Raw genomic sequence first — 221197 nt, forward strand, 5'->3', positions numbered from 1 at the left:
GGCGACACCCACGCCATCCTGCTCATCTCGCTGGTCTTCTGCCCGCTCGTGCTGGCGGTGTGGCGGCGCTGGCGGCCGGTGCTCTTCGTGGCGCTGACCATGTTCGGCGAGTTGAGCCTCTTCCTCGCCTCCGCCGCGGCGGTGGACCGGCCGCGCCCGCCGGTGGGCAACCTCGACGGCCCCATGCCGACCTCATCCTTCCCCTCCGGCCACATCGCGGCGACGATCTGCGTCTGGGTGGCGATCACGCTGATCGTCCTGCCGCGTACCGACCGCTGGTGGCGCTGGCTGTTCGTGGCACTGGCCGTGATCATGCCGGTCGGGGTGGCCATCTCCCGGATGTACCGGGGCATGCACCACCCGACGGACTTCATGGGCGCGATCCTGCTCAGCGCGCTCTGGATCGGGCTGCTCTACTGGGTGGTCCGCCCCAACGCCGACGTCTACGAGGGCAACCGGCCGGCCATCGAGTCGGAGCAGGTCGGCGAGCTCGACGACGAGCTGGCCAAGGCCGCCCGGCCGCAGTGACGACGCCACCCATGCTGCGGGTGATGACCTGGAACATCAGGACCGGCGGCCGGGACCGCAGCGGGCCCGACCGGCGGGACCTCGTGGTCGGGGTGGTCACCGCGCAGCGGCCGGACGTCCTGGCCCTGCAGGAGCTGCGGGGCTTCGACCGGGGTGGGCTGCTCGACGACGTGGCGGGCCGGGTGGGGATGCGTCCGCACCTGGCCCGCTCCTGCTTCGGACAGCCGGTGGCCGTGCTGGTCCGCCCGCCGCTGCGGGTGCTGGCCACCGGCCGGGTGCGCCGGCCGTTCCACCACGCCGCCGCCTGGGTACGGGTGGACACCGGGCAGGGACCGTTGACGGTGTTCAGCACCCACCTCAACCCGTACTCCGGGGGCCGGCGACGGATGGAGGCGGACTGGCTGGCGGCCGCCGTGCGACGTACCGGCGGTCCGCTGGCGCTGCTCGCCGGCGACCTGAACACGCTGGAGCCCACGGCGGAGCACACCGACCGGCTGGCGGGCCTGCCGATGCACTACCGCCGCCGGCACCTGCGCCGCGACGGCCGCACCGTGGACACCCGGGCCGTGGCCCGGCTGCTCGACACCGGCCTGGTCGACCTCTGGCCGGCCCGCGCCGCCGACGCGCCCGAGGCGGACGGCCACACCGTGCCGACCCGGCACGGCGGGGCGGAGTTCGCCGGCATGCGGCTGGACTACCTGCTCGGCACCGCGCCGGTCGCCGCGCTGACCCGCGAGGTACGGGTGGTCCGTGGCGGGGACGCCGACCGGGCCTCCGACCACTACCCGGTCGTCGCCGAGCTGGACCTGCACCCGGCCTGACCGGCTGTCCGCCGGGCGTGCGCGGGGGCTGATCGCCACCGGTTTGCGGCATGTCGTGGCATCCCCGCCGCCGGTCACCCCGACCCGCCGCAGGTCGTGTCGATCAAGGCCGTCCGGGCCGCCACCCGGCAGGCGCCGGCCGCTGGGGCTGCGCCACCGAACTCCCGGGTGCAACCCTTCACATCGTCACGGCCATCACCTGGGTGACAGCGCTGACGACGCGGGGGAGCGACCGATGCATGGCAGGACCGACCTCGACCTGGTACGGCCGCTCTTCCGGGCGGACTGGCTGCCCGACGGGATGACCCACCGCACGTGCGCCAGCCACCGGGGGGAACGGTCCCTGATCGCCTGGGAGGGCCCGGTGACCGGCCCGATGGCTGGCAGTCGGGTGCTGTCGGTGCGGGTCGGGTCCACCGTGGACGTGTCCGCCACCCACCGCGGCTGGCGGCGCGGCCCGGACGTGTCGGTGCAGGGCCGCACCGCCCAGCTGTACGCCGATCCGGACCACGGGCACACCTCGCTGACCTGGCAGCACCGGCCCGGCGCGGCGGTGACCGTCCTGGGCACCAATCTGCCCGCCCCGGCGCGGACGCTGCGGCGGATCGCCGACGGGCTGGTCTGGACGGAGGAACCCGCCCGGGTGCCCTTCCTCGCCGTGGCCCCGGCCGACGGCGCGCGCTGGGAGACGACGGTGGTCGACTGGCGCGACGGCCGGTGGCACCGGGCGCGGTGCGGGTACCGGGTCCTCGGCGCGGCGGGACCGCACGAGGACCTGACCGTCGGCGTGGTGCGGACCGGCCCGACGGCCGCCGGACGAGCGGTGGACGCGGCGCCGGGCGGCCTCGGGGCGTACCGGGTGGGTGGGCTGGGCGGGGAGTGCGCCGGCGAGGTCGTGGCACTCACCATCCGGGGTCTCGCCGCGCTCGGCGGTCCGGAGGGCGCCCTCGCCCTCGCCGCCGCCGTGCGGCTGGTCGACCGCCCCGGCGACGAGTCCACCTGGCGGCTTCCGTGAGCCGTGCAACCGTTGCGGGCCCCGTGCCCATCCGTACGGTGAGGACGCCGGCGTCCGGGAACGGGGAGTGGTCGATGCACGCCACGCAACGGCAGGAGTACGTCGAGTTCGTCGAGGCGGCGACACCGAGGTTGCGACGGACGGCGTACCTGCTGACCGGTGACACGCACCGGGCCGACGACGTGGTGCAGCAGACCCTGACCCGCCTCTACGTGAAGTGGGGCCGGGCGCGGGGCGCCGACGACGTCGGCGCGTACGTGCACCGGATGCTGGTCAACGCGTTCCGGCAGGAGCGACGCTCCCGATGGTTCGGCGTGCAGCTCTTCGAGCGGGCACCCGAGCCCGAGTCCCGCGGTGGCTCGTCCGGCCCGGACGAGTCCGTCGTGGACGCGGTGGCGGTGCGGGCCGCGCTGGCGGCGGTGCCGCCCGGTCAGCGGGTGGTGCTGGTGCTGCGTTTCTACGCCGACCTGAGCGTGGAGCAGACCGCCGAGGTGCTCGGCTGTTCGACCGGGAACGTGAAGAGCCAGACGGCGCGGGGGCTGGCCGCGCTGCGCCGGCGGCTGCCGCTGGGCGACGGGACGGAGGTGAACCGGTGAACCGGAACGAGGAGGCGGAGGTCCGGTCGCTGCTGGCCCGGGCGGCGGACGACCTGCCGGCCGGTGGGGTGCCGGCGCAGGCGCTGCTGGTCGCGGGGGAGCGCGTGGTCCGGCGCCGGCGCCGGCTGGCGGTGGCCGCCGTCGCGGCGGTGGCCGCCGTCGTGCTGCTCGGGTCGGCCGCGGTGCTGGGCGGGCCGGTCGGTTCCACCACACCCGCCGACGAGGGTGCGCCGTCGCCCGGTCGGAGCGCCCCCACGGCCGCCCCGAAGCGCTCCACCACCGCCCCCGGCGGTCCGGTCACGACCCAGGGCGAGGCGCCGACGGTGGCGTCCGCGCGGTTCGACCCGACCCGGCGGTCGTTCCGGCTCGGCTGGGTGCCGCCGGGCGCCATCCACCAGATGAGCCGCACCGGCACCGCGATCCAGTCGGTGGACGCGGACGTGCCCGACCCGTTGGTGCCGGACGGCCCGGTGGAGCCGGGACCGATGATGGCCGTCGCCGGGTCGGTCACGGTCCGGATGGGTGCCCGGGGAGTCGACATCTTCGCGCCGCAGCTCGGCTCCGGGCTCACCGGTCAGGTGCCTTCGCCGGAGGCTCCCGGTACGCCGGCCGCGCCGGTGGACGGTCATCCGGCATATCTCTACACCGACCGGGAGCAGGCGCTGCTGTCGTGGCAGTACGCCCCGGGCGGCTGGGTCTCCGTGACCGTCCGGAGCCTGGAGCGGCCCGAGGAGGTCGCGCGTCGGGTCGTGGCCGGGCTGACCTGGCAGGACGAGCGCGTCACCGTGCCGTTCCGGCCGTTCGACGTCCCACCCCGCGCGAAGCTCGTCGGCGTCGAGCTGCGCACCTGGGAGGGCAGGTGGCTGAACGCCACCGCGAACTACCTCGTGTCCGGCCCGATCGGGGACGAGGGGAACCGTGGGGACCTCACGATCGGCGTGAGCAACGGGATGTACAAGGGGGACGGCAGCGACGTGGGCGGCTCCAGGACCCGGGTGGACGGCCGGTTCGCCGCGACGGTGGACGGGCCGAAAGGCTCGGGCGCGTACCGGGTCGGGCAGGTGCCCGGCTGCCGCGAGTGCGTCGTCGAGGTCGGCTCCGAGTCCTCGGCCGCCCTCAAGGCGGTGGGGGGCCGCTCCGGGGCCCTCCGCCTGGCCGCCGCCGTCCGTCTGGTCGCCAATGCCACCGATCCGGCCTTCTGGCGCCGCCTCTGACGCCGGCAGCGGTCTCGGGCGGCGCGATCGTCTCAGAGGACCAGGTTGAGCAGCACCGTCAGCACGACCGAGGCGAGGATCGAGAAGAGGATCATCAGCAGGCAGCCGAGGCCGCCGCCGAGGGGTCGGATCTCCGTGTTTCCGATGCGCATGGGTCCACCTTGTCAGGGTCGGGGGCGAGCAGGGCACGGATCGCGTCGGCCACCTGCCGGGGTGCGGTGGTGACCACGTTGTGCGCGGCGCCGGGGACGGTCGCCGCCCGGGCGTGGGGGATCAGCCGGGTCACCTGGGCGCGCCAGGCCGGCGGCACCACGGTGTCCCGGGCGCCGGCCAGCACCAGGGTCGGCGCGGCGACCCGGACCAGGTCCTCCTCCACCCGGTTGTGGACCGAGTGCGACACGGTGGCGGCGACCCGCCAGGGGCGGGCGTCCCAGACGTCGCGGAGCAGGACGGGTGCCTGCAGCGGCGCCTCCGCCACGGTGTCCAGCAGCCAGCGGCCGACCAGCCCCCGACGGGACCGGGCGGCCGGGTCGCTGGTCGGGCCGGCCAGCACCAGCGCGCGCACCGCCGCGGGCCGGCGGGCCGCCAACGCGGCGACGACCTCCGCGCCGAACGAGTGCCCCACCAGGCAGACCGGCGGCAACCGGTACGCGGCCAGCCAGGCCGCCAGGAACGCGGCGTGCCGGCCGACGTCGTACGCCCGCCCGGGGCGCTCGGTCAGCCCGAAGCCGGGCAGGTCCGGCACGTACACGGGATGGGTGGCCGAGAGCGCGACGGCCAGCGGGGTGAGGTAGCGGTGGGACACCGCGAGCCCGTGCACCAGCACCACCGGCGGCGCGTCGCTGCCCGGGTTCCGGGAGCGGCGGGTGTGCGTCCGCAGCCCGTCCACCAGCCGCCACTCGCTGGTGAGGCCGGCGGCCGGGCGGGGTGCGGCCAGGGCGAGCCGCAGCTCGGACGCCCCGAAGCGCCCGGGCGCGGTCGGCCGGAGCCTCACAGCTCGCGCAGCCGGGGGAGCAGTTCCTCCTGCGCCCAGTCCAGGAACATCGGCTGGGTCTCGCCACCCACCTGCACGATCGCCACGTGGGTGAAGCCCGCGTCGACGAACTGCTTGAACGCCTCGACGTGCCGGTCGACGTCGGGGCCGCAGGAGATGCCCTCGGCGACGTCCTCCTCGCGGACGTACTGGGTGGCGGCGGCGAACGCCTCGGGCCCGGGCAGGTCGGCGTTGACCTTCCAGCCCATGCCGAACCAGCGGAACTGGTCGTGCACGAGCTTGCGGCACTCGGCCTCGTCCGGGCCGTAGCAGATGGCCACCTGGCCGTAGCGGGGCTGGCCGGCGCCGCCCGCGTCGTCGTAGAGCTGGATGATCCGGCGGTCGGGTTCGGTGGCGACGATGCCGTCGGCGTACTCGGCGGCGAGCGCGGCCGACGACGGCCCGGAGGCCGCGACGGCCATCGGGACGGGCTGGTCCGGCCGGTCCCACAGGTACGCCTCGGGGACGTCGAAGTGGTTGCCGGAGAAGGTCAGCGTCTCGCCGTTGAGCAGCGGCCGGATGATCTGCAACGCCTCCTCGAACATCTCGTGCCGCTGCTGCACGTGCGGCCAGCCGCCGACCACGTGTTCGTTGAGGTTCTCGCCGGCGCCCAGGCCGAGGGTGAACCGGCCGTCGGAGAGCGCGCCGACGGTGCTGGCCTTCTGCGCCACGACGGCCGGGTGGTAGCGCAGGATCGGGCAGGTCACGAAGGACATCAGCTCGGCGTGGCTGGTGGCGTGCGCGACCGCGCCGAGCACCGACCAGGCGTACGGGGAGTGGCCCTGGGAGTCCAGCCACGGGTAGTAGTGGTCGGAGATCACCAGCTGGTCGAAGCCGGCCGCCTCCGCCCGCACCGCGTAGTCGACCAGTTGCTTCGGGCCGGCCTGCTCGCACATCAGGGTGTAGCCGACGGTGACCATCCTGGTTTCTCCTTCCGCCCCACGATCGTCACGGGATACCCCGCCCGGTGCCGGTCAACCCCACCTGTCCCCTTCCGGCGCGGCCGTCACCCGTGACGGTGATCCCCCGACGGCTCCCCGCCGCCCGCCCTTGACGGAAGCGCGAGGCGGGGCCTAGGGTCCGGGCTTAACCGGTTCAGACCCGGTGGCGTCACATCCTTGTGGTGGGGATGACCGCCCCTGTGGCGGCTCGCGGTCGGCGTGGGCCGCCACAGGCCGTCGCGCCGAGCGGGGCGCGCACTTAACCGGTTGCTTTCCCGAACGCATCGTCCTACGCTGATCCCTGCGCACGACCAGGGAGTCGAGCGGCGGCTGCCGGGCTACAGCCGCCACGACCGTGACCAACCACCGCAACCCCGCCAGGGCAACGGGGTCGACACTTCCTGAGGAAAGCCATGAGAAAGCGACTCTCCGTCGCCGGCGCCGCCCTGCTCACCGTCCTCGCCGCCGTCTTCGCGTTCGTCCAGCCGGCCCACGCCGCCGCCGGGTTCTCGGTCGCCAACGGCCGACTGTACGACGCCAACGGCACCGAGTTCGTCATGCGTGGCGTCAACCACGCCCACACCTGGTACCCGCAGCAGACCAGCTCCTTCGCCAACGTGAAGGCGTTGGGCGCGAACACCGTCCGGGTGGTGCTGGCCAGCGGCGACCGCTGGGCCAAGAACAGCGCCGCGGACGTCAGCAACGTCATCTCGCTCTGCAAGGCCAACCGGCTGATCTGCGTGCTGGAGGTGCACGACACCACCGGCTACGGCGAGCAGAGCGGCGCGATCACCCTGGACCGGGCGGTCGACTACTGGCTGAGCATCGCCGCCGCGCTCAACGGCCAGGAGAAGTACGTCATCGTCAACATCGGCAACGAGCCGTACGGCAACCAGGGCTACGCGACCTGGGCCACCGACACCAGCAACGCGATCAAGCGGCTGCGCGCCGGCGGCCTCGCGCACACCATCATGGTGGACGCCCCGAACTGGGGCCAGGACTGGTCCTTCACCATGCGGGACAACGCGGCGACGGTGTTCAACGCCGACCCGGCGAAGAACACCGTCTTCTCGATCCACATGTACGGCGTCTTCGACACCGCCGCCGAGATCACCGACTACCTCGGCCGGTTCCGCAGCGCCGGGCTGCCCATCGTGGTCGGCGAGTTCGGCTTCAACCACTCCGACGGCAACCCGGACGAGGACACCATCCTCTCCTACAGCCAGGCCAACCGGATTGGCTGGCTCGGCTGGTCGTGGAGCGGCAACGGCGGCGGCGTCGAGTACCTCGACATGGCCACCAACTTCGACCCGGCCCAGCTGACCAGCTGGGGCCAGCGGATCTTCAACGGCGCCAACGGCATCAAGGCCACCGCCAGGGAGGCTTCGGTCTACTCCGGCAGCACGCCGTCCCCGACCACGCCCACCCCGACCACCCCGCCGCCCACCACCCCGCCCCCTGCGGGCGGCTGCACGGCCAGTTACACCATCGTCAACCAGTGGCAGGGCGGCTTCCAGGGTGAGGTCAAGGTGACCGCCGGCTCGGCCGCCGTCACCGGCTGGACGACGAAGTGGACCTTCGCCAACGGCCAGACGGTCACCCAGTCCTGGAACACGGCGCTGAGCAGCTCCGGGGCGACGTACACCGCCCGCAACGTCGACTACAACGGCCGGCTCGGCGCCGGCGCCAGCACCACCTTCGGCTTCATCGGCGGCTGGAACGGCAGCAACCCCGCGCCCGCGGTGACCTGCACCGCGAGCTGAGCCCCGCGTACCATCGGTGGCCGGGTCCGCGCGGACCCGGCCACCTCCCTGGCGGGTACGCGTCAGCGTGCGCGGCGCAGCACCAGGGTCGCGAAGCCCAACAGGTTGCGGTACCCGCGCAGCCACTGGTCCCGGTGCTCCTGCGCGACCGTGAGCGCTTCGGCGGCGTCGGGATGGCCAGGGTTGTCGAGCGCCCACTCGGTGAGCGAGCCGACCCACGACCATTCGTAGTCGTCCCACTCGGCGGCGTCGCTGACGTGGGCGTACACCGGCGTCCAGCCGGCCCCTTCGGCGACGTCCACCAGACCGGCGAGATCGGGGAAGTCCTCCGGTTTCGCGTCGAGCGCGGCCAGTGCCGCCGGAGTCGGCGGGGCCTCCCAGAAACCCTCGCCGATCAGGAGGATCCCGTCGGAGTTCACGTGCCGGCCAGCCGTCCGCAGCGTCCCGGCGAACCCGTCGAAGACGTGGGTCGACCCGACGCACAGCACCAGGTCGTAGTCGCCGTCCGGCACGTACGTCCGGGCATCGCGCTCGTGCAGCGTGAGCCGGTCGGTGAGGCCCTGTTCGGCGGCCGCTGCCGCGGCGCGTTCGAGGGCGTACGGGCTCACGTCGACACCGTCCGCGTGCCCGTCGGGGTGAAGAGCGAGGGCCTGCATGGCCCAGGCTGCCTCCCCGCAGCCGAGGTCGAGAACGCGTGCCGCCGGTCGCCGGTCCGCCCGGCGCAGGAGCCGGTTGACGTTGACACCGGAGATCGGTGCCGCGATCGGGTGGTGCGAGTGCGCGATGCTGCTGAGCCGTTGACGATCCACGGTTGACAGTGAACACGAGAACGACAGCGCCGGTATCCCGGCCGGTACCCGCGGCGTGGCGATGTCGCCGTCCGAGACGACCGCGCCACGGCTCCCGCCGGATCCCGGGCCAGGGTCTGCCGCCGGCATGCCGCAGGTGTCAGGTGTCTGTCGGAGACGTCGGCCGCAGACGCTTGCGCTCGACAACGCTCGTTGCCGTCACCACGCTCAGCGGCGGCACGTCCTTGGCGACGACGGCGCCCGCGCCGACGACCGAGCCCCGACCGATCGTCACGCCAGGGGTGACCGTGGCAGCGGCGCCGATCCAGACGTCGTCCTCGATGACGATGGGCGCGTGCGTGATGAAGTCGTACCGTTCGTCGAGCTCGACGGGGTGCCCGGCCGTGCTCAGGGTCACTCGGGGACCGATCAGGACGCGGTCACCGATGGTGATGCCCCCGTAGTCGAGGAAGAAGCAGCCCTGATTGATGAACACGCGCTCTCCGAACGATGCGCCGAGCCCGTAGTCGCAATGGAACGGGGGCAGGATGGACAGCGAGTCCGGGACCGGTCGACCGAAGATCTCGGTGAGTACCGCCCGGCGCGCGTCGAGGTCGTCGAACGGCAGCACGTTGAGGCGCGAGGTCAGGTTCATGACGAGCTGTACGCGCTCCGCGAAGGCTCGGGACTCGGGCGTCCGGGTTCGTAGCCGTTGCTCGTCGCGCACGAGGCGATCTTGGCACGGTGAGTCAGAGACCGGGTGACGACCCACCGGCCGGGCTGTGGTCGGCCGCCCTGACGCAGAATTCGTTGCCGTCGGGATCTGCCAGCAGGACTGCGCTGTCCTCACCGATCCCGGTCGCAGTGGCGCCAAGGGAGATCAGCTCGTCGACCGCCGCTTGCTGGTCGCCGGCGGCCGCGATGAGCTCGAAGCGCTGGCGGTTGGGCTCCTTCTTCGGGGTCACCGGAGGGCCTGCCCATGCGATCTTGGTGCCGCCGCGCGGTGACTGGACCGCGGTCTCCTCGTCCTGGTCCCACACCAGCGGCCAGCCCAGCACCTTGCTCCAGAACAGGCCGACGTCCCGGGTGCCGTCACAGGCGAGCTCACCCAGGAAGCCGCACCCGGCGAGGTAGGCGTTGCCGGGCTCGATCACGCAGAACTCGTAACCTGCGGGGTCGGCGAGGACGACGTGCTCGTCCTCAGGTCGCTGCCCGACGTCGAGGTGGCGGCCACCAAGCTTGAGCGCCATCGCCACCGTGTGCTTCTGCTCATCGAGATCGGCGCTGGTCAGGTGCAAATGCATGCGGTTCGCCCCGAGTTGGCCCGCGCGGCCCGGAACGAACCGAAGACCGAGCTGCGCGTCCTCGCCCGGCAGAAGCGCCCCGGCGGCGTCCTCGACGACCTGCCGGCCGAGCAGAGCCGCCCAGAACTGCGCCGCGCGAGCCGGGTCGTTCGCCTCGAAGCTCAATGCCTGCAGTCGCGAACGCATCGTCAGACTGTAGACACCGTTCCGGCATGACGAAAAGCAGTATCCACCCGGCCATCCGGACGACCGCTTGTGCCGCTGACAGTTGACGCGCCGATCCGGCCGGCGGGGCGAGTCCGGCGCTGCCCGCAAGCGGGTGGGGACACTATGGTTCTGACGTGCACATCCGTTTCGACGTCCCCGCCGATCCCGCCTACCCGGGCCGGGTGGCCGCTGCGCTCAACAGTGTTCGGCTGCGCAGGTACGGCTATGTCGGCGCGGTGCTGGCGGCGGCCGGGGCGATCGGTCTCGCCGTCTCGCGGGGGTTCGGGTGGGGTGACCGGATCTCGCCGCTCTGCACGTCGATGGTCGTGGTGGGCCTGCTGTCGATGCTGTACTCACCGTGGGTGCAGTGGCGCGCCCGGCGCCGCTCCAGCCACTACGCCGTCGAGGGCGGCTACGACATCACCGACGACAACATCATGATGCGCAGCGGCTCGGAGTCCGGCGGCATCGCCTGGGACGGGGTCACCCAGGTGAGGGAGACTGCTGAGTTCTGGATCGTGTACGTCGGCCGGATGCCGGCGACCGTGATCCCACGTCGACTGATGTCGGCCGGGGACGCCGAGACGTTGCGAGCCTTCATGGCCAGCCGGTCGTGGCTCCCGGATGTAGCCGGTTCCGATGGACCACCGAGCCGATGAGAGCTGCGCGTCGTCTCGACGGGCGATCGGGCTACCGCGCCTGAGCCGGTCGCGAGGGGGCGTCGAGGAGTGCCTCGTACCGGTGGAGGTCACCGTTGGTCCCTGCGTGGCGGAACCCGGCCGGTTCGGCGGAAGAGGACGGGTCGCGGAACCCTCGGGACACGGGCAGAGCCGCGCCGGCTGGATCACATGGGCGACACAACGAGGACTTCATCGGTGGCGCTCTGTACCTTCACGTGATGCCAGCTCCCATGCCGCGGCGCATGCGGCTCCAGGCCGGCCGGACGGGGAGAGCGGACGGCGACGGAGCCGGGACGACGCGCATCCACGCCTCCGGCGATGTGTACGTCGACAGCAGCGTCAGAAGTGTCAGCAGCAGCAGCGTCAGCTACGCCGCGGATCGCGCGACCTTCGCCGACGACCTGATGCCGGCCGTGCTGACGGCCGCCCCGCTCCTGCTGGTGCTGCTCCTGCTGTCGTTGACCGGTCAGAACGTCCTCCTCCGGTCGATCCTTCAGGAAGGGAACGCGCTCGGCCTCACGGCGCTGCTTCTGCCGCTGTTCCTGCCGACCATCGCGGCTTCACTCGTCTATCTCGCCCGGCATCGCGGGTGGCTGGGCTGGAGCGTCCCTGCCACCAACTGGTTGGCGGGTGGCCTCGCAGCCGGCTTCGCGATCTTCGTTCCGTTGACCTACCTGTTGTTGCAGCTCGGCGCCTTCGTGGTGAGTCTCGGGTGGATCATGCTCCGGCGCCGACTGGCGCGTCATCGCAAGCGAATCGCGGTCGTTGCGATCATCGTTCTCGCGGCGTGCATCGTCGAGGAGGGTCTCGCCGAGTCGGCCTGGCCCCGATACAGCCTCTCCCGGATCGCCGTCGGGCGTGTGGTGGACGGCCTGACGCGGATGAACATCGGTGACGCCGGCAAGAAAACCGAACGGTCGGTGCTCGTGGTCAGCGTGAACGATGGTTACGCGATCGTCGCATCGACCGGATATCCACCGAAGGTCGAGAGCATGGCCCCGAGCGAGTTGGCGGCCGGCCGGCTCTGCCAGCTCAAGCCCCGGGGAAGCCAACTGAGCGCCTTCCAGTGGATCGGCAGAATGGTTCCCGATGACCGTCGGGCGTCCCCTGCCGCCGAGTACTGCGTCGACCCGGTGGCTCACCAGCCCGACTGAGGCGGGCGAGCCCTCGGTGGGACCCGGTGCGGTCAGGCGACGTCCTACTCGCGCATTGCCAGCCGGGCGGCCCGCATCCGCAGATAGTGCTGCTCGGGCAGGCTGGTCGTGCCGCCGGCCGCCGCCCGGTAGTGCGTGACGGCCCGGTCCCGGTCCCCGGCCATCTCGTACAGGTGGGCCCGGGCCGCGTCGAGCCGGTGGTGCCCGGCCAGCCGGGGGTCGGCGGCGAGGGTGGCGAGCGCGGCGAGGCCGGCCTCCGGACCCTCCACCATGGCCGTCGCCACCGCCCGGTTGAGCGCCACCACCGGATTGCCGGAGAGCCGTTCGAGCACCTGGTAGAGGGCCAGGATCTGCGGCCAGTCGGTGGCCTCGGCGGTCGGCGCCTCGTCGTGCAGCGCGGCGATGGCGGCCTGGAGCTGGTACGGCCCGACCGGCCCCCGGGTCATCGCCCCGGTGACCAGCGCGGTGCCCTCGGCGATCGCGGTCGCGTCCCAGCGGGACCGGTCCTGGTCGGCCAGCGAGATCAGTTCGCCGGACGGGCCGGTGCGGGCGGCGGCCCGGGCGTCGGTGAGCAGCATCAGCGCGAGCAGCCCGGCGACCTCGCTGTCGTCGGGCAGCAGCGCGTGCATGGCCCGGGTCAGCCGGACCGCCTCCTCCGACAGGTCCACCCGGCGCAGGTCGGGGCCGAGGGTGGCGGTGTGCCCCTCGGTGAAGATCAGGTAGAGCACGTGCAGCACGGCCGCCAGCCGCTCCTGCCGCTCCCGCCGGTCGGGCAGCCGGAACGGCACCCCGGAGTCCCGGATGCGCTGCTTGGCGCGGCTGATCCGCTGGGCCATCGTGGCCTCGGGCACCAGGAACGCCCGGGCGATCTCGGCGGTGCTGAGCCCGCCGACGGCACGCAGGGTCAGCGCGATCGCCGACGCGGTCGACAGCGTGGGATGGCAGCAGAGAAAGAGCAGCACCAGGGTGTCGTCCCGGTCGGTGGCCAGCGACTCGTCCGCCGCCGGGGCGGCCCCCCGCCGGTCGGGCTCCCGCCGGGCGGCGCGATCCTCCCGCTCGCGCCGGGCCGTCTCGGCCCGGACCAGCTCGATCATTCGGCGGTACGCGACCTGCACCAGCCAGCCGCGCGGGTTGTCCGGCAGGCCCTCGGAGGGCCACTGGGTGGCCGCGTCGAGCAGCGCCTCCTGCACGGCGTCCTCGGCGGTGGCGAAGTCACCGAAGCGGCGGGCGAGCACGCCGAGGACCTGCGGCGCCAGTTCGCGCAGCAGGTCCTCGACGGTGCGGTCCGGGGTGTCCAGTCGTCACATCTCCTGCGGCGGTGCCGACATCACCGGGTGGACCTCGATCGGCATGTTGAGCGGCCGGCCGCCGGGGCCGGGCGCGGTGGAGATGTGCGCGGCGATCTCGACCGCCCGCTGCGGGGTCTCGCAGTCGACGATCCACCAGCCGGCGAGGAACTCCTTGGTCTCGGCGAACGGCCCCTCGGTGACCACCGGCGCGCCGCCCGCGCCGGCCCGGACGATCCGCGCCTGCTGCGGCCCGCCCAGTCCCTCGCCCTGGACCCACTCGCCGTCGGCGGCGAGCTTGCCGTTCACCTCCCGCATGAACCCGAGGTGCGCGGCGATCTCGTCCGGAGTCCAGGTGTCGATCGAAGGGAAGTCGGTCCCGGCGGCGCTGAACTGCATCAGCAGCATGTACTTCACGGCTGGCTCCTCACGTCCGAGCACCGATTCTCGGTGCTTGCACCCGTAGGTAGAAGCCGCCGCCCCGGTTCTCGACATCCGTCGGGAAAGAATTCCGAACTTTCTCAGTCGACCGCGGTGACCTCCAGCAGCAGCGCCTGTTCCGGGTGCAGCGCCGGCAGTTGCACCCCGACCGTGCCCAGCACCGCCCCGCTCAGGGTGACCCCCTTCGGCAGCCAGCCCGGCTCGGTCAGCTGCAGCACCGCCGGCTCCGGCAGGCCCGCCGGCGGGCGTACCGCGTAGCGGCGGGCCGGGTCCAGGCCCGGCAGGCGTACCGCTCCGGGCACCTGCGCGGCGGAGGTGGTCAGCCGGGACACCGCGTACACCGCCTGGGAGCCGTCGTGGGCGATGACGCCGTGCGCCTGCACGGCCGGGTCCGGGTGGTCGACCCGGACCACCCGGCCGGAGTGCAGCAGCGGGCGGAGCCGCTTGTGCAGCGCGACCCAGGCGGCCAGCTCGGCGCGCTGCGTGGCGTCGATCGACCCGATGTCCCACTCGATGCCGTGGTGGCCGAAGAGCGCGGTGACGGCCCGGAAGCCCAGGTCGTGCACCCGATGGGTGGTGTGCGAGCGCTCCGGTCCGATGTGGGTGCCGACCAGCTCCGGCGGGAGCAGCAGCCCGGTCCAGCGTTGGATGGCGAGCCGCTCCAGGGCGTCGTTGCAGTCGCTGGCCCAGACCCGGTCGGTGCGCCGCAGGATCTCCAGATCGACCCGGGCCCCGCCGGAGGAGCAGCTCTCGATCTCCACCTCGGGGTGCCGGCGGCGCAGTTCGTCCAGCAGCCGGTAGACCGCCACGGTCTGCGCGTGCACCCCCGGCCGGCCCCGGTGGCCGGCCTCGGTGAGGTCGCGGTTGTGGTCCCACTTGAGGTACGCGATGCCCGGGTGCTCGGTGAGCAGCGCGTCGAGCCGCCCGAGCAGGTGCGCGTACGCCTCCGGGTGGGCCAGGTCGAGCACCTGCTGGTGGCGCCACTCCAGCGGTAGCCGGCCGGGTGTGGCGAGCACCCAGTCCGGGTGGGCGCGGAACAGGTCGGAGTCGGCGTTGACCATCTCCGGCTCGACCCAGAGCCCGAACTGCATCCCGTGCCCGCGCACGTGGTCGATCAGCGGTTGCAGCCCGTCCGGCCAGACCCCGTCGTCGACGTACCAGTCGCCCAGGCCGGCCCGGTCGTGCCGGCGGCCCCGGAACCAGCCGTCGTCGAGCACGAACCGTTCCACGCCCACCTCGGCGGCCCGGTCGGCCAGCGCGGTGAGCCGGGCCAGGTCGTGGTCGAAGTAGACGGCCTCCCAGACGTTCAGGGTGACCGGTCGGGGGGTGCCCGGGTGCTCGGGCCGGGCCCGCAGGTGGCGGTGCAGCACGTCGCTGAGCCCGTCCAGGCCGGCGGCGGAGTGCACGGCGTACAGCAGGGGAGTGGGGTATTCCTCGCCGGGGGCGAGCACGATCTCCCCGGGGGCGAGGAGTTCCCCGCCGCCCAGGGTGGACTCGCCGGTGGGCCGGCGTTCGGCGACGGTGACGTGGTCGCCGCTCCAGGCGGTGTGCACCGCCCACACCTCGCCGTGGCCGAAGCCGAAGCCGGGCGTGCCGGCCACCAGCAGCAGCGTGGCGTCGTGCCCGGTCCGCCCGTGCCGGCCCTCCCGCGCCCAGGCGCCCATCGGCCAGGGGTGCCGCTGCGGCGCGCGTTCCCGGCACCAGCGTCCGGTGAGGTCGAGCAGTTCGGTGGCGACCGCCGGCACCGGCAGCACCGGGGTCAGCTCGCGCAGCTCGTAGGGGGCGTCGCCGTCGTTGCGCAGCCGGTGCCGCAGCGTCAGCAGGCCGGTCGGGTCGAGGGTGATCTCGACGATGAGGGAGAGGGCCGCCGCCGGGTCCGACGCCCGCACGGTCACCCGGGCCGCGCCGGGCCCGTCCCGGTCGTCGTCGGCTTCGGATACGCGCACCGGCTCACCGCCGAGGGCCACGCGGCCCGGTTCCGGGCCGGCGGCACTGCCGCCTCGCGTCCCGTCAGCGCCGCCGGTCGTGGTCCCGTCGGCGACGTCGAGCCGGTCGAGTCGGAAGGCGGTGGACCAGGCGGTGCCGTCGCGGTGACCGGCGAGTCCCGGCCGGCCGCTCCACCCGGCACTCGCCTCGGGCAGCAGCGACAGCACGGTCGGCGCGTCGAAGCTGCTCGGCACGACCGGCGGGATGGTGGCGTCGACCAGCGCGGGCAGGTCGTCGGCGGGCAGCGGGCCCAGGTCGGCACCCCAGTGCACGACCCGGGGCAGGCCCGGGCCACGCGCGTCGAGCACCAGGCTGGTCGCCGCCCGGCGCAGGTGGATGACGGACGGGTTCGTCATGGCCGCTCATTTCTCCGTGAGGGCACGCCCGGCCCCGTCGTGACGGTGCCGGGCGGCCGGCGAGGTCAGCCCTTCGAGGCGCCGAGGGTCAGCCCCCGGACGAACTGCTTCTGGAGCAGGAAGAAGATCACCAACGTGGGGATGGCGACCAGCACCGAGCCGGCCGAGACCAGGTTGTTGTCGGTGAAGAACTCCCCGCGCAGGTTGTTCAGCGAGCTGGTCACCGGGAACTTGTCGCCGCTGCGCATCAGCACGGTGGCCCAGAAGAACTCGTTGTAGATCCAGGTCACCTCCAGGGTGGCCAGCGCCGCCAGGGCCGGCCGGCACAGCGGCATGGTCACCTGCCAGTACTGCCGCCAGACGCTCGCGCCGTCGACCATCGCCGCCTCGTACAGGTCGCGGGGGAGCGCCTTCATGTAGTTGCTCAGCACGAAGACGCAGAAGCCGCACTGGAAGGCGACGTTGACCAGGATCAGCCCCCAGTAGCTGTCGTAGAGCAGCTCCGAGTCGCTCATGAACTCCGGCAGCGGCACCTCGGTGAAGAGCCGGAACAGCGGGATCAGCAGCGCCTGCTGGGGCAGCAGGTTGGCCGCGGTGAAGAGCCCGAGCAGGACGATGTTGAGTTTCCAGCTGAACCGGGCGATCACGAACGCCACGCAGGAGGCCAGGAAGAGCGTCAGCAGCACCGCCGGGACGGTGATCCAGACCGAGTTGAGGAAGTGCTTGCCGAACTCGGCGGTCTGCCAGGCGGTGACGTAGTTGTCGAGGGTCCAGCCGCCGAGCGAGGCGTACCCGTTCGCGGCGGTGTAGTCGTACGACCGGAGCGAGGTCAGCACCGCCCAGAGGATCGGGAAGAGCCACCCGATCGCCACCGCACCCAGGAACAGGTGCAGCGCCACCCGGGCCGGCCGCAGCGGCGCGCGGCGCTTCGCCGGAGCGTCGGCCGCCGGCTCGCGGGTCATGGTCGACGCGCTCATCGCCGGTCCTCCCTCATCACGGTGGCCAGGTAGATGGTGATGAAGACCAGGGAGACGACCAGCATGATCGTCGCCAGCGCGGAGCCGAAGCCGATCCGGCTGGCCTCGCCCACCACGTTCTGGGTGACCAGCGCGGAGAGCAGTTCCAGTCCGTTGCGGCCCTTGTTGATCACCCAGACCAGGTCGAACGCGCGCAGCGACTCGATCACCGTCACCACCAGCACGATGATGTTGATGGGCCGCATCACCGGGAAGACCACCCGGAAGAAGGTGCTGGTCTCCGAGGCGCCGTCGACGGCGGCGGCCTCGCGCAGCGACGGGTCGACGCCCTTCAGGCCGGCCAGGTAGAGCAGCATGATGTAGCCGACGTGCCGCCAGCCGGCGGCGAACATCACCGCCCAGATGTTGACGTTCGGGTCGCCGTACCAGTCGGTGTCGCCGCCGAGCACGGCGTTGAGCAGGCCCTGGTCGCGGGAGTAGATGAGCTGCCAGACGAAGCCGATCAGCGCCAGTGAGAGCACCACCGGCAGGTAGAGCGCGGTCTGGTAGAACCGGCTGCCGCGGATCTCCTTGTCCAGCAGCACGGCGAGGAACATCCCGAACGGGGTGGCGACCACGAAGAGCGCCGCCAGCCAGAGCAGGTTGTTCTGCACCGCCGGCACGAACGGCGGGTAGATGTTGACCACGTCGGAGTAGTTGCGACCGCCCACCCACTCGATCTCGCTGAGCGGGCCGATGCCGTCCCAGTCGGTGCCGGAGAGGGCCACGGTGGCCAGCGCCGGCAGCCAGACCAGCGCGACGACGAGCAGCAGCGGTACGAGCACCATCAGCGTGATCACCACGCGGTCGGTGCGGGACAGGAGCCGTAGCCGGCGGCCGCGACCACCCGTGGAGGTGGTGGTCGCGGCCGGCGACGGCACGGCGTGATCCGCTTGGATCAGGGGCAGGTCGGACACGAGGTCCTCCCCCTCTCGCCGTCAGCTGGTGAAGATCGACTTCTTCTGGTTCTCGATGCTGTTCAGCAGCCCGTCGATGTCCTTCGGGTTCTTGATGAACTGCTGGAGCGCCGGAATGATCACAGTGGAGGCGAAGTCCGGCCGAGTGTCGCGGTCGAGGAACTGGGCGATCTCGGTGGCCGAACCGACCAGCTCGGCGGCCTTCTTCTGCAGGGCGGTGTAGCCGCTGGTGTCGGCGCCGCCGTTGGCCACCAGGGTGCTCGGGTCGTTCTTCACGGTGATGTCCGCGGCGGCCTTCGAGCCGACGTACTCCAGCAGCTTCTTGGCGTTCGCCTCGGACTTCGGCTTGCGGGCCATCATGTAGCCGTCGATCGGCGCGTCCAGGGCCTTCGCCCCGATCGTCGAGTCGACCTCCGGGAAGGTGAAGAAGTCCAGGTCGTCCTGCTCCTCGTTGCTGAACTGCTGAGCGACGAAGAGACCGAGCAGGTACATGCCGCTCTTCTTCTGCTGCAACGACTGGGCGGCCTCCTGCCAGGTGCGGCCCAGGCTGTCGGCCTGGTGCAGCGGCAGCAGCCCGTTCCAGGCGTCGAAGACCTTCTTCACCTTGTCGGAGGTCCAGGCCTCCTTGCCGGCCATCAGGTCGACGTGGAACTGGTAGCCGTTGATCCGCAGGTTGAGGATGTCGAAGGTGCCCATCGCCGGCCAGCCGTCCTTGTCGGCGAAGGCGATCGGGGTGAGGCCGTCCTTCTTCATCTGCGCGCCGAGGGCGTTGAGGTCGTCGAGCGTCTTGGGCACCTGGTACCCGCGCTGCTGCCAGACCGACTTGCGGTAGAAGACGGCCCACGGGTAGTACGACGACGGCACGAAGTACTGCTTGCCGTCGTCGCCGGTGGAGGCCTTCTTGAACGCGTCGGAGTAGCCGGAGAGCTTGCCCCAGACGTCGCTGAGGTCGCCGGCCAGCCCTTTGGCGGCGAAGAACCGCATCCGGTAGCCGGCGAACCACATGAACACGTCGTCCGGCTTGCCCTGCAGGTAGTTGTTGATGTTCTCCTGGAACGTGTTGTGGTCGACCGTGTTGACCTTCGGCTCGATGCCGGACGCCGTCTGGAAGCCGGCCATCACCTTGGCGATGACCTCCTTCGGCTTCGGGTCCGACTGGTTCGAGCCGATCGACACGGTCTTGCTGTCCGAGCCGGAGTCCGAGTCGGAGCCGCAGCCGGCCAGCAGGCCGGTGCCGAGCAGCGCGCCCGCGCCCGCGCCGGCGAGCAGTGAACGCCGCCCGATGCCGGCGACGGAGGGCGGTACGAGCCGGGCGAGGTACTCGGCTTCGGTACGGGGACGGGACATGGTGCCTCCTGCGGATGAAGAGGTGCGGCGCCCAAGGGTGGTCAGTGATGGAGGTGCCGGCGTGTCCGCGAATGCCAACACAGATTCACCGAGATCCAACATTGGCGAACAAGAACAGCCGGTGGCGCTTGAAGCTACCCCTTGGTGCGGCCGTGTCAAGAGGGCTGCTTGGGATCGATACCGCAGTGTTGACAAGGGATCCCGTTGGTAAACGTTGGAAACGAGTCGATGTTGGAAAGTGTTGACTTGCGCGGTCATCGGGGGCACTCTCTGCACTCATGCGGCAGCACGGCACCTGGCAGGGCGACGGCATCTTCTACGGCGCGGACTACAACCCGGAGCAGTGGCCGGAGGAGGTCTGGGCCGAGGACGTGGCGCTGATGCGCCGCGCCGGCGTCGACCTGGTCTCGGTCGGCATCTTCTCCTGGGCCCTGCTCGAACCGACCCCCGGCCGGTACGAGTTCGGCTGGCTGGACCGGGCCCTCGACGTCCTGCACGACGGCGGCATCAACGTCGACCTGGCCACCGCCACCGCCAGCCCGCCGCCGTGGCTGGCCCACCGGCACCCGGAAACGCTGCCCCGCACCGCGGACGGCACGGTGCTGTGGCCCGGCGGGCGGCAGGCGTACTGCCCCAGCTCGCCGGTCTTCCGAGAGCGTTCGCTCGCCCTGGTCGAGGCGGTCGCCGGCCGGTACGCCGAGCACCCCGCCGTGGTGATGTGGCACATCTCCAACGAGCTGGGCTGCCACAACGTGCACTGCTACTGCGACGTCAGCGCCGAGGCGTTCCGCCGCTGGCTGCGCGAGCGCTACGGCGACCTGGACACCCTCAACGCCGCCTGGGGCACCACCTTCTGGAGCCAGCGGTACGGCGACTGGGCCGAGATCAACCCGCCGCGCAGCGCGCCGACCTTCGCCAACCCCACCCAGCAGCTGGACTTCCTGCGCTTCTCCTCCGACGAGCAGCGGGCCCAGCTCCGTGCCGAGCGGGAGGTGCTCGCCCGGCTGGTCCGGCAGCCGGTTACCACGAACTTCATGATCGGCACCGGGATCAAGTACCTGGACTACCACTCCTGGGCGTCCGACGTGGACGTGGTCTCCAACGACCACTACCTCACCGCCGCCGACCCGCTGTCGCACCTCGGGCTGGCGCTCGCCGCCGACCACACCCGCGGCGTCGCCGGCGGCGACCCGTGGCTGCTGATGGAGCACTCCACCAGCGCGGTCAACTGGCAGCCGCGCAACGTCGCCAAGACCCCCGGCCAGTTGCGCCGCAACAGCCTCGCGCACGTGGCGCGCGGCGCCGACGGGGTGCTGTTCTTCCAGTGGCGGGCCTCCCGCGCCGGGGCGGAGAAGTTCCACTCCGCGCTGGTGCCGCACGCCGGCCCGGACACCAAGGTGTTCCGCGAGGTGTGCCGGCTCGGGGCCGACCTGAAGGCCCTCGCCGAGGTGCGCGGCAGCCGGGTCGACGCCGAGGTGGCGATCCTGTTCGACTGGGAGGCCTGGTGGGGGGCCGAGCTCGACTCGCACCCCAGCGTCGACGTCACCTACGTCGACCGGCTCCAGGCGCTGCACGGCGCGCTCTGGCGGGCCGGCGTCACCACCGACGTGGTGCACCCCTCGGCCGACCTCAGTGGCTACAAGCTGGTCCTCGTGCCGACCCTCTACCTGGTCCGCGACGCCGACGCCGAGGCCCTGCGCCGGTACGTCGACGGTGGCGGCACCGCCCTGGTCACCTACTTCAGCGGCATCGTCGACGAACACGACCACATCCGCCTCGGCGGGTACCCGGGGGCGTTCCGCGACCTGCTCGGCGTCCGCACCGAGGAGTTCTTCCCGCTGCGCGAGGGCGAGCGGGTACGCCTCGACGACGGCGCCACCGCCGACGTGTGGACCGAGTGGCTGCACCCGGAGGGCGCCGAGGTGCTCGCCTCGTACGCCGACGGGCCGCTGCCCGGCGTCGCCGCCCTCACCCGGCACCGGGTGGGCCGGGGCACCGCCTGGTACGTCGGCACCCGGCTGGACGAGGCGGCCACCGACCGGCTGGTGGCCCGGCTGCTCGCCGAGGCGGGGGCGCGTCCTCCGGTGGCCGCGCCGACCGGCGTCGAGGTGGTCCGCCGCCGCGACGGCGACCGGTCCTGGCTCTTTGCCATCAACCACACCGACGCCGAGGTCCGGCTCGACGTCACCGGCACCGAGCTGCTCGGCGGCGCACGCTGCACCGGTGAGCTGCGCCTGCCGGCCGGCGAGGTGGCGGTGGTCCGGGAGGGACACGCCGGTCCGGTCCCGCTCGGCGACCCGACGGCGACGGCCTGACCTGCGTACCGTTTCCCCGTCCGCCCGGTTAGGAGGTTCGATGCTCGCCCAGCAACGGCAGACCGCCATCCTCGAACTGATCCGGCAGCGCGGCGGCGTGCGGGTCAGCCACCTGGTGAGCCGGTTCGGGGTCTCCGACATGACCATCCGGCGGGACCTGGAGGTGCTCGCCGAGCGGGGGCTGATCGACAAGGTGCACGGCGGGGCCACCCTGGCCGGGCCCGGCTCGGCCGAGGAGCCCGGCTTCGCCGCCAAGTCGATCCGCCAGCAGGGGGAGAAGCGGGCCATCGCCGAGCACGCCGCCGGCATGGTCGAGCCCGGCATGGCGATCGCCCTCTCCGCCGGTACGACCACCGCCGCCCTGGCCACCATGCTCGCCGACGTACGCGGGCTGACCGTGGTGACCAACTCGATCCCGGTCGCCGACGCGCTCTACCAGAATCCGCGCGCCGACCAGACCGTGGTGCTCACCGGCGGCATCCGCACCCCGTCGGACGCGCTGACCGGGCCGGTCGCCGAGGCGGCGATCAGTTCCCTCAACGTCGACCTGCTCTTCCTCGGCGTGCACGGGATGAGCCCGCGTACCGGCTTCACCACGCCCAACCTGCTGGAGGCGGCGGTCAACCGGCGGCTCATCAGCGCCGCCCGGCGGCTGGTCGTGCTGGCCGACCACACCAAGTGGGAGACCATCGGCATCGCCACCATCGGCCCGCTGGAGGAGGCCGACGTGCTGATCACCGACGCGAAGCTGCCGCCGGAGGGGCGCCGGCAGATCGGCGAGCAGGTCGGCGAGCTGGTCGTCGTCGAGCCCGACTGACGACGGTCCCGGCCGAGGTGGGTGGCCGACCGGCGGGGACCGGGACGCCCCGCCGCGCTTCCAGGCACTTCACAGCCGTTCCGGTTACGGTGCCCTGGGTAAAGTCCGCGCTCCACCCCGGAGCGCGTCGTTCGTGCTGCGGGAGTGTCGATGGTCTTCAAGAAGATGCTGAGCGCGTTCGGTGTGGGTGGGCCCAGCGTCGACACGGTCCTGGCCAACCCGAACACCCGGCCGGGCCTGACCCTCGACGGGCAGGTCAACCTCGTCGGCGGCGACGCCCCGGCGAACATCGAGCAGATCACCGTCGGGCTGGTCACCCGGGTGGAGATCGAGGGCGGCGACACCGAGTACGCCGGCATCATGGAGTTCCAGCGGATGGCGGTCAGCGGGCCGTTGCAGCTGGCGCCGAAGCAGCAGCTGTCGATCCCGTTCCAGCTGCCGGTGCCGTGGGAGGCCCCGATCACCGACGTCTACGGCCAGCGCCTGCGTGGGATGACGATGGGTCTGCGTACCGAGCTGGCGATCGCCCGGGCGGTGGACAAGAGCGACCTGGACCAGGTCAACATCCACCCGCTGCCGGTGCACGAGCGGATCCTGGAGGCCTTCCAGCGGTTGGGCTTCCGGTTCAAGCACGCCGACCTGGAGCGCGGTCACATCCGCGGCACCCAGCAGACGCTGCCGTTCTACCAGGAGATCGAGTTCTTCGCCGCGCCGCAGTACGCCCAGGCGGTCACCGAGGTCGAGCTGACCTTCGTGACCAGCCCGCACGGTGTCGAGGTGATCCTCGAGTGCGACAAGCGCGGTGGTTTCCTCAGCGCCGGCCACGACGCGTTCGGCCGGTACACCGTCTCGCACGCCGACGCGGACCGGGTCGACTGGGCGCAGGTCGTCGACGGCTGGCTGCGCGAGACCACCTCCCGCTACGGCAGCCTGCGCGGCGCGGGCTTCGGCGCCCCGCACGGCCGCGGCCACCGGGGTCACGGCATGGGCGGCATGGTCGCCGGGGCGGCCCTCGGCGTCGCCGGTGGCATGGTCGCCGGGGAGATGATCGAGGACGCCTTCGAGGGCGACTTCGGCGGCGGGGACTTCGGCGGCGACTTCGAGTGAGTCGACGCGACGATGGCCCCCGGGACTCGTCCCGGGGGCCATCGTTCTCACGGCGTTGATCTCGTGGGTCAGTGACGGGCCTTGCGCTCTTCACTGCTGCGGAAGTTGCTGCCGGCCTTGGCCAGGCCCCGGCTGCCCAGGTAACCGATGGTCAGCAGGGTGATGAAGAACCAGGCCTGCGGGGCGCGGAAGATGTCCACGCCGACCGAGTTCTTACCGACCAGGAACGACGCGGCCAGTATGCCGATCACGCCGGCGATGTAGACCCAGAACTCCGTCGTACGCAGCGACGGCTTGGTTTCCGTGCCGGGTGCCTGCATCACCTGCTCGCGGTGCCCGTCGTGCATCATGGGCATCGGACGGGTCGGTGCCTCGTTCATCGCCGCCCGGTTGGGCGCGTCCTGCATCGGCCGGTTGATGGGCCTGGTGGATGCAGCCTGCGTGCTCATCTGGTCCTCCTCAGGATTTGATGAGTACCTGCACTCCCTCGCCCCGCTACCGCGTTTCGGCCACGGCACGGTTCGCGTTCATGGCGCGGGCAACCTCCGTCTACCCGACGCCCCCGAGAGGTAACACCGGCTCACCAGCGGATTGTGGTCGCCGGTGGCGCCCTGCGGGGAGAGCGCCACCGGCGTGGTACGTCAGCGCAGGCCGTTGCGCACGGCCACCCGGACGAGCAGCTCCGGGTCGTCGGTGATGAGGCCGTCCACCCCCAGGTCGATCACCCGCTGCATGACCGCCGGGTCGTTGACGGTGTACGGCACGACCGCGAGCCCGTACCGCCGCTGCAGCTCCGGCACCCTCGGGCCGTGGAAGTAGGCCGGGTCCTCCCGCAGGTACCAGTCGGCCGAGGCGACGGTGCCCTGGCCCGGGTCGTGCACCTGCCAGTTGGCGGAGACCGTCGTCGCGCCGGAGGCGCGGACCAGCTTGCCGAGGTCCTGGTGCTGCCACCAGTCGAGGCCGCCGGTCCACGGGCTCTTGACCGACGGGTCGCCGTATACGGCCTGCAGCGAGCACTCGTCGGCGAGGGAGGCGCACTCGGCCGGGCCGTACTGCCAGACCAGGGCGACCGTCCCGATGCGCGGGTCCAGCCGGTGGGCGTAGCGGATGGTGCGCCAGTCGAACGACTGGATCGTGGTCCGGCGGGTGAAGCCGGCCCGCTGGATCGCGCCGACCAGCCTGCGGGTGAAGCTCGGGTACGGCTCGGTGTCGTCGACCAGCGGGCTGATCTTCGTCTCCACGTTCAGCCGGACGTCGTCGCGGCCGCTGGCGCGCACCAGGGCGAACACCTCGTCGAGGGTGGGAATCCGGGCGCCGGGCGCGGCGACCTGGGCCGGGAACTCCGGCAACGTCCGCGAGCCGCAGTCGACGGTTTTCAGCTGGGCCAGGGTCAGCTCGTGCACCGGCTTGCCGACGTAGGGGAACTCCGGGTCACCCGGGCGGGCCGGCGCGGTGTCGACGCAGTGCGAGCCGTTGACGGTCCGGTCGTGCAGCACCACCAGGTGCCCGTCGGCGGTGACGCCGGTGTCCAGTTCCAGGGTGGAGATCGCCGGGTTCTCCAGCGCGTGCGCGAAGGCGGGCAGGGTGTTCTCCGGGCGGGTGGCCCGGCCGCCGCGGTGCGCCTGGATGTCGAACGGCGAGGCGTACGCCGCGGGCAGGTGCCGGCCGCGCGTGGCCAGCAGGTCGCGGAGCCGGTCCGGGTAGTCGGTGATGAGCCCGTCGACCCCGTCGTCGAGCAGCTTCGCCATGGTCGGCACGTCGTCGACGGTCCACGGGATCACCTTGATCCCGTTGCGGTGCGCGTGCTCCACCATGTCCTTGGTGACGTACGGCCGGTAGCCGGGGTCGGTGACGGTGCCGTTCTGCGGGAAGCCGTGCACCGGGGAGAACGCGCTCGCGCCGAAGCTGCGCACGGCCCGGATCGGGTCGCCGGCGAAGTCGTCGATGTCCAGGCCGCCGAGCCAGGGCGACGCGCCCGGGCGGCCGACCTGGAGGAAGTCGTAGTTGGTCAGGGCGACCAGGGGCAGCCGCGGCTCGACCTGGCGCATCCGCATCAGTGCGCCCCAGTCGAAGCTCTGGACGGTGACCTGCTTGAGCAGCCCGGCGGCACGGACCTCCCGGGCGGTCACCTGGACGAACTGCTCGCGGGGTGCGGTCTCGGTGGGCGCGCCGGCCTCCACCTTGGTCTCCACGTTGAGCGTCACGTCGTCGGCCCGGTAGCGCTTGACCAGGTCGAAGACCTCCCGCAGCAGGGGCATCCGGGCGCCGGGCACGGCCAGCTGGCCGGGCTTGTCCGGCAGGGTCCGGGAGCCGCAGTCGAGGGTGCGCACCTGGGCCAGGGTGAGGGTGTTGACGTATCTGCCGACGTACGGGAACTCCGGGTCCCCGGGGCGCACCGGGGCGGTGTCCACGCACTTGGCGCCGCTGACCCTGCGGTCGTGGGTCACCACGGCCTGGCCGTCCTCGGTGATCTGCACGTCCAGTTCCAGCGTGGCCACGCCGAGCTGGAGGGCGTTGCCGAACGAGGCGAGGCTGTTCTCCACCCGCAGCCCGAGGCCGCCGCGGTGGGCCTGGAGGTCGAAGGTCCGCTCCGGTCCCGGTCGCGCCTGGGCGGGCGCGGCCAGACCGGATGTCACGGTCGCCACCACCAGGGCGGCGATGGCGGTACGGCGCATTCTGCGCACGCTGTCTCTCCTACGGGGGCGGGCGGTTCCCGCCAACCCGCCGGTCAGCATGGGCAGCGGGAACGGCCGGCAGGCGAGCGGCGGGCGGCCGGCCGGTGAACCGGCGCGGACCGGTTTGGTCGCGGCCTGGCCGGGCAGGCAGTGGATTACCGCCAGATCTGCGAGGTGATGGACGTGCGTGACAACGACACGATGCGGGAGTCCGCCCGGCTGGCCGAGGAACGCCTCACCGCCGGTGTCTACGGCGAGGGCGCCCTGGACGAGGTGACCGTGCCGCAGACGGACGTGCTGCGGGTGATCCAGGAGCAGGATCCGGACGATCCGGCCGACGCCCCGGTCGACCCGACCGTGCTGCGCGACGGCGGCCCGACCCGGGGGCAGGGCGCGATCACCACCACCGGGGGCACCGCCGGCCCGGCCAGCGTGCGCCGGTTGGCCCGCCAGCCGGAGCGACACCGCGGCAAGGTCGCCCCGACCACCACCGGCGACGCCACCACGGGCGGCCTGAGTACGCCCGCCGGTGGCTCGACGAGCGACCAGTCCGCGAACGCCGCACAGGTGGGCAACTTCACCAACGATCGCGCGAATCCCGGCTGACCCGGTTCCGCGACGATCGCGGACAGAGTGGCAGTGGCCTCACCCGCACGGGTGAGGCCACTGCTGTCCACATCGCTCCTCGCCGGTGGAGCCGGGAGCAGGGGTCAGGACGTGGGGCGGAGCACGCCCAGCCGCTGGGTGGCCCGGGTCAGCGCCACGTAGAGGTCGCTGCGCCCGCGCGGGGACTCGGCGACGATGGCGTCCGGGTCGACCACCAGGACGGAGTCGAACTCCAGGCCCTTGGCCTGGCCCACGGTCAGCACCACCACCCGGCTCTCCAGCTCCGGCTGCTCGCCGACCGCCGCCTCCGGCAGTGCGGCCACCACCGCGGCGGCCAGCTCGTCGGCCCGGCCCGCCGGCACGATCACCCCGAGGCGCCCGTCGTCCAGCCCGGCGGCCTCCCGGGTGGTCGCCGCCACCAGCTCCTCGGCCAGGCCGGCCGCGTCCACCGCACGGTCCCACGGCGGTACGCCGCCGGCGCGTACCGAGCGGGGTGGGCGCAGCGCGGGGTCGATCTCGGCGAGCACCTCGGCGGCCACCGCCATGATCTCGGCGGGGGTGCGGTAGCTGACGGTCAGCTCCTCCAGCCGCCAGCGCCGGGCCACGTACGGCTCCAGCGCGTCGGCCCAGGACGGGGTGCCGGCCAGCGCGCCGGTCTGCGCCACGTCACCGACGATGGTCATCGACCGGCTCGGGCAGCGGCGCATCAGCAGCCGCCAGGCCATCGGCGACAGCTCCTGCGCCTCGTCGACGATCACGTGCCCGAACGCCCAGCTCCGGTCGGCGGCGGCCCGCTGCGCGGTGGTCAGCCGGTCGGCCTCCTCCTGCCGCTCCAGCAGCCGGTCGGCGTCGATCAGGTCGGTGACGCCGAGGATCTCGCCACCGTCGGCCTCGTCCTCCACGTCGATCGAGCGGGAGCCCTTCCAGATCTCCAGCACACCCTCGGCGTACTCGCGCTGGAAGGAGCGGATCCGCTCGCGGCGGGCCGCGGCGGCGCGCTCGTCCTCGCCGAGCAGCTCGGCGGCCTCGTCCAGCAGCGGCACGTCGGCCGGCGTCCAGCCGCCCGGCTCCCGGTGCAGCAGCGCCCGCTCGGCGTCGGTGAGCATCGGCGCGGCGGCGGCGATCCGGTCGGTCGAGGCGTACAGGTCGGCGAGCAGGCGCTGCGGGGTGAGCACCGGCCACAGCTCGTCGAGCGCGGCCCGGATGCCGGGCTCCTCGCGCAGCTCCCGGCGGATCTCGGCGCGGTCGGCCTCCTCCAGCAGGTTCTCCCCGCCCAGCGGGTCGGCGCCGATCCGCTCGGCGATCTGCGCGGCGAGCGCGTGGACGACCTCGACGTCGAACACGGCGCGGGCCAGGTTGTGCGGGCGGCCGGAGCGGCGGGCCCGGTCGCGGGCCTCGCGGACCATCTCCGGGTCGAGCCGCACGGTGTCCCGCTCGATCTCGATCTCCAGCGGCTCGTCGGGCACCCACTGCCGGTCACGGACCGCGGCGGCCAGCACCTCGGTCATCGCCGTCCGCCCCTTGAGCGCCGCCGTCTCGGCCGGTTCGGCGCGCCGCGCGCTGACGCCGGGGAAGAGGTCGCCGGGGGTACGCAGCAGCACGCCCGTCTCGGCCAGCGTGGGCAGCACCTGCGAGATGTAGCGCAGGAAGGTCGCGTTCGGGCCGACCAGCAGCACGCCCCGGCTGGAGAGCTCCCGCCGGTGGGTGTAGAGCAGGTACGCCGCGCGGTGCAGCGCGACGGCGGTCTTGCCGGTGCCGGGGCCGCCCTGCACCACCAGCACGCCGGGCAGGTCGGCCCGGATCACCCGGTCCTGCTCGGCCTGGATGGTCTCCACGATGTCGCGCATCCGCCCGGTCCGGCCAGCGTTGAGCGCGGCGAGCAGGGACGCCTCGCCGGTCAGCTCCTCGTGCGCGGTGGGGGAGGCGGTGGCGAGGTCGAGCACCTCGTCGTTGAGCCCGGTCACCTTCCGCTGCCGGGTACGCAGGTGCCGGCGGCGCTTGACGCCCTGCGGATTCGCGGCGGTGGCAAGGTAGAACGGCCGGGCGGCGGGGGCCCGCCAGTCCATCAGCAGCGGGTCGTAGTCGCCGGTGGAGTCGAAGATGCCGATCCGGCCGATGTAGTGCCGGGCCCCGTCGGTGTCGTCGAGCCGGCCGAAGCAGAGCCCGTTCTCCACGGCGGAGAACTGCTCGACCTGGTCGGCGTACATCTGGACCGCGCTGTCGCGCTGGGACCGGGCCTGCAACGTGCCCCCGGTGTTCCGCAGTTCCTCGGTGAGCCGCTGGGCGGCCTGCTCACGCATGTCGTCCAGCCGGCCGTAGAGCAGCGAGACGTACTCCTGCTCGCGGCCGATCTCGTCGTCGTGCCGCTGCGCGACGGAACCGTCGGATTGCGTTGACAAGCCGTCTCCTCGTCATTTAAAATAGCCGCAGGAATGGCCATCGTCGCCATTCCTTTTTGTTTCTCCGAACGGAGAAAGATACCGCGCCCCGACCCGCCGCACCAAGCATCCCGGCCGCCCGGGCGCACGTCACACCCCCCGCCCCCTCTCCCGCCCGCCCCGCCGCGGGAGCACCGGCGCCGATCCCGCCGGGCCGCCTGTCGGCGCACTTTCAGGAAAAGAGTGCCTTTACGGTGCCGGATGGCCACGCTTTCTCCGAAAGAGGCCCGGACCGGACCGGACGGGGTGGGGGAGTCAGCGGCGGCGGGTGCAGACCTCGGCGGCGCGGGCGACGGTATCGGTGGACCAGACCACGGCGACCGTGAAGCAGTAGTCGTTGGTGCGGTCCAGGCCGTAGACGACGAAGCTGTTCGTGCCGGCGGGCAACTCCTGGAAGGCGCGCGGGTCCTGCCCGGATCGCCCGCCGGAGATGACCACCGGCCCCTCCGCGCCCGCCGGGTACTCCCAGTCCAGCGCGATGTTGTCGCGCCGGTCGCGCAGGGTCACCCGGGCCGGTGGGGTGCCGGGCGGGGCGGCGACCCCGGCGCTGGGCGGCGCGGACGACGCGGTGGGGCTCGGCGGGCCGGTCGGCGCGGCGGCGGGCGCCGGTGGGTCGTCGCCACCGCCGTCGACCTGGGACACCCCGGCGACCACCGCGACGGTGCCGAGCACCACCACGGTCAGCCCGGCGACCACGGCCGGGGTCGCCCGGTTGCGGCGCGGCGGCGGCGCGTGGTGCCGGGGCACCACCACCGGCAGCAGCCGGGACTCCTCCGGGTGGCGCTGACCCACCCGGTGCACCCCGTCGGCCTCCTCGGCGTACCCGTTGGCCAGTCCGACCACGGACGGGGGGACCGGCTCGTGGGCGGCCCGCTCCGGCTCGGCGAGCGGCTCCGGCGGCCACCAGTCGGCGTACGGGTCGTCGGCCTCCGGGGCGTCGGCGTCCTCGGTGGGCAGTCGCTGGTTGGGCACCGTCGGCGGGTACGCCTGGTCGGTCGCCGCCGGGCCCACCGGCCAGGCGGGCGGTTCGGGTGGCCCCTCGTCGGCCGGGGCGGTGCGGGCGGCCGGCACCACCGGGGTGTCCCGCTCCGGGGGCGGCTCGTCGTCGCAGACGTGGTCCGGGTCGGCGGCCGCGCGGGCCAGGGTCGAGACCTGCCGGGCCAGCGGGTCGTCGGCGGGCAGGTGCTGCCGGGCCAGTTCGCGGGCGAGCGCCAGGTTGTCGTGCGCCTCGGTGAACCGGCCGCAGTCGCGCTGCATCGCGCCGAGCCGGGCCAGCATCTTGATGCCGCTGGGGTTGCCGTCGCCGTAGACCTCGCGGTGCAGCTCCCAGGCGTCCTGGAGGCGTTCCCGGGCCTGCGCGCACTGGCCCCGGGCGTACTCCACGGTGGCCAGGTCGGCGTGCGCGGCGAGCACCCGCAGCGACTCCGGCCCGTCCCGGGCGGTCAGCTCCAGGATCACGTCGGAGTAGAGCCGCGCGGCGCGGGCGTTGCTGCCGACCCGGTGCAGCACGGCGGCCAGCGTCGCTCCCGCCGAGATCGTCCGCTCGTCCGAGCGCCCGTAGAGCCGGGTGGCGGCCGCGTACGCGAAGGCCGCCCAGCCGCGCGCGGAGTGCGGCTCGCCGAGCGCGACCAGCACCCGCGCCTGGAGCCCGGCGGCGTCGGCCAGCTCGGGGGAGGCGTGGTCGGGCCGGGGGTCGGCGTCGGTCAGCGCGTCGGCGAGCAGTCGCTGCGCGCCGGCCAGGTCGCCGGCGGACACCAGGTGGTGCGCCTGGAGGGTCAGTTCACCGAAGCCGGAGGGCACGCCCCATCGTGCTCGTCCGGCCACGGGTTGTACAAGCCCCGACGGTGATCGGAGTCGTCAACCGGTCAGGTGGGCGACCAGCGTCTCGCTGATCCGGCGCAACTGGTCGACCTGGGCCGGGCTGAGCGCGTCGAAGAGGTGCCGGCGTACCCCCTCGACGTGGCCGGGCGCGGCGGCGGCGAGCACCGCGAAGCCGTCGTCGGTGAGGACGGCGACCTGGCCGCGCCGGTCGGTCGGGCAGTCCTCGCGCCGGAGCCACCCGGCCGCCTCCAGCCGGGCGGCGGCGTGCGAGAGCCGGCTGCGCGAGGAGCCGGTCAGGTCGGCCAGCTCGCTCATCCGCAGTTGCCGCCCGGGGGCCTCGGAGAGCCGGACCAATATCTCGTAGTAGGCGTGCGGCATCCCCGCGTCGCGTTGCAGCTCGCGGTCGAGGGTGTCCATCAGCGCCCGGGAGGCGGTCAGGAAGGCCCGCCAGGTGCGCTGCTCGTCGGGGTCCAGCCACCGGGTCATGGCGTCCATCATAGCGGCAATGGTTGAACGCTCAACCAAACCGCGCTAGCGTGGGGGGCATGGGAATCCACCGGCTCAACCACGCCGTCCTCTACGTCAGCAACCTCGACCGCAGCGTCGCCTTCTACCGCGACGTGCTGGGCTTCCGGCCGGTGGCGATGACCCCGGACGGGTTCCGTGGCGCCGCGTTCCTCCAGGCGCCCGACTCCACCAACGACCACGACCTCGGCCTGTTCGAGATCGGCGCGGCGGCCGGCCGCTCGCAGGCCGGGCGCGCCACCGTCGGCCTCTACCACCTGGCCTGGGAGCTGGACACCCTCGACGAGCTGGCCGCCACCGCCGAGCGGCTGGCCGCCGCGGGCGCGCTGGTCGGCACCTCGGACCACGGCACCACCAAGAGCCTCTACGGGCAGGACCCGGACGGCCTGGAGTTCGAGATCGTCTGGATCGTCCCGGCCGACCTGCTCGACGACGAGGCGCTGGCGGCGCGCAAGCGGATCGGCCGGCTGGACCTCGACCGGGAGCGGCGGCGCTACGGCGGCCAGACCCGGGGCGGGGTGGGCATCTCCATCCCGGCCTGAGGCCGCCGTACGGTACAACGGCAGGATGGCCACCGACACCGTCCTGCGTGAACTGCTCGTCCGGCAGCTCGACCACTGGTTGCCGGGGGCGCTGCACCGTTCCCGGCGGGCCACCCTCGCCCTGTCGTATCCCGATCCCGACGCCGCCGAGGCGGCGCTGCGGGTGGTGGCCGAGTTCGCCGACCGGCTGCGCGGGCGGCGGCTGACCGTCCTCGTGCTCGCCGGCGGTGGACCCGAGCTGCCGGCCCGGCTCGGTCCGGTCGAGGCGACGCTGCCGGCCGACGTGGCCGTGCACCTGGTCCCGGGGGACGCGTCCCGGCTGCCGGTGGTGCTCAAGGCGGCCGGCGCGGCCGGCGCGCCGCTGCTGACCATGGTGGACGCCGCGGCCGCCGAGCCGGCGCTGCTGGCCGCCGCGGCGACCGGTCGCCCGGCCGAGCTGCTGCTCAGCGCTCCCGCGCCGGCGTCGCTGCGGCCGGCCCTGACCGGCGCCGGCTTCGCGCTGGTTACCGAGGTCGAGCTGGTGCCGGCCGACGGCTCGCCGGCCCGGCGGGTCGCGTTCGGCACCGGGCTGGAGAAGAGCCTGGAGGCGTTCAAGGACGCGCTGTGGGAGGTCGACGAGTTCGCCGGGGTGCGCTACCGCGACCCCGAGGACCCGGCGGGCGGGCTGCTCGACATCGCCCTGCACCCGGAGCCGGGGCCGCTGCGCCGCGAGCTGCTGGCCGAGCTGGCCCGCTCCGGCCCCCGTACGGTCACCGAGCTGCGCCGGCACACCCTCACCGCGACCGTCTACCGGGCCGCGGACACCGTGGGTGCGCTCACCAGCCTGCTGCACTCCGGCGCGGTGCGCCGCGACCCGGAGCACGGCCGGCTCGGCGGCGACGTGCTGATCACCGCCGGCCCGGCCGCAGGCGCCCGGTCAACTGCTTGACCAGCACCGACGCGCCGGTGGCCACCACCCCGATGCTGAACACCATCTGCACGCAGACCACCGCCCGGGCGACCTGCCCCTGGGCGCTCACGTCGCCGTATCCGATCGTGGTCAGGGTGGCCAGCGCGAAGTAGAGCGCGTCGACGCGGGTCTCGAGGCCGGCGAACTGCCCGGGGCTGCTCCACGCCACCACGTAGTCGGCGAGGGCGAAGGTGAGCACGGCCGCGACCAGCGCGACGCCGAGCCGGATCAGCGCGCGGATTCCCTGGTCGCCGGTGGGTGCCCGGTTGGCGAGCTGCCGGCGTACCTGGCCGGTGACGAGCAGGGAGACGATCAGGACCAGCAGCAGGGTGCCGGCCGAGCGCAGGGCCAGCCGGAGCCCGTTCGGGTCGGGCGCCACCGGCACCAGGAAGTAGGCGAGCACCAACAGCAGGCAGGCACCCACCGCCCGCCGCAGCTTCCGCCGGTGGGACCCGTCGCCGCTCATGCGGCGATTCTGCGCCCCGGACGTCGCCGCCAGCGGCGGAACGGCGAAGCCGCCCGGGCCGGGGGCCGCGGGTACGGGCCGCCGAGACGTCGAGCGGGGTGCCGGTGATTCACCGGCACCCCGCTCGACCTCGGGACGTCACGCCCGGGTCTTGTCCTGCTTCCAGGAGAGCGGACCCGGCAGGTCGACGCGGTGCGCCTTGGCCTTGGAGTTCCAGGACCAGCGACCGATCTTGATGCTCCACGAGGAGAAGCCGTTCTCGGTGAAGTTCAGGATGATCGGCCCGTACTTCTTGCGCTTGCGGAACATCAGACCCATCGTGGGCTCCCTTCGCCGTTCCCTGTCGTGCCCTGTTCTGGCGTCATCGAACATGCCCGAACCGACGATTTGCGAAACCTGCCGCGGATCCGCTCTGGACGGTCACCGGAATCTCTACTCAGCAGGTAGGTGTTGCGGGGCGGTAAACGCAGCTCGGCAAGGGATGCAACAAAGTCAGCGACGCGCATCTCATGTTCTGGAAGGACGTTGACCGGGCTCGTGGCCGACCGGCAGCATGGGCTCATGTCGCAGCGGGATGAGCTTCTCCTCACCGCTCGCGTGCACGTCGACCTGGTCCGGCACGCGAGCGCGCTCTGTTGAGCTGACGCCCACCGCCGTCCGCACCATCCCTCTTCCTCCGCCACACCGCACGGCCCGGCCCACGACGGCCCGGTGCCGCGCGCCGGCGTACCCCCGCGCCACCGGGCGCGGTCCTCCTCGTGCTCAGATCAGGAGACGTCCATGTCCTCATTCCGTCGTACCCTCGCCGCGGTCGCGGCCCTGCTCGCCCTGACCAGCGCCACCGCCTGCGGCGGCGGCGCCGAGGCGTCCGGCCAGACCAAGGAGCTGCGTTACCAGGGCTCCGTCGGCCTGGTCACCCTCCCCGAACTCGCCGCCGACCTCGGCTACCTCGGTGACGTGAAGCTGAAGTGGATCGGCAACGTCACCGGCGGGCCGCAGGACATCCAGGCCACCGCCACCGGGCAGAGCGACTTCGGCGGCGCGTTCAACGGCGCCATCGTCAAGCTCGCCACCGCCAACGCCCCGATCACCGCCGTGGTCAGCTACTACGGCTCCGACGCGCAGACCTTCCAGGGCTACTACGTCCTCGACGGCAGCCCCATCCGCACCGCCCGCGACCTGATCGGCAAGAAGGTCGGCATGAACACCCTCGGCGCGCACGCCGAGGCGGTGCTGAAGATCTGGCTGGCCAGGAACGGGCTCAGCCCGGCCGAGATCGCCCAGGTCGAGCTGGTCGCCATCCCGCCGGTGAACTCCGAGCAGTCGCTGCGGCAGCAGCAGATCGACGTCGCGGTGCTCGGCGGCGTGATCCGCGACAAGGCGGTCGCCAACGGCGGCGTCCGCACCATCTTCACCGACTACGAACTGCTCGGGGCGTTCAGCGGCGGCTCCTACGTTTTCCGCGACGACTTCCTCAAGCGCAACCCGGACACGGTGAAGACCTTCGTCAGCGGGGTCGGCAGGGCCATCGAGTGGGCCCGCAGCCAGCCCCGGGAGACCGTGGTGGCCCGACTGGAGGCGATCATCGCCAAGCGCGGCCGCAACGAGGACCCGGCGCTGGTGCACTACTGGAAGAGCAGCGGCGTCGCCGGCAAGGGTGGCCTCATCACCGACCGGGAGTTCACCACCTGGATCGACTGGCTCGCCGACACCGGCGAACTCAAGGGCGACAAGCCGAAGCCCGGCGACATCTACACCAACAAGTACAACTCCTTCGCCTCCGGCGGGGGTGCGGCGTGAGCGACGACAAGGTCCTCTTCGACCGGGTCACCAAGACCTTCCCGGTCCGCGCCGGGCGGCGCGCGTCCGCCGGCGCGGTCACCGCCCTGGACCAGCTCACCCTCGGGGTACGCCCCGGCGAGTTCCTGGTCGTCGTCGGCCCCAGCGGCTGCGGCAAGTCCACCCTGCTCGACCTGCTCGGCGGACTGTCCCGACCCACCTCCGGGGAGGTGCTGGTCGACGGCCGCCCGGTCACCGGGCCCGGCCTCGACCGGGGCATCGTCTTCCAGCAGTACGCGCTGCTGCCCTGGCGTACCGCCGCCGGCAACGTCGCGTTCGGACTGGAGGCCAAGGGCGTGCCCCGCGCCGAGCGGGCCGAGCTGGTCGCCCATCACCTGGACCTGGTCGGGCTCGGCGGGTTCGCCGAGCGCTACCCGCACGAACTCTCCGGCGGCATGAAGCAGCGGGTGGCGATCGCCCGCAGCCTCGCGTACGACCCGGACATCCTGCTGATGGACGAGCCGTTCGCCGCGCTGGACGCGCAGACCCGCGACTCGTTGCAGGACGAGTTGGTGCGGATCTGGCAGCGCACCGGCAAGACGATCGTGTTCATCACCCACGGCATCGACGAGGCGGTCTACCTCGGCCAGCGGGTCGCCGTGATGACCTCCCGCCCCGGGCGGATCAAGCAGGTCATCGAGATCGGCCTCGGTGACCGGGGTGCCACCGAGGATGTCCGCTCCTCCGACGCCTTCCGGCACCACCGGCACGAGATCTGGACGCTGCTGCGCGACGAGGTGCGCGCCGCGCAGTCCGCCGAACGCCCCGCCGCCCGGCCGACCGTCGGCCGGTCGGGCCGCACCCCCTGGCGGGCCCTGCTCGACCGGTCGACGCCCGCGCCCGATTCGCCCGGTCGCAGCGGCGACACCCGGCCCGGCCCGGCGGACCCGGTCGGCGTCGGGCCCCGTGCCGCCGCCCCGGAAGCCGGCCGCTCCGCCGGTACCGCTGTGGACGGTGGTCGTACCCCCGCCGTCGCCGATGCCGACGCGGACCGCGCGGCGCCGGCGGCGACCCGAACCGAGGAGGCCCGCGTTGGTTGACATCGCCGAACGACCCACCCGGCTGGCGGTCCCCGCCGCCACGCCCCCGGCGGCGCCGGCCGTCACCGGGCCTGCGCTGCCCGGCCGGCTGCTCGGCCTCGGCGGGCGGGCGCTGCACCGCAGCGCCGCGCTGCTCGGCCTCGCCGCGGTGTGGGAGACCGCGCCCCGGGTCGGCCTGGTCGACCGGGTCTTCCTGCCGCCGCTGTCCGAGGTGCTGGTGGCCTGGTGGGCGCTGCTGACCAGCGGGCAGCTCGCCGACCACGTCGGGGCCAGCCTCACCCGCTCGCTGACCGGGCTGGGCCTGGCCGTGCTCACCGCCATCCCGCTCGGGCTGCTGATCGGCTGGTACCGGCCCCTCGCCGACCTGCTCAGCCCGCTGCTGGAGGTGTTCCGCAACACCGCCGCGCTGGCGCTGCTGCCGGTCTTCGTGCTGATCCTCGGCCTGGGGGAGACCTCCAAGATCGCCCTGGTGCTCTACGCCTGCTCCTGGCCGATCCTGCTGAACACCATCGCCGGGGTGAAGGGCGTCGACCCGCTGCTGGTGCGCTCCGCCCGCTCGATGGGGCTCAACCACCTGCGGCTGTTCCAGAAGGTGATCCTGCCGGCGGCGGTGCCGACGGTCTTCACCGGCGTCCGGCTGGCCGGGGCCTACTCGATCCTCGTGCTGGTCGCCGCCGAGATGGTCGGCGCGAAGGCCGGGCTCGGCTACCTCGTCAACTACGCCCAGTACAACTTCGCGATCCCCGACATGTACGCCGGGATCATCACCATCTCCGCCATCGGCCTCGTCGTCAACCAGCTCCTCGTCGCCGTCGAACGCCGCTTCTCCACCTGGCGCGTCGACGTCACCGCCTGAGAGGAAACGCCATGTCCCGCACCCTGCACCTGAACGCATTCCTGATGGGCGTCGGCCACCACGAGGCGGCCTGGCGGCACCCGCGCACCGATCCGAGCCGGGTCGGCGACGTCCGGCACTTCCAGGAACTGGCCCGGATCGCCGAACGCGGCACCCTCGACTCGGTCTTCCTCGCCGACGGGCTGGCCGTCGGGCCGGCCGTACGGCACAACATCCAGGCCGTCTTCGAACCGCTCACCCTGCTCGCCGCGCTGGCCACCGCGACCGAGCACATCGGGCTGATCGCCACCGTCTCGACCACCTACAACGAGCCGTTCAACATCGCCCGCAAGTTCGCCTCGCTGGACCACCTCAGCGGCGGCCGGGCCGGCTGGAACATCGTCACCTCCGCTCAGGCCCGGGAGGCGTGGAACTTCAACCTCGACGAGCACCCCGCGCACGCCGACCGGTACCGGCGGGCCGCCGAGTTCGTCGACGTGGCGATCAAGCTCTGGGACAGCTGGGAGGACGACGCCCTCGTCCTGGACGCCGCGGCCGGGGTCTTCGCCGACACCGACCGGGTGCACGAGGTCGGCCACGCCGGCGAGGCGTTCAAGGTCCGCGGCCCGCTGAACACGCCCCGACCGCCGCAGGGCCGGCCGTTGCTGGTGCAGGCCGGCTCGTCACCCGACGGCATCGCCTTCGCCGCCCGGTACGCCGAGGCGGTCTTCACCGCCCAGCAGACCCTCGCCGACGGCCAGGCCTTCTACGCCGCCCTCAAGCGGGCCACCGTCGCCGCCGGCCGGGACCCGGACCTGGTCAAGGTGCTGCCCGGCATCGCCCCGGTGATCGGCGGTACGGAGGCCGAGGCGCAGGCCCTCGCCGCCGAACTGGAGGCGCTGATCGTCCCCGAGCACGCCCTCGCCCAGCTCTCCGGCATGACCGGGATCGATCTCAGCGGGTACCCGCTGGACGGCCCGCTGCCCGATCTGCCCGACGTGACCAGCGTCCAGGCCCACCAGAGCCGCTACCAGCTCGTCGTCGAGCTGGCCCGGCGGGAGCAGCTCACCCTGCGGCAGCTGATCGGCCGGCTCGGCGGCGGGCGCGGGCACCGGGTGGTGGCCGGCACCCCGGAGCAGATCGCCGACCAGATCGAGCTGTGGTTCACCGAGGGCGCCGCCGACGGCTTCAACGTGATGCCGCCGCTGCTGCCCAGCGGGCTGGCCGACTTCGTCGACCACGTGGTGCCGCTGCTGCGGGCCCGGGGGCTGTTCCGGCACGAGTACACCGGTCGGACGCTGCGCGAGCACTACGGGCTGCCCCGCCCGGCCAGCTCGTACGCCACCCGTGAGCTGGTGACGGCGTGAGCGCGAGGAGTGAGCCGGGGTTGCGAGCCCCGCAGTCGCGAGCTGAGGTGGCGGAGTGAGCGCCGACCTGCTGCCGGTGGACCGGGACCTGTTCCGGGGGCTGCTGCGCCGGCAGGCGTCCACCGTCACTGTGGTCACCGCCGTCGCCCGCGGCACCGACCCGGCCTGCCTGGGCGGGATCGGGGCGCCGCTGCGGGCCGGCTTCACCGCCACCTCGTTCACCTCCGTCTCGCTGGACCCGCCGCTGGTCTCGTTCTGCCTCGGCGTCGCCTCGTCGAGCTGGCCGGTGCTGGCCCGCGCCGAACACGTCGCCGTGCACCTGCTCGCCGCCGACCAGTCAGAGGCCGCCCGCATCTTCGCCACCAGCGGAATCGACCGGTTCGCCGCGTACCGGGGGTGGACGCCGGGGCCGTTCGGGCTGCCGCTGCTCGACGGGGTGCTGGGCCGGCTGCTCTGCCGGGTCGTGCACCGGGTGCCGGCCGGCGACCACACCGTCGTCATCGCCGAGCCGCTGACGCTGGCCGCCGGCGCCGACGCCGAGCCGCTGGTCTACCACCGGGGCGGCTACACCAGCACCGCCGCCACGGCGGTGGCCGCGTGACAAGGGCGTCGGTGGCGGCGGATCTGCTGGCGTTGGACCGGGAGGCCCAGGACCTGCTCTTCCGGGCGGCCCGCACGGCGAACACGTTCACCGACGAGCCGGTCACCGACGCCCAGGTCGCCGCCATCCACGACCTGGTCCGGTACGGCCCTACCGCGCTCAACGGCCAGCCGCTGCGGGTGCTGCTGGCGCGCTCCGCCCCGGCGCGCGCCCGGCTGCTGCCGCACGTGTCCGCGGGCAACCGGGCCAAGACGGCCACCGCCCCGCTGGTCGCGGTGCTCGCCGCGGACGTGGACTTCCACCACCGGCTGCCGGAGCTGTTCCCGCACCGGCCAGAGGCGAAGGACTGGCTGGCCGACCGGGCCGAGCGGGTCGCCCAGGCCCGCTTCAACGCCACCCTCCAGGCCGGCTACTTCCTGCTCGGGGTGCGCGCCGCCGGGCTGGCCGCCGGGCCGATGGCCGGCTTCGACGCCGCCGGCGTGCGACGCGAGTTCTTCCCCGACGGCCGGCACGAGGTGCTGCTGCTGGTCAACATCGGCCGCCCGGGGCCGGACGCCTGGCACGACCGGCTGCCCCGGCTGGCCGCCGAGGAGGTGATCCGGACGCTGTGACTCCGGGGGCGCGCGCCGGCGTCGGCTCAGGCGGGCACTGGCGCGCGGTCGACGGCGAGGACCCGGGTGACGCTGCCGTCGTCCTCGGTGACGTCCCGCTGGTGGACGAAGCCGAGCTTGGCCAGCAGCGCCAGGGAGGCCGTGTTGGCCTCGGCGACGGTGGCGTGCACCCGGGTCAGGTCGAGGGTGTCGAAGCCGTACCGGACCAGGGCCCGGGCCAGTTCGGTGCCGAGGCCGGCGCCCCAGGCCGGCTTCGCCAGGGCGTACACCAGCTCGTGGCCGTCGACCTGGTCGGTGCGCTTGATCTCGGCGTGCCCGACGTACCGGCCGTCGCGGCGCACCGCCCACACGTCGAACAGGTCCTCGGCGTAGACCGTGGTGAACACCCGCCCGAACAGGGCGGCGGCGTCGGCGGGGGTCATCGGTCCGTCGCCCATGTACCGGGCCACCTCCGCGTCGCTGAGCAGGGCGACGAAGTCGTCGGCATCGGCCGGGCGGTAGGGCTCCAGCAGCAGCCGGTCGGTGCGCAGGGTGGGGGTGGGCATCAGCGGGGCTCCCAGGCGTCGGGCAGAGCGGTCAGCTTTCGGACGTGTGCGGGCAGTCGGCCGCTGACCACCTCGGCGAGGCTGACCTCGTCGAGCACCTGCCGGACGGCGGCCCGGACCGCCACCCAGAGTCGGGGGAGGTTCTCCGCCGAACCCTCGTACCGGGTCTCCTCGGGGCGCAGGCCGCGCACCCCGGCCAGCGGGCCCTCCACGGCGCGCAGGATCGCCCCGACGGTGACCTCGCGGGGCGGCCGGGCCAGCGTGTAGCCGCCCTCGGCGCCGCGCTGGGCCCGCACGATGCCGGCCCGGCGCAGGTCGGCCAGGACGGCCTCCAGGAACTTGCGCGGCATGTCCTGCTCGGTGGCGATCGCCTGGGTGGACAGCAGCGAGGGGTACGCGGTGGCGAGGCTCAGCGCCGCCCGTACCGCGTAGTCGCCGCGCGCGGAGATCTGCACCCCGCCATCATGCCCGCCCGGCTCACTCCGCCGGGTCGGCGGGCCGACGCTGCCGGACGATCCGTCGCAGCGGCTGCTCCCGCGCGGCCCGGAACGCCCCCGGGCTCACCCCGACCTCGCGGGTGAAGAAGCGGCCGAAGTTGGTCGGCTCGGGGAAGCCCAGCCGCCGACCGATCCGGGCCACCGGCTCGTCGGTGGCGGCCAGCAACCGGCTGGCCTGGAGCGCGACCCGCTCGTCCACCACCTGCTTGGCGCTGCGCCCGGTCACCGCCAGGCAGGCCCGGGTCAGGGTACGCACCGAGCAGCCCAACTGGGCGGCGTAGTCCTCGACCCGGCGGGTGTGCTGGTAGCCGCGCTCGATCTCCCGGCACAGCCGGTGGAAGGTGGCCAGCTCCGACCGGTGCGGCCCGCCGTCGGCGCCGCCGGGGCGGTCGGAGGGGAGCAGCGCCAGGCGCAGCAGCAGCACGGCCAGCTCGTGGCGCAGCAGCGCCCGGGCGGCCGGGTTGGCGCGGTGCCGGCGACTGTCCACCGCCAACTGGCTGACCTCGTTGATCACCGCGTCCTCGTCCTCGCCGGCGAGCTGGTGGTGGGTCGGCACGGCGTCCGGGTCGACGTCCAGGCCGCGCAGCGTCTCGCCGCGCCAGCGCACCACCGTCGCGTCGAGCTGCGGGGTGCAGCGCAACACCTGGCCGGGGCTGGCCCGCAGCAGCGTGCCCGGCCGGCAGGGCAGCGGACGGAAGTCCAGCTCGGCCGTGCCGTGGCCGCCGGTGACCAGGATCAGCAGATCCGCGTCGAGCAGGGTCGGGCGGCGCCACCCGGGCTCGCGGGCGAGGTCACCGAGGTCGAGCAGGTCGATCTCGGGGGTGGGCAGGTCGGGGCGGGTTGCCGGGGAGAGCTGACCGGAAGGGACCATCACCTGCGACGGTAACCGGAGGTGGAGGCAGTCGCATCCCGGCGACGGGACCGCCGGTGTCGCGTACGCGGGGTTGTCCCCGGTCGGGGGCCCGGTTACGTTACCGATCGGTAGGTCCACCGACTCGCGAGGGATGGGCATGACGGAGCTGTTCTCGGTCGCCGACAAGACGGTCCTGGTCACCGGCGGCACGCGGGGGATCGGGCTGATGATCGCCCGGGGCTTCGTGCAGGCCGGCGCCCGGGTGATCGTCTCGTCCCGCAAGGCCGACGTCTGCGCGGCGGTGGCCAAGGAGCTCTCCGCCGACGGGCGCTGCGAGGGCGTGCCGGCCGACCTGAGCCACGACGCGGGGGCCGAAGGGCTGGCCGCGGCGGTGCGGGAGCGCACCGGCGACCGGCTCGACGTGCTGGTCAACAACGCGGGCGCGACCTGGGGCGCGCCGCTGGAGGCGTACCCGGAGAGCGCGTTCGACAAGCTCTGGGCGGTGAACGTCAAGGCGGTCTTCCGGCTCACCACCGCGCTGCTGCCGGCGCTGCGCGCCGCGGCCACCGCCGACGACCCGGCCCGCGTGATCAACATCGGCTCGGTCGACGGCATCCGGGTGCCGTTCATGGAGGTGTACGCCTACTCGGCCACCAAGGCCGCGGTGCACATGCTGACCCGCAGCCTGGCCCACCAACTGGCTGGTGAGCAGATCACGGTCAACGCGATCGCCCCGGGCCCGTTCGAGAGCAAGATGATGGCTTTCGCCCTGCAGGACCCGGCGTCCCGTTCGGCCATCGAACAGCAGGTGCCGCTGGGCCGGATCGGCCGACCCGAGGACATGGCGGGCACGGCGATCTACCTGTCGTCGCGCGCCGGGGCGTACCTGACCGGCGCGGTGATTCCCGTCGACGGCGGCCTGACCACGCACGGCTGAGGCGTACCCGGTCGCGGGTGAGCCGGAGCCGCGCGGACTCGGCAGATCCGCGCGGCTCCGATCGGATGGGTCAGCGGCCGGCGAGCAGCCGGTTCACCGCCGTGTCGACGTCGAGGTGCTCGGCCTCGCGGCCGCGCGGGACGACGACGTAGGTCCGCCGCAGGAAGCGCACCAGCACGCTGCGCGGCACCTCGAACAGCGCGTTGCCGTCGGGTGACGACAGCGCCAGCGCGACGAAGTCGCCGCGCGGGGTGGCCCAGGGCCAGACCCGGACGTCGCCGATGCCGGCCGGTTCGTCGAGACCGGTCACCAGCAGTTCGCGGGCGAAGGACCAACTGACGGCCTCGCCACCGGCGGATTCGGCGTGGAACAGGACATGGACCGCATACGGGTCAGCAGGGTCGTAACGCAGACTGGCACGCACCGGCAAGGCGGTGGCGTCAGGTGCGACGAGCCTTAGCGACGTCTCGACCTCTACGGTCGTCGGTCGGATGACACTCATGGACGTTCTCCCCCCGGCACCGCTGCGGAACGCGCGTGTCCCGCTTTTCCCATACTCAGGTGCTACTCCTGGCTACGCTCCGCCATACGCTGACTTCACCCAGTGGTGGGAAGTGCCTCGGAAGCGCCGCCAGAATGTGAAACTTCTTGTACGATTTCCGGTCTGCCCAGTGCGTGATCCCGCCCGGCGTCGGGTGGCTCAGTCGTCGACTTACTCCGGTAACGTCCAGTGGTCTGCGCAAGTGACGGGCCGGGGCGACACTGGGGGGTGAAATGGTCACGAACCGATCCTCAATGGATGCGACGACCGCGACCGACTCACCGAAAGTAGGGGCTCGAGCAGCCGAAAGGCGGGGGAACGCGGTGCCGAAGGATCAGCACGACGGGACCGGTCGGCCCGCCTCCGGCGGCCGCTCCGGTCGAGGTCGCGCGCCTGCTCGCGGCGCCGCCTCGCGCCCCGTCCGTCCGGCTCATCGCGGCCCCTCCGGCCTTCCCGCCGGCGGTCGCGTTACGGCCGTCGCCGAGCGGCCGCCGACCGGCTTCCGGCAGCGGGTCCGGACCAGTCTCGACCTGATCCGCGCCAACCCCACCGGCCGGGTCGCACTCAAGATCTTCATTGCGATCGCCGGGGCGCTGGTCGTCACCGTCGGCCTCGCCCTGATCCCGCTGCCCGGCCCCGGCTGGCTGATCGTGATCGGCGGCCTCGCCATCTGGGCCGTCGAGTTCCACTGGGCCCGCCGGCTGCTCGCCTTCACCCGCAGGCACGTCCACGCCTGGACCCGCTGGGTCACCTCCCGGTCCCTGCCGGTACGCATCGCCCTCGGCTCCGTCGGCCTGATCTTCGTCGCCACGGTGGTGTGGCTCTCGCTCAAGTACAGCCTCGGCATCGACCTGGTGGCCCGGCTGCTGCACTACCTCGCCACGCACTGACCGGGGTTGCCGCGCCGGGGTGCGGCGCGCGGGCGGGCCGGGGTGCGGCGCGCGGGACCCGGATTTCCGGTCCGCTCACACGATCAGGTAGAGTCATCGGCGCTGAGGGCGATTAGCTCAGCGGGAGAGCGCTTCGTTCACACCGAAGAGGTCACTGGTTCGATCCCAGTATCGCCCACGCAGGTCAAAGGCCACTTCCCGGAAACGGGAGGTGGCCTTTCTGCTGCCGTACAGCAGTTAAGTACAGCAGTCCGATCATTGCGCGAGTGAATCGCCGAGTCGCTTCAGTGCCTCTCTCGTCGCCTCTGACGAGACCTGGGTGTAGATCTCCATCGTTACGGAGAAGCGGGCGTGCCTCAGGACCTGCATGGCGACTCTCGGGTGGACGTCGAGGTCGGCCAGGAGCGTGGCGCAGGTGCGGCGGGCGTCGTGGACGGTGATCGGCTTGACGTTGGCCTTCTCGCACCTCGTCTGCCACGACCGTTGGAAGTTGCGCGGCTCGATGGGTGTGCCGTAGCGGGTGGTGAAGACGAGTCCGGTTTCGTGCCACGCCTTGCCTGCGGCTGCTCGGGCTTCGTCGCGCTGTTCCTGTCTGAGCTTGAGGGCGGTCAGGCAGATGTCGGGCAGGGGGAGGGTGGCGTCGGATGCCTGGGTCTTGGTGTCGCGGTGCAGGAGCTGCCCGCGTACGCGTTGCAGTTGGCGGCCGATGGTCAGCTCGCCGGCGTCGAGGTCGACGTCCTCCCAGGTAAGTCCCAGGGCCTCGCCCTTGCGTAGGCCGGTGACGAGGACCAGGGCGTAGGCGGCGTACAGCGGGTCCTCGTCGGCGCGGGCCGATTCGAGGAACTTGCGGGCCTCGTCGCTCGACCAGGACTTGCCGCGCCGGCGGCGGACGGTGGCGAGGGTGACCGGCACGGCCGGGTTCTTGGCGATGAGGTCTTCGGCCTGGGCGTGGGTGAGGGCGGCCCGCAGCGCGGCCCGGATGTCGCTGACCGTCCGGGTCGACGGGACCGCCTGGCAGCAGCGGCCGACCGCGCAGCAGCGCCGCTTGTACTTCGGGCGGGAGGCGTCTTTGCCCTGGTTGCAGCACTGGCAGGTGCGGGCCACCTGGTTGATCCAGGTCTGCACGTCCCGCGACTGGAGCCGGTCGAGTCGCTTGGCCCCGAGGCCGGGGGCGATGTAGCGGCGGACGAACGTCTCGTAGGTGGCGTAGGTCAACGGTGCCCGGTTCGGCTCGATGATCTCCGACAGCCAGTAGGTGAGGAAGCTGCCGACGGTCGGGACGCTGGTCGCGACCGGTCCCTGCTTCGCCTGCTGGTGCAGCTTGATCCACTTGTCGTGGACGGTCTCGCGGGTCTTGCCGTAGACGTACTTGCGGTCACGCCGGCCGTCGGGTTTGGTGACCCAGACGTAGGCGGCGAAGCCGTTGCGGTAGGGGAAGATGGAGCCTTCGCCGTTGGCTCGTGCGCGTCCGGGCATCAGGCGGCCTCCTGGCGTTCGACCTGTTCGCGGATGTAGTCGTCGACCCATTCGGGGAGGATGCGGCGGTCTTTGCCGTCCTTGATGGAGCGCAGCTCGCCGGTGGCGATCTTCATCTTGACCTTGGAGATGCCGAAGCCGAGCAGGACGGCGACCTCGGCGGGGGAGTACCAGCGCGGGGTGAGGTCATGGCTCATGCGGCGGCCCCGGTGAGCCAGGCTTCGTAGGCGAGTTCCTCCCGGCCGACGCGTCTGCTCTCGCGTCGCTGCCTAGCGGCGGTGTTGGCCAGGAGTGCGTCACCTTCGGTGAGCCAGCCGGCCCCGATGTAGGCGAGGGTGCCGACGGTGATGGTGTCGGCGGTCTCGTCGTCTTCGGCGCGGCGGTGGACGGTGCGGGTGTTGCGGAGCCGCCCGAAGGTGACGGAGTAGCGGCGGGCCTTGGTGAGGAAGTGGCCGCCGAAGCCGAGCATGTGCGCCCAGCGGCGCAGCCCGGCGTAGGCGTTGGATTGGGCGTCAAGGTCGGCTTGACGGCGGTGGGCCGTTGGGGCGCCGCCAGCGGTGTTGGTGTGGGTGGGGCGGCCGAGGTGCCAGCAGGCGTCGATGAGGCGGGCGAGGTGGTCGCCCTCGGGGTCGGCGTAGCCGTCGATCGTGGCCGAGGTGAGGCGGGCGAACTGTTGGCCGGTGACTTCGGTTGCCTTGGTGGCGTACTTGGCCAGGTAAGCGACGACCTTATCGTCGGTCAGCTCGCCACCAGCCATGTTGATGCGGCGGACGTCGACCTGCTCGCCCCAGGCAATCAGCCAGCCCTGCGGCCGGTCGGGGTGCGGAGCTGTGGTGACGGTGATCCGGGAGGTCGCGACGTGTACGGCTTCCTCCAGGTCGTTGACGGTGATGCCGGCCGGCGGCGGCACGAGAGCGTGCGGGTCGTCGGGGTCGACGCCGTCGAGGCGCAGCAGGACGTGGAAGTGGACGGCAGCGCGGCGTTGCATCTCGGCGACCTTGCCGTGGGACACCCGCACGGGCGGCACCCAGCGGACCTTGCCGGAGGCGGTGACGACCCGGACGAGCGGGATGCCGCGCTTCCGGCAGAGGGCGGCGAGGTGGCGTTCGATGGCTTGCTTGGTGCGCCGCCACAGCTCGCCGGAGAAGTAGTTCCAGACGACCTGGTGGTCGTGGTCGTAGCAGTCCAGGCACAACGGCTGCCCGAGCCGCGGATCATCAGCGTCGTGGCGGGCGAAGCACGCCGCGGGCTGCCCGTGCTCGCAGGTGCCGGCCGTGCGGCGAGCGTGGCAGGGAGTCGGCCGGCAGTCGCAGCGCTGCCGGGTAGCGCAGGTGTGGCGTGCGACGTGGCGATGGTGAACCGCGCCGAAGGACGGGGCGGTGAGGGTGGCGAACACGACCGGGTGCCGGCCGACCGAGGCAGGAACGCCCTTGCCACCGGTCAGCCCGCACCGGACGACCTGGTAGGCGTCGCCCTGGTAGACCCAGGCGCAGTCCGGGCACTGCGACTCGCGGCGGTTGCCGCACGCCTTGTAGAGCGCCCCGTCGGGCAGCTCGTCGGTGTGCAGCCGGCTAATGATGCGGCCGGTGCCGGCGTTGACGGTGGCGATGGTGCCGGTGAGCCGGATCGGGCGAGAGCAGCCGGCGGCGGGGCGGGTGTGCTCCAGCCAGCCGAAGAACTCCGGCGTGGCGGCGCGGTGCAGGACTTGGACGTCGCGGCCGAGGGCGAGGTCGGGCCGGTACAGGGTGAGCGGGGTGGACACGACTGTCTCCTCTTCAGGGGGTGGCAGGGACGGGAGACGAAGCACCACCAGCCGTGGACGTCTGTCCGCTGGTGGTGTTCGTCGTGTCTCCTGGCACCGCCGAGAGGGCGGCTGACGCCGGAGGGCGAAGTCGTGGTCGTGCCACGTCCCGCCGATGGGTCATGTCCTTTCGCGTTCGTGGACCTGATGGGTGGGCCGGCACGGGTGGAGAGCCTGGGATGTCGGCATCCGGCGGGTTGCCGCAGGCTGTCCCCACCCGTGGAGATGAGCGAACCCGGACCATCGTGGACGGCAGGAATGGCCGTGTTGGGCCGCTCAGCGGATTCGGGGGCCGGCATGGTTGCCGGTGCGATCGAGAGCCGGCGGGACGTGGCCCGCATCAGCGGCAGGAAGGCCGCTCGGCATCTCCGACGTCGAGTCCAACGATCCGGCAGGAAGGCCGCGCTGGCGTGCTCGACGAGCGCCAGAGTAGCACCGGGTACCGACACGTCAACCCGCCGTGACTCGGGCAACCGGCATCGAGGGTCGGCTCCCGACCTGCCGTATCCAGGCCGACGCTTCACGTCCACGTCTCACGTGATGTGCCATGTGTGCTCTAGCTTGTCTCCTCGGCGTCCCCAACATGGGAGTACACATGCCCAACGTGGCCCTCATCGCCGGGCCGGTAGTCGACCTGGCTTCCGCTGCGGCAGCTTTGGCAGGCGCCATCGGCCTACAGGTCGTCAGCGCAGGCAATGTCTTCCGGGAGCACGTGCAGCATCAGACGCCGCTGGGCAAAGAGGCGAACCGGAATATGCAGGCCGGACATCTTGTCCCGGATGAGCTAATGGTCAGAGCCATCGCTGACGCCCTTGCCAACGTCGACGGTGGCTGGGTGCTGTACAACTTCCCTCGCAAGGTCCGTCAGGCTGAGTTGCTGGCGCAGAGCGGCCATGTCCCCGACGCCGTGATCGAACTCGTCCTTACTGAGGACCAACTTCGCCTCGCCGTTCAAGGCCGGGTGGAACGGCAGATAGCACTGGCCCCCCAGCAACCCGAGCGACGCCAGGAACTCTTGCTCATGTACTCGCATACGCAGGAGAACTACCAGGAGCTGGTCGAGCCGTTGCGCGCTTACTACCGGACCCATGGCCTGTTGCGAACCGTCAGTGGCTTCGGTGGCTTCGAGGACGTAGCCGCCAGGCTGATCCCGATCGCCTCCGACGGTCAACGCCGCCCGTGAGATCGGGCAGGGTCGGCCGGCTGCCGGCCGACGTGGGAGGACTTTCTTTACATCCATCAAGGCGGCCCTGAACGGGCCGCACGCGCCGCCGCCTGGGCGCGCGTCCGACGCTCCGCTGTCGCTCCACGCCGGCCACGCAACACGCCCGGCGGCTGGCGCGGAGAGCGGGGAGCCCGGGGCCGCCGCAGACGGTAGCGCTGAGATTGGTTGAGGTTCGCGGGCCGGCAGCCGGCCGCGCCGCGCCCGAGCGACGCGGCGCAGGAAAGGGCACGCCGGGTCCGCGTGGCGGGTCGCGTCGGCGGACCGGTCGCGGTCAGTGCGCCTCCGGCGGGGCGCAACGACTCCAGGATGGCCGGGGCTCCGTCGGCGGGTCGCGGTCCGTGGGTGGTTGCGCAGGGCCATCCCGCCAGCCGACGACCCGGGCGAGCCGAGCAGACCACCGCCCGGCCCGCCAGCGTCCGTACGAGCCGTCAAGGTCCACTTGACGTGGCGGACCGGGCGGCGGCCCGCTCCCCAGGAGGGCGGGTCGGCGGCAGACGGGATGGCGGACGAGTCGCTCTACTGCTTACGCCGGACGAAGCAGGATGACACTGACGCTTGCGCGGCACGACAGGAGGCGGCCGAAGCCGCACTGGCGGACCGGCTTAGCGGCTAAGCCCACCATCCGCCCAGTTCATCGACAGTCACCGAGGCGCACGAGAGGTCGTGGATCAACACCATGCCATGAATCGCGTATCGTGCTGCCCGTGTCAGACCAGCCGGCCCAGAAGCCCAGTCGTAAGGCCACGTTCGCTCTCGTCCTGGCCAGCCTGAGCCTCGTGCTGTCTTTGATCTCGTGTGGCTTCGTGGCCGTTACATGGTTCGATGATTTTGATGATTCGTTTCAGTCACCGCCGCAGGCAGCAAGCGTGTCGGAGGTTGAAGCCTTCGCCCACGTGACCTTCCCGCCTGGCACGGTGTTCCTCTCGGCCGCCAGCAGCAACGGATTGGAGACCTACCTGTCGGCGAGGTTCCGGATTCCCCGCGACGCCCTCGACACCTTCATCGCTGACGGCAATTTCGGCGCAAAGTTGACCCCAGGGCTACGCGCCGTTACCAAGCAGGACGACGTCGGCGGAGGAGACACCTGGCACCCCGAGACGGCGGTCCGAGTCTCCGGACTGGACGAAGAAGCACCGGGACCCAACGGCACCTACCGTCGCCTGCTGGCGGACCTTGATGCGGAAGACACCGTGACGATGTACCTCCGCGCGAGCCGGCCCTGATATCCGAGGATCGCGCCGACGGCTGGTAGTTAGCTGGCGCCTGCCCAGTTTCCGTTGGTCAGCTTCCCGCGGCTTGGAGGGCCCACGTCGGTGATCAATTTCAACGGACCGCGGCTGCGGGCCGTCATGACGGTCGTCCTGGGCAGTCTCCTGTTCCCTGGTGGACTCTTGCTCTCGACCCGGCTGGACGCGCTGATCAGCGAGAGGGTGCGCGTCGGCGTCGAGACGACCGGCCGAGTCGTCCACGTGGAGCGATACCAAATTGGCCGCTCAAGCGTGGTGACGAGGTTGACCGTGGACTACGCCCTCAACGGCGAGCGGCACCGGGAGTTGCTCTCCAGCGAACTCGATGAGGTCCGGTGCCACGCCGGAGACGTGGTGAGGCTGTACGTCGACCGAACGGATGCGACGAAAGCTGCTACGGCCGAGGGGTACGCGACGGAGGACCTGCTTCTTCAGTTGCCCATTCTCCTCGAAGCCGCCGGAATCATCATGATCATACTGGGTCCCGCTTGGCTCGAGCGCCGGTGGCGAGAATCGTCACCTGGTTCATTTTGAGGCTGCTGTTGCCCCATCGCAGAGTCACCGCCTGGTATGAAGCAGAACCTACTTCCCCGCGCCCAGCGCTCGTGCCTGATCCGTGCCCGATACAGGTTAGGCACCTTTAACCTGACTGTGCAGCATGCGGATGAACCACGCCGGGGGTGTCAAACGATGGAGCGTGTTTGACACCCCCGGGCCGGCCCGGCATTGCGAAGCACATGCCGCTGGGATGACTCCTCCTGCACCGCTGTCGGCAAGGAAACGCCGAGTCGTGCCAAGATCATTTGGCCCAGTGTCGGCCCAACAAGCGATGATCGATTGGCGGCGAGCTGCGAGGCCCACGCGGTTCAGGGTGCGCGACAGCTAAAGTCACGCGCGCTGGTAGCCTGACGCGTCTCGCGCGAGAGGTGGAGTCTGCCCGGTGCTCAGGATGGCGCTTCGTAGGTTAGTCGCGGTGGTGGCCGTCTGCATGGTGACCGCGTGCGGTTCTTCAACGGCTCATACAGCGGATCGATCAGCGGGCGAAACGATCCCCTCCACGGCGCAGCCGGCGGGCTCGGCCACAGCCGCGAAGCCAGCTTCCCCAGCAGTTCCGGCGACCGGCGGATCCGGCTACTCCGCGACGCTGTCCGCACGCTTGGTGATCACGGACTCACTGCCGCCCGGATTCGCTGTGGAGATCGCGACAGTCATGGCGCCGGATGCTGGAGATCAACGCCCAGGCGTCGACGTACCCTGTTCCGACAGCATGATCCCGCTGCTGTCGGCAAGGCGGCTAACCGGGACTCCGTCAGCGATGGCCGCAGCCACCCTCAGCTATGACGCTGGTCCCGATGACCTCTGGGTGGGAACCGAAGTCCTCAGGACCTACGCTGATGACGGCGCACGACGAGCAATGACCGACCTGCGAACCTTCATCGGCCGTTGCCCCACCGTTGTCGTGTCGTCCGGCCTTGGCATCGGCGACAGGTACCGCTTCGCAGTTGCACCAGGGCCACGGCTGGGCGATGACAGTATTCACGTCAGCTGCAGCACGACGTCCGGTTCAGACCCGATGGGATGGGACAGCGTACTCGTCCGGATCGGAACCACTCTGGTGGTCGTCCAGGAGCAGGGCAACAAACCCGGCGGCCACAAATACCTCACCCAGCTCGCCGAAGCTGCGCTCCGCAGATACCAGACGACCGAATCCTGAATGGCCTTACGCGCCCCCGATGCCAGGGCCGTTTGCGGTGTTCGTCTGCCAGGCTTGGCGGCCATCTACTGTGTAGATCAACCCGATTCCCAACCTGAGGTTAGGCATCTTCCAGGCTGAGCGTCCGATGCTGCGATGATGTTGCCGTGGGCCAGGTGGCGGGATGGGACTGCATCGTCGAGGGTGCGGTTGTTCGCTTCATGCCCGGCGGGGACGACGAGCCTGCAACCGTCGACAACATCGATGCCCACGTCCATCTTGCTGACGGCACCCATCGTTATGCCACCTTTATGACCACAGATGAGATCGGTCGCATCCTGCGACGATGGGCTGAGACCGGCGAGGCTGGTGGCGGTCGCTACTTCTGGTGCTCGGACCTAGTCATCATTCCGAGGCCCGGCGTCAAGGCGATGGTGGCAGCCCTGGAAGAGATCATCCGATCCGGTGATGTAGACGTCATGCTCAGCAAGGTGGGACACGATTCGGCCTTGGCTGAGTGACTAACCGGGTGACGATCGGAGCGCACGCTGGCGGACGAGCGTGGACGCCGGGGGACCACTGCAGCAGCTCACCCGCCGAAAAGCGCCAGGTCAAAGCCAGGTGTAGGTTGCCTGGGGGGCAAGGGGTCGTGGTGGCTTCACCGCTGCCACAGAAACGCTGCGGTCGTACAGGATCGGCATCGAAATCCGTAGCCGCAGCCGCCACCGCCGAAGTTGATGGCGGTCTGGTAGTCGTGGCCTTCCTCGATCTGCACGACGAACGACATCGGCAGGTCGCAGACTGCACAAGTTGGTGTCTCGTCAAACTGCAGCCACGCCGGCAGGCCACCCAGCTGTCCGAGCACATCCCTCACCGGCCGGCCGGACTCAACGCGCCAACGCTCGCGTGCCTCTCCGTAGTCCTCGGAGTCGTTCAATGGCACGTAGGCGACCTCGGATGTCTCCTCCAACAAGACGTTGTCGCCTGGGGGCACGGCGGCCGGGGTCAGTTGGTCGAGCTCGAACACGAATGCGCGGTTGCCGCCTGAGGTCGCGTCCCACTCGTCGCACAGACCTGGATCGTTCTGGCACATGAAGATTGACAACAGGCCGGACTCGGCCGAGTCGATGTCGTCGAGTCGGACCTGGGCCAGGAACTGCATCGGCCCATCGCACTCATGGCACCGTGGCCAGCGAAAGCCCGGTGGCACGAGCGGGACCCCTCCGGTACGCGTTCCGGGCGCATCTGCCGCGGTGCCAGCATAGATCATCAGGGTCGTCACGCCGGGCAGCGTACAAAGGCGCAAGCAGTCCGTCGAGGGCCAGCAGGAACCCAAGGAAACGCCATGCGGCCGCCAGCTGAAGGCCGAGCAGCCAAAGGAGCAGCCAAACCGGCGATCGGCGGACGACCGTGAACCGGCACGCCCGGTTATGCGTGGCGAGCACCCGGAGGAGCAGGAGCCAGGAGCCGACTCGTAATGCGTAGGTCGTGGCGACAGCAACGGCGACAGCAACCGAGGCGCGTTACACCAGCCACAGACGGGAATCGGCCGCCACGACAGGCGAGGTGACACGGCGACGGTCAGAGCTCGGTGTGTGCCTCTTAATCCGCTGGTCCGGCGGGCTGCAAGCGCTGCCGCATCCCGTCAGTGCGGGGCACACAGGGGGCACAAGACACCGTGAAACGTCGTCAAGCAACCGTGAACGATGGCAGCCTGAGACGCCGTGTGAGCAGGCGTCGCACGCCGTCCCCGCTTGGCGGGACAGCCGCTCTAAGTTCCGCTTCAACGTTGGAGTCGCGGCTACGAGACGCGGGGTTCGGCAAGCTTGAAGATCCGGATCGCGAGTTCCACGGGCTGCTGCTGGGGCACCTTCGCCGGCAGTTGGACGTATATCGACATAAGGGCATGGGGAAGCTGGACCTGGAGCTGGCTGCTGGACTCACTCCAGCCGGCAGCTTCGCCGAGGTCGGGGACCGGTGTGCCCGACGGTACGAGCGCGCGTCCGTTGGTCAGGAAGACGGAGACGCTCTCCGCTGAGGTCTGCCCTAGTGGCGTAAAGAGAAATATGCAGTCGGTGGGGCCGTCGCCGACCGACATTGGCGTGGGTAGCCCGACAGACTCGCCAACTTCTTTAGCGGTGACCAGCGCGCATGGCTCGGTTGCGGCAATGCCGGAGGGCGTACCGCCAGCGCCAGCGGGAGAGCCAACCGACGCCGTCGCCGATGGGGAGGGGTCGCTTTTGATCGGCACGCCTCGTGCGGCATCGCACGACGCCACCGCTACCGCAGTGAGCATCAGCAGACTGATCGGGGGGACCGGTTTCAGCCAGCCCTGCCGCCCCTTGATGATCATCAGGTCATCCTGCCCGTAGCAGTACAAGGAATCAACGGCGCTCCGGTCGGCCTGCGAATCTGACTCCAGCGGCAGCCACCTAGAAACCAACCGCTCGTCGCCGTACAGCAACGAAACCCGACCACTGAAGCCCGAGACCGACCGACCGAGGCTTGCGACCCGCACACCGGACCGACAGCAACCGCCTCGCCGGCAATCCATAGGTTCAGGGCCAGGACGTGCGTCTGCTTCCTCGACCACTCGGTGAAGCAGCAAGGAGGCAGCGAACGCGTCGCCTGCGGGCGACACGTCCCGACAGCAGGCGGGGTCGTAGCCGAGCTGACAGGTACGGGATGACAACCGATGACAGCAGGCGATGCACCGCAGCCGCGTTCACACCGAAGAGGTCACTGGTTCGATCCCAGTATCGCCCACGCAGGTCAAAGGCCACTTCCCGGAAACGGGAGGTGGCCTTTCTGCTGCTGTACAGCAGCGGTGCTCAATGGCCGAGGGAATCGCCGAGGCGCTTCAGTGCTTCCCGCGTCGCCCTGGGCGAGACCTGGGTGTAGATCTCCATCGTCACGGAGAAGCGGGCGTGCCGGAGCACCTGCATGACGACTCTCGGGTGGACGCCGAGGTCGGCCAGGAGCGTGGCGCAGGTGCGCCTGGCGTCGTGCACGTTGATCGGCGTGACGTTGGCCCTCTCGCACCTCGTCTGCCAGGAACGTTGGAAGTTGCGCGGCTCGATCGGTGAGCCATAGCGGGTGGTGAATACGAGGTCCGTCTCGTGCCATGCCCTGCCGGCGGCTGCTCGGGCCTCGTCGCGTTGTTCTCTGCGCACCTTGAGCGCCGTCAGGCAGATGTCGGGCAGGGGGAGTGTGGCGTCGGACGCCTGGGTCTTGGTGTCGCGGTGCAGGAGTTGCCCGCGCACGCGTTGCAGTTGGCGGCCGATGGTCAGCTCTCCGGCGTCGAGGTCGATGTCCTCCCAGGTGAGCCCCAGGGCCTCGCCCTTGCGTAGGCCGGTGACGAGGACCAGGGCGTAGGCGGCGTACAGCGGGTCCTCGTCGGCGCGGGCCGATTCGAGGAACTTGCGGGCCTCGTCGCTGGACCACGACGCTCCACTGGGTGATCATCGGTTGCGGGGATCGGCCAGGCTTGAGGACCGGGCTTCGTCCCACGCCCGATCCCCGAGGTCACCGTCCCGGCGTCCTAGTCCAGGTCGATGCGCAGACCCACGTCGTCAACCGCGGCCACGCAAGTCTTGCTCTGAGTGGTGGGTCTCCCTCGATCAGACGTCGTCGAGATGTCACCATCACCTGCCAGCCTGGCGAAGCCACGCGTCTTGTTCAGGGTCGGGCATGAGCTCCCTGACCTCTTGCGCGCAGCGGCAAGCGACGGCGATCTTGGCAGCCCATGCCAGCGCCTCCTCGCGTGAGGCCACGTCGACGATCGAGAACCCGCCAATGACCTCCTTGGTCTCCGGGTAGGGGCCGTCGGTGACCATCCCGTCCGTGGCCACGACGCTCGCCCTCTGGCGTTCGAGTCCGGCGCCGAACACCCACGCGCCGGCGTTCACGGCCTCCTGGACCACCGCGTGCGAGGCCTTGCCCACGTCGGGCATCTCCTCGTCGGGGATGTGGTCCATCGCGCCGTCATTGAACGAGATCAAGTACCGCGTCATCCCATGACTCCCTTGTCCCGGCGGCCCTCTCCGGCCGCCTCTCACCTGTTCTACGAACGACTCGCCCCGGATCCGACGCCATGCCAGAAGAATTTCTCACGGGACCGCCGCCGCTCGGGGCCTGCGGGCGTCATGTCGGCCCTGTGCGCGGAGATCATCGCCGCCGCAGCCGGCTACGAGTAGTCCCACCGCACTTGTCTGCCGTGTTCAGCGCGCTGAGGTTGGCGCAGATCAGTTGGCGGACGCGGGTCGCGCATCGGTCGACGGAGGACAGGCCGGCTGCCGACCGTGTCGGGTCTCAGGACCTGCGTGACAGATCAGTCTCGGGACGTGGGTGACACGTCCGGCTAGACGATCTAGGGATGGCGGACAGGTCACTCTACGGCGAAGCCGCCGTGGCTGATGGCTTGTCTCAGCCAATCAAGCCAGGCCACCCACAGGTCATCCCCCTCCAACTCTGCACGCAGGCTCGGTGACGAAGCCTGGTAGCAGCTCAGCGCTTGCTCGATCTCCCTCGCCCCTATCAGCCACCGGCCGTTACTCATCAGCTTGAACTCCGGGATACCAACCATTCCAGCGACCGTCTGGGCCGACGCCGCCCGTTCGGCCTTGTTGTAGGCGTCGCGCCGACTCTGAAAGGCAGACCGCCAGTCGTCGATACCATCGAACGGCCAGGCAGGGAAGGGCTGCGAAGTTGCCTGGTAGGTCATGCCCGCGCGGTGCATACCGTCACGGCAGAAGGCCATGCCGGCGATGTTCAGATGGAACTGATACGCAGCTGCAAGCGACTAGTACTCCTCCCAGCACGGTGGGGCGTGCACGCACAGGCCCCCCAGATCGGAGCACGTTTGGTAGCGCGAGCGAGCAGTCGCAGCAGGTTCGGGCAGATCAACCCACTCAAAGTCGTAACCCATGAGCCCCCCTTCGCTGTCGGCCGCAGCAGCCAAGCGCTCAGCGCCATGACATTCTGCCGGGCAAGCGCAGGCGGTCGGGGCGTGGGCAGCGACGACTTGGCTAGCCCACGCGAGCGTCACACATCATCTCGGTACTGGCAGGGACGCCAGTATTCGGAGCGCCCAGAAGGTGAATCATGGTGAGTATGGACCGAGCGATGGTCGCCGAGGCGGCGATACGCCGCATCGACGCGTGGCTCCAACAGCACGCGCCCCGAGCCCGCGCGGTGCTGCGACCGCCGGCGTCAGAGACCGATCTCGTAGCGGCTCAGGACGCGGTCGGCCGGCAACTGCCACCCGATCTGCGGGCCTGGTGGCTGTACGCCGACGGAGCACGTTTTGGCCTTGACGCCGATGGCGGCACGCTCATCCCGCCCGGCTTCGTTCCCTATTCTGTCGACGAGGCCCTCAAAAGCCGCCGATTGTGGATGGACGTCGCCCGGCAGCTCGCGCTCTTCGACCAGTTGGAAGCCTTCATCAGTTCGGAGAACAGCCGTCCGGCCGGAACGAGATGCGACACCTGGCTACCCGCCTGGCTGCCCGTCGCCACCAACCGAGGCGGCGGGAATCTTTTCGTGGACTTGCGTGGCGGCCCTAAGTACGGCTGCGTCATGGAGTTCTACCGGGATGCGGGAGCCGTGGCTGAGCCCGAGTGGGCGGACATGGCCGCAATGCTCTACGACATCGCCGACCGTCTGGCGGAGAACGAGGCGTACCTCGATAACGCCGGCCGAATCTTCTGGCCGTGATGCCGCATGAACCGTCGCTGGGTGCACCAGTCCATCTTCTGAATGTCGCGCGGATTCCCAACAATACGTCGCGCAGGAAGGCCAAGCCGCCCGCGTACCACGGCGGTCGACAGCAACGGTGACAGTAACGGGGCGGAACTTCGGCGGACGACGCAGGCCAGCGGCGGATCAGCCGCCGAGGTCGCAGACGCGCACAGACTGGCCCGGACGAGGCGCGCAGTTCTTACAAGCGAGGGCTCACCGGTGCGCTGGCTATCAGGGGTACCGTCGACATCGGTGGCTTGCTGTATCGCGGCCGGGTGAGCCCGCTTGGACCCTTCAGCTTGGAGCGGCGTATGGCTTCATTCGTCGACCCACGCTTCGGCGTAGCTCTGCGTGGGTTTCGGGAGCGACGGGGTCTGTCGCTTCGGTCGCTCGGGCAGCTCGCCCATCGGAGTAAGAGCCACCTGCACGAGCTGGAGACGGGGGTCAAGGCTCCGACCGCCGATACCGCGCGCCACCTGGATCGGGTTCTTGATGCCGGAGGCGTGCTCGCTGGCATGGTCGATGCGCCGATCGACCATGCTGCTGAAGCCGGCGAGCTGTGCGCGAGGGTCATGGCCAGCGACGTCGGCAAGGATGTGCTCGACCGTATCGAGCGGGGCGTCGATGATCTGGCCAGCGCCTATCCGACGACCGCCCCGGCTGATCTCCTGCCGCTGGTACGGCGGCATCTGGCATACGTGGGCCGGCTGCTGGAGGGGCGCGTCACGCTTGCGCAGCAACGCCGGCTGCTGGTCGCCGGCGGGTGGCTCGCGGTGCTGCGGGCCACCGTGCACATCGACCTGAGACAGCGGGCCGCGGCTGCTGCCCATCTGCGGGCTGCTCATGACCTCGCCGAGCACGCGGAGCATGCGGAGATCCGGGGATGGTGCCTGGAGACCCGTGCCTGGGACGTGCTGACCCAGGGCGACTACCGGGCAGCTCTCGATCTTTCCCGCCAGGCCCAACGGATCGCCCCGCAAGGCAGCTCCGCCTACATCCAGGCCACTGCTCAGGAGGCGCGCGCCTGGGCGCGGATGGGTGACGTGGGTGAGACCAGAGGAGCGTTGGACCGCGTGGAGCGGCTGACGGCCAACCTGCCGGTTCCGGAGCGTGCCGAGCACCACTATCGCTACGACCCGGCCAAGGCTGCCGCGTACACGGCCACGACCCTGTCATGGGCGGGTGACCCGGGCGCCGAGCAGGTGGCGAGGGCGGTGCTGGCCGACCTGGACCCCGACGGCGACGGGGGTGCACGGCCCCGCCGCGCTGCATCGGCCCGTCTCGACCTCGGTCTTGCCCTGGTTGCCTCCGGGCAGCCGGACGAGGCGGTCGCTCTCGGGACGGAGGCTGTCGTGTCCGGGCGGGTGGTGCCGTCGAACTGGTGGCGGGCGACGGAACTGCTGGCGAAGGTGGAGCAGGCCGGCGTGCCGGAGGCGTCGGCCTTACGTGAACTGTGCGCCGAGTACGCCCCCCGACGTCGGCAATCAGCGGACAGCACAACCGGTTAGCGGACGGTCACCGTCTGGATCGACGACGTTTGCGGCGCGACTCTGGTCCTCACTGCACCGGGGCGCGGACACGGCACATCGGCCGGTGACCTGCGCTCCCCCACAGGGAGGAGCCGGACGTGACGGTGACTGTCGGACTTCTGAGACGGATCACCGGCCGGTGGCTCCCGTCGACGCGGCCTCTGCCGGGCGTCGGACAGCGCATCCAAGCCGGGGAGCAGGAAGCGGCCCGGCGGCGGCTCCTCGATCAGGCGCGAGGCGGGGGGCACCACCCGACGGCGGACGGTGGGCCGCTCGACCATGACCGAGATCGGCTCGCGGGACGTGACGAGTGACCGCCCACGGGCCGGTCCTGCCGATCTGGAGTTGCGGTGGCTGTGGCGCACCATGGCCGTGCGTCACCCGACGCCGGGAACTGCGAGCAGAGTTCGAGGACGCCCCGGTGTCTCTCTCCCTCTACATGGGGGCGCAGCTTGTCCGCGCCACCGCCGACCTGACCTGGGCACCCGCCGGCACGCTGCATTGGCGCTTCCTCGGCTGGACCCGATGAGCATCCTGCGGCCCGGCGACGACAAGTTCCACTACAGCGACGGCTCCCACAAGTGGATCCCACCGAACCCGGACTACGACCAAGAGGTCTGGGACGAGGAGGTCCGCCAACACAAGCTTGCCCATCTCAAGAACGAGCGCCCGAAGGTCCGCATCCAGCGTCTCGTCTGACGCCAGCAGTACAGCAGCGAAGTACAGCAACCGTGCCAGCCGAACCGAGCCAAGACCCGCCTCAGCAGGCCGTTTGACCTCGTACCCAGCCCGATCCGACCAGCTCGCCGAGAGTTCACACCGAAGAGGTCACTGGTTCGATCCCAGTATCGCCCACCATCGAAGTAACGCGGAAGAGCCACCCTCGGAAGAGGGTGGCTCTTGCTGATTCCATCGTCAGTTGTCGTTGGGCGTCAGCGGATCGTCAGCGAACGCGTCGCGGATGCGTTGATCCCGCCCGTCCGACCGGTGGGTGTAGAGGTTCAACGTTGTCGACGGCTTCTCGTGGCCCATTACCGCCTGGACGTCGTTGACCGGGACGCCCCGCGACACCAGCTCCGTGGCGTACGAGTGCCGCAGGTCGTGGAAGCGGAGTCCGCCCGGCGCCATCTTCGCCACGTGCGCGACGGCTTCCCGCTCGGTGGTGAACTCCGCGGTGCGCTTGACGCCTTCCAGGTCGACCCAGGCTGCGCGCCACTTGAAGTGGCCCAGGCGGCTCACGTCTCCGAGCAGCCCGGCGCGGACGAGCGATGGCCGCCAGACGCGAGCCCGAAACAGGGTTCGACGCAGCGGACCGGCGGACGAGTTGGTGAACACCTCACCGCGAGGACCGGGCGGGAACGCCTCACGATGGGCGGCCAGCAGGTCGACGGCGAACTCAGGCACCGGGACGGTACGCCGGCCAGCCCGCGACTTCGGATAGGGCTTGATCGTGACGGTGCCGGCCACCTCGACGGCGACCCGGACCACCTCGACCGTCTTCGCGGCCAGATCGAGCGACTCCCAGCGGAGCCCGGTGCACTCACCCCACCGCAGCCCGGTACCGCCGGCCAGGGCCACCAACGCCCGGTATCGGTCGGGGACGGCCTGCAGGAGTCGAGCGACCAGATCCGCGCGGGACAGCACGCGCCCGTCGGTGTCCTTCTTCCGCCGTGACGGCAGCTTGACGCCATCGCACGGATCGGCGCCGATGAGCCGATCACGAACCGCCGAGCGGAGGACGGCCGACAGCAGCCGGTAGCACTCGGCCACGGTGGCAGGGGAGCGGCGGGTGCCGAGGTCCGTCACCCAGTGCTGAACGGCGAGATGATCGATCCGGGATAGGGGCACGTCCGACCAGCGCGGCAGGACGTGGGTTCGCAGGATCGAGGCGTCCCGCGCCCTTGTGGTCAGCTCGTCGTTGCGGGACTCCCGCCACCGTTCCGCGTACTTCCCGAACAGCAGACGGCCGGCGTGCGGGTCGACGTACCCGCCACGGGCAACGGCGGTTTCCGTCTCGGCGAGGAAGGCCGCCGCCTGCCGTCGGGTCGGGAAGGTCTTGGCCTTCTGCCGGCCGCTCGCGTCACGCCAGTTCGCGCGAAAGGTGCCCGCAGGCGTCTTGACGATGTGTCCCATCAGGCCCATCCCTCTGGGCCGTCGGCCTGGTCGGTGGTCTCGTTGAGCCAGTCGTGGAATCGCTTCTTGGGGATGACCCAGCGTCCGCCGAGCTTGCGGGCGGGTATCTCGCCCTCGCGGACCAGGGCGTAGGTGCTGCCCAGGGAGAGGGAGAGCAGTCGGGCGACTTCGCGGACGGAGTAGACGGCCCGGCTGTCGCCGCTGCGCAGGAGTCGGCCGGGCAGGTCCGAGCCGGTGGTCGGGCGGGTGGCGGTGGGGGTGGTGGCGCGTTCCATGGTTCCTCCTGGTCAGGACGTGGGGCGGTCGACGGTGGTTGGGGCGGTGGTGGCAGCGCGATCTCTCGCGGCGAGGAGGGCGGCCTTCCACTGGGCGCGTTGGGACAGCGCGCGTAGGAGTCGGTGTTGCAGGGGTGGGATGTCGGGGTCGTCTGGGCGGGCGAGTTCCCAGGCGTAGGTGGGCGCGGCGTCCTGGTCGACGGGGTCGGTGTCGTCGGCGCCGGTGGTGACGCCGAGGAGGTTGCGGACCCAGGCGCGGGCGTCGGCGCGGTGGTCGGCGAGGGTTTTGCCGGACCAGTCGCGGGAGACGAGGATGCGTCGGCCGCCGATGCCGAGGGTGGCGCGTTGGTGGACCTTGCCCTTGCAGCGCCCCAGGTGCTGCGCTCCCAGGCGGCGGTTATCGTCGGCGACTACGAGGTAGCCGTACTCGAACACGGGGAAACGCCATGACCCTCCATCACCGGGCGGTTCGGCGGCATGCGGCCGCCCTCACGGCCGCACTAATGCTCCTCACTGCCTGCACTGGTGGCGGCCTCTCGCCGGGAAAGGACGACCCCTTGCAGACCAAAGCCACCGCCGAGGTGAAAGGCCTGGCCGAGACCCGTGCTCAGGCCGTCGCCACCACCGCCGGCAACCCGCTGGATGACTGGCGGACCAACACCTCGCCCTGCGTAGGCCGGCGGGGCGAGATCGCCGACGACGGCCGCTGGAAGTTGAGCGGCTTCGCCGGGATACCGGTCGCCCCAGCCGACCAGATCACCACGCTGCACCGGGTCCGAGACATGTGGCGGCAGCAAGGCTACGAAATCACCGAAGACCGCACCTTCGCCGAAGGCACCCGAGGCGCAGTCTCCATGCGTGACACCGAAACGGGGATCACGGTCAGCCTCACCACCACCAAGAGCCGAGACCGCATCGCCTTGATCCTGGCTAGCGACTGCTACATGCCTGCAGCCGGAGAAGACCCTGCCAACGCTTAGGCCAGCCGCCAATTAGCGTGCACCATCACGCGTCGGGAGCTGACCCCAGTGCGACCCCAACAAACCGCAAAACCAGCACTCCAGGACCAACCGCCCAGCAGACCGAGGCGAGGTCAAGAGATTTGAGCATGGGGGAGAGGCAGCACTCTTAATCCGCTGCTGCGTCAGCAATCCCCGAAGATCACGATCGGGCCCCGATCGGGAGTCGGGTCCGACCGGGCCGTTGACGGCCCGGTGCATCTCCCGTGTGCTGTGCGCGGGCAGGACGCCCGGATCGGGGGAACGACGATGGAATCCACGGCACCGGGACCGGCACCCGTTAGGCCGCCGGGACCGCACCGACTTCGGGGATGGATGGCGGTCGCGCTGGCCGGGGTGCTGGTCGGCGGGGCCGCCGGGGTGACGGTCTGGCGGACGAGCGCCACCCGGTCACCGGCACCCGCCGAGGTCGCCGCCCCGGTCACGGCCCGGGAACTCCTCGCCCGGCTGCCCGGCCGGCTGCTGCCGCCGGCCACGCCGACCGCCCTTCCCACCGACCGGGCCGTGGGACGGGGAGCCCTGCTCTACCAGATCAACGACCCCGATGGCTTCGACGTGGCGACCGGCGCCTTGCCTCGACGGCCGATGTACCTGGTGACCGCCTCCGGTGAACAATTCGGCGTCGGGCTGGCGGCCACCATGGGCGAGTTCAGTCAGGCGCTCTCCCCGGACGGGAGGTGGTTCGCCCAGCGCCGAGACGGGCAGTGGTGGATCCGCGACCTCACCGGGATCACCGAGCGGGCCGTCCCGCCCGGGTACGAGTTGCGGCAGTGGTCGACCGACGGACGGGCGTTGCTGCTCGGGCAACCCTCCGGCGCCGGCGAGGCGTACGCAGCGTTCACCCTGCCCGGTGGGGGGCTGCGCCCGCTGGCGTTACGCGGGACGCCGGGCCGCCGGATGCTGGCATTCCTGGACGGGCGTGAACTGGCCACCGCGGAGTTCAACGTCGGCCCGAACGCCCGGCCGCACCGCCAGCTCACCATCGCAATTCAGGACGTCGACGGCCGCACCGCCCGCTCGGTGTCGCTCGCCACCACCCAACAGGTGGGCTCCGGCGACATCCGCAACGCGCTCGTCCCGCTCGTGCGCGGCGGCGGCGATCCGCCGGCGGTGTGGGCTCTGGTCACCCGGCGGGAGGAGGTCCCGACCGCCCAGCCGGAGGGGGCGCGGGCGGTGCCCCCCATGACGTTGGTCGGGGTCGATCTGCGGTCCGGCCGACCGGCCGGCCGGATCGACCTCGTGGTGCCCGGGGGTGGCGAGGGCGAGAGCTTCCTCGGTCTCGCCGGCACCGAGGTCCTCCTGCAACGCTGGGCCGCGGACGGCGGTGAGCTGGTCGCCGCCGACCCGGCCACCGGCCGGCGTCGGGTGCTGACCTCGCTGCCCGACCATGCGCGGGTGATCGTCCCCGGCGACTAAGGGGCCGGGGCCTAGACGCGGTTAGGCCGCTACGTCAGCAAGAAATCAGCAAGAGGTTCGGCGGCATCTGTCATTCGGCGACATCTGAAGGTATCCGGCCAGCACCTGACGGCAACAGACGGCAGCGGCTAAACCGCGACGGCAGGTGAGATCGACATTCACACCGAAGAGGTCACTGGTTCGATCCCAGTATCGCCCACGCAGGTCAAAGGCCACTTCCCGGAAACGGGAGGTGGCCTTTCTGCTGTCGTACAGCAGCTAAGTACAGCAATGGTCAGCGGGCGGGTGACGACCAGGCGAGGAGATGGCCGCCTGTGCTGTTACTTTGCCGGCCGTGAATGATCAGCTGACGTGGATCGACAGGATCATCGACGTGACCGGGTGGCGCTATGGGCCTGAGGGCGGTGCCGGCTGGGGGCAGGCGGAGGCCGAGCTCGGCGTCACGCTGCCTAGCGACTTCAAGGAGTTGTGCCGGCGGTTCGTGCCGGGCCTGTTCATGGGGGTCCTTGACCTACTGCGACCGACCGACGATCACGATTCGACTTCGCTGCTCGGGTGGTGGAACTCCAGCCGGCGTTGGGTGAGCGAGCACGACGATCCCGCCGGGCGCTTGTACGCGCCGCACGATCTGTACGGGCCCGACAAAGGGTCCGGGCTGATCGAATGGGGTCACGACTCGTCCGGGGGTCAGTACTTCTGGCTGGCGGACCGCTCGGTGGAGTCTGATCGGTGGCCCGTGGTCGCTCGGCACGACCCGCCCCACCCGTGGCACCGGTTCGACATGTCCATGACGGAGTTCGTCTACCGCATGCTCGCGGACCCGGAGCTGGAGTCGTTTTCGATGGTCACTCCGACGTGGCGACCGTTCTATCTGCCGTACTGGCAGCCGTTTCCCAGCACACCTGAGGAGTGGGACGCTCTCGGCGACCCGAACCGCGAGAACTGAACCAGTACCCGTCTCTGCCCGTGTAGGTCAGATGCCGAGCGAGTCGCCGAGGCGCTTGAGGGCTTCGCGCGTCGCCTTTGATGAGACCTGCGTGTAGATCTCCATCGTCACGGAGAAGCGGGCGTGCCGGAGGACCTGCATGGCGACTCTCGGATGGACGTCGAGGTCCGCCAGCAGGGTGGCACAAGTTCGCCGCGCGTCGTGGACGGTGATCGGCCGGACACCGGCTTTCTCGCACCGGGTCTGCCAGGAGCGCTGGAAGTTGCGCGGCTCGATGGGTGTGCCGTAGCGGGTGGTCAATACGAGGTCGGCTTCGTGCCATGCCTTGCCAGCGGTTGCCCGTGCCTCTGAAGTGACCCCCTGAGACCGGACACCTCCTGACTTGGCATCCTGCCGAGGAGGAGGAAACCGCGTTGGCTCGACAGAGCAAGTACCCCGGGGAGTTCCGACGTCAGGCCGCGGCGCTGGTGCTGGATTCCGGCCGCACGATCCGGGACGTGGGCCGGGAGTTGGGCGTCAACCACGAGACGCTGCGCAACTGGGTGGCCCAACTGCGCCAGGAACGCGACGGCGGCCAGTCGTCGTCGCTCAGCGGCGATGAGCGTGCCGAGCTGCTGCGGTTGCGGCGGCAGGTGGCCCAGCTGGAGTTGGAGAAGGAGATCTTGAAAAAAGCCGCGGTCTTCTTCGCACGCGAGACGGAGCGGTGAACCGGGCCGACGTGTATCGGTTCATCGACGCGGAGAAGACCACCTACCCGGTCCGTCTGCTCTGCCGGCTCCTCGGCGTCGGCCACAGCGCCTTCTACGACTGGCTTCGACAGGGACGCCAACGCGCCGCCGAGCGGAAACGTCACGACCTGCAGCGCGTCGAGGTCACCCGGCAGGCGTGGTCGGAGCACCGCGGCGTCTACGGCGCCCGACGGCTCACCGCCGAGCTGCACGAACGCGGCCACCGGTGGAACCGCAAGGCCGTGGCCCGGCTGATGCGTCTGGCCGGTATCGAAGGCGCCCACCGACGCCGGCGCGGAAAGCCCCGCCGCAAGGCCGCGTCGACCGCGACCGCGCCGGACCTGGTCCAGCGGCAGTTCACCGCGACCACACCCAACCGGTTGTGGGTCGCCGACATCTCCTACCTACGCACCTGGGAAGGATTCCTCTACCTGGCAGTGGTCGTCGACGCCTACTCCCGCCGCGTCGTCGGCTGGGCCATGGCCGATCACCCGCGCACCGAACTGATCCTCGACGCCGTCGGCATGGCCATCCAGCACCGCCGACCCGCCCGGGACCAGGTCATCCACCACTCGGACCGCGGGACGCAGTACACGTCGTTCGAGTTCGGCCGCACGTTGCGCTCCTGCGGCGTCCTCGCCTCGATGGGCTCCGTGGCCGACTGCTTCGATAACGCCCTGGCCGAGACGTTCTTCGCCACCTTGAACACCGAGCTGGTCTACACCCGCGCCTGGCCCAGTCGCCACGAGCTGGAGATGGAGGTCCTCTCCTACATCGAGGGCTTCTACAACCCCCGCCACCGGCACAGCCGTCTGGGTAACGTCAGCCCCGACACCTACGAAAAGATCCACCACGAGTCCCTAACAGACATCGAGGTGTCCGGCCGATAGGGGTCACTTCATGACCGAGACCGGCTCGCCGCAGGCCCAGGCGGCATAACCATGAGCGGCACCGGTGTCGTCACCTTGCTGAGGCTTGACAGTCCCACGATCGGCTGCCTCTGGCACGGCACCGGCCACGGCGGTGCCAATCGGGTGAGCACGGATGACCCGCAATGTGGCGCGGAGGGGCGACCCGATGCGCCCAGCGTGGTATCTGAGATCTCCGATTCGGTCCGCAACCTTGTAGCATGCGGCGGACGACGGCCGGCAGCCGGAGCGCGGCTCTGGTACGACTCGGCGGGCAGCACTGCCGGGTCGGGCGGCCGCGGCGCCGGTCAGGCCGGGGCCGGAGCGAGAGAGGAACCTGCTCGGCGTGTTCCAGGAACCGAACCGGACCCGGATGACCGGCGGAAACTCAGTTGGCGGGGCGCCAGGCGCCGACCCGCCGGAGGCGTGGGACGCGGAGCTGGCCAAGGCCGTGCGGCACGTCGCCATGCTGCGCACCGGGTTCTACGTTGTCGTGCTGCTGATCGCGCTCGGCGGCCAGGTGTCCGGGGCGATGGAACGGCTCGGCATGCCCTGGTATGTCGCCCTCCCCGCCGTTGGAGCGTTGGAGTTGGGCGGCGTTGTGGTGCTGGCGAACGCCGACGTACGCCGTCGGCTGGGCGAACCGGCCATCCTGTCCCGCGTGTTGTCGGCCGGTATCGCCACCGCCGCGGTCGCCTTCAACTGGCTGGCGCACAGCAACCACCTCGAAGGCGGCTTCTACGCGGGCATGTCCCTGCTCGGCTATCTGGTGTGGCTGATGAACACCGAGAACCAGCGGCGGGACCGGCTGCGCGCCAGGCAGCAGCTGCCACCCACGACGCCGGCGTACGAACCGGTCGGGCACTGGTTGCGCCACCCGTGGCTGACCCGCCGTGCCCGCTCGCTGGCCAAGGCTGACCCCGGCCTCGGGCTGTACGGCTCGCTCGACGCGGCCCGCGCGCAGATACGCGCCGAGCGGCGGCAGGCGGCGCTGAGCAAGGTGTTGCACCGCAAGATCAGCCGAGCGCTGGACGCCACCACGGCGGACATCGCCGTGGCGGTGTACGACCTCGACGAGATCGCCCGGCGGCTGGCCGAGCAGGCGGACTACGACGGGCTCACCGCGCTGATCGCCGCCGATCTGGCACCTGCGCGCGTGCTGGCCGGGAACCTGCCGGCGGGCGGCCGCCGCCGGCGGTGGCGTCGGACCGGTCAACCCGACCCCGTCGCACTAGCCTCGGCCGCGCGGCTGCTCGCCGACGCGCCGGACCCGGTCACGGACGCGGCCCCCGTAGCCCCTGCGGCGGACGCGGCCTCCGGCGGCTCAGGGCGGCCAGAGTCGGCCGGGGACGCCGTTCAGCAGGCAGGCGCTACGGAGCAGGCGGGAGACGGTGCCGAGCGACTGGGATCGGAGCGGTCCCGGGGGGCAACGCCGGACCGTACCGACCGGCAGTCGGAGCGGTCCGAGAGCACGGGCCAGCTCACCTCGACCACGGATCAGCCCGACCCGCCCCGCGCCTCGGACTGGGCGGCGCTGCACGCGGAAATCGCCCCGCTCCTGCCGGCAGCCGCACCGCGCCGCACGCCGCGCAACACAGCAGGCCGGTCGGCCACCAGCCGGGCGGAGTCATTGTCGACCACGGACGCGCCAGGCTCCGTCGAGGAGCCGGCCGACACCGCGCCGCCGGAAACGACCCGCAGCGCGGCAGCGATGCCGCGGACCGCGACGGGACGGGCACGTGTCGCCCGAGCCGCCGAGCCGGCGGGCGAGCCGGGGCCGATCGCGGCAGTCACGCGGGAGCTACCCCTGGTGGCCGGGCGGGACCTGCCGGACCTGGTAGACACCGCGGCGAGCCGTACCACACCACCCGTCGCGACCCCCGACATCGGGGAAGGGGCCACCGGGCAACGCTCGGCTCCGCGACCGCGGCAGCGCCCGGTGGGACGACGCGGCCCCGCGGCCGGGCTCGGAGACCGTCCGGCGTCGGTCGAGCACCCGGTCGGCTGAGGCCGGTCCGCCATGACCGAATCATCCTCAACGGCCTGATCAACGAACACTCCCCGGCCGCGTAGCTGAAACCGAGTTTCCGAGCACGTCAGCAACCGCCTCGTCGGCGATCGATGGATTCAGGGCATCACTGGTGCCGCGTCAGGCACGTGGGCGGCTCTGGCCGTCGAGGTGCGCGGCTGTCAGTCGCTCACTCATCACGGCAAGGTCGGCGAAGGGCCACCAAGGCCCGGGATGCCAATGCCACTCCCGGCAGCCTTCCCAGCCTTCCCAGCCGTCACGGGCGGCCTTTACACCACCCTCAGCGACCTGCGCCGCACCATCGGCGCTGTTGCCGTCCATCACCGTGACGACCGTTACCGCCTCGACCCGGACCACGTCGACGTCGACCTGTGGCGCCTACGCGCGGCAGCCCAGCACGCCGCTACCGTCCTCACCGACCACACCGGCACCCGGCAGAAGGTCATCGACGCCTACACCCGGTGACCTCGCCGACGCCCTCACCGCCGCCGGTGACCACAGCGGCGCCGCCCAGCTCCGGCACCCCTACACCCATCGCCTCGCCGATGCCGGGCTCGCACCCATCCTCCTGGGTCAGACGACACCTTCCTCGCAGTGAGCCACCCACGGCCGTGGGTGGCTCGGCGAGTGGAACTTGCCGTGCTTGGCTGACCTGCGCGTGTAAGGCCGTGTGAGGTGGTGTGAGGGTCTGTCAGACGCCGGCCCCTGCCCCCGCACCCCGCCCGCTCCTAGCGTCGATCACGAACCACGCCGATCAGAAGTCCGAGCTGGTGCAGCGTGTGCCGGGTGAGCACCGCGTCGAACGCACAGTCATGCCGAGTTGAGTGCGCCGCTAGTTCGTCCGCGGATCACGGCTGGCGTGTCGGCCAAATTCCCCGCCGGACGAGGCGATCAAGGTAATCGAGCAGCTTCACCTCGCTGCGAGCCAGCCTCTCACGCTCCGGCGTCGACAGATCGGAAAGCAGGTCCGGGAGGCGTTCGTTCCGCGGTACGAACACCATGGCGCCGGAGTACTCGCGGCAGATCGAGCACCACGCCAAGCCGACGCAGCGCTCGTAGAAGCTGTCGGAAAGCGCGTAGAGGCGGTACCTGTAGGAGTAGATCTCGCCAGCGCACGCGACGGCGTCCCCACCACGGACCCCGTGAATCGTGCTGACTTTCGACCATGCCCACCTGGCAGACCTGTGCCCCATGGCCTTGATCTTCCCTCGCCGCGAGCCCAAGCCCCCATCCTGATCTACCGCGATCTCACGATCCGTCGGCGGTCGGCGGCCGGCCGCCCGGTGCGAGCCCGGTTCGGGGAGCAGAGCAATCTACAGCAGACTATGTCGCCCTGGTGGGGGAGTATCCGCAGGTCAGGGCGGTAAGGGGTTGGTGGCCGCTCGCGCAGCTTTTCGGCGCAGGGAAAGAACGAGTGGCAGGGCTTCCGGCAGCAGGAGTCAGAATCTTATGACGAGGGCCGACGCCTCCTGGATTTTGCCGATCCCGCGGATCCAAATTTTCAGCAGGCAGTGAATGCCTGCATCAAGACTATCGACCGGGTACGAAATGTGAGCCGACCCGTAAATACAGGCAGCCCGCCCGCCGCCTTGTAAAGGGCAACGGTAAGAATCGAAAGAACCTGGGCGGTTACTCCATGGATTCAGCCTCTCAATGCACTGCAGCGGATAGCAGTGCGCTCTTATGCCGCCGGCAGCCCACAACCAGCGGTGACAGCAATAGGGGCCGGGTTCGGCGGGCGGTGTGAGATCGATCGCCCGTGGGAAGGCCCGGGCGAGCGCGAGACGTTGTCCGACACATGCCGGATACGGATGTGGTGGTTGTCGGGGCTGGGCAGGCGGGGCTGGCCAGTGCGTACCACCTGCGCTCCTCCGGTCTTGATTTCGCTGTCCTGGACGCCGACGCGGCCCCCGGCGGGGCCTGGCAGCACCGGTGGCCGACGCTGCGCATGGCGACCGTGCACGGCATCTTCGACCTCCCCGGAATGCACTTCACGCCGCCACCGCCGGACGAACCGGCCGCCGAGGCGGTGCCGGCCTATTTCGCGGCCTACGAGAGTGAATTCGGCATCGACGTGCAGCGGCCGGTGGCCGTCACGGCCGTCCGGAACGCCGCCAACGGAGGACTCCTCGTCGAAACCGACAAGGGCACCTGGAGCACCCGGGCACTGATCAACGCGACGGGCACGTGGACGAGGCCCTTCGTGCCGTACTACCCGGGACAGGAAACGTTCCACGGGCGGCAGCTGCACACCGCCCACTACCGGGGGCCGGCGGAATTCGCCGGGAAGCGGGTGGTTGTCGTCGGGGGCGGAACGTCGGCCGTGCAGCTCCTGGTCGAGATCGCCGGCGTCGCGGCGACGACCACCTGGGTCACCCGCCGCCCGCCGGTGTTTCGGGACGGGCCGTTCACGCCGGCCTACGGACGCGAGGTAGTGGCCAAGGTGGAGGCACGCGTACGCGCCGGCCTGCCCCCGGGAAGCATCGCCAGCGCGACCGAGCTGGCGTGGACACCGCAGTTGCTCGAAGCTCGGGAACGCGGTCTCCTCCGACGCCGGCCGATGTTCGACCGGATCGTCCCCGACGGCGTCCAGTGGCGCGACGGCACGGCACAGCACGTCGACGTCATCCTCTGGTGCACCGGCTTCCGGCCGGCGCTCGACCACCTGGCCCCGCTGCGGCTGCGCGGGCCCCGCGGCGGCATCGTCGTGGACGGCACCCGGGTGGTGGCCGATCCCCGGGTCCACCTGGTCGGCTACGGGCCGGCTGCGAGCACGGTCGGCGCGAACCGGGCCGGGCGGGCAGCGGTCCGCGAGCTGCGCGCGCTGCTGGCGGCGCCCGCCCCCGCCTGACCGGGCGGCGACGGCAGCTGAATGAACGGTTCCATTCGGCGGGAGTTTGCGGTCAGAGTTGCCGGTAACGGATCCGGCGGGTCTGGAGGCGGTCCGCCGGGTCGACGTCGAGCAGGGTGGCCAGCTCGTGCGCCAGTACCGCCCCCAGCCGGTCGAGGAACGCCGCGGGCTCGTCGGCGGCGTCGGGTCGCTCGGCCACGATCCGGTCCACGATGCCCCTTGCCCGCAGGTCCTGCGCGCGGATGCCCTGCGCGGCGGAGACCTGCGGCGCCCGCTCGACGGTGCGATGGAGGATCGCCGACGCGCCCTCCGGCGGCAGCGGCGCGAGCCAGCTGTGCGCTGCGGCGATGACACGGTCGGCCGGCAGCAGGGCCAAGGCGGCGCCGCCGCTGCCCTGACCCAACAACAGGCACAGGGTCGGCACCGGCAGGGTGACGAGGTCGGCAAGGCACTGGGCGATCTCTCCGGCCAGGCCACCCTCCTCGGCCTGTGGCGACAGGGCGGCGCCCGGCGTGTCGACAACGGTGACGACGGGCAGGCCCAACTCTGCGGCGAGCTTGAACCCCCGCCGGACGGCTCGCAGGCCGGCGGGGTCAGGCGGGCTGTCGCGCCGGTCGTGTCCGACGACCACGGTGGGGGCTTCCCCGAAACGGGCCAGCGCCACGATCACACCGGCTCCGGTTTCGCCGCTCTGCGTGCCGTGCAACGGCACGACATCCCGGCCTGCGTGTCTCAGCAGTCGGCGGATTCCGGGACGGTCCGCCCGGCGGGATCGCCGGACGGCGTCCCAGGCGGTGCGTTCGCCGGGCGGGTCCTCCACCGGGTTCGGCGGACGGGGGAGACGGCGCGGCGCGCTCAGAGTGGCCAGCGCTCGGTCGGCCAGCAGCGCCACCTGCTCCGGCGCAACGACCGCGTCGATCAGACCGTGTTTGTGGAGGTTCTCGGCGACCTGCACGCCGGCCGGGAACGGCGAGCCGGTCAGCGCCTCGTGCACCTTCGGCCCGAGGAAGCCGATCAGCGCGCCCGGCTCGGCGACTGTCAGGTGTCCGAGGGACCCCCACGACGCGTACACGCCGCCGGTTGTCGGGTGCCGCAGATATACGAGGTATGGCAGCCCCGCGGCCTTGTGCGCGGTGATCGCCTGGCTGATCTTCACCATCTGCAGGAACGCGATCGTGCCTTCCTGCATCCGGGTGCCGCCGCTCGCGGGCGCGGCAAGCAACGGAATCCGCTCGGCGGTCGCCCGCTCGACGGCCCGGGTGAGCCGCTCGGCCGCCGCGACGCCGATCGAGCCGCCGAGAAATGCGAACTCGCCGGCGATGACGGCGACCCGCCGCCCGCCGAGCCGGCCCGCGCCGGTGATGACCGCCTCGTCGACGCCTGCAGTCCGGCGCGCGGCGGCCAGGGCAGCCGCATAGTCGGCGTCGAGCGGGGCCGGATCGGCAACCGCCTCATCCCACGACAGCCACGTACCGGGGTCAATGACCAGTTCGATCAGGTCCCGTGCCGATCTCCTCACACCCGATCGACCTCCGCGTACGGGCGGCCGCCGGAGAGCCGTGCACAGCCCGGACCGCGGTCGAAGAATGACTCCGCACCGGTGCGCTGGCTCCGCAGCGTGGGGCGGCAAGGTGCTTCCGAGGCGGCCTCGTCAACCTCGTCGCCAGCCATGATCACACCATAGTCGTCGCGAGCCCCGGCAACGGAGCGAAGAAGAACTCGGAAGATTGGTTCTCGTCAAGGGGCTCCCGCGCAGGGGAGGTGCCTTCCAAGGTCGACCCGTGTCGTCAGTCGATCAGCTCGGCGATCTGGCGTAGCTGCCGTGGGCCGCCCGAAACCAGCAGAGTGGTGATCACGGTCCCGCGCCACCGCTGCAGCTCGTCCTTGATCTTTGCGGCCGGACCGATCAGCGCGATGTCCTCGACCAGCGCGGTGGGCACGGCGGCGATCGCCGCCTGCTTGTTGCCCGCCAGGTACGCCTCCGTGATGACGTCGCACTCCCGCTCATAGCCGAGGCGGGCGATGACGTCCCGGTGGAAGTTGGCCGACTTGGCACCCATGCCGCCGACGTACAGCGCGACGAACGGCCGGATCCGATCGGCCGCCCGCTCCACGTCGTCGTCGACGACGATCGGCACGGTCGCCGCGATCTCGAACTCGTCCGGGCCGCGGCGGGCGCCGGGTCGGGCGAAGCCCTCGGCCAGCGCGGCGCGGTAGAAGCCGTCCGCCTTGGGGGAGAAGAACAACGGCAGCCAGCCGTCGGCGATCTCGGCGGCCAGCGCCACGTTCTTCGGCCCTTCGGCGGCGAGGAAGATGGGGATGTCGGTGCGCAGCGGGTGGACGGTGGACTTCAGTGGCTTGCCGAGGCCGGTGCCGCCCTGCTGCGGCAGCTGGTAGAAGTCACCGTCGTACTGGACCGGGCCGGTGCGGGCGAGGACGGCGCGGATGATCTCGATGTACTCCCGGGTGCGGGCCAGTGGCCGCGGGTACGGCTGGCCGTACCATCCCTCCACGACCTGCGGGCCGGAGGCGCCGAGCCCGAGGATGAACCGACCGCCGGAGAGGTGGTCGAGGGTGAGCGCCGCCATCGCGGCGGCGGTCGGCGTACGGGCCGAGATCTGCATGATGTTGGTACCCAGCCGCACTCGGGAGGTGCTGGCGCCCCACCAGGCGAGCGGGGTCAGGCAGTCCGACCCGTACGCCTCGGCGGCCCAGACCGAGTCGAAGCCGAGGCGGTCGGCCTCCGCGATGGCCTCCGTGACGCCAGCGGGTGGGCCGGCGGACCAGTAGCCGGTGGTGTATCCCAGTTTCATCGCGCGACCTTCCGTGTCACGGGGCGATGCCGTCGGCGGCGAGGCCGGCGAGGACCGCCTCGCTCAACGTGGTGACGGCGGACAGGGGGCGGACCATGACCGTGAACTCCTCGATCAGGCCGTCATGGCCGAGTTGGAGCAGGTCGAGGCCGTGGATCTGCTTGCCGCGCACGGTCGCGCGGAAGATGAGGATGTGCGACTCGACGGGCCGACCCACCGTGCCGATCTCGGCCTCGCCGGCCAGTTGTCCGACGTACCGAAAATTCTCGAAGGTGCGCAGGAGGACGCCGAGGAGCCCGTGAACGGCCTGTGCCCCCTGCAACGGCGTGAACTTCACCGGGCTGTAGAAGCGCACGTCCGGGCTGAACAGCCCGTCGAACGCGGCCAGGTCCCGGGCCTCGACGGCGGCACGGAACCGCTCGACGGTCGTCACGGCTGCCTCCCCTATAGTCAACGATAGGAGTAGTCATATCACTGACTATGCGACGAGGGAAGCGGGAGGTTGCGCCGATGGCGCTGCGCCACGCGGTGCTGGCGGCACTGCTCGACGGCGAGTACAGCGGGTATCAGCTGGCCAAGGTCTTCGATGTGTCGCTGGCGAACTTCTGGTACGCGGTGCCCCAGCAGCTCTACGCCGAACTGGCGAAGCTGGAGCGCGAGGGGCTGATCGCCGGCCGGCAGGTCATCCAGCACGATCGGCCCAACAAGCGACTGTTCACGGTCACCGACGCCGGCCTCGCGGAGCTGGCGGCGTTCACCGCGACGCCGTCGAAGCCGACATCCATCCGGGAGGACCTGCTCGTCATGGTCCAAGCCGTCGACCGGCTGGACCCGGCCCCGGTCATCGCCCAGCTCGAGGAGCGGGCGGTCGCGGCCGCGGCGAAGGTGGAGATCTTCGACCGGATGCTCCGGCGGTTGCGTGGCGAGCTGGACGAGGAAACGTTCCTGCGCGAAGGCGACCGGATCGGGCCGTACCTGACGTGTCTGCGCGGCCGCCGGTTCGAGCAGGAGAACCGCGACTGGTGCGAGCAGGCTGCGGCGCTGCTGCGCGCCCGGGCGCCGCTGCCCGGCTGACCCCGCTATCAGTGCCATGGGCGCAGGGTAGGGCGCTACGAATCAAGGCGATCATGGCGGCGCTACGCACCCATAGCGCTCTACCTTGGCGTCGCACTCGGTGAGGTCAAAACCGGCGCCCGCGACCGCTGCCAACCCACCAACACCCCCGCCGGCCAAACCCTCACCATCGCCAGCTGGTTCCGGCAACTGCTCGCCTGGACCTTCGCCACCCTCTTCATCGCCGGCTCCACCAGCGCAGTCCGCAGAACCTGACCCATGTCGCCCTGAGCCAAGGGAACTCGCTCCGATCAAATACGCGCTACTGCCAGTCAAGCGCCACTCTCGGCGGCAGCACCAGCCCAAGGTCAACGAGAAACCCACCACCGGCCCAACCCACCCGAGAATCACCAGCCCCAACAACGCACCGTAACCGCGCCCGCAAATAAATAAGGACTCCCGCCAGTCGCTAACTCCCGGCTTGGCGACCGTTCAATGCACGCTTCTGCCGCCGTCCGGGCGTTCAGTGGGGAAACGCGCGGGGGATGCGTGCGCTGAGCAGTTCGTCGCGGAATGCTTGGATGCGCGTGATGACCTGTCGCCTGCCGATGGTGTTCTCGATGCGGTCGAGGTACAGGCATCGGGCGGCGAGTTTGTCGAGGTCGACGGTGAAGTAGATCGCCATCAGCGGGTTGATGAACAGGTCGCTGCTGCCGGTGCGACGGGTGAACCGGATGTCTCCGAACGCGCCGCTGGTGGCGGCGGCGATCTGTCCTTGGACGATGCTCGGCCGGTCCGGGGTGGCGGCCTGGGCGTCGGCGACGGCATCGCGGTACAGCGCTGCCTCCCGGCTGGAACCGGGGATGGACAGGGCACCGAGGTAGCCGCCGTCGCGGTCGAGTGCGGCGAGGTTTTCCAGCACCTGGACGTGGTTGACGCCGTCGTAGGCGTCGATGCCGAAGCCGAGGCTGGTGACCAGCTTGACCGGCACGTCCAGCGGGGCCACGGCGGCCAGGCTGGTGATGTCCTCCACCGGGGTGCCGAGGTCGCTTTCGTCGCCGCGCAGCAGGACGTCGGTGCCGCCATCGACCAGCACCACCGCGTCGATGTTGAGTTGTTCGACCAGGTACCGGTACGCCGCCCGTAACGGCTGGACACCGAGCGGCGGAAAGGCGTACACGGTCGACGGCAGCTCCTGAGCCGCCAGCCACCGGGCGAGCGTGCGTTCGGGGAAGTACCAGTCCGGGCTAATAGTGTCCGGCTGCACCGCCGCGACGTGCTCCGCTACCCACGCGTCCCGGTTGATCAACTCGAGCTGGGAGAAGGACAGGCTGGCCAGGTGCACCTGTGCGCCGCCGCGCCACAGGGCGAACGCCAAGGGCAGGCCGGCGTACACGTCGAACCCCCCGCCCGCTCCGGCGATGAGGATGCTCCGCGCCGGAGCCAGCGCGGCAAACAGCGGCGGAACGGCCAACGAGAACGCACCGGGGTCGGCCGGCAACACGGCAGGGTTCATCACCGCTCAATGATCAGCCATGCCCGTGCTGTCCAAGCCATGCCCGGCGGCGTACAGCCGGCCGGTCGAAGGGTCGGGTCGGTCAGCGGCCGTCAACCGCCGACCTCGATGAGGGACGTCGGCCCGCCGATGTGGGTGATCCGCACATCGGTCATGCTCGCGCGTGCCGCAGGGCCCAGTCCAGGGCGTAGTCGGCGATCTCCTCCCAGCCCTTCTGCGCGGGAAGCAGGTGCGCGTAGCCCTCGTACTCCTTGACCTCAGTGATGGTGTTGGACTTGTAGTGCTTGGCGTTGGACTGCTGGACGGCCGGCGGCATGATGTGGTCCTCGCTGCCGGAGATGAACAGCAGCGGCGCTCGGTCGTCGTTGTGGTAGTCGACCCAGGTGTCCTGGTGGCCGGGCTGGAAGTTGGCCAGCACGCCGCCCCACACGATTCCGCCGTTCGCGGGGATGTGGTACCGCTCGTAGAGGGCCCGGGACTCCTCCTCGGTGAACGTGTTCGTGAAGGTGTACTTCCACTCCTCGAACGAAAGCCCCACCGCCCGGTGCCGGTTGGCCGGGCTCTTCAGCACCGGGAACGTCGACCTGACCTGTGACAGGGGCACGACCCGTACCCCTTCGGTCGGCGCAGAGTTCATCGCGACGCCCGCGACGCCCGCGGCGCCCAGGCCGCGGTCGAGCAGGAGCTGGGTGAACGTCCCCCCGGCCGAGTGCCCCATGATGATCGGCGGTGCGGGCAGCTCGTTGATGACGGCCGTGAGGTGGTCGACGACCTTCGGTACGGTCACCTCCATGATCGGGGTCGGGTCGGCGTTGAGGGCCTCGACCTCTACCTCGAAGCCGGGGTACGCGGGCGCGAGCACCCGGAATCCCCGCTGCTCGTAGTGGGTGATCCAGTGCTCCCAGCTGCGCGGGGTGACCCAGAATCCGTGGACCAGGACGATGGTGTCGGGCATGGTCATGGTGAACTCCTCAGGAGGAAGGCGAGCAGGTCGTCGAACGGTCGCCGCCGGTCCGCCGGTGGTGAGGGCGGGGTCCTCGGTTAGAGCCGAGGATGCCCAAGGGCAGGCGGGTCGTGAGCACCTGCCCGCTCCTTGGGCTGTGAACGTCGTCGAGGATCAGGGGTGATCGGCCTGGCGGGTGTGCCGCACGATCGCCAGCGGGGCGTGCGAGTGGTGCAGCACCGCGTGGCTGACCGAGCCGAGCAGTAGCCCGCCGAGCGCGCCGCGGCCGTGCGCGCCGACGACCACCAGCTGCGCCGCCTTCGACTCCTCCACCAGTACCCGGGCCGGGGAGCCGCGGACCAGCCGATGTCGCACCGGCACGTCCGGGTAGCGCTCAGACCAGCCGGCCACCGACTCGGCGAGCGTGCGGTCCTCCTCACTGGCGAGGGCGTCCAGGTCGTAGACCAAGGGCAGTATGTCGCCCGGGCCGACCGGGGTGGGGTGGAGCCAGGCGTGCACCGCGACCAGCGGGGCGTCCCGGTAGGCGGCCTCCTCGAACGCGAACCCGACCGCCTCGGTGGACAGTTCCGAACCATCCACGCCCACCACCACGGGGCCGTCGGCCCGCGGCTCACCGCGTACCACCAGCACCGGGCTCTGCGCGCGGGCGGAGACCTGCACGGTGACCGAGCCGATGAGCAGGCCGGCGAGGCCGCCCAGACCACGGTGACCGAGTACCACCAGCGCCGCCTCCCGGGACTCGTCCAGCAGCACGGGAGTCGGCGCGCCGTCCACCACCTCGCCGGTGACCGGCACCTCGGGGGAGACCTTGCCGGCCTCGGCGACCGCCTCGGCGACGTACCGCTCCGCCTGGTGGCGCAGGCCGGCGTCGGCCGGAGCGCCCGGCACCGGGGTGAGCGGAGCGCCGGTCAGCGGCCAGATGAAGGCGTGCACGACCCGCAGCGGACGCCGCCGGTACGCCGCCTCACGCGCCGCCACCCGGACCGCGTCCAGTGCGGCCGCGGAGCCGTCCACACCAACCACGACGGGGGCGCCACTGTTGATGGTCAACATATTCTCGCTCGTCACTCTCAGCCTGTCCGCGGGTCAGCGGGCGGACTGGATCCAGTCCTGGTAGTGGGTGGGTGCCAGGTGGGCGTCCGGGCCCGCGATGAGCACGTCGCCGGTGACGGCCGCGAACATGCCGGCCGTGTCGTCCGTGACGACCTTGCGGTTGTCCTGCTGTGCGGCCAGGGTGACCCGGCCGAGGTCGTCGAGGGCGAAGACGTCCGGGCCGGCGACGTTGCGGATGCCCTGTAGCGGCGCCCCGGTGGCGACGTCGACGACGGCGTCGACGACGTCCGCGGCGGCCATCGGTTGAAGCCGGGTGGCGGGCAGCCGGACGGTGGTGTCGTCGGAGGTCCAGGACAGGATCGCGTTGACGAATTCGAAGAACTGGGTGGCGCGCACGATGGAGTACGGCGTGGGCCCCTGCCGGAGCAGGTCTTCCTGCAGGGTCTTGGCGCGGTAGTAGTCGAGCTCGGGTACCTGATCGACGCCGACGATCGAGAGGACCACCTGGTGCCGGACGCCGGCGCGCTCTCCGGCGGCCAGCAGGTTGCCCATGGTGGTGCGGAAGAAGCCGAGCGAGGCCTCGTCGAAGGTCGGCGAGTTGGAAACGTTGACGACGACGTCGGCGCCCTCCAGCGCCTGGTCCAGGCCGTCTCCCGTGAGCAGGTCGACGCCGGTCGACGGCGCCGCGGGGACGGCCTCGTGTCCGGCTGCCCTCAGCTTCTGGACCACCTGCGAGCCGATCATTCCGGTACCGCCGATGACTGTGAGCTTCATGGCTCTCACCTCCCACGGCGTGCGACAAGGCACGCCGATCTCGTCGGGACAAATCCCAAACTCGGATACGTTCTGTCCGAGACGGTAGTCGGATAGTCTGTGTCCGAGTCAAGCGGGGGGTCGTATGAAGCTGTCAGGTGGAGTCGAGTGGGCACTGCACTGCTGCGTGGTGCTGACCACGGCGACGGAGCCCGTGCCGGCTGCCCGGCTCGCGGAACTGCATGACGTCTCCGGCAGCTACCTGGCCAAACAGTTGCAGGCACTCTCCCGCGCCGGCCTCGTGACCTCCGTCCAGGGCAAGGCGGGCGGATATGTCCTGACCAGGTCACCCGAACTGATCACCATGCTCGACGTCGTCACCGCCGTCGACGGCGCTCAGCCCGCGTTCGTCTGCACCGAGATCCGCCAGCGCGGCCCCCTGGCGACACCGCCGGAGGCCTGCACCCGGCCGTGCCCCATCGCCCGCGCGATGGCCGGCGCCGACGCCGCCTGGCGCGCCGCCCTACAGGCGATCTCCATCGCAGACCTCGCCAGCGGTGTCGACGACGACTACGGCCCTGCCGCGCTCGTCACCATCCGCACCTGGCTGAACGGGCCGAACGACGGCCATACCGCAAGCCTCGGGCAGGGGTAGACGCGCCAGGCGATGCCGCGGATCTCGTCAGCGACAGACCCTAATGTCGCCTGCCGCCAGGTCGGCCAACTGGATCACGTGGAGCCAGCCGCGGTTCGCGACGAGTCCGCGCATGTTGGTGCTGACGTGGGTGTTGAGGCGGCGATCGAGCCCCAGGTGGAGATCTGCGCCGTGATGGGTCATCCGTTGCCGGTTCGGGCCGCAGGCTTGATCCAGTCGAAGGTGCGCTCGACCGCGCGCTGCCAGTTGTCCCGCTCCTCGGCCCGGACGGCGTCGTCCATCTGGGGCACCCACCGGGAGGCGAGGTGCCAGTTGCTGCGCAGTCCCTCCAGGTCGGGCCAGTAGCCGACCGCCAGCCCGGCGGCGTACGCGGCGCCGAGGGAGACCGTCTCGGCGACCATCGGGCGCACCACCGGCACCGCGAGCACGTCGGCGACGAACTGCATCAGCAGGTTGTTGGCGGTCATCCCGCCGTCCACCCGCAGCGCCGTCAGCGCCAGGCCGGAGTCGGCGTTCATCGCGTCGACCACCTCGCGGGTCTGCCAGCCGGTGGCCTCCAGCACCGCGCGGGCCAGGTGCCCCTTGGTGATGTACGACGTGAGCCCGACGATGAGCCCGCGCGCCTCGCTGCGCCAGTGCGGCGCGAACAGCCCGGAGAAGGCCGGCACGATGTAGCAGCCCCCGTTGTCGTCCACGGTGCGGGCGAGGGTCTCGATCTCCGGCGCGGTACTGATCAGCTCCAGCCGGTCGCGGAACCACTGCACCAGGGAGCCGGTGATCGCGATGGAGCCTTCGAGGGCGTAGACCGCCGGCTGGCCGCCGATCTGGTAGCCGACGGTGGTGAGCAGCCCGTGGCTGGAGTGCACCGGTTCCGTGCCGGTGTTGAGCAGCAGGAAGCTGCCCGTGCCGTAGGTGCACTTGGCGTCGCCCGGCGCGAAACAGGTCTGGCCGAACAGGGCGGCCTGCTGGTCGCCGAGCGCCGCCGCGATCCGCACGCCGGGCAGGACGGCGGTCGCGGTGCCGTACACCTCGGACGAGGAGCGGATCTCGGGCAGCATGGCGGCCGGGATGTCGAAGAAGGCCAGCAGGTCCGGGTGCCAAGCGAGCGTGCGCAGGTCCATCAGCATGGTCCGGCTGGCGTTGGTCACGTCGGTCAGGTGCAGACCGCCGTCGGGGCCGCCGGTGAGGTTCCAGATCAACCAGCTCTCCATCGTCCCGAAGAGCACCTCGCCGCGTTCGGCACGCTCGTACAGCCCGGGCGTGTGGTCGAGCAGCCAGCGCAGCTTCGGGCCGGAGAAGTACGTGGTCAGGGGCAGCCCGCAGCGCTGCCGGACCTCCTCGGCGCCGGGCGCCTGGGCCAGCGTCTCCACCAGCGCGTCGGTGCGGGTGTCCTGCCAGATGATCGCCGGCGCCACCGGGACGCCGGTGCGCCGGTCCCACACCACCGTGCTCTCCCGCTGGTTGGCGATGCCGATCGCGGCGACCTGGCCGGCGACGATGCCGGCCTCGGCGAGGGCCCTCGGCACCACCTTGCCGACGTTGCGCCAGATCTCCAGCGCGTCGTGTTCCACCCAGCCGGGCCGGGGGAAGTGCTGTTGGTGCTCCCGCTGCGCCACCGAGACGAGGTTGCCCCGGCGGTCGAACACGATGCAGCGGGTCGAGGTGGTGCCCTGGTCGATGGAGACGACGTAGCTGTCAGTCATCTTTCGTCCTCTCTGGCCTGGCGGGGAGCAGGTGGACGGATCACCAGCGTGCGGCGCCGAGATCCCGGGACACCGCGCGGGCGGCGTCGCGGACGTACGCGACGAGCGTCGGGCGGGGTTGGCCCTGCCCGTCGCAGACGCGGTCGACCGGGCCGGAGAGCCCGATCGCGCCCACGACGAGGCCGCCGTAGCCGCGGATGGGTGCGGCGATACTGGCCTCGCCGAGGGTCATCTCCTCGATCTCGGCGCCCCAGCCGTTTTCCCGGATCTTGGTCAGTGCCTGGCTGAGGGTCCGGGCGGTGACCACGGTGCGCCGGGTGTACGGCTCAGGTTCGCCCTGCATGACGGTGTTGGCGGCGCCGACGTCGTAGGCGAGCAGGACCTTGCCGAGCGCGGTGGCGTGCGGGGGCAGCAGGGACCCGACGTCGAGGGTCTGGAGGGTGTCGTCGGGTCGGAAGACGTGGTGGACCACCAGCACCTTGCCGTCCAGCAGGGTGCCGATGCGGACGGCCTCGCCGCTGCGCGCGGCCAGCGGGTCGGCCCAGTTGATCGAGCGTGAGCGCAGTTCGTTGACGTCGAGGTAGCTGGTGCCCAGGTGCAGCAGCGCCGCCCCGAGCTGGTACTTGCCGGAGGTCTTGTCCTGCTCCACGAACCCGACGTCCTGCAGGGTACGGACGATGCCGTGCGCGGTGCCTTTGGGCAGGTCGAGGGACCGGGCGATCTCCCCGATGCCGAGCCGGCCGGAGCTGGCGGCGAGCAGGCGGAGGATCGCCGCGGCCCGCGCGATGGACTGCACCTGACCCGGCATGGGCGGGAATGCTAACGGCATTCCGGCGGCCGCAACAGTGTTCGACATTGTCGACCGGGGTTCGTTGACCCGGCCTCGAGTGTTTCCTACGGTTCACGGCACGGTGACGCCCGACGCCGCAGCGTCACCGACCGGCCCTCCGCTTCCCCCCAACGAAGAGGGCCGTCACCCCCCACCACCTCTGGAGGCACCCATGGCGCAACGGTTGAAAGTCCCCGGGCTCGTCGGCGAGTTGGCCGCCGAGTTCGCCGGCACCGCGATCCTCATCCTGTTCGGCGTGGGCGTGGTCGCCCAGGTGGCCGCGGCGGGAACTGGAGAGTTCGACAGCATCGCCTGGGCCTGGGGCCTCGGCGTCACGCTCGGCGTGTACGTGGCGGGCCGGATCAGCGGCGCCCACCTCAACCCGGCGGTCACCCTCGCCCTGGCGGTCTTCAAGGGCTTCTCCTGGCGCAAGGTGATGCCGTACGCGCTGGCCCAGACCGCCGGCGCGTTCGTCGCGGCCCTGATCATCCGCTGGAACTACAGCGAGGTGCTGTCCCGGTTCGACCCGGGCCTGACCAGCAAGAGCCAAGGCGTCTTCTCCACCCTGCCGGGCGCCGGTGTGACCGAGTGGGGTGCGCTGCGCGACCAGATCATCGGCACGGCCATCCTGCTGTTCCTCGTCCTGGCGGTCACCGACGCGCGTAACTCGCTGCCCGCCGGCAACCTCGCCCCGCTGATCGTCGGCCTGATCGTGGTGGCGATCGGCATGGCCTTCGCCGTCAACGCCGGCTACGCCATCAACCCCGCCCGCGATTTCGGCCCCCGCCTCGCCTCGTTCCTGACCGGTTACGAAACGGCCTTCCAGGACACCAGCGGATATCCGTACTTCTGGGTGCCCATCGTCGGGCCCCTCGTCGGTGGCGTCATCGGCGCCGGCCTCTACGAGCTGATCATCGGCCGCTTCCTGCCCAGCGAGGACGAGCTGGAGCCGGGCGCCCTGGCCACCGAGAACGCCCCGGCCGAGGGCGAACTCGCCCGCGTCTGACATCGCCGACCCGCATCCCCGCAAGAAATCAGAAGGAGACCCCCGAATGGCTGACTTCGTCGGCGCGGTAGACCAGGGCACCACCAGCACCCGGTTCATGATCTTCGACCACGGCGGCAACGAGGTCGGCCGCCACCAGCTCGAGCACCAGCAGATCCTGCCGCAGGCCGGCTGGGTGGAGCACAACCCGCTCGAGATCTGGGAGCGGACCCAGACGGTCATCCAGACCGCCATGAACGAGCGCGGCCTGACCGCCTCCGACCTGGCCGCGCTCGGCATCACCAACCAGCGCGAGACCACGGTCGTGTGGAACCGCCGGACCGGCCGGCCCTACTACAACGCCATCGTGTGGCAGGACACCCGTACCGACCGGATCGCCTCGGCGCTGGAACGTGACGGCAAGGGCGACGTCATCCGGCGCAAGGCCGGCCTTCCCCCGGCGACGTACTTCTCGGGCGGGAAGATCCAGTGGATCCTCGAGAACGTCGACGGGGTCCGCGAGGCCGCCGAGCGCGGCGAAGCACTCTTCGGCAACACCGACACGTGGTTGCTGTGGAATCTCACCGGCGGCACGGAGGGCGGGGTGCACGTCACCGACCCCACCAACGCCAGCCGCACGATGCTGATGAACCTGGAGACGCTGGACTGGGACGACGAGCTGCTGTCGTTCTTCGACATCCCCCGGGCCATGCTGCCGCAGATCCGGCCGTCGTCCGACCCGCGCTCGTACGGCAGCACCGTGAACGGCCCGTTCAACGGCCCGGTCCCGCTCACCGGCGACCTGGGCGACCAGCAGGCCGCCACGGTCGGGCAGGTCTGCTTCGCCCCGGGCGAGGCCAAGAACACCTACGGCACGGGAAACTTCATGCTCCTCAACACCGGCACGGAGATCGTACGGTCGGAGGCGGGGCTGCTCACCACGGTGTGCTACCAGTTCGGTGACGACGCCCCGGTGTACGCGCTCGAAGGCTCGATCGCGGTCACCGGCTCGGCCGTGCAGTGGCTGCGCGACCAGCTCAAGATCATCAATAGCGCCGGGCAGAGCGAGATCCTGGCCCGCCAGGTGGCGGACAACGGCGGGGTGTACTTCGTGCCCGCGTTCTCCGGCCTGTTCGCCCCGTACTGGCGCTCCGACGCCCGCGGCGCGATCGTCGGCCTCTCCCGGTTCAACACCGACGCCCACATCGCCCGCGCCACCCTCGAGTCCATCTGCTACCAGAGCCGTGACGTCGCCGAGGCCATGGAGCAGGACTCCGGGGTGCACCTCGAGGTCCTCAAGGTCGACGGCGGCGTCACCGTCAACGACCTGTGCATGCAGATGCAGGCGGACATCCTCGGCGTGCCGGTGAGCCGGCCGGTGGTCGCCGAGACCACCGCGCTCGGCGCCGCGTACGCCGCCGGCCTCGCCGTCGGCTTCTGGAAGAACACCGACGAGCTGCGCGAGAACTGGAACGAGAGCCACCGCTGGCAGCCCACCTGGTCGCCGGAGCAGCGCGAGACCGGCTACGCGCGGTGGAAGAAGGCGGTCCAGCGCACCCTCGACTGGGTCGACGTCGACTGACCGCCGGCCCCACCCCTCAAGGATCCGGGCGGCCGGCGCCCGTCGCCGGCCGCCCCCACCCCTCCCAGGAGAGAGAAGACGGATGCACTCCGCGACACTGTCACCGGCCGCCCGTGAGCGGTCCCTGGCCGCCCTCAGCAGCGGTCAGGAACTGGACGTCCTGGTGATCGGCGGCGGCGTCACCGGCGCCGGCTGCGCTCTCGACGCCGTCACCCGCGGCCTGTCGGTCGGGCTCATCGAGGCCCGCGACTGGGCCAGCGGCACGTCGAGCCGGTCCAGCAAGCTCATCCACGGTGGCCTGCGCTACCTCGAGATGCTGGACTTCGGGCTGGTCCGCGAGGCCCTGCGCGAGCGGGGTCTGCTCCTGCAGCGGCTCGCGCCGCACCTGGTCCGTCCGGTGCCGTTCCTCTACCCGCTGCGCCACCGGGGCTGGGAACGCCTGTATGCCGGCGCCGGCGTGCTGCTCTACGACGCGATGAGCCTCTCCGGCACCCATGCGCGCGGCGTGCCGGCCCACCGGCACCTGAGCCGCCGCGGGGCGCTGCGCGCCTGCCCGTCGCTGCGGCCGGAGGCGCTGGTCGGCGCCCTGCAGTACCACGACGCGCAGGTCGACGACGCCCGGCTGGTGACCTGCCTCGTCCGCACCGCCGCCGCGCACGGGGCGCACCCGCTGTCGCGGGCTCGCGTCGTGGGTCTGCTGCGCGAGGGCGCCCGGGTCACCGGCGCGCGGGTGCACGACCTGGAAACCGACCAGGTGTTCGAGGTGCGCGCCCGGCAGGTCATCAACGCCACCGGGGTGTGGACCGACGACACCCAGGCCCTCGTCGGCGAGCGGGGCCAGTTCCAGGTACGCGCCTCCAAGGGCATCCACCTGGTGGTCCCGCGGGACCGGATCCGGTCCAGCACAGGCCTGATCCTGCGTACCGAGTCCAGCGTCCTGTTCGTGATCCCGTGGGGCCGGCACTGGCTGATCGGCACCACCGACACCGACTGGGACCTGGACAAGGCGCATCCGGCGGCGACCAGCCGGGACATTGACTACCTGTTGGAGCACGTCAACGCGGTGCTCGCCACCCCGCTGACCCGCGACGACGTCGAGGGCGTGTACGCCGGCCTGCGCCCGCTGTTGTCCGGAGAGTCCGAGGCGACCGCCAAGCTGTCGCGGGAGCACACCGTGGTCAGCCCGGCGCCCGGGCTCGTGGTGGTGGCCGGCGGCAAGTACACGACGTACCGGGTGATGGCGCGCGACGCGGTCGACGAGGCGGTGCGCGGCTTCGACGCTGCGGTACCCGCCTCCTGCACCGACCGGGTGCCGCTGCTCGGCGCCGAGGGTTACGTCGCCCGGTGGAACCAGCGGCGCCGGCTGGCGCAGCAGTTCGGCATGCACACCGAGCGCGTGGAGCACCTGCTGCGGCGCTACGGCGCCGCCGTCGACGAGGTTCTGGCGCTGCTGCGGGAAGATCCCACGCTCGGTGAGCCGCTCGACGGCGCGGAGGACTACCTGCGGGTGGAGGTCGTCTACGCGGCGTCCGCCGAGGGGGCGCTGCACCTGGAGGACGTGCTCACCCGGCGTACCCACATCTCGATCGAGACCTTCGACCGTGGCCTGCTGGCCGCTCGGCCTGCGGCGACACTGATGGCGCCGGTCCTTGGCTGGGACGACGAGCGGGTCGACCGTGAGGTGGCGCACTACGTCGCACGCGTCCGGGCCGAGCGGGCCGCGCACGAGCAGCCCGACGACGCGGGGGCCGACGCCGTCCGGCTGGGCACGCCCGACGTGGTGCCGGCGGCGGCCATGGCAGCCTGAGCGGGCTCCGGCGGGTCAGCCGGTCTTGCGTGGTGGCCTCTTCGGCGGCCCCGAAGAGGCCACCAAGCAGCTGGACCTGAGCGGGCCGCACAGTCCTGCCGATCGTCGTCCGCAGTCGGACAGTGGTTGCGCTCTGCGTGCTGGTCACCTGGGCGGTCTACTTCCGCTCCTCGGACCGGCGCCCGGACCGGGTCACGTCCCCCACGGCCAGCCGAACACCTTCTGCGTGAGCGCGGTCCACTGCCAGCCGGGCTGGCGGCCGCGGCGCTGAACGGGTTCGCCCAGCTGGAGGAGGCCGACCAGTGGGCCGACTGGCTGCGAGGAGCCGCCGAGCAGCGGTGAGCGGGCCGGGCCGGCAGCGCAGGACGCAAGCCTGCGTCCCGGAAACCGTATGGGCCATGAACCAGGGTCGCGACGCGGCGTACCGATTCGGCGACCCGGCGGAGGTCGCCGTCACCGCTGGTCGGCCGTTGGCAGCCCAGCGGGTGAGGCACATCCGACCATGCCGATGAGCGGTCGCCGTGACAGGCGCGTCCCGCGCGCCTCGGTCGGGTGCACGTGTTGGGCGAAGTAGGACCGGGTGGAGGGTAGTTGCCCCGTTAACTGAGGGACCTCCGAAAGTGGACGCCGAAACTACGATGAGTGCCGGAGCGGGCCTTGGTCATCCGGCACATTCTCCTTCGCGCGTGAATTCGGAGGCATCGTGAAGCTCTTGCTTACGTCCGGCGGCGTCACGAACCCGAGCATCCACGCGGTGCTCGTGCAGCTGCTCGGCAAGCCGATCGATGAGTGTCACGCCCTCTGCGTCCCGACAGCACAGTGGGGTCACCCGATGTGCGGTCCGACATCGGTACGGGACTTCGTCGCCGCCGAGCCCAAGCCTGACTGGCAGTACATGTCCGGCCTGGGCTGGGCGTCGCTCGGTGTCCTCGAGCTCACCGCACTGCCCACCATCGGCGCGGAGCGATGGGTCCCCTGGGTCCGGAAGGCCGACGTGCTCCTGGTCGACGGAGGCGACGCGACATACCTGTGCCACTGGATGCGCGAGTCCGGGCTAGCCGATCTGCTGCCTTCGCTGCCCGACAAGGTCTGGGTGGGAGTAAGCGCCGGAAGCATGGTGATGACGCCCCGGATCGGGGACTACTTCGTCGAGTGGCCGTCCGCACCAGACGACCGCACCCTGGGAGTCGTCGACTTCTCGATCTTCCCGCACCTGAACCTCTTCCCGACAAACACCATGGCTGACGCGGAGCGATGGGCCGCCGACATCGGCGTCCCGGCCTACGCCATCGACGAACAGACGGCCATCAAGGTCGTCGACGGCTCAGTCGAGGTGGTCTCCGAAGGGCAATGGACGAAGTTCGGGTGATTGTCGCCGGGCGACTATCCGGATCTGCCGCTGACAGCGCGAGCCTCATGCGGCGCCGCTGTCGGTGGGCGCCATGGTTGTGTGCGCCTGGACTTGGCGGCCGTAGGTGACGGCTTCCCGGACGAGCCGAGGCGCCTTCTCGGCAAGCTGTGGATCTGGCCGTGCTCCCAGCGCGTCGTTGATAGTGGAGAACGCCAGCCGGAACGCGATCCAGGTCGTCGCCTCGAAGATCTCCTGGTCATTGAGACCCGCGTCGCGTAAGCGCTGCACGTGGGCCTCGGTCGGGGCATTCGGATCCTGGACGACCTGACGAGACCAACCGGCCAGTGCGGCCTCCCGCTCGGACAGGTCACTGTCGACGCCTTGCAGCACCCCTGCGGCGGTCGCCTCATCACTGAGTTCGGCCAGCCTGGAACCCCACGCCAGCGCGCAGTAAGCGTCGCTGCGGGCAGCGGCGGTGGCGGCGACCATCACGGCTACTTCCCTTTGCGACAGGCCTGAATCGGCCAGGAGGTCAGCACGCAGGGCCTGGAAGGACGCCAGCACATCCGGACGCCAGCACCAGACACGAGTGAGGTTGTTGACGTAGCCGTCGGAGATGAGATCGGCCTGGTAGGCCGCAGTCACCGCCGGGCTTTGCGGCGGATCGGTGAGGAACGCGGCCGGACGGTTCATCGGGTCAGTGTGCTGCACGCAGCGACCGCCCGAAGACCGATCAACGACAGCTCGGAAGTCACATTCTTCTCCCGCACCGCTGGACCACCCTGGTCATCGCCGCCCACGCGTTCCTCGCCGCCGCAACAACCGTCACCACCAGCAGCAGCCCGGACGGCCTGATCGCGATCACTGTCAACGAGCTACGCCGGCTCGCCCACGCCCTGATCATCGGCCCGGCACGGCGGGCCGCCGACGTCATCGCCTGGTCCCTCTTCCGACGCAGGCATCAAGCCGCCGCCAAATCCAGGCATTACACCCGGCAAGCCCGCACAGAACCCTAGAACGGATCTCCTACCGGAGTACTTGGGCGGCTGGTCTCTAGGACGCCTGGCGGACGGGCATGTCGGCCAGCCAGACGTCGGCCAGGTCGCTGAGGGGGACGTCGAGGGCCTGGCTGAGGCAGACCACCGTGCCGAACGCCGGGGCGGGTAGGCGGCCGGCCTCGATCTTGCGCAGCGTCTCGGGGGAGATGCCGGCTGCCAGGGCCACTTCGACGAGGCTGCGGCCGGCCCGTGCGGCCCGGAGGGCGGCTCCGAGGCGCTGGCCCGCTGCGATCTGCTCGGCGGTGAGTGGTTGGCGAACCATGCCGGCAGGATATCCCACCGGAGTATCCCCGACCTGTGGTGGTATAAAAATACCGCATACGGAGAGGGAGGCTGTCGTGATCGAGCTCAAGTCCGTCGAGGAGATCGGCCGGATGGCGGTGACCGGGCAGTTCGTCGGCGAGCTGCTCGCCGAGCTGAGCGGTGTCGCCGCAGTCGGCGTCAACCTGATGGATCTCGAACATCACGCCCGCCGCCGGATCAAGGAACGCGGCGCCGAATCCTGCTACTGGGACTACGCCCCTTCGTTCGGCCGCGGCCCGTTCCGCAACGTGCTGTGCCTGTCGGTCAACGACGCGGTGCTGCACGGCCTGCCGCACGACTATGTTTTGCGGGATGGTGACCTGCTCAGCATCGACATGGCGGCCAGCATCGACGGCTGGGTCGCCGACTCGGCGCTCTCCGTCATCGTCGGCACTCCCGACCCGGCCGACTTGAGGCTGATCGAGGCCACTGAGGTCGCACTGGAGGCCGGCATCACCGCCGCCCAGCCCGGCGGCCGCCTCGGCGACATCTCCGCCGCGATCGGCGAGGTCGCCCACTCCTACGGCTACGGCGTCAACGCCGAGTTCGGCGGCCACGGCATCGGCCGTACCATGCACGAGGCCCCGCACGTCTCCAACAACGGCCGCGCCCGCCGCGGCTTGAAACTCGACCCCGGCCTCACCATCGCCATCGAGCCCTGGTTCTGCCGCTCCACCGACAAAATCACGTTCGACAACGACGGCTGGACGATCCGCTCCGCCGACGGCTCCCGCACCGCACACTCCGAACACACAGTCGCCATCACGGCTTCCGGCCCCCAGGTCCTGACCCGCCGCCCCACTCACGGCGCCACCTCGGTCGACCCCACCAAAGAGTCCGCCACAGCATCCTGACCCACTACGCCTTTGGGCGTGACTCAGGGCGGGGCCTGCCGCAGCTTCCTGAGCAAGTCCCAGCCGCACGCCTCAGCCCACCGCTCAGGCCTGCGTGCCGTCCGGCTGGCCCCTTCAGCGCCCAGCTGTTGAGGCAGGTCGTCGCGCGGCCGTTTGCTCCCCTCTCGGCCGAGGTGGGGAAGGGTGAAGGTGGGGGAGGGCGGAGGATGGGGGAGAGGGCGGGGTTAGCGCTGCCTCCGGCGGGGGCCAGACGACTCCAGGATGAAGTTGCCGAACGGTTCCGGTCGTGGGTGGTGGGGTGGGATGCCATCCCGTCAGCCCCGACCCATGCAAGCCGCCCGTGACCTACTCTGCAGGGCAGCGACGCCAGGCCCCGTGCGCGGCGTGGGCTGGTGACAGCCAGGGAGGCGGCGACATGTCCAGCGCGCAGTTGTACGACACCATCGGAGCCACTTACACCGTGACGCGGCGCACCGAGCCGCGGATCGCCGCAAGGGTCTGGGCTGCGCTCGGCGATGCGCGGACGGTATTGAATGTCGGGGCTGGTACCGGCTCCTACGAGCCCGCCGACCGTGACGTCACCGCGGTGGAACCGTCGTCGCTCATGCGTGCGCAGCGCCCCGCAGGTGCAGCGCCGTGCGTGGCTGCCGCTGCGGAGAGCCTTCCGTTCGAGGACCAGTCCTTCGACGCAGCGATGGCTTTTGCCACCATCCATCACTGGCAGGACCCGATCGCGGGCCTGCGCGAAATGCGGCGCGTTGCTCGCCGCGTGGTGGTGTTCACGCACGACACCAGTGACACCGGATGGCTTCGTCGGTTCTGGCTTACTCGCGACTACCTTCCCGAAGTCGCGGACCTCCTTGTCGGCCGGCCCTCGCTGACCGAGCTGGCCAGCGCGATCGGAGCCCGCGTGGAGCCGGTGCTCATCCCGTGGGACTGCGCTGACGGCTTCTTCGAGGCCTACTGGCGCCAGCCCGAGGCATACCTGGACGAGAACGTCCGTCGCGGGGTATCGGTCTGGGCCAAAGTCGGGCCGAAAGCCGAGCAGAGGGCAGTGCACAGCCTCCGTGATGACCTCGCCTCAGGTCGGTGGGCAGAACGCAACCGCGACCTCGTCGGTCTCGATGCAGCAGAGCTTGGCCTTCGCCTGCTCATCGCCTGAACCATCGGTCAACCGGTTACCTGAGCGGGCTGCGCGCGCCGCCGCACGGGCGCGCGCCGGCCGCTGCCGCTGTCGCGCTACGGCCGTCACACCTGATCAAGCTGGTCGACGCGGGGGAGCGTGATGGTGAATGTCGTCCCGACGCCGACCTCACTCGCGACCGTGATGGTGCCCTGGTGATCGGTGACGATCTGCCGGGCGATGGCGAGGCCGAGGCCACTGCCCCCGGTACGGCGGCCCCGCGCGGCGTCGGCCCGCCAGAACCGGTCGAACACGTGCGGCAGCGCGTCCGCGGCGATTCCCGAGCCGGTGTCGACGACCTGGACGATCGCCTGCGTGTCGGTGCGGCTCGCGACCAGCCGGACGCTGCCGCCCGCAGCGGTCGCCCGTAGGGCGTTGGTGACGAGATTGCCCATCACCTGGCGCAGCCGGTCGGGATCGGCGTGCACCGCAACCGGCTCGGCCGCCACGCGCAACGACACCTCGGCCGACTCCGCCCGGGCGTGGTGGGCGGTGCGGCAGGTCTCCAGGAGTTCGGCCAGATCCACGGTGACCCGGTGGTACGCCAGGTTGCCGGCCTCCGCCAGGGCCAGGTCCTGCAGGTCGTCGACGATGCGCTGCTGCAGCACCGCCTCTTCGAGCAGCGAGGCGTAGAGCTCCTGGTCCGGCGCGATCACGCCGTCGGAGAGCGCCTCGAGATAGCCGCGCAGGTTGGCCAGCGGGGTACGCAGTTCATGTGCGACGTCGGCGACCAACCGGCGTTGCCGCTCCTCCCCGCGCTGCAGGGAGTCGGCCATCAGGTTGAACGACCGGGCCAACTCCGCCAGCTCGTCGTTGCCCCGCACCGGAACCCGTCCGGTGAGGTCGCCCCGGCCGAGCCGCTGAGCGGCCGCGGTGAGCGTGTCGATGGGGCGCAGCACCCGCCGGCTCAGCAGCACGGTGCCGATGACCGCGACGGCCGCCACGCCCGCTGCCGCGGCGAGCAGTGGACCGACGGTCAACACGGACGCCGGGTCGCCGCGAGCACCGAGATAGACCCGGGCGGGTACCGGCGCGAGGTCACTGATGTCGTTGGTGAAGGCCTGGGCCAGGCAGGTATCCAGTGCTTCCACCGTCGAGCTACCGCACACCTGCACCGAGGCAGCGTCTGCCAGGTGCCGGCCCGGCTCTGCCGCGACGTCGGCGCAACCGTCGACGATCTCAGCGACACCAGGGCGATCGCGCACGTCGGCCGCGCTCAGGTCGGCGTCGAACTGCGGAACTCCCGTGCTGGTGGGTGCAGCGACAACAGGGACGGATTCCCGGGTCAGGCAGGCCGCGAACCGCACGCCGGTGCGGTAGCCGGCGATCGCACTGGCCACCCCTTTCTGCCGGCTCGCCGGCTCCGCCGGCAGTGCGGCCAGATTCAACACCGGCCGCGGGTCGACGACCCCGACCATCGTGCCGAGCGGCCGGGCGGTGCGGTCCTCCTGGGTGTCCGTGTCCACGATCACCTGGCCCGTGTCGGCGACCAGGTGGATCCGCTGACCGGTCTGGGCGCGCAGGTCCCGCACCAGGTCGGGCACGCCCTCCCAGGTGCCGTGCCGGCTGCCGTACGTCGTGAGTCGGCCGACGACCTCATCGAGTTGCGCCCGGTCGGTGGTGGCCGAGTCGTTGATCTGTTGCGAGGCCTGCCGCAGGGTCAGCCACGCGGTCGCCGCGGTCGCGCTCACCGCGACGAGGACGACCAGCCAGAGCACCCGTAGCCGAAAACTCACCGGCTGGCTCCGGGCGTGCCCTGAGGCGTCGCCGCCGGCTCCGGTTCGGCGAGCCGGTAGCCGCGGCCGTAGACGGTCTGCACGTACCGCGGCTCGGCAACGTCGTCCTCGATTTTGCGGCGGAGGTTCATCACGTGCGCGTCGACCGTGCGTTCGAGCACGAAACGGTCGAATCCGAAAGCCCGGTCGATGATCTGCGCCCGGGTGAACGCCCGCCCGGGCTCGCCGGCGAGCACCTCGAGGATGCCGAACTCCTTGGCCGTCAGGGCGACCGGCCGGCCAGCGACGCGTACCTCGAACCGGCCGGCGTCCACCTCGAGCTCGCCGACGCGCAGCACCGCCCGGTTGTCGGCGCTCACCACCCGGGCCCGGCGCAGCAGCGCCCGTACCCGGGCGGCCAGCTCCCGCGGGCTGTACGGCTTGGTGAGGTAGTCGTCGGCACCGAGGTCGAGGCCCAGCAGGACGTCGTCCTCGGTGGTACGGGCGGTCAGCAGCAGGATCGGAATCTCCGATTCAGCGCGCAGGATCCGGCACACGTCCAGACCGTCGACGATCGGCATCATCACGTCGAGGACCACCAGGTCCGGCCGGCGGGACCGGCACTGGTCCAGCGCGGCCCGCCCGTCGCCGACCAGCAGCACGCTGTGCCCCTCGCGTTCGAGATAGACCCGTACCAGGTTGGCCTGCTTGGGGTCGTCCTCGGCGACCAGGATCCGCGCGCTCATGTTTCCCCGTTCTGGCTGGTGGTGGCGGGGGTCAAGTAAACCCGAAACCCGTGAAGAACTGATGTGGGCGGGCTCCGGAGAGTGGCGAGCGGGACATCCGCACAGCTGGCCCACGGCTTCTTCAAGGGTTCTTCACCACCGGCTGCCTACCGTGCCCGTCGTATCAGTCAGGAGCCGGACATGATCTTCGAACCAGCACACCCGGGCCGCCGCGACGAGCAACAGCGGCGGGCGGCCCGCCGGCGGATCCGGGAGACGCTCGCGGTGCGCCGGGCCGCCGCGGTCGGCCGGCAAGGGGCCGTCGAACCGCCGGATGAACCGGCCGTCGAGCCCGGGACTGCCGGGTGACGCCGGGTACGCGTGGTCGGCGCGCGGGGGCCGGTGCGATCAACGAGAGTGTCCAGCTGGCCGAGGCCGTGATCGATCTTGCGGCGATCGCGGAGAACGTCCGCACGATCGCGGCGATCGCCCGTACCGGGCTGATGGCGGTGGTGAAGGCCGACGGGTTCGGGCACGGCGCGGTGCCGGTGGCGCGGGCTGCGTTGGGCGCCGGCGCCGCCTGGCTGGGTGTGACCTCGGCGACGGAGGCGCTGGCGCTGCGGACGGCGGGCATCGACGCGCCCGTCCTGAGCTGGCTGCACCGGCCGGACGAGGACTTCACCCGCCTGATCGCCGCGGACGTCGACATCGCGGTGTCGACCCTGACGCACCTGCGCGCGATCGCCACCGCGGCCACGGATCTCGGTGTGCCCGCCGCGGTCCAGCTCAAGGCGGACGTCGGTCTGTCACGCAACGGTGCCAGCGGCGACGAATGGCCCGAGCTGGTCGCCTGGGCTCGCAAGCACGAGGCGGAGGGCAGCATCCGGGTACGCGGGGTGTGGTCCCACCTGACGAACGCCGACGTGCCGGGCTGCCCGAGCATCGCCCGGCAGCTGTCAACGTTCCAGGAGGCGCTGCGAATCGCTCGGGACACCGGGCTCGACCCCGAAGTGGTGCATCTGGCGAACTCGGCGGCGGCACTGGCCGCCCCGCAGACCCGGTTCGATCTCTGCCGGATCGGCCTGGCCATGTACGGCGTCGACCCGTTCGGCGCGACCGGTCCCCGCCGCTACGGCCTGCGACCCGCCATGACCCTGCGGTCAAGGGTGATCAACCTGAAGCGCGTGCCCGCCGGGACCGGCGTGTCCTACGGCCCCGATCATGTGACCGATCAACCGACCACGCTCGCCCTGCTGCCGCTCGGGTACGCCGACGGCCTGTCGCGCACCGCCGAGGGCCGCGCGTGGGTCTGGCTCGCCGGTCGGCGCTGCCCGATCGTCGGCCGCATCGCCATGGATCAGTGCGTCGTCGATGTCGGCGACCTGCCGGTGGCGCTCGGCGATCCGGTGACCGTCTTCGGTCCCGGCGCCGATCCCGGCGCGCCCGACCCGGCCGAGCCGACGGCCGCCGAGTGGGCGCGGTGGGCCGGCACCAACCCGCACGAAGTCTTGACCGGAATCGGCGCGCGAGTGGCGCGCGTACACCTACACGGGGAAGCGGCAACATCATGACTGTTCGTTTGGCGGTGCTGTTCGGTGGGCGCAGCGGGGAGCACGACGTCTCCCGGCGCTCGGCGGAGAGCATCCTGGCCCACCTCGACCCCGCCGCCTACCAGGTGACCGAGGTGCTGATCGAGCGGGACGGCCAGTGGCGGGTGAACGGCGACCGGACCACGTTCGCGCAGGCGCTGCGGACCCTCGGCGACCAGGACGTCGTGTTCCCGGCGTTGCACGGCCCGTACGGTGAGGACGGCACCGTCCAGTCGATGCTGGAGTGGCTCGGCGTCGCGTTTGTCGGAAACGGTGTCTTCGCCAGCGCCGCGGGGATGGACAAGCCGGTCACGAAGAAACTCCTCGCCGCCGACGGCCTGCGCGTGGCCGACGGGGTGACGCTGCGGCCCGACGAGGATCTGTCGTCGCGGGATCAGGAGCGGCTGGGGCTGCCCGTCTTCGTCAAACCGGCCCGGGCCGGCTCCAGCCTGGGAGTCTCCAAGGTCGAACAATGGGCGCACCTGCCCGCCGCCCTGCGGCTCGCGCGCGAGAGCGACGGGACGGTTCTCGTCGAACGCGCCGTGCGCGGGCGCGAGATCGACGTCGGCGTCCTTCAGCACCCCGACGGTCGCGTCGAGGCCGGGCCGCCGCTGGAGATACGGGTGGCGAACGCCGCCTTCTTCGACTACGACGCGAAGTACGACGGCGGTGCCGTCTTCCACATTCCGGCCCAGCTCGACCCCGGCACCACCCGACTACTGCAGGACCGGGCCGTGCAGGCGTTCCACGCGCTCGGCTGCCGTGGGCTGCTCCGCGTCGACTTCTTCCTCCCGGATCCGGACGCCGACCACGGCACAGGGTGGACCGGAGACCACCGGGAGCCGGTGATCAACGAGGTCAACACCTTCCCCGGATTCACCGCCGCCTCCCAGTACCCGCAGATCTGGCAGCGGGCCGGCGTCGGCTACTCCGCGCTGCTCGACATCCTCATCCAGGGCGCACTGCACCGACGCGACACCGCCTCCCCCTGCCCGAGTCCCTGCTGATGGCCGTCTACACCGCAGAACATCTCCGGGGTCTCCGCATGATCGTCACGGGCGGGGGAACGGGCGGGCACACCTACCCGGCGCTGACCACGATCCGTACGCTCCGCGACCGGCTGGCGGCAGCCGGCACCGCACCGGACGTCCGCTGGGTGGGCGTCGCCCACGGACTGGAGGCCAGAATCGCGCGGCAGGAGGGCATTCCCTTCACGGCGATCACCACCGGCAAACTGCGCCGCTCGCCGAACCTGCACGAGTGGGGCCGCAACGTCGCCGACGCCTTCCGCGTGCCGCTCGGCATCTTCCAGGCCATCATGATCGTGGTGCGCACCCGGCCCGAGGTGGTCTTCTCCACCGGCGGATACGTCTCCGTCCCGATCGGGATCGCCGCCTGGCTGACCCGCCGCCCGCTGGTCATGCACGAGCAGATCCTCACGCTCGGGCTGGCGAACCGGATCCTCGCCCGCCTCGCCGATCGAGTCCTGCTGAGTCACGAGTCCTCCGTCGACCATCTGCCCGCCCGAGCCAGAACCCGCGCGGTGGTCACCGGCAACCCGATCCGGCCCGAGATCCTCACGGGCAACCGCGACCGGGCGCTCGCCGCGTACCACCTGGATCCGCGCCTGCCGCTGGTGTACGTCACCGGCGGCGCCCAGGGGGCCGTGCAGGTCAACAACCTGATCGCCGACATCCTCCCCGGACTTTTGCAGAGATGTCATGTGCTGCACCAGTGCGGCGACTACTCCCTCGACCGGATGCGGCAGGTCGCGGCCGCCCTCCCGGAACACCTGCGCAGCAGGTACCAGGTCGTCGACTACGTCCACGGCGAGCTGCCCGACGTCCTGAGCGCCGCGGACATCGTCGTCGCGCGCAGCGGCGCCGGCACCGTCGCCGAACTCACCGCCCTGGGCAAGGCCTGCGTCTTCATCCCGCTCATCCCCACCGGCGGCGACGAACAGCGGCGGACCGCACGGCACCTCGCCGACGCCGGTGCCTCCCGCATGCTCGCCGGCCCCGACGCCTCCGCCAACCGCCTCTACGAGGAGATCATGGTGCTGCTCGACCACCCGGAACGACGCCAGGAACTGGCCAACGCCGCCCGTCACCACGGCCGGCCCCATGCGGCCGCGGCCGTGGCCAGCGCGATCATCGACGCCGCTGGGCGGTACCGGTCATGATCCTGCTCTCCGATCGGCGAATATCGGCCATCCCGCTCGGCGACAACGGGGAGGCCCTGGTCGACGTACGCCAGGTCGCGGACCTTCGGGTGGACGACCGGCTGGCCGACGAGGCCGGCGCGTACGCGCACCTGCGCGAGGCGACGGTGCAGCGTCTGCTCGCCGCCCAGCGGACCCTGCCCGGAGGGCTGCGGCTGCTGGTCATCGAGGGATACCGGCCGCTCAGCCTGCAGACGACCTACTTCGAGAGCTACCAGGACGAACTGCGCCGCAGGTACCCAGAGTGGGACTCGGCGCGCCGGCACGTGGAGGCCAGCAAGTACATCTCGCCGCCCGAGGTGGCTCCACACAGTACCGGCGGCACGGTCGACCTCACGCTCTGTACGGACGACGGGATCGAACTGGACCTGGGCACGATCGTCAACGCCAGCCCGGTGGACAGCGCCAACGCCTGCTTCACGGGATCACCCCACATCTCCCCGCGGGCCCGCACCAATCGCGGCATCCTGGGCCGGGCGCTGTCGTCTGCCGGCATGGTCAACTACCCGACCGAATGGTGGCACTGGTCGTTCGGCGACCGCTACTGGGCGCTGAGCACCGGGGCCGCCCGGACCCGGTACGGGCCGGTGGATCTGCCGTGAAGCGGCGGTACGAAATCGACCTGTTGCGGATCATCGCAGCCCTGGCGGTGCGATCTTCCACTATCTGATCAGGGCACGGCAGTGTGCGGATCTCCATTTCGTCAGCGACTGCCTGAGTGATGCCGCTGCTGTCGACCGCCGTTGCATCGCATATATAGAGATTCTTCGATCAGCTTGATCTACCGGTACGTGTGGTCGAGGATCGACGCCGTGGAAGACGTGGATCTCTCTCAGGACTGGGTCTCATTGCTGGGCCAACTTGACCGGCATGTGTCTTCCGGGCGGCTTTCGCCGGACACGGCGGCGTTGTCCGACCTGATGAGCATCTATCAGGTGCCGGGGGTCAGCATCGCCGTCGGGCACGTGAGCGGGCGGGTGTGGGCGGCGGGGTATGGCGTCACGGGTGGCGAGACGTCGACGCCGGTGACCGCGGGCACCGCGTTCGCGGCCTGTTCGATCAGTAAGCATGTCGCCGCGTTCGGCGCATTGCTACTGGTCCAGGACGGTGTCCTGGATCTGGACACCGATATCGGCGAGTACCTCACCTCGTGGCAACTACTCGACCGCGAGGGTCGGCAACCGGGAGTTACGTTACGACAATTGCTGGCGCACACGGCGGGTTTGTCCGACACCTGGTACCGCGGCTATGCCGCAGATCGCGCCCCGTCGCTGCTGCAGGTCCTGGAAGGCAGCGGCTCGACGACTACTCCACCGGTTCGGGCGACCCTGTTGCCAGGCAGCCGTTTCCGGTACTCGGGCAGCCACTACTCGGTGCTCCAGCAGCTGATGGTGGACGCGACCGGAACCCCGTTCGAGGACCTCATGCAAACTCTGGTGCTGGAACCGGTGGCCATGGCCGACAGCAGCTTCGACCAGCAGTTTCCGCACCAGCGACCGCATCCGGTGGCTCGGGGCCATCACGGTGGCGGCACCGGGATTCCCGGCGGTTGGCGAGTGCAACCGGAGACGGCCGCAGGTGGACTGTGGAGCACCCCGACCGACCTGCTCCGGCTCGACCTCGAGATCGCCCGGGCGGCCTCCGGAGACTCGAAGCTGCTCGACCGCGACCTGGCCACCGAGATGTGGACACCGCAGATTCCTGGCGGCAACTACGGGCTCGGCACTGAGGTCGACGACCGCGCCGGGCGCCGGCGTTTCGGACACACCGGGTTGAACGTTGGCTATACCTGCTTTTCCTACGTGTGGCCCGACAGCGGCACCGCGGTCGCTGCGATGACCAATTCTGAGGATGGATGGGAGCTGCTGGCCAGCATCCGCGCCGCCGCGGACCGTCGGTACACCACCAGGATCACAGCCGCGCCGCTTGGTGACGTGACGGGCCGCTACGTCTTACACGACGACTACGCGATCGACATCGCGGTCACCGACGGCCAACTGACCTTCTCCGCCGCCACCCAGCAACCGGTTGTACTGCTGGCAGACCCAGACGGTCGCTACCTACACCCGGGACTCGATCTGGAAGTCCGGTTCCTGCAGACCAACGACCAGCCTTACATCCTGGAACTGCGGCAGGAAGGAGTCACGCAAACCGCGACACCATCAACCAGGCAACCGGAATAGCCGAGTATTCACCTGCGAGCTTGCGGCGGCCGACGATGTGCTGGCCTCTGCTCGTGTACGAGTCGCGGATCAACCTCGATCCGTTGCGCTGCCAAGCGTGACTGCTGCGAGGCCTTACTGTAATGCGCCCTGCCGAACGCGCTATCGCCGCCGCACAGCGCACTCCCATGCCGCGATCAGGGCGCTGAGGTGTCGCAGATCAGTCGCGCCCAGCGCCGACAAGCCCCGTCCATGGTCCGAGAAGTGCGGTCAACAAGGCGGCCGCGCGGTCTGCTCGACGACCAGCGGTATCGACGGCGCTCCCAACCGGGTCGGCTGACCAGAAGTCCCACCACCTCAGTTCGGACATCTACCGTCCCGTCCGTGAACCGTCCGGCCACGGGGTGCGGATAACAGGTGATGCTTCCCGACTCCGCGAAGGGCCATACATGAGACACCTGCGACGAGTGAAGGATGTCGACGTCGGTGCGGTGACGGACGCAGCGATCATCGCGCGGTCCGTGCAGGAACCGGAGATCTTCTCGACGATCTTCGACCGGCACGCGCCGTACATCCATCGCTACCTGGCACGGCGCCTCGGTGTGCCGGCCGCGGACGACCTGGTCGCTGAGACCTTCCTCGCGGCGTTTCGTCGTCGGGATCGATTCGACATCACCTGTCCGAACGCCCGGCCCTGGCTGTACGGGATCGCCACCAACATCGCCGGCCAGCACCGGCGGACGGAGGAGCGCGAATACCGACTGCGGCAGGCGTACGTCCCGGCGACGAACGAGGCATCACATGCCGACCGGGTCGCCACCGTGGTGACGGCGCAATCGCTACGCCGACTTCTCCTCGACGCGTTGTCCACGCTCTCCGACGGAGATCGCGACGTGTTGCTGCTGATCGCCTGGGAGGAACTGACGTACGAGGAGGTTGCCGCCGCACTGACGATCCCGGTCGGCACCGTGCGATCACGACTCAACCGAGCCCGCAGGCTGCTCCGCGAGAAGTTGGGCGGCGAACCGGCCAGCACGATCGAGGAGGCACTGAGCAATGGATGAGCTGCGACTGCTCCAGCAGTTCGGCGACGAGACCGAGCTGCCGACGGCCGAGCGGTTGAGCCCGGCCCGCAGCCGGCTGACGACCGCGATGGCCGCGATGACGGCAAAGTCGTCCGCGCCCACGACGTCGACCGTGCCCTCGACGCTTCCTCGCTCGAGGCGACCGGCCTGGCGGCTCGTGCTCAGCGGGGTGGCAGCGGCGGGCGTCGCGGCGTCGCTCGCTGCGGTACTGGTGCTTGTGCCGGACCGGCTCGGTGGCAGCACGCCGGCCGCGCGGGCCGATGCCACCCAGGTTCTCCGGAATGCGGCAACCGCCGCGCTGCGAGTGCGCGACGTCAATCCCCGGCCCGACCAGTTCGTCTACTCACGCAGCCAGGAGGGGCGGGGGATGCGGGAGAGCTGGATGTCGGTGGACGGAACCCGAGACGGTCTGGTCATCGAGACCTCTGCCACCGGCCGCACGGAAAGAATCGTCCCCGGCTGCCGGAACGGACGGGCGGCGGTGCTCAAGGGCGACAAGGTAGTTCCGGGCGAGACCGAGCGGTGCACCCCAGCACCGGCCTACCGCGCCGACCTGCCCACCGATGCCGCCGCGATGCGGACCTTTCTGGTCGAGCACCGCAGCGGTGAACCAGGTGACGCCAATGCCGCCGGCAAGGACGTGCTCTACTACCTCACCGGCAGCTACCTCCGCCCGCGCACCCTTGCTGCGCTCTACGAGGCCGCGGCGACGACGCCGGACCTGCAAGCCGTGGAGCATGTCACGGACGGCGCGGGCCGATCGGGCATCGGGATCGCCTGGCCATCGACGCGCGGCTCAGGCGAGATTGTGCTCGTCTTCCACCCCGAGACCTACACCTTTCTCGGCGTGGGCGGGTCGGCGGGATCGTCGGCCGTGCTTGAGCTCGCCATCGTCGACCGAGTCGGTCAGACGACCTGAATTCCGTCTCACCGGGCGGGGCGCCTCGGCGCCCCGCCCGGTCTCCGGATCTGAACCGTCGGCCTCCTAGGGGTTGGCCGCCCGGCGCGTGGCTCTCTGTCGCCAGGAAGCCGTCACGAGGAGGACGGCCAGTACGACGGCGGCGCCGAGGCCGAGAATGGCCGCCAACGAGAACGATGATCCTGCCTCAGCATGACCGTCAAGCCCGCCTCTGACCTCGGTGATGGGACGGTCTTTCTTCTTCTCGTCGGGGGTGACCAGGCGGCCGACCGACGCGTCGGGCGGGAGAGCGAAGCCCCAGTCCAGCAGGGCCGCCGCCTCGCCCAGGCTCCCCAGTGGCGCGGTCTCCGCGCCGAGCAGGGTCACGGCGAGCCGCCGGCCATTACGTTCCGCCACCCCCACGTATGTCTGTCGGGCCAGGTCGGTGAAGCCCGTCTTCCCGCCGAGCGTCCCCGGGTAGTGGTCCAGCAGCGTGTTGTCGTGGGTGATGGAGAAGCCTGGCGTTCCCGGCTTCGCCGGTATCTCCGCCACCCGGGTGGCGATGTATCGCCGGAAGTCTGCGCGGGCGTAGGTGGCGCGTGCGATGAGCGCCAGGTCGTACGCGCTGGTGTACTGCCCGGGACCGTCCAGGCCGGACGGTGTCGCCGCGTGGGTCTGGTTTGCGCCCAGCCGGTGTGCCTCGTCGTTCATCGCCTGCACGCCGCCCTGCCGCCCGGCGGTGCCGCCGCCGAGGCGGGCCAGCACGTTGGCCGCGTCGTTTCCCGATTTGAGGAGAAGCCCCAGCCACAGGCTCTCGACCGAGTAACGGCCGCCCTCGACCACCCCCATCAGTGAACTGGCCGGATCGAGATCCTGCAGATCCGCCCGGGTCACCTCGACCACCTGTGCAGGGTCGAGGTGCGGCATCAGGGCCGCGGCCAGCAGCATCTTCTGCACGCTGGCGGGCGTGCGGTGCTCGTGCGGGCCGCATCCACCCAGCACCGCGCCACTGTCGAGGTCGGCCACGACCCACGAGGTGGCGGTCACCGACGGCGCCATCGACGCACCCGCGGGAATGGCCAGCCCCGCCGTCGCCAGCGTCTCGCCGCCGACGGCCAGGTCGGCGGGACCGACCGGTGGCGGCGACGGTGCGGCGGGCGGGGGCGCCGGCGGCTTCACGGCCGGGCAGGGTACGTACGGCGCGGACGCCGCCAACGTCGAGGACCCGACTGCCACGCCGGGCGTGGTCAGCAAGGCGCTGAGCACTACGGCACTAATGCGAGCGACGGTCATGTTAAAGCACGGTAACTGCTGACAAAGCAGGCAGGGCCCGGTTGCAGAAAGGCGGCGAGGATTCCGGCCTTTGGGCGGGCTGCGCCCTTTCAATCGCCTTGTGCCGTTTCGTAAGGCTCTCTGCAGATAATGGGCACACTCGATTGGTGTGTTCGGGACGAACCAAGACACTGCGGCCTGGTCGAGCAACTCTCGGAATGGGTGTGACTGCAGGGTTGGCGGTTGTCGAGAGCGGAGAACGCCGGGCGCAGTCGGTCAGGACGGGACGGCTGGCCAGTGTGTGAGCCCACCAGCCGGCGGGCAGCAATTATCTAGACCACACCGGACAGGTACTCCCGACGTCGCTGCGGTTCGAACTTCTCGATCGCGTACCGCAGCATCACCCGCGGCATGACCCGGTAGCGTCGGGCCAGAAAATCCTCCTCCGCCGCTCTGTCACGGTTGCCCACCTCGCGCAGCATCCAGCCCACCGCCTTGTGAATGAGGTCGTGCGGGTCGCGCAGGAGCCGTTCGCTGAGGCGGAAGGTCCAATGGAAGTCACCGGCCTTGATGAAGGCGAAAGTTGCCATGATGGCGATGCGCCGGTCCCACACCAGGCTCGACTCGGCCAACCGGTCCAGGACGCTCCGGTTCTTGTCGATCAGCCAGGGGCCGACGATGTACGGAGCGGATGAGTCCACCAGGTCCCAGTTGTTGATGCGGTCGGTGTTGGCCAGGATGATGCTGAAGATCTGGCCCCGTTCCTCCTCGTCGCCCTTGGTGAACTTTCGCACCAGGATGAACAGCGCCGTCAGCCTCTCCTCGTGCACGCTGCTGGTCAGCAGCTTTGCCGTCTCGGCCAGGGAGAGGTCGCGCCAGTGCCGGGCGGCCACCTTGCGCTGTTCCGGCACGGAGACACCAATGGCCGTGTCGCCCTCGCCGTACCCGCCTGGGGTCATCTGCAGAAACCGGCTCGATGCCTCCGCCCGCCGCGGGTCGGCGAGGCTGGCGAGTTCGTGACGGACGTCGGCAGTCGTGGCCATGACTGTGCAACCTACCGCGACCGCCGTTGCCCACGGTCCTGATCTGCGGTCCCGACGGTTGAGGATGGGCCGATCAGCCGAGCCGGTGCCTCGGGACCAGAAGGTCTCGGTAGTTTCCCTGTCATGAGTGAGGACACCTTCCGCTCGGTGGAGATCGAGCGCACCAGCGTGGGGAAGTACGTCGCGCGGAATGTCCGCGGCGGATCGCTGTCGATGGGCACGGGCGAGGACGCCGGCTTCACGCCGGTGGAACTGCTGCTGGCTGCCATCGGCGGCTGCACCGCGATAGACGTGGACCACATCACCAGCCGCCGCGCCGAGCCGACCCGGTTCTCCGTCGAAGTCACCGGCGACAAGATCCGGGACGAGGCCGGAGGAAACCGGATGCAGAACCTCAGGGTCGAGTTCACCGTGACGTTCCCGGTGGGCGCGGACGGCGACAGGGCGCGCGAGGCGCTGCCCCGGTCGCTGCGGCAGTCGCACGAACGACTGTGCACCGTCTCCCGTACCGTCGAACTTGGCACTCCCGTCTCGATCGTCGAGGCTGCCGGTTCCACCGGGGACTGAGGTCTCCGGGCGGCGAGGCGTTCGATCACCCCCGCGGGCGACATGCCGGTGCTTCTCGATGGGCCGCTACCGCCACACCACGTCGCTGACACTTCGGTTCACCCACCGTCGGATCGCTCGCTTCGGGCCGTAGGGCCGACGGCCCCGAGATGCCGCGCTCCGGGTCGCTTGGCGCGAGCGGCGGCCGAAGCTCGGCGCTGACCAGTCGTGCCTGGTGACGGGGCGTTCTGGGCGCCCGCCGGAAGGTCGCGGGGGAGAGCCCTCGCTCGGCGCCGCAGGCGCAGATGCTGGCCTGCCGGCTACCCGTTCGCGATTCACACTCGGCACGATTCGAACGGGAACTGCGCGCGATGGCATCACTCTCCTTGCGCGTGGCATCAAGGTGATGCCATGATGGCGTCATGGAACTTCGCGCTTACGTCGACGCGATCCGGCAGCAGCTCGCGGTAGCCGCCGCCGCGGGCGGTGACGACGCCCGGGAACTGGCCGAGCGACTCACCGCACCGCTGGAGTCCGCGGTCCGGCTCGCCCTGTTGGACGCGCTCTCCGAAGCGGCCACCGAGATCACCCGCGATCTCGCGCCCGGTTCGGTTGACCTGCGCCTGCGTCACGGGGAGCCCAGCTTCGCCGTGACGCCACCGCCCGCCGAGCAGTGGGCCGACGACGCGGAGGCGGCAGCGGCGGCCCCGCCGAGTCCGGTGCCGCAGCCACCCGCGGACGGCGAGGACGAGGCGACCGTGCGGATCAGCCTGCGCCTGCCGGAGCACCTCAAGGCGCGCGTCGAGCACGCGGCCGGCCGCGCCGGCGTCTCGATCAATACCTGGCTGATCCGGGCTGCAGCCGCTGCCGTCGACACCGACAGCCAGCACCACCGGGCCGACGCCCCCCGGCGATCCGGCGTCGCGACCGGCGGTCAGCGCTTCACCGGCTGGGTGCGCTAGCAGCGCCGGCCCCATCGACTACCCGAGAGGGGAGCACCATGCCATCCTTCGACACCCCGGGACCGATTTCGGCTTCGGTCGAACTCGTCGCCGGCGAGTTGCGGATCACCGCCGGTCCGCGAACCGACACCGTCGTGCAGGTGCGGCCGGCCGACGAATCCGACGACCGCGATGTGCGCGCAGCGGCGCAAACCCGTGTCGAGTACGCCTCCGGCCGCCTCGTGGTCCGCGGCCCCAGGCAACCCGGCTTCGGCATCTTCGGCAGGACCGGCTCGGTCGAGGTGACCATCGACCTACCGGCTGGTTCCGGCGTGGACGGGAAGCTGGGCGTCGGTGCCATCAGCTGCTCCGGCTCGCTGGCCGACTGCCGTCTGAAGACCGGCGCCGGCGACCTGCAGGTCGAGGACACCGGCGAACTCAGCCTCCACACCGGCTTCGGCGCGGCCATCGCCGAGAACGTGGCAGGCGACGCCGGGGTCACCACCGGCTCCGGCAAGCTCAGCGTCCGCGCCGTCGGCGGTCGCGCCGTGCTGAAGAACGGCAACGGCGACACGTGGATCGGCGAGGCGGGTGGCGAGCTGCGGGTCAATGCCGCGAACGGCCACGTCGCCGCCGAGTACGCCGCCGCCTCGGTCACGGCGAACACCGCCAACGGTGACATCCGCATCGGTGAACTGGTCCGCGGATCGGCCACGTTGCGCACCGCGGCCGGGCGCATCCAGGTCGGGATCCGGCGTGGTACCGCAGCCCGGCTCGACGTGCACACCCAGTTCGGCAAGGTCCGTAACGACCTGGACGCCGCCGCCGGTCCCGCCGACAGCGACGAGAAGGCCGAGGTGCGGGCTCGCACCGCGTTCGGCGACATCGTGATCCACCGCTCCTGAACATCCCACCAACTGTCTGACCGGTCGCGGGCGTCCCGCCCGGACCGGGGATGACGCGCACCTTCGTATCCCGGTCCGGCCTGTGCGGCCTGACCGGCGATGACGCGCGCCTCCGTATCCGTGCGAACCCTCGATCAGTGGAGGAAGCAATGGCGGTAACGACCGCGACGCGGCCGGCCATCTCGGTGTCCGGCCTGCGCAAGACGTTCGGGGACAAGGTTGTCCTCGACGGCATCGATCTCATGGTCACCGAGGGAACGGTCTTCTCGCTGCTCGGACCCAACGGCGCGGGCAAGACGACCATGGTGCGGATCCTGTCCACCCTGGTGCCCGCCGACGCCGGTTCGATCCGCGTCGCCGGTCACGACCTCACCAAGGAGCCCGACGGAGTACGGGCGGCGATCGGTGTGACCGGCCAGTTCTCCGCCGTCGACAACCTCCTCACCGGCGAGGAGAACCTCAAACTGATGGCCGACCTGCACCACCTCGGCCGCACCGAGGGCAGACGCCGCATCGCCCAGCTGGTAGACCGCTTCGACCTCGGTGAGATGGCGCGCAAGCCCGCCTCCGTCTACTCCGGCGGCATGCGCCGCCGTCTCGACCTGGCGATGACCCTGGTCGGCGACCCGCGGCTGATCTTCCTCGACGAACCCACCACCGGCCTCGACCCCCGCAGCCGGCACGCGATGTGGCAGATCATCCGCGGACTCGTCGCCGAGGGCGTCACCGTGTTCCTGACCACCCAGTACCTCGACGAAGCCGACCAGCTCGCCGACCGCATCGCCCTACTCGACCACGGCCGCCTCGTCATCGAGGGCACCCCCGACGAACTCAAGCGCCGCATCCCCGGCGGGCACATCCTGCTGCGCTTCGCCGACCCCACCGCGCTGCACACCGCCGCCCGCACACTCACCGTCGCCCAGCGCGACGACGTCGCCCTCACCCTGCAGATCCCCAGCGATGGTGACGTCCGCTCACTGCGGGCCGTGCTCGACCGGCTCGACGACGCACACGTCGAGGTCGACCAACTCTCGATCCACACCCCCGACCTGGACGACGTCTTCTTCGCCTTCACCGGCACGCCCGCATCCGCCGCCGCAGGACACGACAACACCGAGGGACACCGATGACCAGCCTCGCCTACACCCTGACCGACTCGGCGACCATGCTCCGCCGACAGATCCGCCACATCCAGCGCTATCCCTCGCTGACCGCGATGCTGATCGGTCTCCCCGTTGTCATGCTGCTGCTGTTCGTCTACGTGTTCGGCGGGACCCTCGGCGCCGGACTTCCAGGCGGCGGGAGCGGCGACCGCGGCGCCTACATCAACTACCTGGTTCCCGGCATGCTGCTGTTCGCCGTGTCGGGGGCCGCCCAGGGAACCGCCATCTCGATCGCGATGGACATGACCGAAGGCATCGTCGACCGCTTCCGCACCATGGCCATCTCCCGGGCATCCGTCCTGACCGGACACGTCCTCGGCAGCTTGATACAGACCATGCTCTGCATCGCCGTCATGCTCGGCGTCGCACTGGCCATCGGCTTCCGTCCCACCGCCGCCCCGGTCGAGTGGCTCGCCGCCGCCGGCATGCTCGCCGCGATCGCGTTCGCGCTGATCTGGCTGTCGGTCGCGCTCGGCCTCGTCAGCGACAGCGTCGAGACCGCCAGCAACCTGCCGATGTTCCTGATTCTCCTACCGTTCCTGGGCAGCGGTTTCGTGCCCACCGACACCATGCCCGCCGGCCTGCGGTGGTTCGCCGACCATCAGCCGTTCACGCCGGTGACCGAGACGCTGCGCGGACTGCTGCTCGGCTCGGGAATCGGGAACAGCGCGCCAATCGCGCTGGGCTGGTGCGCGGTGATCTCGCTGCTGTCCTACCTGTGGGCGAAGCACTCGTTCCAGAAGCGGGCGGCCCGCTAGGGCGTTGACCGACGAGGCGTGGGCGGTGATCGCGCCGCTGCTTCCCGAGCCTGGTGGGTCGCGGGGGCGGTGGCGGGATCACCGGCAGGTCATCAACGGGATCTTGGCTACTCGAACGCCTTGTCCGGGCCTGCCATCTGGTCAGGAATCGAGAAGCGCCAGGGTGTCGTCGGGCCCTAGCCTTTTCCCAGGTAGCCGGCATCACGCCGAGCGTTTACGGCAAAGGGGAGCCCGAGAGTGTCCACGAACAATTCCACCACCGTGTCCGACGGCTTCAGCGCTGAGGAGCGCGCCGCGATGAAGGAGCGCGCCGCCGAGCTGCGCGCCGAAGGCAAGAAGGGGGCCAAGAAGGCCGACGAGCTGCAAGCGGTCCTCGACAGGATCGCGCAGATGGCGCCGGAAGATCGTGCCCTCGCCGAGCGCGTGCATGCGACGGTGACCGCTACCGCGCCGGGACTGTCACCAAAGACCTGGTACGGGATGCCTGCCTACGTGAACGCGGACGGCAAGGTTGTCGTCTTCTTCCAGGACTCGGGCAAGTTCAACTACCGGTACTCGACCCTGGGCTTCCAGGACACGGCCAACCTCGACGACGGAGACCTGTGGCCGGTGGCGTACGCGCTGCAGAAGTGGAGCCCCGCGGTGGAGAAGAAGGTCGTCGAGCTGGTGAAGGCCGCGGTCTCCTGACCACTGCGACCGATGAGTTGGGGTGCTGCGCCGGCCTCCCGTTCAGCGCAGGCCGGCCGCCCAGCGTGCATTGCGGACGAACGTGCGGCGGGTGACGTCGGGATCGTCGAGGAAGCAGCCGACCATGAGGGCGTCGCGCAGCATGGCGAGGGTCTCGGCCTTGGTGTCAACCTCGTCGCGGCCGGCCTCGGCGAGCAGGCGCCGCAACTCGGTGTGGAACCAGGCGCGGTGCTTGTTGATCACCTGGCGCACCGAGCTCCTCGGGTCGGGGAACTCGCCGGCCGCCTTGATGAACGGGCAGCCGCGCGTGTGGTGCCGGTAGGCGTCGTCGGCGATCCCCTCGATGGCCATCTCGATTGCGTGGTCGGCAGAGACGGCGCGGCCGAGCCCCTCGTTCCAAAGTTCCCGGATCATCTGGTCCTCGCGTTCGAGGTACGCCACGACGAGCGCCTCCTTGCCGGCGAAGTGGCGGTAGAGCGTGGCGCGGGTGACTCCGGCCTCCTGGAGGACGCGGTCGACCCCGACGCTGTTGATGCCGTCGTTGTAGAACAGGCGGCTCGCGGTTGCGAGGAGATGGTCGCGGGGCGCCGATCGCCGGGTACTCACCATCGTTGCATCCTACACCCCAGACCGACCGTTCTTTCTCTCCCTCGTCCATGACTTGCTGGAGGGCGGGGAGCGTGCCTATCTTGTAGGCCAAGGAAGAACGATCGTTCTTTCTCCTGATCTTCGTAGGAGCACTCGTGGCGACCCGCGTTCTCTTCGTGCACGGCCTCTGGATCCACCCCCGCGCCTGGGACCCATGGCTCGACCTCTTCCGCTCAGCCGGGTTTGCGGCGGAGGCGCCGGGCTGGCCCGGTGACGGCGAGACCGTCACCCAGACGCGGCAGCAGCCGCAGCGTGTCGCCGGTTACGGCGTCCGTGACATCGCCGACCACTTCACGCGGATCGCGCGGCACGGCGAGCCGCCGATCGTGATCGGGCACTCGTTCGGTGGGCTCATCGCCCAGAAGCTGCTCGCCTCGGGCGCCGCCCAGGCTGCGGTGGCGATCGACCCGGCGCCGATCAAGGGCGTCAAGGCGCTGCCGTTCGCACAGGTCTGGTCGGCGTTGCCGGTGCTCCGCCGCAAGGCCAACCGCGACCGCGCGGTGATGCTCAGCCGCCGCCAGTTCCGGTACCGCTTCGGTAACGCGATCAGCCGCGAGGAGTCCGACCAGCTCTACGACCGCTGGGCGATTCCCGGCCCGGGCCGGCCGATCTTCGACCTGACGGCGGCGAAGAAGGACCCGGCGTCCCCGGTTGCGGTCGACCTCGACGACCGCAACCGGGGGCCACTTCTGATCATCGGCGGTGGCCGGGATCACACCATCCCCGAGGTGGTGGCGCGGCAGGCGGCCGAGCTCTACCGCCCGGGCGGCAACACCGAGTACCGGAAGTTCGACGATCGCGGGCACTCGCTCGTCTTCGACAGTGGTTGGCGCGAGGTCGCCCAGCCCGTTCTCGACTGGGTGCGTACGCAGACCGCCTGAGCAGCGGCCATCGAGTCCCGCTGCGGGGTGACCCCGAAGGGCTGGTGTGCCGAGCGGGGGCACGCCGCGCAGCGGTGTCCCACGCCGGCGTCGCGACGCCGACCACACCGCCGGCTATCTGGCCGAGGAGTCCGGCCGGCCCGCCGTCCCCGAAAGGAACATGACGGTCTCACGCTGGAGCCGGCGGGCTGCTGGACCGCGAAGCTGTCAGGCCGCCGACAGGATGGTGATCACGATTCTGATGAAGGCCCGGCACGTTCAGTAAGCGGATCATCGGCTGGCGGGCCTGCACCCCCGCCGTGGATGTCAGGAGTTGCGCGGGGTTGCCAGGCCGGATTCATAGGCGAGGACCACGAGTTGGGCGCGGTCACGGGCGTGGAGCTTGGTCATGGCTCGGTTGATGTGGGTTTTCGCGGTCAGCGGGCTGATCACCATGCGTCCGGCGATCTGGTCGTTGGACAGGCCCTGGGCGACCAGGGCGACGGCCTCGCGTTCGCGGCTGGTCAGCTCGTCCAGCCCGCTGTCGGCGGCGGTGTGGAGCGGCTGGTTGACGTACCGGTTGATCAGCCGGCGGGTGATCGACGGTGCGAGCAGGGCGTCGCCGCGCGCGGCGACGCGTACGGAATGGAGGAAGTCTTCCGGGTGGATGTCCTTGACGAGGAATCCGGCCGCGCCGGCGCGCAGCGCGTTGAAGACGTATTCGTCCAAGCCGTAGTTGGTCAGGATGACGACGTGTACCCGGGCCAGGGTCGGGTCCGCGGCGATGCGCCGGGTCGCCTCGATGCCGTTGACGACCGGCATCTGAATGTCGATGAGCGCGATGTCGGGCAGGTGTTCCCTGGCCAGCGCCAGGCACTCGCTCCCGTCGGCGGCCTCGGCCACCACCTCTATGTCGTCCTCAAGGTCGAGTAGCGCGCGGAACCCGCTGCGAATGAGCGGCTGGTCGTCGACCAGCAGGACCCGGATCATGACGTCTGGTCCACGGGGAGTTCGGCCCGGACGGTGAAGCCGCCCTCGCTGCGCGGCTCCGCGCGCAGGCGGCCGCCGAGGGCGGTGACTCGTTCGCGCATCCCGAGCAGCCCGACACCGGGCATCGGCGCGGTGTCCGGCGTGGCCTTGCCGTCGTCATCTACCTGTATGGCGAGGACGTCCGGGCGGCAGTCGATCCGGACCGACGCGGTAGCCGCGGCGGCGTGACGGGCGATGTTGGTCAGCGACTCCTGAACGATCCGGTAGGCGGTCCGGCCCACCGCGGCCGGCACGTCGTGTCGCTGTCCCTCGATCGTCAGCGTCGCCTCCAGGCCGGTCCTGCCAGCCCGCTCCACCAGCTCCGGTATGTGGTCGAGTCCGTGCGGCGGGGTGGTGTCGTCGTCGCGCAGCGCCTCCAGGGTCGCTCGCAGCTCCCGGGCCGCCTCACGACCGGCCTCCCGGATCGCCAGCAGGGCCTCCGGCACCGGTTCACCCCGCTTGCGGGCCACGTGGACGGCGACTTCGGCCTGCACCTTGATGACCGAGATCTGGTGGGTGAGCGAATCGTGCAGCTCCCGCGCGATGTGCAGCCGCTGTTCATCGGCGCGACGCCGTGCGGTCTCCTCCCGGGTGCGCTCGGCTTCGTCCGCGCGCCGCTCGGCCTGCCGCAGCGCCTCCCCGGCGGCGCCGGCAGCGATCAGCCAGGCGATTTCGAGGGCGCCGCGGGCCTGCGCGAACGCCTCGCCCGTGTCGTGCAGGCCCGAAGCCAGGGCCGCCAGGGGGAGAGCGGCCAGCAGGGTCACGCTCGCCGCCACCGTGATGATGCGGTGTCCCGCCCGCACGGCTGCGTACACCGCGAACAGATACGCGACGGCAGGCACGTCGAAACCGGCCGCCTGGTAACCCACCGCGCACAACCCGGTCACGGCCAGCACGGGAACCGGAGCCCGGCGACGCGCGGCCAGCGCCAGACCACCCGCCGCCAACAGCGCGTAGCCGAGCAGGTCGACGTTCGTGGCGGGCTGCTGTCCGGACAGCCCGGCGGCCAGCAGCGCCGCCGCCACGCCGACGGCGATCACCCAGTCTCGGACCGCGGCCGGGACACCGAACCGTCCTCTGTCCATGCGCGCACCCTAGCCGGACGCCGCTGCGAGCGAATCCCGCTCGCGGACGAGTGGCGTGTACCGCGTCCGCAGTACCTTCGCGGCGCCTGCGGCATCCGCGGTAGCCGGCTACGGCATCGGCGGCAGCGCGATTTGCCTGCGTCCGCAGGACGACCGGCGGTGGGTCCAGCGGACAGGATCAGGCGACGTCAGTCATCAGAGGAAACGGAGCACCTCATGTCCGTCCGTCACCTGCTTGCCGCCGCCGAAGCCGCCATGCTCGGAGATTTCGGGCCTGCCACACCGTCGGCCGCGCACGTCCTGGTCCAGCCAGCCGCCGTCGATTCCTACACCTTGACCGCCGGGCGTCTCTGGTCCCTGGTGGCCGCGCTGCTGGGGCTGGTCGGCGTGGTCATCGGTGGGCTGGCTCTGGCCCGCTCCGCCGGTCGTATCGGCACCGGCACCGGGAGGAGGAAGCCCATCGTGGCCCTGGCTGCGGGACTGGCCGGCGCGGTCATCGGCGGGCTTGTGGTGGCCGGCGCCGATGGCGGTCCCGGTACCGGGGGCGGAATCGTCGGCGGCTTCGTGGCCCTGGTGGTGGGGCTGATCGCCATGGGCCTCGGCGGGCTGGGTCTGGCCCGCTCCCGCCGCACCGGCTGACCGCCCGCTCCCGCAGCCCCCGATCTGCGACAGCAGGACGGTCTCTGGTCAGCGTCCGAGCCGGCAGTGCGGGACCAGTCCGGACGGCGGCCGGGAGGACCGGCCGGCGCCGACCAGGGCCACATCGAGAAAGGCGCCGACCCCGACCTGCGCCACGAGGGCCAGGTGTGTGATCAACAGCAGTCGACGGGTCGTCTCTTCCGGGTCGCTGGGCGTCGCCGCCGGTCGTCGATGGTCGCGCCGGGAGAGGAGGGCGAGCAGGCTCGGGTCCGCCCGTGCCCATGACGCGAGCCCGGCACCCGGCGGCACCGGGAGCGGCCAGTGGACAGACCCGGGCGGGCCGATTTCCTCGGCCAGTAGTTCGGCGGTGTGGTCGAGGACCTGGTCCGTCCACGGCCGGGGCAGGCGGCGCAGGCGGCTGACCGCCACTTCGAAACCCGCCCGATCCGATGCGCCGGCCGCGCGGACCCCGTCCACCACGGCGTTCCACAGTGCCCGCTCGGTCGGCGTGTTCGGCGGATACGACATCCTGTCTCCTCTCGGCCCTCGGCGCGGGGTGAGTCGACGCCCCGGTGTCGGGGACGCCCGCCCTGTAGGTGGCCGGCACGGGCCCCGTAGGAGGGCGAAGGCCCGTGCCGGCCGTGGTGACCACCCAAGTCACCGTCTTCCCGCTCGCGGCCGTCCGGATGGATCGTGTCCGTGTCCGGTCGGCTCGCGGCGGCGTCTCACCCGCCGGGGAACCATCCGCCGTCGTCGTTGCGGACGTGTCGGCCCCCCGTTGTCGGCCCCCCGGAACTGTGGCGGGGGAGGCTCGCCGACATGAGTCAATAATACGACAAAATCGAATTGAATGTTACGTTTTCGCGTGTTTGAGACGTACCTGTCGCCTGGTCACCGCATGGCCGCCGCCTCCTGCCGCCGAACGTCCGTCGCGGTGACGCCGCCCGGGTGCTCTCCGCCGGACTGAGAGGGGCCGGGCGCCCTCGTGGGACGTGCCCAGGGCAGCAGCCGGGGCCGACGCCGGGCGCTGACGTCCTCGATCCAGCCCAGGGTCAGCACCACACCGGCGAGGATCACCAGGGCCACCGCCAGGTAGCCCACCTGGCCCACCCGCCAGAGGCCCATGGAGTCGCCGACGGCGAAGCAGACCGCGATGGCGGCGTTGTGCCAGAGGTAGATGGTCAGGGCCCGGCTGTTCAACGCCGTCACCACCCGGTCGAGCGGCCGGATCCGGGTCAGCCAGCCCATCGGGGGCGTGACCCGGAGCAGGACCAGCACGAAGGCCAGCGACCAGAACGCCTGGGCGACGGGGATGTCGTTGAGGTCCAGGCCCCCGTCGGGGTGGGAGGCGAGCCAGCCGAGCGCGAACCCCAGGCACCCGGCTGCGGCGGCCAGCAGCGCCGACAGCGGAAGCCGCCGCAGCCGGCCGTCGCGGTGCGCGAAACCCACCAACCAGCAGGCGCCGAACGTGGCCAGGTCGGTCAGCGCCGACCCGACCGGCCCGCCGGGTGACGGGTCGGCCGTCTGCAGCACCACCACGGCGGCCAGCGGGACGAGTACGGACCCGACCGGCCACCGCCGGTACACCGCGAGCAGCACGGGGGAGAGCAGCACCAGCCACAGGTACGCCACGAGGTACCACAGCACCCCCGTCACGTCCGCCGCCCACTCGTTGCCCGGCGGCTGCACCACCGGAACCAGCCAGCTCAACAGCGCCGGCCAGGCCGGCCGGTCGGACCAGCCGTGCCAGACCATCACGGGCACCAGCACGAGCCCCATCGCGCACAGCGCCGGCAGCAGGCGGCGCAGGCGGCTGATGACCGCCCGGTCCGGCGACCGGTCCAGCGAGGCGGCCATCAGCGAACCGCCCAGGGCGAACATCACCCCCATGGCGGGGAAGACGAAGCTCAGCCAGGCGGCGCCGAACATGTGGTACACGACGACGCGGCCCAGCGCCACGGCCCGTAGCGTGTCGAACCAGCGGTCCCGGACCGGGTGTCCTCCCGCGCCATCGTCCGTTGACGCGGGTGGCGCGGCACGGTGCTGCACGACGTCGCCGGCGCGCTTGACCTTGCGCCAGCCCAGGCGGGAGCCGGTCACCGCCGTCACCACGGACCGGGCCAGTACCAGGTACATGAGCTGGCGGTAGGCGAACTGCTGAATCGGCAGGGTGAGCAGCGGGCGCAGCGGTTCCCCGTCGAGCCGGAAGGCCACCGCCGCGGTCAGGGCCTGCACGACCAGCATCGCGACCCACGCCACGGCCGTCGTCTTCGTGTCCATGAAGAAGAGCCCGTACAGGGCGAGCAGGTCGAGCACCGGACCGAGCAGGGGCAGTACCACGCCGAAGAGGGCGAGCATGGGCAGGCCGAAGCGGCCGAAGCGGCCCGAGGCGCCGCGGTCGAACACCGCGCTCCGGTGCTTCCACATCGCCTGCAGGGTGCCGTAGCTCCACCGGCAGCGCTGTCGCCAGAGGTCGCCCAGCGACGCGGGCGCCTCCGTCCAGGCGCGGGCGCGGTCCTGGTACACCACCCGCCAGCCGGCACGGAGGACCGCCATGGTGACGTCGGTGTCCTCGGCCAGCGTGTCGCCGCTCAGCCCACCGACACCCGTCAGGGCGCCCCGGCGGAAGGCGGCGATCGCCCCCGGCACCGTCGGTATGCAGCCGAGCGTCTCGTAGAACCGGCGGTCCAGGCTGAAGCCGATGACGTACTCGATGTGCTGCCACTGGCCGAGCATCCCGTGCCGATTGGTGACCTTGACGTTGCCGGCCACCGCGCCGATCCGCGGATCGGTGAACGGTTCGACCAGCCTGCGGATCGCGTCCGGCTCGAAGACGGTGTCCGCGTCGACGGTCACGATGATGTCGTGCGAGGCGTACAGGAGCCCGGTGTTGAGGGCGCTCGCCTTGCCTCCGTTGGGCTTGCGGATGACCCGCACGGTGTCGAGGCCGAGCGCGTCAACGAGGTCGGCCGTACCGTCGGTCGAACCGTCGTCGACCACGATCACCTCGATGCCCGGGTGGTCGTTGGCGGCCAGCGAACGAACCGTGGCAACGATGCCGGCCCGTTCGTTGTAGGCGGGCACGATCACCGACACCGGTGCGGTGGTGACCCCCCAGGGCCAGCGGTGCACCCGCCGTCGCCGCGCGAGTTTGCGGGCGAGCAGGACCAGCAGCAGCGTCCGGGCCAGCATGAGCGCCCCGACCACCACGAAGAGGACGGCCAGACCTCGCAGGATCGAATCGGCCAGCACGATCGCCCAGCGGACCGGGGCCGCCTGCCAGCGGTCCGCGGTCGACGCCCGGACGTTGCCGACGAAGCCTTCCGCGCCCGGCCGCGCCCGGTTCATCCCCTCGCTCACCGTGGTGAAGGTGTAGCCCCGTGCCTGCATCAGGGGAATGAACCTGTCCAGTGCGGCGATGGTCTGCGACCGGTCGCCGCCGGCGTCGTGCAGCAGTACCACGGCACCCGCACCCTCCGCCGGCGTCATGTTCCGCACGATCGCGTCCACGCCGGGGCGGGCCCAGTCCCGGCTGTCGACGTCGTTCACCACGGTCAGGTAGCCGAGTCGGGCGGCCGCCCGGATGACCGGCCAGTTCGAGTCGTCGACGGCGCTGGGCAGCGACGAGTAGGGAAACCGCAGGAGGCTGGTCCGTACGCCGGCTGCGTCCACGATCGCCATCTGGGTCTGTGCGTACTCCATCCGCTGCCGCCAGCTCGGCAGCGCGCTCACGTCCGGGTGGGTGAACGTGTGCACGCCGAGCTCGTGTCCCTCCGCGACGGTCCGCCGGGCCAGGTCCCGGTGCCTGGCCGACTGCGAACCGATCACGAAGAACGTGGCCCTGGCCCGGTGCCGCCGCAGGACGTCGAGCACCCTGGGGGTCCAGGTGGGATCGGGCCCGTCGTCGAAGGTGAGAGCGATGGTCTTCGCGGGCATCCGGTAGGACCGGGGTTGCTCGCCCCGCACGTCGAGGACCGGGCCGCCGCGCAGGATGTCGGTCGGAACGGTGAGCTGGTCCTCGGACTCGCCCACGTGGTCGGGTCTGAATCCCGCATTCGCGTACGCCTCGACCAGGAGCACACACACGACCACCGTCAACAGGGACGCGCAGACGAACCGGCCGGTCCACAGACCGGGGCGGCCGGACCTGCGCCGCCCGGGTGGGCCGCTGGTGCGAGGGCGGCTCCGAACGGTCATCCGAGCGGCTCCGGGCCGGGAACGGGCAGGGCCGGCGAGGCCGTGACCGGCGCCGGTGCGCTGCTTTCGGGGGTCGACGGCGTCGGCTCCGGGCCGGGAACGGGCAGGGCCGGCGAGGGCCTGACCGGTGCCGGGTCGATGCTCTGGGCGGTCCAGGGCGCGTCGGATTCGGGCCGGTCGGGTGCGGGATCGAGTGCCTGGGCTGGCAGGTCCGGCTCGTTGGGCTCCCGCTCCTGACGGGCGGGACGCGGTGGCCGGTCCACCGTGTCCGAAGGCCGCTCGGTCCTCTGTGGGTACGCGGCGTCGAGTGGCGCTGGTGTGCTGGCCGGCGGGCGTCCGCCGCGATCGAGTAGAACGCCGCCGACCGTGAGCGGCCCGGGTTGCGCCGGCGCCGGCGGACCGGGCAGCAGGCCGCTCCCGGCCATCGGCAGGTACGTCAGCGACGCGAGGGCGACCATCACTCCCGCCCGTCCGATCCGTCGGCGGCGGGTCCCGGTGGCATCGACGAACACCGGTCGAACGGGTCCGGACGGGAGGATTGGCGAAGCGAACTGCGGGCGACGGGGGAGTCCATCGAAGGAGATGCGAAAGGGCACCGGTCGAGGCTACGAGTCCGCTGACAGGGGATATGTCCTGATTGACCAATCAAACGGTTTGTGGATGTACCACTATCTGCATATTCGAATTTCGGGTCATAGACATACCAAACAGGACATCAGGACCTTGACTGGCTGAACAGGACATCGAGGCTCAAAGAGTCGGGGCACTGAGTGACGGAACAGGACACGGAGGTCGAAAACACCTGGCTGAGTGAGGCTGCCTCATATCCGGCGAGCCTGGGCGGTCATGTGGGCCGGTCGGGGTCGGCCGGTCCGCGCGCCCTGCCCGCTGACGGGCTCGCAGCGTCCGGCGCCGACGCTCGATGCCGCCGCTCGCGGACGGCCGTACCTCACAGCAGGGGTTGCATCCCGCCCCAGCTCACACCGAGCCGGATTCTGGCGGCGAAGCTCGTGCCCTGACCGCGGTAGAAGTACAGGTAGCTCGTGGACTTCTCGATGGCGAGCAGGTCCGGGTAGCCGTCGCGGTTGAAGTCACCGACGCCGACGAGGTCACGCATGCTGTTCCACGCGGTGCCGACCTGCAGCCTCGTACCGAGCCCGCCGGCCCGTCCCGGGTAGAGGAAGAGGTTGCCGGTGGACTTCTGCCGGGCGAGGAGGTCCTGGTAGCCGTCGCGGTTGAAGTCGCCGATCCCGGCGAGTTCGTCCATGGTGTTCCAGCCGGTTCCGAGACTCGTCCGCGGACCGAACGACGTGCCCCGGCCCGGGTACAGGTACAGGTATCCGGTGGAGACCTGCACGGCGAGCACGTCCCGGTAGCCGTCCCGGTTGAAGTCGTTGGCGGGGGTGATCTCGCGCATCGAGTTCCAGCCGGTACCGAGGCGGATCCGACTGCCCCACCCCGACGGCGTGCGCGGATACAGCCACAGGTAGCCGGTCGCCTTGTCGCGGGCGATGAGGTCTCCGTGACCGTCCCCGGTGAAGTCCGTCCGGACGATGACGTCCATGCCGTTCCATCCCGTGCTGATGGTCGTGCGGATACCGAGGGACGTCCCGTTGCCGGGGTAGAGATAGAGGTTGCCCGTGGAGGGCTGGCGGCTCAGCAGGTCGGACCAGCCGTTGCCGTTGAAGTCCCCGAAGGGAGTCGCCGGAATGGGAGCGACGTCGAGGTAATCGTTGTCGATGTTGATCGTCACCCCGCCCCACGTCTCGTTGTGGTCGCCTCGGTACTGCTTCATCCGTCGCTGGGGAGACCAGTACGAGCTGGGGATCGCCGGGTCGGACACGGTGGCGACTCCGTCCCAACGGGCGAAGTCCAGGTAGTCGGGGCGGACGTAGCCGGGGGTGTGGTAGGCCGCGACCTGGTCGGCGACGCCCGAGGCCATGCTGCTGTAGAAGCCGGAGAGGTAGCCGAGGTCGTGCAGCCGCGCCGTCCAGGCGCTCATGAACGCGAGCACCGCGGAGCGACAGGCCGAATCGTCCGTCCGGTAAGCCTCCATGTCGAAGATGAGTGCGCTCTCCGGCGCCAGGCCCAGCGCCTTCGCCTGTGCGACCGCGTCGTCCGCCTGGGTGCGTCCCTGCGCCGCCGCGTTCGCCGCGTCGATGAGATAGCGCTTGGTGGACGTCGTGCACGGTGCCTGCAACCCGAGATAGATCGGCACGAGATGCCAACCCGCCGCCTGCTGCGCGGCGACCCACGAGGGGGTCAGGTTGGGCTGCGTGCACGCGCGGTTGACACCGCCGAAGTAGATGATGACCGCCCGGTAGGGCGAGGCCGCGAGCCACGCCTGCATGGTCGCCGACGATGGGGCGGTGCAGGCGTCGAAGCCCAGTCCGGTGAACGTGCCGGGCGACGGGCCCGTCCCCGCGGCCGCCGTCGTGCCGGCGGCGGTGGCCGGGGCGGCGGTGGTGCGGTCGGAGGCCGGCGCCGCCCCGGCGAACGCCAGCAGGGTGACGACGCTGACCAGGAGGGCGCAGCTCAGGCGGCGAGCATTTCGAGGGAGATAGATGTTGTCCATGCCGGTCTCGATTCCGGTCCAGATGACCAACCGAGTGGTCCTATCCCTCAGCGGACCAGGTCAGACGTGGTTTCACCAGAGCCGAACGGACTGGTTTCGGCTGCTGCATGGAGGTGTTCCGGGCGACCGGGGCGTGGCCGACGGACGTACTGGATCCGTAACAGCTCCGTCCAGGTAGGTGGAAGGCTGAGCAACATGGCGACGAAACCGTCAGGCATCCGCGGCTGCAGACCCGGGATACGCCGCCGCGCTGGACACGGCGGAGCCCCTGCACGTCGCCCGCCGGGCCCGGTGTTGGCGGCGCTGGCGGTCCTGATCGTGGGCTACGCCATCGTCATCGCTCAGGGACCATGGACGGACGCCGCCAGCGTCACCGCCAGCCTGATCGCCACTGCCATTGCCGCCGGGTTGATCCACGGTCTGTGGCGGGGGAGCCCCTGGGCGCAGGGCATCGTCGTGCTGGCGATGGCCGGCAACCTGGTGTTCGGCCTTCTCGAGCACGCCGGGATCGGCTGGTTGCGGGCCGGCAACATGGTGGCAGCCCTGGTCATCGCCGTGTTGCTGCTGATGCCTCCGTCGTCACGGCGGTGGTTCGCTGGCCCTTCTGTGGACTCCGCCCCAGACCCCGTTCCTGCCGGCGATCAGCCGATGGACGTCGAGGCGCTGTGGGCGGAGACGGACGCCGGCGAGCGTCGGTAGCCGGGTGACCTGGCGGTAGGGGACAGCGCCTCTTGGCCTCGCTTGAACTCCCCGACCTGAGGACGCCCGGTCGCCGTCCCGGAGCCCGGTGGCCGAAAGGTGCGGGTGACGGATCGCCGGTTACCGTTGCCGGCGTGCGGGCGGAGGCGGGTGAGACGATCGGTTTCTCGGTGCTCGGCTCGCTCAGGGTCGTCCGCGCCGGCGCCGAGCTGCATCTGGGGGCCCGCCAGCAGCGCCTGGTGCTCGCGTTGCTGCTGGCCCGGGCCGGTGCACCGGTCTCCCTGGCCGAGCTGGTCGACCTGCTCTGGGACGACGAGGCCCCGGCCAGCGCCGCGAACGTCGTGCACCGGCACGTCGGGGTGCTCCGGCGCCTGCTCGAGCCCGGCCTGCCCACCCGGTCGGCGGGCCGGCACATCCTCCGGGAGCTCTCGGGCTATCGGTTGCGCGCCGACGAGGAGTCCCTCGACCTGCTGAAGTTCCGGTCGCTGAGCCGGCTGGCGGGCCGCAGCCTGCAGGACGGCGACCCCGAGTCGGCGCTGCGGCATTCCCTCGACGGGCTGCGGCTGTGGCGCGGCCGGTGCGCCGCGGGCCTGGAACCGGCCTCCCGCCTGCATCCCGCGTTCCTCGCCGTGGAGGCCGAACGCGCCCAGGCCGTGCGCGAGGCCGCCGACGCCGCCGAGCGCTGCGGCCGGATGAGCGCGGTGCTGGCGCCGTTGCGGCAGGCCGCCGAGCAGCACCCGCTCGACGAGTCGTTGCAGAGCCGGTTGCTGCTGGCGCTCGCCGCCGACGGCCGCCAGGCGGAAGCCGTCGAGATGTACCGGGTGGTGCGCCGCCGGCTCGCCGACGACCTGGGCGTCGATCCGGGCGACGAGCTGCGGGAGGCGTACGACCGGCTGCTGCACCAGCGCACCCAGCCGGCGCGTACCGAATCGCCGTCGCCGTTTCCCCGGCCCGCGCAGCTACCGCCGGACCTGCCCTTCTTCAGCGGCCGGGACGACCTCGTCGCCGAGGCCCGCGCGGCGGTCGCGCGCCCGGGCGGGCCGGCGGTGCTCGCGATCGACGGCATGCCCGGGATCGGCAAGACCGCCCTCGCCGTCCACCTCGCCCACGGGTTCGCCGCCGGCTACCCGGACGGGCAGCTCTATGTCGACCTGCGCGGATACGACGGCCGGGAGCCCGCGATGAGCCCGACCGAGGCGCTGCGCGGCTTCCTCGGCTCGCTCGGGGTGCCCCAGGAGGGCATTCCCGCCGAGCTGCACGCCCAGGCGGGGATGTACCGCAGCAGGCTCGCCGGCCGGCGCCTGCTGATCCTGCTCGACAACTGCCGGGACGCCGAGCAGATCCGGCACCTGCTGCCGGGCAGCCCCGGCTGTCTGGTGATCGTCACCAGCCGGAGCCGGCTCAGCACCCTGCTGACCACGGCCGGCGCCCACCCGCTGCCGGTCGGCCTGCCGAGCGTCGACGAGGCCCGGGCGGCGCTCCTGCCGCCGCTCGGCGCCGGCGGCGTTGCGGCGGACCCGGCCGCGATCGACGCCATCATCGCCAGCTGCGGGCGGCTGCCGCTCGCGCTGGCCGTGGTGGCCGCCCGCATGGCGAGCCTGCCGCCGACACCACCGGCACAGATCGCCGCCGAGCTGGCCCAGGCGCCCGAGAGCCTGGACGGCTTCGACGGCGACGACCCGCAGACCGGCCTGCGTGCCGTCTTCTCCTGGTCCTACCAGGCACTCTCCGCCCCGGCTGCCCGGCTCTTCCGGCTGCTGCCGATCCATCCCGGTCCCGACATCTCGATCGCCGGGGCGGCGGACCTGGCCGGCGTCCCGCTGCGGACCGGGCGGGCGCTGATCGGCGAGCTGAGCCGCGCGCACCTGATCAGCGAGGACCTGCCGGGCCGCTACCGCACCCACGCCCTGCTGCTGGCCTACGCCACGGAGCTCGGCGAGGAGCACGACAGCCCGGCCGAACGCGCCGCCGCGGAGCTGCGCTGCCGGCAGTTCCACCGGGCACCGGCTGACCGGCGCACCGGGGGCTGCCAGCCGACGCCGAGTACCACCCGATGATCGAGCCGGGGCCGGGCGAGGCTGCGCTGCCCTTCGCCGGCCACGGCGACGCCCTGCGCTGCCGGCCCTGATCCCGTACCCGCAGACCCGGACCGGTCGGCGGCTGGCCGACCTGCTCCCGGCGGTCACGTCGCGTCCGTGACCGATTGCGATCGGCGACGGCACTCGATCCGCACTTACGCGTCAGTTTATTCGCATCGATCGTCCCTAGGCTCGTGCCTCATTCACCGTTGCTCCTGCCTGTGGGGGAAATATGGTGCTCCGGGCACTCGACGACTCACCGGTCGGCCGGGCTGAGCGCATGACCGCGCTGCACGCGGACCACGCCCGTGCCGTGCTGCGTCTCCTGCTCGTGCTGACCCACGGTCAGCGGCAGACCGCCGAGGATCTGCTCCAGGAGACGATGCTGCGGACCTGGCGGCACCTCGACTCGGTGCCGGCCGAGCCCGATGCGGCCCGTCGGTGGCTCTGCACCGTCGCCCGGCGGCTCGTCATCGACGGGGTCCGGCTGCGGCGGGGCCGCCCGGCCGAGGTCCATCTCGTCGACATGACCTGGATCCCCGCCGGTGACGACACCACCGGCAGCGCACTGGCGTCGTACGCCATCCGGCACGCGCTCAGCCGGCTCAGCCCGGCGCAGCGCAGTCTGCTCTCCGAGGTCTACCTGGTCGGGCGGTCACCGGAAGAGGTCGCGGGCCGGCTGGGAGTGCCGATCGGCACGGTGAAGTCCCGGACCCACTATGCGCTGCGCGCCCTGCGCACCGGTCTCAAGGCGGCCTGAGCAGGGACGACTCCGTCGCCGGCGATCCGGCCGCTGAGTCGAAGCTCACATTGCCGAGGCGCGCCCGTCGGGCGGCGGGGGCCCTGCCATGCTATGGCGATCGTGGCAACCAGCCCTGTATGGATCGCATCGAGATGACCATCCCGCTCTCCTTCGCCGTGCTCGGCCCGGTGCGGGCCTGGCGCGGCCAGTCCGAGATCGACCTGGGTACCCGGCAGCAGCGGCTGATCCTGGCGCTGCTGCTCGCCCGGGCCGGCGGCGCGGTCAGCGTCGCCGAACTCGTCGACCTGCTCTGGGAGTCCGACCCCCCGCCCAGCGCGGTCAACGTGGTGCACCGGCACGTCGGGATGCTCCGGCGGCGCTTCGAGCCGGGCCTGCCGACGCGGGCAGCGGGCTCGGTGCTGATCCGCGACGGCGCCGAATACCGGCTGCGGATCGACGGAGAGTCGCTCGACCTGCTGCGCTTCCGGCGGCTGGTCGCCCAGGCCGCTGACAGCTCCGGCGAGCCGGCCGTCGCGCTCTACCGCGAGGCGCTGGCGCTGTGGCGTGACCGGTGCGCCTCGGGCCTGCGGACCGGCGGCCGGGCCCATCCGGAGTTCGTCGCCGTCGACGGCGAGCGGTTCGCGGCCGTCCGGGCCGCGACCGACGCCGCCTTGCGGGCCGGGTGCGTCCACGCGGTGCTGCCCGCGATCCGGCTGGCCGCCGAATACGAGCCGCTGGACGAGGCACTGCAGGCGCGGCTGCTGCTCGCGCTCGCCGCGGACGGCCGGCGGGCCGAGGCCCTCGCGGCCTATGCCGACATCGAACACCGGCTCGCCGACGAACTCGGCATCCAGCCGGGCGGCGACCTGCGCGCGGCCCGGGACAGCCTGCTCGACCACGACGCCCCGGCCGACGGCTCCGGGTCGCGGCGCGGCGTCGGACGCGCCGAGCTGGAGCTGTCGCCACCGACCCGGGCCGAGCCGCCGGCGCAGTTGCCGGCCGACCACCCGCACTTCACCGGCCGCCGCGACGTCCTGGCCGCCGCTGAGGAGCTGCTGGCCGGGGACCGGCGGACCAGCGCGCTGGTCATCGACGGAATGCCCGGCGTCGGGAAGACCACCCTCGCGGTGCACCTGGCCCACCAGTTGGCCGCCCGCTACCCCGATGGCCAGTTGCACGCGGACCTGCGCGGTTTCGACTCCGGCGACTCGGTGATGACACCGGCGGAGGCGCTGCGCGGCTTCCTGTGGTCCCTCGGGGTCGCGCCCGCCGCCATCCCGGCCGAGCTGCACGCCCAGGCCGGCCTCTACCGCAGCATCCTCGCCGAGCGACGGATGCTGATCCTGCTCGACAACTGCCGCGACTGGGACCAGATCCGACACCTGCTGCCCGGCACCGGCGGCAGTCTCGTCATCGCCACCAGCCGCCGTCGGATCACCGGCGTGGCCGGCCAGGCGGGCGCCCACCCGCTGCACCTCGACCTGCTCACCCACGCCGAGGCCCGCGAGCTGCTCACCCACCGGCTCGGCGACGCGGCGGCCGCCGACCCGGCCGCCGTCGACGAGATCATCGCGCGGTGTGGCCGGCTGCCGCTGGCCCTGGCGCTGGTGGCCACCCGCAGCGTCGGCCGGCCCGGGCTCAGCCTGCCCGCGGTCGCCGGCGAGCTGGCCGAGGCCGACGGCCGGCTGGCCGGCTTCGGGGACACCCACGCCGACCTGGAGGCGATCTTCTCCTGGTCCTACCGGGCCCTGACTCCCGAGGCGGCCCGGCTCTTCCGGCTGCTGCCCCTGCACCCGGCCGGGGAGCTGAGCGCGGAAGCGGCAGCCGCCCTGGGCGGCCTGTCCCTGCGCTGCGCCCGCGGCCTGCTCGCCGAGCTGGGTTCGCAGCTGCTGGTCCAGCCCGGCAACGGCCGGTGGCGGATGCACGACCTGCTGCGCGCCTACGCCGTGGAGCTCGGGGAGGAGCACGACGACGCGGCCGAGCGGGACGCCGCCATCGAGCGGGTCTACGACTACTACCAGCTCAGCGCGTACGCGGCGCACCTGCCCTTGCAGCCGCAGGTGCCGCTGCCGGAGCCGGAGCCGTCCGAGCGCGGGGTCACCGGGCGCGGCTTCACCGGCCGGGCCGACGCGATGGCCTGGTTCGCCGCCGAGCAGCGGGTGCTGACCGCCATCGTCGCGCGGGCCAAGGAGCGCGGCCGGCCCCGTACGGCCTGGCAGATCGCGTTGGCCCTGCAGAACTTCTTCCAGGACACCGCGCAGTTCCGGCAGTGGGCGGCAACGATGAGCACCGGCCTCGCCGCGACCGGGGACGATCCCGCCGCCCAGGCCCTGCTGCACCGCAGCCTCGCCGGCGCCTGCTACTTCCTGGCCGATCTGGACCGCGGGCTGTCGCACCTGCAGCACGCCCGGGCGCTCTTCGAGCGGCTCGGCCGGCGCAACGAGCAGGGCCACGCGGAGAACAACATCGCCGAGATCCGGCTGGACCAGAGGCGCTACCACGAGGCGATCCGGCATGCGGAGGCCGCGCGGACGCTCTTCCGCGCCGAGGGCAACGTGCGGGGCGCCACCAACGCCCTGCTGATCATCGCGCGGGCACAGGGCTGGCTCGGCCGGCACGCCGAGGCGCTGGGCATGTTCGTCGAGGCGCGGCGGCAGTTCGAGGCCCTCGGCGACCTGCACGGGACGGGCACCACCCAGGCCTGGCTGGCGCACACGTACTCGATGATCGACGACCTGCCGCACGCGATGGCCACCTGGCAGCAGGCGATCGACATCTTCCGCGACGCCCGGGCCACCCACCACACCGCGGAGGTGCTGGTCTCCATCGGCGACTTCCACTCGGCCAACGGCGACCCGGCCCTGGCCGGGCAGGCGTGGAGCGAGGCTCTCGCCGAACTCGACGGGACGGACTCGCCGATGGCCCGGCGGATCCGCGACCGGCTGCTCTGGCACCGGTGACCCCGGACGCGGCGCCGGCGGGCGCCGCGTCCGGGGGCCGTCCTCAGTACCGGTAGGCGCGGATGACGGTCTGGTTGACCGTGTTACCGCTGGTGTCCGTCGCGGCGGCCCGCAGCGAGACGAAGCCGGTGCCGGCCGGGTTGCGCACCCAGGCGACCGCCTTCTCGCCGGAGCGCCGCACGGTCAGCCGCTGCCAGGTCTTGCCGTCGTCGAAGGACGCCTCGACGGTCAGGGTCCTGGTCTGGCCCGGTGCCGCCCCGATCTGACGGTCGAGCGAGACCGGGATCCGGAACAGCCGGCCGGCCGGCGCCCGGTTGTCGATGTCGAGCTCCGGGGTGTACCGGATCGCCGTCATCGGCAGCTTCACCAGGTCCCCGTCGCCCACGTGCGCGGACGTGAAGGTCCACTCCGCGTCGACCAGCGTCGACAGGGTGAACTCCGGGTCGCTGCGGAAGGTCGCGGCCAGCCGGTAGTCACCCTTCTCCGCAGGCACCTCCCACACCCAGGGCGCCCCGTTCGCGTCGCCGATCTTGACCCCGTTGCGGTAGAGGCTCACCTGTACGCTGCCGCCGCGAACGTGCCGGAAGCCCATGTGCCCGGCGCCGTCGCCGTGCAGCGGCCCCGGCCCGCCGATCAGGTCGCCCCAGTAGCGGGTGGCGAACTGCTGGCCGAAGTTCGGCTCCGGGAAGACCGGCCCGGCCACCGCGTTGGCCCACTTCACCGTGTACGTGCGCCCGGGCTGGAAGCTGGTCCACGGCGACTGGTAGTACGTGTACCTCAGCTGGGCCGAGGTCGACTGCCACACCGCCTGCTTGTCCTGGTTGTAGTACTCGGTGATGGTGCTCGGCACGTCGTAGGTGAAGCTCGGCGGGATGTTGCGCTCGTCGCGGTAGACCGGCGAGTTGCCGGGCGCGTGCGCGACCGCGGTCCGCGCAACCGGCACGCCGGCCACGTCCGCGCTGATCTGGGAGCGGACCGTGGCGAAGTCGCCCGCCCGCAGCTTGCGGGTCAACCCGGTCATCATCCTCTTCGGCTCGTAGAGGTAGACCCGGTAGACGTACGGGCTGTTGTGCAGGGTGCCGTCCTGGGTCACCTGGCCCCACATGCCGTTGACGTAGGAGACGAAGCCGGGCGTCTCGCCGGCCCCGATCTGCGCGGTCCGCAGGTGGTCGAAGGGGATGTTCATCAGCATGCCGTACAGGTCGTTGCTGCCCCAGATCTGCGGCTCCTCGGTCCGGATCGTCCAGCCGAACTCCTGGTGGACCGCGGTGGCCTTCGAATTCGGCACCGACACCGCGATCGGCTTCGCCAGGCGGGCGTCCATGGTGAGCGCCTGGTCCGTGGTCAGGTCGAGGCTCGGGCGGACCAGCGTGGTGATGTCGTCGTCGCTCACCAGGTAGGTCTGGACCAGGTAGCGGCCCGCGCGGACCCGGTACCTGGTGGCCGCGGGGTCGGCGAGCACCAGGATGGTCTGCCGGTCCAGGTCGGTCAGGACGGTCACCCAGCCCTGCTCGGGCGTGGGCGCTCCGCCGTCCGGCCCGACCAGCTTGAGGGACAGCTGGTGCCGGGCGATGTCGAGCGCGACCGGGGTCTGCACCTGCGCGCCGCCGCCGGTCGCGGTCACCTCACCGCCGAAGTAGCGGTCGGGCAGGTCGGCGCCGGCCTGCACGGTGACGGTCACGCTGGCGGTGCCGCCGGCCGGGACCGTCACCGAGGAGGCGCTGAGGCTGAACAGGCCGGCCGGCGCCGGGGTGCCCTCGGCGTCCTTGGCGTCGAGGGAGACGGCCAGGGTGAGGGCGGCAGAGCCGCTGTTCGCGTACGTGATCGTGTGCTGCTGCGCAGCGGTGGTCCGCTCGAAGGCGACGCTGACCGGGCTCGCCGTGACGGTCTGCTGGATCGCCCGGGCGACGTCGAGGAAGCCCGCGCCCTGCTCGTACACACCGATGCCGGCGTTCGGCTGCGCGGCCGCCATCAGCGTGGACTTGATCCGGTCAGGCGTCCAGTCAGGGTGCTGCTGGGCCAGGATCGCCGCCGCGCCGGCCACGTGCGGAGCCGCCATCGAGGTGCCGCTGAGGCTGGCGTACTGCGGGTTCTCGTCGTTCGGCGCCAGGTCGGAGGTCGAGCTGCGGGCGGCGACGATGCCGACGCCGGGAGCGGTGATGTCCGGCTTGATGCCGGCGTCGCCCGCGCGCGGTCCCCGGCTGGAGAACTCGGCCAGCTCGCCCGTCTTGGTCACGGCGCCCACGGTCAGCGCCTCGGCCACACCGCCGGGCGAGCTCACCGTGGACTCGCCGGCCAGGCCGCTGTTGCCCGCGGAGACGACGAAGAGCACACCGTAGCGGGACGTGAGGTCGGTCAGGGCCGCCTCGATCGGGTCGGTCCCCGGGCTGTCCGGGCCGCCGAGGCTCATGTTGGCGACCTTGACGCCCTGCTCCGCCGCCCAGGTCATGCCGGCCAGGATCGCCGACTCCGGGCAGCCCTCCTGCATGCAGACCTTGGCGCTGTAGAGGGTCGCACCGGGCGCCACGCCCTTGTGACGGCCCTGCGACGCGGTCGCGCTGCCGGTGATGGTGGAGGCGACGTGGGTACCGTGGCCGACCCGGTCGAGGGCGTCCGGTTCGGCGGTGAAGTTCTCCGCGGCGGCGACGCGGCCGGCCAGGTCGGGGTGGGTCTGGTCGACGCCCGTGTCGATCACACCGACCTTCACCCCCGTTCCCGTCCAGCCGGCCTGCCAGGCCTGCGGCGCGCCGGTCAGCGGGACGCTGACATCGAGGGTGGGCTGGCGCAGCCCGTCGAGCCAGATCTTGTCGAACCCGGCCCGCAGTTGCCGCTCGGTGCCACTCGCGGCGGACGTGACGGAGTTCCAGAAGGCCACCGCGTCCGCGCGGCTTTCCGCGACAGCGCTCGCCCCGGACAGCTCCCGGGTGGTCCGGGCGCCGGCGAGGCCGGCGGGGGCGGCGCTGCGGTGCTGGACGATGAGCGGCAGGGTGGCCCGGGTGTCGTCGTAGCCGAAGTCGACCAACGTCGAGATGTCGAAGAGCCGCTCGTCGAGCTTGCCCCGGTTGAGCAGGCCGACGGCGTCGGCGGGGATGACCCGCACGTCCTCGCCGGCGCTGTGGGTGATGAACGGGATTCGTTCCCGTCCCTTGCCGGGCACGACGCCGACGGCCGTCTGGCCGTCCACGGTGCTGACGTGGACGGTGTCGCCGGTGAGCAGAGTGACCGTCCGGGGCTTGGACGCGACCGTGGGTGTGGTCGTCGGCTTCGCGGCCCGGGGCTGCGCCGACGCCGGTGGGCCGCCCGGAGCCACCGCCGAGACGCCCAGCACCACCAGTGCCAGCGCCGATATCTTGCGAATTGAACGCATCATTCTCCCTGGATGAACGCGAGAGGTATCCAGGTGCTCCGGACGTGACCGGCGGGTGAAAGTTCATCCTGAGTGACCTGGGTCACATTCGGTGGGGCATCCCGATTCGCGCCACGCGACACCTCGACCGCCCCTACCCTGTAGCTCACGTGAGGCCGTCGACCACCGCGCTGCCATGGCATCGAGCCCACTCGGCAAGCGGGTGCGGTGGGGCGGGCGCCGGGCTCGACCACTCATCGAGGCGCTGTCGCGCGCCGGCCAGCTCTTGGGTCGTCAGGTACGGCCGGCGATCCCGCGTCTGGTTGTCCCGTCCGCTGCGCCTCGCACCGGGTCTGAGACAGGAGCGCACCATGCGGGTGGCGGTCGCCGGCGCATCCGGCAACATCGGGTCCCTCACCGTGATGGCCCTGCAACGCCACGGGCACGAGCCGGTACCCATCAGCCGGTCGCACGGCGTCGACCTGCTGACCGGACGGGGGTTGGACGAGGCCCTGAGCGGCGTCGACGTCGTCGTCGATGCGATCAGCGCGCCGCCCGCCGACCGCGAAGCCACGGCGAGGTACTTCGCCACCACCACGCAGAACCTGCTGAGAGCGGAGCAGCAGGCGGGGGTACGACACCACGTGTTGCTCTCGATCGTCGAGGTACACCGCATCGCGGGAACCGCGCACTATTCGGGCAAGCGCGAGCAGGAACGCCTGGTGTCCACCGGACCGGTGCCGTGGACCATCGTGCCCGCCACCCAGTTCTTCGACTTCGGCGCGACGGTGGCCAGCTGGACCGAACGGGACGGCACCGCCTACCTCGCGCCACTGCTCGTCCAGCCGATCGCGCCGGCTGACGTCGCCGAATTCCTCATAGCGGCCGCAGCTGGCCCACCGCAGGGGCGCCACCCTGATGTGGCCGGCCCCGATCGTCACGACCTCGTGGACATGGCGCGCCGTACCCACCAGGCGTTGAGACGTGACATGAAGATCGTCCCCACCTGGGAGTCGATCCTCGGCCCGGACATGGCAGGAAACGTGCTACTGCCGGGACCGGACGCCCGGATAGCACCCACCACCTTCGACGACTGGCTCGCGGAGCAGGCGGCGGACCGGGTACGGCCGGGTTAGGGGCCATGACCGGCACCGATCGTTCGCTGTCGTGCCCTCGTTCCGGCCACCCGGCCACGCCGACTTCCACTACGCCAGGCGACGCCCAGTCCCTCAGCCGCCGGCGTGGCGGCGCCGGTCCCGGCGGGCCGACAGCACGCTCCAGCCGATCGACACCGACAGGGTCACCACCACCACCAGCAGGGTGAGCCAGAGCGGCAGGGTGCCCACCGGCGTCTCGGCCAGGATCAGCTTCGTCCCGGCGAACGCCAGCAGCACCGCCAGCCCGTAACGCAGGTGGCCGAAGTGCCGCAGCAGTCCGGCCAGACAGAAGTAGAGGCTGCGCAGCCCCAGCACGGCGAACGCCGTCGCCGTCCAGACCAGGAAGGTGTTCGTGGTGATGGCCAGGATCGCCGCCACGGAGTCGATCGCGAACACCACGTCGGTCGCCTCGATCGCCACCAGCGCCACCAGCAGCAGCGTCGCCCGCCGCCGGCCGTCGACCCGGACGGTGAACCGGCCGTCGTGGTACCGCTGCTCGGTCGGCACCACCCGCCGGAAGAACCGGACCACGACGTTGCGGTCCGGGTCGACGTCGGGCTCCCCGCGCACCGCCAGGCGCCACCCGGTCCAGATCAGGAACGCCCCGAGCACGAACCCGGCGAAGGCCAACCGGTGCAGCAGTTCCGCTCCGGCGAAGATGAAGACCAGTCGGAACGCGAGCGCGCCGATCACACCCCAGAACAACACCTTGTGCTGGTATTCCTCGGGCACCCGGAAGTAGCCGAACAGCAGCGCGAAGACGAAGACGTTGTCGACGGAGAGCGCCTTCTCCAGCAGGTAGCCGGAGTAGTACGCGACCGCCGGCTCGCCGCCCCACCCCACCCAGACGATCAGGCCGAAGGCCAGTCCGGCGGCGATCCAGACGGCGCTCCAGATCAGCGCTTCCCGCAGCTCGATCACGTGGTTGTCGCGGTGGGAGAGCACGTCCACCGCGAGCATGACGGCGATGACGGCCCCGATCGCGGCCCAGGCCCAGAGCGGAGCCGGGAACATGCCCGGGTCCATCAGACGCCCTCCGCATCCACCAGAGGAATCGACGGCGGCTGTCGCCGCCGTGCAGCCGGATCAGGCAGGCGACTGCCGTGCGAGCGGAGCGGTCAGCTGGTGTTCCGTTGCCGCGACGCAACGTCGCTGAGCTTAGCCAGCGATCACGGCGCACCCGCCGGCTGCGCGGTCGGCGTCACCCGTCCGGGGCGGGCGCCGCTGACAGCACCAGCGGGCAGCCGTCAGTCGGGCAGGCCGGTGCAGGCCGCGCCGTCGATGGTGCAGGCCGTGGGAGTCGAGCTGATCGGCGCGCCGCTGACCCGGAAGGTGACCTGGACGGAGCTGCCGGCCGCCACCTCCGCGGTCGATTCGTCCGGCACGAAGGTCCAGGTCGCGCCCGCGCGGGTGGCTCGGGCGCCGCTGACCGACGAGACTTCGAGGGATTCCCGAGGCAGCGTGATGACCAGCGTCCAGTGCGCCACCCTCGTCCGACCGGCGTTGCTGATGGTCACGTCGGCCCCGTAGCTGAGCAGGGCGCGCTCCTCGATGGCGAAGGCGGCGCGCAACGCGGCCGGGGTGCTCGACCCCGCCGCCGCTGACGGGGTGCGCGCGGACGGTGCCGTCGCCGGCGGGGCCGCCGCGCCGACTGGCGGGCCCGCCGCAGTCGTCGTCCGCCTCGTCGCCGCCGGGCTGGAGGCGGCCGGCCTGGCGTGCGGGTCGGGCCCACCGACCGCGGGGTCCGTGGGCAGGGCGACGTCCGGCGGCGGATCGAGGGCCACCGGGGCCAGCCGTTCCGGCGTCCGCAGGACCAGGACGACGGAGGCCGTCGTCGCGACCAGGACCACCAGCACGGCGGCCAGCAGGACCCGGGTACGCCGGGACGAGGCCCCGAGGCCGCCGATGGCGCGCCGCGCGTGCCCGGCCAGGGCCACGGTCCGGTCGAGCAGGATGACCGCTACGGTCCGCCGTGGCTGGGGCGGTGATGACGGCACGTGCTCTTCTCCCTCAGATCCTTCACCGTACGCGCGTCCCCGGCCCACGCCGTCGGTCACAGCGCCTGGAGCCCGGTGAGCATCGCTTCGAGCAGCTCCCGGGACGGCAGCTCGGACAGCGTCGGCGACACGTGCGTCTCGATCAGCCCGGCGTCCAGCAGCTCACCGAGCAGTACCCGAACCGTACCCAGCGGCAGGTCCAGTTGCGCGCCGACCTCCGCCACCGACAGTGGACGCTGGCACAGCTCGAGGATTCGCGCCTGCTCGGGAAAGAGCGGCGTGGCCGCCGGAACCGCGGCCCGGGCCACGACCACGGTGATGAGGTCGAGCCGCCGGCCGTCCTCCACGCCGGCCGCACGGGTCACCACGTACGGCCGGGTCAGGAGCCCGGCGTCGTCGTCGTACCACGCCTCGTCAGGGTCGCCGGCGGTCGGCATGTGTGTCTCCGCTCGTCGCCGTCGAGGACCGGTCCAGGTCGTCCGGGGCGCCATTGTGGGGAATCATCTGTCGTCCTCTGCTGCGGTCGTGGCGGGCATCTGCGTGGGGGCGGCGATGTCGAGCCGGGGCGGCGGTGGTCCACCCTGGGCCGGCACCGGCAGTTCGGCGCCGTGCTCACCTGCCTCCCGCAGCGAAGAGGGTTGCGGCCCGGCGGTTGTCGGCTGCGGCGCGGTCGGCGTGACCACGTCGGCGGGGAGCAGCACGACCGCCGCCGTGCCGCCGCGCGAGCCGGGACGCAGCGAGACCTGTGCGCCGCAGCGCGCGGCGAGCAGCGCAGCGGCGTGGAGCCCGGCCCGGCCGACGGGCGGGCCGGCGGCGGGCGGGTCGGCAAGCAGCTCGTTCGCCTCGGCCAGGTCGGTCACGCTCAGGCCCGGTCCGTCGTCGGTGACCACGATGGCGCAGCCCTCCGCCTCGGGCTCCCCGGCGACCCGCACCGTGGTGTCCGCCGGTGAGCACCGGAGTGCGTTCTCGATCAGCTCGGCCAGCAGGTGGACGACCGGCGTGACGGCGGGCCCGGCGAGGGACCAGGGCCAGTGTGGTGCGACCAGCACCCGCTGGTAGTCCGCGACCTCGGCCATCGCGCCGCGCGCCACCTCGAGCAGCGGCACCGGCCGCCGCCAACGCCGGGCCGGCGTCGCGCCGCCGAGGATGATCAGCTTCTCGACGTTGCGCCGGAGCCGGACGGCGAGGTTGTCGAGCTGGAACAGGTCGCCGGTCTCCGCCGCCGAGGACTCCCGCCGCTCCATCGCGTCGAGCAGGGTGAGCTGGTCGCGCAGCAGCACCTGGTTGCGCTGGGTGAGCCGCAGGAACAGCTCCCGGGTGGCGTGCTCGGTCAGGTCGGGTCCGGCCGGCAGCGCGGACGGGTCCCGCCGCCCGATCAGCCGGCGGACGGTGCCGGTCCAGGTGAGGAGCAGGGCGAGCACCGTGATCAGGCCGAGCCCCAGCACGGCGCCGGTGCGGGCGACCACCAGGGCCGCGTCCGCCGTGGCCCGTTCGGCACTGTCGCGGGCGGTGGCCCGCACGAACTCGTGCAGCTCGGTCAGGGCCGCGTCCGCCGTCGCGCGCCAGTCCTCCTCGGTGGCCACCGGCTGGCCGTCGTCGGCGCGGAGCAGCGCGTCCTCCAGGGACAGCAGGCCGGTGAAGCGGGTGCCGTCCACCAGCGCCTGGTAGCGGTTCCGGTCGGCCGCCGGCAGTCCGGCGACGGCCTCGCCGCGGGCGTACCGCTGGTTCGCGACCAGCTCGGCGAGGCGGCGCCGGTCGTCGGCGGTGATCCGGCCGCCGGCCAGCGCGGCGGTGAGCAGGGTGTCCTCCCGGGCGAGCAGCTCCCGGGCCCGGGCCAGCGCGACGATCGCACGGGTCTCGGCGGCCGGCTCGCTGTCCCGCACGCTCCATTCCGGGCCGTACACGGTGAAGGCGGTGTCGATCAGCCGGTCGTAGCCGGCGACCGCGTCGGCCCGGCCGGCGTCGGCCACCGCCCGCAGGCCGGCCAACCCGCCCAGTTGCCGGATGAGTTCGTCGGCCCGCTCCCGGACGCCGCCGGCGAGCAGCCCGAGGTCGTCGGCGGCGGAGGCGCGCAGCCCGGCGAGCGCATGGTCGGTGCCGTCGCGTGCCCCGGCCAGCGCGGAACCCGCCCGCCCACCCCCGGCGACCGTCCGGGCGGTGAGCCGGCGCTCGACCTGAAGTTCGAGGATCAGCCGGTCGGTGGGTTGGCCGAGGGTCTGGGCCAGCGCCCGTACCCGGAGCAGGTCGGCCGCGTCTCGGCCGGTCAGATACGCCGCGTACGACCAGAGCGTGATCAGGACGACCGCCAGCGCGGCGAGCCGGGTCCGCATGCCGTGGTCGCCGGTCCGGGGCCGGCTCACGACGCGGACCGTTCCGGCCAGGGCTGCCCGGCCGCCTGGCGCGACCGGTCGGCCAGGATCGTCCGCAGCAGGGCCAGCAGCTCCGTCCGGTTGGCGCAGTTGAGCCGGGACCGCATCCGGGCGACGTGGTGCTCGACGGTCTTGGCGGAGATGAACAGCCGGTCGCCGATCTCCCGGTAGGTCAACCCGGCCAGCACCAGCTCGGCGACCTCCCGCTCCCGGTCGCTGAGCCGGTGCGGGGCCGGACCGGCGAGGGCGTCGACGGACGCCGGCTGCTGCCCGGCCTTCGCCCCCGCCGGCCGACTCTGCAGCATCCGGGCGCAGTCGAGCAGCGTGGTCATCGCCCGCCGGTCCGAGGTGCGGATCGCTGCCTGCCCGGCGAGGCGGGCGCCGTCCCAGCACAGACCGGCGTCGTGCAGACCGCGGGCGGCGGCCTCCACCCGGACCGGGTCGACCATCCCGCGCAGCACGTCCACCCAGGCGGCGGCGGCCGCGGCGACCACGGCCGCGTACCGGTTGTGGTCCGCGGCGGCGAGCAGGGCGGCCACGTGGCCGTCGGCGACCGCCGGCTCCTCGGCCAGGATCGCCGCGTGCAGTCCGCTCCAGTGCAGGGGCGTGCTCCACAGCGGCGGGTCGCCGAGCCGGGCCAGCAGCAGGCGGGCCTCCCGCAGGTACGGCTCCAGCCGGCCGAGGTCGCCCAGCCGGGCCCCGGCGATGGCCAGCTCGCCCAGCGGCAGCAGCGTGAACAGGTCGACGGGGTGGCGGACGACGGCCTCCAGCGCGTGCCCCCATCTGCGCTGGAGCGCGCCGAGGTCGCTGTTGCGTCGGGCGATCCCCAGCTCCAGCGCGGAGGCGAAGAGCAGGTCCCGGGACTCGAGCGGCCGGCCGTCGCCGGTCACCGCCGCGAGGTGGTCGGCCGCGACGACGGTACGGCCCCGGACCATCGCGATCCACGCCTGCAGCAACCGGTGGCGGCGGGCCATCAGCGGGCCGCCCGTCCCGCTGGTGGCGGCGCGGTCGAGCACCCGCTCGGCGATGTCCAGTTCGCCGCAGTGCAGGCCGGTCAACGCGGCGAGCGCCGCCGGGCTGTCCGGCAGGAGCGCCGCCCGGCCGGCCGGCTCCAGCAGTGCGGCCGCCTGCACGAGAGTGGAGAGCGCGGCGGTCGGTGGGCCGGCGACGCTGTCCCGGATCCCCTCGGCCATCAGCCGGGCCGCGCTGGCGTGCAGGGTGGGCGGTCCATCCGCCCGGTCGTCCCCGGGCGGGGGCGTTCCGTCGGCCGGGCGGCCGGCCGCGAGCGCGCCGACGGCGGCGAAGGACTCCGCCGAGGGCGTACCCGACCAGCGGTACAGCTCGACGCTGCGGCCGACCTGACCGCGGTGCGCCAGCGCGGTCGCGGCGACCGCCGCCGCCTCCGCCCGGTCGGCCGGGGCGGCCGTGGCGAGGAGCCGGTCGGCCAGCCGGAGGGCGGTGTCCAAGTCGCCGGCCAGGGCCGCGGCCACGGCCTGCCGGACCGCGGCCGGCCGTCCGGCGGCCGTGGCCGCCGCGAACAGCTCCGCCGCGAGGGCCGGCTCGCCGGCCAGCGCCTCCTCCGCCGCGGCCTCCAGCGTCGGCGCCGGACAGTCGGCGGCCACGTGCGCCGCGTACAGCGAGCGGACCAGCGGAAGCACCGGCCCACCCCGGGCGAGCTGCAGCTCGGTGAGCCGGCGCCACACCGCGCCGCGGTCGGCGGCCGGGCTCAGCGCGGTCACCGCGCGCCGCACGATCGGGGCGAGCCGGCCGTCCGCGCCGAGCAGGCCGGCCGCCCGGGTCGCGGCGATCAGCTCGTCCACGTCACCCGGCTCCCGGCCGAGCAGCGCCCCGAGCAGGTCCACCGGCAGCGGTACGCCGGCGGCGACGGCGAGCAGGAGCCGGCGGACGTCGGGCGCCAGGTCCTCCAGGTCCGGTCCGAACTGGAGGACGGCCTGCCGGGGCGGCTCGGTCGGGACGCCCGGCGGGATCTCCGTCCCCCGCAGGCCACGGACCAGCCGCTCGACGTCGCGGGGAACACCGGCGGACTGCCCGTGCACGAAGTCGACCAGGTCGGGCCGCCGGCCGACCTCCGGCACGGCGCTGAGGTAGGCGGCGGTCCGCTCCCGGGTGAACGGGGTGAGCAGCACCAGGTGCCCGTCCCGCCGGAGCGCGTCGGCCAGCTCGACCAGCGCCGCCGGCCGGGGCCACGGCCGGTAGCCGACGACGAGGCGGTGCCGGCGGGTGACCACCAGTTCGCGCAGCGCCCGGAGCCGGGCGTCGTCGAGCAGGTGCGCGTCGTCGACCACCAGTACGGCGTCCGGCTCGATCGGGTCGGGTCGGTCGGGGGCGCCCTCCAGCACGGTGCTTCCGGCCCGCCGGTAGACCCGCGCCAGCTCCTGGAGGTACGCGCTGCGGCCGTGACCGCCCGGCCCGGTCACGCCGAGCGCGAGCGGCGCGTCCGGATCGGCCGCGACCGCGTCGAGCAGGGCCTGCGGCGCCCGGTCCAGCACCAGCCGGGACCCGGCGACGCTGCTCATGATCATGGTGGTCATCCTTCACGTCCCCGGCCGCGGGCCAGCACCAGGCGGGAGGCCCTCGGCAGCTCCAGCGGGGTGATCCGGACCGGGGGGCGGGGTGGTGGCTCGCCGCGGGCGGAGCGGTCGTGGTCGGGGCCACGCTGCGCCGGGACGGCCGGCGCGGCGGCCCGTCCGGCCTCGACGGCCGGGGCGGGCCCGCGGTCCGGCTCCGGCCGGCGCGGGCGGGGCGACACCACCTGGCAGGCGGCCAGCGCCGCGCCGGTGGCGGCGGTCAGCTGCGGATCGGGCTCCACCTCCACCGGTACCGGAAAGGCGGCGGCGAGCAGCTCGACGACCAGCGGGATGCGGGTGGAGCCGCCGGCGAGCAGGACGCCGTCGAGCTGTGCCGGCAGCAGTCCGGCGGAGTGAACGGTCCGGGTCAGCAGTTCGACGGTCGCCTGCACGGCCGGCCGGATCATGTCCTCGAACCGGACCCGGCTCACCGGTACCCGGACCGGCCCGGTCGGCAGGGTCAGCAGCACGTCGGTCTCCGTGCCGACGGTCAGCTCCCGCTTGGCCCGGTCGCACTCGGGCAGCAGCCCGCGCAGCGTGGCGTGCGTCTGCCGAGGTCCGGCCGCGGCGAGTTCCCGGGCGAGCACGGTACGCACGTGCTCGGCCAGCGCCTCGTCGAAGTCGGCGCCACCGATCCAGTCCAGCCCCTGCGGCAGGCCGAACGTCTCGTACGTGCCGCGGGGGGTGCGGCGGACCAGCGCCGCCTCGAAGGTGTTGCCGCCCAGGGCGTAGACGGCCGCCGCGCTGCCCGGGAAGCCGCGCGCCGCGTGGCTCTCCGCCACCGTCACCGTACGGGGCAGCAGCGTCACGTTGCCCAGGCCGAACTGCCACAGCGACTCGTGCAGCAGCTCGCGCCGGTGCCGGCCCCAGCCGGCGGGGTGGCTGAGCACGACGGCCTCGGCGGGCTCACCCTCCCGCTCGAGGACCCGTTCCACCACCCACGCCGCCAGCAGCGCGGTCAGCATCTGCGGCGGGCAGGCCTCGCCGCCGAGCAGCAGCGGAACGTCGTCGCCGACCCGGCGGACGAACCCGCGTGCGGTCCGGCCCCCGTCCTCGACGGGGGGCTCACCGACCACGAGCGTCCCGTCGGCTGCCAGGTGCAACACCGACGGCACGGTCACCGACCCGCCGTCCAGCGGGACCACCTCGGGTCGCGCCCAGGTCGCACCCCGTCGCCGCGCCACGCTGGCCGCGGTGTTGGTGCTTCCGATGTCGATCCCCAGGACGTACGGCATCCGCAATCTTCCTTCACCGTGAGTTGGCCGGCCGGTGGCGACGGTGTCGGCACCGTGCGGCGACCCACCCCCGGCGACACCCCGTGGGCTCCTACGTTCGTACCAGAGATCGCTCCGGCATCGGGACCCTAAATCTGGCCGGCCCGGTTCCCCCAGTCCCCCTAACGTACGAGGTGGTGAGCACCCTAATCCGGCGGGGCGGATTGCGGGCCGATCCCCGATGACCGAATGCCGCCCGCGGCCATAGCGTCCCTGTCGACGATCACGGTCGCTGACGCCAACGTCCGAGGAGAAACCGGCACATGGACCAGACCCTGCACGACTTCGTGCTCAACCTGCTGACCAACCCTGACGCCAAGTCGGCGTTCGACCTCGACCCCGAGGGCGCGCTCCAGGCCGCCGGGCTCACCGACATCACCGCCGCCGACGTGCAGGACGTGGTTCCGCTGGTCGTCGACTACGCCCCGGTGCACGGGCTGGCCCCGGTGGCCCCGGTGGCCGGGCAGCTCGGGGTCGACCCGCTGCTGGCCGACACCACCGACGTGGTCGCCCAGCTCCAGGCCGTGCCGCAGGACATCACCATCAGCAGCTCCTACTCCGGAGTGGACGTCAAGGCCGGCGTGCTGGGCGCCATCGCCGTCGACCCGACGAGCGTCGCCGCCGGCGCGACGGTGCTGCCCGGGATCGGCCTCGGCATCGGGCCGAGCGGCATCGAGACCGACGTGACCGGGGTGCACGACGTGGCACACACCCTCGACGCCGACGTGGTGGGCGCGGTGAACACGGTGGCCGACCCGGCGGTCGGTGACGTGGCCGGCATCGCCGGCAACCCGGACGCCCTGCTCGACGGCACCGACGCCGGCCTGCTCGGCACCCCGGACGCCCTGCTCGGCGGCCCGCTTTCGGGCACCTACGGCCAGGTCGGCGGTGTCGTCGACTCGCTCGGCGTCGACAACACCCTCGGCGGGCTCGGGGTGACCGACACCCTGGGCGGGCTCGGCGTCAGCGGCTCCGGCGGCCTGGTCCCGCAGGTCGACGTGTCGTCCACGGTGGGCGGCGTGACGCACCAGGTGGACGGCGTCGTCTCCGGCGTCACCGGCACGGTGGGCAGCGTGACCGGTGACGTCAACGGCGGTGTGAGCGGCGGCTCCGGGGTCCACGCCGATGCGTCCGCGTCGGCCGGCGGCGGGCTGCTGGGTCTCGGCGACGGTCTGCTCTGATCGGTTTCGGCGGAGACGGAAAGCCGGATCGCCAGTGGCGATCCGGCTTTCCGCATGTTCCTGCTCAATTCACCACTTGATAATTAATCCGAAATCCGCACACTTGGTGCGGTGATGGCGGGTATCTGGCTGGACGCGCTCGACGGGATCGCTCGCACGTGCCGCGAACACGGGCGCGCGGACCTGCTCCAGGCGGTCCGGCAGAAGCGCGCCCAGCTGCTCGACCCGAAGCTGCGCGTCCTGGTCGTCGGCGAACCGCACCAGGGCAAGAGTCAACTCGTCAACGCGATCGTGAACGCGCCGGTGTGCCCGGTCGGCGACGGCCGCACCACCGTCCTGCCGACCGTGGTGCAGCACGCCGAGGCCGCGTCGGCCACGGTGGTCCAGGCGGCGTCCGCCCCCGGGCGACCCGCCGGCGCCTCCGTCCCGACGACCGCCGAGCGGACCCCGGTGCCGCTGGACCAGATCGCGGCCGGGGTGGCCGGCACGCTGGGGCGCCGGTCCGGCGGCGGCCCGGCGTACGTCGAGATCGGACTGCCGCGCGCGCTGCTCGGCGCGGGGCTGGTGCTGGTGGACACGCCCGGCACCGACGAGGTGGCCCTGATCGGTGCCGGCGCCCCGGTCGCCGCGCTGAACCGTGCCGACGCGGTGCTGGTCGTCACCGACTCGACCCGGGAACTCTCCGTCGCCGAGCTGAACATGCTGCTGCACGTCACCCGGTCGCACCCGAACGTGGCGGTGGTGCAGACCAAGATCGATCTGGTGCCGGACTGGCGCGCGGTCGTCGAGCGCAACCGGCAGCACCTGGCCGAGGCGGGCGTACCGGCGGCGCTGATCCCGGTCTCGGCGGCGTTGCGCCTGCGCGCGGCGGTCACCGACGACCACGGGCTCAACGCGGAGTCGGGCTTCCCGCAGCTGATCGCCCGTCTGCAGCGGGACCTGGCCGGCAAGGGCGACGTGCTGGCCCGGGCCTCGGTCGCGATGATCGCCCGCACCGTGGTGGAGCAGCTCGCCGCGCCGCTGCGCGCCGAGCTGGAGAGCCAGGAGGCGGAGGAACAGTCCGGCCCGATCTCCCGGCTGCACGCGGCCCAGCGCGAGGTCGACGAGCTGCGCCGCTGCTCCACCCGCTGGCAGAACACCCTCGCCGACGAGATGGCCGACCTGCTCTCCGACATCGAGTACGACCTGCGCGATCGGACCCGGCAGATCCTGCGGATGGTCGACGAGGCGTTCGACACGGCCGACCCGCTGGTCTCCTGGGACACCTTCCAGGAGTGGTTGCAGCGCAGCCTGGTCGAGGCCGCCGAGGCCAACCACGAGTGGCTGGCCCAGCGCTGCGACTTTGCCGCCCGGCGGGTCGCCGGCAACTTCGCCCGGTACGGCTACGACGTGCTGCCGCCCTGGTCCATGACGGTGCCGGAGGATCTCGTGGACCGGCTGCCGGAGATGGAGCGGCCGACCATCGACCGGTTCACCGCGAGCCAGAAAGTGATCACCGGCATGAAGGGCTCGTACGGTGGCCTGCTGATGTTCGGCCTGGCGATGACCCTCGCCGGCATGCCGATGATCAACCCGGTCTCGATCGGCGCCGGTGCGCTCTTCGGCGGCAAGAGCATCCGGGACGAGAGCAGGCAGCTGCTCCGCCGCCGCCAGGCGAGCGCCAAGACGGCGATCCAGCGGCACGTCGACGACTTCTTCGTCCGGACGACCAAGGACTGTCGGGACACCGCTCGGCAGGTGCAGCGGATGCTCCGGGACCACTTCACCGCGCTGACCGAGGAGTTGCAGGAAGCCATCGTCCAGTCGTTCCGTACCGCGAAGCAGGCCGCCGACACCGACGCGGCCGCCCGCGACCAGCGCCAGCGCGAGATCCGGCTGAAGATGAGCCGGCTGGCCGCCGTCTACGAGCAGGCCCAGCAGTTGACGGCCGCCCGCCCCGCCCCGGCGCCGTTGGAGCCCCGGGCATGACGGTCGGCCTGCGGCTGGACGAGGCGGTCTGGGGGCTGCTGCACCAGGCCCTCCAGCTCTACCGGGACAACCCCCGCGCGACCGGTCACCTCCGGCACCAGCTCGCCCGGCTGGAGCAACCGCTGCGGGTCGCGGTCGCCGGCCCGTGGCGGTCCGGCAAGTCGACCGTGCTGAACGCGATCATGGGCGAGGAGGTCGCGCCGATCGACGGCCCGGACGGCAGCGGCATCTTCACCTGGTACGAGGACGGTCCACAGCCGCGCGCCACCGCCTACTCCAGCAGCCAACCCCCGCAGGAGCTGACGGTGCTCAAGTCGGCGACCGGGATGCGGGTGGACCTCGTCGGCTGGCGGGAGGGCGAGCTGCGCGACATCGTGGTGCAGTGGCCGACCCGCGCGCTGCGGCAGGTCACCCTGATCGACACGCCCGCGATCGTCGGTGCTGACGAGCACGGCCGGGCGCCGGTCATGGACCGGGTGCTGCGCGACGCGGACGCGGTGCTGTACCTGACCCGTGACGGTCGGGGCACCGACCTGCGGGTGCTGGAGTCCACCCGGGACAGCCGGGTCGGGCAGGCCGCCCCGGTGAACGTGATCCTGGTGCTGTCGCGGGTGGACGAGACCGGCGGCGGACGGATCGACGGCCTGCTCACCGCCCGCCAGCTCGCCCGACGGCAGCACCGCGACCCCCGGGTGGACGCGCTCTGCGTGAACCTGGTGGCGTGCAGCGGGTTGCTCGGTCTCGCCGGACGGGTGCTCAGCGAATCGGACTTCGCCGCGCTCGCGCAGCTGGCCCAGGTGTCGCGGGAAGAGCTCGACCCGCACCTGCTCTCCGCCGACCGCTTCGTCCGCGCCGAGCTGCCGGTACGGCTGGACACCGAGGTACGCGCCGCGCTGCTGAACCGGCTCGGCCTGATCGGGGTCCGGCTGGCGACCACCCTGGTCCGTACCGGCTGCGACAGCCGGGGCAAGCTGGCCGCCGAACTCATCCGGCGCAGCGGCCTGACCGAGCTGCGCGAGTCGATCAGCCGGTTCTTCGTCGACCGACGGGACACGCTCAAGGCGCGCTCCGCGCTCGCCGCGGTGGAGGCGCTGCTGCAGGCCGAGCCCGGCCCGGGCACCGGGGACCTGCTCAGCGCGGTGGAGCAGATCCTCGCCGGTGCGCACGAGTTCCGGGAGCTGCGCCTGCTCGCGGCGCTGCGGACCACCCGGCTCGGGTTCGACGCCGAGCTGGCGGCGGAGGCGCAGCGCCTGGTCGGCGGTGACGGGGTCGGCCTGGCCGCCCGACTCGGCCTGGAGCACGACGCGCCCGTACAGCGGCTCTGGGAGGTCGCCGCCGACGCGCAGTGGCAGTGGCGCAACCGCGCGGAGGATCCGCTGCTCCGGCTCTCCCAGCGGCGGGGCGCGCAGGTCGTCGTCCGCAGCTGCGAGGGGATGCTCGCCGAGCTGGCCGAGGGCGGCCGGTGACCTGTCGCCGGCCGGCGGGCAGGGTTCGGGGCGCCCGGCGGTTCGCCGGGCGCCCCGATGTCGCCGGTCAGCGCGGGGCGCACTGTCCCGAGGAGCCACCGGTGACCGTACTGGGCAGCCCGTTGTCCCGGGGTGCCGGGACGTTGTCGGCGCAGGACAGCGCGCCGGTGACCGTGCTGGCGGCGAGCACCGGATCCGCGTTGCCGATGAGGCCGACCGCGCCGGCGACCTGACTGCCCTCGATGGCGGCCTCGCCGGTGGTACCGGCCACGGTGACGCCACCCCGCACGGTCACGCCGTGCAGCACCACCGCGTCGGCACCGCTGGCCGACACCCCGCCGGAGAGCACGCCGCCCCGCACGTACAGCGCGGCACCGGGCTGTACGGTCACCGTCCCGTTGATCGTCGCGCCGGTCAGGCATGTCACGCCGGACGTGACGGTCAGCGCGGCGTCCCGCCGGCCGGTGATCGTCGAGGTGCAGGCCGGCGACGGCTTCGCCAGCAGCTCCACCTCCGCGAGCGCGGCGGCCGGGTCGGCGGCGGTCACCTCCAGCCGGTAGTGGGCGTACCGGCCGGGCTGGTCGACCTGGAACGACCGGGTCTGCGACCGCCAGGGGAACGACTCCCCGGACCGGTCGTCGAGCACCGTCCAGTTACGACCGTCGTACGACCCCTTGAGCTGCCAGCCGTGCAGGTCTCCGGCGACCTTGCCGGAGGTGAGCGTGTAGTGGGTGACCTGCTCCGGGGGGCCGGAGACCTTCCACTGCACCGGGCCGTCGACCGCGACGGTGGTACCCGAGCTGTCGTCCCTCAGCCCGGCGGCCCCGCCGGTGACGGTGATGTCCGCCAGCGGCCGGGCGACCGGGCCCGGTTTGGTGAGCGAGGTCGGCAGGTCTTCGGCCGCGGTGGCCCAGGACGACGGGTACTCGCCCATCTCGAAGTCCAGCACCGCGCCGTCGGCCAGCTCGCCGTGCGAGATCGAGGACTTCCGGTGGGTCTGCCCGTCGACCTTCAACCCCTGCACGTAGACGTTGCGGGCGTTGTTCCCGGGTGCGTTGACGACGATCTGCCGGCCGTTGGGCAGGTGCACCGTCGCCTTGCGGAACAGCGGTGAACCGATCACGTAGTCCGCGCTGCCCACCTGGAGAGGGTAGAAGCCGAGCGCGCTGAAGAGGTACCAGGCGGAGGTCTCGCCGTTGTCCTCGTCGCCGGCGTAGCCCTGGCCGATCTCGCTGCCGAGGTACATCCGCGACAGCGCCTCCCGGACCTTGGCCTGCGTCTTCGCCGGCTGCCCCGCGTACGTGTACATCCACGGGATGTGGTGGGCCACCTGGTTGCTGAAGCCCCACATGCCCATCCGGACGTCCCGCGCCTCGATCATCTCGTGGATGGTGCCGCCGTAGGAGCCCGGGAACTTCGCCGTCTCCGGGGTGCGGAAGAACTCGTCCAGCTTGTCGGCCATCTGCTGCCGACCGCCGTACAGGTTGGCCAGGCCCTGGCCGTCCTGCGGGACGTGGAACGCGAAGTTCCAACCGTTGGTCTCGGTGTAGTCGTGCTCGTGGCCCCAGACCCGCGGGTCGTACTCCGCCGGGGTGGACTTCCACTTCCCGGCGGCGTCCCGACCCTGGAAGAAGTCCACATGCGGGTCGAACATGTGCACGTAGTTCTGTGCCCGGTTGCGGAAGTACTCCGACTCCTCGCGGTAGCGGGCCCGGTCGGCCTCCGGGGTGGCGGGGTCGTCGGCGAGCGCCGCGCCCATGTTCGCGATGCCGAAGTCGTTGATGTAGCCCTCCAGCGCCCAGGAGACCCCTTCGGGTACGTCCGACGCGGTGTACCCCTGGAAGATCGACGTCTGGAGTCCCTTACGCCCGACGCTGGTGTTGTTGGGGTTGCTGCCCGGCGGGCTGACCGTGGCGTTCTTCACCGCCGCCTCGTACGCGGCCTTGACGTCGAAGTCGCGCACGCCCTTGACGTACGCGTCGGCGAACGACACGTCCGAGCTGGTGCCGGTCATCAGGTTCGCGTACCCGGGCGACGACCAGCGCGACACCCAGCCGCCGTCCTTGTACTGCTGCACGAACCCGTCGACCAGTTCGCCGGCGGTGTCCGGGTCGAGCAGCGTGTACGCCGACCAGGTGGTGCGGTACGTGTCCCAGAAGCCGTTGTTGACGTACACCTTGCCGTCCACGACCGGGGCGCCGGTCCGGGTGGGGGTGGTACCGGCCGGGATCGTGCTCGACGTGGTCGACTGCACCGCGTGCTTCCAGACCGGCGCCTCCGGCGTGCCCACGTTCTCGTGCGCGGAGTTGGGGTAGAGCGAGAGCCGGTAGAGGTTGGAGTACAGGGTGGTGAGCTGGTCCTCGGTGGCCCCCTCGACCTCGATCACCCGCAGCTTGTCGTCCCAAAGCCGCTGCGCGCGCTCGCGGACGGTCTCGAGGGTGTCGTCCCGGCCGATCTCGTTCTCGAGATTGCGCCGGGCCTGCTCCACCGAGATGAGCGAGGTGGCGATCCGCAACTCGACCGTCTTGGCCTGCCGGGTGTCGAAGGCCAGGTAGCCGGTGACGTTGGCCCCACCGCCGCCGGTGAGCCGGCCGCTGGCGGTGACCGGGGCGTCGACGACGCCGTAGACGAACATCCGGCCGGCGCCGTTGGACAGCCCGCTGCGCACGTCCGAGTAGCCGCTGACCACGCCGTCGGCGCCGAGGGTGAGGCCGCCGTTGTTGTTGACGTTGTCGAAGATCAGGTTGCCCTGGTCGCCGGTGAAGGTGAACCGGAACAGCGCGGCGTGGTCGGTCGGTGCCAGCTCCGTCTTGAGGCCGTTGTCGAAGGTGACGCCGTAGTAGTGCGCCTTCGCCACCTCGTTCTCGTGGCCGAACGGCAGCGCCCGGGCGGACCGGCCGGCGGCGGGCACCCCGGTGGCCGGTGACGGCATCACCTGGAACGTCTGCCGGTCACCCATCCACGGGCTCGGTTCGTGGCTGACGGTGAACGCCTGCAGGGCCGGGCGGTTGGTGGCGGTGTTGCGGCTCTGGTAGTCGTACAGCCAGCTGATGGAGCCCGCGTTGGTCATCGGGGTCCAGAAGTTGAAGCCGTGCGGCACCGCGGTCGCCGGGATGTTGTTGCCCCGGGAGAAGCTGCCGCTGGAGTTGGTGCCGCGGGTGGTGAGCACGTGGTCGGAGGGGCGCGGCTTGGCCACCTCGGCCGGGTTGCCGGTGATCCGGATGTCGTCGACCCAGCCGTTGAACAGGCCGGTCCCGGTGGTGCTGTCGTAGGCCAGCAGGACGCGGTCGACGCGCTTGCCGGCGGCGACCGCGCCGATCCGGGACCGCTTGAGGTTCCACTGGTCGGCGTAGAGCGACTTGGACTCACCCTGCGCCTGCGGGCTCAGCCCGAAGCCGTGCTGGTCCACCGCACCCAGCTCGCTGAGGTAGGTGCCGTCGTCGAAGGCCAGGTCCACCGCCGCGTAGGTGCTCGGGTAGTCCAGGTCCTGCCCGCTCAGCTCCGGGAAGATGACGTACGACAGCTCGGTCCGGTCGGTCACCGTGAGGTCGACGTCGAAGACCTTGTTGTACGCGTACCCCCGCCCGCTGACGGTCTGCCCGCCGGAGTACTGCAGCGCGCGGACCCCGGTCCAGCCGACGTTCGGCTTCATGGTCGGGCCGTTGACCGGGCCGCCGCTGCTCATGGTGCGCATGTTGCTGGGCGGCGGGGGAGTGGTGTCGCCGTTGGAGAGCTGAAGCTCGGCGAGCTGGGTGATGCCGCCCCCGACGATCGCGGTGACGTTGAGCCGGTAGTAGGGATACGCGGTGGCGTTGTCGAACCGGTACTCCTTGGTCTGGAAGCGCTCGGTGAACTGCTGTCCGGTCCGGGTGTCCAGGGTGGTCCAGTTCTCCCCGTCGGCGGAGCCCTGCAGGGTCCAGTCCTTCGGGTCGCGTTCCGGCGCGTCGTTGGCGGAGGTCAGCGCGTAGTGCACGACGGCGACCGGGGCGTCGAGTCGGACCCGGACCCAGCCGGTCGGCGTGAAGGCCAGCCACTTCGTGCTGACATTGCCGTCGATGACCCGGTCCGCGGTCTCGCTGGGCGGGTTCTCCGCGTTGGCGGTGACCTCGGTGATCCGGCCGGCCAGGTTGCCGGGGATTCCCTTGACCGGGCTGCCGGTCACCCCTGAGGTCTTCTCGGCGCCGCCGGCGTCGGTCTCGGTGGTGTTGATCCAGGTCGGCTGGGGATCGCCGGCCTCCAGCGAGGTGGAGAAGTCGGTGGCGGGCGGTTCGGCCGCCAGCGCGGGCGGCGGTACGGCGGGAACCGCGAGGCTCACCATCACCACGACCGGCAACAGGAACCTGCGTCTACTACGCCTCATGCGGAAACCTCCAGAGGGGACGGCCGAATGCGACGGTCGCGCACCCGGTTGGAGATTTCGCCAGCGTTCGTGGCGCATGACAAGACTGTCAAGAGCCCTAACAAAAGTCCCGGCGCGAGTCGGTCAGGCTGTCCGCGGGCCGCGGCCGACCGACAGCAGCAGACCGGCGGCGGTCAGGGCGGCGCCGGCCACGGCGGCGTACCCCGGGAGGCCGGCGGGAATGCCCAGGTAGACGGTGATGCCGAGGATGCGGGACAGGCCCCACGGCAGCAGCGCCATCTGGTCGTTCCACACCGTCAGCGCGCGCTCAAGGCCGACCGCCGCGATCAGGCCGGACAGCAACCCGAGCGGGACACCCGCGGCGGTCAGGGTCAGCCCGACGGCGCTGCTGCGCCGCAGACCGTACCGGTCGCGCAGCACCACGGCGGTGGCCACGAAGAGCCAGCAGAACGCCGCGAACGCGACGGTGACGTAGACCGTGCGCAGGGTGGGCGCGGTCCAGAAGGCGAACCAGTACTTCCCCGGCCCGCGCCCGGCGAGCGCCGCCAGCAGCAGCACGCTGCGCAGCAGCGCGACGCCGCCGACCACGGCCCACAGGTGGAACGGATCCCGCCGGCCGACGACGAGGCGTACGACCAGGGCGAAGAGCGCCCACCCGCCCAGGGTGACCAGCAGGTGCGCGGGGGCGGCGAACCAGGTGAACACGAGCCGGCTCGCCACCAGCACCACGGCCGGGACCAGCCACACCAGCACCCGGTCTGACCGCGACCGCGGCGCCGGCAGGGCGGCGACCCGCCACGGCCGGACCGCGCCGAGCAGCAGTCCCCGCGCGGCGGCGCCGCCGAATCCGCGCCCGCGCACGCCGAGCAGCACCACCACCAGGATCAGCCCGAGCAGCCCGCGGGCCGCCCAGGCCATGGCCGGGTCCCGGTCCGCGCGTTGCGCCCCCAGGTCGGCGGCGGTGAAGTTGTACGCGGGCAGGTCCAGGTCGGTGCCGTAGCGCTGCCGGTGCGCGTCGCGCGCGTCGCGGTACGCCGTCTCGGCCAGCCGCCAGCCGTCGTAGGCGGCCGCCGAGCCGGTGTCCAGCCACTGCGCGTGCCGCAGCACCATGGTCCGGTAGGCGCCCAGCGTCTCGAAGAGGTTCACCTGGTAGTCGAGGGTGCTGGTGAAGTGCTCGCGCAGCCCGGCGTCCCGCCAGGTCGCCGGGTCGGTGGCGGCGACCAGATCGCGCATCCGCCGGGCCAGCGCGACGGCCTGCTCGCCCTCGTCGATCGCCGCGTCGACGCGGCCGCCGGTGACCGCGTAGATGCTGTCGAGCGCGGCGGAGTCGCCGGTCGGGATGTCCCACTCGAAGATCCACATCATCGGCGGGGGTTCCAGCCCGAGCGCCCGCACCGACTTGTCGGCGTACGGCCCGATGTAGAGGCCCTTGGTGACCGCCTGCCGGGACAGCGCCATGGCCTGTCCGATCGCGCCGACGGTGGCCGGGTCGGCGGAGAACGTGCGGTACGCCCAGTCCGCCGTGACCTGGGCCGGATCGGCGTCCGGATCCCAGGCCAACCGGGCGACGGCGTACGTGTTCAGGTCGTACAGCTGCCAGAATCCGGTGCGCAGGTAGAGCGACATCGGACCGGCGCGCAGCGGGCCGCCGTCCTGGGTCCAGTTCCAGACGCCCTCGACCCTCGGGTTGGCGGCGAGGAACTCGCGCAGCGCCTGGCGGTGCAGCGGGCCGAGGTCGTTGGGGAGCGAGCCGAACGCCTCGAACTCGCGCCGGGCCTGGAACTCCACGATGCGGCGGTGCTCGCCGGCCAGCAGGGTGGTGTTCAGCGGCAGGTGACTGTAGAAGTCGCCGAGGGTGTACTTGGTGGAGACGATCAGGTGCGAGTCGTCGAACCCACCCAGCACCTGCGCGTACGACTCGGGGTTGGTGTGCAGGTCACCGACGGCGCCGACGCCGACGGTCCAGGTGCGGAAGATGACCTCCTTGCCGGCCGTCCCGGCGGTGTCCAGCAGCGCCCGCAGCATCGCCCGCACGGACGCGTCGGTGGTGACGGCGAGCTTCGACGAGTAGTCCCAGCCGTCCTCGGCGTACACCTCGCCGCCCTCGCCGATGCGGACCATCAGGCCGTCGACGAACGGCATGTTCTCGAACAGCTCGGTCAGCCCGGCCTGGTAGACGGCCCACAGCCGGGGGTCGGCCACGTCGAGCCCGCCGACGGTCCGCGTCAGGTACGCCTCCAGCGGCGGCGACACCGCGAGCATGTCGGTGAGCATGAAGACCTTCACGCCCATCTCCTCGGCGTACCGGAAGACCGGGCCGAACGCCGCGACCATCGCCTGCGCGCGTTCGACGTGCGTGTCGCCGGCCGGATACACCGCGTGCCCGTCACCGACCTTGGCGAAGGTGACGTACTCCAGGAAGCCGGGCAGGACGACCGCGTTGTAGCCCTGCGCCACGGAGTGGTCGACGAACTGCCGGAACTGCGCGTCGATGCGGGCCACCGCGTCCGCGTCCACCCACGGTGCCCGCGGCAGCAGCGCCTGCCCGACCACGTCGGCGTTCAGGTTGTAATCGTCGCCGGCGGCGAAGGCGGCCGGGTCGGGCTCGCGGCCCACCGAGCCGGCGTCGGTCAGCCGCAGGCCGAGCCGGGGCGTGATCACCTGGCCCGCCTCGGCGGGCGGCAGCGCCTCGGCGCCGGAGCGGATCCGGTCGGCGAGCCGGTACAGCCCGGCCGCGGTGCCCGCGACGTCGCCTCCGTCGACGGCCAGCTCGGTCCCGCGCACGCTGAGCCGGTAGGACTCCGGCGCCGTGGCCAGGGTGGCGAGCACGCCCGCCCGCAGCGTGGTCACCGCCGTGCCCGCCGGGGCCGAGGGCGCGGAGATACCGGCCGCGCCGGCCGGCCGGGTGCCCGTGGCCGGTCCGGCCGTGCTCGGCGTACCGGCGGCAGGCTGCGCGGTGGTCGTCGTCCTGGCCGGTGGCGTGCGGCCCGGCGGGTTGACGACCGGGCGGGGCAGGCCGCGGGAGACGAGCGCGTCGGCGACCGCGGCCGCGGCCTTGATGGTGCGCGGCTCGTCCGGCACGACCATGGACGCCAGCGGCGGCGCCGGTGCGGCCACCCGCTGCGGCGCGGCGGCGACGTCCTCGCGCGGCACGGCGGCGGGGGTGTGGCTCAGCCCGAGCGCGTCCCCGACGCCCCAGGCCACGCCCGCGCCGAGCAACACCAGGACGATCGCGGCGGCGAGCAGCGGGTACGGGCGCCGGACCGGGGCAACGTGAATCACGCTCGGATAGTAGGGGTGGGGTTGACCTGTTGGACAGGACCGAAGGGGTGCGGCTGCCCGGCGGCAGATGCACGTCGGCGCGCGCCCGGATCGGGCACGCGCCGGCGGGCCGAGGGGATCAGGTGAAGTTGGCGCCGCCGTCGACCAGCAGCGACTGGCCGTTGATGTAGGCGGCGTCGTCGGAGAAGAGAAAGGCCACCATCGCGGCGAGGTCCTCCGGCCTGCCCAGCCTCGGCGAACGAACCGACGCGAGAATCTGCTCCCGGAATTCGGCCGTGGTGGTCTTGAGCGCCGCGCCGGTGAGGATCACGCCCGGCGACACCAGGTTGGTGCGTACGCCGTGCTTGCCGCCGACCGTCGCGGTGTGCCGGGTGAGGCCGATCAGTCCGCTCTTGGCCGCCTGGTAGGCGACGTGGTCGCTCTCGCCCATCCAGACGGCACTCGACATGGTGTTGACGATCGAGCCGCCGCCCTGCTTGATCATGATCGGCAGCGCGTCGTGGATGCCGTGCATGTATCCGGTGAGGGTGACGTCGATGGTGTGCTGCCAGACGTCGTCCGGTACCGACATGACGTCGGTGTCCCGTCCCACGTTCTGTGGCGAGAGATCCGCGGCCACGTTGAACAGGCCGTGCAGGCCGCCGAACCGGTCGACCGTAAAGTTGATCAGCTCCCGGTAGGACTGCCCGTCGGTGATGTCGAAGCTCCGCGCCACGGCTGTTCCGCCGGCAGCGGTGATCTCGTCGACCACGGTCTGGGCGGCGGCCTGGTTCAGATCCGCCGCGACGACCAGCATGCCTTCCTCGGCGAGCCGGATCGCGGTCGCGCCGCCGATGTTGCCCGGTGCCGCACCGGCGACGAGGGCGACCTTGCCTGTGAGTCCACGCATTGTCCTGTCCCTTTCACCATTCGAAGTTCAGTTCCGGTAGCGACGGCTGTCGGTCGTGCGGTTGATCACTTGGTGCGCAGCGGCTTCAGGGCCTCGCTCCAGGCCACGACCTGTGCTTGCTTCGCGGAGCCAACCATAGCTCGTGTAATTGCTTCGTCAAGCAAGTATAGTGGGGGCATGTCCACCGTCACACCGAAGCCGCCACGGGCCCCGGAAGGGCCGCAACCGCTCAACGCGGACGAAGAGGCCGTTGTCCGGGCCCTCCCGCGGATCATTCACGCCCTACCCCGCGCCATCGACGCCGACCTCGTACGCGAGCAGGGACTGCCCAGCATCGAGTACGAGACCCTGATGCATCTCTCGGAGGCGCCCGCCCGGCGACTGCGCATGAGTGAACTCGCCGCCGCCTGCGAGATGTCGCTCAGCGGCATGAGCCGCGTCGTGCAGCGGCTGGAACGGCAGGGGTACGTCCAGCGGGTCAGGTGTGCGCAGGACGCCCGCGGCTGGAACGCCGTCCTCACCGACGCCGGCCTCGCCCGCCTGGCGCAGGCCTGGCCCACCAACCTGGCCGCCGTACGCCGGCACTTCCTCGACCACCTGGCGGGCCTCGACCTCAAGCAGCTCGCCGAGGCCCTGGGGAAGGTGGGCGGCTGAGCCGACGGGCGGCTGCGCTCCCTGCGCCGGGTCAGTCGCCCTGGCGGGTGGCGGACCGGGCGTGCGGCGCGGCCGTCCAGCTGGCGAGCAGGTTGAGCGCTTCCTGCGACGGCGAGCCCGGCTCGGCGCTGTAGGCGTTGAGCCGCAGACCCGTGTCGGCGGTGAGGTCCATCGACTCGAATTCCAGCGTCAGGTCCCCGACCACCGGGTGGTGCAGGTGCTTGGTGCCGCTGCGGTGCTGGCGCACGTTGTGCGCCGCCCACCAGGTGCGGAAGACGTCGCTGCGGGTCGAGAGTTCCCCGACCAGGTCCGACAGCACCCGGTCGTACGGGTCACGGCCGGCCTCCGCCCGCAGCAGCGCCACCGTGTCGCCGGCCAACCTTTCCCACTCGACGTAGAAGTCCTGGGCGGCGGGGTCGAGGAAGATGAACCGGGCGATGTTCGGCGTCCGCGTCGAGGCGTCGAAGAGCGGCGCGAAGACCGCCCGGCCCAGCTGGTTCGCGGCCAGCACGTCGAGCCGCCCGTTGCGCACGTACGCCGGCGCCAGCGTCATCGCGTCCAGGATGCGCTGCACCCCCGGCCGCACCTGCTGGGTCGGCCGGCGACGGGCCCGGGCCGTGCCGGGTGTGGTGCTCGGACGTGATCCTGGCCCGGCGGGTGGTCAGGAAGTCGCGGATCTCGGTTCGGCTGTCCACGTCCTCGACGCTACGTCCGCCCGGGCCGGCCGGGGAGGTTCTGGCAGTACCTGGAACGACAGGCTGTCCCTGGTCGCCCTCGCTCCTGGTTTGCTGGCTGTCGGGCGGGTGCGCCCCACGCCCGGCGGGACAGTGGTGACGGCTCGGGCCGACCGCGAGACGTGCCCCTCAGCGGGCGCCGACGATGCGGAGCGCCATCTCGGCGTACTGGGTGGCGATGTACTCGGGGCTCCAGCCGCCGTCGTCGCGGTACCACCGGCCGAGGTCGACGCCGAGGGACAGCAGGGCCGCACCTGCGATTCGCGGATCCGGGGTGTCGAAGACACCGGCGGCGACGCCCGCCTCCACGAGCTGGCGGAACGCCTGCTCGATCCGGTGGCGCACGGCACGGATCTCGGCGAGATGCTCGGGGCTCAGGGCGGCAAGCTCGTAGTTCACGACCCGGGTGCGGGTGTGGTCGCGGGCGTGCGAGACGACGAAGTCGTGGACCGCCCGCCGCAGCGCCGTGGCCGGGTCGTCGGACGACGCGATCGCCTCCTGCACGAGGCGCAGCACGTGGTCGTGTCCTGATCGTGCGATCAGGTAGAGCAGCTCCTCCTTGGATTTGTGGTGCACGTAGAGCGCGGCCGGGCTCAGCCCGGCCGCGGCGGCGATGTCGCGTGTCGTCGTGCCGTGGAAGCCTCGCTCGGCGAACGCGTCGACGGCCGCCTCGAGCAGCCGGGCGCGGGTCGCGTCGGCGCGAGAGTGATCGGCGGTGTAGGTCAACCCGCGTCCATCCTTCCTTCTGCCTGCCTTCTTCCTGGCCGGCATTGATACCACGACGCCCGGTGGGCCGGCCGGATGTCGACCACCGGGCCGGACCTGTTGACGGCAGCCGCTGCGGCGTCGCACACTTCATCGAGCCTAACGTAAGCAAGCGCTTAGTAACCCTGAAGGGGAGGCCCGTGTCCCAAGCTGCAGCGCCGTCCACCAGATTCACCGGACGAACGGCGATCGTGACCGGTGCCAGCCGGGGCATCGGCCTGGCGATCGCCGAGCGGCTGGTCGCCGAGGGCGCCAGGGTCGTCATCACCGCCCGTAAGCAGGAGGCGCTCGACCAGGCCGTCGCCCAGCTGGGCCCGGAGCACGCGCTCGGCATCGCCGGCCACGCCGACGACGCCGACCACCAGGCCGAGGTCGTCGCGCGCGCGGTCGACACCTTCGGCGGCGTCGATCTGCTGGTCAACAACACCGGCATCAACCCGACGTACGGCCCGATGGTCGAGCTGGACCTGGCCGCGGCCCGCAAGATCTTCGAGGTGAACTGCCTCGCCGCCCTGTCCTGGGTGCAGCAGGCCTATCGGGGCTGGATGAAGGAGCACGGCGGCGCCGTGGTCAACGTCTCCTCGGTGGCCGGCCTCCGGCCCGCGCCCGGCATCGGCTTCTACGGGGCCAGCAAGGCGATGCTCACCCACCTCACCCAACAGCTCGCCGTCGAGCTCGGCCCGGACATCCGGGTGAACGCGGTGGCCCCGGCCGTGGTGAAGACGAAGTTCGCCACCGCCCTGTACGAGGGTCGGGAGGAGCAGGTGGCCGCGGCGTACCCGCTCAAGCGGCTCGGCGTCCCCGACGACATCGGAAGCGTCGTCGCGTTCCTGCTCTCCGCGGACGCCGCCTGGATGACCGGCCAGCTGCTGGTGGTCGACGGCGGCGTCACCCTGACCGGAGGTGTCTGATGCCGGTACAGGACAAGGGCGTCGTCGTCACCGGCGCCGGCCACGGCATCGGCCGCGCGCTGGCCACCCGACTCGCCGCTGAGGGCGCGCGGGTCGTCGTCAACGACCTCGACGCCGAGGCGGCCGTCCGGGTGGCCGAGGAGATCGGTGGCCGGCCCGCCCCCGGCGACGCCGCCAGCGAGGAGGGGGTCGCGGCGCTGGTCGAGGCGGCCCGAGCCCACCTGGGCAGCATCGACGTCTGGATCGCGAACGCCGGAATCGACCGCGGCAACGGGCTGTCGGCCACCGAGGAGGACTGGGCCGCCAGCCACGAGGTGAACGTCATGGCCCACGTACGGGCCGCGCGACTGCTGGTCCCCGGCTGGGTCGAGCGCGGCTCGGGTCGGTTCGTGGTGACCGCGTCGGCGGCGGGGCTGCTCACGATGATCGGGAGCCCGACGTATTCGGTCAGCAAGCACGCCTGCGTGGCGTTCGCCGAGTGGCTGTCGTTGACCTACCGGCACCGTGGCGTCGTGGTGCAGGCGATCTGCCCGCAGGGGGTGCGGACCCGGATGCTCGACAACGCCGGGCCGTTGCAGGAGTTGCTCAGCCACGACGCGGCGATCACCCCCGAGGACGTTGCCGAGGCGACGTGGCAGGCCCTCCACGACGACCGGTTCCTCGTCCTGCCGCATCCCCGGGTCGCCACCTACTACGCGCACCGCGCCACCGACACGGACCGCTGGCTCAACGGCATGAACAAGCTCCAGCGTCGACTCGAGGACCAGGGGGCGGCCCGATGAGGGCATGGCGGGTCGCCGACCTCGGTGAGCCCCGCGACGTGCTGCGGCTCGTCGACGTGGCCGAGCCGGAGCCGGGCCCCGGGCAGCTCGTGGTGCGGGTGCTAGCCGCTCCGGCCAACTTCCCGGACGTCCTGATGTGCCGGGGCGAGTACCAGGTCAAGCCGGAGCTTCCGTTCACCCCGGGGGTCGAGCTGTGTGGCGAGGTCGTCGCGCTCGGCGAAGGTGTCGACGGGTTCGCCGTCGGCGACCGGGTGCTCGGCGGCGCGACGCTGCCGTACGGCGGGTTCGCGGAGTTCGCGCTGCTGGCTGCGGCGGCCACCTTCCCCGCGCCCGCCGAGCTCGACGACGCCGAGGCGGCCTCGCTCTACATCGGGTACCAGACGGGCTGGTTCGGCCTGCACCGGCGGGCCGGGCTGCGCGCGGGCGAGACGCTGCTGGTGCACGCCGCGGCCGGCGGCGTCGGCAGCGCCGCCGTCCAGTTGGGCAAGGCGGCCGGCGCCCGGGTGATCGGCGTCGTGGGCGGTCCGGAGAAGGCGGCGGTGGCCCGGGCGCTCGGCGCCGACGTGGTCGTGGACCGCCGGGAAGAGGACTTCGTCGAGGTGGTCAAGGCCGAGACCGGGGGTCGGGGCGCCGACGTCGTCTACGACCCGGTCGGCGGTGAGACCTACCAGCGTTCGACCAAGTGCGTCGCCTTCGAGGGCCGGATCCTCGTGGTCGGCTTCGCCGGCGGTCGGATCCAGTCCGCCGCGCTCAACCACGCCCTGGTGAAGAACTACTCGATCGTCGGCCTGCACTGGGGTCTGTACCACCGCTACGACCCGGCGGCCGTCGCCGAATGCCATCGGGCCCTCACCGCGTTGGCCGCCCAGGGCGCCGTACGGCCCCTGGTCAGCCAACGCCTCGCGCTCGACGAGGTGGCCGACGGGGTGCAGGAACTCGCCGACGGCGTCACCGTCGGCCGGGTGGTGTACGTCTCGTGAGCACCGCGAACCAGGTGGACGCCGTGGTCTTCGACTACGGCGGCGTACTCACCGGACCGGTCCGGGACTCGATCGCCGCGTGGCTGCACGCCGACGGCATCGACCCGGCGTCGTTCTCGCGCACGCTCAAGGCCTGGCTGTCCCGCGCCGCCCCGGACGGCACCCCCGTCCACCGCCTGGAGACCGGGGCGCTGGGCGTCGACGAGTTCGACGCGCTGCTCGCCGCCGAGCTCACCACGCTCGACGGGCGTGCGGTCGATCCGGTCGGCGTCCTGGCCCGGCTCTTCGCCGGGATGCGCCCCGACCCGGCGATGTTCGACCTGGCCCGGCAGTTGCGCGACGCCGGCCTGCGCGTCGGGGTGCTCTCCAACAGTTGGGGCAACACGTACCCGCGCGAGCTGATCGACGGGCTCTTCGATCCCGTCGTCATCTCCGGCGAGGTCGGCCTGCGCAAGCCGCTTGCCCCGATCTACGCGCTCACCCTGGAGCGGCTCGGGCTGCCGGCCGACCGGGTGCTCTTCGTCGACGACGCCGAACCGAACGTGCTCGGCGCCCGCGCGGTCGGCATGCGGGCGCTGCTGCACACCGACGCCGACACCACGCGGGCCGCGATCGCCGAGCTGCTTCCCGCCTGCCGTACCGGCCTCCCACGGCCGCGGCCCGGAGCCGACCTGCCACAACCCGCCCGCACCGAGGAGTTGACCCCATGACCGTCACCCGTACCGCAGTCGTCACCGGAGCCGCCCGTGGCATCGGCGCCGCCGTCGCCACGCGCCTTGCCCGGGACGGCTTCGCCGTCGCCGTCGTCGACCTGGACGAGGCGGCGGGCAAGCCGGTCGTCGAGGAGATCCAGGCCGGCGGCGGCCGGGCCCTGGCCGTCGGCGCCAACGTCGCCGACGAGCAGGCGGTGCAGGCCGCCGTGGACCGGATCGCCGAGGAGCTGGGCGAGCCGACCGTGCTGGTCAACAACGCCGGCATCACCCGCGACAACCTGCTGTTCAAGATGACCGTCGACGACTGGGACGCGGTCCTGAACGTGCACCTGCGTGGCTCGTTCCTGATGAGCCGCGCCGTGCAGGGCTACATGACCAAGGCCGGTTGGGGGCGGATCGTCAACCTGTCCAGCACCTCGGCCCTGGGCAACCGGGGTCAGGCCAACTACGCGGCCGCCAAGGCCGGACTGCAGGGCTTCACCAAGACGCTCGCCCTGGAACTCGGCAAGTTCGGCGTCACGGCGAACGCGATCGCCCCCGGCTTCATCGAGACCGAGATGACCGCCGCCACCGCGGCGCGGGTCGGCATGTCCTTCGAGGACTTCAAGAAGGCCGCCGCGGCGCAGATCCCCGTCGCCCGTACCGGCACGCCGGAGGACATCGCGCACGCCGTGTCGTTCTTCGCCAGCGAGGGAGCCGGTTTCGTGTCCGGCCAGGTGCTGTACGTCGCCGGCGGGCCGAAGGCCTGACCGGGAAAGGAGAGATGATGAAGGTCTTCCACGGCATCGCGGAGCTGGAGCAGGCGGTCGGCACCCACCTCGGCTACTCCGACTGGCACACCGTCACGCAGCAGCAGATCGACGCCTTCGCCGAGGCGACGGGCGACCGCCAGTGGATCCACGTCGACCCCGCGAAGGCGGCGCACGGTCCGTTCGGCAGCACCATCGCGCACGGATACCTGACCTTGTCGCTGGTACCGATGCTGGTCTGGCAGGTGTACAAGGTCGAGGGGCTCAGCATGGGCGTGAACTACGGCGCCAACAAGCTCCGCTTCCCCTCCCCGGTCCCCGTCGACTCCCGGGTGCGGGCCGGAGTGGAGCTGCTGTCGTTGGTGCCGGGCGGCGGTGGCTACCAGCTCACGGCGAAGGTGACCGTCGAGCTGGCCGGCGCCGGGAAGCCGGCGTGCGTGGTCGAGACCGTCAGCATCCTGGTGCCGTGACCGCCGCCGAGCGGCCCGACCCGCCGGGCCTCGACCTGGCCCGACTCACCGACTGGTTCGCCGCCTCGATTCCCGAGGCGGCCGGGGAGCTGACGGCCCGGCTGGTGGCCGGCGGCAAGTCCAACCTCACCTACGAGGTCGGTGACGGGCGGCGGACCTGGATCGTCCGGCGACCGCCGCTGGGGCACGTGCTGGCCACCGCGCACGACATGAGCCGGGAGTACCGGGTCATGTCCGCGCTCTGGCCGACCGACGTGCCGGTGCCGAGGACGTACGCGCTCTGTTCCGACGCCGACGTGCTGGGCGCCCCGTTCTACGTGATGGAGCGGGTCGACGGTACGGCGTACCGGCACGCGGCCGAGCTCGAGCGGCTCGGCGCGGAACGGACCCGGGTCATCTCGACCCGGCTGGTCGACACCCTGGCCGCGCTGCACGCGGTCGACCCGGTGGCCGTGGGGCTGGCCGACTTCGGCCGGCCGGAGGGCTTCCTGGCCCGGCAGGTGAGTCGCTGGAAGAAGCAGCTCGACGCGTCGTACTGCCGGGACCTGCCGGCCGCCGACGAGCTGCACGCCCGACTGGCGTCCGGCGTGCCGAGCGAGTCCACGCCCGGCATCGTGCACGGCGACTACCGCCTCGACAACGTCCTCACCGACGACCGCGACCACCTGGCGGCCGTCATCGACTGGGAGATGGCGACCCTCGGCGATCCGCTCACCGACCTGGCGCTGCTGGTGCTCTACCAGCGCCTCGGGCGGCTCGTCGGGGTGGCCGTCGCCGACGCCTCCTCCGCGCCCGGCTTCCTGACCGAGGACGAGATCCTCGACCGGTACGCGGCGAGCAGCACCCGCCCCCTCCCGCCCCTCGGCTTCCACCTCGGGCTGGCGGCCTTCAAGCTGGCCGCGATCCTCGAGGGCATCCACTACCGGCACCTGCGCGGCCAGACCGTCGGCTCCGGCTTCGAGCGCCTCGGCGAGGTCACCGAGCTGCTGCTCGACGCGGGCCTGACCTACCTCAAGGAGCACTGATGGACTTCGCCCTGGACCCGAGGACCGAGGGGCTGCGGGACAACCTCCTGGACTTCATGGACAGCCACGTCTACCCGGCGGAGCACGCCTTTCACGAGCAGCTCGGGCAGCTCGGCAACCGCTGGGCCTGGGACGCGGTGCCGGTGCTGGCGGAGATGCGCGCCGCGGCGCGGAAGCGCGGGCTGTGGAACCTCTTCCTGCCGGGTACGCACGGAGCCGGCCTGACCAACCTGCAGTACGCCCCGCTGGCGGAGATCACCGGACGTAGCCACCTGGCGCCCGCCGCCCTGAACTGCGCCGCCCCGGACACCGGCAACATGGAGGTGCTGGCGATGTTCGGCACCGAGCAGCAGCGCAAGCAGTGGTTGGAGCCGCTGCTGGACGGTCGGATCCGGTCGTCGTTCGCCATGACCGAGCCGGAGGTGGCGTCCTCGGACGCCACGAACATCTCGACCCGGATCGAGCGGTCCGGCGACCAGTACGTGATCAACGGCCGCAAGTGGTGGATCACCGGCGCGATGAACCCGAACGCCCGGATCCTCATCGTCATGGGCAAGACCGACCCGGACGCCGAGCGGCATCGCCAGCAGTCCATGGTGCTGGTCCCGCGGGACACCCCGGGTCTGGTGATCAAGCGGGGCATGGAGGTGTTCGGGTACGACGACCACGACCACGGCGGGCACGCCGAGCTGGAGTTCCACGACGTACGCGTGCCGGTGGAGAACCTGATCGGCGGCGAAGGCGACGGCTTCGCGATCGCGCAGGCCCGGCTCGGCCCCGGCCGCATCCACCACTGCATGCGCTCCATCGGCGTCGCCGAGCAGGCCGTCGAGCTGATGTGCGCCCGCGCCGAGCAGCGGACCGCGTTCGGCAGGCCGCTGGCCGAGCAGGGGGTGATCCGCGACTGGATCGCGGAGTCCCGGGTGCGGATCGAGCAGCTGCGCCTGCTGGTGCTCAAGACGGCCTGGCTGATGGACACCGTCGGCAACAAGGGCGCGCACACCGAGATCCAGGCCATCAAGATCGCCACCCCCGCGACCGTCCAGTGGATCCTGGACAAGGCGATCCAGGTGCACGGCGCCGCCGGCCTCTCCCAGGACTTCCCGCTGGCCGGCGCCTACGCCCGCATCCGCACCCTGCGCTTCGCCGACGGACCCGACGAGGTGCACAAGAACGCCCTGGCCCGCCACGAACTGCGGCGCCAGGCGGCGAGGCGGGCCGACCGCGCCTGACCCTCCGGAATCCGCTGCCGGATCGCCGGTTGACCGCTGTCGCCCGGCTGTGACCTGCGTTACCTGTTCGGCGATGGGGAATCAGATCACCGGATCCGGATTTGGATTCAGGTGTGACTCCTGCCCCGCACCCGGCCCGGCTCCGTGACGGCCGATCGGAGACGACCCGATGACCGTCGACGCCCCGGAGGGGCGGGCGGTCCCGCTGACACCGGGCGGCCTGATGACCCCCCGACAACGCCTGCGGCTCGTCCTGGTGCTCGGGTCGCTGATCGCGGTGGGTCCGCTGACCATCGACATGTACCTGCCCGCGCTGCCCGCGATCGTCGCCGATTTCGGGACGACGCCGGCGGCGGTCCAACTGACCCTCACCGGCACGCTGGCGGGCCTCGCCGTCGGCCAGTTGCTGATCGGCCCGCTGTCCGACGCCGTCGGCCGACGCGCGCCGCTGATCGCCGGCATCGCGCTGCACGTCGTGGCGTCGGTGCTCTGCGTCGTCGCACCGAACGTCGCGGTTCTCGGTGTCCTGCGGGTGGTGCAGGGCCTCGGCGTGGCGGCGGCCTCGGTCGTCGCGATGGCCGTGGTGCGCGACCTGTTCGACGGCGCGGCCTTCGCCAAGCTGCTCTCCCGGCTGCTGCTGGTCATGGGCGCGGCGCCGATCCTCGCGCCGACGCTCGGTGGCGGGTTGCTGCGCTGGACCGACTGGCGTGGCGTGTTCGTGGCCCTGGCCGCCTTCGGTGTGCTGCTGGTCGTGGTCGCCGCGCTCGGCCTCCGCGAGACGCTGCCGGCCGAGCGGCGCCGGCGCGGCGGGGTGGGCGCGACGCTGATCGTGTACGGCGCGCTGCTGCGGGACCGGACGTTCGTGGGCCTGGTGCTGGTCGCCGGGCTGGCCATGGCGGCGTTGTTCGCCTACGTCGCCGGGTCGTCGTTCGTCCTGCAGCAGCAGTACGGGCTGGACGAGCAGCAGTTCGGGCTGGCCTTCGGCGCGGGCGCGGTCGGACTGATCGCGGCGACCCAGTTCAACGTGCGGCTGCTGCGCCGCCACTCGCCGCAGCGGATCCTCGTCGTCGCCCTCGGCGTGGGAACCGCGGCCGGACTGGCGCTGCTCGCCTTCGCCGCGACCGGCCTCGGCGGGCTGCCGAGCCTGCTGGTGTCGTTGTGGGTGGTCCTCGCGGCGGCCGGTCTGGCGATGCCGAACGCGCCGGCCCTGGCCCTGTCCCGGCACGGGGAAGCGGCCGGTACGGCCTCCGCCCTGCTCGGCGCCGTGCAGTTCGGCGTCGGCGCGCTGGCCGCGCCCCTGGTGGGCGTGCTGGGCACCGGCGCGGTGGCCATGGCCCTCGTCGTCGCCGGTGGCATGGTGGCGGCGATGGCGGTGCTGCTCGTCGTCGTGCGGCCCGCCCGGCTCGCCGACCTGGCGCCGGCGCCGGAAGCGGTGGTCGTGGCAGCGCACTGACGCCCCGGTGAGCCGGCACCGACGACCCGGTTCGCCCGGGCGGCGGTGCCCGGGAGCGTTGCCGGCCTCACACCCGGTTCCGCGGGCAGGCGTGCTTCGATGGTGGGGTGGAGTTCACCGTGAATGACGCGCCGGAGCGGGAGCGGTTCGAGGCGCGGGACGAGTCGGGTGCGCTGGCCGGGCTGGTCACCTACCAGTTGACCGGCAGCATCATCGCCTACACGCACACCGAGGTCGATCCGCAGTTCGAAGGCAGGGGCCTCGGATCGACCCTCGCTCGCGCGGTGATGGACGACGCGCGGGCCAGGGGCCGGACCGTGGTGCCGATCTGCCCGTTCCTCGCCGAGTGGCTGGGCAAGCACCCCGAGTACGACGACATCGTGGTGCGATCGACGCGTAAGGTCCGCTAGCCGGCGCCCGACTGGGCTGACGCTCGTCAGCGACGCAGGGTCGTGGACGGCGACTCGCCGAAGCGGGCCCGGTACTCGCCGGCGAAGCGGCCGAGGTGGGCGAACCCGTGCTGCACGGCGATGGCCGTCACGGACGCCCCGGGCCCGGCCGCACGCAGCGCGCGGTGGGCCGCGTCGAGCCGGCATGCGCGCAGGTACGCCGTCGGCGTGGTCTGCAGCTCCCGGCGGAAGCAGTCCTGCAACGTCCGTACGCTCACCCGCAGCGCCTCCGCGACCTCCCCGACCGTCAGCGCCTCGCCGTGGTGGTCCCGGATCAGGGTGCGGGCGCGCCGGACGAGGCGCCCGGGGGTCGGGTGGGGCGCCGGCTCGGCGAGCAGGTCCGTGTAGGTGTGGCGGTGGGCCAGTAACAGCTTGCCGACGAGTGCCTGCACGAGGCGGGCGGCGACCGCGGGGTGGTGGAGCAGGGACTCGTCCGTCGGCTGGGACAGCTCGTCGGCGAGGAACTCCACACCGCGTCTCCACGCCGTCGCGGCGGCCGTGTTCATGATCATGCCGAGGTCGAAGCGGACCGGGCCGTCCGCCGGGCGGCCCAGCAGGCGGGCCAGCTCCCGGTCGACGGTGCGCCGGTCGGCGTAGAAGATCCGGTGCGGCGACCCCTCGGACCAGTGCATGTCCGAGGGGTCGTACGGGGAGAGGACGGAGGCGACGTCGGGCGTCGAGGTCACCGTACGGCCGGCGTGCCGGACCACCGTGCTGCCCCGGCGGGGGATCTGTACGAGGTAGAAGGTCTCCAGCGGGGCGGGCTGGATCCGCACCGCCCGTCCGTAGTCGAGGTCGACGATGCCCACGCCGCCCGTCCGGCGGGCCGCCATCCGCAGCCGGACGCTGCGGACCCCGGACTCCGGCGTGAGCCGGTGCGGACAGAAGACGCGACCCACCTCCGCACGGGCGCGCTCGACGTCGTCGGTCCTGACCGTCACGGCGTCCATCTGGCACCTCCTGGCGGGGCAGGGCGGCTGTGCACCGGTGGTGACGTAGGGCGGGCGTCGCGGGGTCGGACCCGGCGGCCGGGGCGCCCTGATGCGCTGACCCTAGGACGTCACCGGGGCGAACCGGGCAGGAAAGCCGCAGACCCGACAGGGGGCGCCTCGGCGACGGCGGCCCAGCGGTCCTGGCCGGCCGGGTTGCGCGGATCGGATACGGCCCGCGTCCAGCGGATAGCGCGAATTCCGCCGTGCTCGCTAGCGTGCTGACACGGCCGCGCCACTGCTGCCGCGGGCTCCCGTCAGCGGGTCACCCACTCTCCGGAGGCTGCCATGAGGATTGCCGTCGTCGGCGCTGGATTCGCCGGACTGAGCGCAGCGAAGGTGCTGCGGCAGAGTGGCTTCGACGTCACCGTGTTCGAGAAGGCACCCGACGTCGGAGGGGTGTGGAGTCGGACCCGGCGGTACCCGGGACTGCGCACCCAGAACGACAAGGGCACCTACCACCTCTCCGACCTGCCCATGCCCGCGCACTATCCGGAATGGCCGACGGGCGAGCAGGTCCAGCAGTACCTGGAGAGCTACGTGGACCTGTTCGGGCTCGACGCCGTCCTGCGCCTGTCCACCGAGGTCCTCTCCGCGGAACTCGTGGACGACGAGACCGGATGGCTGATCTCGTCGCGACCGACGGATCTCCGGGAGCCCGTGACGCAGGAGCGGTACGACCACCTCGTCGTCGCCAACGGCATCTTCTCCGACCCGCTGGTCCCGTCCTTCGCGGGCTGTGCGGACTTCACCGCCGCCGGGGGACGCGTCCTGGCCTCGGGGGAGTTGCACGACCTGGCGGCGGCCCGCGGAAAGAACGTCCTCGTCGTCGGGTACGGCAAGTCGTCGTGCGACGTGGCGGTCCCGCTGAGCGACGTCGCCGCCCAGACCCATCTCGTCGCTCGCGAGCTGCTCTGGAAGATGCCCAGGAAGCTCGGCGGCGCGCTCAACTACAAGTACCTGTTGCTCACCCGGATGGGCGAGGCGCTCTTCCGGTACCTCAACCTGAAGGGCGTCGAGCGGTTCCTGCACGGCCCGGGGAACGGCCTGCGCCGCACCATGGTCGACAGCGTCGGGTCGGTCGCGACCAGGCAGTTGAAGCTGCGCGAGCTGGGTCTCGTGCCGAACGGGACCTTCGAGGACATCGCCCGGAGCACGGTCAGCCTCGCGACGGACGGCTTCTTCGAGCGCGTCGCCGACGGCCGGATCGTCGTCCACCGGGACCGGGTGATCAGCGAACTACTGGTCGACGGCGGACGACCGGCCGCCCGCCTCGTCGACGGCACGGTGCTCGCCGCGGACCTGGTGATCTGTGGCACCGGCTTCCGGCAGCACGTGCCCTTCCTCGACGAGGCACTGCACGCCCGGCTCCAGGACGACTCGGGCAACTTCCTGCTGTACCGCCAGATCCTGCCGATCGACGTGCCGCGGCTGACCTTCGCCGGCTACAACTCGTCGTTCTTCAGCCCGCTCAGCGCGGAGATGGCAGCGGTCTGGACGGCCGCGTACCTGCGGGGAGGGATCACGCTGCCGCCCGCGGACTGGATGCGGGCGGAGGTGCGCACTCGCCTGGCCTGGATGACGGCGCGGACCAGCGGGAAGCACGCCCGCGGCACGAACATCATCCCGTTCTCGATGCACAACATCGACGAGGTGCTCGACGAACTCGACCTCAACCTCGGCCCGCTGGCCCGGGCCCGACAGTGGTTGTTGCCCGTCGACCCGCGCTCCTACCGGGGGGTGACGCCACGCATGATCCGGCGTACCGCCGCGACGGCGAACAGGTCGTCGGTGAGCCGGTCCGTCCGGTGAGTGGGTCACCCGACAGAAACGGCGGGCCGTACGCGCGGCGCCGGCGGGAAGCGCCATGATGAGCCGGTGAAGATCCTGTCCATCCAGTCCTCGGTCGCCTACGGCCACGTCGGCAACTCCGCGGCCGCCTTCCCCCTGCAGCGGCTCGGGCACGAGGTCTGGCCGGTGGTGACGGTCCACTTCTCCAACCACACCGGGTACGGCGCGTGGCGCGGGCCGCTGCTGGCGCCGGCCGACGTGGCCGAGGTGATCGCGGGCATCGGCGACCGCGGAGTCCTCGGCACCGCCGACGCGGTGCTGTCGGGCTACCAGGGTGACCCGGCGATGGGCGCGGTGATCCTCGACGCGGTCGACAAGGTCAAGGCCGCCAACCCGGACGCGGTGTACTGCTGCGATCCGGTGATGGGCGACGCCGGCCGCGGGATGTTCGTCCGACCGGGGATCCCGGAGTACCTGCGGGACACCGTCGTTCCGCGCGCGGACATCATCACCCCGAACCACTTCGAGCTGGACTTCCTCGCCGGCCGGGCGACCAACTCCCTGCCGGAGCTGCTGGACGCGGTCGACGTGGTACGCGAGACGGGGCCGCGGCACGTCCTGGTCACCAGCGTGCTCCACGGCGACGTGCCGGTGGGGTCGCTGGAGGTGGTGGCCGTCTCCGACGAGGGCGCCTGGGCGGTGACCACCCCGCTGCTGCCGATCAGCCCCAACGGCGGCGGCGACGTCACCGCGGCGCTGTACCTCGCGCACCTGTGGACGACGGGTTCGCCCGCCACGGCGCTGGAACGCACCATCGCCTCCGTCTTCGCCGTACTGGAGGCGACTCTCGCGGCGGGCACCCGGGAGATCCAGTTGATCGCGGCCCAGGACGCGATCGCCGCGCCACCCGCCAGGTTCGCCGCCCGGCGGCTGCGCTGAGGGACGACCCTCGGGGGCGTCCACCGCGCGGGCGGGCCGGATCGGGGGTCAGGAGTGGGACGGGAGTAGCTGATCCAGCGGCCGGGGTACCTGGTTCGGGTCGAGGGCGTCGACGAGCGCGCGGGCGTACCGGGACTTGCGGCCGCTGGTCGTACCCATGAAGCGGCGCAGTTGCCGCTCGATCGCCCGCCCGCGCTGGGCGGGCTGGTTCTGGAAGACCCGGAAGCGGGCCAGATCCTGTTCGGCCGCCAGGACCCGCTCGACCCCGGCCGTGCCCAGCGCGCGAATCAGCTCGTCCTCCAGGTCGGCGACGCACACGTAGAAGCCCAACGCCTCCATCCCGGAGCGGGTCAGGTCGCTACCGAGGCCGGCCTGCTCCAACCCGCGCCGGAAGAAGCTCTCTTCGGCCTCGTCGCAGAACCCCCGGATGGTCACGGCGAGCCCCTGCGCGCCGAAGAGCCGCAGGAACCGACCGACACTCATCGCGCCTCCGATCGGCAGGACGCACACGCCCTCGCCGGCCAGATCCCGGTTGCGCCGGACGGCCAGCGCCTCCACCGCGCTCCGGTCGCTGACCCCTTCGACGAGGACGACCGTTGCCAGGCCATCCTCGGCCAGTTCGCGGGCCACCGCGGCCGCCGCCACGGCGTCCGTGCCGCCGGCCGCCCACGTGCCGACGGCGGCGCGGAAACGGTCCGGCTCTCGCACAGATCAGAGTCTCGCAACGGCCGGTCCCGGACCGCCACCGGAATTGTGGTCGGGCAGCCGCGTGCCCCGGAGGCGCAGGAACGCTCCCGGCGGGCCCACCGGCCTTAGCTGACCGTTAAGTAACCTCCACCCGGTTCACCCCGCCGGGCGGCACTGGGCAGACTGGGGCAATGCCCGCCGCCGATCCGCCCGCTCACCCCCGTCGTACCCGCGCACTCGTCGCCGTCGTCGCCGCGCTCGCCCTGGCGGTCGCGGTCGGCGCCTGGTCGGTGCGCGAGCGGGTCGTCGACGACGATCGCGGCGCCGTCGCCGCCCTCGGCCCGGCGCCCGCCGGTGCCAGCTGCGCCGGCCGGGCGGCGCTGGCGCCGCGCGAGTTGCGCGGCATGTGGATCACGACGGTGAACAACATCGACTGGCCGAGCCGGCGCGGACTGCCGGCCGAGACGGCGCGGGCGGAGTTCCGGGGCTGGCTCGACCTGGCCGTGCGGCGCAACCACAACGCCGTCTTCGTGCACGTGCGGCCCAGCGGGGACGCCCTCTGGCCGTCGACGTACGCGCCCTGGTCGGAGTGGCTGACCGGCCGCCGCGACGGTCGCGACCCGGGCTGGGACCCGATGGAGTTCATGGTCAGCGAGGCGCACGCCCGCAACCTGGAGTTCCACGCCTGGTTCAACCCGTACCGGGGCGGGCAGCCGGCCACCGTCGGTGGGCCGGGCCCCCGGCTGGACCAGCTGGCGCCGACGCACCCGCTGCGGCGGCACCCCGACTGGGTGGTGACCTATCCCAGCGCCGACCGGCCCGGCAGTCGCCTCTACTTCAACCCGGGCATCCCGGAGGCGCGCGCGTTCGTCGAGGACTCGATGCTGGAGGCGGTCCAGCGCTACGACGTCGACGGCGTGCACTTCGACGACTTCTTCTACCCGTACCCGGAGGCCGGCCAGGACTTCCCGGACGACGCGGCGTTCGCCCGGTACGGCCGGCGGTTCGCGGACAAGCACGCCTGGCGCCGGGACAACGTGAACACGCTGGTCCGCGAGATGAGCGAGCGGATCAAAGCGATCAAGCCGTGGGTCAAGTTCGGCATCAGCCCGTTCGGTATCTGGCGCAACAAGCGCACCGACCCGGCCGGCTCGTCGACCACCGGTTTGCAGAGCTACGACGACATCTACGCCGACACCCGGCTCTGGGTCCGGCAGCAGTGGCTCGACTACGTGGTGCCACAGCTCTACTGGCACATCGGGTTCGACAAGGCCGACTACGCCAAGCTGCTGCCGTGGTGGGCGGCCACGGTGAAGGGCACCCGGGTGCAGCTCTACATCGGCCAGGCCGACTACCGGGTGGGGGAGCGCGGCGCCTGGCGCGACCCGGCCGAGCTGGACCGCCAGCTCGCCCTCAACCGCCGGCACGGGGTGAGCGGGAGCGTGCACTTCAGCGCCCGCCAGGTGCGCGCCGACAAGCTCGGCGCGGTCAGCCGGTACAGCGCAGCGCACTACGCCGGCCCGGCGCTGGTGCCCGCGATGGCGCAGCTACCGGCGGCGGCGCCCGCCGTACCCGCGATCACCGGCGCGCGGCGCGACGCCGGCGGGGTGGCGCTGACCTGGCGCGGCGACGGTGCCGCGAGCTTCGCCGTCTACCGGGTGGACGGCGACGCGGCCCGGCTCGTCGGCACCGCCCGGGGGACCGGCTGGGTCGACCGCACCGCCCCCGCCGACCGCCCGCTCTCCTACTGCGTGTCCGGCCTGGATCGCAGCGGGAACGAGGGCCGACTCAGCGCGCCGGTCTCCGTCGACGTGCGGTAGGACCCCGATGACCGGACGGTAGTTTCGTCGCCGTACCCGAGGTCGACGCCCGACTGGGCGCTCCTGAGGGGCTGCTCCGGGCCCGGCAGGGACTAGGCTTCTGCCGTGATTGGCGTGCAGGGTGGCGGGAGCGACGAGCGGCTGCGCCGTATCGAGGCGATCACCGACGCCGCGCTGTCCAAGCTTGATGTCGACGATCTTCTCGACGAACTCCTCGACCGGGTCCGGGAGGTGTTGCGGGTCGACACCGCCGCCATCCTGCTGCTGGACGTGCACGCCCGGCAGTTCGTGGCCACCGCGACGAGAGGGTTGGCGGACGAGGTCCGGCAGGGCTCTCGGATCTCCGTCGGCCGCGGGTTGGCCGGCCGGATCGCCCGGGAGAAGCAGCCCGTCGTGCTGGACGAGGTCACGGCCGCGGACGACCCGACGCTGTTCGACAGCGGGGTCTGCTCGCTGTTGGGTGTGCCCATGCTCGCCGGCGGCGAGGTGATCGGCGTACTGCACGTCGGCTGCCTCCAGCCGCACCGATTCACCGACGACGACGTGCAGGTGCTCCAACTCGCCGCCGATCGGGCGAGCCTGGCCAGCCGGAGCCGGGCCAGCAGCATCGACCGCACCGCCGCCCTCGCCCTGCAACGCAGCCTGCTCCCCACCCACCTGCCCGATGCGCCCGGCGTGGACATGGCCGCCCGCTACGTGCCCGGCCACGACGCCGGCGTGGGCGGCGACTGGTACGACGTGTTCACCCTCCCGTCCGGCTGGCTGGGCGTCGTCATCGGCGACGTGTCGGGACACGGGCTGCGCTCGGCGGTCGTGATGGGGCGCCTGCGCAGCGCCCTGCGCGCCTACGCCTTGATCTGCGACGATCCGGCGAGCGCGCTGACGCTGCTGGACCGCAAGATCCACCATTTCGAGGCCGGGAACCTCGCCACGGTCCTGTACGCGATGATCTCCCCGGACCGCACCACCATTCGGATGTCCCTCGCCGGGCACCTGCAACCCGTGCTGGCCGCACCGGGACAGTCGGTCGAGACGCTGGACCTTCCGGTCGATCTTCCACTGGGTGTGCGCCCGGATCGACCGGCCCGCCGATTCACCGAGGTCGCGTTCCCCGCCGAGGCGGTGCTGGTCTGCTACACCGACGGGCTCGTCGAGCGCCGCGGCGAAGTCATCGACACCGGCATCGAACGGCTCTGCGCGGCCGTCGAACCAGGTGCCGCCGAAGCGGTCTGCGCCCGCATCATGACCACGCTCGCCGGTGAACAGCCGACCGACGACATCGCCCTGCTCGCCATCCAGGCGACCGGCAAGTCCCGCGTGAGCCCGGGCGCCGACCGTCACCGCCGGGCCGCCGCCGGCGGGACTCGCCCGCTCCGGCAGCGGGGACAGCCGGGGCCGGGCCCGCAGCGGCAGCCAGGGCCGGGTCGGGTCTGACCGGCCGTCACGTCGCCCCGCCCGTACACTTCATCTGACCGGTGCCGACCAGGCATCCGGACTGACGCTGCGGTGGCCCGACGAGGCGGCTGGACCACGCACTCGGAGGCTGCCGCATGAGCATCTCGGTCGCCACCAGGACCGACAGTTTCGTCCACCCCGCCCTCTTCTACGGTGACCGCGAGGAGTACCTGGCCGGCACGGTGCCGTTCATCCACGCCGGCCTCGCCGCCGACGAACCGGTCATGGTGGCGGTACCGGGGGACAACCTCCACCAGATCCGTACCGCGCTCGGCGTCGACGCGGACCGGGTGCAGTTGCACGACATGAGCGAGGCCGGGCGCAACCCGGGGCGGATCATTCCCGGCGTCCTGCTCGCCTTCGCTGCCGCGCACGCGGGCAAGCGGGTACGCATCATCGGCGAACCCATCTGGGCCGGCCGTACCGAGGTCGAGTACCCCGCCTGCGCCCAGCACGAGGCCCTGATCAACGCGGCGTTCGCCGGCCGGCCGGCCACCATCCTCTGTCCCTACGACACCAGTCGTCTGGACCGGAGCTGGCTCGACGACGCCTGCCGCACCCACCCCGTCCTGCAGAAGGACGGCGCGGAGTGGGTGAGCCCGTACTACGCCGACCCGGTCGCGGTGGCCGCCGGGTTCAACCTGCCGCTGCCGGATCCGCCCGCCCGGGCGACCACCATCGCCATCGACGTGCACGCTCTCCCGGCCATCCGCCGGTTCGTGACCGCGCACGCCGTCGCGGCCGGGCTGCACCCGGACCGGGTCTCCGACCTGACCCTGGCGGTCAACGAACTGGCGGCGAACACGGTCAGACACACCACCGGGGGCGGTACCCTCGCGGTCTGGACCGACAGCACGCGGCTGATCTGCCAGCTCACCGACACCGGGCACATCACGAATCCGCTCGCCGGCCGGCTTCCCGTGCCGCCACGGCAGCCGGGCAGCCGAGGACTCGTCCTGGTCAACCAACTCTGCGATCTCGTGCGCGTCCACACCCGGCCCGGTGCCACCACGATCCGCCTGCACATGCACCGCTGAGCCGGATGACCGCTTCCGGGCACAGCTTGGCTCCCGCAGCTACCTTGTCGCCTTTGTCCTAGCTTCAGCCCCGGGCGTCGGGACAGGTATGGCGGTGACGTTGTGGGGTAAGCGGCTGCCCCCAACGGAGGAGGAGCGGGCCCATGAGTGACGCGGCAGCGGGACGGTCCGGCGGACTCGCACGGGCGGCCGGTCCGAGCGAGCGCTTGGCTGCCGAGGTGGCGGAGATCGTGCGTGCAGAGGTCCGCGACGTACGCACGCACCTGCTGAGGGCGGTTCGTCCGGCGGGGGTCGGCCTGGCGCTGCTCGCCACCGCCGGAGGGTGTGTGGTCCTGGGAGCCGGGGCCGCCTCGGCGACCGCGCTGCGCCTGCTGGAGACCTTCCTGCCCCGCAGGCTGGCCACCGCGGGACTCACCGGGGGCTACCTCGTCGCCGCCGTCGTGCTGGGCCGGGCAGGCCTGACGCAGCTGCGGGCGGCCGGCGGTGGCCCGGCCTGGCTGGCGGACGAGATGCAGGACGCCGTCTCCGCGACCGCGAGCCAGGTCGTGCCGGCCGGTGCCGCCGCCGTTCGCGAAGAATTCGACCGGTGGGCGTCCGACCGGCAGGGCCACTGACGGTCGGCCTCTCCATCTCCGCCGCCGACAGCACCAGCCGTCCCGGGGAATTGCCGGGTAGGAGCGCTACGACGGCCGCGGCGCGCGGCTACGGTGTCGCAAGCCCGAGGCCGATCGTCCTGGTCAGCGTGGCGTTGTCGTCGTCGCCGTCCAACGACCAGACCATCGCTCCGGCCAGGCCGGCCCGCCGGATGTACAGCGTCTTCTGCAACACCACCGCCGGATCGTCGTACGTCCAGAAGGTCGTGCCGTCGAACAACCAGGCATGCCCGGCGCGAAGGTCGCGGTGGACGGTGAAGCCGTTGCCGGCCAGGGTCTTGAGCCGCCGGTAGTCCTCGTACCCGGCCTCGAAGGTGGCCGGCGCGGGCCCGGTCGCGGGCTGGAAGAGCCCGTTGCCGCTCCCGCTGACGCCGGTCCAGCCTCGGCCGTAGTACGGGATGCCCAGGACCAGCTTCCCGCGCGGCGCACCGCGGGCGAGCCAGCCGTCGATCGCCACCTCGGCGGAGAAGTCCGGGTTGTGCGGCGCTCCCGACGGTACGCGCAGCGCCGACTGCTGGTTGGTCACCGGGTCCCAGGCGCCGTGGAAGTCGTACCCCTGCACCGTGGCGAAGTCCAGGTACCGGAAGATCTCGCGACCCTCGTATCCGGCGTCCATGGTCGCCGGGTTGGCCGGCAGGAAGGCGGTCAGCGGGTGGTGCCTGCGGGTCGTCCGGCCGTACGCGTCGAGTTGCCGGCGGAACTCGGCGAGCAGCTCGGTGAAGTTCCGCCGGTCCTCCGGGCGGACCACGTTGCCCGGCTCGCCCGGCCAGTTCGGCCACTCCCAGTCGAGGTCGATGCCGTCGAAGACGCCGGCGGCGGCACCCGGGCCGCCACTGCCACCGTCGAGGACCGGAAGGTTGCCCTTGAGGTAGAGGTCGATGCAGGAGGCCACGAACGCCTTGCGGGAGGCGTCGGTGCGGGCGGCGTTCGAGAAGTACGTCGACCAGCTCCAGCCGCCCAACGAGATCATCACCTGCAGGCCGGGGTGCTTGGCCTTGAGCTTGGCCAGCTGGCCGAAGTTGCCGTTGAGCGGTTCGCCCCAGGCGTCGGCGACGCCGTCGACGCTCTCCTCCGCCGGGACGGGACGCTGGTAGTCGGCCCAGGCGTCACCCTCGCCCGGCCCACCGTCCACGAAGCAGCGACCGTCCTCGCTCACGTTGCCGAAGGCGTAGTTGACGTGGGTGAGGCGACTTGCCGCCCCGGAGGTGTCGAGCTTCTTCACCGGGAAGGCCCGGCCGTAGATGCCCCACTGGGTGAAGTAGCCGACCCGGTGGTAACCGGCACGGCGGTTCCTGCTGTCGTCCGCGCTGGCTGCCGTCGGCGGGGCGGCGGTGACCAGCATGGTCGCCAGGGCGACGACGGCGGTGAGGCGGCGGTGACGGAACGGTCGCATCGGCACTCCCACGACGGTGGAGAGAATTAGTAAAGAGACCTTTCTGATTGATGAACCTAAGCGGACCGGCATTCCGGGGTCAAGAGCTGATTCATGGCCGTCACGCCGTCCACCGACACCGGTGTTGCCCCCGGCTCGATAGCGGTGGCGGCGCCTGCCGGCGTCGCGAGACTCGTGCAGGCGCTGCGCCGCTGGGACTACGAGGTCCGCTCGGCGGCGGGATCACCGCAGGTCGGCTACCTGGCCGAGGCCGAGTAGCGGCGGGCCGCCGTCCACTCCGCGTCTGCGGCGCGCTCGGCTGAGCCGCTCAACCCCGCCCAGGCACCCGGACGGGGTTGAGCGGGTCGGATCCGGATCAGGCGAAGTCGAACACGAGCGGGAAGGTGAGGACGACCGTCCAGGCCCAGACCGCGTACACGATCACGTACCGGGTCTGCCACTGTTCCAGGCGGGCGAAGGGCATGCGGCCACGGACGAAGCCGAGGAACAGCCAGGCCGACCATGCCAGGTTGGTCAGCAGGATGACGTTCTCGCCGAGGGCGGCGGCCTTGTTCGGACTGAAACCCCACTCGGTGATCCGGCCGGTGATGGCCAGCAGCACCAGGGCGTCGATGATCAAGGCGCTGACGACGAGCGCGAGCTGCAGGCGGTCGAAGAGACCGGGCCGGGCCGTGAGGTCGCGGGCGGAGATGGCGTACAGCAGCAGGCCCAGCACGACGACCAGCAGCAGGTCGAACAGGATGAGCGCATCCCGCTCGACGTCGATGCCGTTGTTGGTCCAGACGATGGCGACCAGGAAGGCCAGCAGGGCGGCCGCGAACAGCGGCGTGAAGACGCGGGTCAGCACCGGCGCCATGTTCTCGATCACGCTCTGCTTGGCCTCCACCAGCCAGGCCGCCACGATGACCGCGGCGGTGGCGCCGCACGGCAGCAGCCACGACTGGATGAACCCCTCGGCGTCGATGCCGATGGCCTGGAAGGTGCCCACCGTGAAGGCGGTGAGCACGCCGCCACCCAGTCCGATGAGGGCGAAGTAGATCAGCCACTCCCCGGTGAACCGGATGAAGTCCATCCGCCGCCGGTCCGAACGCCAGTCGCCGCCCGCATAGGCGACGCCGACCACCAGCCACAGCGCGAGTGGCAGGTGGATCGCCGTGAGCACCAGGGTCTGCGAGTCGTCCGCCAGCGGATACGCGTTCGCGGCGACCGCGCCGAGCACGAACAGTGCCGCGAGCACCCCGATGACGCGCAGCCCGACCCGGCGTTGCCAGGCGAAGTAGGCGGCCAGCGCCGGCAGCGCGAACAGGCTGACGTTCCGCGCGTAGAAGGCGCCGTGGTCGCCCGAGGCCAGGTCGAGGCCGAACAGGGCCGGTGCCTTGATCGAGAGCGCCGCGACGACCGCGCAGAGCACCATGACGGGCAGTTCCCGCCGGGTACGGGCGGCGGCGGGGGCCTCCGGCTCCCCGGGCAGTACGAGTTGCTTCCACAGCCGCTCGGAATGCTCGCGGGCGAACTCCCGGGACAGCTCGTCGAGGCTGCCCATCCGCTTGACGGCGATGAGGAAGGCCTCGTCGGCGCGCAGGCCCGCCTCGGTCAGCTCGGTGATCCGGCTGCGCAGGTGGTCTTCCAGCTCCTCGGCATCGGTGTGGTGCAGCTCCCGGCGGCGTTGCGTGTAGGCCCGCCACTCGGCGATCTGGCCCTCCAGATCGTTGTCGCTGTTGACGCTCATCGTCCCGCCTCCCAGGCCGGTGCCGCGATCGGCGTGATGGACTGGCTGGCGTTCCAGACGCCCCGCAGGGCGTCGACGACGGCGGCCCACTGGCGGCGCTGCTCGGCGAGCTCCGCCCGACCCTGGTCGGTGATGCGGTAGTACTTGCGGCGGCGGCCCCCGGGTGGGGTCTCCCAGGCCGACTCGACGTGCCCCAACCGCTCCAGCCGGTGCAGCAGCGGGTAGAGCAGACCGTCGGTCCACTCCAGCTGCCCGCCCGACAACTCGTTGACCTGCTTGAGGATCGCGTAGCCGTAGCTGTCGCCCTCGGCGAGGATCCCCAGCACGAGCGGGGTCGCCGAGGCCGCGACGAGATCCTTGGTGATGTGCATGTGACCACCTAACCCTAGAACTGCAATGCATAGTAGTTCTAGGTATGGCGGCCGCGCAACGGATCCCGGAGGGGCTCTCGCCGTACGCGATATCGCCGATCTGGTGCGGCGCCGCCCGGAGTCAGCGGCGCTTGAGTTCCGCCTGCAGCCGTTGGACGAGCGTCTTGCGGTTCTTGCCGGCGCGTTCCTGCTTCAGCGCCGCCTTGAGCTCGTCCATGTCGAGACCGCGGACCAGCCCGGCCGCCTCGGCGACCGTCATCTCCGACAGCCGGTCGATCGACGTGGCCTCCTTGCGCGCGCGTTTGGCCGGCGCGGTGTTGGCGACGAACTGCCTGCCGGACCTGGATGCCTCGCGCTTCTTGGTGTCCGTTGCGCGCTGCTCGTCCTCCGAGAGTCGTTCCCAGGCGTGCTTGGGCAGATAACGCTTGGTTTCGCCGCCCTTGCGGGCCCGGGTGGCGCCGTTCCTGGTCTGCCAGTCCTCGGCGCCCCACCGCTGCAACGACTTCTGCCGCTCGTCCTTCGGGCCCTGGTAGCCTCCGCCCCGCTTCTGGTACTCCTTGGTGAGCAGCTGCGACTTGCGCGCCGACCACTGCCCCGGCCGGCCGCCCTTGTCGGAAGCCTGCAGCTCTTCCTTGATCTGGTTTCTCAGCTCGGGCTTCGTGTACCTGGCCATACGCAGCACTTTCCCGAGGCGATCGGGCCTATGCGCCCCGCCGCGGGCCAGCGCCCAGCTGACCGGATCGGCCGTCAGGTCGAGCAGTGGTCGCCACCGGCCGACGATCCGGAATGCCTGCGCCGAAGGCGAAGAGACGCGCCATTCACGTCGCGTGCGACGCAGCGCAGGGGGTACTCCGCTGCGGCCTTTCAGCGGGAGAGCGTCCGGATCGACCGCGCCGGACCGCCGCCCGCTCAGCACACCCTGAGGAGCACGTCTGATGCAGAACGCCGGACAGGGGCGGATCTCGCCGGGTGTCGCCCTGTTTCTGCTCGCCTCGATCCTGGTGTCGTTCCTGGCCGCGTCGGCGGCCCCGACCCCCCTCTACGGGATCTACCAGGAGCGCTGGCACTTCTCGCCGATCACCACCACGGTGGTGTTCGCCGTCTACGCCCTCGCGGTGCTGGCGTCCCTGCTCACCTTTGGCAAGCTCTCCGACCACGTCGGGCGGCGGCCGGTCCTGCTGGTCGCGATCGCGATCCAGATGATCGCGCTGGTCATCTTCGTCTTCGCCGGCGGCGTACCCGCGCTGGTGGCCGCCCGCGTCGTACAGGGGCTCGCGGCCGGTGCCGCCACCGGCGCCGTCGGGGCCGCCATGCTCGACATCAGCCCCGCACGCGGCACGCTCGCGAACTCGATCGCCCCCAGCATCGGGACCGGGACCGGTGCCCTGCTCTCGGCGATGCTCATCCAGTTCTTCCCCGCGCCGACCCGCCTGGTGTACGTCGTCCTACTCGTCGTCCTGCTGATCCAGGGCGTCGGGGTGGTGCTGATGGGGGAGACGGTCACGCCGATGAGGGGAGCGCTGCAGAGTCTTCGACCGGAGATCACCCTGCCCCGCGCCGTACGCGCGCCGGTACTCGTCGTCGCTCCGGTGGTCTTCTCCGTCTGGGCGCTCGCCGGCTTCTTCGGCGCGCTCGGTCCGGCGCTCACCCGCGCCCTCATGGAGAGCTCGATCGTGGCCGGCGGTCTGGTCGTCTTCGTCTTCGCCGTCTTCGGGACCATCGCCATCCTGCTGCTGCGCAACGCCCCCGCGCGGACGGTGATGCTCATCGGAATCAGCGCACTCATCCTGGGCATGATCATCACGTTGGTGTCGGTCACCACCGAATCCGTCGCCGGATTGCTCGTCGGGCTGGCGTTCGGGGGCGTCGGCTTCGGTGGCGGATTCCAGGGCAGCCTCAAGACGGTCGTGCCGCTGGTCGACGCGCACGAACGCGCCAGCGTGCTCTCCCTGCTCTACATCGTCTGCTACGTCGGCTTCGGCCTGCCCACCGTCATCGCCGGCTTCCTCGTGGTCCACGGCGGCCTGCTCCGGACGGCCAAGGAGTACGCCGTCGCCGTCATCCTGCTCGCCCTGGTCGCCCTGCTCGGGCTGCGCAAGGCCAACCGGGCGCCGGCCGGCCGATGACCCACGGCGGGGGCGCCAGCGTCCCCCGTCTCCGACGTCGACCGGACTAGGCGCCCGGCTCGATCGCGAGCTCGACGGCTGTGGCGCCGACGATCGCCTTGTTGCCGTGGTGCTGCACATAGCCGACCACCGAGGCATGTCCAGGATCGAGGTCCGGTGGTACCGCCAGTTCGACCCGCCCGCTCGGGGCGTCCAGGCCCACCGACGCGAAGGCGCGCACCACGTTGTCCTGCCGCAGCGTCCGCCCGGCGTTCTCGCCCCGGGGGACGTCGTTCTCCAGGCCACGTTCCACGACCGCCACGTTCAACACCGCCCGCCCCGGCGGCCGTTCGGCCTCGTAGTCCACCACCACCCGGCGCCCGTCACCCCCGGCGACGTCCTCGACCGAGAGCGCGAGCGGCGTGGTGGCCGCCTCCGTCAGGGCGGCGGCGATCGCGGTCGCCGCCCGTCGGCGGTCGGAGCCGACGAACTCGACGGTGCCGTTCACGATCATCTGCGGGGTGTACAACCCCCCGGAGCCGAAGGCGCGCGCGTACGCCCCCTGCCGCGTGGTGTACGCCCCGTCGGCGAACGGGTCGGGCCAGCCCAGGTCGTCCCAGTAGTCGACGTGGAATCCGAGGGCGTAGACGGGCTGTCCCTCCTGTCGGGCCTCGCGTTCGATCTCGGTCAGCAGTTCCTCCGCCGGTGGACAGCTGTTGCAGCCCTGGGAGGTGAACATCTCCACGACGGCGAACCCGCCGCCGGCCGGCCCGACGCCCCGCTCCTGCGGCGAGGACTGTGTCCGAGCACTGGTCGACCCGGTGCGCGATGGGTCCGTCATGGCGCGTCTCCTCCGTCGGTCCTGCTGGCGGCCCTGCGATTCCCGATCCGGCCGCGACCATGCCCGGTCGCCCTTCGCTCCACGGCGGGTCCGGCGGGCGGGATTCTGGCCGCGACGGCTCCCCCGGGACGGCGATCATGACCGGTGGAGAGGGTGGGCGACGCCGCCCGTCGGAACCTTGACTGATTCCAGAAACCGGCGACACCGCGCTCAGGGCCACGACGCAGCCCTCCCGACCCGGGTCCGGCTCCTCGGGGTCAGGCTCGCGGTGCCGCCGGCCGTTGGTACGGCGACTCCTCGGGTGACCGGGGCGCCGGCGGCCTGGTGTCCGCCCTGTTCAGGACGCGGTCCAGCAGGGTGGCGGTCGCCGTGGACCAGGTCAGCTCGCTGGCCAGCCGGGCGCGAAGCTCGGCGATCCCGGGGAACTCCGCCTCCCGGTTGCGCAGCGCGCCGTCGATGGCGTTGCTCCAGGTCTCGACGTCGCGCTCGTCGTCACCCGTCGTCGGTACCACGATCCGGGCCGCCTCCTCCGGCCCGAGCCGCTCCTCCAGCAGCTCTCCCAGGCCGCTCTCGCTGCTCACCAGCACCGGCGTGCCGGCGAGGATGGCCTCCACCGCCACGAGGCCGAAGCCCTCGGCCCGGGAGGGCATGAGGAGCAGGCTGGCCGCGCGTAGGTCGGCGGCCAGCCGCTCCGCCCTGGTCGAGTACGGGCGCACCCGCACCGGCAGCGACGCGTCTGCGGCCCAGCCCCGCATCCGGTCCTCCAGAGTGGAGCACGTCTCCGGAGGAGCGCCGCGGACGAGGAGTTCGACCCGCGGCGTGCCGGCGCCACGCCGGCGGCGCGCCAGGTTGAAGGCGCGCGCCGCCAGGTCGAGCCCCTTGAGTCGGTCGTCCTCCGTCCGGCCGACGAGGAGCACCGTCCAGGGCCGGCCCTGTGGTGGCTGGCGGGGAGGTCCGACGCCGAGGTCGAAGCCGGGATCGAAGCGGATCAACCGCGCCGGGTCGACGCCGCGAGCCTCCAGGTCCCGCAGGAACCAGTAGTACATCCGCGGCCCCACCGCCACGGCGTGGTCGGCCTCGGCGCTGAGCGCCAGCTCGACCTCCTGCCGTTCCTCGGCGAGCACCCCCGCGTCCACCCCGCGGTCCGCCTTGTGGCGCTCGATGTCGTCGGGAATGACGTGCAGGAAGTGCAGGCGCTTGGCGTGCGGGAAGTCGTCGCCCAGGTGGTGGGCGGCCGGGCCGGTCCACCGGCCGTGGCCGATGATCACGTCGGGAACGGTGCCCTCGGGAAGCGGCGGCCGGCGGGACAGCCGGTCGACGTCCGAGGCTCCGGGCGCCTCCGGCGCCTCGATCAGCGTGACGCCCGCCGCGGTGGCGCCCCGGCGTTCCTCGTCGGTCGCCCGCAGCACCACGCATGTCACCCGCGCGTGAGCGGTCAGCGAGCCGCACAGCTGCCGGTTGAAGGTGCTCAGCCCGCCGAGCGACGAGGACCACTCGGTGGCCAGTGCGAGGACGTGCGGCCGGCCGTCGCGGGTCGCGGTGGCGCCGCCGGGCTGCCGCCGGGGCAGGACAGGGTCGCCGTACTGCGGCCGGATGGCGATGGTCGACAGGCCGCTGAGGGCGGGCGGCAGGATCGGAAACACCAACGAGGGCGGGGAGGTGAAGTCCAGGCGGCCGACGCTGGTGTCCCAACTGTGGAGCAACAGCGCGCGGATCTCGTCCGGAGTCGAGACGGCGACGTCGCTGCCGAGATAGGTCCGGACCAGTTCCGACGCGTCCGAGGTCCGGCCGAGTTCGACGGCGACGAAGGCCGCGCACCAGGTGGAGGCCGACGACGTGGAGAAGCTCTTCTGGGCGGGGTAGTTGTCGACGGCCTCCTGGGCCCGCACCGCGTCGCCCAGCGCCAGGTGGCACAGCGCCTCGTGCACGGAGAAGTTGATGTATCTCGGGCTCAGCTGGCGGCCGTCGGCGAGAAGCGCGAGCGCCTGGTGCCAGCGCTGCCCGCGTTCCAGCAGGTACACCTGCGCCAACCGGTACTGGACCTCGAGTTTCGGCTTCTCCCGCAACCAGGCGACCACCTCTTCGAGCAGGTCGTCGGTGGGCGCGCCGGCCGCGTACTGGGCGGCCAGCGCGGCCAGTCGCTCGGTGTTGCCCCGGGCGCGGTCCACACCTTGGCGCAGCGCCGCGATGGCTTCCCGGGTACGCCGCCGTTCGTTGAGGTAGCCGCCGAGTTGCTGGTACACCGAGAAGAGGCTCTTGGCCGGCGCGACGTGGGCGGTGGCCTCGCGGGCCACCGCGATCGCCGCCTCGGTACCGTCCACCGCCCAGACGAGCTTGGCCCACAACACCCAGGGGTCGGCGTGATCCTGGTTGAGGGTGGCGGACTCCGCCTGCGGAATCGCTCGGGAGAGGTCTTCCGGCCGGCCGCGATCACGCAGGAGCATGGCCAGGTGGTAGTGGGTGCCCGGGGTGCCCCACCGGCTGTTGTACAGCTCCAGCAGCGCGATGCGGGCGTCCCGTTCCCCGACGGTGTTCACCCGCACCGACATCCATCCGTAGCGCTGACCGATGTAGCGCCTGGCCGGCTCGATCGCCGTCAGCAGGGCGTCTTCCGCGTCGGCCGCGGTGTAGTGGTACGCGGCGCCGTCCAGGCCCAGCAGGAGGGTCCGGTCGTGGACCACCGTCCGGCCGGCGGCCTGCAGCTTCCGGGCGTACCAGTCGCCGGCGCGACCGTGGGCGGCCCGCCAGGCGGCGCCGTCCCGTCGCAGCTGGACGCCGTCCGCCTCGCGGAGCAGCGGATGCACCTGGTATCGCCCGGCGGGACCGGCTCCCGGCCGGTCGGTTTGGGTGCGGGCCTGCAGGAGGTACCGCTCCTGGGCGCCGCGCACCAGCTCCCGGACCTCACCCCGGCCGCCGCCCATCGCCTCGATGAGGTCCCAGTCGGCCCAGTCGCGGATCACCGACATGTCGCGCAGGAAGGCGCGGGTGGACTCCGGCAGGCCCTCGGCGGCCTTGGCCAGCAGCGTCCGCTCGATCTCCTCGACGAGCTTCGAGTCGAAGGGTTCCTCGGGAGCACTCCCGCTCGGTGGCAACAGCCCTTCCAACAGGTGTGACTTGAGCAGGTAGCCGAGCAGCCGCAGCACTCTCGGGTTCCGTCCGAGGCGGCGTACGACCTCCGGCCGCCGGTGGTGCGGGAACCGGGCGTCGGCCTGCTGCGCGCCGAGATGGTCGAGGACGATCGTGATGGCGTCGGCGTCGTCGGGCGGCAGCAGTTCGGTGACGTGGAAGTGCTCGGTCCAGGTCCAGTCGAGGTGCCGGTTCGACACCAGCAGCAGGCAACCCCGGTCCGTCGGGCGCCGGGCGAGCTGCTCCAGCATTCGCGCCATGGACGCCGACGGCTTGCCCTGCGGGTCGAGCAGCCGCTGGAACTCGTCGACGACGATGAGCGCGCCCGCCGCCAGCAGCGAGCGGAGGATGTCGGCGAGGGTGGCGTCGGCCGACACCGTGGCGGCCACCCCCGCGTGACCCCCGTCCTTCAGCTCCTCCAGGATGCGGCCGCCGATCGTCGTCGCCACGTCGGCTGTCCCCACGGGCACGTCGACCCAGGCCGTCGGAATGGACTGGCTCGCCGCCCAGTTCCGCAGTGGTCGGACGACCTGGTCCGACTTGCCGACACCGGCGAACCCGAAGAGCAGGGCAGCGCCGCGGCCCTCGAACCGCCACTTCTGCCAGAGCTCTTCCGCCACCGCCCGGCGTTCGGCGCCGACCAGATCGGAGATGGCCACAGGGCCCTGCTCGGCTGCCACTGCTCCTTGATACCCCATGACGACACGGTGTTGTGTCTGCCACCCGAAGTATCGACCATTCTCCGGATGTGGCTCGACCCGGTCGAGAGACCGGGGGCGAGCCGGTGGCGGCTTCATGTACCACCTCGACCCGGGGGATCGTGCCGTCGAGGCGGCTCAGTCGGCCGTGCCGACCCGCTGGAACGCGCTGGCCAACCGGGCGAGATCGAAGCCCTCGAAGTGGTCCAGGAACCGGCGCCGCACGGCGGCCAGGTGGCTCGGCCAGGACTGCTCCAGGCGGGCGAAGCCGGCATCGGTGAGGACGGCGTTCCAGCCCCGCGCGTCCTCCCCGCTCCGGACCCGCTCGACCAGTCCCTGGCACTCCAGCCGGCTGATCGTGCGGCTCATCCCACTCAGGGAGAGTTGGCAGGCGGCGGCGAGTTCGTTCATCCGCAATCGCCGGTCCGGCGCCTCGGAGAGGATCCGCAGGGCGTTGTACTCGGTGAAGGGCAACTGGTGTGCGCCGACCATGTCGGCGTCGATCGCTCGGGGCAGGACGTACATCAGCTGACCCAGGGCGCGGACCAGCGCCTCCTCGTCGGGGTTGAGGGGCCGCAGGGGTGCTTCGGAGGTACCGGACATGCCGCCCATTCTAGTTGCTTGACCAAACAAATCGGTGCCGGTGCTGTGACGGTCGGCACGGGCCAGGTAATTGCTTGACCAAGCAAGGAGTGGCTAGCCTTCACGGAGCCAGGCAAGGACTTCTGAAAGGCACCCGCCATGACCAGGATCGGAATCATCCTCGGTAGCACCCGCCCGGGGCGTAACGGAGAAGCCGTCGCCCGCTGGGTCCTCGAGGTCGCCAAGCAGCGCTCCGACGCGGAGTTCGAGCTCGTCGACCTGCTCGACCACCAGCTGCCGCACCTCGACGAGGCGTACCCGCCGGCGATGGGCCAGTACACCCAGCCGCACACGCTCCGCTGGGCCAACACCATCGCGTCGTTCGACGGGTTCGTGATGGTCACCCCCGAGTACAACCACTCCACCTCGGGTGCCCTCAAGAACGCCATCGACTTCCTCTACGCCGAGTGGAACAACAAGGCCGTCGGCTTCGTCAGCTACGGCTCCGCCGGCGGCACCCGGGCCGTGGAGCACCTCCGCCTGATCGCCGGCGAGCTCCAGATGGCCGACGTGCGCGCGCAGGTGGCGCTGTCGCTCTTCACCGACTTCGAGAACTTCAGCGTCTTCAAGCCGAGCCAGTTCCAGCAGGACGCGCTCACCACCACGCTCGACCAGGTCGTGGCCTGGAGCACCGCGCTCGCCCCGCTGCGCACCCGCTGACCGCGTCGGCACCCTGATCCGGCGATCGCCGCCGGATCTGCTGCGCGGCAACCTGTCGAGACCGACGGGTCCCGCCGGTCCGCCTCCGTTCGAGGCCGGATCGGCGGGACCACGTCGTCCCACCCCGGCGACCGCCGCGGAGAATGCCGCGCGGAGCCGGACGACGTTCTGGGCCGGCCCTGGTGCGCCCCCCGCCGGACAACGAGCGGCGTCTGCCGCGACCCCGGCGAGCTAGCATCCCGGCCATGCGCCTGAAGCTCGGCCGTCCCGACCTTGACCGCTACGCGGCCCGGTTCGACGTGCCGCCGGCCGCCGGGAGCTTCGTGGCCGTGTTCCTGGGCGTGTCCACGCTGCTGCTGGACGACGGCGAATCCGCCATCCTGACCGACGGGTTCTTCTCCCGGCCCTCGCTGCTCACGGTCGCGTTCGCCAGGATCGCTCCCGACCGGGAGCGGATCGCCGCCGCGCTGGCCCGGGCCGGGCTCTCCGACCGCCGGCTGGACGCCGTCGTACCGGTGCACACCCACTTCGACCATGTCCTGGACTCCGCCGTCGTCGCGGAGCGGACCAGCGCGACGCTCGTCGGTGGCGAGTCGGCCGCCAACGTCGGCCGCGGCCACGGCCTGCCGCCGGACCGGATCCGCGTCGTGACCCCCGGCGAGCAGGTCACGACGGGTGCGTTCACCCTCGGGTTCGTGGCGTCGGAACACTGCCCTCCGGACCGCTTCCCCGGGCACATCACCGAGCCTGTCGTGCCGCCGGTCAGGGCCCGTGCCTACCGGTGCGGTGAGGCATGGTCGCTCCTGGTCCGGCACGACAGCGGTCGCACCGCCCTCGTGCAGGGCAGCGCGGGCTTCGTTCCCGGTGCGCTGGAGGGGCACCGCGCCGACGTGGCGTACCTCGGGGTCGGTCAGCTCGGCGCGCGGGACGAGGGGTACCTCACGAGCTACTGGGCGCAGACCGTGCGGACCGTCGGTGCCCGGCGGGTCGTGCTCACCCACTGGGACGACTTCTTCCGCCCACTGGACCGGCCACCGCGCGCGCTGCCGTACGCCGGCGACGACCTCGACACCACCATGCGCGTGCTCGGCCGCCTCGCCGACCGCGACGGCGTCGCCCTGCACCTGCCGACGATCTGGCGCCGCGAGGACCCCTGGAGCGGCCTGCCCTGACGCCGGACAGGGCCTCCCGTCCCGCTACAGCGGGCGGCCGTCCCAGCGGGCGAGCCCGGCGGCGGCCACCCGACGGCCCACTGCGGCGCCGACCTCGTCGGTGTGCCGGAAGTGGATACCCGACCACACCCGGGCGTCCACGTTGTCCCGGGTCAGCTCACGCCAGTCCCGATAGGTCAGCGTGATGCCGGGCGCGACCGGGCTGGTCAGCGCCACCGGCCGGACCGGGGGCCGGGCGAGGGTCCGCAGGACGGTCTCGGCGGCGCCCGCGTACGTGGTGTGCCCGCTGGGATATTCCGGATGGGCGGGGGTGGTGATGAGCGGGGTCCACGCGGGGTCGGGGGCGATGTCTCCGCCCCGGACGGCGGTCACGGGCCGCCAGCGCAGATACCGGTACTTGGCCGCGTAGGTGGTGATCTGCGCGTCGATCGTGGCGGCGTGGAAGAGCGCGACCAGCGCCACCCGGCGCGCGATGCCGTGGCCGTCCGCCTGGCGGGGTGCGGCGGCGACGGCGGCGCGCAGCGCTCCGGTGTAACCGTTCAGCGAGGACTGCGCCCAGAACCGGGCCACGTCGGTCTGCCGGGCCGTGCGGAGCGCACTGTCCGCCGCGCCGACGGCGCGGATCTCGGCCAGGTCGCGGGCGTAGCGCGCGGTGTCGAGCCCCGGCGGGGGCCCGGGAAGGTACGCCCGTACGTCGTCGACCAGGAACGGCCGGCCGTCCCCCTGCCCGGCCTGCACCGCCGCCGCGAAGCCGGGCGGGGTCGGCTGCCAGACGCCGGGCGCCGGCGCGGGCGGCGGAAAGGGCCGGTTGACCGAGGCGAGGTCGAGCCCGTCATTGGCGCGTTCGGCGAGCACCGCCCGGGCCGCCTCCCGCCCGCCGTCGACGGCGGCGCGGACCGCCGGCGAGGTGCCCAGCCGACCCAGGGTCACCGCCAGGGCCGCGTCCAGGTCGGCGGTACGCGCGGAAACCAGCGTCGTGAGGGTCTCGTGCACGGCCCCGGCCAGCGCGGCGGCGGCCGGCGCTTCCCGACGGGTCCGGGTCACGGCCCGCCAGGCCGCGATCCAGCCGATGGCCCAGGTGCGGCTGCTGTTGACCTGGAGCGGTCCGCTGATGACCCCGATCGTCGCGGCGGTGACGTCGTACCACTCGAGCACGGTGTCCACCTCGGACGGCCGTGCGGCGGCGACGCCGGCGAGCGCGGGCACGGCGAGGGTGGCTGCGCCCGCGCCGGCGCCGATGAGCAGGGCCCGGCGGGTGGCGCCGGGAAGCGGGTACGAGGTGGACATGCGGGCTCCCGAGGCGATGGCGGGGTGGATGGGCGCCAGATTAACCGATAAAACCTATCGGCTCAATAGGATATCCACGCCGGGGGCGGCGTCGCGCCGCCGGCCGGCCGCGGTGAGGCGACCGGCCGGCGGATCGACTTGCCCGGTGCCGCGGTACGCCGGTCAGGGCGCCCACGGCTGCGCGACGGTCCAGGTGCTGTCCGCCGCCCACAGGGTGGGGGTGTTCCAGGCGGTCCCGCCCGCACCGTTGCTGAGCCACACCTCCGAGTCGTAGTGGCGCAGGTACGAGCCCCGGAAGTTGTACGACTCCAGCGACACCCCGCTGCCGGTCAACCCGGTACGGGCGCACCAGGTGGCGTCGGCCCGCATCAGGGCGGTGCCGTCGTCGGGCGAGTTGCGCACCCGGGAGTAGGCATGGCGCAGGTACTGCCCGGGGTAGTTCACCGATTCGAACGAGTAGCAGCTCGAATCGGCGAGTCCGGCCCGGATCGTGTAGGTGGCGTCGGCCTTGAGCAGCGCCGGGCTGGCGGCGGTCACCACCTCGGTGTAGGCGAGGCTGTCCCGGTGCCGCAGGTAGCGGTCGGTGTGCCCCGGCGTGGTCACCCGCAGCGAGCGGCGCTGGCCTACCGGCAGGGCGACCGGCGTGGAGGTGCCGATCGCCTTCGAGGCGGCGATCAGCTCCTGGTTCGCCTGCCGTACCCGGGCCTGGTCCATCTTGACGATCTGGCGGTCGTAGGTAAGGAAGCCGTTGAGCTCGCCCTCCACGTCGGTGATCTCGGTGTAGACCGATGCGCTCAGGCCCCGGCCGATCATCAGGTTGCGGCTGCCCTGCACCAGGCCCACGTACCGGTTGGTCAGCGAGGTCGAGTCGGGCTGCCACTCGTACGCGAGGAAGTTGCCGTTGGGGCTGTACTCGTGCCCCGGGGTACGCAGCCCCAGCCCGCCGAACTCCCCGAGCACGGCGATCCGGCTGCTCGACGGCTGCGGCGAGTCCGGGCCGACGTAGACGTGCCAGTCGTCGATGTCGCCGTTGCCGGGGTTGCCGAGGGACTGGCAGCAGTTGTACCCGCTGTGCGGGTTGACCAGCCGGGTCGGGTCCCGGTCCTTGACCGCCTGGCCCACCCGCCGGGTGTCGGCCAGCGCGCGCTCGCCCCAGCCCTCGTTGTAGACGGTGTACGCGACCACCGCCGGTGAGCTGCGGTGCTCGTCGACGATCTCGCGGGCCTCGGCCTCGAACTGGGCCTGTTGGGCGTCGTTCGGGTTGATGTCCTGCGCGGTGAGCGAGGGGATGTCCTGCCAGACCAGCAGGCCGAGGCGGTCGGCGTGGTAGAACCAGCGCTGCGGTTCGACCTTGATGTGCTTGCGAACCATGTTGAAGCCGAGGTCCTTGTGCTTCTGCAGGTCGAAGGCGAGCGCCGCGTCGGTCGGCGCGGTGTAGATTCCGTCGGGCCAGTAGCCCTGGTCCAGGGTGCCGACCTGGAACACGAACTGGCCGTTCAGCTTCGGCCGCAGCACCCCGTTGACCAGGCCGGTGGTGATCTCCCGCATGCCGAAGTAGTGGGCGGTCCGGTCGACGGTCGCCCCGCCGCTGCCGCGCAGGGTGACCCGCAGGTGGTAGAGGAACGGGTCGTCGGGGGACCAGCGGCGGGCGTTCGGGACCGGCACCGAGAACTCGGTGAAGCCGCCGGTGGCCGAGCCGACGACCGTCGTGCCGTCGAGCGCCTCGGCCAGGACGCTGTGTCCGCTGAGGTTCCCCCGGGTGAAGACCCGCACCCGCAGCCGGTTGTCGGCGAGGCTGGGGTAGAGGTCGACGCTGCTGATCGACGCGGCGGGGGTGGGCTCCAGCCAGACGGTCTGCCAGATGCCGGAGCTGGGGGTGTAGAAGATGCCGCCGGGCGTCCGGGTCTGCTTGCCGATCGCCGGCAGGGTGCCGTTCTGCCGGCTGTCGCTGGGGTCGAAGACCTTGACGACGAGCTCGTTGCTGCCGCCGTTGAGGCGGGCGGTGATGTCGAAGGTGAACGCGTCGTAGCCCCCGGTGTGCCCGCCGACCTGCACGCCGTTGACCCAGACGGTGGTCTGCCAGTCGACCGCGCCGAAGTGCAGCTGCACCTGCCGGCCCGCCCAGCCCGCCGGGACGGTGAACAGCCGGCGGTAGTACAGCCAGCTGCGGTCGTCGCCGGGGGAGCGCCGCACGCCGGACAGCGCCGACTCCACCGGGAAGGGCACGTTGATCCGTTCGGGCAGGGTGGTGCCGATCGGGGGTGGGTCGTCGGTCGCGGACTGCCGCAGCTGCCACTCGCCGTTGAGGTTCTGCCAGTCGGGGCGGGTCATCTGGGGGCGCGGGTACTCCGGCAGCGGCGTGCCGGCCAGCGCCTGGGCGGTCCAGGGCGTGGTCAGGGGCGCGGGCTTCGCGGGGACCGCCTGCGCGGCCGGCGGCGCGACCAGCAGACCACCGACCAGTGTGGTCAGGGCCAGCAGCGATCGGATCCAGGGCGGGCGGGGGTGGACGCGGTGTCTCATGGCGTCTCCGTCGGGGTGGGGGGACGGCGGACGGGTGCCCGGGCGGGGCGGATGTCGGCGGTGATTCATCGACGCTGATGACGGATCTTATTGACATCCGTGAACGTACGTATAACGTTATAGGCCTCCCGTGGACGGTCGGTCAATGGCTGTTCATCAATGTCTTGAGAGCGCTCACCAGCACGGGGGCGGCCGACGCACGGGTGGTACACGCCTGCACCGATACGCACCGTCGGCACCGTCCGACCCCCCACCCCACCGCGTACGAGGAGCAACGGATGACCATCAGGATCCGCGTTCTGGCGAACGCGACCGTCGCCCTGATCGCCGGCGCCGCAGTGCTCGCCGGCTGCACCAGGAGCGAGAGCGAGGGCACGCCCGCCCCGGCCGGCAGCGAGGGCCAGCAGGTCGTGGCCAGCAGTACGCCCGGTGGCGCCGGCTGCACCCTGCAGCAGTACGGCGCCGCCAAGCTCGACCTGGCCGACGCGGTCGTCGGCTTCTCCCAGTCCGAGAAGGAGGCGAACCCGTTCCGGATCGCCGAGACGCAGTCCATCCGCGACGAGGCCGCGAAGATCGGCGTGAAGAAGTTGCTGGTCACCAACGCCCAGTCGCAACTGTCCAAGCAGATCAGCGACATCCAGGACATGCTGGCCCAGGGCGCGCAGTTCCTCATCGTCGCGCCGCTGAACTCCGACGGACTGGAGCCCGCGTTGCAGGCCGCGGCGGCGAAGAAGGTCCCGGTGCTGACCATCGACCGGAAGATCAACGCCGCGCCGTGCAAGGACTACCTGGCCTTCCTCGGCTCCAACTTCGTCGAGCAGGGTCGCCGCGCGGCCGACGCGATGATCAAGGTGACCGGGGGTACGGGCAGGGTCGCCATCCTGCTCGGTTCGTCCGGCAACAACGTCACCACCGACCGGACCAACGGCTTCGTCGAGCAGGTGAAGGCGAAGGCGCCCGGACTGCAGATCGTCGCCCAGCAGACCGGCGAGTTCGCCCGCGACAAGGGCCAGGCCGTCATGGAGCAGCTCATCTCCAGCAACCCCGACATCACCGCCGTCTACGCGGAGAACGACGAGATGGCCCTGGGTGCGGTGACCGCCCTGCGGTCGGCCGGCAAGAGCCCCGGCAAGGACGTCAAGATCGTCTCGATCGACGGCACCCGCAACGCCGTCCAGGCGATCGTCGACGGCACGATCAACGCCGTCATCGAGTCCAACCCGCGCTTCGGTCCGCTGGCCTTCAAGACCGCGCAGGACTTCTACGCCGGCACCGCGATCGGCGAGAACGTCATCATCTCCGACCGCGAGTACGGCTCGACCAACGCCAGGGAGTCGTTGGCCGGCGCGTACTGAGTACCGCCCGCGTCCGGCGCGCCCGGGTGGCGCGCCGGACCGCCGGCACCCGCTCCGTCGCCGTCGCAGAGGGGCCACCGACATGACCGACTCCGACGCCGTACCCGTGCTCGAGGTGCGCGACGTCAGTAAGCACTTCCCCGGCGTCCGCGCCCTAGACGCCGTGAGCCTCAGCGTCGCACCCGGTGAGGTGCACGCCCTGGTCGGCGAGAACGGCGCCGGCAAGTCCACCCTGATCAAGGTGATCACCGGCGTGTACCAGGCCGACTCCGGCGAGATCCGCTACCAGGGCGCGCCGGTCACCTTCGGCCGGCCGCTGGACGCCCAGCGCGCCGGCATCTCGACCATCTACCAGGAAGTCAACCTCATCCCGCTGCTGAGCATCGCCCGGAACCTCTTCCTGGGCCGGGAGCCCCGCCGGTTCGGCCTGATCGACGTCCGCCGGATGAACCGGGACGCCACCGAGGTGCTCGCCGGGTACGGCGTCGACGTCGACGTGACCCGGCCGTTGCGGTCGATGAGCCTGGGCGCGCAGCAGATGGTCGCCCTGGCCCGCGCCGTCGCCGTCGACGCGAAGGTGCTCGTCATGGACGAGCCGACCTCCTCGCTGGAGCCACGCGAGGTGCAGACGCTGTTCCGGCTGGTCCGCCAACTCAGCGCCCGGGGGATCGCGGTGGTCTACGTCAGTCACCGGCTCGACGAGCTCTACCAGCTCTGCGACCGGGTGACCGTGCTGCGCGACGGCCGGGTCGTGCACAGCGGAGCGCTGGCCGGCCTCGACCGCCTCCGGCTCGTCTCGGCCATGCTCGGCCGGGACCTGGCCGAGGTCCGCCGCGACGGCGTCACCGGCTTCACCGGCGACCACACCGCCCGCGACGGCGAACCGGTCCTGCGGGTCGAGGGGCTGCGCAAGCGGCACCTGCTGCACGACGTCTCCTTCACCGTCCGGCCGGGCGAGGTCACCGGGCTCGGCGGGCTGCTCGGCTCCGGCCGCTCCGAGACCGCCAAGGCGGTCGTCGGCGCGCTGCCGCTGGACGCGGGCACGGTGACCGTCGCCGGGCGCCGGCTGCGCCGGCCCACCCCGAAGCGCGCCCTGCGCGCCGGGGTGGCCCTGCTCCCCGAGGACCGCAAGGCCGAGGGCATCATCCCCGAGCTGTCGGTACGCGAGAACATCGTGCTGGCCGCCATGCCCCGGCTCGCCCGCGCCGGGGTGGTCTCCCGGGCCCGACAGGACCGGATCGTCGAGACGTTCATGACCCGGCTGCGCATCCGGGCGGCCAGCCCCGAGCAGCGGGTCGGTGAACTCTCCGGCGGCAACCAGCAGAAGGTGCTGCTCGCCCGCTGGCTGTGCCTCAACCCCCGGCTGCTGCTGCTCGACGAGCCCACCCGGGGCATCGACGTCGGGGCCAAGGCCGAGGTGCAGAAGCTCGTCGGCGAGCTGGCCCGCGACGGCCTGGGCGTCGTCCTCATCTCCTCCGACCTCGAGGAACTCGTCGAGGGCGCCGACCGGGTGGTGGTGCTGCGGGCCGGCGCCGTGGTCGGCGAAGTGGCCGGCGCGGACGTCTCCGAACCCGCCATCCTGGCCACCCTGGCCGCGCCGGAGGAGGCCGCCGATGAGCACCGCTGAACCCGCCGTCGCCGCGCGCCGCGCACCCGACCGGGCCGCGCTCACCCGCCGGGTCCGCGACGTCGGGGTGTACGCCGCCGTCGCGGCGCTGCTGCTGTTCAACGCCGTCTTCACCGACAACTTCCTGGAACTGGCCAACCTCCGCACCCAGCTGGTGCAGGTGGCTCCGGTGGTGATCGTGGCGCTCGGCATCGCGCTGGTGATCGGCAGCGAGGGCATCGACCTGTCGGTCGGTTCGGTGATGGCCCTGGCCGCCGCCGTGCTGCCGCTCTATCTCGGCTTCGGGCTGTGGCCCGCGGTCGCCATGGCCCTGCTGGCCGGGACGGCGGCCGGCGTGCTCAACGGGACCCTGGTCGCGGTGGTCGGGCTGCAACCGATCGTCGCCACGCTCGCCCTGCTGGTCGCCGGGCGGGGACTGGCCCTCGTCATCGCCGACGGCCAGCTCAAGCAGATCCGCAACCCGGACCTGCTCGCCCTCGGCACCGACGAACTCCTCGGGCTGCCCGTGGTCGCCTGGGTCGCCGTCGTGCTGGCCGTCCTGATCGGATTCACCGTGCACCGGACCACGTACGGCCGGCAGCTCGTCGCCATCGGCGGCAACCGGGCCGCCGCCCAGCTGGCCGGGCTGCCGGTCCGCCGGGTCCTCGTGGTGACCTACGTGCTCAGTGGGATCTTCGCCGCGCTGGCCGGCGTCCTCGCCACCGCCCGGCTCACCGCCAGCGACCCGTCGGCGATCGGCAACCTGATCGAGCTGTCCGCGATCACCGCGGTGGTCGTCGGCGGTACGCCGCTGTCCGGCGGCCGGATCCGGGTGCTCGGCACGGTCGCCGGCGCGCTGCTGATGCAACTGCTGCGGGCCACCCTGATCAAGCACGACCTGCCCGACTCCACGGCACAGATGGTGCAGGCCGTCATCATCCTGATCGCCGTCTACGTCGCCCAGCAACGGAGGACGCGATGACCACCGGCACCACGGCCCACGTCGCGACGGCCGACACGCCGCAACTGCCCACCTCGCGGGTCGCCGGGACCGAGCGGCTCGCCGCGCTGGCCCAGCGGCACGGCGCGCTGGCCGTGCTGCTGCTCGGCAGCGCCGCCGCGGCGCTGCTCTTCGAGTCGTTCGCCACCGCCGGCAACCTCGCCGGCATCGCCATCCAGTCGTCGACGCTGGCCATCGTGGCGCTCGGGATGACCTTCGTGATCATCGGCGGTGGGATTGACCTCTCCGTGGGCTCGGTCTTCGCCCTCGGCGGGGTCCTGGCCGCCTGGGCCAGCCAGTGGGGCGCGCTGCCGGCCGTCCTGCTGCCGCTCGCCGTCTGCGGCGCGATCGGCCTGCTCAACGGGCTGGTCATCGCGCGGGCCGGGCTCGCCCCGTTCATCGTCACGCTGGCCAGCCTGCTGGGCGCCCGCGGCCTGCTGCTCGCCGTGACCGACGAGGGCGCCCGGACGTACCTGGTGCCCCGCGACTCCGCCCTGCTCGACGTCGGCCGGGGCACCCTGTTCGGCGTCGGCTGGCCGGTGTACGTGGCCGCGCTGCTCTGCGTCGCCGGCGCCGTGCTGCTGCAACGCAGCCGGTACGGCCAGGCCGTCTTCGCCCTCGGCGGCAACGAGGAGGCCGCCGCGCTGATGGGGCTGCCGGTCGCCCGGGTGAAGACGCTGACCTACGTGCTCAGCGCGCTGCTGGCCGGATTCGCCGGGATCCTCAACGCCGCCCGGCTCGGTTCGGGGGTCACCATCCTCGGCGTCGGCATGGAGCTGGACGCTATCGCCGCGGTCGTCATCGGGGGCACGCTGCTCATCGGGGGCGCCGGCAGTGTCAGCGGGACCCTGTGCGGGGTGCTGCTGCTCGGCGTGATCCAGAACGTGATCAACCAGATCGGCAACCTCACCTCGTCGATCCAGTCGGTGGTGAGCGGGGCGTTCCTGCTGGTCGTGGTGGTCACCCAGACGTACCTGAGCAAGGTACGACGGCTACGGTGACGGCCGTGACTCCTCCGGCCGAGGCAGGTGGTACGTGGGCGTCAGCCTGAAGGACATCGCCCAGCGCGCCGGGGTCTCCCTGGCCACCGTCTCCAACGTCGTCAACGGCTACCGGCCGGTCGGCGAACAGACCCGGCGCCGGGTGCAGCAGGCGATCGACGAGCTGGGCTACACCCCCAACCTCAGCGCCCGCCACCTGCGCCGCGGCCGTACCGGCATCATCGCCCTGGCCATCCCGGAGCTGAACAACCCGTACTTCGCCGAACTGGCCGACGCCGCCATCCGGGAGGCGGCCGGCCTCGGCTACACGCTGGTGATGGAGAGCAGCGGCGCGGACCGCGACCTGGAGCTGCTGCTGCTGGACGGTTCCCGCCGGCACATCATCGACGGACTGATCTTCAGCCCGGTCCGGATCACCCGCGACGACGTGCTGGCCCGCACCGGCACCGTCCCGCTCGTGCTGATCGGCGAGGGGGTCTACGACGTACCCCACGACCACATCGCGATCGACAACGTCGCTGCCAGCCGCGTCGTGGTCGAGCACCTGCTCGCGCTCGGCCGGCGGCGGATCGCCTTCATCGGCGCCGGGGCCGGGCAGGACCGGCAGTCGGCCCAGCTGCGGCTGCGCGGCTACCGGGAGGCGCTGGCGGCGGCCGGGCTGCCGGTGGACGCGGAGCTGGTGGTGGCCACCGAACAGTTCGGCCGCCGGGACGGCCTGCTGGCCATGCGCCGCCTGCTCGCCCTCGACACACCCCCGGACGCCGTCTTCGGCTACAACGACCTCGTCGCGATCGGTGCCGTCCGGGCCATCGGCGAGGCCGGTCGGCGGGTCCCGGAGGACATCGCGGTGGCGGGCATCGACGACATCGAGGAGGGCCGCTTCAGTACGCCCACCCTGACCACCATCGCCCCCGACAAGGAACACATCGGCCGGTTCGCCGTCCAGCGGCTGGTCGCGCTGATCGAGGGCGCGCCGCTGGCTCCCCCCGCCGACCTGCACCTGCCGTTCCGGCTGGAGGTCCGGGAGAGCACCGGACCTCTCGGCGACCGGCACCGGGCCGTGGGGTGAGCCCCCGGGCGACCGTGGCCGCGACAGCGGTCGGGGCGGCGGAGTTCAGCCGTCGGGCTCCGGGCCCTGCCGGCAGAGCCGCCGGTGTTCCGCGGTCACCACGCCCAGCAGGAAGAGGTCCACGGCGAGCGCGGTGAGCGCCCCGAACTGGTTGACGGTGAAGCTGAAGATCTGCCCGAACAGCAGGTCGACCAGGAGGGCGAGCTTGAACAGCCGGAAGGCCCGCGTCCGGTCGCGAGGCAGCAGCGACGCCCCGCGGATGCTGAGCACCGCGGTGATCAGCGCGGAGATCGAGACCCCGAGCACGGCACGCCACTCCCGCTGGTCGTGCAGCTGGCCGCTGATCGTGTCCAGCAGGACCCCCAGCACGACGACGAACGGCTCGCCGACCAGGTAGAGCACCACCAGCGCCACCACCCACCGGTGCGTGGTCACCCAGACCACGGCCCGGCGGGCCCGGCGCAGCCACGGCTGCCAGAACCGGGGGCCGGGTGCCTCGCGCCGGGGCACCGTGTCGAGCAGCCGGGTGATCGCGTCCTCGACTTCCGGGCCACAGCCGCGCACCAGCCGGGCCGCAGCCGCCCGCCGGTCGTCGGTGAGGCCGGTGCGCAGCCCGCCGACCACCGCGTACAGCGCGTTCGCCGTCCGCTCCGGACCGGTGAGGCGGATCCGGCCCCGGATCGCCTGGGTGATCACCACGAGCAGGGCGAAGGCGCCGTAGATGATGCCGGCCGCCGGGGCGTAGAAGTAGTCGGTCCCGGCGGTGACGAACTTGCCCACCTCGTCGATGAACAGCCCGAAGCCGATCCCGCCCAGGACCGCGCCGAGGTTGCGCGCCGCGCTGCCCAGGAAGACCAGCGCGACACCCAGCCCGGTGGTCATCAGCAGGCCACCCCAGAGCACGTGCGCGATGTGCAGCCCACCGCCGCCGAGCTGCGGGTAGCCGGCCGCCTGGAGGAAGGCCCGGACGAGCAGCACGGTGACCACCCCGGACAGCACGAACGCCTGCAGGTACGACGGCGCCTCCAGGACCCGGAGCGGCATCGACCAGCGGGACGGACGGGCGGGCATGCTCCCGACGCTAGCGGCGGTGGCCGGCAGCCAGGGCCGGTTCCCTCCAACTGCGAACCGGCCGGCGACCAGGTTCCGCCGGCGGCGTACCGGGCGTCAGGACGGACCTCGCTCCGGGCGCTGCCGGCTGCCGCTGGCCCCACCCATCGCTCACCTGCGACGTGATCGGTAGGCGGTGAGGGTGGCGGGCAGACCCCGGCGGAGGATGCCGGCCCAGTCGGTGTCACCGCGCAGCAGCGCCCCGGCGGTGTTGCGGGCCTGCTCCAGCGTGAAGTGCGGGGGCAGCATCAGCTCGGCGGGGTCGACGAGGGCGTTGACGACCACCGGCCGGTCGGCGTGCAGCGCCCGCTCCCAGACGCCGGGGATCTGCTCCGGCGCGTCGACCAGCTCGCCACCCAGCCCGAGCACCTCCGCCCACCGGTGGTAGGCGATGTCCGGCAGTTCCTGGCTGTCCGGGAACATCGGCGTCCCCTCGGTGGAGCGCTGTTCCCAGCTGACGAAGGCGAGGTCCCGGTTGTTCAGCACCAGCACCACGAACCGCGGATCGGCCCAGCTGCGCCAGTACTTGGCCACGGTGATGAGTTCGTTGACGCCGTTCATCTGCATGGCGCCGTCGCCGATGAGCGCGACCAGCGGGCGGTCCGGGTGGGCGAACTTCGCCGCCAGCGCGTACGGCATCGCGCCGCCCATCGACAGCAGGGTGCCGGAGAGGCTGGCCAGCATGCCCGGGCGGACCTGGAGGTGCCGGGCGTACCAGGCCGTCGTCGTGCCGCAGTCCACCGAGATCATCACGTCGTCGGGCAGTCGGTCGTTGAGGGTGGCGAAGAGGAGCTGGGGGTTGACCGGGTCGGCCGGTTGCTCGGCGAGATCCCGCTGCGTCTGGCGCCACGCCCGGGTCTCGGCGGAGATCGTCTCCCGCCAGCCGGTCGGCGCGGGGCCGGGCCCCAGCTCGCGCAGCAGCGCGCGCAGGGTGGCGGTCGCGTCGCCGGTCAGGTTCACCTCGGTCGGGTACCGCAGCCCCAGCTGGGTGCCGTCCCGGTCGACCTGTACCGCCCGGGCCTGCCCCGGCGGCGGGTAGAACTCCGAGTACGGCATGTTGCTGCCGACGATCAGCAGCCGGTCGCAGCCCTGCATCAGCTGCCAGCTCGGGCGGGTGCCGAGCAGCCCGATCGCGCCGGTCACCCAGGGCTCCCGGTGGTCGACCACGGGGAAGCCCAGCAGCGCGGTGGCGACGCCCGCGCCCAACCGGTGGGCGACCTCGCGTACCTCGTTCTCGGCGCCGAGCGCGCCCTGCCCGACCAGCATGGCCACCCGCTCGCCGCCGCGCAGCACGTCGGCCGCCCGGCGCACCTCCGCCTCCGGCGGCACGGTCGGGCCGCTGCTCGGCACGCTGCTGGTGTGGTAGTACCCGTGGGCGTACGGCGGCTCCGGCACCGCCGGCTCGTCCTGCACGTCGAGGGGGAGCACCAGGGCGGTGACGGTGCGCCTGTCCAGCGCGGTCCGGCAGGCACGGTCCACCAGGTGGCGCACCTGGGCGGGATGGTCGAGCTGGGCCAGGAACGCCGCGGCCACGTCCTTGTAGAGCGCCAGCAGGTCGACCTCCTGGTAGTACCCGCCACCCTCGGCGGTCAGGGCGGTGTGGCCGACCAGGGCCACCACCGGCTGGTGGTCCAACTTGGCGTCGTACAGGCCGTTCAGCGCGTGGATCGCCCCCGGCCCGCTGGTGACCAGGACGCAGCCCAGCGGGCCGCCCCCGTACTTCACGTGCGCCGACGCCGCGAAGCCCGCGGTCTCCTCGTGCCGGACCTGGACGAACTGCGCGCGCTCGTTGGTGCGTTGCAGCGCCGAGGTCATCCCGTTGATGCCGTCGCCCGGGTAGCCGAAGTAGCGGCGGACGCCCCAGCACGCCAGCCGTTGCACGAGGTGATCCGCCACCTTGGCGTCCCCGGGCAGCGGCCAGGGATCCGCCGGCACCCGCCCGTCGCCGTCCACGCTCACCTGACTGATCCCTCCCACTCGGTCCCCGGCGCGGGCGCCGGCCTCCGCCACCCGGACCCTCCCGCCCGGCCGCCGCCGGACGATATGAGTATGTGGCAGCATTTCCGGCAGAATGGTCGATTCGACCCCTGCGCCGATCGTCCGGGGGAGGCCATGTCGGGCCGACGGCGGGCCACGTCAGGTTCGGGCCGCGCGGTGGCACCGCCGGATACGGTGGCAGGCGTGACCGAGGCGGTGTCGTGCGGCTGACGTGGTACGGGCACAGCACCGTGTGGATCGAGGACTCCGGCACCCGGCTGCTGACCGACCCGCTGCTGCGTGACCGGCTCGCCCACCTGCGCCGACGCCGTGGGCCCACCCCGCGGCTGCCGGGCGCCCCGGACGCCGTACTCGTGTCGCACCTGCACGCCGACCACCTGGACTTCGCGTCGCTGCGCCGGCTGCCCCCGGACACCGCGCTGGTCGTGCCGGCGGGTGCGGGCCGCGTGGTCCGCCAGGCGCTGGGCGCGGCGGCCGCCCGCCGCTGCACGGAGCTCGCGGTCGGCGACCGCACCACGATCGGCCGGGTCACGGTCGCCGCCGTCCCCGCGGCCCACCACTCCGGCCGCGGTCCGTGGTCCCGGCACCGCGCACCCGCCCTCGGCTACCTGATCGACGGCCGGCTGCGGACCTGGTTCGCCGGCGACACCGCCCTCTTCGACGAGATGGCCGGGCTGGGACCGCTCGACCTGGCGCTCGTCCCGGTCGGCGGGTGGGGACCCACGCTCGGCCCCGGCCACCTCGACCCGGCGGGCGCCGCGGAGGCGGTCCGGCGGGTGGCGGCGGCGTGGGCCGTGCCCATCCACTTCGGCACCTTCTGGCCGGTCGGCTGCGAACGGGTCCGGCCGGACCGGTTCTTCGGCCCGGGGGACGACTTCGCCCGCCACGCCGAGGCGGTCTCGCCGGGCACCCGGGTGCGCGTACTGCGGCCGGGCGAGTCCGTCGCGGTGCGCCGGCCGTGACGGCGACGCTCGGCGTGCTGGGCTCGCTGGTCCTGGTGGTGCTCTTCGGGTCCGTCGTCCCGGTGGTGCCGACCGGCGCGGCGGTCAGCGGCGCCGCCGCGCTCGCCGCCCACCAGCATCCGGTGACCGTGGTCCTCGTCGTGATCGCCGGCGCGATCGGGGCGTACGCGGGCGACCTGGCGACCTACGGCATGCTCGGCTGGGGTGGCGAGCGGCTCGCCCGGCGCCTGCACTGGCTGCGCGGCCGGCAGCGGGTCGGCCGGATGACGGCGCGGGTGCGCGAGGAACTCGTCTCGACGCTGCTGGTGTCCCGGCTCATCCCCGGCGGCCGGATCCCGGTGCTGCTGGCGGCGGCCCTGTCCGGGCTGACCTGGCGGCGTTTCGCCCTCGCCGACGCGCCCGCCAGCCTGCTGTGGTCGGTGCTCTACGCCGCGATCGGCGTCCTCGGGCGGGCGATCTTCCCCGAGCCGTGGCAGAGCGTCGTCGCCGCGATCCTGCTCGTCGTGCTGGTCAGCCAGGGGCTGAGCTGGCTGGCCCGACGCCGGGCCCTGCCGGGCGAGCCGCCGGTGGCGCCGTAGTCGACGGGCGCCCGCGCTACGCGTCGCCCACGTCGGGGTCCACTGTGCGGCCCGCCGGGTCGTCCCGCTCGTCGGGGTGCTCGTCGGGTCGGCGCAGCCCGAGCCGACGCAGCCAGGCGAGCAACTGCCCGTGCACGGCTTCCGGGCCCACCAGCTCGCCCTCCTGCGGCCAGTCGGCGGGGTGGATGAGCAGGGCCTCCGTCTGCCAGCCGCCGAGTCCGCCGTGGCAGCCGACCAGCTCCTCGAAGGCCGCCACCTCCTCCAGACCGGGGTCCACCGCGCTGATCACCACGAGGTCACCGACGTGGTCCATCGCCTGGTGGCGCAGCAGGTCCTGACGCGCCCACCGGCCGTACGGGGCCAGCGGGTCGTCGCCGTCGACCTGTCCGTCCCGCAGGTTGTGGCAGCCGCGCGCCCCGATCGCCAGCGGCCCGGCGGCCGAGTCGACGACGACCAGACCGATGCCGGGATGCGCCGCCAGGCCGTCGATCAGCCCCGGTACGAGGGCGTCGACCCGCTCGCGGGTCAGCCGCCCCGGGTGGCGGGGCAGATAGATCATCGCCAGGTTGCCCGACGCCACCACCACCGTCTCCGGATCGGTCCGGGTCGCCGCCGCCGCCTCCTCGTCGGCCGGGCCCAGGGTGACCTCGCCGCCCTCCGTGTGCGACCGCACCGCCACCCGGGTCGCCGTGCCGGTCGCCCCGCCCCGGCCCGCCACCTCGGTGAGCAGCGTGTTCACCCGCCCCCATTCCTCGACCGGGCCGGCGGCCTCGGCGGTCGCCGCCTCCCGCACCGGCGTCGGGGGCCCCGGCCGGCCGTCGGGGGCGGTCGGGCGCACCGTGGGCGCGGCGAGCCGGGCGACCACCTGTGCCAGCGACTCGCCGTACCGCTGGCGGAAGGTGGCGCCCTGGCTCTGCCCGTGGTCGCTCAACACCACGATGTGGTAGCGCCGCGCCGCCTCGGCCGCCAGCCGCTGGAGGATGCCGAGCGTCTGGTCGAGCGCTTCGAGGACCGCCAGCGCCTGCGGCCGGGCCGGCCCGGCGTGGTGGGCCACCTCGTCGTAGTCCAGGAAGTCGCAGAAGATCACCGGCGCCCCGCCGGCCATCTGCTCGGCGATCAGCGACACGTTGAGATCGCTGAGCAGGCTCGCCATCGGGCGCAGCGCCAGGTAGGAGCCGCTGCGGCGGCCCCTGGGCTGTACGCCGCGCAGTCGCTGCCGCCGGGCCTCGTACAGCTCGCGCACCACCTGCCCGGCGCCGCGCACGATGGCCCGGGCGAACCCGTACGGGCTGGCCATGAACGCCGCGTAGCCCCGGGTGGACCGCCCGGGCAGCCCGGCCCGGCTCACCGTGAGCAGGCTGGTGGGGGCGTCGCCGGAGAAGACCGTGCTGATGCTGACCCCGCCGTCCCGCAGCAGCCCCTGCCCGGTCGACAGCCGCCGCTCGACCTCGGCGGCGTCGCGGGGCCGGCTGGTCACCATGAGCCGGCTGGCGGTGTCGTCCGCGGTCGCCTTCTCGTACCAGCGATAGGCCGGCACCCGCCGCACCTCGCCGTGCAGCAGGCCCGCCTGCGCCGCCGGTGTGGTGGCCGGTAGGCCGGTGTGCCAGTGGGTCATCCGGTGACTGCGGGAGCGCAGCCACCCACCGATCGTGGGCAGGTTGCCGGCCCGGATGGCCCACTGCACCAGCGGCGCGGCCACGCCGTCGAGCTGGACGACGAGCAGGGCGTCGGCCGTCTGCCGCTCGGGTGGCGCCCCGCCGGCACCCCGGCGGTGCCAGGCCGGCCGCCGGTGGCGAGCCGGTCCACGGCGTACCCGGTTCATCACCCACAGCATCTCGCTGACGAACGCGTCGTCGGTGCCGGCGTCGGCGAGCCAGTTCAGGATCGCGGCCAGCGCCACGGCGAGCCACGCGGCGGCGAAGGCGTCGGCGAACCCACGGACGTGCGCCTCCGGGTCCAGGCGCAGCGCGACGTACATGACGACGGCCTGCACGCACACGCCGATGGCCAGTGCCCCGAGGCCGCCCAGCGCGGTGGAGAGGGCGAACAGCAGCGGGCGCAGCACCGCACCGATCCCGGCGATCAGCCCGACCAGCCACAGCATCGCGACCAGGCCGCTGGCGGTGACCCCCGGCAGCAGCCACAGCGTCAGGCTGAGCACCACGAACGAGGTCACCATGCTGCGCAGCAGCGCCCGCAGCCGCCCGAGCGTGGGCCGGTAGTCGCGCAGCACCCGCAGGCCCACCCGGAGCGGTTCGGGCAGCGTCCGGCGCGCCTCGGCGTCACCGTCCGGCTCCATCCCCATCACGATGCCACACCCCGCCCACCAAGATCGGCAGGTGCGGAACGGGTCGTCCGGGCAGGTCCGCCGTCGGTTCGCCGGATGCCGCCGGTGCCGACGGTCGGCGCGCCGGCCTCAGAGGCGGAGCGGTCCCGGGTCGGTGGCCAGCTGCCGGAACCGCTCCCGCGGGTCGGCCACGAGCCGCCGGGTCGACAGGTCGAGCAGGCCGCCCACCCCGGTCACCGTCGCGACCTGGGTGCCGTCCAAGCGGCGGTAGTCCTGCTCGATCCGGAACGTCCGGCCCTCACCCCAGTGGAACTCGCAGGACACGTCCACCTCGTCCCCGCCGCGCAGCTCCCTGAGGTATCTCAGGGTGACCTCCAGGGCGACCGGTCCCACGCCGGTGGCGATGAGCCGGTCCTGCGAGATGCCGGCGGCACGCAGGCACTCCCACCGGGCGTGCTCGGCGTACTGGAGGTAGACGGCCTGGTTCAGGTGGCCCTGGGTGTCGAGCTCGTAGCCCCGGACCGCGATGCGCACCGTGAAGGGATCTCCCATGCACCCGGAGCGTAGGCGGTGGGTACGACGCCGCTTCCGGAACCGCTAGCCGAGATGCATGCCGAAGCCCGCGAAAGCCTCGGGACCGACCGGCAGGTCGGCCGCCGACCACGTCCTCAGGCCGTTGGCCGTGACCCCGCCGGGCGCCTCCGGCGTCGCCGGCGTGCTGCGGACGACCATCACCGCGCCAGCCCGCTGCAACCCGTTGACCGTCGTGTTCCAGCAACCCACGACGAGGCCGGCGGCGCCGTCGGGCTGGCGCACCGTACGCAGGACGTCGCCGAGGTAGAAGTACGGACTGCCGGCGCTCGCCGGTACACCCGGTGTCTTCCAGTCCAGCCTGCGCAGCCCGGTGGTGGTGAGCCCCTGTGCGCTGCCCCGGAAGACCGTGATCGCGCCCGCCCCGGCGACACCCCCGACGGTCTCCTGCGGGCTCGCGACGGCGACGTCGCCCCGACCGTCGTTGTCGAAGTCGCCGAACGCGAGTTCCGTCCCGAAGTACGCCGACGGGTCGTCGCTGCCCGGGACGCCCGGGCTCTGCTGCGTCCAGTACTGCACGCCGTTGACGGTGAGACCGGTGGACGAGCCACGCAGCACGGTGACCGAGCCGCCCCGGTTCGGGGTGCTGGAGCTGAAGCCTTCGCGCTGGGCATTCACCACAAGGTCCGCGTAGCCGTCTCCGGTGAGGTCGCCGGCGGCGAGGGCATGACCGAAGCCGTCACCGTACTCGGCGACGTCCGGCATGCCCGGAGAGTCCTGGTAGAACAGCTGGGCCCGGGCGATGCTGAGACCGTCGCCCGCTCCGGGCAGGATGACCACCGAACCGGCGAAGGACACCGACCCGAAATGGTCACGCTGGAAGCCGACCGCGAGGTCGTCGCGGCCGTCGTTGTCGAAGTCCGCCGCAGCCAGCACGGCACCGAAGCCGTCGGTCTCCGGGCGGACGGGCAGGCCGGCCGCGTTGCCGGGGACGTACTGGGCGGCGGCGGGACTCAGCCCGCCGGGCGTACCGCGGAACAGCGCGACGCCACCGACCCAGGGACGGCCGGCGCGGGGTGCCCCGGTCACGAGGTCGTCGGTGCCGTCCCCGTTGAAGTCGCCCACCGTGAAGGCGGAGCCGAACAGGTTCTCGCCGGTGACGCCCTCGCCGGGGACGTCGGCCTCCGGCGCCACGTCGGCGAGCCGGATCATCCGGGCCTCGGCGGTGGTCAGTCCCGACGGACCGCCGTAGAGGATGCGGAACCGGTCGTGCACGCTGCCGATCGCGAGGTCGGCGAAGCCGTCGTGGTCGAAGTCGCCGGAGCCGAGCGCGCGGCCGAAGTCGTTGATCTCGCCGTGCGGGTCGGGCGAGCCCTCGTCGGTCGGCATGCCCGGCGTCGTGTGGTCGAAGTACTGGCTGCCCGCGTTGGTGAAACCACCCCTGGGATCGCCGAAGAGCACGTGGACGGCGCCGCTCTGCCCGCCGTTGACCACCTTGCGCAGCTCCGCCACGGCGAGATCCGGTCGACCGTCGCCGTTGAAGTCGCTGCGCACCTCGTTGAGCCCGGTGATCGGCCGGAAATGACGGCCGACAGGGTTCTCGGGCACCGGCTTCACGGCCCCCGTCACGCTCGGCGTCCGCGTCGTACCACCGGACGCCGTGGCGTCCTGCGCGGTGCCGCGCTCCGCGGCCGCGCCCGTCGGCGCGAGGCGGGCGCCGACCGGGCCCGGCCGGGCCGGCTGGGCCGGCTGGGCGGCGCCCACCACCGTCGGGTCGAGGTACGAGGTCGGTACGCCCGGACCCGGGCCCGGGGTGCTCGCCGTCATGCTCGCCGCGACCAGTCCACCCAGGACCGCGGCACTGCCCACCAACCGGTACGCGCGCACGAATTTCTCCCCCCGCGATATGGGCGTCATGATGACACGCCGTCCGCCCGGGTGGGGGGCACCAGGAATCCCGGCGCCGGCGGCAGGCTGCTGTCGCGGGATCCGGTGTCCTGGCAGGCCTCTCGGCGACCGGCCGTGGCCGGGCGGGGGCATCTGGAAGTCGGCCGGCGCTGATCCGTGCGCCGCCGTGACCGTCGTGGTCGCCGCCGGTCGGGCCCGGATGCCGCACACTGTGCCGGTGGCCGGAGCCGAACTCGTCGTCGCACACGACCTCGTGATGGACATGTGGTACGGGCAGTTCGTCATCCGTGGGGGCAGTCCCGCCGACCCGCCCGACGACGCGCTGTTCCGGCGCGCGCAGCAGGGGGCGGGCATCGCCGGTGACGGTCAGAGCGTGCTGGTGCTCTCGCCCCACCAGGCCAACGTCGCCATGCCGATCCGGGTGGAGGTGACCGCCGCGGCACCGGCCGACGATCTCGCCGACTGGGAGGAGGCGTTCGAGGCCGGGCTCGACGTCGACGTCGACGGCTTGCTGCTGTTCGACTCCCCGACCGCGGCGCGGCTGCACTGCCCGGTACCGCCCGGCCGGTACCGGATCCAGGTCGCGGGCCGGGGATTCGTGTCGCGGGGCTGGCCCGGCTCCACCCGACCGGGCGACCGGTGGCGGGTGCGGCTGTGGCCGACGGCCGACCCGGTGGAACCCCGCCGGCTGAAGGCGTGGACCGAGCCCATCGAATGATCTACCGGCATATGTCTTGAAGTGACTGTTCACGCTGGCACCGCGCCGCAACCTGCCGGTGCCCCCCGTGATTCCGCGCGTCGATCGAGACTGAGCGACAACGATCGATTGCTGTGTTACGGGAGGCCACGCATGATTCGTTCGTTGCGCCATCCGGTTGTCGTGCTGGCGACCGTTGTCCTTATGGCGGTCACACCCACCCCGGCGCGGGCGGCCGAGCCGTCGCCGTCGGGTGGGCAGGCCACCATCACCGCCGGCACGCCGGACCTCGACGCCCTGCGCGAGCAGCAGCCGAGCGAGATCGTCGCACCGGCGGACCCGGCGGCGGCGACCCGGGACAAGCCCGCCGCGCAGAGCCCGGCCGACTGCGCCGACGTGCTCGCCACGCCCGCCGAGGAGCCCGGGGTCGTCGGTTGCATCCGTCGGGCACCGGCCGACCCGAGCCTGGTACCGCCGAATCCGTCGACGGCCGGGACGACGGCGGGCGTCACGTCGCTGGCGGCCTCCGACTGGAACGTGGAGAACGGGCCGGTACCGCGCTGGTGCCAGTTGGATCAACTGGCCACCTACCAGCGGATGCGGGAGTGTCACGCCGACACGTTCCTGTTCACGGTGTACAAGCGGCCGGAGAACATCCCCCTGGGCGAGGCCTGGCTGTCGTACTGGGAGTGGGAGGAGCTGTCGAACAAGCGCCGCACGTGGACCCACACCATCCAGATGTACGTGTCGCGGGTGACCGGCCTGGCCGTGCTCAGCACCTACCTCAACGCGCAGGGCTGGTGCGGCCTCAACTGTGACGTCAGCACGCCCGCCGAGACCCGCTACATCCTCCTCACCGAAGGGAAGTGGCTGCGCGGCTCCTGGGACATGGGCCGCCCCGGCGGGGCGGACGAGCGGAAGTACGGCTCGGCCGACACCGACCTGACCTTCCTGCACCTGGAAACCGGCATCACCCGCGCCTGGACCGCCATCGAGTTCGAGAACCGCTGCGACTCGGAACTGCCGGAGACGCCGCTCGAGGGCGGCTGCGTGTACGACGACATCCAGCCGGAGCTGGTGCTCAGCAAGAACGCCAACTCGGACCACCGCCTGCACGCCGAGTTCGTGGAGCAGGCGCAGCACACCACCCCGGACCACTACGGCGCCCGGCACCTGTCCCAGCCGGGGGAGGACCCGAAGCCGTTGCAGCGCCTGACGGACAAGGACCGCAAGGCGAAGAACTACCAGGCGAGCTGTGGCGACTTCCGCAAGGACCCGGCCGTACCGAACGACTCCTGCGACGAGTACCCGTACCAGTCGACGTACCAGGGCTCGGCCGAGATCGGTCGGGCCAACACGGCGGTCGGCCACGTGCCGCTGGAGCACAACACCGCCGGCGGGCGCCGGCTGCAGTCCTTCTACGTGGCCAACCGGGTGATCGACGGGGACGAGTTCTGGGTCTCCACGACCGACGGGCCGATCGAGGACGGCCCGGGCCGGGACATGCCGCCGGAGGTCTGGGCCGGCGACGATCTGGTCGGCTTCGAGGGCGCCGACGTGCAGCTGAACGGCTCCGCCGAGGACGCGCAGGGCCCGCCGGACGTGCACTGGAGCTACACCCCGCGCGGGCCGGTCGACCCCGGCACCGTCTGCACCTTCAGCGACCCCGACGGCACCTCCACCACGTTCGTCTGCAACGACGACGGCTCGTTCACCGTCACCCTGACGGCGGACGACGGCGTCAACATGCCGGTCAGCGACGAACTGGTCGCCGAGATCCGCAACGTCGGGCCCCGGATCGGCCGGCAGTTGCCCGACTTCGCGCCCAGCGCCGCCGACGAGGGCGGCAGCCTGCTGCGCCCCGAACCGTGGTCGACGCACCGCGCCGGTGAGCCGGTCCAGCTCACCGCGCCGTACGACGATCCGGGCGGCAACGACACCCAGACCTGCGTGGTGGTGTGGGACGACGGCAGCGAGGACCGGTACCCGGCGCGGGAGGACAACTGCGATCGTCCGCACACCTACCAGCACGCCGGGATGGACACGATCGCCGTGACCATCACCGACGACGACGGTGACAGCGAGCTGTCCCACACCATGATCGTCGTCTACGACCCGGAGGGCGGGTTCGCCACCACCGGCGCCTGGCTCGACTCGCCCGCCGGCGCGCTGACCTCGGCCCCGACGGCCGCCGGCCGGCTGCACGTCACCCTCAACCCGATGTACAAGCCGGGCGAGAGCGGGCCGGTGCCGGGTGGCGGCAAGGTGAGCGCCAGCCTGGACGGGGCCGGCTTCAGCCTGGACTCGACGGCCCTGGAGTGGCTCGTGGTGACGCCCGACTCGAAGGTGGCGGTGAAGGGCACCGCCACCGTCGGCGGCGAGGCGGGGTACGGCTTCGTGGCGTACGGCTACGACGACCCGGACAAGCTGCGGCTCGTCGTCTGGCCGCTGTCGGCCGGCGACCACCCGGGTACGCAGACGCGGTACGACAACCGCGCCTCGGCCGGCTACGACCTGGACGTCGCCGATCTCCAGCCGTTGGGTGCCGGGTCGGTGCAGGTGCACGAGTAGCCGTCCACGTTTCGGCAGGTCAGGCACCGGCGGGTCACGTCCATGACGCGACCCGCCGGTGTCGACCCCGGGGGCCGCGAGGTGCCCGGAGGCGCGGCGTACCTTCGTCGGAATGCGCGTACTGTTCGCCAGCCTCGCATCGGTCGGTCACACCTATCCGCTGATCCCACTGGCGGTGGCCATCCGGGAGGCCGGACACGAGGTGCACTTCGCCGTCGGCGAGGAGGTGCACGCACCGCTCGCCGCGAACGGCCTGCGCCCCTTCCGTCCCGCGGACGCGTTCTACGAGATCTACGCCGAGGACCTGGCACCGGAACTCGCCCGATTGGAGCCCGACCTCGTCGTACACGAATGGGGCGTGCCGGGAGCGGCCGTCGCCGCCCATCGGGCCGGCATCCCGGGAATCTGGCACGGCTTCGGGCGGATGATCCCCGAGGGCATCGGCCTGGAACTGCCCACCCGGAACGCCGAGGCCGCCGGGCGCCCGCACGTCGACATCTGCCCACCGTCGTTGCAGGACGAGCGCTTTCTCGCCACCGCGGACCGGATCGAGTTGCGGCCCGTCGCGTACTCGACGCCGGCGGCGCTGCCCGCCTGGGACAGCCACCGCAGGTCCCTGCCGCTGATCTACCTGACGCTCGGCACGGCATTCGGCACCCTGGAGCTGCTGAGCGCGGCCATCGAGGGGCTGGCCGCGCTGGACGCGCGCGTGGTGGTCGCCACCGGCCGGGTGCCCCTGGACCAGCTCGGGGACGTGCCGGACAACGTCAGCGTGCGGCGCTGGGTGCCGCAGGCGCAGCTACTGCCGCACGCCGATCTCGTCGTGCACCACGGCGGCAGCGGCACCACCCTCGGCGCGCTCGCCGCCGGCGTCCCACAGCTGATCCTGCCGCAGGGCGCCGACCAGTTCGCCAACGCCGAAGCGGTCAGCGCGGCCGGCGCCGCGCTGCGCCTGCTCGGCGACGAGGCGAGCGCCACGGCCATCGCCGAGCACGCCCGCCGGCTCCTGCCGCGCGCCGGGCGGACCGACCACCGGGACGCCGCCCGCGCGATCGCCGAGGAGATCGCGCGGATGCCCTCCCCGGCCGAGGTGGCCCGCCACCTGCCCGATCATTCGCGCGGGTGAGAAAAGGCGCTCTCGCGGCCGGGACGATCGACGGTGCCGGCGCGGTGCGCGTCGCGCGGGCTGCCCTCGCCACCGGTGAGGGTCACCGTCACCGGGCCGGGCCGACCTGGAGCCGACGACGCGGTACTTCGTCCGAGCGGGTCGTGCGCCGGCTCATGGTCGAAGGCGGCGCGACGATGCACACTCAGTTCGTCGAGGCAGGTCCGGCCGACGAGCTGCACCTGGTGCCTGGCCCCGTTCTTCGTGGCGGACCGCCCGGCGCGCCGCTTCGTCGCCGGCGGTCCAGGTCGGCAGCCGGACCACCGGGCCCGCCCGGGCGAGGTACGCGAGATGGGGGACGTGGTGCTGCTGCGGTGTGCGTTGTCGGAACGGTTCGGCACCCCATGACCCCGCCGCCCGCCCTCGACCGCCGCTGGCTCCAGGATGCGATCGACCTCTCCCGGCGGTGCCCGCCGAAGGTCACCGCGTACGCGGTCGGCGCGATCGTGGTCGGCCGCGACGGGACCGAGCTGGCGCGGGGGTACTCCCGGGAGACCGATTCCCATGTGCACGCCGAGGAGTCCGCGCTGGCCAAGCTCCGCGGGGTCGACCTGTCCGGAGCGACGATCTACAGCTCCCTGGAACCGTGCAGCGCGCGTCAGCACCGGTCGCCCACCTGCACCGGGCTGATCCTGGCCGCGGGCATCCGTCGGGTCGTGCTGGCGATGCGGGAACCGCCGATCTTCGTGGACTGCCAGGGGGTCGAGCTGCTGGCGGCGGCGGGCGTCGAGGTGGTCGAGCTGCCGGACCTCGCGGACCAGGTACGTGCGATCAACGGGTACGTCATGGATGTGCCGGGCGCCTGAGCCCTGGCATGGCGGACGCGGCGGCGAACCGGCCGGTCACATCCCCCGCTTTCGGTGTGTCATGAGTGGTGGGCGGGACAACCTCGACCCGCCGCGTCAGCACGAGCAGGAGGAGCCATGACCGCCGCCGTCTCCACCATCGACATCGACCGGCCGCCGGACGAGGTGTTCGCGTACGTCACCGATCCCACGCGGTTCGCCGAGTGGCAGCACGACGTCGTGGGCGTACGCCTGGAGTCGGGTGGCCCGAGTGGGTTGGGCACCCGGTTCACTACGACCCGCCGGATCGGCGGGGTCGAGCGCACCATGACCCAGGAGGTGACCGAGGACAGTCCGCCCGGCCGGTGGGCCGTGCACGGGGTCGACGGGCCGATCAGGCCGAGCGTGACCGTCACCGTGGAGCCTCTGGACCAGGGCGCGCGATCGCGCGTGACGTTCGCCCTGGACTTCGCCGGACACGGGGTCGGTGTGCCGCTCGTGCCGATGGTCCGCCGGCTGGCGGCGAAGGGCGCGCCGGCGAGCTACCGGCACCTGAAGGAGCGGCTCGAGACAGGAGTCGCCTAGCCGCCTACAGCCGGTGCCGGACCCAGACGTTGGGCTCGACGTAGACGGCGTGGTCGTGCGCCACGTCGCAGTGCACCGGCACCAGAGCGCCCGGCACGTGCACCGGTCCGCTCGTGTCGAACGGCAGGCCGGTCCAGCGGCGCCAGTCCTCGAGGCTGCCGCTGATCATCATCGATCGGGTGGCCACCCGCTCGATGCGTCCGCCCGCGCGCACGTGCACCCGCAGCCACGGGTCGACGGGCAGGCCGTCGTCGCGGACCCGGGCCGCGTACTCGGTCATCGGCAGCTCGGGGTCGGTGTGCTTGCCGCTCGGGCGGACCGGGGCGACCAGGGTGTCGTACCCCTGTTCGGCGACGGCCTGCCGCATGGCGGCGAGCATCCGGGCGGACAACCCGGCGCCGCGCCGGTCGGGTCGGACGCAGATCTCGATGGCCGACACGATGTTCGGGGTGGCCCCGGTGAGGCGGGTGACGGTGGCCCGTTGGATCGCCCGGTCCCAGCCGCCGTCCGGCAGCTCCGGCTCGGTCCAGCGCAGCGGCACGGCGTACGCCTTCGCGACGGCGCGCCCGGGCTCGGCGGAGTCGACGGCGGCGAACACGAACTCGGGATAGAGGTCGTGGGCGACGTTGTAGTAGATGCCACCCATCGGATCCCAGAGCATGAACTGCGGCCACGCCCCGTCGAAGTCCTCGTCGAGCAGGGCAGCGAGGTCCGGGCGGTCCGCCAGGCTCATGATGTCGATCGTCACGGAGGGACACCGTAGGGCGGCCACCGGGGCGGCGCATCCCATTTCACGGCCCACCCGGGACGGCCGTGGCTGCTCAGCCCCAGGCGGCGGACCTCTCGACGGCCGCCGTCAGCGCGGCCCTGGCCCCGGCGGTCAGCTCGGCCACCAGATCACCCGCCGGCGTCTCCGTCGCCAGGGCATGCGCCTGACCGGCCCACTGGTTCGCCACCGAGGCGTCCCCGCTGCCCTTGGCGGCGGCCAGCAGCGGGCGGGTGAGGTGCAGGACCTGCGGGTAGCCGACGGGTGCCGACCCGTCGTGCCGGCGAAGGAAGTCGTTGACCACCCCACGCGCCCGCTTCCCGGTGAACGCGCGGCTCAGCGCGGTCGGCGCGGTGCTGGCCACCGCCGCCCGGTGCATCGGGGAGGTGCCCGCCTCCGGGCAGCGCAGGAAGGCCGTACCGAGCTGGGCGGCGGTGGCACCGGCGGTCAGCACGGCCGCCACCCCGGCGCCGTCGGCGATGCCGCCGGCGGCCACCAGCGGCCGGTCGCAGCGGGCGGCGACCAGCCGGAGCAGGGGCAGCACCCCGTAGTCGTCGTCGTCCGGCAGGCCACCGCGGTGCCCGCCGGCCTCGGTGCCCTGCACGACGACGGCGTCCACGCCGAGCCCGACCGCTTCGGAGGCGGCGTCGGGGCTGGTGACCGTGGCCCAGACCTCGGTGCCCCGTTCCCGCAGGGCGGCCACCGCCGCCCGGTCGGGCAGCCCGAACACTAAGGACACCACCGGCACCGGGTCCGCGAGCAGGGCGGCCAGCTTCTCCGGGTACGCGTCGTCGCCGCCGACCGGTTCGCCGAGCGTCACCCCGTGCCGCCGGGCCTCCGGGGCGAGCCGCTCGGCGTACGCCCGGACGGCGGCCTCGTCGACCGCACCGCCGCTCGCGTCCGGCAGGAAGACGTTGACGCCGAACGGGCGGTCGGTGCGGGTACGGACCTCGGCCACGTCGGCGGCGAGCCGGTCGGCGCTGATCATCCCGGCGGCCAGGAAGCCCAGGCCACCCGCGGCCGAGACGGCCGCCGCGAGGGCCGGTGTCGACGGGCCGCCGGCCATCGGCGCGGCGACGATCGGGCGAGGCAACACGGACAGCACGGACATCCACCCATCCTGCCGGATCGCCGTCGCTCCCACGACGTCGCAGCCCGAGGCGGGTGTTCCGTCGCCGCCGGCCGCCGTGGGGTCCCCTCCTCGTGGTGGTGCCGTTAGCCTCAGCGGGTGGATCGATGCGACGAGTGCGGTTTCGACTACGCCGGCGTCTCCGCCGCCGACCTGCCGCGGCTCCTGGCCGCGGTCGGTGAGCGGTACGCGACCGCGCTGGGCGGGGTGCAGGACCTGCGGCGGCGACCGGCCGAGGGGGTGTGGTCGCCACTGGAGTACACCTGCCACGTCCGGGACGTGCTGCGGGTCCAGACCGATCGGCTGGTCCTGGCGCTCACCGTCGACCAGCCGGAGTTCACCCCGATGGGACGCGACGAACGCGCCGTCACCGACGCCTACAACGAACAGGACCCGACGGTGGTGCTCGCCGCGTTGGCCACCGCCGCGACCGACCTGGCGACCCGGTTCTCCGCACTCGACCAGGCGGACCTCGCCCGCACCGGCGTCTACCCGTGGCCGGAACCCCGGGCCCGGACGCTGCTCTGGCTCGGCCAGCACACGATCCACGAAACCGAACACCACCTGCTGGACATCACCCGCGCCGCCGGGGCCGAGCCCGCCCGCTGACCCGTCGCCGAGCCCGGGTGAGCGGTGCCGCGCGGAGCGCGCGGGGTCGCGGCAGACTGACCCGATGTCGTCGACGATGCTGGTGGTCGGCCCGAAGCTGGCGGTGACCCTGGTCGTGCTGACCGCCGTGGCGGCGGCCGTGGCCACCGTCGGCCGGCTCGGGCACGGCCGCCAGATCGTGGTCGCCGCCGTCCGCGCGGCGGTCCAGTTGGCGGCGGTGTCGCTGCTGATCGCCGCCATCGTGGCGTCGCTGTGGGCCACCGCCGCCTTCGTGGTCGTGATGTGCGCGGTCGCGGCGGGCACCTCCGGCCGGCGGATCACCGGCGGGGCGCGCGGGTGGTGGGCCGCCGTGCCGATCGTGGCCGGCAGCCTCTCCGTCGTGCTGGGTCTGCTGCTGGCGGGCCTGGTGCCGGCGCGCGGGATCGCGGTCATCCCGGTCGCCGGGATCCTGATCGGCGGCGCGATGACCGCCACCTCGTTGGCCGGCCGGCGGGCCCTGGACGAGCTGACCGGCCGCCGGGGTGAGGTGGAGGCGGCCCTGGCGCTGGGGCTGCTGCCCCGCGACGCGGTGCTGCTGGTCTGCCGTCCGGCGGCCGGCCAGGCGTTGATCCCGGCGCTGGACCAGACCCGCACGGTGGGCCTGGTGACCCTGCCCGGCGCCTTCGTCGGGATGCTGCTCGGCGGGGCGGGTCCGCTCGCCGCCGGGATCACCCAGCTGGTCGTCCTGGTCGGGCTGTTGGCCGTGGAGGCGGTCGCGGTGGTGCTGACCGTCGAGCTGGTGGCCCGCGGGCGGCTGCGTCCGACGCCGTGACCGGCCGGGCCGGTGCCGCGGCTGCCCGCCGGCGATCCTCGGCGCCACCCGGCCGGACCGCTCACCCGGCCGACAGCTCGGCGCGTACCGGGGCCGTCGGGACGTCGCCGCCGGAGGCGGTGGCCGGCGCGAAGCCCCGGAGGATGAGGTACCCGGCGAGGCTGACCTCCCAGGCGAACACGGGCAGCGCGGCGAGCGAGCCCCAGGTGGAGACCTGCTCGTAGAGCCCGAACAGCACGGCGGTCGCCGAGGCGCAGATGAGCGGCCCGCCGATCAGCCCCAGCACGGCGATGGGCCGGGGCACCAGCCGCGACCGGTACAGCAGGTGGGCGAGCAGCAGGCTGTTGGCCCCGAGCGCGACGTTGGGACCGAGCAGGAACGCCCAGTCGTGGAGGGCGACGAGTGCCCGGGCGGCGGTGACGAGTGCGGCGTCGTCGGTGCCGGCCGTCCCGGCGACGTCCCGGCGCAGCGTCACCACCGACAGGACGCTGAGGATGCCCACGACGATGACGACCGCCTCCAGGACGCGTACGCAGAGGTAGCCGAGAGCGGCGGCGTGGTGCTGCCGCCGGACGACCGGGTAGAGCGTGACCGCCGTGCCGACGATGGCGCCGACGAGGATCAGCTCGAAGAGCCCGCCGAGCAGCACCCGAGGGGCGGCGCCCGCCCCGAGGACGTAGTCGGCGTCGGTGAGCACGGGGCGGTAGAGCAGCAGCCCTGCGATCGCGGCGATCTCGGTGATCAGGAAGAACACTCCCGCGGTCACCGCGGTCCTTCTCGTGGGGCTCATGTCGACTCCTGTCCGCGGCCGGCAGGTGTACGCCGTACACCTGAGTACGCACGGAACCCTAGGTGTACGCTGTACACCTGTCAAGCGGAAGTGGGAAGGGCGAGCCGGTGACCGAGCAGAGCGAGGCCGCGCGTCGCCCGCTGAACACCGACCGGGTGCTGCGCGCCGCCGTCGCGCTCGCCGACACCACCGGGATCGACTCGCTCAGCATGCGCCGGCTCGCGCAGGAGCTCGGCGTCGTGCCGATGGCGCTCTACAAGCACGTCGCGAACAAGGAAGAGCTGCTGGACGGCATGGCCGACGTGGTCGTCGGGGAGATCGACCCGCCGGACCCGGACGTCGACTGGAAGAGCGCCGTGCGGCAGCGGATCCTGTCCGCCCGACAGGCGCTCCTGCGTCACCCGTGGGCGTCGCGGGTGATCGAGTCACGTACCCGGCCGACGCCGGCCACCTTGGCGTACCTCGACTCGATGATCGGGATGTTCCGGGCCGGCGGTCTCTCCGTCGACCTCACGCACCATGTGATGCACGCGCTCGGGAGCCGCGTCCTCGGGTTCAGCCAGGAGTTGTTCGACGACGGCGCACCGGGCCCTGACCCGGGCACGCAGGCGGCCGCGCTGCGGGAGATGTCGCGCAGGTATCCCCACATCGCGGAGGTCGCGTCGCGGGCCGACCACGACGGGCGGTCCGTCGTCGGTCCCGGCTGTGACGACCAGTTCGAGTTCGAGTTCGCTCTCGACCTCCTGCTGGACGGGTTCGACCGACTCCGGCGGCAGGGGTGGAGCTCCACCGCCACCCAGCGGAGCCAAAACCGGTCGTAGGCCCGCGCCCGGCCACCCCGGGCGGTCCGGTGAGCACCCGGTCGCGGCCCACCGTGGGTACGGCGAATGCCCGTTGCCGGGTCGGGTACACCAGCCGCGGTGTGCCGACGGCCCGGGTGACGACGTCCCGGCGCCGGGGCCGCCTCGTGCCGGCCGACCGGCGACCGGTCACGGCTGCGCGTCACCACAGGAAGGGATGGCTCGGAATGAAGGTCAGAAGCTCCCTGCGGTCGTTGAAGCAGAAGGCGAACTCGATCGTGGTCCGCCGCCGAGGCAAGCTGTTCGTGCTCAACAAGGCCGACCCGCGCCAGAAGGCGCGGCAGGGCTGAGTGGCGGCCCCGCGCGGCGCGCGGGGCCCGCCCGCGGGCCCGACGTCAGCGCAGCAGCACCGGTCCGGCGTCGATCCGGGTCCGGAACAGGGCGTACGGCTTGCGCCGCAGGTCCTGGCCACGCTGGTACGTCGGCTGGCGGTGCAGTTGGTTGGCGGTCACGTAGAGGTACCCGTCGGTGGCGATTGACATCGTGTCGGGCCAGAGCAGCCGGGGATCGTGGACCAGCGTCTCGTACTCGCCGTCGGCGCGGCGGCGCAGCACGGCGTTGGCTCGTACGAGGTGAGGTACAGCCGGCCGGCATCGTCGGACTCCAGCCCGTCGGAGCCGCCGCCCTTGTCGCCCTCGTGGGCCACGGACGCGGCGACCAGGCCGTCGTCGACCGCCGGGTCGGCGAGCGCGTCGGTGGACACGCTGTACCAGTGCCGTGAGGCGAGCGGGCAGTAGTACAGCCGGGCGCCGTCGTGCGAGATGGCGATGCCGTCCGAGCCCATCGCGATCGGCTTCGGCGGGCCGTCGGCGGGGCGCTCCAGCAACGGCCGGCCCTCGACCACCGGCCGGAACGTCGCCAGCGGCTCGGCCTTGGTGGACGGGTGGTCGTGCAGCCGCCGCCAGGACGCCCCGGAGGCCAGGTCCACCACGATGATCCCGTTCGGGCCGGAGTGGGAGGAGTCGGTGATGTAGGCGGTGCCGCCTTCGCCGCGCCGCAGGTCGAAGCGCACGTCGTTGAGGTACGTCGTGGGCAGCGCCACGTCGGTCGGGAAGGTGATGACCTGGCCGACGCTGTCGGTGTCCAGGTCCACCCGGACCAGCTTCGGCCCGCCGGGGGCGGTGGGTCGGAACATCGGGCTGCCGGTGTCGAGCACCCAGAGCCGGTCGGCGGGGTCGACCACGATGCTCTGCACCGACACGAACCCCGTCGCGTCGTCGTCGCCGGACGGGCTGTTCCACCGCTGGTCCGGGAAGGGCACCTCCGCGCCGTCGCGCAGTTCGACCACCGTCGCCGGCACCTCGTCGCCCCACTGCGGGAAGTTGACGAAGACGCGGCCGGTGTGCGAGACGCTGACCCCGGTCGGCATCGGCCCGGTGAAGCGGTGCACGAGTTCCAGCTCACCGAGCGGCTCGTCGGCCACCGGCCCGGTCACGGCGTGGTCCGTCGCGTCCGCCCGCTGGCTCGCGCCGCGAGGGTGCGCGGGCACCGGTGGACCAGGTCCTCCATCGACGTCATCTCCGTTCGGCAGGTGGAGGTCGGTCCTTCCCGCCGCCCGCCGCCGCAAACGCCCGAATCACCACGTGCTCGGCGCGGGTGCCGGTGGCCGGGGCGCACCCCGGCCACCGGCACTGAAGGGGATCAGCCCTTGAGCGCCACCGCGACCGCGTCGGCGAGGGTGGTGGTGGGGCGGCCGGCGAGGCGGCGCAGGTCACCGCTGTCGGTGGTCAGCTCGCCCCGGGCGATGCCCCGGTCGCACTCGGCCAGCGTTGCCGCGTACGGCTCCGGCAGGCCGGCGGCGACCAGCGCCGTCGCGTACTCCTCGGCCGGCAGGTCGCGGTAGACCACCTCGGTGCCGCTCTGCCGGGTGATCTCGGCGGCGAGTTCGGCCATGGTGAACGGCTCGTCGCCGCCCAGCTCGTAGACCGCGTTCTGGTGGCCGTCGCCGGTCAGGACGGCGGCAGCGGCGGCGGCGTAGTCGGCGCGGGTGGCGGCGGCGACCCGGCCGGCACCGGCGCTGCCGAGGACCGCGCCGTGCTGGAGCGTGGTGGCCAGGTGGCCGGTGTAGTTCTCGGTGTACCAGCCGTTGCGCAGCAGCACGTACGGCAGGCCGGAGGCCCGGATCAGCTCCTCGGTCGCCTGGTGCTCGGCGGCGAGTCCGAAGGTGGCGGTGTCGGCCTTCAGGACACTGGTGTACGCGATCAGGCGTACCCCGGCGGCCACGGCGGCGTCGATGACGGCGCGGTGCTGCGCGACCCGCCGCCCGACCTCGTTGGCCGAGACGAGCAGCAGGCGCTCGGCGCCGGCGAGGGCGCCGGTCAGGGTCTCGGGGCGGTCGTAGTCGGCCTCCCGCACGAGCACGCCCCGGGCGGCCAGGTCGGCGGCCTTCTCCGGGGTGCGGACCGCGGCGACGATCTGCTGGGCGGGAACGCCGCGGTCGAGCAGTTCGGTGACGACGAGGCGGCCGAGCAGGCCGGTGGCTCCGGTTACGACGATCATGGTTGCTCCTCGGGATGACGGGTGCCTTGAAGCATGCACTAACTTTTGGAAAGTGCCAACCCGAAGTAAGTGCGGTGGATCGGAGGGTGTCGGCCGGGTACCGTCGAGCCATGACTGCTCCCCTCACCAACCCCGGCGGAGCGGACGCCAGGGACGCCGACGACCAGCTCGTCGCGGACGTCTTCGCCCGTGGGTGCGGCTCGCGTCGCACGCTGGAGAACATCGCCGGCAAGTGGGGGATCCTGGCCCTCTCCGCGCTGCACGAGGGCGCGTACCGGTTCAACGCGCTGCGCCGCCGCGTTGACGGGGTCAGCGAGAAGATGCTGTCCCAGACGCTCCAGGCGCTGGAGCGGGACGGCCTGGTGCGGCGGGACGTGCAGACGACCATCCCGCCGCACGTCGAGTACAGCCTCACCCCGCTCGGGGCCCGGGTGGCCGAGCGGCTGATCGACCTGATCGAGCTGGTCGAGAGCGAGCTGGGCACCGTGCTGGCGGCCCAGTCCGAGTACGACCGGGCGGCGGCGGACCGGAACCGGCGGAAGTAGGCCCGGTCGGCGGAAGCGCCGGGTGGGGAGTTTGTTCCGTTTGCGGCGACGGCGTCGGAATGACGACAGCGTTAACGGAGGCCGGCGGGCGGCCGAACGGTTAGATTCGCCGGCGAGGCTCACCGCAGAGCCAATCCGCTCGGCCTGCCCCGTCGATGTCCGCAGCCCGGCCTCCCCGCGCACCCGCGGGGACGCCCGGACGCGCCACGACGCCGGCACCCGGACCGCCGCCCCCCGGGAGGTCGTGATGTACCAGTCACCCGCGCGCGTCTTCGCCCGGCTCGGCGCCACCGGGCCGGCGACCCCGCCATCGGTGATCATGGGCCGGGCCGTGGTGCTCGGCGCGAGCGTGGCCGGGCTGCTGGCGGCCCGGGTGCTCGCCGAGCACGCCGAGAGCGTGCTCGTGGTGGATCGGGACGAGCTGGGCGCGGGCACCGGACACCGGGCCGGTGTGCCGCAGGGCACCCAGATGCACGTCCTGCTCCCGGCGGGCCGGGACCAGATCGACCGGTGGTTCCCCGGCTTCTCCCGCCAGGCCGTGGCCGAGGGTGCCGTCCTGCTGCCCGCCGCCGCCCGCCGCAGCTACCTCGACGGCCAGCGCAAGGTCCCGGGCTCGGACGTCGACATGATCGCGGCGAGCCGGCCCTTCCTGGAGGAGCTGCTCCGCCGCCGCACGTTGGAGCTGCCCAACGTGACCCTGCTGCCCGGGCGCGTCACCGGCCTGGACTTCGCCGGCACCTCCGTCACCGGGGTACGGCACGAGAGCGCCACCGGCCCGGTCGTCACGCCCGCCGACTTCGTGGTGGACGCCACCGGCCGGTCGAGCCGCCTCGGCGACTGGCTGGAGCAGGGCGGGTGGGAACGCCCCCCGATGCGCCGGATGGCGATCAACCTGCACTACGCGACCGCCACGTTCCGGCGTACCGAAGAGCACCCGGTGCCGGTCGCGGTGCTGGCCGGCTGCACCGCCGCGGCGGGCGGCGACATCGCAGGCGCCGCCTTCTCCGCCATCGAGGGCGACCGGTGGATCGTGATGCTCGGCAGCTACGGCGACGACCGGCCCGGCCGCGACCCGGACGACCTCGTCCGCCGGTGCCGGGAGGACTTCCCCCCGGAGTTCGCCCGGGTGGTGGCCAACGAGATGCTCGGGACGGTCCGGACCTACCGGCAGGCCGACAGCCGGCGCCGGGACTTCCACCGCCTCCGCCGGCTGCCGGCCGGGCTGGTCGCGGTCGGTGACGCGGTCTCCTCGTTCAACCCGATCTACGGGCAGGGCATGTCGTCGGCGGCCCTGCACGCCTCCTGCCTCTCGGAGTACCTCCGCTCCGGCGCCGACCTGCGCCGCCCGGCCCGGGAGCTCCTCGCGTTGCAGCGGGTCGTGGTCGACGCGGCCTGGGGGATGTCCACCTCCGCCGACCTGGCCCGCCCGTCGGTGCCCGGCCCCCGCCCGCCGGGATACCGGATCTCCCGATGGGTGGCCGACCAGATCACCGCCGCGTCGGTGACCGACCCGGTGACCGCCCGGCGCTTCGACGCCGTCGTCGAGATGCGCCGGCACCCGAACTCGCTCGCCGCTCCCCGCACCCTGCTGCGGGCGGTGCGGGTCAACCAGGCCCGGGAGCGCTGAGCGTCCGGGGATGTCGGCCCCCGCCGCTACGGTCGGCGCATGGTCACCGTCGCCGACGTACGGTCGCTGGCACTGACGTTGCCGCGCACCACCGAGCACCTGATCCGCGACCGGGTGAAGTTCCGGGTGGGCGCCATCGTCTACGTCGCGTTCTCCCGCGACGAGACGACGATGGGCTTCGGCTACCCGAAGGAGGAACGCGACGGGCTCGTCGCCGCCGAGCCGGACGTGTTCTTCCTGCCGGGCGCGTCCGACCTGCGCTTCCACTGGGTCTGCTGCCGACTCGACCGGCTCGACCACGACCAGATGACCGAGCTGGTGACCGAGGCGTGGCGGATGGTCGTGCCGAAGTTCCTGGCGCGCCAGCGGCTGGGTGCCTGACGCCGGTCAGCACCGCTGCCGCAGGAAGGCGTAGGTGCGCTCCCGCATCGGCGCGGTGAACACGTGCCCCGCCTCGTACATCGCCAGCTCGACCCGGTCACCGAGAAACCAGCGGGCGCCGGCGAACAGCTCCTCCGCGCCCCGGCTCCACCGGTCGTCGGAGGTGGCCGAGATGAGCAGCGACGCCGGCCCGTACCGGGCGAGCACGTCCTCCAGGTCGTGCGCGGCGGCGAATCCGGGCAGGACGAACTCGGCCTGCACCCCGGTGTCGTGGGTGAGCGAGTACCGGTACGGGATGCAGCCGCAGTGCGACACCGAAGCGGTGATCCGGTGGTCGAAGGCCGGGGCCCACAG

The 221197-nt window shown here is 72.0% G+C and carries 197 protein-coding genes, 1 tRNA gene and 6 pseudogenes (1 of these 204 running past the window's edge); 114 read left to right on the forward strand and 90 right to left on the reverse strand.

Going from position 1 to position 221197, the window contains the following annotated elements:
- The 5 genes from FHX75_RS25980 to FHX75_RS26000 form a co-directional block, all read left to right on the forward strand.
- A protein-coding gene (locus FHX75_RS25980; protein ID WP_154942967.1) for a phosphatase PAP2 family protein crosses the window boundary here: on the forward strand, window positions 1–528 show its 3' portion. 963 nt of this gene lie to the left of the window's left edge; only the last 528 of its 1491 coding nucleotides appear in the window; its start codon lies beyond the left edge, outside the window; its stop codon occupies window positions 526–528.
- Window positions 529–539: 11 nt separating this feature from the next.
- Window positions 540–1349, forward strand: coding sequence for an endonuclease/exonuclease/phosphatase family protein (locus tag FHX75_RS25985; RefSeq protein WP_154943162.1), 810 nt, complete (start codon window positions 540–542; stop codon window positions 1347–1349).
- A 235-nt stretch (window positions 1350–1584) separates the two neighbouring features.
- Window positions 1585–2364: a hypothetical protein gene (locus FHX75_RS25990; RefSeq protein WP_154942968.1), complete on the forward strand. Its 780-nt coding sequence runs from the start codon at window positions 1585–1587 to the stop codon at window positions 2362–2364.
- A gap of 74 nt (window positions 2365–2438) precedes the next feature.
- Window positions 2439–2960: a SigE family RNA polymerase sigma factor gene (locus FHX75_RS25995; protein WP_154942969.1), complete on the forward strand. Its 522-nt coding sequence runs from the start codon at window positions 2439–2441 to the stop codon at window positions 2958–2960.
- A complete protein-coding gene (locus FHX75_RS26000) occupies window positions 2957–4174 on the forward strand; it encodes a hypothetical protein (protein ID WP_154942970.1) in 1218 nt (405 codons plus the stop codon). Before FHX75_RS25995 ends, FHX75_RS26000 begins: the two co-directional genes overlap by 4 nt.
- Window positions 4175–4268: 94 nt before the next feature.
- Here the strand turns inward: FHX75_RS26000 and FHX75_RS26005 are convergent, their stop codons facing one another.
- Window positions 4269–5168: an alpha/beta fold hydrolase gene (locus tag FHX75_RS26005; RefSeq protein WP_154942971.1), complete on the reverse strand. Its 900-nt coding sequence runs from the start codon at window positions 5166–5168 to the stop codon at window positions 4269–4271.
- Entirely contained in the window at window positions 5165–6127 is a 963-nt protein-coding gene (locus FHX75_RS26010) for a TIGR03557 family F420-dependent LLM class oxidoreductase (protein WP_154942972.1), read from the reverse strand. Before FHX75_RS26010 ends, FHX75_RS26005 begins: the two co-directional genes overlap by 4 nt.
- Before the next feature lie 434 nt (window positions 6128–6561).
- Between FHX75_RS26010 and FHX75_RS26015 the strand changes: the two genes are divergently transcribed.
- A complete protein-coding gene (locus tag FHX75_RS26015) occupies window positions 6562–7911 on the forward strand; it encodes a cellulase family glycosylhydrolase (RefSeq protein ID WP_154942973.1) in 1350 nt (449 codons plus the stop codon).
- 62 nt (window positions 7912–7973) lie between these two features.
- On the opposite strand, the gene FHX75_RS26020 is transcribed toward FHX75_RS26015, so the two are convergent.
- From FHX75_RS26020 to FHX75_RS26030, 3 genes are all read right to left on the reverse strand, one after another.
- The gene (locus FHX75_RS26020) at window positions 7974–8720 is read right to left on the reverse strand and encodes an SAM-dependent methyltransferase (RefSeq protein WP_154942974.1); all 747 of its coding nucleotides are present in this window, start codon (window positions 8718–8720) and stop codon (window positions 7974–7976) included.
- Between the two features lie 139 nt (window positions 8721–8859).
- Window positions 8860–9426 (reverse strand): sugar O-acetyltransferase, encoded by a 567-nt coding sequence (locus tag FHX75_RS26025; protein ID WP_154942975.1) that lies wholly within the window; start codon window positions 9424–9426, stop codon window positions 8860–8862.
- Between the two features lie 22 nt (window positions 9427–9448).
- Window positions 9449–10189, reverse strand: a complete 741-nt coding sequence (locus tag FHX75_RS26030; protein ID WP_154942976.1) for a VOC family protein — start codon at window positions 10187–10189, stop codon at window positions 9449–9451.
- A 155-nt stretch (window positions 10190–10344) separates the two neighbouring features.
- Between FHX75_RS26030 and FHX75_RS26035 the strand changes: the two genes are divergently transcribed.
- The gene (locus FHX75_RS26035; RefSeq protein ID WP_154942977.1) at window positions 10345–10869 is read left to right on the forward strand and encodes a YcxB family protein; all 525 of its coding nucleotides are present in this window, start codon (window positions 10345–10347) and stop codon (window positions 10867–10869) included.
- 239 nt (window positions 10870–11108) lie between these two features.
- Window positions 11109–12044 carry a hypothetical protein gene (locus FHX75_RS26040; protein WP_154942978.1) on the forward strand — a complete coding sequence of 312 codons (936 nt, stop codon included), beginning with the start codon at window positions 11109–11111 and terminating at the stop codon, window positions 12042–12044.
- 44 nt (window positions 12045–12088) lie between these two features.
- On the opposite strand, the gene FHX75_RS26045 is transcribed toward FHX75_RS26040, so the two are convergent.
- From FHX75_RS26045 to FHX75_RS26070, 6 genes are all read right to left on the reverse strand, one after another.
- Window positions 12089–13279: an RNA polymerase sigma factor gene (locus FHX75_RS26045; protein WP_246158628.1), complete on the reverse strand. Its 1191-nt coding sequence runs from the start codon at window positions 13277–13279 to the stop codon at window positions 12089–12091.
- 66 nt (window positions 13280–13345) lie between these two features.
- Window positions 13346–13738, reverse strand: a complete 393-nt coding sequence (locus FHX75_RS26050) for a YciI family protein (RefSeq protein WP_211364607.1) — start codon at window positions 13736–13738, stop codon at window positions 13346–13348.
- Window positions 13739–13851: 113 nt separating this feature from the next.
- The gene (locus FHX75_RS26055; protein WP_154942981.1) at window positions 13852–16113 is read right to left on the reverse strand and encodes an alpha-galactosidase; all 2262 of its coding nucleotides are present in this window, start codon (window positions 16111–16113) and stop codon (window positions 13852–13854) included.
- Between the two features lie 65 nt (window positions 16114–16178).
- Window positions 16179–17090 (reverse strand): carbohydrate ABC transporter permease, encoded by a 912-nt coding sequence (locus FHX75_RS26060; protein ID WP_211364585.1) that lies wholly within the window; start codon window positions 17088–17090, stop codon window positions 16179–16181.
- Complete coding sequence (locus tag FHX75_RS26065; protein WP_154942982.1) at window positions 17087–18046, reverse strand: carbohydrate ABC transporter permease; 960 nt, start codon at window positions 18044–18046, stop codon at window positions 17087–17089. The genes FHX75_RS26060 and FHX75_RS26065 overlap by 4 nt, the downstream gene beginning before the upstream one ends.
- Window positions 18047–18067: 21 nt before the next feature.
- A complete protein-coding gene (locus FHX75_RS26070; RefSeq protein WP_154942983.1) occupies window positions 18068–19393 on the reverse strand; it encodes an ABC transporter substrate-binding protein in 1326 nt (441 codons plus the stop codon).
- Window positions 19394–19671: 278 nt separating this feature from the next.
- Between FHX75_RS26070 and FHX75_RS26075 the strand changes: the two genes are divergently transcribed.
- The 3 genes from FHX75_RS26075 (at window position 19672) to FHX75_RS26085 (ending at window position 23632) form a co-directional block, all read left to right on the forward strand.
- Window positions 19672–21708 carry a beta-galactosidase gene (locus FHX75_RS26075; protein ID WP_154942984.1) on the forward strand — a complete coding sequence of 679 codons (2037 nt, stop codon included), beginning with the start codon at window positions 19672–19674 and terminating at the stop codon, window positions 21706–21708.
- Between the two features lie 40 nt (window positions 21709–21748).
- Entirely contained in the window at window positions 21749–22525 is a 777-nt protein-coding gene (locus FHX75_RS26080) for a DeoR/GlpR family DNA-binding transcription regulator (protein WP_154942985.1), read from the forward strand.
- A gap of 150 nt (window positions 22526–22675) precedes the next feature.
- The gene (locus FHX75_RS26085) at window positions 22676–23632 is read left to right on the forward strand and encodes a sporulation protein (RefSeq protein WP_154942986.1); all 957 of its coding nucleotides are present in this window, start codon (window positions 22676–22678) and stop codon (window positions 23630–23632) included.
- A gap of 68 nt (window positions 23633–23700) precedes the next feature.
- Here FHX75_RS26085 and FHX75_RS26090 read toward each other — a convergent pair whose 3' ends face one another.
- Together FHX75_RS26090 and FHX75_RS31780 are read right to left on the reverse strand one after the other, a co-directional pair.
- Window positions 23701–24081 (reverse strand): hypothetical protein, encoded by a 381-nt coding sequence (locus FHX75_RS26090; RefSeq protein WP_154942987.1) that lies wholly within the window; start codon window positions 24079–24081, stop codon window positions 23701–23703.
- 192 nt (window positions 24082–24273) lie between these two features.
- Window positions 24274–26307, reverse strand: a complete 2034-nt coding sequence (locus tag FHX75_RS31780; RefSeq protein ID WP_246158697.1) for a glycerophosphodiester phosphodiesterase family protein — start codon at window positions 26305–26307, stop codon at window positions 24274–24276.
- Window positions 26308–26490: 183 nt separating this feature from the next.
- Between FHX75_RS31780 and FHX75_RS26105 the strand changes: the two genes are divergently transcribed.
- Entirely contained in the window at window positions 26491–26913 is a 423-nt protein-coding gene (locus FHX75_RS26105; RefSeq protein WP_154942989.1) for a hypothetical protein, read from the forward strand.
- Window positions 26914–27017: 104 nt separating this feature from the next.
- On the opposite strand, the gene FHX75_RS26110 is transcribed toward FHX75_RS26105, so the two are convergent.
- The 3 genes from FHX75_RS26110 to FHX75_RS26120 form a co-directional block, all read right to left on the reverse strand.
- Window positions 27018–29312 (reverse strand): HelD family protein, encoded by a 2295-nt coding sequence (locus tag FHX75_RS26110; protein WP_154942990.1) that lies wholly within the window; start codon window positions 29310–29312, stop codon window positions 27018–27020.
- 294 nt (window positions 29313–29606) lie between these two features.
- Complete coding sequence (locus tag FHX75_RS26115; protein WP_154942991.1) at window positions 29607–31151, reverse strand: tetratricopeptide repeat protein; 1545 nt, start codon at window positions 31149–31151, stop codon at window positions 29607–29609.
- A 57-nt stretch (window positions 31152–31208) separates the two neighbouring features.
- Window positions 31209–31667, reverse strand: coding sequence for a MarR family winged helix-turn-helix transcriptional regulator (locus FHX75_RS26120; protein ID WP_154943164.1), 459 nt, complete (start codon window positions 31665–31667; stop codon window positions 31209–31211).
- Window positions 31668–31717: 50 nt separating this feature from the next.
- On the opposite strand from FHX75_RS26120, the gene FHX75_RS26125 reads away from it, so the two are divergent.
- Both FHX75_RS26125 and FHX75_RS26130 read left to right on the forward strand, forming a co-directional pair.
- Entirely contained in the window at window positions 31718–32239 is a 522-nt protein-coding gene (locus tag FHX75_RS26125; RefSeq protein ID WP_154942992.1) for a VOC family protein, read from the forward strand.
- Window positions 32240–32264: 25 nt separating this feature from the next.
- Window positions 32265–33167 carry a hypothetical protein gene (locus tag FHX75_RS26130; RefSeq protein ID WP_154942993.1) on the forward strand — a complete coding sequence of 301 codons (903 nt, stop codon included), beginning with the start codon at window positions 32265–32267 and terminating at the stop codon, window positions 33165–33167.
- Here FHX75_RS26130 and FHX75_RS26135 read toward each other — a convergent pair.
- Together FHX75_RS26135 and FHX75_RS26140 are read right to left on the reverse strand one after the other, a co-directional pair.
- A complete protein-coding gene (locus FHX75_RS26135; protein WP_154942994.1) occupies window positions 33127–33654 on the reverse strand; it encodes a potassium channel family protein in 528 nt (175 codons plus the stop codon). The genes FHX75_RS26130 and FHX75_RS26135 overlap by 41 nt on opposite strands.
- Window positions 33655–33792: 138 nt before the next feature.
- Window positions 33793–33972 carry a DUF4236 domain-containing protein gene (locus FHX75_RS26140; protein ID WP_088963206.1) on the reverse strand — a complete coding sequence of 60 codons (180 nt, stop codon included), beginning with the start codon at window positions 33970–33972 and terminating at the stop codon, window positions 33793–33795.
- A gap of 243 nt (window positions 33973–34215) precedes the next feature.
- Here FHX75_RS26140 and FHX75_RS32305 point away from each other — a divergent pair, with 243 nt between their 5' ends.
- From FHX75_RS32305 to FHX75_RS26170, 7 genes are all read left to right on the forward strand, one after another.
- Entirely contained in the window at window positions 34216–34293 is a 78-nt protein-coding gene (locus FHX75_RS32305) for a putative leader peptide (RefSeq protein ID WP_349881247.1), read from the forward strand.
- Between the two features lie 141 nt (window positions 34294–34434).
- A complete protein-coding gene (locus tag FHX75_RS26145) occupies window positions 34435–35454 on the forward strand; it encodes an ABC transporter substrate-binding protein (RefSeq protein WP_154942995.1) in 1020 nt (339 codons plus the stop codon).
- A complete protein-coding gene (locus tag FHX75_RS26150) occupies window positions 35451–36533 on the forward strand; it encodes an ABC transporter ATP-binding protein (RefSeq protein ID WP_246158631.1) in 1083 nt (360 codons plus the stop codon). Before FHX75_RS26145 ends, FHX75_RS26150 begins: the two co-directional genes overlap by 4 nt.
- Window positions 36526–37389 (forward strand): ABC transporter permease, encoded by an 864-nt coding sequence (locus tag FHX75_RS26155; RefSeq protein ID WP_154942996.1) that lies wholly within the window; start codon window positions 36526–36528, stop codon window positions 37387–37389. Before FHX75_RS26150 ends, FHX75_RS26155 begins: the two co-directional genes overlap by 8 nt.
- A gap of 11 nt (window positions 37390–37400) precedes the next feature.
- Window positions 37401–38735 (forward strand): LLM class flavin-dependent oxidoreductase, encoded by a 1335-nt coding sequence (locus FHX75_RS26160; protein ID WP_154942997.1) that lies wholly within the window; start codon window positions 37401–37403, stop codon window positions 38733–38735.
- A gap of 55 nt (window positions 38736–38790) precedes the next feature.
- A complete protein-coding gene (locus FHX75_RS26165; protein WP_154942998.1) occupies window positions 38791–39336 on the forward strand; it encodes a flavin reductase family protein in 546 nt (181 codons plus the stop codon).
- Window positions 39333–39947 (forward strand): malonic semialdehyde reductase, encoded by a 615-nt coding sequence (locus FHX75_RS26170; protein ID WP_154942999.1) that lies wholly within the window; start codon window positions 39333–39335, stop codon window positions 39945–39947. Before FHX75_RS26165 ends, FHX75_RS26170 begins: the two co-directional genes overlap by 4 nt.
- Before the next feature lie 26 nt (window positions 39948–39973).
- Here FHX75_RS26170 and FHX75_RS26175 read toward each other — a convergent pair whose 3' ends face one another.
- From FHX75_RS26175 to FHX75_RS26185, 3 genes are read right to left on the reverse strand one after another with little or no spacing between them, the layout of a single operon-like run.
- Window positions 39974–40492 carry a GNAT family N-acetyltransferase gene (locus FHX75_RS26175; RefSeq protein ID WP_154943000.1) on the reverse strand — a complete coding sequence of 173 codons (519 nt, stop codon included), beginning with the start codon at window positions 40490–40492 and terminating at the stop codon, window positions 39974–39976.
- Window positions 40492–40947 (reverse strand): RrF2 family transcriptional regulator, encoded by a 456-nt coding sequence (locus FHX75_RS26180; protein ID WP_154943001.1) that lies wholly within the window; start codon window positions 40945–40947, stop codon window positions 40492–40494. Before FHX75_RS26180 ends, FHX75_RS26175 begins: the two co-directional genes overlap by 1 nt.
- Before the next feature lie 22 nt (window positions 40948–40969).
- Window positions 40970–41860: a helix-turn-helix transcriptional regulator gene (locus tag FHX75_RS26185; protein ID WP_211364586.1), complete on the reverse strand. Its 891-nt coding sequence runs from the start codon at window positions 41858–41860 to the stop codon at window positions 40970–40972.
- Window positions 41861–41999: 139 nt separating this feature from the next.
- Between FHX75_RS26185 and FHX75_RS26190 the strand changes: the two genes are divergently transcribed.
- Window positions 42000–42779: an SDR family oxidoreductase gene (locus tag FHX75_RS26190; RefSeq protein WP_154943003.1), complete on the forward strand. Its 780-nt coding sequence runs from the start codon at window positions 42000–42002 to the stop codon at window positions 42777–42779.
- Window positions 42780–42849: 70 nt separating this feature from the next.
- Here FHX75_RS26190 and FHX75_RS26195 read toward each other — a convergent pair whose 3' ends face one another.
- Complete coding sequence (locus tag FHX75_RS26195; protein WP_007457244.1) at window positions 42850–43281, reverse strand: SsgA family sporulation/cell division regulator; 432 nt, start codon at window positions 43279–43281, stop codon at window positions 42850–42852.
- A 272-nt stretch (window positions 43282–43553) separates the two neighbouring features.
- On the opposite strand from FHX75_RS26195, the gene FHX75_RS26200 reads away from it, so the two are divergent.
- Both FHX75_RS26200 and FHX75_RS26205 read left to right on the forward strand, forming a co-directional pair.
- Complete coding sequence (locus FHX75_RS26200; RefSeq protein WP_154943004.1) at window positions 43554–44210, forward strand: TIGR02611 family protein; 657 nt, start codon at window positions 43554–43556, stop codon at window positions 44208–44210.
- A 106-nt stretch (window positions 44211–44316) separates the two neighbouring features.
- Window positions 44317–44388, forward strand: a tRNA-Val gene (locus FHX75_RS26205).
- 77 nt (window positions 44389–44465) lie between these two features.
- On the opposite strand, the gene FHX75_RS26210 is transcribed toward FHX75_RS26205, so the two are convergent.
- Genes FHX75_RS26210 through FHX75_RS26220 form a run of 3 tightly spaced genes read right to left on the reverse strand, consistent with a single transcriptional unit; the run spans window position 44466 to window position 47448 of the window.
- Window positions 44466–45686 (reverse strand): tyrosine-type recombinase/integrase, encoded by a 1221-nt coding sequence (locus tag FHX75_RS26210; RefSeq protein WP_154943005.1) that lies wholly within the window; start codon window positions 45684–45686, stop codon window positions 44466–44468.
- On the reverse strand, window positions 45686–45883 hold the full coding sequence (locus FHX75_RS26215; protein WP_154943006.1) for an excisionase family DNA-binding protein: 198 nt from the start codon (window positions 45881–45883) through the stop codon (window positions 45686–45688). The genes FHX75_RS26210 and FHX75_RS26215 overlap by 1 nt, the downstream gene beginning before the upstream one ends.
- The gene (locus FHX75_RS26220) at window positions 45880–47448 is read right to left on the reverse strand and encodes a replication initiator (RefSeq protein ID WP_154943007.1); all 1569 of its coding nucleotides are present in this window, start codon (window positions 47446–47448) and stop codon (window positions 45880–45882) included. The genes FHX75_RS26215 and FHX75_RS26220 overlap by 4 nt, the downstream gene beginning before the upstream one ends.
- A 634-nt stretch (window positions 47449–48082) precedes the next feature.
- On the opposite strand from FHX75_RS26220, the gene FHX75_RS26225 reads away from it, so the two are divergent.
- The 5 genes from FHX75_RS26225 to FHX75_RS26245 all read left to right on the forward strand — a co-directional run bounded on the left by FHX75_RS26225 (window position 48083) and on the right by FHX75_RS26245 (window position 52173).
- Window positions 48083–48670 (forward strand): nucleoside monophosphate kinase, encoded by a 588-nt coding sequence (locus FHX75_RS26225; RefSeq protein ID WP_170285458.1) that lies wholly within the window; start codon window positions 48083–48085, stop codon window positions 48668–48670.
- Window positions 48671–49416: 746 nt separating this feature from the next.
- Entirely contained in the window at window positions 49417–49935 is a 519-nt protein-coding gene (locus FHX75_RS26230; RefSeq protein ID WP_154943009.1) for a hypothetical protein, read from the forward strand.
- A gap of 126 nt (window positions 49936–50061) precedes the next feature.
- Complete coding sequence (locus tag FHX75_RS26235; RefSeq protein WP_154943010.1) at window positions 50062–50493, forward strand: hypothetical protein; 432 nt, start codon at window positions 50062–50064, stop codon at window positions 50491–50493.
- A gap of 733 nt (window positions 50494–51226) precedes the next feature.
- On the forward strand, window positions 51227–51673 hold the full coding sequence (locus FHX75_RS26240; RefSeq protein WP_154943011.1) for a hypothetical protein: 447 nt from the start codon (window positions 51227–51229) through the stop codon (window positions 51671–51673).
- Window positions 51674–51819: 146 nt separating this feature from the next.
- A complete protein-coding gene (locus FHX75_RS26245; protein ID WP_154943012.1) occupies window positions 51820–52173 on the forward strand; it encodes a hypothetical protein in 354 nt (117 codons plus the stop codon).
- 137 nt (window positions 52174–52310) lie between these two features.
- Here FHX75_RS26245 and FHX75_RS26250 read toward each other — a convergent pair whose 3' ends face one another.
- The 5 genes and pseudogenes from FHX75_RS26250 to FHX75_RS26270 form a co-directional block, all read right to left on the reverse strand.
- Window positions 52311–52934, reverse strand: coding sequence for a DUF1963 domain-containing protein (locus FHX75_RS26250; RefSeq protein WP_211364587.1), 624 nt, complete (start codon window positions 52932–52934; stop codon window positions 52311–52313).
- A 519-nt stretch (window positions 52935–53453) separates the two neighbouring features.
- A complete protein-coding gene (locus FHX75_RS26255) occupies window positions 53454–54116 on the reverse strand; it encodes a hypothetical protein (RefSeq protein ID WP_154943013.1) in 663 nt (220 codons plus the stop codon).
- 367 nt (window positions 54117–54483) lie between these two features.
- Window positions 54484–55104: pseudogene (locus tag FHX75_RS26260) on the reverse strand (site-specific integrase); the annotation flags it as partial.
- A gap of 192 nt (window positions 55105–55296) precedes the next feature.
- Window positions 55297–55665 carry a YciI family protein gene (locus FHX75_RS26265; protein ID WP_154943014.1) on the reverse strand — a complete coding sequence of 123 codons (369 nt, stop codon included), beginning with the start codon at window positions 55663–55665 and terminating at the stop codon, window positions 55297–55299.
- 374 nt (window positions 55666–56039) lie between these two features.
- Window positions 56040–56411, reverse strand: coding sequence for a hypothetical protein (locus FHX75_RS26270; RefSeq protein WP_246158638.1), 372 nt, complete (start codon window positions 56409–56411; stop codon window positions 56040–56042).
- Window positions 56412–56764: 353 nt separating this feature from the next.
- Here FHX75_RS26270 and FHX75_RS26275 point away from each other — a divergent pair, with 353 nt between their 5' ends.
- From FHX75_RS26275 to FHX75_RS30980, 3 genes are all read left to right on the forward strand, one after another.
- Window positions 56765–57367 carry an SMI1/KNR4 family protein gene (locus tag FHX75_RS26275; RefSeq protein ID WP_170285459.1) on the forward strand — a complete coding sequence of 201 codons (603 nt, stop codon included), beginning with the start codon at window positions 56765–56767 and terminating at the stop codon, window positions 57365–57367.
- Window positions 57368–57702: 335 nt separating this feature from the next.
- Window positions 57703–58899 carry a helix-turn-helix domain-containing protein gene (locus FHX75_RS26280; protein ID WP_154943016.1) on the forward strand — a complete coding sequence of 399 codons (1197 nt, stop codon included), beginning with the start codon at window positions 57703–57705 and terminating at the stop codon, window positions 58897–58899.
- A 546-nt stretch (window positions 58900–59445) separates the two neighbouring features.
- Window positions 59446–59619: a hypothetical protein gene (locus tag FHX75_RS30980; RefSeq protein ID WP_170285460.1), complete on the forward strand. Its 174-nt coding sequence runs from the start codon at window positions 59446–59448 to the stop codon at window positions 59617–59619.
- Window positions 59620–59835: 216 nt separating this feature from the next.
- On the opposite strand, the gene FHX75_RS26295 is transcribed toward FHX75_RS30980, so the two are convergent.
- The 3 genes and pseudogenes from FHX75_RS26295 to FHX75_RS26305 all read right to left on the reverse strand — a co-directional run.
- Window positions 59836–61053, reverse strand: a complete 1218-nt coding sequence (locus FHX75_RS26295; protein ID WP_154943019.1) for a tyrosine-type recombinase/integrase — start codon at window positions 61051–61053, stop codon at window positions 59836–59838.
- Window positions 61053–61328 carry a helix-turn-helix domain-containing protein gene (locus FHX75_RS26300; protein ID WP_154943020.1) on the reverse strand — a complete coding sequence of 92 codons (276 nt, stop codon included), beginning with the start codon at window positions 61326–61328 and terminating at the stop codon, window positions 61053–61055. The genes FHX75_RS26295 and FHX75_RS26300 overlap by 1 nt, the downstream gene beginning before the upstream one ends.
- A gap of 12 nt (window positions 61329–61340) precedes the next feature.
- Window positions 61341–61715 (reverse strand): annotated as a pseudogene (locus FHX75_RS26305) (replication initiator); the annotation flags it as partial.
- A gap of 170 nt (window positions 61716–61885) precedes the next feature.
- Between FHX75_RS26305 and FHX75_RS26310 the strand changes: the two are divergent.
- The 3 genes from FHX75_RS26310 (at window position 61886) to FHX75_RS26320 (ending at window position 64709) form a co-directional block, all read left to right on the forward strand.
- Window positions 61886–62308 carry a hypothetical protein gene (locus FHX75_RS26310; protein ID WP_246158641.1) on the forward strand — a complete coding sequence of 141 codons (423 nt, stop codon included), beginning with the start codon at window positions 61886–61888 and terminating at the stop codon, window positions 62306–62308.
- Between the two features lie 354 nt (window positions 62309–62662).
- Window positions 62663–63763, forward strand: coding sequence for a TolB-like translocation protein (locus tag FHX75_RS26315; RefSeq protein WP_154943022.1), 1101 nt, complete (start codon window positions 62663–62665; stop codon window positions 63761–63763).
- Between the two features lie 334 nt (window positions 63764–64097).
- On the forward strand, window positions 64098–64709 hold the full coding sequence (locus FHX75_RS26320) for a hypothetical protein (protein ID WP_154943023.1): 612 nt from the start codon (window positions 64098–64100) through the stop codon (window positions 64707–64709).
- 27 nt (window positions 64710–64736) lie between these two features.
- On the opposite strand, the pseudogene FHX75_RS26325 reads toward FHX75_RS26320, so the two are convergent.
- Window positions 64737–65057: pseudogene (locus FHX75_RS26325) on the reverse strand (tyrosine-type recombinase/integrase); the annotation flags it as partial.
- 65 nt (window positions 65058–65122) lie between these two features.
- On the opposite strand from FHX75_RS26325, the gene FHX75_RS26330 reads away from it, so the two are divergent.
- The 4 genes from FHX75_RS26330 to FHX75_RS26345 all read left to right on the forward strand — a co-directional run bounded on the left by FHX75_RS26330 (window position 65123) and on the right by FHX75_RS26345 (window position 68839).
- A complete protein-coding gene (locus FHX75_RS26330; RefSeq protein ID WP_170285461.1) occupies window positions 65123–65416 on the forward strand; it encodes a transposase in 294 nt (97 codons plus the stop codon).
- Complete coding sequence (locus FHX75_RS26335; protein ID WP_154943026.1) at window positions 65413–66327, forward strand: IS3 family transposase; 915 nt, start codon at window positions 65413–65415, stop codon at window positions 66325–66327. The genes FHX75_RS26330 and FHX75_RS26335 overlap by 4 nt, the downstream gene beginning before the upstream one ends.
- 364 nt (window positions 66328–66691) lie before the next feature.
- Window positions 66692–68353, forward strand: coding sequence for a hypothetical protein (locus FHX75_RS26340; RefSeq protein WP_154943027.1), 1662 nt, complete (start codon window positions 66692–66694; stop codon window positions 68351–68353).
- Window positions 68354–68593: 240 nt separating this feature from the next.
- Window positions 68594–68839, forward strand: a complete 246-nt coding sequence (locus FHX75_RS26345) for an AfsR/SARP family transcriptional regulator (protein WP_170285462.1) — start codon at window positions 68594–68596, stop codon at window positions 68837–68839.
- 383 nt (window positions 68840–69222) lie between these two features.
- Here the strand turns inward: FHX75_RS26345 and FHX75_RS26350 are convergent, their stop codons facing one another.
- Complete coding sequence (locus tag FHX75_RS26350; protein ID WP_154943029.1) at window positions 69223–69597, reverse strand: hypothetical protein; 375 nt, start codon at window positions 69595–69597, stop codon at window positions 69223–69225.
- A gap of 575 nt (window positions 69598–70172) precedes the next feature.
- Between FHX75_RS26350 and FHX75_RS26355 the strand changes: the two genes are divergently transcribed.
- Entirely contained in the window at window positions 70173–71225 is a 1053-nt protein-coding gene (locus tag FHX75_RS26355) for an FAD-dependent oxidoreductase (protein WP_154943030.1), read from the forward strand.
- Between the two features lie 52 nt (window positions 71226–71277).
- Here FHX75_RS26355 and FHX75_RS26360 read toward each other — a convergent pair whose 3' ends face one another.
- The 3 genes from FHX75_RS26360 to FHX75_RS26370 form a co-directional block, all read right to left on the reverse strand.
- Window positions 71278–72855 carry an acetyl-CoA carboxylase carboxyltransferase subunit alpha/beta gene (locus tag FHX75_RS26360; protein WP_246158648.1) on the reverse strand — a complete coding sequence of 526 codons (1578 nt, stop codon included), beginning with the start codon at window positions 72853–72855 and terminating at the stop codon, window positions 71278–71280.
- Between the two features lie 157 nt (window positions 72856–73012).
- A complete protein-coding gene (locus tag FHX75_RS26365) occupies window positions 73013–74038 on the reverse strand; it encodes an LLM class F420-dependent oxidoreductase (RefSeq protein ID WP_154943031.1) in 1026 nt (341 codons plus the stop codon).
- Between the two features lie 16 nt (window positions 74039–74054).
- Entirely contained in the window at window positions 74055–74471 is a 417-nt protein-coding gene (locus tag FHX75_RS26370; RefSeq protein WP_154943032.1) for a nuclear transport factor 2 family protein, read from the reverse strand.
- A gap of 77 nt (window positions 74472–74548) precedes the next feature.
- Between FHX75_RS26370 and FHX75_RS26375 the strand changes: the two genes are divergently transcribed.
- On the forward strand, window positions 74549–75112 hold the full coding sequence (locus FHX75_RS26375; protein WP_154943033.1) for a PadR family transcriptional regulator: 564 nt from the start codon (window positions 74549–74551) through the stop codon (window positions 75110–75112).
- 502 nt (window positions 75113–75614) lie between these two features.
- Here FHX75_RS26375 and FHX75_RS26380 read toward each other — a convergent pair.
- The 4 genes from FHX75_RS26380 to FHX75_RS26395 all read right to left on the reverse strand — a co-directional run bounded on the left by FHX75_RS26380 (window position 75615) and on the right by FHX75_RS26395 (window position 79398).
- A complete protein-coding gene (locus FHX75_RS26380) occupies window positions 75615–76607 on the reverse strand; it encodes a DUF1152 domain-containing protein (RefSeq protein WP_154943034.1) in 993 nt (330 codons plus the stop codon).
- Between the two features lie 151 nt (window positions 76608–76758).
- The gene (locus FHX75_RS26385) at window positions 76759–77568 is read right to left on the reverse strand and encodes an alpha/beta hydrolase (protein WP_154943035.1); all 810 of its coding nucleotides are present in this window, start codon (window positions 77566–77568) and stop codon (window positions 76759–76761) included.
- A gap of 156 nt (window positions 77569–77724) precedes the next feature.
- Entirely contained in the window at window positions 77725–78621 is an 897-nt protein-coding gene (locus FHX75_RS26390) for a universal stress protein (RefSeq protein WP_154943036.1), read from the reverse strand.
- 36 nt (window positions 78622–78657) lie between these two features.
- Window positions 78658–79398 (reverse strand): SDR family oxidoreductase, encoded by a 741-nt coding sequence (locus tag FHX75_RS26395; protein ID WP_154943037.1) that lies wholly within the window; start codon window positions 79396–79398, stop codon window positions 78658–78660.
- A gap of 124 nt (window positions 79399–79522) precedes the next feature.
- Between FHX75_RS26395 and FHX75_RS26400 the strand changes: the two genes are divergently transcribed.
- Complete coding sequence (locus FHX75_RS26400; protein ID WP_154943038.1) at window positions 79523–80032, forward strand: RrF2 family transcriptional regulator; 510 nt, start codon at window positions 79523–79525, stop codon at window positions 80030–80032.
- A 179-nt stretch (window positions 80033–80211) separates the two neighbouring features.
- On the opposite strand, the gene glpK (FHX75_RS26405) is transcribed toward FHX75_RS26400, so the two are convergent.
- Together glpK (FHX75_RS26405) and FHX75_RS26410 are read right to left on the reverse strand one after the other, a co-directional pair.
- On the reverse strand, window positions 80212–81735 hold the full coding sequence (glpK, locus tag FHX75_RS26405; RefSeq protein ID WP_154943039.1) for a glycerol kinase GlpK: 1524 nt from the start codon (window positions 81733–81735) through the stop codon (window positions 80212–80214).
- A 40-nt stretch (window positions 81736–81775) separates the two neighbouring features.
- Window positions 81776–82543 carry an IclR family transcriptional regulator gene (locus FHX75_RS26410; protein ID WP_154943040.1) on the reverse strand — a complete coding sequence of 256 codons (768 nt, stop codon included), beginning with the start codon at window positions 82541–82543 and terminating at the stop codon, window positions 81776–81778.
- Window positions 82544–82736: 193 nt separating this feature from the next.
- On the opposite strand from FHX75_RS26410, the gene FHX75_RS26415 reads away from it, so the two are divergent.
- From FHX75_RS26415 to FHX75_RS26430, 4 genes are all read left to right on the forward strand, one after another.
- The gene (locus tag FHX75_RS26415; RefSeq protein WP_088962019.1) at window positions 82737–83570 is read left to right on the forward strand and encodes an MIP/aquaporin family protein; all 834 of its coding nucleotides are present in this window, start codon (window positions 82737–82739) and stop codon (window positions 83568–83570) included.
- 46 nt (window positions 83571–83616) lie between these two features.
- Complete coding sequence (gene glpK / locus FHX75_RS26420) at window positions 83617–85131, forward strand: glycerol kinase GlpK (RefSeq protein ID WP_154943041.1); 1515 nt, start codon at window positions 83617–83619, stop codon at window positions 85129–85131.
- A gap of 82 nt (window positions 85132–85213) precedes the next feature.
- A complete protein-coding gene (locus tag FHX75_RS26425; RefSeq protein WP_154943042.1) occupies window positions 85214–86938 on the forward strand; it encodes a glycerol-3-phosphate dehydrogenase/oxidase in 1725 nt (574 codons plus the stop codon).
- A 703-nt stretch (window positions 86939–87641) separates the two neighbouring features.
- On the forward strand, window positions 87642–88307 hold the full coding sequence (locus FHX75_RS26430; protein ID WP_154943043.1) for a Type 1 glutamine amidotransferase-like domain-containing protein: 666 nt from the start codon (window positions 87642–87644) through the stop codon (window positions 88305–88307).
- Between the two features lie 45 nt (window positions 88308–88352).
- Here FHX75_RS26430 and FHX75_RS26435 read toward each other — a convergent pair whose 3' ends face one another.
- Complete coding sequence (locus tag FHX75_RS26435) at window positions 88353–88982, reverse strand: carboxymuconolactone decarboxylase family protein (RefSeq protein WP_154943044.1); 630 nt, start codon at window positions 88980–88982, stop codon at window positions 88353–88355.
- A gap of 74 nt (window positions 88983–89056) precedes the next feature.
- Here FHX75_RS26435 and FHX75_RS32120 point away from each other — a divergent pair.
- Window positions 89057–89305, forward strand: a pseudogene (locus FHX75_RS32120) (IS701 family transposase); the annotation flags it as partial.
- A gap of 37 nt (window positions 89306–89342) precedes the next feature.
- On the opposite strand, the gene FHX75_RS26445 reads toward FHX75_RS32120, so the two are convergent.
- Complete coding sequence (locus FHX75_RS26445; protein WP_154943045.1) at window positions 89343–89609, reverse strand: helix-turn-helix domain-containing protein; 267 nt, start codon at window positions 89607–89609, stop codon at window positions 89343–89345.
- A 76-nt stretch (window positions 89610–89685) separates the two neighbouring features.
- Here FHX75_RS26445 and map point away from each other — a divergent pair, with 76 nt between their 5' ends.
- Window positions 89686–90504 (forward strand): type I methionyl aminopeptidase, encoded by an 819-nt coding sequence (gene map / locus FHX75_RS26450; protein WP_154943046.1) that lies wholly within the window; start codon window positions 89686–89688, stop codon window positions 90502–90504.
- Between the two features lie 424 nt (window positions 90505–90928).
- A pseudogene (locus FHX75_RS26455) lies at window positions 90929–91666 on the forward strand (class I SAM-dependent methyltransferase); the annotation flags it as partial.
- Window positions 91667–91752: 86 nt separating this feature from the next.
- Here FHX75_RS26455 and FHX75_RS26460 read toward each other — a convergent pair.
- Both FHX75_RS26460 and FHX75_RS26465 read right to left on the reverse strand, forming a co-directional pair.
- Window positions 91753–93423: a sensor histidine kinase gene (locus FHX75_RS26460; protein WP_154943047.1), complete on the reverse strand. Its 1671-nt coding sequence runs from the start codon at window positions 93421–93423 to the stop codon at window positions 91753–91755.
- Complete coding sequence (locus FHX75_RS26465) at window positions 93420–94148, reverse strand: response regulator transcription factor (RefSeq protein ID WP_154943048.1); 729 nt, start codon at window positions 94146–94148, stop codon at window positions 93420–93422. Before FHX75_RS26465 ends, FHX75_RS26460 begins: the two co-directional genes overlap by 4 nt.
- A 180-nt stretch (window positions 94149–94328) precedes the next feature.
- On the opposite strand from FHX75_RS26465, the gene FHX75_RS30985 reads away from it, so the two are divergent.
- The 8 genes from FHX75_RS30985 (at window position 94329) to FHX75_RS26500 (ending at window position 102103) form a co-directional block, all read left to right on the forward strand.
- Window positions 94329–94496, forward strand: a complete 168-nt coding sequence (locus FHX75_RS30985) for a hypothetical protein (protein WP_170285463.1) — start codon at window positions 94329–94331, stop codon at window positions 94494–94496.
- Window positions 94497–94564: 68 nt separating this feature from the next.
- A complete protein-coding gene (gene alr / locus FHX75_RS26470; protein WP_246158652.1) occupies window positions 94565–95698 on the forward strand; it encodes an alanine racemase in 1134 nt (377 codons plus the stop codon).
- Window positions 95695–96723: a D-alanine--D-alanine ligase family protein gene (locus FHX75_RS26475; RefSeq protein ID WP_154943049.1), complete on the forward strand. Its 1029-nt coding sequence runs from the start codon at window positions 95695–95697 to the stop codon at window positions 96721–96723. The genes alr and FHX75_RS26475 overlap by 4 nt, the downstream gene beginning before the upstream one ends.
- The gene (locus FHX75_RS26480) at window positions 96723–97898 is read left to right on the forward strand and encodes a UDP-N-acetylglucosamine--N-acetylmuramyl-(pentapeptide) pyrophosphoryl-undecaprenol N-acetylglucosamine transferase (protein WP_154943050.1); all 1176 of its coding nucleotides are present in this window, start codon (window positions 96723–96725) and stop codon (window positions 97896–97898) included. Before FHX75_RS26475 ends, FHX75_RS26480 begins: the two co-directional genes overlap by 1 nt.
- Window positions 97895–98539: a M15 family metallopeptidase gene (locus tag FHX75_RS26485; protein WP_154943051.1), complete on the forward strand. Its 645-nt coding sequence runs from the start codon at window positions 97895–97897 to the stop codon at window positions 98537–98539. Before FHX75_RS26480 ends, FHX75_RS26485 begins: the two co-directional genes overlap by 4 nt.
- A gap of 210 nt (window positions 98540–98749) precedes the next feature.
- Window positions 98750–100120: a serine hydrolase domain-containing protein gene (locus tag FHX75_RS26490; RefSeq protein WP_154943052.1), complete on the forward strand. Its 1371-nt coding sequence runs from the start codon at window positions 98750–98752 to the stop codon at window positions 100118–100120.
- Between the two features lie 428 nt (window positions 100121–100548).
- Window positions 100549–101163 carry an RNA polymerase sigma factor gene (locus tag FHX75_RS26495; RefSeq protein WP_154943053.1) on the forward strand — a complete coding sequence of 205 codons (615 nt, stop codon included), beginning with the start codon at window positions 100549–100551 and terminating at the stop codon, window positions 101161–101163.
- Window positions 101156–102103 (forward strand): CU044_5270 family protein, encoded by a 948-nt coding sequence (locus tag FHX75_RS26500; protein ID WP_154943054.1) that lies wholly within the window; start codon window positions 101156–101158, stop codon window positions 102101–102103. The genes FHX75_RS26495 and FHX75_RS26500 overlap by 8 nt, the downstream gene beginning before the upstream one ends.
- Before the next feature lie 66 nt (window positions 102104–102169).
- Here FHX75_RS26500 and FHX75_RS26505 read toward each other — a convergent pair whose 3' ends face one another.
- Entirely contained in the window at window positions 102170–103375 is a 1206-nt protein-coding gene (locus FHX75_RS26505) for a D-alanyl-D-alanine carboxypeptidase family protein (protein WP_154943055.1), read from the reverse strand.
- A gap of 311 nt (window positions 103376–103686) precedes the next feature.
- Window positions 103687–104397 carry a DNA alkylation repair protein gene (locus tag FHX75_RS26510; RefSeq protein ID WP_154943056.1) on the reverse strand — a complete coding sequence of 237 codons (711 nt, stop codon included), beginning with the start codon at window positions 104395–104397 and terminating at the stop codon, window positions 103687–103689.
- A gap of 123 nt (window positions 104398–104520) precedes the next feature.
- Here FHX75_RS26510 and FHX75_RS26515 point away from each other — a divergent pair, with 123 nt between their 5' ends.
- The 7 genes and pseudogenes from FHX75_RS26515 to FHX75_RS26545 all read left to right on the forward strand — a co-directional run bounded on the left by FHX75_RS26515 (window position 104521) and on the right by FHX75_RS26545 (window position 109397).
- Entirely contained in the window at window positions 104521–104964 is a 444-nt protein-coding gene (locus FHX75_RS26515) for an OsmC family protein (protein ID WP_154943057.1), read from the forward strand.
- A 401-nt stretch (window positions 104965–105365) separates the two neighbouring features.
- Window positions 105366–105905, forward strand: coding sequence for a hypothetical protein (locus tag FHX75_RS26520; protein WP_154943058.1), 540 nt, complete (start codon window positions 105366–105368; stop codon window positions 105903–105905).
- Window positions 105906–105943: 38 nt separating this feature from the next.
- Window positions 105944–106789: a DUF4097 family beta strand repeat-containing protein gene (locus tag FHX75_RS26525; RefSeq protein WP_154943059.1), complete on the forward strand. Its 846-nt coding sequence runs from the start codon at window positions 105944–105946 to the stop codon at window positions 106787–106789.
- Between the two features lie 149 nt (window positions 106790–106938).
- Window positions 106939–107919, forward strand: coding sequence for an ATP-binding cassette domain-containing protein (locus tag FHX75_RS26530; RefSeq protein ID WP_154943060.1), 981 nt, complete (start codon window positions 106939–106941; stop codon window positions 107917–107919).
- Complete coding sequence (locus FHX75_RS26535) at window positions 107916–108710, forward strand: ABC transporter permease (RefSeq protein ID WP_154943061.1); 795 nt, start codon at window positions 107916–107918, stop codon at window positions 108708–108710. Before FHX75_RS26530 ends, FHX75_RS26535 begins: the two co-directional genes overlap by 4 nt.
- A 4-nt stretch (window positions 108711–108714) precedes the next feature.
- Window positions 108715–108837: pseudogene (locus FHX75_RS31295) on the forward strand (transposase); the annotation flags it as partial.
- A gap of 134 nt (window positions 108838–108971) precedes the next feature.
- Entirely contained in the window at window positions 108972–109397 is a 426-nt protein-coding gene (locus FHX75_RS26545; RefSeq protein WP_211364588.1) for an iron chaperone, read from the forward strand.
- Window positions 109398–109439: 42 nt separating this feature from the next.
- Here FHX75_RS26545 and FHX75_RS26550 read toward each other — a convergent pair whose 3' ends face one another.
- Window positions 109440–110006 (reverse strand): TetR/AcrR family transcriptional regulator, encoded by a 567-nt coding sequence (locus FHX75_RS26550; RefSeq protein ID WP_154943063.1) that lies wholly within the window; start codon window positions 110004–110006, stop codon window positions 109440–109442.
- A 134-nt stretch (window positions 110007–110140) separates the two neighbouring features.
- Between FHX75_RS26550 and FHX75_RS26555 the strand changes: the two genes are divergently transcribed.
- Entirely contained in the window at window positions 110141–110926 is a 786-nt protein-coding gene (locus FHX75_RS26555; RefSeq protein ID WP_246158655.1) for an alpha/beta hydrolase, read from the forward strand.
- A gap of 306 nt (window positions 110927–111232) precedes the next feature.
- On the opposite strand, the gene FHX75_RS26560 is transcribed toward FHX75_RS26555, so the two are convergent.
- Together FHX75_RS26560 and FHX75_RS26565 are read right to left on the reverse strand one after the other, a co-directional pair.
- Window positions 111233–111895, reverse strand: coding sequence for a response regulator (locus FHX75_RS26560; protein ID WP_154943065.1), 663 nt, complete (start codon window positions 111893–111895; stop codon window positions 111233–111235).
- Window positions 111892–112959, reverse strand: coding sequence for a sensor histidine kinase (locus FHX75_RS26565; protein ID WP_246158658.1), 1068 nt, complete (start codon window positions 112957–112959; stop codon window positions 111892–111894). The genes FHX75_RS26560 and FHX75_RS26565 overlap by 4 nt, the downstream gene beginning before the upstream one ends.
- Before the next feature lie 276 nt (window positions 112960–113235).
- Here FHX75_RS26565 and FHX75_RS26570 point away from each other — a divergent pair, with 276 nt between their 5' ends.
- The gene (locus FHX75_RS26570) at window positions 113236–113658 is read left to right on the forward strand and encodes a DUF6223 family protein (protein ID WP_170285464.1); all 423 of its coding nucleotides are present in this window, start codon (window positions 113236–113238) and stop codon (window positions 113656–113658) included.
- 48 nt (window positions 113659–113706) lie between these two features.
- Here the strand turns inward: FHX75_RS26570 and FHX75_RS26575 are convergent, their stop codons facing one another.
- The 3 genes from FHX75_RS26575 to FHX75_RS26585 form a co-directional block, all read right to left on the reverse strand.
- The gene (locus tag FHX75_RS26575; protein ID WP_154943067.1) at window positions 113707–114186 is read right to left on the reverse strand and encodes a hypothetical protein; all 480 of its coding nucleotides are present in this window, start codon (window positions 114184–114186) and stop codon (window positions 113707–113709) included.
- A gap of 363 nt (window positions 114187–114549) precedes the next feature.
- Entirely contained in the window at window positions 114550–117690 is a 3141-nt protein-coding gene (locus tag FHX75_RS32125) for a glycosyltransferase (RefSeq protein ID WP_342799405.1), read from the reverse strand.
- A gap of 1114 nt (window positions 117691–118804) precedes the next feature.
- The gene (locus FHX75_RS26585) at window positions 118805–120430 is read right to left on the reverse strand and encodes a glycoside hydrolase domain-containing protein (RefSeq protein WP_154943069.1); all 1626 of its coding nucleotides are present in this window, start codon (window positions 120428–120430) and stop codon (window positions 118805–118807) included.
- A 318-nt stretch (window positions 120431–120748) separates the two neighbouring features.
- Between FHX75_RS26585 and FHX75_RS26590 the strand changes: the two genes are divergently transcribed.
- From FHX75_RS26590 to FHX75_RS26605, 4 genes are all read left to right on the forward strand, one after another.
- A complete protein-coding gene (locus FHX75_RS26590) occupies window positions 120749–121129 on the forward strand; it encodes a hypothetical protein (RefSeq protein ID WP_154943070.1) in 381 nt (126 codons plus the stop codon).
- A gap of 134 nt (window positions 121130–121263) precedes the next feature.
- A complete protein-coding gene (locus FHX75_RS26595; protein WP_154943071.1) occupies window positions 121264–123186 on the forward strand; it encodes an AfsR/SARP family transcriptional regulator in 1923 nt (640 codons plus the stop codon).
- Window positions 123187–123487: 301 nt separating this feature from the next.
- Window positions 123488–123967: a sigma-70 family RNA polymerase sigma factor gene (locus FHX75_RS26600; protein ID WP_211364589.1), complete on the forward strand. Its 480-nt coding sequence runs from the start codon at window positions 123488–123490 to the stop codon at window positions 123965–123967.
- A 119-nt stretch (window positions 123968–124086) separates the two neighbouring features.
- On the forward strand, window positions 124087–126909 hold the full coding sequence (locus FHX75_RS26605) for an AfsR/SARP family transcriptional regulator (RefSeq protein WP_154943073.1): 2823 nt from the start codon (window positions 124087–124089) through the stop codon (window positions 126907–126909).
- Window positions 126910–126952: 43 nt separating this feature from the next.
- Here FHX75_RS26605 and FHX75_RS26610 read toward each other — a convergent pair whose 3' ends face one another.
- The gene (locus FHX75_RS26610) at window positions 126953–130276 is read right to left on the reverse strand and encodes a S8 family serine peptidase (protein WP_154943074.1); all 3324 of its coding nucleotides are present in this window, start codon (window positions 130274–130276) and stop codon (window positions 126953–126955) included.
- Between the two features lie 350 nt (window positions 130277–130626).
- Between FHX75_RS26610 and FHX75_RS26615 the strand changes: the two genes are divergently transcribed.
- Window positions 130627–131391 (forward strand): SDR family oxidoreductase, encoded by a 765-nt coding sequence (locus FHX75_RS26615; RefSeq protein ID WP_154943075.1) that lies wholly within the window; start codon window positions 130627–130629, stop codon window positions 131389–131391.
- A gap of 93 nt (window positions 131392–131484) precedes the next feature.
- Here FHX75_RS26615 and FHX75_RS26620 read toward each other — a convergent pair whose 3' ends face one another.
- From FHX75_RS26620 to FHX75_RS26645, 6 genes are all read right to left on the reverse strand, one after another.
- Window positions 131485–132426, reverse strand: a complete 942-nt coding sequence (locus FHX75_RS26620) for a TerC/Alx family metal homeostasis membrane protein (protein ID WP_211364590.1) — start codon at window positions 132424–132426, stop codon at window positions 131485–131487.
- 233 nt (window positions 132427–132659) lie between these two features.
- Window positions 132660–133409 (reverse strand): cellulose binding domain-containing protein, encoded by a 750-nt coding sequence (locus tag FHX75_RS26625; protein ID WP_154943077.1) that lies wholly within the window; start codon window positions 133407–133409, stop codon window positions 132660–132662.
- Between the two features lie 56 nt (window positions 133410–133465).
- On the reverse strand, window positions 133466–133846 hold the full coding sequence (locus FHX75_RS26630; RefSeq protein WP_154943078.1) for a DUF742 domain-containing protein: 381 nt from the start codon (window positions 133844–133846) through the stop codon (window positions 133466–133468).
- A 63-nt stretch (window positions 133847–133909) separates the two neighbouring features.
- Complete coding sequence (locus FHX75_RS26635) at window positions 133910–135769, reverse strand: nitrate- and nitrite sensing domain-containing protein (protein WP_154943079.1); 1860 nt, start codon at window positions 135767–135769, stop codon at window positions 133910–133912.
- A complete protein-coding gene (locus FHX75_RS26640) occupies window positions 135766–138330 on the reverse strand; it encodes a helix-turn-helix transcriptional regulator (protein ID WP_211364591.1) in 2565 nt (854 codons plus the stop codon). The genes FHX75_RS26635 and FHX75_RS26640 overlap by 4 nt, the downstream gene beginning before the upstream one ends.
- Window positions 138327–139601 carry an Hsp70 family protein gene (locus FHX75_RS26645; protein WP_154943080.1) on the reverse strand — a complete coding sequence of 425 codons (1275 nt, stop codon included), beginning with the start codon at window positions 139599–139601 and terminating at the stop codon, window positions 138327–138329. Before FHX75_RS26645 ends, FHX75_RS26640 begins: the two co-directional genes overlap by 4 nt.
- Before the next feature lie 302 nt (window positions 139602–139903).
- Between FHX75_RS26645 and FHX75_RS26650 the strand changes: the two genes are divergently transcribed.
- The 3 genes from FHX75_RS26650 (at window position 139904) to FHX75_RS26660 (ending at window position 144255) form a co-directional block, all read left to right on the forward strand.
- Window positions 139904–140821, forward strand: coding sequence for an IniB N-terminal domain-containing protein (locus tag FHX75_RS26650; protein WP_154943081.1), 918 nt, complete (start codon window positions 139904–139906; stop codon window positions 140819–140821).
- Window positions 140822–140935: 114 nt separating this feature from the next.
- The gene (locus tag FHX75_RS26655) at window positions 140936–142789 is read left to right on the forward strand and encodes a dynamin family protein (RefSeq protein ID WP_154943082.1); all 1854 of its coding nucleotides are present in this window, start codon (window positions 140936–140938) and stop codon (window positions 142787–142789) included.
- Window positions 142786–144255 (forward strand): dynamin family protein, encoded by a 1470-nt coding sequence (locus FHX75_RS26660; RefSeq protein ID WP_211364592.1) that lies wholly within the window; start codon window positions 142786–142788, stop codon window positions 144253–144255. Before FHX75_RS26655 ends, FHX75_RS26660 begins: the two co-directional genes overlap by 4 nt.
- Window positions 144256–144322: 67 nt before the next feature.
- On the opposite strand, the gene FHX75_RS26665 is transcribed toward FHX75_RS26660, so the two are convergent.
- From FHX75_RS26665 to FHX75_RS26675, 3 genes are all read right to left on the reverse strand, one after another.
- Window positions 144323–148615 carry a GH92 family glycosyl hydrolase gene (locus FHX75_RS26665; protein ID WP_154943083.1) on the reverse strand — a complete coding sequence of 1431 codons (4293 nt, stop codon included), beginning with the start codon at window positions 148613–148615 and terminating at the stop codon, window positions 144323–144325.
- Between the two features lie 123 nt (window positions 148616–148738).
- The gene (locus FHX75_RS26670; protein ID WP_246158661.1) at window positions 148739–151897 is read right to left on the reverse strand and encodes a hypothetical protein; all 3159 of its coding nucleotides are present in this window, start codon (window positions 151895–151897) and stop codon (window positions 148739–148741) included.
- 118 nt (window positions 151898–152015) lie between these two features.
- On the reverse strand, window positions 152016–152786 hold the full coding sequence (locus FHX75_RS26675; protein ID WP_154943085.1) for an SDR family NAD(P)-dependent oxidoreductase: 771 nt from the start codon (window positions 152784–152786) through the stop codon (window positions 152016–152018).
- Between the two features lie 177 nt (window positions 152787–152963).
- Between FHX75_RS26675 and FHX75_RS26680 the strand changes: the two genes are divergently transcribed.
- Window positions 152964–153440: a MarR family winged helix-turn-helix transcriptional regulator gene (locus FHX75_RS26680; RefSeq protein ID WP_154943086.1), complete on the forward strand. Its 477-nt coding sequence runs from the start codon at window positions 152964–152966 to the stop codon at window positions 153438–153440.
- Between the two features lie 31 nt (window positions 153441–153471).
- Here FHX75_RS26680 and FHX75_RS26685 read toward each other — a convergent pair whose 3' ends face one another.
- A complete protein-coding gene (locus FHX75_RS26685) occupies window positions 153472–154014 on the reverse strand; it encodes an MmyB family transcriptional regulator (RefSeq protein WP_246158662.1) in 543 nt (180 codons plus the stop codon).
- 289 nt (window positions 154015–154303) lie between these two features.
- Window positions 154304–154900, reverse strand: a complete 597-nt coding sequence (locus FHX75_RS26690) for a TetR-type transcription factor C-terminal domain-containing protein (RefSeq protein ID WP_246158664.1) — start codon at window positions 154898–154900, stop codon at window positions 154304–154306.
- A 179-nt stretch (window positions 154901–155079) separates the two neighbouring features.
- On the opposite strand from FHX75_RS26690, the gene FHX75_RS26695 reads away from it, so the two are divergent.
- From FHX75_RS26695 to FHX75_RS26740, 10 genes are all read left to right on the forward strand, one after another.
- Complete coding sequence (locus tag FHX75_RS26695; RefSeq protein WP_154943088.1) at window positions 155080–155850, forward strand: SDR family oxidoreductase; 771 nt, start codon at window positions 155080–155082, stop codon at window positions 155848–155850.
- Window positions 155850–156632 carry an SDR family oxidoreductase gene (locus FHX75_RS26700; RefSeq protein ID WP_154943089.1) on the forward strand — a complete coding sequence of 261 codons (783 nt, stop codon included), beginning with the start codon at window positions 155850–155852 and terminating at the stop codon, window positions 156630–156632. Before FHX75_RS26695 ends, FHX75_RS26700 begins: the two co-directional genes overlap by 1 nt.
- The gene (locus tag FHX75_RS31305) at window positions 156629–157612 is read left to right on the forward strand and encodes an NADPH:quinone oxidoreductase family protein (protein ID WP_154943090.1); all 984 of its coding nucleotides are present in this window, start codon (window positions 156629–156631) and stop codon (window positions 157610–157612) included. The genes FHX75_RS26700 and FHX75_RS31305 overlap by 4 nt, the downstream gene beginning before the upstream one ends.
- Window positions 157609–158322 (forward strand): HAD family hydrolase, encoded by a 714-nt coding sequence (locus FHX75_RS26710; RefSeq protein ID WP_211364593.1) that lies wholly within the window; start codon window positions 157609–157611, stop codon window positions 158320–158322. Before FHX75_RS31305 ends, FHX75_RS26710 begins: the two co-directional genes overlap by 4 nt.
- A complete protein-coding gene (gene fabG / locus FHX75_RS26715; protein ID WP_154943092.1) occupies window positions 158319–159074 on the forward strand; it encodes a 3-oxoacyl-ACP reductase FabG in 756 nt (251 codons plus the stop codon). The genes FHX75_RS26710 and fabG overlap by 4 nt, the downstream gene beginning before the upstream one ends.
- Window positions 159075–159091: 17 nt before the next feature.
- The gene (locus FHX75_RS26720) at window positions 159092–159544 is read left to right on the forward strand and encodes a MaoC family dehydratase (protein WP_154943093.1); all 453 of its coding nucleotides are present in this window, start codon (window positions 159092–159094) and stop codon (window positions 159542–159544) included.
- Entirely contained in the window at window positions 159541–160569 is a 1029-nt protein-coding gene (locus FHX75_RS26725) for a phosphotransferase family protein (RefSeq protein WP_154943094.1), read from the forward strand. The genes FHX75_RS26720 and FHX75_RS26725 overlap by 4 nt, the downstream gene beginning before the upstream one ends.
- The gene (locus FHX75_RS26730; RefSeq protein WP_154943095.1) at window positions 160569–161801 is read left to right on the forward strand and encodes an acyl-CoA dehydrogenase family protein; all 1233 of its coding nucleotides are present in this window, start codon (window positions 160569–160571) and stop codon (window positions 161799–161801) included. The genes FHX75_RS26725 and FHX75_RS26730 overlap by 1 nt, the downstream gene beginning before the upstream one ends.
- Before the next feature lie 223 nt (window positions 161802–162024).
- Window positions 162025–163254, forward strand: coding sequence for a multidrug effflux MFS transporter (locus tag FHX75_RS26735; protein ID WP_154943172.1), 1230 nt, complete (start codon window positions 162025–162027; stop codon window positions 163252–163254).
- A gap of 107 nt (window positions 163255–163361) precedes the next feature.
- Window positions 163362–163664, forward strand: a complete 303-nt coding sequence (locus FHX75_RS26740) for a GNAT family N-acetyltransferase (protein ID WP_154943096.1) — start codon at window positions 163362–163364, stop codon at window positions 163662–163664.
- A 26-nt stretch (window positions 163665–163690) separates the two neighbouring features.
- Here the strand turns inward: FHX75_RS26740 and FHX75_RS26745 are convergent, their stop codons facing one another.
- Window positions 163691–164653, reverse strand: coding sequence for an AraC family transcriptional regulator (locus tag FHX75_RS26745; RefSeq protein ID WP_154943097.1), 963 nt, complete (start codon window positions 164651–164653; stop codon window positions 163691–163693).
- A gap of 327 nt (window positions 164654–164980) precedes the next feature.
- Between FHX75_RS26745 and FHX75_RS26750 the strand changes: the two genes are divergently transcribed.
- Entirely contained in the window at window positions 164981–166504 is a 1524-nt protein-coding gene (locus FHX75_RS26750; protein WP_154943098.1) for a flavin-containing monooxygenase, read from the forward strand.
- Window positions 166505–166570: 66 nt separating this feature from the next.
- On the forward strand, window positions 166571–167422 hold the full coding sequence (gene pdxY / locus FHX75_RS26755; protein WP_154943099.1) for a pyridoxal kinase PdxY: 852 nt from the start codon (window positions 166571–166573) through the stop codon (window positions 167420–167422).
- Window positions 167423–167470: 48 nt separating this feature from the next.
- Here the strand turns inward: pdxY and FHX75_RS26760 are convergent, their stop codons facing one another.
- The gene (locus FHX75_RS26760) at window positions 167471–168130 is read right to left on the reverse strand and encodes a TOPRIM nucleotidyl transferase/hydrolase domain-containing protein (RefSeq protein ID WP_154943100.1); all 660 of its coding nucleotides are present in this window, start codon (window positions 168128–168130) and stop codon (window positions 167471–167473) included.
- A 170-nt stretch (window positions 168131–168300) separates the two neighbouring features.
- On the opposite strand from FHX75_RS26760, the gene FHX75_RS26765 reads away from it, so the two are divergent.
- From FHX75_RS26765 to FHX75_RS26780, 4 genes are all read left to right on the forward strand, one after another.
- Window positions 168301–169929: a glycoside hydrolase family 10-like protein gene (locus FHX75_RS26765; protein ID WP_154943101.1), complete on the forward strand. Its 1629-nt coding sequence runs from the start codon at window positions 168301–168303 to the stop codon at window positions 169927–169929.
- Between the two features lie 105 nt (window positions 169930–170034).
- Entirely contained in the window at window positions 170035–171363 is a 1329-nt protein-coding gene (locus FHX75_RS26770; RefSeq protein ID WP_246158668.1) for a PP2C family protein-serine/threonine phosphatase, read from the forward strand.
- 116 nt (window positions 171364–171479) lie between these two features.
- Window positions 171480–172421, forward strand: coding sequence for a sensor histidine kinase (locus FHX75_RS26775; RefSeq protein ID WP_154943102.1), 942 nt, complete (start codon window positions 171480–171482; stop codon window positions 172419–172421).
- 143 nt (window positions 172422–172564) lie between these two features.
- Window positions 172565–173035 (forward strand): phage holin family protein, encoded by a 471-nt coding sequence (locus tag FHX75_RS26780; RefSeq protein WP_154943103.1) that lies wholly within the window; start codon window positions 172565–172567, stop codon window positions 173033–173035.
- Window positions 173036–173123: 88 nt separating this feature from the next.
- Here the strand turns inward: FHX75_RS26780 and FHX75_RS26785 are convergent, their stop codons facing one another.
- A complete protein-coding gene (locus tag FHX75_RS26785) occupies window positions 173124–174467 on the reverse strand; it encodes a glycoside hydrolase family 18 protein (protein ID WP_154943104.1) in 1344 nt (447 codons plus the stop codon).
- Window positions 174468–174560: 93 nt separating this feature from the next.
- Between FHX75_RS26785 and FHX75_RS30990 the strand changes: the two genes are divergently transcribed.
- A complete protein-coding gene (locus tag FHX75_RS30990; protein ID WP_170285466.1) occupies window positions 174561–174725 on the forward strand; it encodes a hypothetical protein in 165 nt (54 codons plus the stop codon).
- A gap of 97 nt (window positions 174726–174822) precedes the next feature.
- Here the strand turns inward: FHX75_RS30990 and FHX75_RS26790 are convergent, their stop codons facing one another.
- From FHX75_RS26790 to FHX75_RS26800, 3 genes are all read right to left on the reverse strand, one after another.
- A complete protein-coding gene (locus FHX75_RS26790) occupies window positions 174823–176196 on the reverse strand; it encodes a permease prefix domain 1-containing protein (protein WP_154943105.1) in 1374 nt (457 codons plus the stop codon).
- The gene (locus FHX75_RS26795; protein WP_154943106.1) at window positions 176193–176567 is read right to left on the reverse strand and encodes a PadR family transcriptional regulator; all 375 of its coding nucleotides are present in this window, start codon (window positions 176565–176567) and stop codon (window positions 176193–176195) included. Before FHX75_RS26795 ends, FHX75_RS26790 begins: the two co-directional genes overlap by 4 nt.
- A 121-nt stretch (window positions 176568–176688) precedes the next feature.
- Complete coding sequence (locus tag FHX75_RS26800) at window positions 176689–177240, reverse strand: DUF5872 domain-containing protein (RefSeq protein ID WP_154943174.1); 552 nt, start codon at window positions 177238–177240, stop codon at window positions 176689–176691.
- 262 nt (window positions 177241–177502) lie between these two features.
- Between FHX75_RS26800 and FHX75_RS26805 the strand changes: the two genes are divergently transcribed.
- Complete coding sequence (locus FHX75_RS26805) at window positions 177503–178693, forward strand: MFS transporter (RefSeq protein WP_211364594.1); 1191 nt, start codon at window positions 177503–177505, stop codon at window positions 178691–178693.
- Between the two features lie 46 nt (window positions 178694–178739).
- Here the strand turns inward: FHX75_RS26805 and FHX75_RS26810 are convergent, their stop codons facing one another.
- From FHX75_RS26810 to FHX75_RS26820, 3 genes are all read right to left on the reverse strand, one after another.
- Window positions 178740–179513 (reverse strand): DUF1223 domain-containing protein, encoded by a 774-nt coding sequence (locus tag FHX75_RS26810; protein ID WP_154943107.1) that lies wholly within the window; start codon window positions 179511–179513, stop codon window positions 178740–178742.
- Window positions 179514–179770: 257 nt separating this feature from the next.
- A complete protein-coding gene (locus tag FHX75_RS26815; protein ID WP_170285467.1) occupies window positions 179771–183298 on the reverse strand; it encodes a glycosyltransferase in 3528 nt (1175 codons plus the stop codon).
- Between the two features lie 177 nt (window positions 183299–183475).
- Complete coding sequence (locus FHX75_RS26820) at window positions 183476–183940, reverse strand: MarR family winged helix-turn-helix transcriptional regulator (protein ID WP_154943109.1); 465 nt, start codon at window positions 183938–183940, stop codon at window positions 183476–183478.
- Window positions 183941–184078: 138 nt separating this feature from the next.
- On the opposite strand from FHX75_RS26820, the gene FHX75_RS26825 reads away from it, so the two are divergent.
- On the forward strand, window positions 184079–184639 hold the full coding sequence (locus tag FHX75_RS26825; protein ID WP_154943110.1) for an NADPH-dependent FMN reductase: 561 nt from the start codon (window positions 184079–184081) through the stop codon (window positions 184637–184639).
- Window positions 184640–184884: 245 nt separating this feature from the next.
- Window positions 184885–185811, forward strand: coding sequence for an MBL fold metallo-hydrolase (locus tag FHX75_RS26830; protein ID WP_154943111.1), 927 nt, complete (start codon window positions 184885–184887; stop codon window positions 185809–185811).
- Window positions 185812–185835: 24 nt separating this feature from the next.
- On the opposite strand, the gene FHX75_RS26835 is transcribed toward FHX75_RS26830, so the two are convergent.
- Both FHX75_RS26835 and FHX75_RS26840 read right to left on the reverse strand, forming a co-directional pair.
- The gene (locus FHX75_RS26835) at window positions 185836–187098 is read right to left on the reverse strand and encodes a vanadium-dependent haloperoxidase (RefSeq protein WP_154943113.1); all 1263 of its coding nucleotides are present in this window, start codon (window positions 187096–187098) and stop codon (window positions 185836–185838) included.
- Between the two features lie 162 nt (window positions 187099–187260).
- Entirely contained in the window at window positions 187261–189618 is a 2358-nt protein-coding gene (locus FHX75_RS26840; RefSeq protein ID WP_154943114.1) for an AbfB domain-containing protein, read from the reverse strand.
- Window positions 189619–189896: 278 nt separating this feature from the next.
- Between FHX75_RS26840 and FHX75_RS26845 the strand changes: the two genes are divergently transcribed.
- The 5 genes from FHX75_RS26845 to FHX75_RS26865 all read left to right on the forward strand — a co-directional run bounded on the left by FHX75_RS26845 (window position 189897) and on the right by FHX75_RS26865 (window position 195649).
- Complete coding sequence (locus FHX75_RS26845) at window positions 189897–190973, forward strand: ABC transporter substrate-binding protein (RefSeq protein WP_154943115.1); 1077 nt, start codon at window positions 189897–189899, stop codon at window positions 190971–190973.
- Between the two features lie 82 nt (window positions 190974–191055).
- Window positions 191056–192600 carry a sugar ABC transporter ATP-binding protein gene (locus FHX75_RS26850; protein WP_154943116.1) on the forward strand — a complete coding sequence of 515 codons (1545 nt, stop codon included), beginning with the start codon at window positions 191056–191058 and terminating at the stop codon, window positions 192598–192600.
- Window positions 192587–193561: an ABC transporter permease gene (locus tag FHX75_RS26855; protein WP_154943117.1), complete on the forward strand. Its 975-nt coding sequence runs from the start codon at window positions 192587–192589 to the stop codon at window positions 193559–193561. Before FHX75_RS26850 ends, FHX75_RS26855 begins: the two co-directional genes overlap by 14 nt.
- Window positions 193558–194580 (forward strand): ABC transporter permease, encoded by a 1023-nt coding sequence (locus FHX75_RS26860; RefSeq protein ID WP_154943118.1) that lies wholly within the window; start codon window positions 193558–193560, stop codon window positions 194578–194580. The genes FHX75_RS26855 and FHX75_RS26860 overlap by 4 nt, the downstream gene beginning before the upstream one ends.
- Before the next feature lie 34 nt (window positions 194581–194614).
- Window positions 194615–195649, forward strand: coding sequence for a LacI family DNA-binding transcriptional regulator (locus FHX75_RS26865; protein ID WP_154943119.1), 1035 nt, complete (start codon window positions 194615–194617; stop codon window positions 195647–195649).
- Window positions 195650–195694: 45 nt separating this feature from the next.
- Here FHX75_RS26865 and FHX75_RS26870 read toward each other — a convergent pair whose 3' ends face one another.
- Window positions 195695–196693 carry a hypothetical protein gene (locus FHX75_RS26870; protein ID WP_154943176.1) on the reverse strand — a complete coding sequence of 333 codons (999 nt, stop codon included), beginning with the start codon at window positions 196691–196693 and terminating at the stop codon, window positions 195695–195697.
- 177 nt (window positions 196694–196870) lie between these two features.
- A complete protein-coding gene (locus FHX75_RS26875) occupies window positions 196871–198718 on the reverse strand; it encodes a thiamine pyrophosphate-requiring protein (RefSeq protein WP_211364595.1) in 1848 nt (615 codons plus the stop codon).
- A gap of 239 nt (window positions 198719–198957) precedes the next feature.
- Here FHX75_RS26875 and FHX75_RS26880 point away from each other — a divergent pair, with 239 nt between their 5' ends.
- Complete coding sequence (locus tag FHX75_RS26880) at window positions 198958–199719, forward strand: MBL fold metallo-hydrolase (RefSeq protein WP_154943121.1); 762 nt, start codon at window positions 198958–198960, stop codon at window positions 199717–199719.
- Entirely contained in the window at window positions 199716–200297 is a 582-nt protein-coding gene (locus FHX75_RS26885) for a DedA family protein (protein WP_154943122.1), read from the forward strand. Before FHX75_RS26880 ends, FHX75_RS26885 begins: the two co-directional genes overlap by 4 nt.
- Window positions 200298–200313: 16 nt before the next feature.
- On the opposite strand, the gene FHX75_RS26890 is transcribed toward FHX75_RS26885, so the two are convergent.
- From FHX75_RS26890 to FHX75_RS26900, 3 genes are all read right to left on the reverse strand, one after another.
- Window positions 200314–202596 carry a phage holin family protein gene (locus FHX75_RS26890; protein WP_211364596.1) on the reverse strand — a complete coding sequence of 761 codons (2283 nt, stop codon included), beginning with the start codon at window positions 202594–202596 and terminating at the stop codon, window positions 200314–200316.
- A 117-nt stretch (window positions 202597–202713) separates the two neighbouring features.
- Window positions 202714–203136 carry an acyl-CoA thioesterase gene (locus FHX75_RS26895; RefSeq protein WP_154943123.1) on the reverse strand — a complete coding sequence of 141 codons (423 nt, stop codon included), beginning with the start codon at window positions 203134–203136 and terminating at the stop codon, window positions 202714–202716.
- A gap of 45 nt (window positions 203137–203181) precedes the next feature.
- Window positions 203182–205002, reverse strand: a complete 1821-nt coding sequence (locus tag FHX75_RS26900; protein ID WP_170285469.1) for an FG-GAP-like repeat-containing protein — start codon at window positions 205000–205002, stop codon at window positions 203182–203184.
- Between the two features lie 187 nt (window positions 205003–205189).
- On the opposite strand from FHX75_RS26900, the gene FHX75_RS30995 reads away from it, so the two are divergent.
- The 5 genes from FHX75_RS30995 (at window position 205190) to FHX75_RS26930 (ending at window position 210826) form a co-directional block, all read left to right on the forward strand.
- A complete protein-coding gene (locus FHX75_RS30995) occupies window positions 205190–205741 on the forward strand; it encodes a hypothetical protein (RefSeq protein ID WP_170285470.1) in 552 nt (183 codons plus the stop codon).
- A gap of 183 nt (window positions 205742–205924) precedes the next feature.
- Complete coding sequence (locus FHX75_RS26910; RefSeq protein ID WP_154943126.1) at window positions 205925–208291, forward strand: NucA/NucB deoxyribonuclease domain-containing protein; 2367 nt, start codon at window positions 205925–205927, stop codon at window positions 208289–208291.
- Between the two features lie 112 nt (window positions 208292–208403).
- Window positions 208404–209417 (forward strand): glycosyltransferase, encoded by a 1014-nt coding sequence (locus FHX75_RS26915; RefSeq protein WP_154943127.1) that lies wholly within the window; start codon window positions 208404–208406, stop codon window positions 209415–209417.
- 383 nt (window positions 209418–209800) lie between these two features.
- A complete protein-coding gene (locus FHX75_RS26925; protein WP_154943128.1) occupies window positions 209801–210262 on the forward strand; it encodes a deaminase in 462 nt (153 codons plus the stop codon).
- A gap of 117 nt (window positions 210263–210379) precedes the next feature.
- Window positions 210380–210826: an SRPBCC family protein gene (locus tag FHX75_RS26930; protein ID WP_154943129.1), complete on the forward strand. Its 447-nt coding sequence runs from the start codon at window positions 210380–210382 to the stop codon at window positions 210824–210826.
- A 4-nt stretch (window positions 210827–210830) separates the two neighbouring features.
- On the opposite strand, the gene FHX75_RS26935 is transcribed toward FHX75_RS26930, so the two are convergent.
- Together FHX75_RS26935 and FHX75_RS26940 are read right to left on the reverse strand one after the other, a co-directional pair.
- Window positions 210831–211574 (reverse strand): GNAT family protein, encoded by a 744-nt coding sequence (locus FHX75_RS26935; RefSeq protein ID WP_246158677.1) that lies wholly within the window; start codon window positions 211572–211574, stop codon window positions 210831–210833.
- A gap of 73 nt (window positions 211575–211647) precedes the next feature.
- Window positions 211648–212703: a nitronate monooxygenase gene (locus FHX75_RS26940; protein ID WP_154943131.1), complete on the reverse strand. Its 1056-nt coding sequence runs from the start codon at window positions 212701–212703 to the stop codon at window positions 211648–211650.
- A gap of 117 nt (window positions 212704–212820) precedes the next feature.
- Here FHX75_RS26940 and FHX75_RS26945 point away from each other — a divergent pair, with 117 nt between their 5' ends.
- Both FHX75_RS26945 and FHX75_RS26950 read left to right on the forward strand, forming a co-directional pair.
- Window positions 212821–213330 (forward strand): DinB family protein, encoded by a 510-nt coding sequence (locus FHX75_RS26945; protein WP_154943132.1) that lies wholly within the window; start codon window positions 212821–212823, stop codon window positions 213328–213330.
- Between the two features lie 64 nt (window positions 213331–213394).
- Window positions 213395–214141, forward strand: a complete 747-nt coding sequence (locus FHX75_RS26950) for an ABC transporter permease (protein ID WP_246158680.1) — start codon at window positions 213395–213397, stop codon at window positions 214139–214141.
- A 61-nt stretch (window positions 214142–214202) separates the two neighbouring features.
- Here FHX75_RS26950 and FHX75_RS26955 read toward each other — a convergent pair whose 3' ends face one another.
- Window positions 214203–214931 (reverse strand): DUF4386 domain-containing protein, encoded by a 729-nt coding sequence (locus FHX75_RS26955; protein WP_154943133.1) that lies wholly within the window; start codon window positions 214929–214931, stop codon window positions 214203–214205.
- A gap of 107 nt (window positions 214932–215038) precedes the next feature.
- Between FHX75_RS26955 and FHX75_RS26960 the strand changes: the two genes are divergently transcribed.
- Both FHX75_RS26960 and FHX75_RS26965 read left to right on the forward strand, forming a co-directional pair.
- Window positions 215039–215752 (forward strand): TetR/AcrR family transcriptional regulator C-terminal domain-containing protein, encoded by a 714-nt coding sequence (locus FHX75_RS26960; protein WP_154943134.1) that lies wholly within the window; start codon window positions 215039–215041, stop codon window positions 215750–215752.
- Between the two features lie 206 nt (window positions 215753–215958).
- Window positions 215959–216081 carry a ribosomal protein bL36 gene (locus FHX75_RS26965; RefSeq protein WP_154943135.1) on the forward strand — a complete coding sequence of 41 codons (123 nt, stop codon included), beginning with the start codon at window positions 215959–215961 and terminating at the stop codon, window positions 216079–216081.
- Window positions 216082–216239: 158 nt separating this feature from the next.
- Here FHX75_RS26965 and FHX75_RS26970 read toward each other — a convergent pair whose 3' ends face one another.
- Both FHX75_RS26970 and FHX75_RS26975 read right to left on the reverse strand, forming a co-directional pair.
- A complete protein-coding gene (locus FHX75_RS26970; protein ID WP_246158682.1) occupies window positions 216240–217226 on the reverse strand; it encodes an L-dopachrome tautomerase-related protein in 987 nt (328 codons plus the stop codon).
- A 206-nt stretch (window positions 217227–217432) separates the two neighbouring features.
- Complete coding sequence (locus FHX75_RS26975) at window positions 217433–218290, reverse strand: SDR family oxidoreductase (protein WP_154943136.1); 858 nt, start codon at window positions 218288–218290, stop codon at window positions 217433–217435.
- Window positions 218291–218400: 110 nt separating this feature from the next.
- Here FHX75_RS26975 and FHX75_RS26980 point away from each other — a divergent pair, with 110 nt between their 5' ends.
- From FHX75_RS26980 to FHX75_RS26990, 3 genes are all read left to right on the forward strand, one after another.
- Window positions 218401–218835 (forward strand): winged helix-turn-helix transcriptional regulator, encoded by a 435-nt coding sequence (locus tag FHX75_RS26980; protein WP_154943137.1) that lies wholly within the window; start codon window positions 218401–218403, stop codon window positions 218833–218835.
- Between the two features lie 247 nt (window positions 218836–219082).
- Complete coding sequence (locus FHX75_RS26985; protein ID WP_211364597.1) at window positions 219083–220462, forward strand: NAD(P)/FAD-dependent oxidoreductase; 1380 nt, start codon at window positions 219083–219085, stop codon at window positions 220460–220462.
- Window positions 220463–220501: 39 nt separating this feature from the next.
- Window positions 220502–220843 (forward strand): MmcQ/YjbR family DNA-binding protein, encoded by a 342-nt coding sequence (locus FHX75_RS26990; protein WP_154943138.1) that lies wholly within the window; start codon window positions 220502–220504, stop codon window positions 220841–220843.
- 6 nt (window positions 220844–220849) lie between these two features.
- Here FHX75_RS26990 and FHX75_RS31005 read toward each other — a convergent pair.
- Window positions 220850–221197, reverse strand: a 348-nt coding sequence (locus tag FHX75_RS31005) for a hypothetical protein (RefSeq protein WP_170285472.1), incomplete at its 5' end; no start/stop codon positions are given.

Source organism: Micromonospora palomenae (genome assembly GCF_007829925.1).
Classification (GTDB): Bacteria; Actinomycetota; Actinomycetes; order Mycobacteriales; family Micromonosporaceae; genus Micromonospora; species Micromonospora purpureochromogenes.

Excerpts from the sequence above, each read along its gene's own strand:
- FHX75_RS26910 (WP_154943126.1), top strand. The coding sequence starts at position 205,925 with ATGGCGGTCACACCCACCCCGGCGCGGGCGGCCGAGCCGTCGCCGTCG.
- FHX75_RS25990 (WP_154942968.1), top strand. The coding sequence starts at position 1,585 with ATGCATGGCAGGACCGACCTCGACCTGGTACGGCCGCTCTTCCGGGCG.
- FHX75_RS26125 (WP_154942992.1), top strand. The coding sequence starts at position 31,718 with ATGGGAATCCACCGGCTCAACCACGCCGTCCTCTACGTCAGCAACCTC.
- FHX75_RS26195 (WP_007457244.1), bottom strand. The coding sequence starts at position 43,281 with ATGAGTGTCATCCGACCGACGACCGTAGAGGTCGAGACGTCGCTAAGG.
- FHX75_RS26700 (WP_154943089.1), top strand. The coding sequence starts at position 155,850 with ATGCCGGTACAGGACAAGGGCGTCGTCGTCACCGGCGCCGGCCACGGC.
- FHX75_RS26055 (WP_154942981.1), bottom strand. The coding sequence starts at position 16,113 with ATGACGAACCCGTCCGTCATCCACCTGCGCCGGGCGGCGACCAGCCTG.
- FHX75_RS26890 (WP_211364596.1), bottom strand. The coding sequence starts at position 202,596 with ATGGAGCCGGACGGTGACGCCGAGGCGCGCCGGACGCTGCCCGAACCG.
- FHX75_RS26495 (WP_154943053.1), top strand. The coding sequence starts at position 100,549 with ATGAGACACCTGCGACGAGTGAAGGATGTCGACGTCGGTGCGGTGACG.
- FHX75_RS26805 (WP_211364594.1), top strand. The coding sequence starts at position 177,503 with ATGCAGAACGCCGGACAGGGGCGGATCTCGCCGGGTGTCGCCCTGTTT.
- FHX75_RS26355 (WP_154943030.1), top strand. The coding sequence starts at position 70,173 with ATGCCGGATACGGATGTGGTGGTTGTCGGGGCTGGGCAGGCGGGGCTG.
- FHX75_RS26585 (WP_154943069.1), bottom strand. The coding sequence starts at position 120,430 with ATGGACAACATCTATCTCCCTCGAAATGCTCGCCGCCTGAGCTGCGCC.
- FHX75_RS26400 (WP_154943038.1), top strand. The coding sequence starts at position 79,523 with ATGAAGCTGTCAGGTGGAGTCGAGTGGGCACTGCACTGCTGCGTGGTG.
- FHX75_RS26675 (WP_154943085.1), bottom strand. The coding sequence starts at position 152,786 with ATGCGTGGACTCACAGGCAAGGTCGCCCTCGTCGCCGGTGCGGCACCG.
- FHX75_RS26515 (WP_154943057.1), top strand. The coding sequence starts at position 104,521 with ATGAGTGAGGACACCTTCCGCTCGGTGGAGATCGAGCGCACCAGCGTG.
- FHX75_RS26845 (WP_154943115.1), top strand. The coding sequence starts at position 189,897 with ATGACCATCAGGATCCGCGTTCTGGCGAACGCGACCGTCGCCCTGATC.
- FHX75_RS26745 (WP_154943097.1), bottom strand. The coding sequence starts at position 164,653 with ATGGACGCCGTGACGGTCAGGACCGACGACGTCGAGCGCGCCCGTGCG.
- FHX75_RS26680 (WP_154943086.1), top strand. The coding sequence starts at position 152,964 with ATGTCCACCGTCACACCGAAGCCGCCACGGGCCCCGGAAGGGCCGCAA.
- FHX75_RS26265 (WP_154943014.1), bottom strand. The coding sequence starts at position 55,665 with ATGACGCGGTACTTGATCTCGTTCAATGACGGCGCGATGGACCACATC.
- FHX75_RS26505 (WP_154943055.1), bottom strand. The coding sequence starts at position 103,375 with ATGACCGTCGCTCGCATTAGTGCCGTAGTGCTCAGCGCCTTGCTGACC.
- FHX75_RS26145 (WP_154942995.1), top strand. The coding sequence starts at position 34,435 with ATGTCCTCATTCCGTCGTACCCTCGCCGCGGTCGCGGCCCTGCTCGCC.
- FHX75_RS26810 (WP_154943107.1), bottom strand. The coding sequence starts at position 179,513 with ATGACGGACCCATCGCGCACCGGGTCGACCAGTGCTCGGACACAGTCC.
- FHX75_RS26475 (WP_154943049.1), top strand. The coding sequence starts at position 95,695 with ATGACTGTTCGTTTGGCGGTGCTGTTCGGTGGGCGCAGCGGGGAGCAC.
- FHX75_RS26085 (WP_154942986.1), top strand. The coding sequence starts at position 22,676 with ATGGTCTTCAAGAAGATGCTGAGCGCGTTCGGTGTGGGTGGGCCCAGC.
- FHX75_RS26190 (WP_154943003.1), top strand. The coding sequence starts at position 42,000 with ATGACGGAGCTGTTCTCGGTCGCCGACAAGACGGTCCTGGTCACCGGC.
- FHX75_RS26990 (WP_154943138.1), top strand. The coding sequence starts at position 220,502 with ATGGTCACCGTCGCCGACGTACGGTCGCTGGCACTGACGTTGCCGCGC.
- FHX75_RS26535 (WP_154943061.1), top strand. The coding sequence starts at position 107,916 with ATGACCAGCCTCGCCTACACCCTGACCGACTCGGCGACCATGCTCCGC.
- FHX75_RS26750 (WP_154943098.1), top strand. The coding sequence starts at position 164,981 with ATGAGGATTGCCGTCGTCGGCGCTGGATTCGCCGGACTGAGCGCAGCG.
- FHX75_RS26785 (WP_154943104.1), bottom strand. The coding sequence starts at position 174,467 with ATGCGACCGTTCCGTCACCGCCGCCTCACCGCCGTCGTCGCCCTGGCG.
- FHX75_RS26520 (WP_154943058.1), top strand. The coding sequence starts at position 105,366 with ATGGAACTTCGCGCTTACGTCGACGCGATCCGGCAGCAGCTCGCGGTA.
- FHX75_RS26200 (WP_154943004.1), top strand. The coding sequence starts at position 43,554 with ATGGTCACGAACCGATCCTCAATGGATGCGACGACCGCGACCGACTCA.
- FHX75_RS26915 (WP_154943127.1), top strand. The coding sequence starts at position 208,404 with ATGCGCGTACTGTTCGCCAGCCTCGCATCGGTCGGTCACACCTATCCG.
- FHX75_RS31305 (WP_154943090.1), top strand. The coding sequence starts at position 156,629 with ATGAGGGCATGGCGGGTCGCCGACCTCGGTGAGCCCCGCGACGTGCTG.
- FHX75_RS26775 (WP_154943102.1), top strand. The coding sequence starts at position 171,480 with ATGAGCATCTCGGTCGCCACCAGGACCGACAGTTTCGTCCACCCCGCC.
- FHX75_RS26660 (WP_211364592.1), top strand. The coding sequence starts at position 142,786 with ATGACGGTCGGCCTGCGGCTGGACGAGGCGGTCTGGGGGCTGCTGCAC.
- FHX75_RS25995 (WP_154942969.1), top strand. The coding sequence starts at position 2,439 with ATGCACGCCACGCAACGGCAGGAGTACGTCGAGTTCGTCGAGGCGGCG.
- FHX75_RS26345 (WP_170285462.1), top strand. The coding sequence starts at position 68,594 with ATGCCACTCCCGGCAGCCTTCCCAGCCTTCCCAGCCGTCACGGGCGGC.
- FHX75_RS26665 (WP_154943083.1), bottom strand. The coding sequence starts at position 148,615 with ATGAGGCGTAGTAGACGCAGGTTCCTGTTGCCGGTCGTGGTGATGGTG.
- FHX75_RS26235 (WP_154943010.1), top strand. The coding sequence starts at position 50,062 with ATGACGGTCGTCCTGGGCAGTCTCCTGTTCCCTGGTGGACTCTTGCTC.
- FHX75_RS26030 (WP_154942976.1), bottom strand. The coding sequence starts at position 10,189 with ATGCGTTCGCGACTGCAGGCATTGAGCTTCGAGGCGAACGACCCGGCT.
- FHX75_RS26620 (WP_211364590.1), bottom strand. The coding sequence starts at position 132,426 with ATGTTCCCGGCTCCGCTCTGGGCCTGGGCCGCGATCGGGGCCGTCATC.
- FHX75_RS26050 (WP_211364607.1), bottom strand. The coding sequence starts at position 13,738 with ATGCTGCTGATGCAGTTCAGCGCCGCCGGGACCGACTTCCCTTCGATC.
- FHX75_RS26445 (WP_154943045.1), bottom strand. The coding sequence starts at position 89,609 with ATGGTTCGCCAACCACTCACCGCCGAGCAGATCGCAGCGGGCCAGCGC.
- FHX75_RS26830 (WP_154943111.1), top strand. The coding sequence starts at position 184,885 with ATGCGCCTGAAGCTCGGCCGTCCCGACCTTGACCGCTACGCGGCCCGG.
- FHX75_RS26130 (WP_154942993.1), top strand. The coding sequence starts at position 32,265 with ATGGCCACCGACACCGTCCTGCGTGAACTGCTCGTCCGGCAGCTCGAC.
- FHX75_RS26395 (WP_154943037.1), bottom strand. The coding sequence starts at position 79,398 with ATGAAGCTCACAGTCATCGGCGGTACCGGAATGATCGGCTCGCAGGTG.
- FHX75_RS26655 (WP_154943082.1), top strand. The coding sequence starts at position 140,936 with ATGGCGGGTATCTGGCTGGACGCGCTCGACGGGATCGCTCGCACGTGC.
- FHX75_RS26070 (WP_154942983.1), bottom strand. The coding sequence starts at position 19,393 with ATGTCCCGTCCCCGTACCGAAGCCGAGTACCTCGCCCGGCTCGTACCG.
- FHX75_RS26120 (WP_154943164.1), bottom strand. The coding sequence starts at position 31,667 with ATGGACGCCATGACCCGGTGGCTGGACCCCGACGAGCAGCGCACCTGG.
- FHX75_RS26840 (WP_154943114.1), bottom strand. The coding sequence starts at position 189,618 with ATGAGACACCGCGTCCACCCCCGCCCGCCCTGGATCCGATCGCTGCTG.
- FHX75_RS26800 (WP_154943174.1), bottom strand. The coding sequence starts at position 177,240 with ATGGCCAGGTACACGAAGCCCGAGCTGAGAAACCAGATCAAGGAAGAG.
- FHX75_RS26240 (WP_154943011.1), top strand. The coding sequence starts at position 51,227 with ATGATCCCGCTGCTGTCGGCAAGGCGGCTAACCGGGACTCCGTCAGCG.
- FHX75_RS26075 (WP_154942984.1), top strand. The coding sequence starts at position 19,672 with ATGCGGCAGCACGGCACCTGGCAGGGCGACGGCATCTTCTACGGCGCG.
- FHX75_RS26980 (WP_154943137.1), top strand. The coding sequence starts at position 218,401 with ATGACTGCTCCCCTCACCAACCCCGGCGGAGCGGACGCCAGGGACGCC.
- FHX75_RS26175 (WP_154943000.1), bottom strand. The coding sequence starts at position 40,492 with ATGCCCACCCCCACCCTGCGCACCGACCGGCTGCTGCTGGAGCCCTAC.
- FHX75_RS30985 (WP_170285463.1), top strand. The coding sequence starts at position 94,329 with ATGATCTTCGAACCAGCACACCCGGGCCGCCGCGACGAGCAACAGCGG.
- FHX75_RS26930 (WP_154943129.1), top strand. The coding sequence starts at position 210,380 with ATGACCGCCGCCGTCTCCACCATCGACATCGACCGGCCGCCGGACGAG.
- FHX75_RS26735 (WP_154943172.1), top strand. The coding sequence starts at position 162,025 with ATGACCCCCCGACAACGCCTGCGGCTCGTCCTGGTGCTCGGGTCGCTG.
- FHX75_RS26160 (WP_154942997.1), top strand. The coding sequence starts at position 37,401 with ATGTCCCGCACCCTGCACCTGAACGCATTCCTGATGGGCGTCGGCCAC.
- FHX75_RS26720 (WP_154943093.1), top strand. The coding sequence starts at position 159,092 with ATGAAGGTCTTCCACGGCATCGCGGAGCTGGAGCAGGCGGTCGGCACC.
- FHX75_RS26640 (WP_211364591.1), bottom strand. The coding sequence starts at position 138,330 with ATGACCACCATGATCATGAGCAGCGTCGCCGGGTCCCGGCTGGTGCTG.
- FHX75_RS26550 (WP_154943063.1), bottom strand. The coding sequence starts at position 110,006 with ATGGTGAGTACCCGGCGATCGGCGCCCCGCGACCATCTCCTCGCAACC.
- FHX75_RS26850 (WP_154943116.1), top strand. The coding sequence starts at position 191,056 with ATGACCGACTCCGACGCCGTACCCGTGCTCGAGGTGCGCGACGTCAGT.
- FHX75_RS26410 (WP_154943040.1), bottom strand. The coding sequence starts at position 82,543 with ATGCCGGGTCAGGTGCAGTCCATCGCGCGGGCCGCGGCGATCCTCCGC.
- FHX75_RS26080 (WP_154942985.1), top strand. The coding sequence starts at position 21,749 with ATGCTCGCCCAGCAACGGCAGACCGCCATCCTCGAACTGATCCGGCAG.
- FHX75_RS26485 (WP_154943051.1), top strand. The coding sequence starts at position 97,895 with ATGATCCTGCTCTCCGATCGGCGAATATCGGCCATCCCGCTCGGCGAC.
- FHX75_RS26820 (WP_154943109.1), bottom strand. The coding sequence starts at position 183,940 with ATGTCCGGTACCTCCGAAGCACCCCTGCGGCCCCTCAACCCCGACGAG.
- FHX75_RS26940 (WP_154943131.1), bottom strand. The coding sequence starts at position 212,703 with ATGTCCGTGCTGTCCGTGTTGCCTCGCCCGATCGTCGCCGCGCCGATG.
- FHX75_RS26135 (WP_154942994.1), bottom strand. The coding sequence starts at position 33,654 with ATGAGCGGCGACGGGTCCCACCGGCGGAAGCTGCGGCGGGCGGTGGGT.
- FHX75_RS25985 (WP_154943162.1), top strand. The coding sequence starts at position 540 with ATGCTGCGGGTGATGACCTGGAACATCAGGACCGGCGGCCGGGACCGC.
- FHX75_RS26605 (WP_154943073.1), top strand. The coding sequence starts at position 124,087 with ATGGATCGCATCGAGATGACCATCCCGCTCTCCTTCGCCGTGCTCGGC.
- FHX75_RS26570 (WP_170285464.1), top strand. The coding sequence starts at position 113,236 with ATGTCCGTCCGTCACCTGCTTGCCGCCGCCGAAGCCGCCATGCTCGGA.
- FHX75_RS26575 (WP_154943067.1), bottom strand. The coding sequence starts at position 114,186 with ATGTCGTATCCGCCGAACACGCCGACCGAGCGGGCACTGTGGAACGCC.
- FHX75_RS26985 (WP_211364597.1), top strand. The coding sequence starts at position 219,083 with ATGTACCAGTCACCCGCGCGCGTCTTCGCCCGGCTCGGCGCCACCGGG.
- FHX75_RS26010 (WP_154942972.1), bottom strand. The coding sequence starts at position 6,127 with ATGGTCACCGTCGGCTACACCCTGATGTGCGAGCAGGCCGGCCCGAAG.
- FHX75_RS26060 (WP_211364585.1), bottom strand. The coding sequence starts at position 17,090 with ATGAGCGCGTCGACCATGACCCGCGAGCCGGCGGCCGACGCTCCGGCG.
- FHX75_RS26375 (WP_154943033.1), top strand. The coding sequence starts at position 74,549 with ATGGCGCTGCGCCACGCGGTGCTGGCGGCACTGCTCGACGGCGAGTAC.
- FHX75_RS26140 (WP_088963206.1), bottom strand. The coding sequence starts at position 33,972 with ATGGGTCTGATGTTCCGCAAGCGCAAGAAGTACGGGCCGATCATCCTG.
- FHX75_RS26860 (WP_154943118.1), top strand. The coding sequence starts at position 193,558 with ATGACCACCGGCACCACGGCCCACGTCGCGACGGCCGACACGCCGCAA.
- FHX75_RS26465 (WP_154943048.1), bottom strand. The coding sequence starts at position 94,148 with ATGAGCGCGCGGATCCTGGTCGCCGAGGACGACCCCAAGCAGGCCAAC.
- FHX75_RS26480 (WP_154943050.1), top strand. The coding sequence starts at position 96,723 with ATGGCCGTCTACACCGCAGAACATCTCCGGGGTCTCCGCATGATCGTC.
- FHX75_RS26275 (WP_170285459.1), top strand. The coding sequence starts at position 56,765 with ATGGACCGAGCGATGGTCGCCGAGGCGGCGATACGCCGCATCGACGCG.
- FHX75_RS31780 (WP_246158697.1), bottom strand. The coding sequence starts at position 26,307 with ATGCGCCGTACCGCCATCGCCGCCCTGGTGGTGGCGACCGTGACATCC.
- FHX75_RS26895 (WP_154943123.1), bottom strand. The coding sequence starts at position 203,136 with ATGGGAGATCCCTTCACGGTGCGCATCGCGGTCCGGGGCTACGAGCTC.
- FHX75_RS26925 (WP_154943128.1), top strand. The coding sequence starts at position 209,801 with ATGACCCCGCCGCCCGCCCTCGACCGCCGCTGGCTCCAGGATGCGATC.
- FHX75_RS26765 (WP_154943101.1), top strand. The coding sequence starts at position 168,301 with ATGCCCGCCGCCGATCCGCCCGCTCACCCCCGTCGTACCCGCGCACTC.
- FHX75_RS26525 (WP_154943059.1), top strand. The coding sequence starts at position 105,944 with ATGCCATCCTTCGACACCCCGGGACCGATTTCGGCTTCGGTCGAACTC.
- FHX75_RS26780 (WP_154943103.1), top strand. The coding sequence starts at position 172,565 with ATGAGTGACGCGGCAGCGGGACGGTCCGGCGGACTCGCACGGGCGGCC.
- FHX75_RS26615 (WP_154943075.1), top strand. The coding sequence starts at position 130,627 with ATGCGGGTGGCGGTCGCCGGCGCATCCGGCAACATCGGGTCCCTCACC.
- FHX75_RS26825 (WP_154943110.1), top strand. The coding sequence starts at position 184,079 with ATGACCAGGATCGGAATCATCCTCGGTAGCACCCGCCCGGGGCGTAAC.
- FHX75_RS26090 (WP_154942987.1), bottom strand. The coding sequence starts at position 24,081 with ATGAGCACGCAGGCTGCATCCACCAGGCCCATCAACCGGCCGATGCAG.
- FHX75_RS26040 (WP_154942978.1), top strand. The coding sequence starts at position 11,109 with ATGCCAGCTCCCATGCCGCGGCGCATGCGGCTCCAGGCCGGCCGGACG.
- FHX75_RS26950 (WP_246158680.1), top strand. The coding sequence starts at position 213,395 with ATGTCGTCGACGATGCTGGTGGTCGGCCCGAAGCTGGCGGTGACCCTG.
- FHX75_RS32305 (WP_349881247.1), top strand. The coding sequence starts at position 34,216 with ATGTCGCAGCGGGATGAGCTTCTCCTCACCGCTCGCGTGCACGTCGAC.
- FHX75_RS26630 (WP_154943078.1), bottom strand. The coding sequence starts at position 133,846 with ATGCCGACCGCCGGCGACCCTGACGAGGCGTGGTACGACGACGACGCC.
- FHX75_RS26870 (WP_154943176.1), bottom strand. The coding sequence starts at position 196,693 with ATGCCGCTCCGGGTCCTGGAGGCGCCGTCGTACCTGCAGGCGTTCGTG.
- FHX75_RS26280 (WP_154943016.1), top strand. The coding sequence starts at position 57,703 with ATGGCTTCATTCGTCGACCCACGCTTCGGCGTAGCTCTGCGTGGGTTT.
- FHX75_RS26500 (WP_154943054.1), top strand. The coding sequence starts at position 101,156 with ATGGATGAGCTGCGACTGCTCCAGCAGTTCGGCGACGAGACCGAGCTG.
- FHX75_RS26795 (WP_154943106.1), bottom strand. The coding sequence starts at position 176,567 with ATGCACATCACCAAGGATCTCGTCGCGGCCTCGGCGACCCCGCTCGTG.
- FHX75_RS26215 (WP_154943006.1), bottom strand. The coding sequence starts at position 45,883 with ATGAGCCATGACCTCACCCCGCGCTGGTACTCCCCCGCCGAGGTCGCC.
- FHX75_RS26610 (WP_154943074.1), bottom strand. The coding sequence starts at position 130,276 with ATGCGTTCAATTCGCAAGATATCGGCGCTGGCACTGGTGGTGCTGGGC.
- FHX75_RS26295 (WP_154943019.1), bottom strand. The coding sequence starts at position 61,053 with ATGGGACACATCGTCAAGACGCCTGCGGGCACCTTTCGCGCGAACTGG.
- FHX75_RS26015 (WP_154942973.1), top strand. The coding sequence starts at position 6,562 with ATGAGAAAGCGACTCTCCGTCGCCGGCGCCGCCCTGCTCACCGTCCTC.
- FHX75_RS26425 (WP_154943042.1), top strand. The coding sequence starts at position 85,214 with ATGCACTCCGCGACACTGTCACCGGCCGCCCGTGAGCGGTCCCTGGCC.
- FHX75_RS26365 (WP_154943031.1), bottom strand. The coding sequence starts at position 74,038 with ATGAAACTGGGATACACCACCGGCTACTGGTCCGCCGGCCCACCCGCT.
- FHX75_RS26415 (WP_088962019.1), top strand. The coding sequence starts at position 82,737 with ATGGCGCAACGGTTGAAAGTCCCCGGGCTCGTCGGCGAGTTGGCCGCC.
- FHX75_RS26315 (WP_154943022.1), top strand. The coding sequence starts at position 62,663 with ATGGCGGTCGCGCTGGCCGGGGTGCTGGTCGGCGGGGCCGCCGGGGTG.
- FHX75_RS26225 (WP_170285458.1), top strand. The coding sequence starts at position 48,083 with ATGCCCAACGTGGCCCTCATCGCCGGGCCGGTAGTCGACCTGGCTTCC.
- FHX75_RS30980 (WP_170285460.1), top strand. The coding sequence starts at position 59,446 with ATGAGCATCCTGCGGCCCGGCGACGACAAGTTCCACTACAGCGACGGC.
- FHX75_RS26270 (WP_246158638.1), bottom strand. The coding sequence starts at position 56,411 with ATGGCCTTCTGCCGTGACGGTATGCACCGCGCGGGCATGACCTACCAG.
- fabG (WP_154943092.1), top strand. The coding sequence starts at position 158,319 with ATGACCGTCACCCGTACCGCAGTCGTCACCGGAGCCGCCCGTGGCATC.
- FHX75_RS26600 (WP_211364589.1), top strand. The coding sequence starts at position 123,488 with ATGACCGCGCTGCACGCGGACCACGCCCGTGCCGTGCTGCGTCTCCTG.
- FHX75_RS26210 (WP_154943005.1), bottom strand. The coding sequence starts at position 45,686 with ATGCCCGGACGCGCACGAGCCAACGGCGAAGGCTCCATCTTCCCCTAC.
- FHX75_RS26730 (WP_154943095.1), top strand. The coding sequence starts at position 160,569 with ATGGACTTCGCCCTGGACCCGAGGACCGAGGGGCTGCGGGACAACCTC.
- FHX75_RS26975 (WP_154943136.1), bottom strand. The coding sequence starts at position 218,290 with ATGATCGTCGTAACCGGAGCCACCGGCCTGCTCGGCCGCCTCGTCGTC.
- FHX75_RS26300 (WP_154943020.1), bottom strand. The coding sequence starts at position 61,328 with ATGGAACGCGCCACCACCCCCACCGCCACCCGCCCGACCACCGGCTCG.
- FHX75_RS26650 (WP_154943081.1), top strand. The coding sequence starts at position 139,904 with ATGGACCAGACCCTGCACGACTTCGTGCTCAACCTGCTGACCAACCCT.
- glpK (WP_154943039.1), bottom strand. The coding sequence starts at position 81,735 with ATGACTGACAGCTACGTCGTCTCCATCGACCAGGGCACCACCTCGACC.
- FHX75_RS30990 (WP_170285466.1), top strand. The coding sequence starts at position 174,561 with ATGGCCGTCACGCCGTCCACCGACACCGGTGTTGCCCCCGGCTCGATA.
- FHX75_RS26435 (WP_154943044.1), bottom strand. The coding sequence starts at position 88,982 with ATGAACCGTCCGGCCGCGTTCCTCACCGATCCGCCGCAAAGCCCGGCG.
- FHX75_RS26185 (WP_211364586.1), bottom strand. The coding sequence starts at position 41,860 with ATGGTCCCTTCCGGTCAGCTCTCCCCGGCAACCCGCCCCGACCTGCCC.
- FHX75_RS26965 (WP_154943135.1), top strand. The coding sequence starts at position 215,959 with ATGAAGGTCAGAAGCTCCCTGCGGTCGTTGAAGCAGAAGGCGAACTCG.
- glpK (WP_154943041.1), top strand. The coding sequence starts at position 83,617 with ATGGCTGACTTCGTCGGCGCGGTAGACCAGGGCACCACCAGCACCCGG.
- FHX75_RS26955 (WP_154943133.1), bottom strand. The coding sequence starts at position 214,931 with ATGAGCCCCACGAGAAGGACCGCGGTGACCGCGGGAGTGTTCTTCCTG.
- FHX75_RS26510 (WP_154943056.1), bottom strand. The coding sequence starts at position 104,397 with ATGGCCACGACTGCCGACGTCCGTCACGAACTCGCCAGCCTCGCCGAC.
- FHX75_RS26835 (WP_154943113.1), bottom strand. The coding sequence starts at position 187,098 with ATGTCCACCTCGTACCCGCTTCCCGGCGCCACCCGCCGGGCCCTGCTC.
- FHX75_RS26380 (WP_154943034.1), bottom strand. The coding sequence starts at position 76,607 with ATGAACCCTGCCGTGTTGCCGGCCGACCCCGGTGCGTTCTCGTTGGCC.
- FHX75_RS26645 (WP_154943080.1), bottom strand. The coding sequence starts at position 139,601 with ATGCCGTACGTCCTGGGGATCGACATCGGAAGCACCAACACCGCGGCC.
- FHX75_RS26790 (WP_154943105.1), bottom strand. The coding sequence starts at position 176,196 with ATGAGCGTCAACAGCGACAACGATCTGGAGGGCCAGATCGCCGAGTGG.
- FHX75_RS26385 (WP_154943035.1), bottom strand. The coding sequence starts at position 77,568 with ATGACCATGCCCGACACCATCGTCCTGGTCCACGGATTCTGGGTCACC.
- FHX75_RS26530 (WP_154943060.1), top strand. The coding sequence starts at position 106,939 with ATGGCGGTAACGACCGCGACGCGGCCGGCCATCTCGGTGTCCGGCCTG.
- FHX75_RS26560 (WP_154943065.1), bottom strand. The coding sequence starts at position 111,895 with ATGATCCGGGTCCTGCTGGTCGACGACCAGCCGCTCATTCGCAGCGGG.
- FHX75_RS26855 (WP_154943117.1), top strand. The coding sequence starts at position 192,587 with ATGAGCACCGCTGAACCCGCCGTCGCCGCGCGCCGCGCACCCGACCGG.